Genomic DNA, 193,677 nt, shown 5'->3' on the forward strand with positions numbered 1-193,677 from the left:
CCTGCGCACCCTGGCGCTGATCACCGCCATCGTGCTGTTCTCGGCGTTGGGCGCCAGGCAGGGCGACGTGGTGCTGGCGGCCAATTCCGTCCTGTGGAATCTGTTCATGATCGGCGGGTTCTTCCTCGACGGCTTCGCCACCGCGGCCGAGACCCTGTGCGGGCAGGCGGTGGGCGCCCGCGACGCGGAGGCGTTCCGCCGGGCATCAGCCTTGAGTTTGCGCTGGTGCCTGGGGTTCGGGATCGCGGTCGGCCTCGTCGCCTTCCTGGGCGGGCCGGGCTTCATCGACTTCGTCACCACCAGCGCGCCGGTGCGCGAGACCGCGCGGGCCTATCTGCCGCTCGCCGCCCTGGCGCCGCTCGCCGCGGCCGCGCCCTTCGCCTATGACGGGATCTATATCGGGGCCACGTGGACCCGGGCGATGCGCAACCTCATGTTGGGCGCGCTGGCGATCTACGGCGCGGTCCTGGCGCTGGTCCTGGCCCTGGGCCTCGGCAATACCGGGCTGTGGCTGGCCTTCGTGGCCTTCCTGGGGGCGCGGGGCCTGTTCCAGGCCGTCGCGTTCCCGGGGCTGTTGCGCGAAACGTTTCGCAGGCCGCCACTCTCCGCCGCCGGAAAAACCGCGCCCGAGGTCGCGTAGCCTTCGCGGGCCGGCATTTGCGGCGGCCCTTCGCCGAAGGGGCAGCCTTGCCGGGAATCCGTTGCCTTCTCCCGGTCAGTGCGGATCCTTCCAGGCCGTGGCAGCCGGCGGCGCGGCCCGGGCGACCGGCGCGGCCGGGCGCGGCAGTTCGGCCTCGGCCCGCCGCTGCGGCGCCCGGCGGACGCTGCCGGCGCGCCGGACCCGGCGGACATGGCGCCGTCCGCGCTCGCTGGAATTGCCGACGAACCCGCCGACCACGGCGCCCGCGACGGCCCCGATCGGGCCCGCCACCAGGGCGCCCGCTACCGCGCCGGAGCCGACCCCCAGGGTCGTCCGGCTCTGGGCCCGGGCGGGATCCGGTGCCCCGGCCAGGGTCAGTCCGGCCAGGATAAAGACAGTCGTGAAAGCGCGCATGAGACCGGATCCCGGGATCCAAGGATGGGACAGGGCTGGCCTTTAGCCGTGAGAACATGACCAAAGCACGGCTCGATACAGTCGCCCGCCGGACAGTATCAAACGCCGCACGGACTCACCGATCCTCCGCAAGCCGATGTGGCGCACGGGACGTTCTGCTCTAGGGTGCAGCGCAACGAAGACCGGCCGAGGAGCGGCCGCAGGAGGAAGATGCCCATGGCCACGACGACGGACCTGCGCCTGCGCCGGAGCGTGCTCTACATGCCCGGCTCGAACCAGCGGGCGCTCGACAAGGCCAAGACCCTGCCGGTGGACAGCATCATCCTCGATCTCGAGGACGCGGTCGGCCCGGAGGAGAAGGAGATCGCGCGCGATCAGGTCTGCGCCGCGGTCAAGAGCGGGGAATATGGTAGTCGCGAGCTGGTGATCCGGGTCAACGCCCCCCAGACCCCCTGGGGCGAGGCCGACCTGCACGCCGCCATCGAGGCCAAGCCCGACGCGATCCTGATGCCGAAGGTGTCGTCCTCGGCGGTGCTGGAGAGCATCGCCGACCGGCTCGAATCCCTCGACGCCCCCGAGGGCATCGCGGTCTGGGCGATGATCGAGACCCCGGCCTCGATCCTCAACATCCAGGAGATCGCCCGGGCCAAGCGCGACCCGCGCAACCGTCTGACCTGCCTGGTGCTCGGCACCAACGACCTAGCCAAGGACACCTGGGCCAAGATCGTCCCCGGCCGGGTGCCGATGCTGCCCTGGATGATGATGGCGCTCGCCGCCGCCCGGGCCGAAGGCCTGGCGATTCTCGACGGCGTCTACAACGACATCGCCGACACCGAGGGCTGCCGGGACGAGTGCCGCCAGGCCCGCGACCTCGGCTTCGACGGCAAGACCCTGATCCACCCGACCCAGCTGGAGCCGGCCAACGCCTCGTTCGCGCCGACCGAGGAGGAAGTGCGCCGGGCCAAGCTGGTGATCGAGGCGTTCGAGCGCCCGGAATACGCCAAGCGCGGCGCGATCAAGCTCGAAGGCCGCCTCTACGAGCGCCAGCACCTCGGCGTGAACCGCCGCGCCGTCACCTGGGCCGAGGCGATCAAGGCGAAGGGGTTCTGAGACGTCGCTCCCGCCCGCATCCTGCGGCGCGCGCAATGACCCCAGCAGGACGCTTCCGGAGGATGCGCAGCCTTGCGGTGACAGAGGCGGACGTCTCATGTCCCCAGCGGGAAGGCTTCGTCTCCTTCGGGTGGAGGCTGGACCGAAGCCGCCACGCACCGTCATCCCGGGGCCGCGCCGCGGAGCCCGGGATCCGGAGACGCCGACATGCCAAGCTCTTGCAACGGCGCCGTTTCCGGATGGCCGCCTCCGGCGACCCGTTCGGGTCCGGGCCCGCCTGCGGCGCCGCGAAACGACGGCGCGGGTTACCGGGTATCGAGCCCCGGGATGGATCGTCCCGCCTGTGTCGCCCGTCGCCGCGAAGGGCGCGGAAACGGTTTGCCGCTGAAAGCGCTTACCACGGCGGGCGCAGCCAAGCCGATCCGAATGTTGAGCCGCCAGGCCTAAGCCGGCTCACGGTCCCGGACATAATCCCAGACCTTGGAGATGACGACCGATCCCTCGCCCACCGAGGAGGCGACGCGCTTGACGGAATGGGCGCGCACGTCGCCGACCGCGAAGATGCCCGGCTGCGAGGTGGCGTAGGGCGAGCCGGCGCCGATCGCTTCCCCGGTCAGGACGAAGCCGTTCCGATCGAGCTCGACGAGGCCGGACAGCCAGCCGGTATTGGGTGCCGCCCCCACCATGACGAACACGGCGCAGGTCGGAATCGTCCGGACCGTGCCGTCCGCGATGGTGCGGATGGTCACGGCTTCGAGCGCGTCGTCCCCGTGCAGCGCGCTGAGTTCGGCGCCGTACTCGATGGTGATCGCCGGATCCGCTTCCAAACGGCTCGACAGGTAGCGCGACATCGAGGTCGCCAGCGACGGCCCGCGGACCAGGAGCCGGACATGCCGGGCGGAGCGGCTGAGGAACATCGCCGCCTGCCCGGCGGAATTGCCGCCGCCGACGATGATGGTGTCGGTGTTCTTGCAATAGCGGGCCTCGATTTCGGTGGCCGCGTAATAGATGCCGGCCCCCTCGAAGGCCTCCAGGCGGTCGATCGGCAGGCGCCGGTACTGGACCCCGGTCGCGACAACGACCGCCTGTCCCCGGACGCGCTGATCGTTGTCGAAGGTCGCGCAATACGCGCCGTCTTCGAGCCGCTCCAGCTTCACCACCCGCCGGGGCATGGCGAACCGCGTCCCGAACTTCACGGCCTGGACCTCGCCGCGCCAGATCAGGTCGGCCCCGGAGATCCCGGTCGGGAACCCCATGTAGTTCTCGATCCGGCTCGATGTGCCGGCCTGTCCGCCGATCGCAATATCCTCGACCACCAGGGCGCGCAGGCCTTCGGCGCCGGCATAGACGCCCGCGGCCACGCCGGCCGGGCCGCCGCCGACGATCAGAACGTCGAAGGCCTCGTCGTCCATGAGGTTGTAGTTGAGGCCGAAGAGCTGCGCGACCTTGTCTGGGGTCGGATCCGTCACGACGGTGTTCCGGCCGAAGACCACGCCGGGCCGGTCGGCGGGAACCGAGCAGCTCGTGGCGACGGACGCCGCGTCGGCGCTGCCGAGCGCGTAGGACCGGTAGGGCAGGCGGTTGCGGCTCGCGAATTCCGCGATGCGCCGGACGGCCCGGTCGTCGTCCTCGCCGATGAGCACGAGGGTACCGTCGCGCGAATCGAGCTGGCGCCGCCGCCGCGCCGCCAGGACGGTGATGACGATGTCCGACATTTCGGGGATCTCGGCCATCAGCCGCAGCATCGCGGTGCGCGGCACCTCGATCACGTTGGTGTCGATGACCGCCCGCATCGGCATCGACCAGCTGCCGCCGTTCAGGAACGCGATCTCGCCCATGAACTGCGTCGGCCCGAGGGTGGAGGGCAGGTGCCGCTCGTCCGTGAACGGGTTCACGACCTCGACCTCGCCGTCCTCGACATAGACGAAGCGGTCCGCCGGCTCGCCGGGCCGCGCCAGGAAGGTCCCGGCCGGGTAGAGTCGCGGAACGCCCGCGGCCCGGATCGCGGCGACATGCGAGGCCGCCAGGGGAACGCGCTGCATCACGCGCAGATCAGGGCCGATCGTCTCCATGTCCTGCCCCTTTCACTCAGTGGCCTAGGCGGATTGGCATCGCGGGCCTGCGACACAGCCGGCATCCGGATGCCCGGCCGAGGTGCAACGAAGGATTGTCCAAGGTCAAGCTTGGCTCGCGTCCTGGCTGGGGGCGCGCAACACTGGGTGGCCTCCCGAGAGCGGGGATGCCCACGAGGACATTCGGTTCCGCGCCGGGCCCGCGCCCAAGACGCTCCCGCCTCGATCTAGCGAATACAGGCATCCAGTGTAATGCGTCGGCGGCATTCAATATTCGCACACGGCTCGACTGAGCGGCCCGGGAATGAGACGATATTCGACCGACCGCGTCGGATGCCGTTCGATTCGTGCATCTTGAACGCGCGGCTGAAAACCCGGGGCGGCACGATGAGCAGCGCGAACCCAGAGATTCCGGCCGAGGCCCCGGTGAAGGGCGGGCTCGTCGCCTACCTGACGGTGGACGGCGCCATGAAGGCGGCCGAGTTCTACGTCCGCGCCTTCGGGGCCGAGATCGTCAACGCGATGCCCGTCGACGACCAGGGACGGACCATGCATGTCCACCTCCACGTGAACGGCTCGTCGCTGATGCTGAGCGATGCCTTCCCCGAACACGGCCATCCCCTGCAGGCACCGCAGGCCTTCTCCCTGATGCTCATGGTCGAGGGGATCGATGCGCGCTACGCCCAGGCCGTCGCGGCGGGCGCCACCGCCCTGATGGAGCCGGCCGAGATGTTCTGGGGCGACCGCTACGGCCAGCTGCGCGATCCGTTCGGGATCGTCTGGGCGATGAACCAGGGGAAGCGCTGAGCGCCCCGTCATCCGGAAGCCGAACGCGCGGCCAACTCTGAGCGCCGCGCCGATCCGATCGGCCCGGGAGGTGCCGCCATGCCGACGATCAGCACCTGTCTGTGGTTCGCCCACGACGCCGAGGCGGCGGCGCGATTCTACGTGTCGCTAGTGCCGGGCTCGAGCCTCGGCCCGATCCTGCGGGCGCCGGGCCCCTGGCCCGGGGGCGAGCCCGGCGCCGCGATCCTGGTGGCGTTCACGCTGGGCGGCCAGAGCTTCCAGGCCCTGAATGGCGGGATCCCGGCCGCGTACGGGACCGCCGCATCGATCTCCGTCTCCTGTGCCGATCAGGCCGAGGTCGACCGCCTCTGGCGCGCCCTCACCGCGGAGGGCGGCGCGGAAATGATGTGCGGCTGGTTGCGCGACCGCTGGGGCGTGCCCTGGCAGATCGTGCCGGAAACCCTGCCGCGCCTCCTCGCCGATCCCGATCCGGCGGTGGCGGCCCGGGTCTTCGCGGCCATGCAGGCCATGGTGAAGCTCGACGTCGCGGCCCTGGAGGCCGCCTCTGCCGGCCGGTGAAGTCCCGGATCCGGCGCTACGCCGCCAAGTCGTAGCGCGTCCGCTGGGTGCGCGCATCGCGGGCGGTCACGGTGACGTGGCCGTCCTCCTCCAGCGCGGAGAGCGCGCGCAGCACCAGGGCGTGCTCGACCCCGAAGCTGCGGGCGAAGGCCCGGCTATCGCCCGGCAGGCCGAGATCGAGGGCCGCCAGCAACCCCGCTTCCAGCGCGTCCATCCCGGGCTGGGCCGCGGTCCGGCGGTCGAGGGCGGCGATGAACGCCGCCTCGTCGAGGTCGCCGCCCACGCGGCTCAGGCCGCCGCCCGGGCTTCCAGGGTGACGAGCACCGACTTCGAGGTCGGCGTGTCGCTCTTCTCACCGAAGGTCGAGAGCGGCACCAGCACGTTCAGCTCCGGGTAGTAGCCCGCCACGGCGCCCCGGGGCATGTCGAACGGCACCAGCCGGAAATCCTCGGCCCGCCGGGTCACCCCGTCGGCGTGGAGGCCGACGATGTCGACGCGCTCGCCGAGCCGGTCGCGGATCTCGGCGAGGTCGTCCGGATGGGCGAACAGCACCTTCCGCTCGCCGTAGACGCCGCGGTAGCGGTCATCGAGCCCGTAGATCGTGGTGTTGTACTGGTCGTGACTGCGGAAGGTCTGCAGCACGAACGTGTTCTGCGACTTCTTCGCGACCTGGTGCTCGGTCTCGGCCGGCAGCGCGTCGGCGGAGAAGTTGGCACGGCCGGAGGCGGTCTCGAAGACGCGTTCGGCGGCGAGGTTGCGCAGCATGAAGCCGCGCGGCTTGCGCACCCGGGTGTTGTACTCCGAGAAGCCCGGGATCGTCGCGGCGATGGCCTCCCGGATCCGGTCGTAATCGGCCGCGAGCCCGGCCCAGTCGATCGCGGCCGAGCCGACGGTGGCCTGGGCCATGCCGGCGATGATCGCGATCTCCGAGCGCAGCTCCTTCGAGGCCGGCTTGTTGATGCCGCCCGAGCCGTGGACCATGCTCATCGAATCCTCGACGGTCACGATCTGGGTCTTGCCCGCGGCGTTCCGGTCGATCTCGGTGCGGCCCATGCAGGGCAGCAGGTAGCCGATGGCGCCCGGCACCAGGTGGGCGTGGTTGAGCTTGGTCGCAATGTGGACCGTCAGGCGGCAGGAGGCGAGCGCCTGGGCCACCACCGGGGTATCCGGCGTCGCCCGCAGGAAGTTGCCGCCGAGCCCGATGAACGCCTTCGACGTGCCGTCGCGCATCGCCCGGATCGCCGCCAGGACGTTGTGGCCGTGCTTGCGCGGCATGGCGAGGCCGAAATGCCGCTCCAGCGATTCGAGGAAGGCCACCGAGGGGCGCTCGTTGATCCCGACCGTGCGGTCGCCCTGCACGTTGGAATGGCCGCGCACCGGGCACAGCCCGGCACCGGGCCGGCCGATATGGCCGCGCAAGAACAGCAGGTTGGCGATCTCGCGCACGGTCGCCACCGAGTGGCGGTGCTGGGTCACGCCCATGGCCCAGGTGGCAATCACGCGCTGGGCGCCGAGATAGACATCCGCCATGGCGGAGATGTCGTCGTAGGTCAGGCCCGACTGGTCGAGAATCGCGTCCCAGCTCGTGGCCTCCACGGCGGCGCGATAGGCGTCGAGACCGGAGGTGTGATGCTCCAGGAAGGCGCGGTCGAGCAGCGAGGGCCGGCCGGAGGCCAGCGCCTCTTCGTCCCGGGCGAACACGATCTTGGCGATGCCCCTGAAGGCCGCCATGTCGCCGCCGGAGCGCGGCTGGAGGTAGTGGCTGGCGATCGGTTGGCTGGAGCCGCGCAGCATCTCCACGGTGTTCTGCGGGTCGGCGAAGCGCTCGAGCCCACGCTCGCGCACGGGGTTGAGCACCACGACCTTGGCGCCGCGCTCGGCCGCCCGGCGCAGGTCGCCGAGCATGCGCGGATGGTTGGTGCCGGGATTCTGCCCGACGCAGAAGATCGCGTCCGCCTTCTCGAAATCCTCCAGCAGGACCGTGCCCTTGCCGATGCCGATGGCGTCGATCAGCGCGACGCCGCTGGCCTCGTGACACATGTTCGAACAGTCGGGGAAGTTGTTGGTCCCGTAGGCGCGGGCGAACAGCTGGTAGAGATAGGCCGCCTCGTTCGAGGCACGGCCGGAGGTGTAGAACTCGGCCTGGTCGGGATGGTCGAGGCCGCGCAGGGTCGCGCCGATCTCGGCGAAGGCCTCGTCCCAGCTCACCGGCAGGTAGCGGTCGCTCGCCGCATCGTAGCGCATCGGGTGGGTGAGGCGGCCCTCGCCCTCCAGGGCGAAGTCGCTCCAGGTGCGCAGCTCGGTTAGCGTGTGGCGGGCGAAGAAGGACGGCTTCGTGCGCTTGTCGGTGGCCTCCCAGGAGACCGCCTTCACGCCGTTCTCGCAGAACTCGAAGGACGAGCCGTGCTCCGGGTCGCCCCAGGCGCAACCCGGGCAGTCGAACCCGTCCGGCTGGTTCGCCTTCAGCAGGGCGCGTGCGCCCGACAGCGGCGCGCGCGAGCCGAGCAGATGCTTGCCGCAACTCTTCAGAGCGCCCCAGCCGCCGGCGGCGGATGAGCGCTTCGGAGCCCCGTCAGGCTGGGCCATGGATTGTCCTGGATGCTCTCTGAACGCGAGACCGGCTCGCGAATTCGCAACCGCGAGATAAGCGGCACAGGACAGGTGTCACAATGCCGGGCGCGCGCAGGCCCCTCATGCACGGGGCACAGGCTAAGTCACCGCTTGGCAAAGCCTTTCTAAACTGGCGGGCCGGACGCTCCGCGGCCGGTCGATCCCGCTCCGTCCTGGCGAGCGCAGCGAAGCAATCCAGGGCAGCGCGCGAGCGCCGAATGGTGCGGATCCCGATGTTGCGTCGCTACGCTCGCACCGACGGTGATCGGACGGGGAGCGGGGCGCTTAACTCAACCCGCCCTTCATTTTAATCGGCGGCTTGGACGCTCTGTGGTTCGGCTGAGGAACTCATTGAGCGAGGGGCGCCTTCTCGATCCGGCACGACTGTCCCGATGCCACCCACCGGTGCCGGGCGGGCGCCTGAAGGACGCCGTCATCGTGATGTCGCTGATGGAGATGGCGCGTGATCGCCCAACCGGACGTGTGACCGACAGGACGGTCATGCGCTGGCCCGCAGCCAATTCTCGACCCGCAGACCCTGGATGCGCGCGAACTCGGCAATGTTGTCAGTGACCAAGATCGCGCCCAGGGAAAGGGCATGGGCGGCGATCAGCATGTCGTTGGCACCGATCACCCGCCCCGCGCGCTCCAGGCTTGTCCGGAGCGTCCCGTAGGTGTGAGAAGCGCCGGGCGCGTAGGGCAGGATATCGATGTTGCGCAGAGCACGCTCCACTTTCTCGCTCAGCAGCTCGGACCCTTTCTTGGCAGCGCCATAGCGCAACTCGCTGGCCACGATGGCGCTCGTGCAGATGTTCGTCTCCCCGATGCCGGTGATCCGATCCAGGACGACGCTTCCGGCGCCCTGTCGGACGATCTCCGCGATGATGTTGGTGTCGAGCAGGTACCGGTCGCTCATGGATCGACCGGTTCCGCCGGGAGGTCCTGGATTGCATCCATCCAATGCTCCTCGGGCAAAGGCGGCTCGTCCTTGAACGCCGCGAGCAGGCCGGTTTCGCCCAGCGGCGAGATTTCGAGATGGCCGTTCGGCAGGCGTCGAATGGACACGCTGGAGCCGGGAAGCTCGAATTCCCGCGGTATGCGCAGCGCCTGACTGCGACCGTTACGAAACAGGCTCGCGGTCTTCACATCCATCGCCACCTCCCGTCGGCACCAGTTTGGCCTATGCCATCAGCATATGCCAGCCGGCGAGAGGCGTCGAGGATCGACGGTGGCCGACGGCCCGCGAGGCCGACATGACCGACGCCCGTCCCGCCCAACCCCCTCATCTCGCGGCGCCCGCGTCGGTGGGCCGCGAAGGAGGGCTCCAGCCGGCCCCGCGCTCCCTGGAGGCCGCCTTCGAAAGCGACGCTGCGCGGGCCGCGACCTCAGAAAGTGTAAATCTTTCGATCCTTCGAGGACGAAGCGCGACAGGCCCGTCTGTGGCTTGGAAGACCCACAGCCTGTCAGGAGGAGGGGATAGATGCGGAAAGCCCGGACGAACGGCGCTCAAGCCGCGCGGGCCAGGTCCTCCGCGCCGCGGCCGACCACCTGGTGGAGGGCGGAGACGCCCTCCGCCGCCATGCGCGTCAGCAGGCCGGCCTTGATGCGATCCACCAGCCCCGGCCCGTCATAGACCAGCGCCGAGTAGAGCTGGACCAGGCTCGCCCCGGCCTCGATCTTGGTCCAGGCGGCCTCGGCGGAATCGATGCCGCCAACGCCGATGAGCGGCAGCCTGTCCCCGACCCGGAGACGGGTCTGCGCCAGCATCCGGGTCGCCGGCCCGAAGAGCGGTCGGCCGGAGAGGCCGCCGGTCTCACGGGCGAGGCTTGTCTCCCGCAGGCTCTCGGGCCGGGCCACCGTGGTGTTCGAGACCACCAATGCCTGGACGCCGCGCTTCAGCGCCGTGGCGCAGATCGCGTCGAGGGCGTCCAGCGCCATGTCGGGGGCGATCTTGAGAAGCACCGCGGCCGTGGCGCCGGCCGCATCGCGTGCCTCGACGGTGCGGCCGAGCAGCTCGTCGAGAAAGGCCTCGCCCTGCAGGTCGCGCAGGCCCGGCGTATTGGGCGAGGAGACGTTGACCGTGACGAAATCGACCAGCGGTGCGAGGGTCCTGGTACAGGTGACGTAATCGGCCAGGCGGTCGGTCGAGTCCTTGTTGGCCCCGATATTGACCCCGACGATGCCGGGCCGGCCGGCCCGGGCGCGCAGCCGTCCGGCCACCACCGCCAGCCCCTCGCTGTTGAGGCCGTAGCGGTTGATCACGGCCCGGTCGGCGGGGAGGCGGAACGCCCGCGGCTGCGGATTGCCCGGCTGCGGTTGCGGCACCACACCGCCGACCTCGACGAAGCCGAAGCCGAGGCCGAGCATCGCGTCCGGCACCCGGGCGCCCTTGTCGAAGCCGGCCGCCAGACCGACCGGGTTGGGGAAGCGGCGCCCGAGCAGGTCGACGGCCAGCCGTGGATCGTCGGCGGCCGGCTGGCCGGGGGGCAGCAGCGACAGGGCGCGCAGGGTCAGGTCATGCGCGCGCTCGGCATCGAGCCGGTGCAGCAGCGGGCGGACCAGCGGGAAGGCGGCGGCGATCATGCGCGCGGCATCCCGGCCGGCAGGACATGCCGCCCATCCGCACCCAGCGGTAGTTCCTCCACCGACGCGACCGCGGAGAGCGGCAGGTCGCCGTAGAGATGGGGGAACAGGGCGCCGCCGCGCGACGGCTCGTATCGCAGGGCGGCGCCCAGCCTGTCGGCCTCCACCGCGATCAGCAGCAGGTCGCCCTGGCCGGCGAAGTGGCGGGCCGCCGTCTCGGCGGTCTGCTCGGCGGTGGAGAAATGGATGAAACCGTCAGCCCGATCGACGGGCGCCCCGGTGAACTGCCCCGCCGCCTCGGCCTCGCGCCACAGCGCACGCGGGCAGATCTTGTAGATGAGCGGCATCGTCATTCCCCGGGGATCGGAGGGTCCATAGCCCATCGGACCGGGCGCCGGAACCGGGGCGGATGGCGTGTCCCGGCCGACGCATGCGCCAGGGGCTCTCCCGCGAACCCATCTAAGCCTCTGCAGAAGCAGCCCGGACAACAATTCCGTCATGCTGGGGCCGCGCAGCGGAGCCCTCGATCGACGGTCCCTGGGCACCCGAGGATGAGGGGTGGAGGGGGTCGATCATAGCGCGCACCCGGACGCGCCGCTCTCCGCCAGCAACACCCGGAAACCAGAACCATTCCATGGGCGATTGCATTCTGCAGGTTGTAGTTCTACTTTCCTACGACTAGGCTGAGCGTCACAGAACGGTGTCCGAGACGGGGCACTCGGGCCGGCTCGTGGCGGTCTTCAATATTCCGCGCTTCTCCGGCGGTTTCGGTCCGAATCCTCCGGGGGGATTGCCTTCGTGCCCCCGAGGCAGCCGGGTGCCGGCTGGCGAGACGGGGGTGCCGGCCCGCTCACGTTGAGCCTTCGAGCCCGACATGCTGTCTCACGAGCAGATCTGGAACGCCATCGACCGTCTGGCGGAGCGCCATGGCTATTCCGCCTCCGGCCTCGCCCGGCGCGCGGGCCTCGACGCGACGAGCTTCAACCGGTCCAAACGGATCGGCGCCGACGGGCGCAAGCGCTGGCCCTCCACGGAATCGGTCTCGAAGGTCCTGGCCGCCACCGGCGCCAGCCTCGACGAGTTCCTGCGCCTGATCGAGGCCCGGGAGATCCCCGCCCGCACCATGGTCCCGCTGATCGGCCTGACCCAGGCCGGGGCCGGGCGGCTGTTCACCGACGAGGGCATGCCCACCGGCGGCGCCGGCTGGGAGGAGATCGAGTTCCCCGATCTCGGCGAGGAGCGCGCCTTCGCGCTGGAGATCCAGGGCGATTCCATGCAGCCGCTGTTCCGCGACGGCGACGTGCTGATCGTCTCGCCGACCGCCAGCGTGCGCAAGGGCGACCGGGTCGTGGTGCGCCTCCACGGCGGCGAGGTCCTCGCCAAGGAGTTGAAGCGCCGCACCGCCCGCACCGTGGAGCTGGTCTCGCTCAATCCGGAGCACGAGGACCGCGTCCTCAACATCGGCGAGGTCGCCTGGATGGCCCGGGTGATGTGGGTCAGGCAGTAGCCGCGATCCGAGAATAAACCTGCCGCACTTGGCCCGGCCGCGGTTCGTCGCTATCGCGGGCCTCCTCGCGGGTTTCCCGCACCCGCTCAGCTCGGACGCAGCATGACGCAGCCCGGGACGGATCACGGCCAGGCGGGCGGTCCGCTGACGGGGCAGGCCCGCGCGCTCCTCGACGCGCTGCCCACGCCGAGCTTTCTGGTGGATGCGGAGGGTCGTATCCGGCACGCCAACCCGGCCTTCGAGCGGCTGACCGGGCATCCGGCCGCGGCGCTGGCGGAACGCGGCCTCGACCTGATCCTGGCGACCCGCGGATCGGCCCCTGACCTGTCCGCCGAGGCGCCCCAGGAATTTCTCGCCGTGCGGTCGGACGGGACCAGCTTCTGGGCGAGCTTGGCCGCGGGGCGGCTCCCCGGGACCGACGAAACCGTCTGTCAGATCATCGACGTCACGGCGCGGCGGGAAGCCGAGGGCGCGCTGGCGCTGTCCCGGCAGCGCGAGGCCCTGGGGCTGCTGACCAACAGCGTCGCCCACGAATTCAACAACTTCCTGCAGATCCTGATCGGCTACATCGACGGGCTGAAGCGGCGCCTGGGCGACCGGCCGGAGCCGTTCATCCAGAGGGCGCTCAGCCGCTCGGCCGACGCCACCGAGCGGGCCGCGATCCTGACCCGCCAGCTTCTGGCCTATTCCCGTCGGATCGCCCCGGACGTGCGCCCGGTGGATCTCGACGCCATCGTGGCGGATCTCGCCGAGCGGCTAGCCCCGGACTTTCCCCCCGGGATCCGCCTCACCGTCAACACCACGCCGGGCCTGCCCCGGGCGATCAGCAACCCGACCCAGATCGAGTTCGCGTTGCGGCATCTGGTCGCCAATGCCTGCGAGGCGATGCCGGCCGGCGGCACCCTGACCCTCTCGACCTTCCGGGTCGATCCGAACGACCGGGCCATGCACCAGCCGGGGCCGGGCACGGTCGGGATCGTAGTGAGCGATACCGGGCAGGGCATGTCGCCCGAGATGCTGGCTCGGGCGCTGGCGCCGTTCCAGACCAGCCGCGAGGCCGGACGGGGCGCGGGCCTCGCGATCGTGCACGGTCTGATGAAGCGCCAGAACGGCACGATCACCCTGGACAGCCGACCCGGGGAGGGCACCCAGGTCCGCCTCGCCTTCCCGGCGGCGCCGGACCGGACGCTGCATTGAGGATACGGCCCGCGACAAACGTCATCACGACGACGAGAGGCGCGGACTAAAACCCGCGCTGAGCCGTCACCATATAGTCGTCGGCGGCTTCCGCCACTCGGTTCTCGTCCTCAGAGGCGTGTACATGCTCACCCAATTCTCGCGTCGTCGGCGCACGGCCGCCTTCCTGGCGCTGGCCGCTGCCCTGACCGTCGCGGCCCCCATCGCCGAGGCCCGTCCGGGCGGCGGCGGATCCTTCGGTTCGCGCGGCTCGCGGACCTACACGGCGCCCTCGGCCACGCCGACGGCGCCGGGCGGCGGCTCGACCATGCAGCGGTCCCAGACCGCGCCGTCCCCCGGCATGTCGAATCCCGGCATGCAGGCGCCGGCCCAGGGTCGTCGCTTCGGCGGCGGCTTCTTCGCCGGCCTGCTCGGCGCGGGCCTGCTCGGCGCCCTGCTCGGCGGCGGCTTCTTCGGCGGCCTCGGCGGCCTCGCCTCGATGATCGGCCTGCTGTTCCAGGTCGGCCTGGTCGTGCTGGTGGTGATGCTGGCGGTGCGGTTCTTCCGTCGCCGCAGCGAGCCGGCCGGCGCCGGTGCGCCCTACGCCCGCTCGACGCTGGACGGCGGCCCGAACCCGGGTGGCCCGATGGGCGGCCCGGCCCCGGCGGCCGGCGGCTCGTTCGGCGGCGCCCGCCCGGTGCAGACCCGCAAGGTCGAGATCGGCCCGGCCGATTACCAGGCGTTCGAGCGGCTGCTCGGCGACATCCAGGACGCCTATTCCCGCGAGGATCGCGTGACCCTGGGCAACCTGGCGACGCCCGAGATGGCCGGCTACTTCGACGAGGAGCTGCGCAACAACGCCGCCCAGGGCGTGGTCAACAAGATCACGGACGTGAAGCTGCTGCAGGGCGACCTCGCGGAAGCCTGGGGCGAGGACCGCACCGACTACGCCACCGTGGCGATGCGCTATGCCCTCAAGGACGTCATGGTCGACCGCGCCAGCGGCCGGGTCGTGAAGACCGAGCCGGCCCCCGAGGCGACGGAGCTCTGGACCTTCCAGCGCCAGCCCGGCCGCGGCTGGGTGCTCTCGGCGATCCAGCAGACCCGCTGATTTGGGACTTGGCGCCTCGGCCGTTCAGGCCGGGGCGCACGCTTCGAGCCGGTGCCGTTTCCGCGGCGCCGGTTTTTTTGTGTTCTGGGTAGCCGCTGGATCGGGCGTTCCGGCACCCGTGGAAACAAACCCGTCATTCCGGGGCGCCGCAGGCGAGCCCGGAATCCCGAGTCGCTTACGGCGCAAGATTTTGGTGGACCTGCGTTTCTGGATTCCGGGCTCCGCTCCGCGGCCCCGGAATGACGGGGTGGATGCTTCAGCCGCCGCGTACGCCTTGAATGGGCGGCAGGCTGACGAAGCTACCGTCCGCGCTGCGCATCCCACAGATTCGCCAGGGTGACGAACCCGGACACCGGCACCTCTTCGGCCCGGGCCGTCTCCGGGATCTCAGCCGCCGCCAGCAGCGCGCCCGGCTCGGGCGTCAGCGCCTTCAGGCTCTGGCGGAGCATCTTGCGGCGCTGGCCGAACGCCGCCCGAGTCACCGCCTCGAGGGCGCCGGCCCGGCAGGGCAGGGGCTGCGCCCGGGGCATCAGTCGCACCACGCTGGACGTCACCTTCGGGGGCGGCACGAAGGCCGAGGGGCTCACGTCGAACAGGATGTCGGCCTGGGTCCGCCAGCCGCACAGCACGCCGAGCCGGCCGTAATCCGCCCGGGTCTCCGGCCCGGCGACGATCCGCTCGGCGACCTCGCGCTGAAACATCAGCACCGCCTGGTCCCACCAGGGCGGCCAGGCCTCGCCGTCGAGCCAGCCGGTGAGCAGCGCCGTGCCGACATTGTAGGGCAGGTTCGCCACGATCCGGGCCGGCCCGTCGCCGATCAGCGGCCGGGGATCGAAGGCGAGGGCGTCGGCATCAACGACGTTTAACCGGCCGGGATAATGCGCGGCGATCTCGGCGAGCGCCGGCAGGGCGCGGGGGTCGCGCTCGATCGCCACGACCCGGGCCGCGCCCTCGGCGAGCAACGCCCGGGTCAGGCCGCCGGGTCCGGGGCCGACCTCGACCACGGTGACGCCTTCGAGCGGCCCGGCCGCCCGGGCGATACGCCCAGTGAGGTTGAGATCGTAGAGAAAGTTCTGGCCCAGCGCCTTCTTGGGCTCCAGCCCGTGCCGGGCGACGACTTCGCGCAGGGGCGGCAGCCCGTCTCCATCGCTCACAGCTCGTCCTCGGCGTCGAAATGCTGGGCGCCCGACGCGCGCGGCCGTCCGGCATAGATGCTGAACGGAATGATGTCGGCCCCGCCCGGCCCCGGGGCGGTGCGGGCGGCCTCGGTGGCGGCGAGGCGCTCGGCCAGCCGCAGGGCAGCGATCAGGCTGTCCGGCCTCGCGACGCCGGTGCCGGCGATGTCGAAGGCGGTGCCGTGATCGGGCGAGGTCCGCACGAAGGGCAGCCCGAGGGTGACGTTGACGCCGTCATCGAACGCAATGGTCTTGATTGGGATCAGCGCCTGGTCGTGGGTCGGCGCCAGGGCGACGTCGTAAGTCGCCCGGGCCCGGGCGTGGAACAGCGTGTCGGCCGGCAGCGGCCCGCGGATGTCGATGCCGGCGGCGCGCAGCCGCGCCACCGCGGGGGCGAGCACGTCGCGATCCTCGTGGCCGATCGTCCCGGCCTCGCCGGCATGGGGATTGAGCCCGGCCAGCACCAGCCGCGGCTCGGGCAGGCCGAACCGGTCGCGCAGGTCCCGGGCGACGATCCGGGCGGTGTCCTCCACCAGCTCCTGGGTGAGCAGGCCGGGCACGTCCTTGAGCGGGACGTGGATCGTCACCGGCACGACGGCGAGGTCTTCGCTCCAGATCATCATCACCGGGCGCGGCGGCGTGCGGCCGGGGGGGACCGAGAGGGCGGCCAGGAACTCGGTATGCCCGGGATGGGCGAAGCCGGCCCGGGTCAGCACGAACTTGGCGATCGGGTTGGTCACCACCGCGCTCGCGCGCTTGGCCGCCACGAAGGCGACGGCGGCGGTGATCGACTCGATCACCGCCCCGGCATTGGCGGAATCCGGCGCCCCGGGCTCGGCCGACACCTTGGCGCCGCTCGGCAGCGGCACGACCGGCAGCGCCCGGGGGAACACCTCCGCGGCGGTCTCGGGATCGACCTCGGCCACCGGCACCAGCCGGTTCAGGCGGTTGGCGAGGCGCTCGATGAAGTCCGGGTCGGCCACCAGGAAGAACGGCGGCAGCGGGTTCGCCCCGCCGCGGGCGAGCCAGGCGCTGAGCGCGAGCTCCGGGCCGATCCCGGCCGGGTCGCCGAGGGTGAGGGCGAGAGGCAGCATCCCGGGTCTATAGCGCCGGAGGGGCGGGGGCGCATCCTTTTGGGGAAGGCTTTGGCCTCATGGTGGGAGGCGTGTGCCCGACGCGAGTTTCCCTGCGCCTACGCGGGCAGCAATGTTCAGACTTCCTCTTCTTGAAGGCGCGACGAACTCCCTCTCCCGTGCGGGAGAGGGTTGGGGTGAGGGGTGCGACCCCTCCGGAAGACCCTGGTCCCTCACCCTGTCCCTCTCCCGCACGGGAGAGGGGACCCGCGTTACATCCGGAAACAAAACAGTCCCGTCGCTGCGTGAGCGGAAAGGCGGGTTTTGAGGCGCGGAGCCTGCCGTTGAACGGGCTCCCCGAAAGATCCCAAAAAACTACCGCACCGTGGCGATGCCGTCCGCGGTCGTGGCGGTGCCGACGTTCTGGCGGAGATCCGCCTCGCCCAGCGTCTTCAGCTCGACCCGGAGCAGCACGGTCTGGTTGCGCTCGCGCACGCCGGTGGCGGTGGCGATCGGGGAGTTGATGTAGTTCAGCGAGATGGTGGTGCACTCGTCCTGGTAGCCGCCGCCGAAACTCGCGCCCGAGAGGTAGAACCGGCCGGGATTCTGGTAGGTCGGCACCGTCCCGATCGGGTTGGACAGGTAGGCCGACAGGGCGTCCGTGTAGGTGTTGCGCACGTCGAGATAGTGCGTGAGGTCCACCAGCAGCGAGCCCGAGACGAACCAGTTCGGGGTGATGTTGTAGGTGGCGGTGGCGGTTACGCCCTCGCGGTAATGGCTGTAGCCGAGCAGCGGCTGCGCCTCGTAATACGAGTAGAAGGCCGACACCGTGAGCGGCAGGAACGGCGCGAACCGCGCCGTGGCGCCGGTCTCGAGCCGGGCAACGTGGAAGTCCGACTGGTCGAACCGCGCCCGGGTGATGAAGGTGATGTTCTGGTTCGGGGAGACCTGGAACCGCCCGACGAAGTCGGAGCGCCGGGTCTCGAGTCCGGAATCCAGGCCGACATTGGCGATGTCGCCCCGGCGGAACGAGTTCACGCCGGCGAGCTGGATGGACTCGCCGAACATGATGTTGGTGTACCAGCCGGACGGGGTGACGACGGAATATTGGCCGCCGAGATTGGTGCGGACGCCACCCTCGGCCCGGTCGTAGCCCGAGAACTTGTCCCACTCGAACAGCGAGGTGTCGTCGAATACCAGGCTCTGGGCGTCCTCGTTCGGCAGGCGGCCGATCCGCGTCTCGGACGGGCGCGCGATGATCTGGCCGATCGGCTCCAGGGTGTGGACGCCCAGCGCCCCGAAATTGGCGACGAACGGGTAGCGGTAATCGAGCCCGACCGCCGGCATCACCCGGCCGGCGAAGCCGTCGTCGATCTTGGCGACCTGGGGGGCGAGGTCGTTCTGGTAGCCGGAGAAGCTCGGGTTGGTGAAGAACGCGTCGGTGCGCAGATACGCGAACGGCGTGAACTTCTGGCCCCACTCGTCGATGAAGCTCCGGCGCCAGGACAGCTCCGCCGAGGCGCGGGTGTTGGTGCCGGCGAGCCCGTCGATCGAGCACAGGCCGCGCTGGAACACCGTGCAGGTCTGGTAGAGCGGGAAGCTGACGCCGTTCACGCTGGGCGAGAACAGGTAGCTCGAGGTACGCGGCAGGCCCTGGAACTGGGTGGTCTCGCGGGTCAGGCTGGTGATGTTGGCCTGGAACCGGACCTCGCCGCCGATCTCGGCCGGGCCGTTGATCCGCTTGTCGTAGTCGATCACCGGGGCGACGATCGGCTGCTGCTTCTGCCAGTCGAAGCTCGACAGGCCCTTGAAGTAGTAGCCGCGCGCCTCGAACCACGACCGGTCGCCCTGGCCGATGAGGTAGGCCGTCGAGGTCGCCTCGCGGAAATAATCCGTGGTGATGTTCTGGTTGCGGATCCTGTAATTGTCGAGGAACCACTTGTCGGTGACGCCGACGAGGTCCCAGCCGGTGCGCCAGCGGTCATTGATGTAGAACCGCCCCTGCGATTCCACCGAGCCGCGGAAGTCGCGCTCGCCGGCGCCCAGCGGGCTCGGCAGGAAGGCGGAGGGCGTCGTCTGCGAGATGCCCGACAGGCGGATGTTGTAGAAGCCGTTGTCGATCCGCTGGCGGAACTCCGCCTGGCCGAGCACGCCTTGCCGGCTCAGCAAGGTCGGGGTGATCGTCAGGTCGTAGTTCGGCGCGAGGTTGATGAAGTACGGCAGCGACACGCCCCGGCCCAAAGCCGTGGTCGAGATGAAGCGCGGCGTCAGGAAGCCGGTCTTGCGCTTCACCGTCGGGTCAGCGGCCTCGAAATAGGGCAGGTACGCGACCGGGATCCCGGCGATCTCCAGGGTGGAATCGTCGAAGTAGATCGTATGGGTCTCGTTGTCGTGGATGATCTTCTTGGCACGGATCTGCCAGAGCGGCGGCGTCTCCGGATTGTCCTTGCACGGCTCGCAGGCGGTGTAGCTGCCGGCCTCGAAGCTGGTCTGCTCGCCGTTCAGGCGCTCGGCCCGGGGGGCGGAGAAGCGCGTCCGCACCGTCTCGGCGCGCCGTTCGACGGTCTGCTGGCCGCGGAACGCGTCGACGAAGCCGGTCTTGAAGTCGTCGCTCAGCTCCATGCGCTCGCCGGTCACGACGCCGCCATCGGCCTCGGTGAGGCGGACATTGCCCTGGGCGAAGACCCGGCCGCTGGCGCGGTCGTAGCGCACGCTGTCGGCCTGCAGGGTCCGCGGGCCGAAATGCAGCTCGGCGTTGCCACGCGCGGTCACGGTGTTGTGGTCGTTGTCGTAGATCAGCTCGTTGGCTTCGACCAACAGCTTGTCGCCCCGCAGCTTCCCACCAGAATTGCCGAGCTTGGGCGCGGCCATCCCCTGGGCATGCGCCGAGACGCCCCCGGCCAGCGGCGCGGCGAATGCCAGCGCAGCCAGGAGGGCCGTCTTCCGCAGGATGTGGGCGACCTTACGCAACGCGCGACCCAACCCCTGTGACGTGATCCGCCACCAACCTCACACACCCGTCTCCCGTCCCGCGATGGATCACGGGCGTCAGCCGTCTTCCTGGTACAGAAGCGTAAGCGTACCGAGAAGACTGCCTACCACGGCCGGGAACCAGGCCGCCACCGGTGCGGCGACGAGTCCGGACGCCCCGAGCCCCTCCATGACCTGTCGGATCACGTAGAGCGCGAAGCCCGCCGCGACGCCGCCGAGAACGAGTTTACCGACCCCACCAAAGCGGAAGAACCGTAAGGAAACGGTTGCGGCGACGATCACCATCGCCAGGAACAGGACCGGTCGAGCCCACAGGACATCGTACTGAAGACGGTATCGGGTGGCGTCGAGACCGGCCCGCTCGGTCCGTGCGATGGTTGTGGGAAGTTGCCAGAAAGGCACAGATTCCGGGGGGGTGAAGCGCTGCCGGACCTGCCCGGAATCGAGGTTCGAGGCGATCAGGTAGGTGTCGAACGACTCAGGCGGCGCGTCCGGCGCCAGGAGGCGCACGTCCGAGAGCTCCCAATAGCCGTCGTGGAGCGTCGCCCGGGCCGCCACGATCTGCTCGGCGAACTTGCCGGCCGCGTCGAAGGTGAAGACCGAGACGCCGGCCAGGGTGGTGGTGCCCTCGACGGCGGTCTCGGCCCGGATGATCGCCTCGCCGTCGAGGCCGCGCTGGCGGATCCAGAGGTCCTTGCCGGAGGACGCCTTGGTCGATTTCGCGAAGATCTTGGCCTCGATCTCGGTGGAGCGCTGCTTCAGCAGGGCCGAGACCGGGTTGTAGATCCCGACCGCCATCGCGCCGAGCGCCAGGGCGACGAAGAAGCCGGGCTGGAGGAACTGCCAGGCCGAGATCCCGGCCGCCCGGGCGACCACCAGCTCCAGCTTGCGCGAGAGCTGGAGCAGGGCGGCCATCGAGCCGAACAGGACCGCGAAGGGCAGCACGCCCTCGGCCACCGCCGGGGTGCGGTAGAGCGAGAGCAGGGCCATCAGCCCGGTGGAGGCGCCCTCGGCCTCGCCGGCGCGGCGCAGCAGCTCGACGAAGTCGAGGGTGTAGACGAGCGCGAACACGGTGACGAAGACGCCGAGCACCGTGCGGGCGAACCGGGCGGCGAAGTAGCGCCCGAGGGTCGGACCGATCAGCATCGGAGGCTCAGCGTGCCGAGGCGAGGCGCGGGGCGCGGAACAGGGCGCGCAGGGCCCCCGCCAGCGCGGCGTTGAAGGCGCGCACCCGCGGCCCGAAGAAGATCAGCAGGCAGGAGAGGGCGATCGCCAGGATCGGCACGCCGTAGATCGCCGCCACCGCCCCGGCGCTGCGCGCGGCGGCGCTCACCGCGGCGAAGCCCGCGATCCGCAAGCCGACCACGGCCAGGATCGCGCCCGCGACCGCCAGCCCGCGGCCCTGGCGGGTGGTGCGGGGATCGCCGAGCGCCGCGAAGGCGATGAAGACGAGCGCCAGCGGGTAGAGGCAGGCCGAGAGCCGGTCGTGCAGCTCGGCCCGGAACCGGCCCTTCTGGAGCTTGTAGTAGCCCTCGGTCTGGTCGGGGAACAGGAGCTGGGAGGTCGAGCGCTCGCGCGGCTTGTAGATCGTGTCGGAATCCGGGGGCGCGAAGGCCGCCAGATCGATCGTGTAGCGCTCGAAGGTCAGGATCGAGGAATCCCGCGACTCCTTCTGCTGCTGGTGGACGCTGCCGTTCTCCAGGATCAGGAAGCTCTGCCCGTCGATATCGGCCGCGATGCCGCGATCGGCCAGGTAGACCTTGGTCTTCCCGGCCTCGCGCCGGTCCTGGATGAACAGGCCCTTGAGCACGCCGCCGGGCCCACGCTCGCGGAAATGGAAGGTGATGCCGTTGTCGAGCTGGGTGAACTGACCCTCCTTGACGACGTTCGCGATGAAGTCGCCCCGGACCCGGGTGATCACGTCGCGCAGTTCCTGGAAGCTCGCGGGCATCACCACCAGCACCAGGAAGCCCACCAGAAAACTCACGAACAGCGCGAGCGTCAGGAATGGCCGCAGCAGCGCGCGGGGCGGCATGCCGGCCGCCGACATCACGATCAGCTCGGAATCGCCGTTGAGCTTGTTCAGCGCGTAGACGGTGCCGATGAACAGCGCCACCGGGGCGATCACCACCACCAGCGTCGGCAGCGACAGGCCGGTCACGAACAGGAAGACCAGGAGCGTCTGCCCCTTGGCGGTCACGAGATCGAGCTCGCGCAGAGCCTGCGTCAGCCAGATCGTGCCGGTGAGGCCGATCAGGCAGGCGAGGCTGGCGCCCAGGGCGATCCGAAAGATGTAGCGCTCGATCTGCCTCATTGGCCCGGCAGTTCCGCCCGTCCTCTCGCGCCCTCAAGGGCCAGGGAACCGACAAAAGGGGCGATTCCAGGGCTGCTGCGCCGCGTTGCGTTTGCCGCCTCAGCGGCTACACAGAGCGGATTGCGCCCTGCGATCCGGTTTGGGCGCCTCGAAAACTGCGGAACGGCGGGCAGGGCGACGGGTATGGCGGACGGTATCGAGATCGGTTTCGGCCCCCTGGAGCAGAGCGGCCAGGGTCCGGGGGGAGCGGGCGATCTCGTGGTGTTCGTCGGCGACGACCTCGCCCTCGGATCGGCGGCGCGCGCGGCGCTCGGCAGCACGGGCGCCGACCTCGTCGCCAAGGCCGCCGCCTCGGAGAAGTTCAAGGGCCGCTCGCTCAGCGCCATGAGCCTGCCGGCCCCCGCCGGCGTCAGCGCCGACCGGCTGGTGGTGGTCGGGCTCGGCTCCGAGAAGGACCGGGCCAAGACCGACTGGCCGGCGCTCGGCGGCTTCACCGCCGGCAAGGTCTCGGGCCGCACGGCCCGGGTGGTGCTCGACTGGCCGGGCGCGACGGTCGGCGCCGCGCAGGCCGGCGAGTTCGCCCTGGGCGCGCGCCTGCGCAGCTACACGTTCGACCGCTACAAGACCAAGAAGAAGCCCGACGCAGAGGACAAGAGCCGCACCACGCTCACCCTGCTGCTCGCCGAGCACGGCACCGCATCGCGCGAAGGTGAGGCCGCCCGGACCCTGTCCGAGGGCGTGATCCTGGCCCGCGACCTCGTGAACGAGCCGCCGAACGTGCTCTTCCCGGAGGAATTCGCCCGGCGCGCCGCGGAGCTGTCGAAGCTCGGCGTCGAGATCGAGGTGCTGGAGCCCGCCAAGATGCGCGAGCTCGGCATGGGCGCGCTGCTCGCCGTGGCCCAGGGCTCGGTCCGCGAGCCGCGGGTCGTGATCATGCGCTGGAACGGCGGCCCGGCCGGCGAGCCGCCGGTCGCCTTCATCGGCAAGGGCGTGGTGTTCGATTCCGGCGGCGTCTCGATCAAGCCCGGCGGCGGCATGGAGGACATGAAGGGCGACATGGGTGGCGCGGCTGCGGTGGTCGGCGCGCTCCACGCGCTCGCATCCCGCAAGGCCCGCTGCAACGTCGTCGGCGCCATCGGCATCGTCGAGAACATGCCGGACGGCGGCTCCTACCGCCCCTCCGACATCATCACCTCCATGTCCGGCCAGACCATCGAGGTGATCAACACCGACGCGGAAGGCCGCCTCGTGCTGGCCGACGTGATCACGCATGTGGTCCGCAGCGCCAAGCCGAAGGCGATGGTCGATCTCGCGACCCTGACCGGGGCGATCATCGTGGCGCTCGGCCAGGACATCGCCGGGATGTTCTCCAACGACGACGCGCTCGCCGCCAACATCAACGCGGCCGGTGAGGCCACCGGCGAGAAGGTCTGGCGGATGCCGCTGATCCCCGCCTACGACAAGGCGATCGATTCCAAGTTCGCCGACATGAAGAACACCGGCGGCCGCCACGGCGGCGCCGCCACCGCGGCCTCGTTCATCAAGCGCTACGTCGAGGAGGTGCCGTGGGCCCATCTCGATATCGCGGGCGTGGCGATGTCGTCGAACGCCAGCGAGATCAACCGCAGCTGGGGCGCCGGCTGGGGGGTGCGCCTGCTCGACCGGCTGGTCCGGGACCATTACGAGGCGCGGTGAGACGGATCGCGGGCGCGACGATACCGCGCCCGCGGGAGACGATATGGCGGGCTCGGTCTTGATCCGCGTCCGCCCCACCCACCCCCCTCATCCTGAGGTGGCGACGCACAGCGGCGCCCTCGAAGGAGCCCTCCAGGGATCGCGAGAGGACCGGAGGGCTCCTTCGAGGCTCGCTTCGCTCACACCTTAGGATGAGGGGGTGGGTTTGAGGAGCTTTGATCAAGCTTCGTGGAGCGGGGGGCGTCACGCGCAACCGAACGCAAGTGGCTGTGATAACGACAAAAAAGATCCTCGCCGCGATCCCGATCCTGGCCATGCTCGCCGCGCTGGCGCTGGTGGCCGTCACCGGCTTCAGCCAGCGCTCTGGCGTGCCGGAGGCGTTCGAGCCCTGGATTTACGGCTATTTCATCACCCGCTATCCGCTCTTCGCCTTCGCGCTCGTCTACGGGATCGCGCATCTGGTCGCGGTCGCGGCCGATCCCGGTCCGGCCTCCGTACCGCGAAGGATCCTGTTCGGCGCGGCCGGCGCGACAATCCTCGCGCTGGTCGGCCTCTACCCGACCTTCGGCGGCCTGATCCTGCGTGGCGGCTTCGCCACCGGCGGGATGGCGTTCCTGACGCACCAGCCCCTGTGGCTTGCCTACGGGCTCGGCGCCGGCGTGGCTGCGGCGATCTTCGGCGGGATCCTCGGCCTGTTCGCCCTGCTCGCCAACCGGCCGCTGCGTCCGCGGCTCCGGCGAATCGGAGCCGGCGCGCTGGCCTTCCTGGCGCTGTGGTTCGGCGCCTGCGTGATCGGGCTCGCCAGCGATCTCGGCCTCGGTCCCTGGCCGCATCGGGCCTTCCGCCCCGCCGAGGCGGGCCTCGCGGCGCTGCTGCTGATTGTCGCCGCGCTGCCGCACGCCGCGCTCACGACATTGCGCCCGCTTCGTCGGCAGGCCTGAGGGGCCTGCCTTGCTAGTGGCCGCCCGTTCGCCCACAGTCGGGCGGTTCTGCGTAGGGACGGGACGCGGCCGTCGAGAGCCGTGCCCGCGGGAGACGACGCGATGCGCGAGGCCAGCTTGATCGAGCAGGGCACGGCGGCACGCCGGCATGAATCCGAGCCGGATCCCGCCTTCGCGAACCTGACGCCCCGGCCATGGCTCTCGTCTTACCCGCCCGGCGTCCCGGCGGAGATCGACGTCGAGAGCCTCGGCACCCTGGTCGACCTGTTCGAGACCAGCGTCGCGGCCTTCGCCGACCGCCCGGCGATCCTGTGCTTCGGATCGACCCTGACCTACGTCACCATGGGCAAGCAGGCCCGCGCCCTCGCGGCCTGGCTGCGCGCCCAGGGGCTGGCGAAGGGCGACCGCGTCGCGATCATGCTGCCGAACGTCCCGGCCTACGCGGTGGCCCTGTTCGGCGTGCTCTCGGCCGGCGGGACCGTGGTCAACGTCAACCCGCTCTACACGCCCCGGGAATTCGCCCAGCAGATCAACGATTCCGGGGCGCGGTTCCTGATCGTGCTGGAGAATTTCGGCGCCACCGTCGCTGGGGCGCTGGCGGATGTCACGCTCGAGCGCGTTCTCCTGGTCGGGCCGGGTGACGGGCTGGGCCTCAAGGGCCAGGTGATCAACCTCGCCAGCCGGCACGTCCGCAAGGCCGTGCCGCCGTTCCGGCTGCCCGACGGCCTCGCGCTGCCGTTCATGACCGCCCTGCGCCGGGGCAGCGGCATGCCGCACGCCTCGGTGCCGGTCGATCCCGAGGATCTGGCCTTCCTGCAATATACCGGCGGGACCACGGGGGTCGCCAAGGCGGCGATGCTGACCCACCGCAACGTCATGGCCAATGTCGAGCAGTCGCAGCTGTTCTTCAATTCGAAGGATCCGAGCATCCTTCGCTGCGCCGTCACGGCCCTGCCGCTCTACCACATCTTCGCGCTGACGGCCTGCTTCTTCCAGTTCATGCGCAACGGCGGGTCCTGCCTGCTGATCCCCAACCCGCGCGACTGCGACGGGATGGTGAAGACCTTGAGCCGTCACCGCTTCACGCATCTGATGGGCGTGAACACCCTGTTCAACGTGCTGATCAACCACCCGAAGATCCACACGGTCGACTTCTCCCACCTCGACTTCGTGGTCGGCGGCGGGACGGCGGTGCAGCGGCCGGTTGCGGAGCGCTGGAAGGCGCTCACCGGCAACACGATCCTCGAAGGCTACGGCCTGTCGGAGACCTCCCCGGTGGTGAGCGCCAACCCGCCCGGGATCAAGGAATTCTCCGGGACGATCGGTTACCCGTTCCCGTCCACCGAGGTCTCGATCCGCGACGCCGCCGGCAAGCCGGTGCCGGCGGGCCAGCCCGGCGAGATCTGCGTGCGCGGCCCGCAGGTGATGCGCGGCTACTGGAACCGGCCGGAGGAGACCGCGCGGGCGATGACGGCGGACGGCTTCTTCCGCACCGGCGACGTCGCCGTGATGGAGCCCGACGGCCAGATCAAGATCGTCGACCGGATGAAGGACATGATCCTCGTCTCCGGGTTCAACGTCTACCCGAACGAGGTCGAGGAGGTGCTGGCCGCCCATCCCGGGGTGCTCGAATGCGCGGTCGTCGGCGCCCCGAGCGAGGAGACCGGCGAGATGGTCGTGGCCCACGTGGTCATGAAGGATCCGGAGGTCTCGACCGACGCCCTGCGGGCGCATGCCCGTACCCAGCTCACCGGCTACAAGGTGCCCCGCCGGGTGGTGCTGCACGACACGCTGCCCAAGACCAATGTCGGCAAGGTCCTGCGCCGGGTCCTGCGCGACGAGACGCCCCCCGGTTGAGGGCGTCCGCGGCGGATCGTCGTCGGCCGCGCACGTAACCACCCGGCCCCGATCGCCGAAGGGTCAGGTTGCGGCGCTTGCGCCCCTGTCGGCCCGGGCCGATCTGTGGGCTGTTGCCGCGGGACAGGCGAGGAGATGGCGATGTTGATCCGGAGCAGGCGCGGGTGGGAGATCCCGGAGAGTCAGGCCACGCCCGAGGCCGTGTTCCTCAACCGCCGCGCGCTGATCGGTGCCGCCGCCGGGCTCGCCGCCGGCTCGGTGCTGGGCGGCCGGTCCGCCTTCGCGGCCGCGGGTGACGGGCCGCTCTATCCGGCGCCGCGCAACCCCGCCTATACGCTGGACCGGCCAGTGACGCCCGAGCGGTTCAGCGCGGACTACAACAACTTCTACGAGTTCGGCACGTCCAAGACGGTGCTGCCGGCCGCCAACGCGCTCAAGACCCAGCCCTGGACCCTGAAGATCGACGGCCTGGTGGAGAAGCCGTTCGAGATCGGCGTCGACGACCTGATCCGGAAGGTCGGCCTGGAGGAGCGGCTCTACCGCCATCGCTGCGTCGAGGCGTGGTCGATGTCGGTGCCGTGGACCGGCTTCCCCCTGTCGAAGCTCGTGGCGCTCGCCAAGCCGACATCGGGGGCGAAATACATCCGCTTCGAGACCTTCATGGACAAGGCGATGGCGCCGGGTCAGCGGGCGTTCTTCTATCCCTGGCCCTATACCGAGGGGCTGACCCTGGCCGAGGCCGGCAACGACCTCGCCTTCATGGTCACCGGAATCTACGGCAAGCCGCTGCCGAACCAGTTCGGCGCGCCGATTCGCGTCGCGGTGCCGTGGAAATACGGGTTCAAGTCGGCGAAATCGCTGGTGAAGGTCTCGTTCACCGCCGAGCGCCCCAAGACGTTCTGGGAGGGGCTGCAGGCCTCCGAATACGGGTTCTGGGCCAACGTGAACCCGGCGGTGCCGCATCCGCGCTGGAGCCAGGCTTCGGAGCGCGTGCTGGGCACCGACGAGCGGGTGCCGACCCTGATCTACAACGGCTACGGCGAGCAGGTCGCCGGGCTGTACAAGGGGTTGGAAGGCGAGCGCCTGTTCGTCTGAGCGCGAGCGCCGCCCGCCACCGTCGAGCCATGCCCGATCGGGCATGGCTCACATCCTTCGCGGCCACGCCGCCGCTCACGCCGAACCGGTACGCCGCTCTGCGAAGCGCGCTCTATTGGGGGCAGGCATGCGCCCGTTCGAAGGCCTGCAGCTCCGCCACGGTGGCCTGTTCCTGACGCGAGAGCGGTATGCGGTCCGTCGCGTCGTAGCGGCAATCCGTGTTGCCGAAGGTGCGGATCGCCCGCTGGCTGCGGAAGCAATAGCCAGCCTGCTTGTAGATCAGGTTGCGCTGGTACCAGGCTTCCGCGCAATCGTCCGCCATCGCGCCGGTGGTCCCGGCGATGAGGGTCAGGACGAGAAGGGGTGCGCGCATCGATTCGTCTCCGTGGAAAGACCGGAGTCGAGCATCGGATGCTCAGTAGGTCCAGCGCTGTGCCTTGGAGACCAGGAAGTCGCGGAACGCCTGCACCCGGGCGACCGAGCGCATCTCTTCCGCATAGACCAGATAGCTCTCCAGGCTCGGCATCTCGGTGTCGCGCAGGACCTGGGTGAGCTGGTGGTCCCCGTCGACCGCGTAGTCCGGCAGGATACCGATGCCGGCGCCGGCCTCCATGGCCCGCTGGAGCGCGCCGATATTGTTCACCGTCAGGTGGACGCTGCGGCGGTCGCGGCCCTCGCGCCCGGCATCGGCCAGCCAATGGGCCGCCAGCAGGTAGGAGGGCTCGTTGCCGCCGAACGAGACCAGGCGGTGGTCGTCGAGCTCCTCGATCGTCTTGGGCTCGCCGAAGCGCTTAACGTAATCGACGCTCGCGAAGGCGTGGTAATGCACGGTGAACAGCCGGCGCTGGATCAGGTCCGGCTGGGCCGGGCGGCGCATGCGGATCGCCACGTCGGCCTCGCGCATGGCGAGATCCAGCTCCTCATTGGTGAGGATCAGCTCGATCCGGACATCCGGGTAGAGGTCGAGGAACTCGCCGACCCGCTGGGACAGCCACGAGGTGCCGAGCCCCACCGTGGTGGTCACCTTGAGATCGCCGGTCGGCCGCTCGGAGGTCTCGACGAGGCGCGCCCGGGTGTTCTCCAAACGCAGCTTCATGTCCCGGGCCGCCCGGAACAGCAGGTCGCCCTGCTCGGTCAGGATCAGGCCGCGGGCGTGGCGGTGGAACAGCGGCGCCTTCAGCTCGCGCTCCAGGGCGCTGATCTGGCGGCTCACCGCCGACTGGCTGAGGCCGATATCGTCGCCCGCCTTGGTGAAGCTGCCCGCCTCTGCGACGTTCAGGAAGATCCGGATCTTGTCCCAATCCAAGGCGAGAACCCCCACCACCGCGAATCCGCACCCGATCCGCGGCTCGGAGAGAGCCCTCTCGGCATCAGGCGAGCACCGGGCGATGCGTGGGCGGCCGACCCCGAGGGGACGCGGCCGGCGCCGCAGGGGCATGCAACGATTGCAGCCCTGCCCGGTCAGAACCCCTATGCGCCCGGCGCATGGTCGGACGCAAGCACTCAGATCGCGAAGTTGTTGACAGGACTTTCGTCCAACAGCGCGGTGCGGCCCGCGCTGCGTGGTCTCACTCGGCCGCGGCGGCCTGAACCGGGGTCTCGCCGATCTCCAGATTGGCGAGAAACTTCTCGGCCTCCAGCGCAGCCATGCAGCCCATGCCGGCCGCCGTGATCGCCTGCCGGTAGACGTCGTCGGTGACGTCGCCCGCCGCGAACACGCCCGGGATCTCGGTCTCGGTGGTGCCGGGCTTCACCGACAGGTAGCCGCCGTGGCGCATCGGCAGCTGGCCCTCGAAGATCGCCGTCGCGGGCTGGTGGCCGATCGCCACGAACACGCCATCGGCCGGTACCTCGCTGATCTCCCCCGTGCGCGGGTCCTTGAGCCGGAGGTGGGTGACCGTGGGGGCGGGCTTCTGGACGCCGCAGATCTCGGCGACCTCGCGGTGCCACAGCACCTCGACGTTGGGATGCTTGAACAGGCGCTCCTGCAGGATCCGCTCGGCCCGGAAGCTGTCCCGCCGGTGCACGACCGTGACCTTCCTGGCGATGTTGGCTAGGTAGAGCGCCTCCTCGACGGCGGTGTTGCCGCCGCCGACGACCACGACCTCCTTGCCGCGGAAGAAGAAGCCGTCGCAGGTCGCGCAGGCCGAGACGCCGCCGCCCTGAAACGCCGCCTCGGAGGGCAGGCCGAGCCACTTCGCCTGGGCGCCGGTGGCGATGATCAGCGCGTCGCAGGAATAGGTCTCGCCGGAATCCGCCTCGAGCCGGAACGGCCGCTGCTTCAGATCGACCGCGGTGATGTATTCGGAGACGATCTTGGTGCCGACATGCTCGGCCTGCAGCCGCATCTGCTCCATGAGCCAGGGGCCCTGGATCGCCTCGGCGAAGCCCGGATAATTCTCGACATCGGTGGTGATCATCAGCTGGCCGCCGGGCTGGAAGCCGGAGATCAGCAGCGGCTCGACCATCGCGCGAGCGGCGTAGATCGCCGCCGTGTAACCGGCCGGACCGGATCCGACGATCACGAGCTTGGCATGCGTGTGGGCCATCTCTCTCGTTCCCTTCAGGTCGGTCCGCTGGTCGCGGCCGCCGCACGGTGCGCGGCGTAAGCCTTGGCCAGCGCCTCGGCTATCACCGGGGTCGCGTCGATCGGCTTGTACGGCAGATCCACTAAGCGACCGGTGAACGGCCGCAGCGCGCCGGCGATCGCCAGGCCGGCGAACATCCGCCGATGCCGGATATAGGTGCGCGGCAGGTCGAACAGCAGGACCGGGGCGCCGGTCGCCACCGCCTCGCTCACCATGTTCGCCGAATCCGACGTGACCACGATTGCCTCGGCGAGCGCCAGCATGGCGACGTAGGGATTGTCGCCGGTGCCGTCCCAAAGGAAGCCCCCGGTCTCGGCGGTCAGCGTCTTGACCGCATCGCGCAGCGGGTTGGGCGTCCGGCGGGAGATCGTCACCATCAGCCGGCAGCCCTGGTCGATCAGGCTGCGCAGCTCGCCCACGAGGCGCTGCATGTCGGTCTTGCGGTAGCTCAGATGCCGGCTGTCGCCACCAACCAGCACCGCCACCCGCGGGCCGTCGAGGCTGGCGAGCCGCGGATCCGGATTGGCCCGGGCCGCGGCCAGTCGGGCCGCGGTGACGAGATGCGGCGCGGTCAGGGTCGTGAAGACGTTGGGGCCGCGCAGGTCGTCGTAATCCGGCACCCAGATGAAGTCGGCGCTGTCCGCCCCGGTCCGGGGATCCTTGAGGAAGGCCGTGAAAGTCCGGCCCTCGGTCGCGCGGCGCAGCGCCCGGAGATAGGGCACCGCCCGGCGGCCCGAGGCGATCAGAAGGTCGGGATAGGGCCCCGACAGGGCGCCGTTGCGGCGACGCGGGCTCTCGCGCGGGTCGATCGGCCCCCAGGGGGCGACCCAGCCGAACGGGCCGGCGGCCGGGACCTGGCGGATCTCGAACGGGACGCCGAGGGTCTCGGCGATGCCGACGCACTGGTTCTCGTCGCCGGCCTTGCCGTCGGTGATGATCCAGGCCCGGGCCTGGGACAGTTCGGGCGCGGGCGCGCGCCGCGTGGACGAGGGGGCGAGGGGGGCGGGCGTCGCCTCCGGCGCGTCGATGCTTCTCATCGGGAACGCCTTACACCGCGGGCCGAGCTTGGGCTAATCCCGCGGCAGGTCGCGGGCGAGCCACTGGGCGTAGATGTCGGCGATGACCGACAGCCGCCGCCGCTCGAAATCCGGCTCGTACCAGGCGCCGCCGTAGCTCGACGGCGTCGCGGTCATCTGCGGATGGCGCCCGAGCACCTGCCCGTCGCGCGCCACGAGGAGCGCCTCGCCCTCCAGATAATCGGTCTCGAGATTGCCGCCGCGGCCGCGCCGCGCGCCGCCGCCGACATAGGGGCGCAGCGACAGCGCCTTCACGACCACGACCAGCCGCGGCCCGCGCCCGCCGATTCGTTCGGCAAAGGTCTTGCGCAGGGCGGCGGTCAGGTCGGCGGCGAGCGCGTCGGCCTGACCGCCCGCGCCCGCCTCCCGCAGCGGCCGCACATCGACGCGGATATCGGAGAAGGCCGCGGTCGGCGGAAAATCGCCGGCCGCCACCGCGGAGGCCAGCCCGCAGAGCAGGAAGAGGCCGGCGAGCCAGCCGCGGGCGGACGCGATCATCGCGCTCAGCCGCCGTACTGGACGCCGACGACCTCGTAGGACTTGCCGCCGCCCGGCGTGGTGACCTCGACTGTGTCGCCGACGCCCTTGCCGATCAGGGCCCGGGCGATCGGCGACGTGATCGAGACGCGGCCCGCATGCACGTCGGCCTCGGGCTCGCCCACGATCTGGTAGGTCTTCTCCTCCTCGGTGTCCTCGTCCACGAGCTTCACGGTGGCGCCGAACTTGATCTTGTCGCCGGAGAGCTTCGACACGTCGATGATCTCGGCGCGCGCGATCATGCTCTCGAGCTCCATCACGCGCCCCTCGTTGTGGGACTGAGCCTCCTTGGCGGCGTGATACTCGGCGTTCTCGGAAAGGTCTCCGTGCGCGCGGGCCTCGGCGATCGCCGCGACGATGCGCTGGCGCTCCACCTGCTGGCGGTGCTTCAGCTCCTCCTCGAGAGCCGCAAATCCGCGTACCGTAATCGGAACCTTGTCTATCGTCATCGTCTCGCGCCACAATGAAGAGGCCCGGCCGAGAGTGTAGCACTCTCCCCGGGCCACGAAGTTAAGTCAGCGGGACCCTGAGGCTCAGGCCGCGAAGTATTCTTGCAAGGCGCGAACCTGGAGATCGCCTTCTAGATAGGCCTTGATCCCTTCGGCCGCGGCCATCGCGCCGGCTAGAGTGGTGTAATACGGCACCTTATGCAAGAGGGCCGCGCGCCGGAGCGAGCGCGAGTCGGACAGCGCGCCGGCGCCCTCCGTCGTATTCAGCACGAGCTGGATGTCGCCGTTCTTGATCGAGTCGACCACGTGCGGCCGGCCCTCGAGGACCTTGTTCACGCGCTCGGCCGGCACGCCGTTCTCGACCAGGAACTTCTGCGTCCCGCCGGTGGCCAGGATCGAGAAGCCGAGCTCCGAGAGGAGCTTCACGCTGGGCAGGATCCGGGCCTTGTCGGCATCCCGCACCGAGACGAACACCGTGCCGGAGCGCGGCACCTGCGTGCCCGAGCCGAGCTGGCTCTTGGCGAAGGCCACGCCGAAGCTGGCATCGAGCCCGATCACCTCGCCGGTGGAGCGCATCTCCGGCCCGAGCAGGACGTCGACGCCGGGGAAGCGGGCGAACGGGAACACCGCCTCCTTGACGGCGATATGGGCCAGCTCCTTGCGCTTGAGACCGAAGCTCGCGAGCTTCTCGCCGGCCATGACCCGGGCGGCGATCTTGGCGATCGGCTCGCCGATCACCTTGGCGACGAACGGCACCGTGCGGGAGGCGCGCGGGTTCACCTCCAGCACGTAGATGTCGCCATCCTTGATCGCGTACTGGACGTTCATCAGGCCGCCGACCTTGAGCGCCAGCGCCATCGCGGTGGTCTGGCGCTCCAGCTCTGCGATGGTCTCCGCCGAGAGCGAGCGCGGCGGTAGGGAGCAGGCGGAATCGCCCGAGTGGATCCCGGCCTCCTCGATGTGCTCCATGATGCCGGCGATGAACACGTCCTGCCCGTCGCAGACCGCGTCCACGTCGATCTCGACCGCGTCCGACAGGTAGCGGTCGAACAGCAGCGGGTTCTTGCCGAGCACCGTGTTGATCTGCCCGGTCTTGTCGTTCGGGTAGCGGGCGACGACGTCGGACGGGATCAGGCTCGGCAGGGTGCCGAGCAGGTAGTCGGCGAACTGGCTCTCGTCGCGGATGATCGCCATGGCGCGGCCGCCCAGGACGTAGCTCGGGCGCACCACGAAGGGCAGGCCGAGCTCGGAGGCGATGAGCCGGCTCTGCTCCACCGAATAGGCGATGCCGTTCTTCGGCTGCTTCATCCCGAGCTTGTCGAGGAGCCGCTTGAACTGGTCGCGATCCTCGGCGAGGTCGATGGCGTCCGGGGAGGTGCCGAGGATCGGCACGCCGGCCGCCTCCAGGGCCCGGGCGAGCTTCAGCGGCGTCTGGCCGCCGAACTGCACGATGACGCCGTGCAGGGTGCCGGCCTGCCGCTCGGTCTCGATGATCTCCAGCACGTCCTCGGCGGTCAACGGCTCGAAATAGAGCCGGTCCGACGTGTCGTAGTCGGTGGAGACCGTCTCGGGGTTGCAGTTGACCATGATGGTCTCGTAGCCGGCATCCGACAGCGCGAAGCAGGCGTGGCAGCAGCAATAGTCGAACTCGATGCCCTGGCCGATCCGGTTCGGGCCGCCGCCCAGGATGATGACCTTCTTGGCGTCGGTCGGCTGCGCCTCGTCCACCACCGTGCCGGCGAAGGGCGCCACGTAGGTCGAGTACATGTAGGCGGTCGGCGCCTTGAACTCGGCCGCGCAGGTATCGATGCGCTTGAAAACCGGGCGGACACCCAGCGCCCGGCGCTTCGCCCGGACGTCGGATTCCTCCATCTTCGCCAGGACGGCGAGGCGGGAATCCGAGAAGCCCGCGGCCTTGAGCTGGCGGAACGCCCCGGCGGTCCCCGGCAGGCCATGCGCCTTCACCCGGTTCTCCAGGTCGACGATCGCCTGGATCTGCTCCAGGAACCACGGATCGACCTTGCAGGAGGCGTGGACCTCCTCGTGGCTGACGCCGAGCCGCAGGGCCTGGGCGATCTTGAGCAGCCGGTCCGGCGTCGGCACGCCGAGCGCCGCCTTGATGGCGTTGTGGTCGTCGCCGCGGCCCAGCCCCTCGATCTCGATCTCATCGAGGCCGGTGAGCCCGGTCTCCAACGAGCGTAGGGCCTTCTGCAGCGATTCCGCGAAGCAGCGGCCGATCGCCATCGCCTCGCCTACCGACTTCATCGCGGTGGTCAGGGTCGGCTCGGCGCCGGGGAACTTCTCGAAGGCGAAGCGCGGGATCTTGGTGACGACGTAGTCGATCGTCGGCTCGAACGAGGCCGGGGTCGCGCCGCCGGTGATGTCGTTGGCGATCTCGTCAAGGGTGTAGCCCACCGCCAGCTTGGCCGCGACCTTGGCGATCGGGAAGCCGGTGGCCTTCGAGGCCAGCGCCGAGGAGCGCGAGACGCGCGGGTTCATCTCGATCACGATCATCCGCCCGTTCTCGGGGTTGATCGCGAACTGCACGTTGGAGCCACCGGTCTCGACGCCGATCTCGCGCAGCACCGCCAGGGATGCGTCGCGCATCACCTGGTATTCCTTGTCGGTGAGCGTCAGGGCCGGGGCGACGGTGATCGAGTCGCCGGTATGCACGCCCATCGGGTCGATGTTCTCGATGGAGCAGACGATGATGCAATTGTCCGCCTTATCGCGGACGACCTCCATCTCGTATTCCTTCCAGCCGAGCACGCTCTCCTCGATCAGGACCTCGTTGGTCGGGGAGGCGTCGATGCCGCGCTCGACGATGTCGAGGAATTCCTCGCGGTTGTAGGCGATGCCGCCGCCGGTGCCGCCCATGGTGAAGGAGGGGCGGATGATCGCCGGCAGGCCGACCTCGGCGAGGGCGATCAGGGCCTGGCCGAGCGCGTGCTCGCCGTAGCGCTTGCGCCGCTCGGATTCCCCGGACTGCCACTTGCGCTCGAAGGCGGCGACCGCCGCGGCGCGCGCCTGCGGCTCGGGATTGGCGGCCTCGATCTTGGCGATCTCGGCCAAAAACTTCTCCCGGTCGGCCTTCTTGGCCGCGGAGGCGTTGGCGAGCGCCGATTTCGGGGTGTCGAGCCCGATCTTGGTCATGGCGTCCCGGAACAGGCTCCGGTCCTCGGCCTTGTCGATGGCCTCGGCGGTGGCGCCGATCATCTGCACGCCGTACTTGGCCAGCACGCCCATCTTCTGCAGCGACAGGGCGCAGTTCAGCGCCGTCTGGCCGCCCATGGTCGGCAGGATCGCGTCCGGGCGCTCCTTCTCGATGATCTTGGCGACGATCTCCGGGGTGATCGGCTCGACATAGGTCGCGTCCGCCATGTCCGGATCGGTCATGATCGTCGCCGGGTTCGAGTTCACCAGGACGATCCGGTAGCCCTCCTCGCGGAGCGCCTTGCAGGCCTGGGTCCCGGAATAGTCGAACTCGCAGGCCTGCCCGATGATGATCGGTCCCGCACCGACGATGAGGATCGAGGAGATGTCGGTGCGCTTGGGCATTGGCGGCCTTTTCAGGCCAAGCGCGCCCGGTCGGGCACGGCTCGGATCGGCCTTGCTCCCGGACGCGCGTGGCGGGATTGTCGTTGAACGCCGCGTTTACACGGGCGATCCGCGCATTGGAAGGCCGTGCCCGATCGGCGGTTGCGCGGGGGATCGCGGAGGCGTCAGCGCACCGCGGCCCAGATTCAAAGAGTTCTGAAGTATTTGGACGAGTGCCCGCGGCATTGTCGAGTCCGGACCGGGGCCATAAAGCTCGTCCGATCGACGGGTCCGTCGATTATAACGATACCAATTCGAGATAGACGATGATCAGGGAAACGTTCAGCGCGGCGATGCTTCTGCTCGGCGCGACGGCAGGCGCCTATGCGACCGAAGTCTCCATCAAGACGCTCAACAGCGGCCCGGGCGGCATGATGGTCTTCGATCCGGCTTTCGTGAAGATCCAGCCCGGGGATACGGTCCGGTTCGTCCCGGCCGACAAGGGCCACAACGCCGAGCTCATCAAGGGGATGGCACCCGAGGGCACGCCGTCCTTCAAGACCGTAGTCGGCAAGGAGGAGACCGTGACCTTCGACAAGCCCGGCCTCTACGGCTTCAAGTGCTCGCCCCACTACATCATGGGAATGGTCGGCCTGATCGAGGTCGGCGACAAGCCGGACAACCTCGAGGCCGCCAAGGCGGTCCAGCACGGCAAGCTCGCCGCCAAGCGCTTCGAGCCGCTGTTCGAGAAGGTGCAGTAGGGATCCGGCGGGGGCGGCCCGCCGCCCTCGCTCAGAACCCGGCGTGCAGCGCGGCGAGCGCCCGGTCGATGGAGAGATAAAAGATCCCGAAGGCGACAACGGCCGCGGCCGCGAATTCTAGCGCGACGTTCGAGAGCGTCTGCGCCCGGCGCAGCATCTCCCGGCCGAAATACAGGGAGACCCAGGCGAAGGCGAGGACGGCCGGCATCGCGAACAGGTAGGAGACCGTGCTCTCGACCCGGTCGAGGCCGGCGGCCGGATCGATCAGGGCGCGGATGTTGCGCACCCAGGGAGCGTAGAGCGCGGCGTAGAGCGCGGTCGCCCAGGCGAGGCTGGCCGCGACACCGAGATGAAACGTGAAGGTACGGTGCAGGCGGGAGAAGTCGTCGCGTGCCTCGTCGATGGTCATCCGGCAATCCCCTCGGACAAAACCGCCATGCGCGGTCCGTCGATGGGACGGTTAAGCCGCCGGAATTCGCGGATTTTGTGACCCCGGCGCGGCCTCAATGGGACCGCGCCGAAGGTCTCTTGCCGCTCAGGCGTTCGCGGCCTTCTCGGGCTCGCCCGAGCGCATCAGCGTGACGAAGCGCTCGAACAGGTAGTGGCTGTCGCGCGGGCCCGGCGAGGCTTCCGGGTGGTGCTGCACCGAGAAGGCGGGCCGGTCGGTGAGCGTCAGGCCGCAATTCGACCCGTCGAACAGCGAGACATGGGTCTCGACCGCGCTGGCGGGCAGGCTCGCGGGATCCACCGCGAAGCCGTGATTCATCGACACGATCTCGACCTTGCCGGTGGTCTTGTCCTTCACCGGGTGATTCGCGCCGTGATGGCCCTGGCCCATCTTCACGGTGCGGCCGCCGAGCGCGAGGCCCATGAGCTGATGGCCGAGGCAGATGCCGAAGGTCGGCACCTTCTCGTCGAGCAGCTTGCGGATCACCGGGACGGCGTAGGCACCGGTCGCCGCGGGGTCTCCCGGGCCGTTGGATAGGAACACGCCGTCGGGCTTCAGCGCCAGGATCTCCTCGGCGCTGGTGGTGGCCGGGACCACGGTGACGTCGCAGCCGGCCTGGGCGAGCAGCCGCAGGATGTTGCGCTTCACGCCGTAATCGATCGCCACGACCTTCAGGCCCTCGCCGGGCGCGCGCTTGCCGTAGCCGTCGCCGAGCGCCCAGACCGTCTCCGACCATTCCGTGGTCGCGCGGCTGGTCACCGGCGGCACGAGGTCGAGCCCCTCCATGGGGGCCAGGGCGGCGGCCCGGGCCTTCAGGGCCTCGCGGTCGAACCGGCCCTCGGGATCGTTGGCGATCACGGCGTTGGGCATGCCGTTGTCGCGGATGCGCGCGGTGAGCGCCCGCGTGTCGATCCCGGTGATGCCGACGATGCCGCGGGCATCGAGCCAGCCGTCGAGATGCGACGAGGAGCGCCAGCTCGACGGCTTGGTCACCGCCGAGGCGATGACGGTGCCGCGCACGCCGGAGGCCGGGGCCGCCTCGAGGCTCTCCAAATCCTCGTCGTTGGTGCCGACATTGCCGATATGCGGGAAGGTGAAGGTGACGATCTGCCCGGCATAGGACGGGTCGGTCAGGATCTCCTGGTAGCCGGTCATCGCCGTGTTGAAGCAGACCTCGCCGTCGGCGATTCCCGTCCGGCCGATGCCGAAGCCTTCGAGGATGGTCCCGTCCGCCAGAACCAGCAGGGCCGTCGCCACGGGCTCGGCCCAGGGCTCGGGGGCGGAGGGGCCGGAGGCCTGCGCGGCGGCGTCTTGCAGCATCGGGTCGGTCTCGCTTATGTGCGGCCGAAGGCAGGCACCGCGTTGCGGCGCGCTCGGCTGGCGGCATGATCGTGTGCGGCGCTCTTAGCGAGCGGCCCGCGATGGGGTCAATGTGGCCCTGTGGCCGAAGCCGCTCAACACCCGCAAACTGCAGGCCAGCCCCCCGTTTCTCCCGTCGGAAGGTTTATCGAGATGCTGCGCGCCCGCCTCACCACCGAGATGAAGGAGGCCATGAAGGCCGGCGACAAGGACAAGCTCGCCACCGTGCGGATGATCCAGGCCGCCCTGAAGGACAAGGATATCGAGGCCCGCGGCCTCGGCAAGGAGCCGGCCTCCGACGAGGAGATCCTGTCGCTCCTTCAGAAGATGATCAAGCAGCGCACGGAATCCGCCTCTGTCTACGAGCAGGGCGGACGCCCGGAGCTCGCCGCCAACGAGCGCGCCGAGATCGCGATCATCGAGGCGTTCCTGCCCAAGCAAATGGACGAGGCGGAGATGAAGGCGGCGGTCGACGCCGCGATCCTCGAGACCGGCGCCGCCGGCCAGAAGGACATGGGCAAGGTCATCGCCGCCCTGAAGGGCACCTTCGCGGGCCGGATGGATTTCGGCAAGGCGAGCGGGCTGGTGAAGGCGGCGCTGGCGGCCAAGGGCTGAGGCCCGGACCTCCGGCTCTCCCCGCAATCCCCCGCCCGATCGCGCCATCGATCGACCGGGCGGGACTCGGGCACACCCGTCGCGCTATATCCAGCGGTCAAGCAATCGACCCGCAGGCCCCGTGCGCTATCCACCCCACATCCTGGAAGAGATCCGCGCCCGGCTGCCGGCCTCCTCCGTGGTCGGGCGGCGGGTGCAGCTCAAGAAGGCCGGCCGGGAATGGCGCGGCCTGTCGCCGTTCAACGCCGAGAAGACGCCGTCCTTCTACGTGAACGACCAGAAGCAGTTCTATCACTGCTTCTCCTCGTCCAAGCACGGCGACATCTTCACCTTCCTGATGGAGACCGAGGGGCTGAGCTTCCCCGAAGCGGTCGAGCGGCTGGCGAGCGAGGCCGGCGTCAGCCTGCCGGCGCCCACGGAGGACAACCGCGCCACCGAGCAGAAGCGCGCCGGCGCCATCGAGGTCATGGAGATGGCCGCCCGGTGGTTCGAGGAGCGGCTGCGCTCGGGGCAGGGCAGCGAGGCCCGCGCCTATCTCGAACGCCGGGGGCTCAAGGACGAGACGCAGCGGGCCTTCCGGCTCGGCTACGCGCCGAACGAGCGCTACGCCCTGCGCGATCATCTGGCCGGGCAGGGGGTCGACAAGGCGCTGATGGTCGAGCTCGGGCTCCTCGCCGGCGGCGAGGATGTCTCGATTCCGTACGATTATTTTCGCGACCGGGTGATGTTCCCGATCACCGACACGCGCGGCCGGGTCGTCGCCTTCGGGGGGCGGGCGCTCTCCAAGGAGGTCCGCGCCAAGTACCTGAACTCCCCCGAGACGCCGCTCTTCCACAAGGGCCGGACGCTCTACAACCTGCACGGCGCCCGCAAGGCGGCGCACGAGCGCGGCTCGATCATCGCGGTCGAGGGCTATGTCGACGTCATCGCCATGACGCTGGCCGGCCATCCCGAGACCGTGGCGCCCCTCGGCACCGCCCTCACCGAGGAGCAGCTCGCCCTGCTCTGGCGCCATGCCGACGAGCCGATCCTGTGCTTCGACGGCGACAAGGCCGGCCAGCGGGCGGCCTTCCGCGCCCTCGACATCGCGCTGCCGGCCCTCGAACCCGGCCGGTCCCTGCGGATCGCCTTGCTGCCCGGCGGCCAGGACCCCGACGACCTCCTGCGCTCGGGCGGGCCGGGCGCGATCGACCAGGTGCTGCAAGCCGCGCTGCCCCTGTCGGAACTGCTCTGGCGCCGGGCGCTCGAATCCGGCCCGGTCGATACGCCGGAGCGGCGGGCGGGGCTCACCCAGACGCTGCGCGCCACCGTCGCCACGATCCGCGACGAGACGGTGAAGCGCTATTATCGCGACGACATCGAGGAGCGGCTGCGGAGCCTGTCGCCCCGCGGCGCGCGTGCGGCCGGGCCCGGGCCGGGTCCGAAGGGGCAGGGCCGTCGCTTCACCCGTCCGGGCGAGCCGGTCTCGCCGCGCATCACCGGCAGCCCCAGCGCCTCGATGACCGCTTCGGCGGGCTTCTCCGGGGCGGCGCCGGTGCGCGAGGCGGTGATCGCCGGCACGCTGCTGGTCCACCCCGAAATGCTGGCCGAGTTCGGCGACGAGGTCGCGGAACTCGACTTCGAGGATCCCGACGCCCGGGCGCTCCTGTCGGTCCTGGTCGCTTGTGCCGCAGAGGACGGACAAACGAACGCCGACCTGTTGCAAAGCCGCATCACACGGGCCGGTCTCGGAGAGGCGGCGGAGCGGATTCTCGCGCTCGCCCGCTCGCGCGACCGCATTACGCTGTCTCCGCACGCCGATCCGCAGCAGCGCGGGGACGCTCTCAGACAGGCGATGATCTTGCACCGGCAGGCAGGAGCGCTACATAGCGAACTTCGCGAAGCACGGCAGGCGTTTGAGGACGATCCGACCGATGCCGGGTGGGCATGGCTCTGCGAAGTCAAGGCGAGGCTGGAGACCGTCATCGCCGCCGAGGCTGAAGCCGACAAGCCGGTGTCGAACGACTCGACCGCCGCATGACGGCTGTGCGATGGCGGTGGCGACGGGCAGAGCCGCGCCATAGTTAACATTCGGTCAAGCCTCGGGCTTGCATACGGAACCCGACGACCCAAGGCGTCCGGAGCAATCCGGAGCCACTCGCAAGTATCGCGGCGCCGACGGCGTGGAGCGGCCTTCTACAGGCCTCCGCAGCGCGCCGCATCCGAAACAATAGGCTGATCATGGCGACGAAGGCAACGGAACGGGACGAGACGGACGCTGCCCCCGAGCAGCAGACCGACGGGCCGCTCCTCGACCTGACGGATGCTTCGGTCAAGCGGATGGTCAAGCTCGCCAAGAAGCGCGGCTACGTGACCTACGAAGAGGTCAACGAGGTCCTGCCCGAGGGCCAATCCGACCCCGACCAGCTCGAGGACGTGCTGTCGCAGCTGTCCGAGATGGGCATCAACGTGGTCGAGGCGGAGGAGACCGACGAGGCGGCCGCCGGCGAGAAGACCGCCAACGGCGCCGACGGCGAAGAGGAAGAGGCCGAGGGCGGCGAGGTGGCCGAGGTCGCGCCGACGCGCGCCGTCGCGGTCACCACGACCACCAAGGAGCCGACCGACCGGACCGACGATCCGGTGCGGATGTACCTGCGCGAGATGGGCTCGGTGGAGCTCCTGTCCCGCGAGGGCGAGATCGCGATCGCCAAGCGCATCGAGGCCGGCCGCGAGGCGATGATCGCGGGCCTGTGCGAGAGCCCGCTGACCTTCCAGGCGATCATCATCTGGCGGGACGAGCTCGTGGAGGGCAAGGTCCTCCTGCGCGACATCATCGATCTCGAGGCGACCTATGCCGGCCCGGACGGCAAGAACGCCCCGCAGATCGCCGAGGGCGAGGGCGAGGAAGGTGCCGAGGACGGCGAGCCGCCGGCGCCCCCGGAGGGCGGCGACGACGAGGACGACCTCGAGAACAACGTCTCGCTCGCCGCGATGGAAGCCGAGATCAAGCCGCGGGTCCTCGAGACCTTCGACGCGATCGCCGCGAATTACCGCAAGCTGCGCAAGTTCCAGACCGAGGGCGCCGAGCGCAAGGCCGCCGGCGAGAAGAACAGCCCGGCCCAGGACCAGAAGCAGATCGAGCTGAAGGACAGCGTCGTCGCCGACGTGAAGTCGCTGTCGCTCAACAACAACCGCATCGAGGCGCTGGTCGGCCAGCTCTACTCGATCAACAAGCAGCTGATTGGCCATGAGGGCCGGCTGATGCGCTATGCCGAGAGCCACGGCGTGGCCCGCGACGAGTTCCTGCGCCATTACCAGGGCTACGAGCTCGATCCGAACTGGATGGAGCGCGTCGGCACCCTGGGCGGCAAGGGCTGGAAGAACCTGGTCGAGCGCGGCTCGAAGCAGGTGTCGGAGCTGCGCGCCCAGATCCTCGACCTCGCCTCCGAGACCGGCCTGGAGATCGGCGAGTACCGCCGCATCGTCAACATGGTCCAGAAGGGCGAGCGCGAGGCCCGGCAGGCCAAGAAGGAGATGATCGAGGCGAACCTGCGCCTCGTGATCTCGATCGCCAAGAAGTACACGAACCGCGGCCTGCAGTTCCTGGACCTGATCCAGGAGGGCAACATCGGCCTGATGAAGGCGGTCGACAAGTTCGAGTACCGGCGCGGCTACAAGTTCTCGACCTACGCCACCTGGTGGATCCGGCAGGCGATCACCCGCTCGATCGCCGACCAGGCCCGCACGATCCGCATCCCGGTGCACATGATCGAGACGATCAACAAGATCGTCCGGACCTCGCGCCAGATGCTGCACGAGATCGGCCGCGAGCCGACCCCGGAGGAATTGGCCGAGAAGCTGGCCATGCCGCTGGAGAAGGTCCGCAAGGTTTTGAAGATCGCCAAGGAGCCGATCTCCCTCGAGACGCCCATCGGCGACGAGGAGGACAGCCACCTTGGCGACTTCATCGAGGACAAGAACGTCGTCCTGCCGATCGACGCGGCGATCCAATCGAACCTGCGCGAGACCACGACCCGCGTCCTGGCGTCGTTGACCCCGCGCGAGGAGCGTGTCCTGCGCATGCGCTTCGGTATCGGGATGAACACCGACCACACCCTCGAGGAGGTCGGCCAGCAATTCTCGGTGACCCGCGAGCGCATCCGGCAGATCGAGGCCAAGGCCCTGCGCAAGCTGAAGCACCCGTCGCGCAGCCGGAAGCTCCGGAGCTTCCTGGACAACTGAGCCCCCGTCGCGGCCCCCGCGGCGCCTCTCCCTACGACCGCGCAGCCACGGGGTTGCGCGGCATCCACAGTGGCGCCATGCTCGAACGCCGCCCGCCAACGCCCGGATTGCCGACGGCCTTCGCGGACGGGTCCGAGGCCGACGACGTGCCCTTCGGCGCGCTCCAGCCCTCCGTGGGCATCCGCGACTGGCTGCTGGGCGAAGGCGCCCGGCTGCAGAAGGCCGAGGACATGCTCTCGGGCCTTGCCGAGCGGCTGATCGCCATCGGCGTGCCGGTGGACCGGGCCTCCACGGCGATCGATACCTTGCACTCGGAATATGCCGGGGTCGGGCGGGTCTGGACCCGGGACGGCGGCACCAGCGTGCGCCTGTTCCCGCACGGCGGCCGCTCCCAGGAGGCCTATCTCAACAGCCCGTTCCACACGGTCCACGAGACCGGCGAATGGCTGATCCTCAACGTCGCCGAGACCCCCGACGACGCCTTCGCGATCATCCCGGACCTGAAGGCCGGCGGCTACACCCATTACGTCGTCGCGCCGCTCTTCTTTACCAACGGCACCAAGAACGGCATCACCTTCGCCACCAAGGCGCCGGAAGGGTTCGGCGACGACGACATCGCGATCATGCGCTTCGTCATGCCGGCGCTCGCCGCCGTGGTGGAGATGCGCGTCCTCAACAAGCAGCTGGACCATGTCCTGCGGCTCTATGTCGGCGACGAGCCGCACCGGGCGATCCTGGCCGGCGATATCCGCCGCGGGCAGGTGACGCGGATCCGCTCGGCGATCCTGTTCGCCGACATGCGCGACTACACCCGCACCTCCGCCGACATGACCCCGGAGGAGGCGGTGGGGCTGCTCAACGTGTTCTTCGACTGCCTCGTGCCGCCGATCGAGCGTGAGGGCGGCGAGGTCCTGAAATATCTGGGCGACGGCCTGCTGGCGATCTTCCGGGAATCCGGCGACGATCTCGGGGGCGCCGCCAAGGGCGCGCTCACCGCGGCCCAGAACGCTTTGGCCGCCCTCGACGAGGCCAACGCCCTCCACCAATTCTCGGTGCCGGTGGCGGCGGGAATCGCGCTGCACCACGGCGAGGCCGCCTACGGCAATGTCGGCTCCGGCTCGCGGCTCGACTTCACGGTGATCGGCCGGGACGTGAATCTCGCGAGCCGGCTCGCCCAGCTCAACCGCCTCCTGGGCGAGCCGCTTCTGATGTCGAAGCCGTTCGTGGATTTCCTCTGGGGCGATCCGGTGCCGCTCGGCGAGCACGTGCTGGACGGCTTCCGCGAGCCCATGGCGGTGTTCCGGCCGAAATTCCTGCGGCCGCGCGCGCCGAGCTAGGGGCTCCGCGCGAAACCCCGAACCATTGCGATTTGCCCAATCGCAAAGGCGTTCAGAGCATCCTGTTAGACGCCTACAGCACCACGCCCGATCGCGACGGCGCTGTAGGTTTCTTAGCTGAACCCCGGATCAGCATCACGCTGAAAGGTTTTACGCGTTCAGATTTGCCAGGCCGGAATAACCTCAGCGCTGTAGGAAGGTTGCCAGGAACCCCAAACCGGATCGACCATCTTGGTGAGCGCCTTGCGCGCCAAATCTGCGGTGCGCGAGAGCACATTCCCGGGAACCTCTCTCTCGCCAAGAATATCAAAACATACAGACAGGCAAACACGATATTCGCCTACGTGATAGGCACAGATGGAAAACTCTTCCCTCAATCCGTAGGTATAGATCCACGGAATGATAGCGATACCTTCGCAAGGAATTTCTGGCGAAAGCCCACTGTCGCCGTATTGAAAGCCGACCGCATATTCCTTATTGCGATTGCAGATCTGGATAGCACCGTGGCGAGCTTCAGCCCGAGTCGGGCAGGTGCGTATCGCGCGATCGTATAGCGACAATACCTTATGCACGGGTTCATCCAACTGCTCGGTCAGCCGGGCTGCGTTGAGCAAACTCACATATATTTCTTCGTCCCAGTGCCCGAGATCCGCCCGCTGTAGATATAACTCAAGAGCCTTACGGTCTTCGCCGATATCGCGATAAGATCGCGCGAGATAAAATGTGTATCTCGCGATCATGAACGGATCTTTCTCAACGGACAAGGCCTTTTCGAGCGCCGCCAGATCCCGTTGCTCGGCCATGCCGTCGCGGTGACGCCCCCCGTCGACACCGCGACGCACCGACAATGGTAACGTTGGCGTATCGAGATTTCCCGGACACTCCAGAAATTCGTGAACAACACCACGATAACGCCAGCTGAGCCTATTATTGACAAGCTGGACACGCCAATATTTTGTGTGCGCATCCAATATTGTCAACATGTACCCGGCCTCGGTTAGCTTCGGCATGACGAAGCCGTCCGGGACGATTAACTGATCATCGGCGTCGATGATCAGAGAATACGCTCCGCGCGGGCGCGCGAGCTTCAACGCCTCGTTCCGGTTGAAGGCGAAGTCAACCCAGGGTTGCTCGACGAGCGTACCTGGGATGCCAGCCAAGGCTGCGCGGATGACATCTTGGGTCCCATCTGTCGATCCGGTATCGACGATGACCCAATGATCAATAATGGATCTTACCGAATCGAGACACCTCTGTATAACTTGAGCCTCATCCTTGACGATCATCGATAGACAGATCGTCTGCCCGAAACTATTCATGTCGACGTATCCGTTCTGACACGCATTCGCTACGCAATGCGTCCTGCAGCGCTCGCCAATAAGCGAGAATCTCACAGCTTCAAAATGATTGCACTCTCGGACCAAGCAATTTTTGGCAATCGAAGCCATTCGCTAGAACTAACATTTGTGACTTTTACGAAAACAATCAAGCCATTAAGACATATTTAACCGAGATAAATCGCACCCGAAATAATTTGTTTTGGCAATAATAATATGGAGCACATACGTCGCACATGGTGCCGACGAGGCATGCGGAATGATCGGAGCACGCCCGCATCCAACTCATCCGGAGGCAAGGCAGTCAAAGGTTCGTCCACCGACTAATGTTGCTCGGTCGCGACAACGAGCATCGAACTGCCGAACAGCGGCAAAAGTTTTGGCTAAAGCACACACGGCTGGAACGGGCGAATAGACCCCGTTCGATGTGATCATCCGGGCAGTAACAGCCTCCGCCGCTACCGCCTCCATAAGCTCGGCCACCCTCGCAGGGGTTGACCGATGGCGCGTCCGACACCAAATCAGAGGCCGTTCCAGGGAGATCCCCGGCAAGGGGCTGAGAAACCGCTGGCACGTCCACCCGGACCTGCGGCGCGGAAATCCTTTGAACCTGATCCGGCTCATACCGGCGTAGGGATTGGACCGCGGCCGCCCGACAGGCAGGCCACAGCTTCGTACCGAAGCAGACGGCCCGATCTTCGCGACGGAATTCCGCGGAGATGACTTTGGCCTATGACCGCCCCGTTTCACCGATCGGACGCCGCCGTAGCTCGGCCGGCCTGGCCGCGCAGGAAACCCTGCCCGCGCGGGCCGATGTCGCCATCGTCGGCGGCGGGCTGATCGGCCTGTCGATCGCGTGGCGGCTCGCCCGGGCGGGCCGCGCGGTGGTCGTGGTCGAGCGCGACACGATCGGGGCCGGCGCGAGCCTGGCCGCCACCGGCATGCTCGCCCCGGCCGCCGAGCACGAGCCCGGCTCGGATCCACTTCTGCCGCTCGCCCTCGAATCGCTGCGGCTCTGGCCGGCTTTCCGCGACGCGCTGGAGGCGGAGACCGGACTGCCGATCGACTATCGGCCGGACGGGACCGTCGTGGTCGCCATCGGCCGCGACGAGGTCGAGCGCCTACGCTTCCGCTACGATCTGCAGCGCCGGTCCGGGCTCGACGCCCAGTGGCTGCCGGGCACAGAGGTACGCCGCCTGGAGCCGGGCTTGCGCCCCTCCGTCACTGCCGGCGTCCATTGCCCGCTGGATCACCAGGTCGATCCGCGTCTCGTCATGGCGACGCTGGCCGAGGCCTGCCGGCGCGCCGGCGTGATCCTGGTGGAGCGCACAGCCGTCACCGGGCTCGACTGGTCCGGCGGGGCGGTCACCGGTCTCCGCGCGGGCGATCAGGGCGTGGCGGCCGGCACGGTCGTCCTCGCTTCGGGCGCCTGGAGCGGGGCGGGCGGCCTGCTGCCCGAGAGCCTCGCCCTGCCGGTGCGTCCGCTCAAGGGCCAGTCGCTGGCCCTGCGCACCAATGCCCGCACCGGGACGCTCAGTCGGATGATCTGGACCGAGCAGGTCCACATGGCGCCGAAGAGCGACGGCCAGCTCATCGTCGGCGCGACCGTGGAGGATTGCGGCTTCCGTCCGGGCGTCACCGCCGGCGGCCTCTACGCGCTGCTCGAGGGCGCCCGCCGGGTCCTGCCGGGCATCGAGGAGATGGAGGTCGAGGCCGTGTGGAGCGGCTACCGCCCCACCTCGGACGACGATGCGCCGATCATCGACACCCTCGCGCCGGGCCTGGTGGCCGCCACCGGCCATCACCGCAACGGCTACCTGCTCGCTCCGGTCACCGCCGATGCGGTGGCCGAACTCGTCACGCGGGGCGCGCTGCCGGAGATCGCCAGACCGTTCACCCGGGCGCGCTTCGACCAACCCGAACCCAGGAGGGCCTCGGCATGAAGCTTCTGGTGAACGGAGAACCGCGGGATCTCGCGGTCGAGACCGTCGCGGCCCTGTTCCGGGCCGAGGCCGAGGAGATCGGCATCGAGAGCCCGCAGGGCGTCGCCATCGCGCTGAACGGGCGCGTGCTGCGCCGCCGGGACTGGGACGAGACGCCGGTCACCGAGGGCGACCGCGTTGAGATCGTCCGCGCCATGCAGGGAGGTTGATCATGGACCAGAATGTCACGCCGCTGCGCGCCGAGGCCGAGGCGGATCGCTTCACCGTCGCGGGCGTCGAGTTGGCGTCCCGGCTGTTCATCGGCACCGCCGGCTACCCGACCCAGGCGATCATGCGCGACGCCGTCGCGGTCTCCGGGGCCGAGGTGGTGACCGCCTCGATCCGCCGGGTCTCGCTCCAGGGCCACGGCTCCGACACGGTGCGCATCCTCAAGGGCAAGCGCTTCCTGCCCAACACCGCCGGCTGCGAGACGGCCCGCGACGCGATCATGACCGCCGAGCTCGCCCGCGAGGCGCTCGACACCAACTGGATCAAGGTGGAGGTGATCGGCGATCGCGAGACCCTCTACCCGGACGTGGCCGAGCTGATCGAGGCCTGCCGCCACCTCGTGGACGAAGGCTTCGTGGTGCTGCCCTATTGCAACGACGATCCGGTGGTCTGCCAGCGCCTGGAGGATCTCGGTTGCGCCGCGATCATGCCGATGGGCTCGCTGATCGGCTCCGGCATGGGGGTGGCCAACCCAGCCAATATCGAGCTGATCTGCCGCCGGGCCGGGGTGCCGGTGATCGTCGATGCCGGCATCGGCACGGCTTCCGACGCGGTGATCGCCATGGAGCTGGGCGCGGCCGCCTGCCTGATCAACACCGCGATCGCCAAGGCCGACGACCCGGTCCGGATGGCCCGCGCCATGGGCCGGGCCGTCGAGGCCGGACGCGACGCCTATCTTGCCGGCCGGATCCCGCGCCGGGGCAGGGCCGACCCGTCGAGCCCGCAGCTCGGCCTCGTCGGCTCGTGAGGAGCTTGCCGTCGCCGCTCCTGGCGGTGACGGACCGGCGGGGGCTGTCCCGTCCGCTGATGGAGACCGTGCAGGCGCTGCTCGACGGCGGCGTGCGCTGGGTCTGGTTCCGCGACCGTGATCTCGAGCCGGAGGCGCGCCGCGCGCTCGGCGCCGACGTAGCTGGCCGGATCCGCGCGGCGGGCGCATTCCTCACGGTCGGCGGCGATGTCGCGCTGGCCCGGGCTCTCGGTGCCGATGGGGTGCATCTCGGCGGTGGGACCGGTCCGGACATGGTCGCGTCCGCCCGCGCGGCGCTCGGGCCAGACGCCCTGATCGGCGTCTCGGCCCATGCACCCGTCGAGGTCGAGGCCGCCGCACTTGCCGGCGCCGACTACGTCACCCTGAGCCCGATCTATCCCACCGCCAGCAAGCCCGGCTACGGCCCGGCCCTGGGCCCGGACGGCATCGCGGCGGCCTGCCGCGCCGGCTTGCCGGTGGTCGCGCTCGGCGGCATCACGCCGGATCGGATCCCGGAATGCCGGGATGCCGGGGCGGCCGGCATCGCCGTGATGGGCGGGCTCATGCGTGCGCCCGACCCCGCCGCCGCCGCCCGGGCCTTCCTCGCCCCCTGGGCTGGGTAAGCGGCCCCCCCGCGTCGTTCTCGAGCGCTGAGCACGATCCTGCCCTGGGAGCCCGCGCCCTGCGTCGCCGCGATCGGCCCGCGGGGCGGATGAGGTGCCGACCCGACACGGGCGCAGGTCGTCAGCCGCAGCAAACTATGTCTCAATCCGCCCCCGATTCGGAGGGTGGCGTTGCGCGCAGACCGTTCGTCCTTTGGCTGGCGCTGGCTCGGCCGTTCCCTCGCATTGCGCCGGGGCCAGGTGGCCCGGCTGCTCCTCGCCATCGCGGCGGGCTACGGCGTCGGGTTGGTCTTCCCGGTCGCCACACAGCGGATCGTCGACGCGATCGTGGCCGGGCGGGCCGACCTGCCCCTGCTCGGACTGGCCGTGCTCGCCCTCCTGTCGATCGGCGCGGAGGTCGCGCTCACCGCGTTCCGGGGTCGCCCGATCATTGACCTGGCGGTCCATCTCGACCGCCGGATGTCGCGCCGGGTCTTCGCCCATCTCCTGCGCGTGCGGATCGACGGGGCGAACTTCAAATCCGGCGAGGTGCTGAACCATTTCCAGCAGGTCACGAAGATCCGGGACTTCGTCCTGCATCAGATCCCGAATTCGGTGATCGATGCCGGCGGCGCGCTCGTCGCGTTCGGCCTCGTGTTCTACTACGACCTGGCCGTCGGCCTGGCGCTGGCCGCGGCGGCGCCGGTGATCGTCGTGATCGCCAGCAACCAGATCAGCGGCATCTGGAAATCCGCGAAAGCCTACTACCAGGCGGTCAGCGTCCGCGACGGCACGCTGGCAGAGACCGTGAACGGCCTGCCCACCGTGAAGGCGCTCGCCCTGGAAGGGCCGCGCATGCGCCGCTGGAACGCGGTCATCGACAGCGTCCTCGGCGAGCTCAGCGCCGTGATGGACCTCCAGCGCCGCTACGGGCTGCGGTCCCAGGCGGTGTCCCGGGCCGTGACGCTGCTGGTGATCGGCGTCGGCTGCTGGCGCATCTATGGCGGCCATCTGACCGTCGGCGAGTTCCTGGCGATCCAGGTCGTCTCGGCCCGGATCACCGGCCCGCTCCTGAGCAGCGCGGACATCCTGCGCATGCCCCAGGAGGTGAACGTCGCGATCCGGGAGATCGGCAGCTTCCTCGACCTGCCCCGCGAGCGGGCGAGCCGCCATCCGCCCCTGCGCCGCCTCGGCCGAGGCGGCATCCGGCTCGATGGCGTGTCGCTGACCTATTCGGGTACGGCACGGCCGGCCCTGCAGGATCTCAGCACGGTGCTGCCGGAGCGGGGCATCGTCGCCATCGTCGGGCGCAACGGCTCGGGCAAGTCGACCCTGCTGCGCATCCTGCTCGGCCTGCAGCGCGACTATAGCGGCCGCGTGGAGATCGGCGGCGCGGACCTGCGCGATTACGATCCCCGCTGGCTGCGCGGCCGGATCGGCACCGTGGATCAGGATACGATGCTGTTCTCCGGGAGCCTGCGCGAGAATCTCGCCGGGCAGCGTCCCGACGCGACGGCGATCGACGCGGCGCTGCGCTTCGCCGGATTGGGGGCGCTGGTCGAGACCCTGCCCCAAGGCCTCGACACCGCGCTCGGGGAGGGCGGCCGGACCCTGTCCGGCGGCCAGCGCCAGCGCCTGTCCATCGCCCGGGCGGTGGTCCGCAACCCGCCGGTCGCACTCCTCGACGAGCCGACCGCCTTCCTGGATCCGGAGGCCGCGCTGGCGCTGGAGCGGAACCTCACGGCCTGGGGCCGCGACCGGTTGCTGATCCTGGTCACGCACCACCTCGCGGCCGCCCGCCAGGCCGACCGGATCCTGATCCTCGACGGCGGCCGGCTGCTCGGCGACGGCCGCCACGACGATCTGCTGCGCGAGGTGCCGCTCTATGCGGCGCTCTGGGAGGATTACACCCGCTCGATGGCCCAGCCCGCCGGGCGGGAGGCCGAAGCGGTGACCTGACCTTACGGCGCAGCGGGGCCGTAGGGCGGGCGCGGGATCGCCCGGTGCGCGGCCCGGAGCGCCGCCGACCAGCGCTCGCGCAGATCGTGGAAATAACCCTCGCCGGCCTCGATCCGGTGGTTCACCTCGAGGACGAGGGCGTTCCGCCGGGCCACGGCGATGTCGATCGGCAGGCCGACGCCGAGATTCGACCGCATGGTCGAATCCATCGAGACGAGGCTCACCTTCAGGGCGTCGTAGAGGTCGCTCTCGAACTTCACCGCCCGGTCGAGGATCGGCTTGCCGTATTTGTGCTCGCCGATCTGGAGGAACGGCGCATCGGTGCTGCACTCGATGAAGTTGCCGGCCGAGTAGATCAGGAACAGCCGCATGGCCTCGCCGGCGATCTGGCCGCCGAACAGGAGCGAGATCGAGAACCGGATGCTGGCCGCCTCGAACCCGTCCTTCTCGATCGCCCGGACCCGCCGGATGGCGCGGCCGATGAGCTGCGCCGCCTGGAACATGGTCGGCGCCTCGATCAGCTTCTGGGCCGGCTCGCCGTCCTCGCCGGGCACGCCTTCCTGCAGAAGGCTCAGGACCGATTGGGTGATCGACAGGTTGCCGGCCGAGGCCAGCATCATGACCCGCTCGCCCGGCACGTTGAAATGGTGGAGCTTCCGGTAGGTCGAGATGTCGTCGAGCCCCGCATTGGTGCGGGTGTCGGCGACCATCACGAGCCCTTCCTCGACGAGGACACCGACGCAGTAGGTCATGGATCTCGGGCTCTCGCGGGGGCTTCCGGCTGGCATGCGGCCGGCGGCCCGACTTCAGGGAATCAGGCAGGGAATCAGGATTGCGTGGCGTCCCTGCCTTGCTCGACGCGGAGCTTGACGTCCAGGGTCTCGGTCCCGCCGCCGGTGCGGCTCCCGCGGATCGGGGCGGCGCCGAGATAGTCCAGCCCGGTGGCGACGCGGATATAGCCGTCGGACGGGGCGTTCTCGTAGCAGGCATCGAACGCGACCCAGCCGAGATTCGGCACCAGGGCCTCGGCCCAGCCGTGCGGCGCCTCGACATCGGCCTCGCCGTCGTCGCGGGCGCGATAGCCCGCCACGTAGCGCGCCGGGATGCCGAGATGCCGGGCGGCGGCGATGAACACGTGGGTCAGATCCTGGCAGATGCCCTTGCCGGCGGCGAAGGCCTTCCCGGACGGCACGCCGTTGACGGCCGGTCCGGGCTCGTAGGCCACCGCCTGGGGAACCGCGGCGCGCAGGCGGTGCAGCACGGCGAGGGGCGTGCCGTCACCGTCGGTGGCGACCCGCTCGGCGAAGATCTGGAGTTCCGGGGTCGTCGTGCAGAGATCCGTATCGCGCAGGTAGAACTCGTCCGGCAGACGCTCGACCGTGCCGCGGATCACCCCGTGGGTGTCCTCGGTATCGACCGCGCCGGTGACCCGGATGGTCAGCGCGTCCGCCGGCGCGTCCGGGGTGAACCAGTGGACGATGTTGCCGAACCCGTCCTCCCGGGCGGTGAGCCGCCCGTCGATGGAGGTATCGATCCGCCAGCTGCGGACATATTGCCCGTCATGGTCCCGGGGCGTCAGGCGCATGACCTGCACCAGACCGCGGGCCGGCTGCTCGTAGGTGTAGATGGTCTCGTGGACCACGCGGATGCGCATGCGCCGGGCCTGTCCATCTCGTCCGATTGCATCATCCCGAACGGGTCTCGCCGGCCATCAGGCGACGATGATGCGGCGTCACGTTCTCGGCGCACCGTCCCGGATCCGAGTTCCGGGATGATCCGCTAGCCGACCAGATACTGCTTGGCGATGGCTTCGCCCACCCTGTTGTTCTCCGCGATGAAGGCCTCGACGAACTCGTGGAGGCCCGAATTGAACACGCGGTCGATATCCTCGCTCTCGAGCTTGGCCAGCATGTTCCCGGCCAGGCGCTGGCTCGGGCCGCGCCGTCCGTAGGCGTCGGCGATCAAGTCGAGATACTCCACGATCACGCCGTAGCAATTGGCAAACGAGCGCGGCATCTGCTTGTTCAGCATCAGCAGGTCGGCCACGAGCAGCGGCTTGACGCTCTCGCGATAGACCCAGTGATAGGCGTTGAAGGCCGAGACCTCGCGCAGGATCGTAGTCCACTGGAAGTAGTCGAGGCTGCCGCCCACCGTCTCGTTCTGCGGCAGCAGGATCTGGTATTTCACGTCGAGGATGCGGGCGGTGTTGTCGGCCCGCTCGATCGCCGTGCCGAGGCGGGTGAACCAGAACGCGTCGTTGCGCAGCATCGTGCGGAAGGCCGAGCCGTCGAAGGTCAGCGAGACGGTCTTCACCCAATCGAGGAAGCGGCCGAACTCGTCGCGGCTCAGCTCCTTGCCGCTGTAGTTGCGCAGCTCCAGCCAGGCGCCGTTAATCGCGTCCCACATCTCGGTGGTGAGCGCGGTGCGCACCGAGCGGGCATTCTCGCGGGCTGACTCGATGCAGGAGCGGATCGAGGACGGGTTGTGCGGGCTGAAGGCCAGGAAGTCGCAGACCGTGTCGGCGTTGATCACGCTGTAATGCGGCTTGAACAGGTCGGGGTCGCCCGCCGAGGCGAGGGCGGATTCCCACTCGTTGGTCTCACCGCCGCCATAGCTCGTGGGCAGCGAGGCCAGCCGGTGCGCCGCGTCGAGGATGCGCGCGACGAAGTCGGCGCGCTCGACGTAGCGCGAGAGCCAGAAGAGGTTGTCGGCAGTCCTGGACAGCATGGTGTGCGACTCGGCTCGGCGGCAGGCGGCGCGTCAGAAGGGGTGGAGCGGCGACTCCCTCAAGCGTCGAGCACCCAGGTATCCTTCGTACCACCGCCCTGGCTGGAATTGACGACCAGGGAGCCTTCCTTCAGCGCGACCCGGGTCAGCCCCCCGGGCACGATGCGGATCTGATCGGCGCCGCACAGCACGAAGGGCCGCAGGTCGACGTGGCGCGGGGCGACCCCGGAGGCCACGAAGGTCGGGCAGGTCGAGAGCGACAGGGTCGGCTGGGCGATGAAGCCGTCGGGGGCGTGCTTCAGCTTCTTGGCGAAATCCTCGATCTCGCGCTTGCTCGCATGCGGCCCGACCAGCATGCCGTAGCCGCCAGAGCCGTTGACCTCCTTCACCACCAGCTCGGACAGGTTGTCCATCACGTAGGCGAAGGACTCCTTCTCGCGGCAGCGATAGGTCGGCACGTTGTGCAGGATCGGCTCCTCGCCGGTGAAGAACTTCACGATCTCCGGCATGTAGCTGTAGACCGCCTTGTCGTCCGAGATGCCGGTCCCGACCGCGTTGGCCAACGTCACGGAGCCGCGCTCGTAGGCGTTCATCAGGCCCGGCACGCCGAGGACCGAATCCGGCCGGAAGACGAGGGGATCCAGGAAGTCGTCGTCGAGGCGGCGGTAGATCACGTCGACCCGGCGCGGCCCCTCGGTGGTGCGCATGTAGACGACGTCGTCCTTGGTGAAGAGGTCGGACGCCTCCACCAGCTCGACGCCGAGCTTGTCAGCCAGGAACGAGTGCTCGTAGAAGGCCGAGTTGTAGCGGCCGGGGGTCAGCAGGACCACGGTCGGGTCGCGGGTGGCCGAGCCCGGAGCGAGGCTACGCAGGGTGGCGAGCAGGGCGTCGGGATAGTTCTCCACGGGGGCGACCCGGTGCTTGGAGAACAGGTCCGGAAACAGGCGCAGCATCACCTCCCGGTTCTCCAGCATGTAGGAGACCCCGGACGGGATCCGGGCATTGTCCTCGAGGACGAAGAAATCCTTCTCGCCCGTGCGGACGATGTCGATCCCGGCGACGTGGACGTAGAGGTCGTGCGGCACCCGGAACGAGCGCATCTCCATCCGGTAATGGGCGTTCCGGTAGACGAGATCGGCCGGGATGATGCCGGCCTTGATGCATTCCTGGGCGCCGTAGACGTCCTTCAGGAACAGGTTGATCGCGGTCACCCGCTGCTTGAGCCCGCGCTCCAGGAAATCCCATTCCGGCTTGGTGATCACCCGCGGGATGATGTCGAACGGGATCAGCCGCTCGGTCGATTCGTTGTCGCCGTAGACCGCGAAGGTGATGCCGATCCGGCGGAACAGCAGCTCGGCCTGGCTCCTTCGGGTGTTGAAATGCTCGGGCGGCGTCGTTTCGAGCCAGGTCTTCAGCTTGCCGTAGGCGTCGCGGACGGCGGCCGGGTCGGCGGCACCGTTGACGATCCCGTTCATCTCGTCGAAGGCCGTCAACGCCATTCCGCTTCTCCCTCACGCTCTCGCTCTTCAGGCAAGAGGCGCGCCACCCCCAACAGGGCTATACGCGCGGTCGACAACGCTCAAGACGGCAGGAAGATCAGATCAGCTTGAGGCCTTTCAGGCTGGCATGTCCGTTTCGACCGAGGATGACATGGTCGTGCACCACAATTTTCAGTGGTGCCAGGACCGAAACAATCTCCCGAGTCATCGCCACGTCGGCCGCCGAGGGCGCCGGGTCTCCGGACGGATGGTTGTGCGCCAGGATGATCGCGGTCGCCGAGAGCTCGAGGGCCCGGCGGGCGACCTCCCGGGGATAGACCGGCGTGTGGTCGACGGTGCCGCGCCCCTGCACCTCGTCGGCGATGAGGTGGTTGCGCTTGTCGAGGAACAGGATGCGGAATTCCTCCCGCGGCGCGAACGCCATGGTGGTGCGCAGATAATCCTGGAGCGCCGCCCAAGAATTCAGGAGGTCGCGCTCGCGGAGCGCCCCGCGGGTGAGCCGGCGGGCCGCCGCCTCGATCACCTTCAGATCGCCGGCGACCCCGGCGCTGACGCCCTCGACCTCCATCAGCCGCGCCGGCTCGGCGCTCACCACCTCGGAGAAGCTGCCGAAGCGGGCGACCAGCGCCTTGGCCAGCGGCTTCACGTCCCGGCGGGGAATCGCCCGGAACAGGACCAGCTCCAGCAGCTCGTAATCCGGCAGGGCCTCGCCGCCGGCCGCCGCGAACTTCTCCCGCAGGCGGTCGCGATGGCCGTGATAATGCGGCGCCTCCTTGGCGGCGGGCGTCGGGCTGTCGTCGAACAGCCCCGCCGCGCCGTCGTCCGGGGCCGGCGTCACGGACGGTCAGGCCGCCGGGTTGATGGGCTGATGCAGCCCCTTCGGCGAGACCGTGAAGATCTCGACGCCCGTCTCGGTCACCGCCACCGTGTGCTCGAACTGGGCCGAGAGCGAGCGGTCCCGGGTCACCGCGGTCCAGCCGTCGCCCAGCACCTTCACGGCCGGACGGCCGAGATTGATCATCGGCTCGATGGTGAAGAACTGGCCGGGCTTCAGCGGCACGTCGTAGCTCGCCTCGACGTAGTGCAGGATGGTCGGGGCGTCGTGGTAGATCCGCCCGAGGCCGTGGCCGCAGAAGTCGCGCACCACCGAGCAGCGCTCGCTCTCGGCATAGGTCTGGATCGCCCGGCCGATATCGTTGGTGAAGCCGCCCGGCTTCACCGCCGCCACGCCGCGCATCAGCGCCTCGTAGGTGATCTCGCACAGGCGCTGCGCCTTGCGGGGGACCTCGCCGACATAGGCCATCCGGCTCGAATCGCCGTGCCAGCCGTCGAGGATCAGGCAGCAATCGAGATTGACGATGTCGCCCTCGCGCAGGGGCTTGTCGTTCGGGATGCCGTGGCAGACGACGTGGTTGATCGAGGTGCAGATCGACTTGGGATAGCCGCGATAGAGCAGCGACGCCGGATAGGCGCCGTGATCCATGGCGAACTCGTAGGCGAGCTTGTCGAGCTCCTCGGTGGTGACGCCGGGCTGGGTCGCCTCCATCAGGACGTCCAGGGCCTCGGCGGTCAGGCGGCCGGCCCGGCGCATGCCCTCGAATCCCTCCGGGCCGTGGATCGGCGGCTCCGGCGCCCGGCGCGTGCCCTGCGCGGTGGCCTGTTCCTGTTGCATCGTCGAGACTTTTTGCGGCGTCGTAAATCGGCTGTCGGACCTATGTACGGTGCCGGGCGCGGCAGGCCAAGCCGCCGGCACCCGGCGGCGCGCGGGTGCGCGGCTCGGGAGGCTTGCGCCGGCCGCGGGGCTGGCGGCATAAGCGGGCGCGAGACGCCCCGGAGCGTCCGGGCAGATTCGCCCCAGCGGACGGGCGCAGGGCAGGCGAGGGCCGTATGGCAGGCAAGGCGGTACCGCACTTCCACAACGAGCCGGGCGTGCCCGTGATCGCGGTCGGGGTGAAGGAATTCATGTGCATCGGCGCGCTGCCGCCGTTCGACCACCCGCACGTGTTCCTCGACATGGGCGCCGACACCGAGATCATCTGCCAGTACTGCTCGACGCTCTATCGCTACCGCGCCGGCCTGAAGGCCGACGAGGCCGATCCGCAGGCCTGCGTCTGGCACGACGCCGCCGCCGTCGCCGCGGAGTAGCGCACCCTCCCTTGCCCTCGGACAGTCGAACGCCCTTGGAGATCGGGATCGTCGGGGCCGGGATCGGCGGTCTGACCGCGGCCCTGGCCCTGTCGGATGCCGGCCACGCCGTCACGGTGATCGAGCGCCGCACCGGTTTCAGCGAAGTCGGGGCCGGGATCCAGATCTCCCCGAATGCCAGCCGGGTGCTGGCCGATCTCGGCCTCTCGGCGGCCCTGCGTCGCGCCGCGAGCGAGCCGCCTGCAGTGGAGGTCCGCGCCCTCGACAGCGGCCGCCGGATCGGCGGCGTCAGCCTCGGCGCGGCGGCGCAGCAGCGCTTCGGCGCGCCCTATTACGTGATCCACCGGGCCGACCTGCAGACCCTGCTGCTCGACGCCCTGCGCAGCCGTCCGGCGATCCGCCTGATGATGGGCCGCGACATCACCGGCCTGGCCGAGACCGATTCCGGCGCCGTGCTCACCGCGGAAAGCAGCGGCGGCGCGCAGGCCCTGCCGTTCGACCTCGTGATCGGGGCCGACGGGTTGCGCTCGCGCCTGCGCGGCCATCTCGACGCGGCGCCCCTGAGGCCGGGCCGGGCGGCGGCCTGGCGCGCGCTGATCCCCAGCGAGGCGGTGCCCGAGGCGTTCCAGGGCCCGGCCACGGGCCTCTGGCTCGGCCGGGGCCGGCACGTGGTGCATTACCCGGTGCGCGGCGGCCGCTTCCTGAACGTCGTCGCGGTGGTGCCCGAGGCGGTGGGCGACGAGGATTGGGGGCGCCTCGGCGAGCCCGCCGTGCTGCGCGCGCATCTGCGCGGCTGCGCCGGCCCCTTGCGCGACCTGCTGAGCCTGCCCGATTCCTGGCTGGTCTGGTCGCTGGCCGACCGGGCGGTGGCGCGCCCGCTGGCCGCCGGCCGGGTGGCGTTGCTCGGCGACGCGGCGCACCCGGTCCTGCCCTACCTGGCGCAGGGCGCGGCCCTGGCGATCGAGGATGCCGCCGTGCTCCGGCGGGCGCTCGCCGACCATGCGGACGTCGCCGCCGCGCTCGCCGCATATACGGCCGACCGGACCGCCCGGGTGCGGCGCGTTCAATGGGCCGCCCGCTCCAACGGCCGGACCTACCATGCCGGCCGCCTGATGGGCTTTGCCCGGAACATGGTGATGCGCCGCCTCGGCCCCGACGGCATGCGCGACCGCTACGCCTGGCTCTACGGCTGGACGCCCCCCGCTTGATCGCGCGCGCCTGCGCGGCTACCGAGGGACCCATGCGGACGTGGCGGAACCGGTAGACGCACGAGACTTAAAATCTTGCGGCCGCAAGGCCGTGCGGGTTCGAGTCCCGCCGTCCGCACCAAGCGTCTCAGACCCGATCGCTCGGCCGATGCGGCGTCGGCGCCTACCAGACCGCTTCCGATGGTTTGGACCGACGCAAATCCCTTTTTCCCCTCATTCTCGAAAACTCGCGGCAGCGGGCCTCGACGGAGCCCTTCGGAAGCCGCGCGATTTCGGGAGGCCGTGTTCGAGGCCCCCTCTGCTCCGTCGCCTCAGGATGGCGGGTTGGGTGGGAGGGGCGGCAGAGGCCCACTTCACGACCGACCGGAAGCCCTTACCGCTCCGCCGCCCGGATCGGCCTGGCCTGGGGCGTGGGCTTCACGCGCTCGATCGTCTGGCCGTCGCGCAGCTCCGGGGGCGGGCTGAAGACGATGTGGCTGTCGGCCGCCAAGCCCGATTCGAGTTCGAGCACCCGCCCGAGATCGCGCCGCACCTTGATCGTCCGCCAGGTCACCCGGTCGTCCTCGCCGACCTTGGCGACCTGGAGGCCGTTGCTCTTGAACACCGTCGCCTCGGCCGGGACCGAGACGCTCTCCTCGGTGCGCGGGATCTTCAGGGTCACGGCCGCGTAGAGCCCCGCTCGCAGGGCCCGGTCGGGGTTGGGCACGTCGACCTGCGTGGTCAGGGTGCGCGAGGCGGCGTTGAGCGCCACCGAGCTGCGCTCGACGAAGCCGCCGAAGCGCCGCCCCGGGATCTGGGGCACGCTGATCTCGGCCTGGACGCCCGGCTTGACGCCGACCGCATCGTTCTGCGGCACGTTCACGGTGATGCGGAGGGTGCTGTCCTGGTCCATGCTGAGCAGCGGCGTGCCGCCATTGTCGGCTTTGACCAGATCGCCGACATCGACGTTGCGGGTCGTGACCACGCCGTCGAACGGCGCGACCACCCGCTCGAACGCGGTGAGCGCCTTCAGCCGCTCGACCACCGCCTCCTGCGACTTGATGTTGGCGGTGGCGACCTTCACCCCCGCCTCGGCGGCCGCCAGGGTCGCGGCCTGCGACAGGACGCCGGCCTGCGACGTGTCGGCATTCTGGCGCGAGGCCCAGCCCTGGACCGCCAGGGTCGAGGTGCGGTTGTTGGTCAGGTTCGCGAGATTGACGTTGGCGCGGGCCTGCTCGACCTGCGCCTGGGCCTGGAGCAATTGCGCCCGCAGCTGGCCGACCTGCGCCTCGGCCTGGACGAGCTGCTGGTCGAGATCCGGGGCGGCGATGCGCAGGAGCAGGTCGCCGGCCTTGACGCGGGAGCCGATATCGACCCGCCGCTCGGCGATGTAGCCGGTGGCGCGGGCGGCGATCGACGCGGTGGCGAAGGCCTGGGTCTCGCCCGGCAGGGTGAGATCGAGCGGCCCGTCCGCCCGTTCCGCCACGATGGTGCGCAGCTGGGGCACCAGGGTCTTGATCCCCTCCAGCGTTGCGGTGGCCTCGACGTCCCGCTGCCAGTGATTGTAGGCGCCGTAACCGAGCAGGCCGGCGGCCACCAGCGCGACCAGGAGGAACGGGGCGAATCCGGGCGCCGGGGGAATCTCTCGGGTGTCGCCCTGCGCCGCGTCGTGCGCCTTCATCGATCGGCTCTCCACCCCGAGCAGCGCCCGGCTCGGACCAGGGTAGCGGGCAAAGTCCGTGCCGACCAGCGCGAGGCTTCGACGCAGCGGGCGCTAGCGCGCCGCCGGACCTTGCAGGCGCAGGCGCCCGCTGAGGCGCTTGTGCAGGTGGACCATCAGGGCGATCCCGAACAGCGGGGTCAGCAGGTTGAGGATCGGCACGACCATCATCGCCGACATCAGGCAGCCCGCGCTGAGCGTGCGCACCGCGAAGGTCCGGCGCATCGCGGCGGCCTCGGGCAACGGCCGGAACCGGGCCGCCGCCATCTCGAAATATTCCCGGGCCAGCAGGTAGGCGTTGGCGCCGAAGAACGCCGCGATCCCGATCACCGGCACGAAGAAGATCACCAGGGCCGCCAGGTTGACCAGCAGGGTCACACCCGCGAAGCGCACCGCGTAGAACATCGCGGTGCCGAGCGGCATCGGCCGGCCCGGGGGATCGTTCGGGAAATCCGTGCGCTCGACGATCGCGGCGGCGTCGTCGAGGAAGAAGCCCGCCACCAGGATCGAGATCGCCGGCATGAGATAGGCCAGAACCACGAACAGGCCGAACCCGGCCAGGTAGTAGGCGAGGCTGTCGAGGATCGGGTACTGGGCGGAGATGTGGTGGCTCGCCTGGAAGGCCTGGACCAGACGGGTCAGGCCGAGCCACAGCAGGACCAGGAGCCCGAGCGTCAGGCCCAGGGACTTCCACAGGATCGCCCGCAGGGGCGGGGAGAAGGTCTGGCGCAAAGCCGCCGCGGCGGACTCGACGATCATCGGGCGGGGTTTCCGGCTTGCGAGCGCGCCGCCGGGGGAACCCGCAGGGACGCATGAGGTCGGGATTCGGGCGCCGGACCCGGCGCGGCAGCGTTGTGAAGGGGTGCGGCCACCGGCGCAAGGCCGGGCGCCGCCGCACCGGAGCGAGCGGACAGGAGCGCGCGTGCAGGACGCCAGGATGACGGCCTCGACCTCGACGACTTCCCCCCGGGCAGCCGAGCGGCACTCGGCGGACCCGCCGCGCGGGCCCGATTACCGGCCGCGCCTCGCGCCGCTGCCCCAGGATCCGGAGGTGCTGGTGATCGGCGCCGGCGCGGCCGGCATCGGGGCGGCCCGTTCCCTCGTCGAGCGCGGCGTGCGGGTGGCGGTGCTGGAGGCGCGCGACCGGATCGGCGGCCGGGCCTTCACGGTGTCGGTACGCGGCCACGCCCTCGATCTGGGCGCCCACTGGCTCCATGCCGGGCCGATCAACCCGCTGGTGGCCCTCGGCCGGGCGCGCGGGGAGCGCCTGAAGCTCGCGCCCCAGGAAAGCCATGTCTGGGTCGACCGCCGCCGGGGCCGCCCCGACGAGGTCCGGGCCAATGCCCGCGCCTTCGACCGGGCCGACCGGGCGATGACCCGCGGCGCCGCGCAGCCGGGGCCGGACCGGCCGGCGGGAAGCGCCCTGCCGCCGGGCCTCGGCCCCTGGGGATCCCGGGTGGCGCAGGTCCACGGCCTGGTCTCGGGCCGGCCGCTCGGCGAGGTGTCGCTGCACGACTTCCCGAGCCTCGAATACAGCGAGAACTTTTTCCTGGCCGGGGGCTACGGCAATTACCTCGCCCGGCTCGCCAACGACCTGCCGGTGGCGCTCTCGAGCCCCGTGACCCGCATCGACTGGTCGGACGGGCGCGTGCGCGTGGAGACCGCCGGCGGCGCGGAATACCGGGCCCGGGCGGTGATCGTGACGGTGCCGGTCATGGTGCTGCGCGACGGGCCCTCCTTCTCGCCGCCGCTGCCGAACGCGGTCCGGGCGGCGATCGACGGCTTCTCCACCGGCCTCTACGAGCACGCCGTGCTGCACTGGCCGTCGAGCCCGTTCCAGGGCCGCGACCGGCTGGCGGCGATCCACGGCACGCGGCGCTCGCCCCCCGGACTGCTCACCCGCATCGACGGCACGCCGTTCCACTATTACGAGCTCGACGTGCACGAGGCCGAGGCACTCGACGCGGCCGGGTCCGGGCCCGACGGCGTGCGCCGCCACGTCCGCTCGGTCCTGGCCGAGCAGTTCGGCCGGGCGCGGCTGCGCGACCTGACCATCCCGGCGGTGAGCGCCTGGCGGCATGATCCGTGGGCGCGCGGCTCCTGGGCGGTGGTGCCCCCCGGCCACGCACCGGCCCGCGCGTTCCTGCAGGCGCCGCTCGCCGACACGGTCTGGTTCGCCGGGGAGGCGCTGTCGCGGCTGCAATGGGGCACGGTCGGGGGCGCCTACGAGGAGGGCACCCGCGCCGCCGCGGGCGCGGCCGAGCGTATCCGCGCGGGCACAGGCTGAGGCGCATGCGCGCCGCCCGCCGCCGCGCGTCTTGCCGGAGCCCGGCGGGACAGGCATCCCGCTCAAGCTCGGAAGCTGGCGGAGGCGCGCGTGGATTGGATTGAGGCGATCGGCTACCTCGGTACCGCGCTGACCATCTCGGCCTCGGCGATGAGCACCATGATCCCGCTGCGGATCATCTCGCTCTGCGCCAGCTGCGCGGTGATCACCTACGGGATCCTGATCGGCAGCATGCCGGTGGTGCTCACCGAGGCAATCCAGATCCCGTTCAACGCCTACCGGCTCTGGCAGATGATGCGCCTGGTGCGCGACGTCGAGACTGCCGCCGACGGCAACCTCTCCCTCGAATGGCTGCGCCCGTTCGGGTCGCAGCGCCGATTCGGGATCGGCGAGGTGGTGTTCCGCAAGGGGGATGCCGCGGGCGAGATGTACTACGTCGAGAGCGGCGCGTTCCGGATCCCCGAGGTCGGGATCGAGGTGCGCAAGGGCGGGATCGTCGGCGAGCTCGGCCTGCTCGCGCCCGGCAATACCCGGACCGCCTCGCTGATCTGCATCGAGGCCGGCAATGCGCTGTGCGTGTCCTATTCCGACGTGAAGCAGCTCTATTACCAGAACCCGGAATTCGGGTTCTACTTCCTCAAGCTGACCAGCGAGCGCCTGTTCCAAAGCGTCCAGACCGCCCCGCAGCCTGTGGCCGCCCGCGGCGACGCGCTGTAGCGCCGCCGCTCGGGATCAGAGCATGCTCGGCAGGATCCGGTCCGGCGGCCGGTGGCCGTCCATGAAGGTCTTGATGTTGATGATGACCTTCTCGCCCATGTCGGTGCGGCTCTCGTAGGTGGCCGAGCCCATATGGGGCAGCAGCACGACCTTGCCCTGGCGGGCGAGCTTCACCAGGCGCGGGCTCACCGCCGGCTCCTGCTCGAACACGTCGAGACCGGCCGCCGAGACGTCGCCCGCCTCGATCAGCCGGGCGAGGGCGTTCTCGTCGATCACTTCGCCGCGCGCGGTGTTGACCACGATCGCCTCGGGCTTGAGCAGCTTGAGCCGACGGGCCGAGAGCAGGTGGTAGGTCGCGGGCGTATGCGGGCAGTTCACCGACACGATGTCGACCCGGGCCAGCATCTGGTCGAGGGATTCCCAGTAGGTCGCGTCGAGCGCGCTCTCAATCGCGGCCGGGACCCGGCGGCGGTTGTGATAATGGACCTGGAGGCCAAAGGCGCGGGCACGCTTGGCGAGCGCCTGGCCGATCCGGCCCATGCCGACGATGCCGAGCCGCTTGCCGGTGATCCGCCGGCCGAGCATCCAGGTCGGCGACCAGCCCGTGGTCCAGTCGTCATCCGGGATGATCCGGGCGCCCTCGGTGACCCGGCGGGCCACCGCCAGGATGAGCGCCATGGTCATGTCGGCGGTGTCCTCGGTCAGGACGCCGGGGGTGTTGGTGACCGTGATGCCGCGCTCGAGGGCGGCGGCGACGTCGATATGGTCGACGCCGTTGCCGAAATTCGCGATCAGCCGCAGGTTCGGGCCGGCCTGGGCCAGCAGTCCGGCATCGATCTCGTCGGTGACGGTCGGGACCAGCACGTCGGCCTCGCGCAGGGCCGCCGCGAGGGCGTCCGGCGGCATCGCGGAATCGTCGGGACTGAGCCGCACGTCGAACAGCTCGCGCATCCGCGTCTCGACGGCATCCGGCAGGCGCCGCGTCACGACCACCAGCGGCTTGCGCTTCGACACGTCTCTCTCCCCGTCAGCCTCGCGGCCGTGTTGGCGATCCCCGCCCGGCGGCCCAGATCCGGACCATCCGCGGCAAGCGTCCGTTAACCGAACTCGGCCAGACAGGTCGGGTGCGAGGCACCTGTCCCGGAGCCTGTTCCGACCCGTCGGCCTCTCTACCAGAGGTGGGCCGGAACACAATCGGAAGCCGCCTGCCACGGGGCCGCGCCGTCGCGATCCGGGCGACCGCGCAGCGTCTCGCCGGGCGGTGCCGGATGCGGGATCGAGAACCCGAGCGGATCGGCCCCAGACGAGTCCGCGCGGCAACGTTCCATGGGGGTAGGGAGAGGACCATGCGCGCGTCACGCCTCAGCTTCGCCGTCGCGGCTTTGCTCCTGAGCGGTTTGTCCTTCGCGAACGCGGCCCCGCCGCCCTCCGCGCCGGAGACCGGCATCGGCCCCGTCACCAAGCTGCCGCTGCCCCGCTACGCCAGCCTCAAGACCGACCGCGTCAACCTGCGCGAAGGGCCCTCCAAGGATCACCGCACCCTGTGGGTGTTCCAGCGCGCCGGCCTGCCGGTGGAGATCGTCGGCGAGTTCGAGACCTGGCGGCGGATCCGCGACTCGGAGGGCACCGAGGGTTGGGTGCTGCATTCCCTTCTGTCGGGACGGCGCACCGCGATCGTGAATGCCGGCCCCGACAAGGGCGCCGAGAAGGCCGCGATCTCGCTGCGCGCCAAGGCCGACGAGGGCGCCGAGGACGAGGCCCGGCTCCAGACCGGCGTCATCGGCAACGTGAAGAGCTGCACCGGCACCTGGTGCCGCCTGATCGTCGCCCTGCCCAACCGCCGGGACGTGGACGGCTATATCCGCCAGAACCGCCTCTGGGGCGTCTATCCGAACGAGGTGGTGGAGTAAGGTTTTTCGTTTCCGGGGGAGGGGCGCCGGGCAACGCCGTTTGGCTCAATTCGACGACCAGATCTGCGCCGCGCCTTCCCCCCCCATCCTGACGTGGCGGCGGAGCGTCGCCAGGGAAGGGGCCCTCAAGACCCGCGCAAGCTCTGGAGCCCTCCTTCAAGGCCTCCGCTGCGCTCCGTCGCCTCGGGATGAGGGGGAGGGGTGGGATAGGCGCTTTTCGGAACGGTCTGCCGCGGTTCGGTTGAGGACCGGCAGGCGCTCGCCTCCGCGAGGCGCAGGCTTTTCACCCGCACGCGCCGCAATGCTGACACCCTCGCTCGTGCAGACCGCGACACGCCCCCCCTCTCCCGAGCGGGAGAGGGTTGGGGTGAGGGGACAGGTCTATACGGAGAGGTCGCATCCCTCGCCCTGTCCCTCTCCCGTACGGGAGGGTGGACCCGCGATGCATCCGGAAACGACCGATGCGCAACAAAAAAGCCGCCCGAAACCGGGCGGCTTGATCTCGACGCGAGCGGCCGAAGCCCTCGAAAAAATCAGCTCTGGCGGCGGCCGGCGGGGCGAGCGCGGCGCAGACGGACGATCACCTCGACGCCGGCGATCTCCATGCCCTCGGGGGCCTCGGGCAGCGAATCGACCGTGATGCCGCAATCCGGCATGTCGATCACCTGGTTCTCGTCCTCGAGGTAGAAGTGGTGGTGCTCGCTCGGGTTCGTGTCGAAATAGGCCTTCGACCCGTCGAGCGCGAGCTGGCGCAGCAGGCCGGCTTCGGTGAACTGATGGAGCGTGTTGTAGACGGTGGCCAGAGAGACCGGCACCTTGGCGCGCATCGCCTCGTCGTACAGCATCTCGGCGGTCAGGTGGCGGTCGCCGCGGCCGAACAGGAGCCAGCCGAGGGACAGGCGCTGACGGGTCGGACGCAGGCCGGCCCGGCGCAGACGGTCGCGCAGGTCCGACAGCGGACAGCCGCGGCGCGGCATCCCGTTGGCTTCCAGCTGGGGGGCGGGCACCCGGCCGTTGAGGATCGCCTGGAGTGGCAGCAGTTCGGACATTTTGGGACTGAACGCTCGACGAGGACCCTGAAGGAATGGGATTCGTTGCATTATATGGAAGTGGTCATCCGGTCGCAACCCGAGCCGCCTCGGACCCGGTGCGAAGTCGTTGATGGCTTTGAAGGCGCTGCGCCCCGTGCTAACCCGCGCGCCGAAGAACCGGGCGACTGGCGCATGGCGCGCACCCGCCCCGTCAAGAGAGTCCAGAGGAAACAGCCACCTTCATGCCGACAGACGCCGAGACGCCAGAACAGGCCGCGAGCCGCAAGTCGCACTATTCCTACGAGGATCTACTGGCCTGCGGGCGCGGCGAACTCTTCGGCGCGGGCAATGCACAGCTTCCGCTGCCGCCGATGCTGATGTTCGACCGCATCACCAGCATCGGCCAGGAGGGCGGTGCCCACGGCAAGGGCCATGTCACGGCCGAGCTCGACATCCGTCCCGACCTCTGGTTCTTCCCCTGCCACTTCCAGGGCGACCCGGTGATGCCGGGCTGCCTCGGGCTCGACGCCCTGTGGCAGATGCTGGGCTTCCATCTGGGCTGGCTCGGTTCGCCGGGCCGCGGCCGGGCGCTCGGCGTCGGCGAGGTGAAGCTCGCCGGCCAGGTCCTGCCGACCATGAAGAAGGTCGTCTACAACGTCGACGTGAAGCGCGTCCGCCAGGGCAAGCTGGTGCTGGGCATCGGCGACGGCTGGCTGGAGGCCGACGGCGAGCGGGTCTATCAGGTCCAGGATATGCGGGTCGGCCTGTTCCAGAGCTGATCGAGCCCGGTTCGGGGGCGTCTTTCGCATCCGGCGGCAACGCCGGACGCCCTCGGCAGTTGAGATTATGTCCGCGTCACCTTAGCTGACCGGGACGCGGCGCGGGCGACCGACGCCGCGACGGAGGAATCGTCACGACCATGCGCCGCGTCGTCATCACCGGGATGGGCATCGTCTCGTCCATCGGCAACAATCCGCAGGAGGTCCTGACCTCCCTCCGTGAGGCGCGCTCGGGCATCGCGCGCGACGCGAGCTATGCCGAGCACCATTTCCGCAGCCAGGTGTCGGGCCGGCCCAGCCTCGATCCCGAGGGGGTCGTGGACCGGCGCGCCATGCGCTTCCACGGCGGCGGATCCGCTTGGAACCACGTCGCCATGGATCAGGCGATCCAGGATTCCGGCCTCGAACAGGCCGACATCTCGCATGAGCGCACCGGCATCATCATGGGCTCGGGCGGCCCCTCGACCCGGGTGATCGTCGACGCCGCCGCCATCACCCGCGACAAGGGGCCGAAGCGGATCGGTCCCTTCGCTGTCCCGAAGGCCATGTCTTCGACCGCCTCGGCGACGCTGGCGACCTGGTTCAAGATCCGCGGCGTGAACTACTCGATCTCGTCGGCCTGCGCGACGTCCAACCATTGCATCGGCAACGCCGCGGAGATCATCCAGGGCGGCCGGCAGGACGTCATCTTCGCCGGCGGCTGCGAGGATCTCGACTGGACGCTCTCGGCCCTGTTCGACGCCATGGGCGCCATGTCGTCGAAGTACAACGACACCCCGGCCCGGGCCTCCCGCGCCTACGACGCCAACCGTGACGGCTTCGTCATCGCCGGCGGCGCCGGCGTGCTGGTCCTCGAGGAGCTGGAGCACGCCAAGGCCCGCGGCGCGAAGATCTACGGCGAGGTCGCCGGCTACGGCGCCACCTCGGACGGCCACGACATGGTCGCCCCGTCCGGTGAGGGCGCGGTGCGCTGCATGCGCCAGGCGATGGAAAGCCTGAAGGGCGCGCGGATCGACTACATCAACCCGCACGCGACCTCGACGCCCGTCGGCGACGACAAGGAGATCGAGGCGATTCGCGAGGTGTTCGGCCGCGGCGAGGATTGCCCGCCGATCTCGGCGACCAAGTCGCTGACCGGCCATTCGCTGGGCGCCACCGGCGTGCAGGAGGCGATCTACAGCCTCCTGATGATGCAGAACGACTTCATCTGCGAGAGCGCGCATATCGACACGATCGATCCCGCCTTCGCCGACATGCCTATCCTGCGCCAGCGCCGGGACGAGGCCAAGCTCGGCCACGTCCTGACCAACTCCTTCGGCTTCGGCGGCACCAACGCCACCCTGGTCCTGAAGCACGTAGACGCTTGACAGTCTCATTTCGGAACCACCCCGTGAGAGGCGGCGTTTACCGTCCGTTGAATGGGGTGGTGACCATGGGTACGTTCCTGATCGGTGCACTGAGCGGCCTGATGATCGCAGGTTGCGCCGCGATCTACGCCAAGCAAGCGCTGATCGAGGAGGCCCGCTCGCATACGGACGGGTATTTCTAGGCGGCCCTTCCACCCTGCGATGAACGCCCCGCCCGCCGGCGGGGCTTTTTTTTGGCCCGATCCCGGGGCCGTGCGGTTTGGAACGCGCGCCAAGCCGCGCTAAGGCACCTGCGTCGCGGTGCCGTCGTTCACCGCATCGCGGCCCGTTCCGGTTTCCCCGGCGCGGCGTGCTCGTACGGAATGTGAGTCGGCATGACAGGTTTGATGGCGGGCAAGCGCGGCCTGATCATGGGCGTCGCCAACGATCACTCGATCGCCTGGGGCATCGCCCGGACCCTCCACGCCCACGGCGCCAAGCTCGCCTTCACGTATCAGGGCGAGGCCCTGGGCCGGCGGGTCGCCCCCCTGGCGGCGCGGGTCGATTCGGACATCGTGCTGCCCTGCGACGTGGAGGATATCGCCTCGGTGGATGCCACCTTCGCGGCCCTCGACGAACGCTTCGACGGCGGGCTCGACTTCGTGGTCCACGCCATCGGCTTCTCCGACAAGGCGCAGCTCAAGGGTCGCTACGTCGACGTCACCACCCGCGAGAATTTCGCGCGCACCCTGACGATCTCGTGCTTCTCCTTCACCGAGATCGCCCAGCGGGCCGCCAAGCGGATGACGAAGGGCGGCTCCCTGCTGACCCTCACCTACGGTGGCTCGACCCGGGTCATGCCAAACTACAACGTGATGGGTGTGGCCAAGGCGGCGCTGGAAGCCTCGGTCCGCTATCTGGCGAGCGATCTCGGCCCGGACGGGATCCGGGTCAATGCCCTCTCGGCCGGCCCGATGCGGACGCTGGCCGGCGCCGGCATCGCCGACGCCCGCCTGATGTTCAACCACCAGGCCGCCCACGCTCCGCTGCGCCGCACCGTCAGCCTCGACGATGTCGGCGGCTCGGCCCTCTACCTGCTGTCGCCGCTGTCCGGCGGCGTCACCGGCGAGGTCCATTTCGTCGATGCCGGCTACAACATCATCTCGATGCCGCGCCCCGACGTGCTCCAGGCTCAGGACGCGGCCGGCGTCGTCGGCGATGCCTGAGACCTGAGCCGGCTATTCCTCGGGGATCCGGCCGGGCGGGAGCGGGCCCCGGCCGCGCTCGCGCTCGGTCCGGACCGGGCGCCGCTGACGCTCGGCCCGCACCTCGTCGGGGGTCGGCGGGGCCGAGGGATAATTCGAAGCGAACGGGTTGGGCGGCGCAGACCGCGAGGAGCCGCCGAAGAGCGTGTCGAAAAAGCCCTCCGCGGCCTCCGCATGCGTCGAGGCGACGAGGAGGCCGAGAGCCAGGATCGGGCGAAGGAGCGTCGTCATGCGGCGCCCGTAGCCCGACTTTCCGGCGGATCGGAGGCCGCGCGGGAACCCCGCGGCGCGCGACGGGTTCGCGCTCAACACAACCGCGTGCGTACAGGAGTCGCAATGTCCGAGGTTACCTATCGCATCGTCGAGCACGATGGCGGCTTCGCCTACAAGGTCGGCGACGTGTTCTCCGAGACCTTCCCGAGCCGCGAGGAGGCCCTCCAGGCCGCCCAGGCGGCGGCCGCCGAGCAGCAGGTCCCCGGCTCCACCGAGGGCATCCGCTACCAGGATCAGGCCGGCAGCTGGCACGACGAGACCGCGCAGGGCAGCGATCGCCCCCGCGCCAAGGTTGTGGACTGACCGGAGCGGCGCTGCCGTGGCCTCTGCGAAAGCCACAACCCAGGCGCACACCACGACGAGCCCCAAGCCGGATGCCATCGCCAAGCCCGCGCGTCCCAAGGGCGCGCGGCGCACCACCCCGTCGCCGGAGACCCTGGCGGCTCTGGGACCGGACCGGCTGATCGGCCTGATCCTCGGCGAGACCGCCCGCAATCCCACGTTCAAGAAGCTCGTCACCGCCGCGCTCGCCTCCCTGCAGGGTCCGGACGCCGTGGCGGCGATGATCGACCGCCGCCTGGCCGCGCTCGAATCCGCCCAGGGCTACATCGACTGGCAGAAGCGCAGGGCGTTTGCGGCCGATCTGAACGCCACCGTGACCGTCATCCTCGACGAGCTGCGCCCGCTGGATGCCGGCGCCGCCCTGGAGCGCCTCAAGCGATTTCTCGACGGCGCCGATTCGGTGCTGAACCGGGTCGACGACAGCACCGGCGCGGTGCAGGGCGTCTACGAGCGCGCCACAGAGGCCTTCGTGGCGATCGCGGCCGCCCTGTCGCCCGCGGAGGCGGCGCGGGTCGCCGCCGGCCTCGTCGGCCCCTTCACGGCTGACCCGTTCGGCCCGCTCGGCACGCTTCTGACGGAGATGGTTCCGGCGCTCGATCCGGACACGCTGTCGGAGATCGACACCGCGCTCGCGCAGGCAGCGTCCGGGATGCCGAAGGCCGGCAAGGCCCGCAGCCAGGCCGATCATCGCCACATCGCAGCGAGAGGCCAGATCCTGCGCCAGCGCCAGGTGATCGCCGACCGGCGAAACGACGCCGACGCCTTCATCGCCCTGGAGCGGGAGATCGCCCCCGGCCAGGAGGACCGTCTCTCGATCGCGCAACGGCTGCTCGCCGCCGGTCGAGCCGAGGAGGCGCTCGACTGGATCCGCCGCGAGCAGGAGGCCGGCCTGCGCATCGTCACGCGGGCCGACCTGATCGCAGGGTTCGACCCGCGCGGGCCCGACCGTGCGCGCAAGGCGCTGGAAATCGAGATCCTCGACGCGCTGGGCCGGCGCGAGGAGGCGCAGGCGCTGCGCTGGGCGCTGTTCGAGCGCGATCTCGACACGCCGGTGCTGCGCGCCTACCTCGCCAAGCTGCCGGATTTCGAGGACGAGGAGGCGCTGCTGCGCGCGCTCGATCACGCGGAAGCCTACGGGAATCCGCACCGGGCGCTCGCTTTCCTGGTGGGCTGGCCGGACCTGCCCCGGGCCGCCGGGCTGGTCGAAGAGAAGCGCAAGGTCTGGCTGGGCGAGCACTATTCCGTTCTCACGCCGGCCGCGGAGGCCTTGGTCCAGGATCACCCGCTCGCCGCGACGATCCTGTATCGCCGCCTGCTCGACGGCATCCTCGAATCCGGCCGCAGCGCCGCCTATGCGCACGGCGCCCGATACCTGCTGGAACTCGACGGTCTCGCCGACCGCCTGGCCGCAGGTGCCATCGATCCGTCGCCGGGCGCCTACCGGGAGAGGCTGCGGCGGGACCACGGCCGCAAGCACGCCTTCTGGGGGCTGCTGCGGGACTGAGAATTTTCACGCCGTATCGTCGGGGCGACGCGGGAACGAACCCGGGGCCTTCCGTCACTTCGCAATGACGGCGCGGCGTTCATACGCCTGCGCCTCGCGTGACGTGCGCGCGGGCAATCCCTATGCCGCGTCCAGAACCTCGATGGCATCGACCCGATCGGGATAGAACGCGACGTGGCCTTCGATCGGCGCAACCGCGGGAAACGGTGCCTCGTAGCTCCACACTGCATCGGCGCGCCGGGTCCCGTTGACCACAAGGTCGAAGTAACGGGCATCGCCCTTGTAGGGGCAATGGCTGGTCCGCGCCGACGGCACGAAATGCTCGGCCCGGATGTCGGCCCCGGGAATGTAGAACACCGCCGGGTAACGACCTTCTTCCAGGCGAAGCGCATCGCGCGTGTCCGCCACCGCCACGCCGGCCACCAGCACGCGCACCCGGCGCGGTTCCGGCGTCACGGTGATCGGATGGTCGGGTCCAGGTTCGATCATGATGTCCTCCCGGGTTCGGGCTTCAGCTCGACGGTTCCGAGGGCGTCGGCGAGGCGCGCTTTCGCGGTCCCGGGACGCAGCGGCTTCTGCTGGCTCTCGTGCGGGACCCAGCCGGACAGCCACAGAACCTCGAAGGTCGCGCGGATGCGCCCATCGGGGTCCGAGAAGCGCTCGGCATAGACTTCCGCGGTGCGCACCAGGGTCGCCCGGCGCAGGGGCGTCCGCCGTCGCTCGGTGAGCACGTTGGTCATGCCCATCGCGCGCAGGTCGCGCATCAGCCCGAACGGGTCGGCGTAGCGCACCGTCAGCGTATCGGTATCGGCCACCGGCAGCGCGAAGCCGGCCCGCTGCAGCAGTGCCCCGGCCTCGCGCACGGCGGCGAAGGGCGCCACCCGCGGGCTGACCCCGCCCTCGATCTCGCTCTCGGCCTGGGCGAAGCTCTGACGCAGCTCGGTCAGGGTCGCGCCGCCCAGCAGGCAGCCGAGGAACAGGCCATCCGGCCGCAGCGCCCGGCGCAGCTGGATCAGCGTTCCGGGCAGGTCGTTGACCGCGTGGAGCGCGAGCAGCGACACGGCGAGGTCGAGGCTTTCGGCGGCCAAGGGCAGGAATTCCGGGTCTCCGACGATCCGGTTGCCGCCCGGTCGGGGTACGGCCGAGAGGCGGAGACGAATCGCCTCCGGGTATCGGGCCGCGAGGACCTGTGCAGCGCCGGCGCCGGGGGTGGCCAGGTCGAGCACCGTGCCGAAGGTACGCAGCACCGCGCTGAGGCGGTCGTCCAGATCCTCGACGATGCGGTCGAGGAGGAAACCGGCGTAGCCGTTGCGCTCGGCCCGGGCGAGGCGTTGGCGGGCGAGGGCGGTGTCGAACAGGGTGGCCGGTGCATCCATGGGCCTGCACATGGCGCTTGCGGCACCGTCCCGCCAGCATCCCCTCCGCATGGCTGTGAATGACAGCGATCGCGGCTGCACACAGACCCGCGAGGTGCCCTAACCTCGCGGAACGAGTCGGCACCGTCGCCGTTCCTGCTGCGACTGGCCGCAAGGCCGAGATGGATCAGGGAGTTCAGGTCATGAAGCGCATGCTCGTCGGGGCCGCCGTGGCTCTCGCCGCCCTTACCGCCGCGAGCGGCGCCGAGGCCAAGGGCTGCATCAAGGGCGCGATCGTCGGCGGCATCGCCGGCCATTATGCCGGCCATCACGGCCTGGTCGGTGCCGCCGCAGGCTGCGCGATCGGCCGGCATCGGGCGAATTCGCAGGCCCGGCAGCGGGATCAGGACTTCGACCAGCGGGGCGCGCGCCCGGTCTCGGCCCGCTAAGCTTCGTCCTTCGCCCGCATGACGGCGATCGCGGCCGTCGCAGCGGCCCTGCGCGGCTTGCCGCGCGGGGCCTTGTCGTTGATCTACCCGCCGACCTGCTCCGGGTGCGGCAGTGCCACGGCGGATCCCGGCGCCCTGTGCCCGTCCTGCTGGACCGGCCTGCGCCTCATCGAAGAGCCCCTGTGCCAGCGCTTCGGCACGCCCTTCGCCGTCGATCTCGGCGTCGGGCCGCTGCTCTCGCCCCGGGCGATCGCCGAGCCGCCGGTTTTCGGGCGTGCCCGGGCCGTCGCGCTCTACGACGATGTCGCCCGCCGTCTCGTCCACCGGCTGAAATACGAGGATCGGCTCGACCTGTCCGGCGTGATGGGCCGGATGATGGCGGCGAGCGGCCGGACGCTGATCGCCGAAGCCGAATGCGTCGTCCCGGTCCCGCTTCACCGCTGGCGGCTGTGGCGGCGGCGGTTCAATCAGGCGGCGTTGCTGGGCCGGGTGATCGCCCAAGGCGCGGGCCTGCCGTTCGAGCCGTCGGCCCTGGTCCGGGTCCGGGCGACCCGCTCGCAGGTCGGCCTCAGCCGGCCGGCGCGGGCCGAGAACCTGAGCGGGGCGTTCCGGGTGGCGGCGGCGCAGGCGCACCGGATCCGCGGCCGGCGGGTCCTGCTCATCGACGACGTGATGACGACCGGCGCGACCGGGAACGCGGCCGCCCGGGCGCTCCTGCGCGGAGGGGCGGCATCGGTCGACCTGCTCACCTTCGCGCTGGTCGGCGACGCCGCCGGGTAAGGCTCCCGGTCAGGCCGTGACCCGCTCGCGGCTCGGAAAGCTCACCGCCAGGGTGAAGTCGAACGCCTCGGCAATGCTCTCGTACCAGAGCGAGAACGGCGTGGGCCGGGCCAGATGGAGCGCGCCCTCGGTCTCGGTCCCGGCGCGCTGCAGCGCAGCCCCGTGCTTGGCCGCCAGCCTCAGCATCGGGCCGTTGCCGGAGAGACAGCGCACGTGCAGGTCGACCACGCCGCGATGGCGCGCGGCGCGCGCGATCCGGGCGAACAGGGCCGCCCCGATCCCCTGGCGGCGGAAAGCCCGCTCGACCGCGAAGGCGGCCTCGGCGCGCGGACCCAGGATATAGGGCGACGAACCGGTTTCCATGGGGCGCAACTCCGCCAGCCCGCGCAGGACACCATCCACGAAGGCGCCGTACATCACGCCTTCGGCGGTCAGCGCCTGCGCGGCATAGGCCCGCACGCCGGCTTCGCTGACATTGCCCATGAAGCGATTCGCACGCGCCTCCGGATCGAGGCGCAGGAAGTAGTCGAGCACCGCATTGCGGTCGGCCGGCCATAGGCGCCGGACCGTGTGGGCCGACACGGCGAGGTGTCGAACGGCCATGATGGGTCTCCGGTCTGGGCGCGTTGTCGCGCCGATTGGTCCGGACGTTCCTCCCCAAAGACCCGGATGATCTCGCATCCCCATGGCCGTTGTGCAATGCAGCAATATGACTGAGCCCTGGCCTGGGCACGCTGCCATGCGCGGGCCTGATGGAACGGTTCGGCGTCGCGTGTTCTGTCGCGGGCTTGATTCGAGCCGAGCTTGCACGGCACAGGGAGGCGGCTTGGGTCGGGAACGGTCGACCGGGTGCGGGGGTGCCGATCCGGCGCCGTGGCGAGTTGCGGGGGACCGGCAGCGTGAGCGAGCAATCCGGGAAGCGACACGCGCCCTCCGCGGAGGCTCGGGCCGGCGCCGTCTCGCCCGGCCCGGTTCACGAGCGCTACGAAGCCTTGGTGGCCACGGGCGCCATCGAGCGCGACCCCGCCCAGGCGCAGCTGGTGCGTGCCCTCGATCGGCTGCTTCAGGATCTCGGACGCCGCAAGCGCGCCAGCAAGACCAGCGCGCTCGGCTGGTTGTTCCGGCGCAAGGACGAGGCCGAGTCCCCCAAGGGACTCTACATCTGGGGCTCGGTCGGGCGCGGGAAGACCATGTTGATGGACCTGTTCCACGAGGCTGCGCCGGCCCCGAAGCGGCGGGTCCATTTCCACGGGTTTCTGGCTGATGCGCACGAGCGCATCCACGCCTATCGGCAGGCGCTGAAAGCCGGCACCGTGAAAGGCGACGACCCGATCGGCCCGGTGGCCGACCAGCTCGCCGACGAGGCGACCTTGCTGTGCTTCGACGAGTTCACGGTGACCGACATCGCCGACGCGATGATCCTCGGGCGCCTGTTCGGGCACCTGTTCCGGCGCGGCGTCACCGTGGTGGCGACCTCGAATGTCGAGCCGGATCGGCTCTACGAGGGCGGCCTCAACCGCGCCCTGTTCCTGCCGTTCATCGCGACGCTCAAGGACCAGGTCGAGGTCGTTCGCCTCGATTCGCGGACCGATTTCCGCCTGGAGAAGCTGGGCGGCGCGGCCGTCTATCACGTCCCGGCGGACGAGGCCGCCCGCGCGGCGCTGGACGCCGCGTTCAAGGCGCTGACCGGCAAGGCCAAGGGTCGCCCGGCGACGATCCAGGTCCACGGCCGGGACGTGGCGGTCCCCGAGGAGGCGAACGGTGTCGCGCGCTTCAGCTTCGACGACCTCTGCCGGCAGCCGCTCGGCGCATCGGATTACATGGCCCTGGCGCGTTCCTTCCACACGGTGATTCTCGACGGGATCCCGGTGCTGAGGGAGGCCGAGCGCAACGAGGCCAAGCGCTTCATCACCCTGGTGGACACGCTCTACGACCGGCACGTGAAGCTCGTCGCGTCCGCGGCCGCCGAGGCGCAGGACCTCTACACCGCCGAGACCGGCCGCGAGGCGTTCGAGTTCGACCGGACCGTCTCCCGGCTGATCGAGATGCGCTCGCACGAATACCTCGCCTTGCCGCATGGACGGGCCGATTCCGAGGCCTCGGGTGCGAGCACCGGGCTGGTGGAGACGTGAGCGGCCGTCAGGGAGTCGGATCGATCTTTCGTTTGCGGCGGCCGAACTGGCGCGGCGCCGGTCCCCTGGGACCGCTGCTCGGCTCACCCGCCGCCTTCATCCTGCTGGTCGTGGCGCTGGTCGCGGGCACCGCCAATTACCTGGGCGGGGAAGCCGACCGCGCCGCCACCGCGCAGGCCAACGCCACCATCGCGGGGGTCGAGCGCCTGCTGTCCGAGGTCAAGGACCTGGAGACCGGCGAGCGCGGCTTCGTCCTGGTCGGCAGCGAGGATTACCTGGCGCCCTATACTCAGGCGCTCGGCAAGATCGAGACCGAGCTCAGCGCGCTCGGCTCGACCGCCCAGGAGCCGGTCCGGGCCGGCGCCCCGTCGCTCGCCGGGCTGGTGGCGCAGAAGCGCGATTTCGCCACCCGGGTGGTCGCGGCACGCCGGGACAAGGGCTTCGACGCGGCCACCGACCTCGTCCGCACCGGCGAGGGCAAGCGCGTCATGGACGCGATCCGCATGGAGGCCGCATCCCGCCAGGCGATCACCGCACAGCACCTCGCCGACCTGCAGACCCGGGAGCGCTGGCGCGGGCTGGTCCTGTTCCTGCTGTCCGGCGCGGCGGCGCTCGGGGCGATCGTGCTGCTCGCCCGCCTTGCCCTGGTGCGACGGCAGGAATCGCTGCGGATGTCGCGGCTGCTCGACGGCGTGCTGGCCAACGCCCCCGTGGGCCTCGGCTTCCTCGATCGCGACCTGAAGATCCGCCACATGAACCGGGCGCTCGCCACGATGAGTGAGCGCGGCTTCGGGGCCGATCTCGGCGCCCCGATCTGGGCGATGCTCCCGACCCTGCGCGAGGAATTGGCGCCCAAGCTCGCCGCAGCGCTGGAGGAAGGCCTGGTCTCGCCGAACGTGCCGGTGGCGGTCCCGACGCCGTCCGCCCCCGGCGGGGTGCGCCAGTTCTCGATGAGCTTCTACCCCCTGCGCGGCGACGGGACCGGAGGCGACAGCGGCCAGGATGTCGAGGGCGTCGGCCTGGTCGTGGTCGACGACACGATCCGCCACCTCGCGGAGATGCGGACCCGGCGCAGCGAGGAGCGCTTCCGCTCGCTGATCGAGGCCAGCGCGGCCATCGTCTGGACCGCCAACCCGGAGGGGAGCCTGCACCGGCGCCAGACCGCCTGGAGCCGCTTCACCGGCCAGGACGAGGCCACCTATTCCGGCCTCGGCTTCCTCGACGTCATCCACCCGGACGACCGCGCCCACACCCAGGCCGATTGGACGCGGGCGGTGACGACGCTGCAGCCCTACGCCACCGAGCACCGGATCCGGGCGCGCTCCGGCGCCTACCGCCACATGAGCGTGCGGGCGGTCCCGATTCTCGAAGCGGACGGGACGCTGCGCGAATGGGTCGGCACCCACACCGACATCACCGAGCGCAAGGAGGCGGAAGCCGCCATCGAGGCGGCCCGCGCGGCGGCCGAGGCCGCCAACGAGGCCAAGAGCCAGTTCCTGGCCAATATGAGCCACGAGCTGCGCACGCCGCTCTCGGCGGTGATCGGCTATTCCGAGATGGTCCAGGAAGAACTGGAGGATCTCGGCGAGGCCGACCTGATCGCCGACATGAAGAAGATCGAGTCGAACGCCCGCCACCTGCTCGGCCTGATCAACGACGTGCTCGACATCTCCAAGATCGAGGCCGACCGGGTCGAGATCTACGCGGAGGATTTCGATGTCGCCGAAGTGGTCCGCGACGTGGCCGCCACGGTCGAGGGCCTGATCGCCAAGAAGGGCAACACCCTGGCCCTCGACCTGGCGGAGGATGTCGGCACGGCCCATACCGACGTGACCAAGCTGCGCCAGTGCCTCATCAACCTCCTGAGCAACGCGGCGAAGTTCACCGAGAACGGCCGGATCACCCTGGGCGTCAGCCGCACCGTGGAGGCTCTGCGCTTCACCGTCACGGATACCGGCATCGGCATGAGCGCCGAGCAGGTCGGACGGCTGTTCGAGCGCTTCACCCAGGCCGACGCCTCGACGACGCGGCGCTTCGGCGGGACCGGGCTCGGCCTGTCGATCACCCGCGCCTTCTCGGAGATGCTGGGCGGCGCCATCGCGGTGGACAGCCGGGAAGGGGAAGGCACGACCTTCACGCTGACGCTCCCGGTGCAGTTCGAGGGCCCTGAGGCCGAGCATGCGGGCGTGGCCGGCGAGAGCCCGGGCGACCGTCGGACGATCCTGGTGGTCGACGACGATGCCGCCACCCGCGATCTCCTCGCCCGCTTCCTGGAGCGCGAAGGGTTCTCCGTGGCGGTGGCCGAGGACGGACGGCGCGGGCTCGAACTCGCACGCACCCTGCGCCCGAGGGCGGTGCTCCTCGACGTGACCATGCCGCAGATGGACGGCTGGGCGGTTCTGCGCGCCCTGCGGGCGGACCCGGAGATCGGCGCGACGCCGATCGTGATGGTCACGGTGCTGGACGAGCAGAACCTCGCCTTCTCGCTGGGCGCCACCGACTATCTGCAGAAGCCGATCGACTGGGGCAGCCTGCGCCACGTCATCGACCGCTTCCGGCCGGTCGCCGCCGAGGGTCCGATCCTGGTGGTCGAGGACGAGGCGGATGCGCGCGCCCATGTCTGCGCCTATCTCGGCCGCGAGGGCTTTCCGGTGGTCGCGGCCGAGAACGGCGTGCGCGCGCTCGAGACCCTGGAGGCGGAGCGGCCCTGCCTGGTGCTGCTCGACCTGATGATGCCGGAAATGGACGGGTTCGGCTTCCTGCGGGCCCTGCGCGCCCGGCCCGAATGGCGGGATATCCCGGTGGTGGTGCTCACCGCCAAGGACATCACCGCCGAGGATCGTCGGCGCCTGGCCGGCCAGGCCGACCGGGTGCTCGCCAAGGGGACGACAGGCTTGAGCGAGCTGGCCCGGGAGCTTCGAGCGTTGATGCCCGGGCACGCCGAGGCGGAGTGAGCCGGCCAGGGCTCACCCCGTCCCGGTGATCAGACGCCGCGGAACGCCATCACGAGTGCTCCGACGGCGATGCCCCAGAGCGCCAGGGTCGACCAGATCGCGCGCCGGCCCTCGCTGCGGGCGAAGTGCTCCAGACGCCGCGCATCGCCGGTCCCGGCCTCGTCGAGCCGGATCAGCACGCGCTTGAGCCGGGTCGCGAGATCGGGAATATCGCCGACCAGATCGGAGACCACCCGCAGCGCCTCGAAGCCGCTCTGTGCGCGCCCGAGCGGGCCGGCATTCTTGGTGATCCAGCTGCGCACCACCGGCTCGGCGGTGGTCCACATGTCGAGGCGCGGATCGAGCGAGCGGGCCACGCCCTCGACCACCACCATGGTCTTCTGGAGCATCACGAGTTCGGTCCGCGTGCTCATGTCGAACAACGCGGTGATGTCGAACAGCAGGGTCAGCACCTTCGACATCGAGATCTCGTCGGCCCGGCGCTGGTGGATCGGCTCGCCGATCGCCCGGATCGCCTGCGCGAAATCCTCCACCGAGTGGTGCGCCGGCACGTAGCCCGCCTCGAAATGCACCTTCGCCACCCGGCGGTAGTCGCGCAGGATGAAGCCGAGCAGGATCTCGGCCAGGAACCGGCGCTCGTTCAGGCCGAGCCGGCCCATGATGCCGAAATCCACCGCCACCAGCCGGCCCTCGGCATCGACCATCAGGTTCCCCTGGTGCATGTCCGCGTGGAAGAAGCCGTCGCGGATCGCCTGCCTCAGGAAGCTCTGGATCACCGTGCGGCCGATCGCCTGCGGATCGTGGCCGGCGGCGGCGAGTTCGGCCGCGCTGTGCAGGCGCACGCCCTCGATCCACTCGGCCGACAGCACCTCCCGGGCGGTCAGCTCCCATTCGGGCTTCGGCACGCGGAAATCGAGGTCGTCCTTGGTGTTCTCCGCGATCTCCGAGGCGGCGGCGGCCTCGAGGCGGAAATCCATCTCCATCAGCACGGAGCGGGCGAGGATCTCGACGACCTCGCGCGGGCGCAGCCGCTCGGCCTGCGGCGAGAGCGCGTGCACCACCCGGGCCATGAACCGCATGACTTCGAGGTCGCGCATGAAGCGCTCGCGCACGCCCGGGCGCATCACCTTGACGGCGAGCGCCCGCTGGGTGCCGTCGGCATCCTGCACCACGGCCTTGTGGACCTGCGCGATCGAGGCGGCGGCGATCGGCTCGCTGAACGATACGAACAGCGCGTCCACCGGCTTGCCGAGCGCCATCTCGACCACCTTGAGGGCGGTCTCCTGCGGGAACGGCGGCACCCGGTCCTGCAACCGCTCCAGGTCGGAGGCCGCCCGCATGCCGACGATGTCGGGCCGGGTCGCCAGGAACTGGCCGAACTTCACGTAGGACGGGCCGAGCCGAGTCAGGGCGGCCGACAATCCGGCGGCGCCATGCCCCAGGCCGCGCCGCTCCAGGGTCCGCCCAAGCTTCAGGGCGAAGCGCAGATGGGCCGGCAGCTCGGACGGGTCGACCAGGGCGAGGGCGCCCTCGCGCGCCAGGACGAAGCCGACCCGGGCACCGCGGAACAGGTTGATCGCGGCGCCGATCATGAACGCACCGGGGCTTTCCCCCCCACCGCGACGGCGGGCGGGCGGTGGCATGCGTTGGCCAAGATCAGGAGACCTTCCAGCCGGAATGGATCGCCACGATCCCGCCCGACAGCGGCCGGTCCGTGACGTGGCGGAAGCCGGCGCGCTCGATCATGCCCGCGAAGGCGCCGCGCGTCGGGAACTTGCGGATCGACTCGACCAGGTAGCGGTACGATTCGGCATCGCCGGCGACACGGGCGCCGATCCGCGGGATCACGTGGAAGGAATAGGCGTCGTAGATCTTGTCGAGCAGCGGGATGTCGACCGCGGAGAATTCCAGGCACAGGAACCGGCCGCCGGGTTTCAGTACCCGGCGCGCCTCGGCCAGCGCGGTCTCGATCCGCGGCACGTTCCGGATGCCGAAGGCGATCGTGTAGGCGTCGAAGGCGGCGTCCGGCAGCGGCAGGCTCTCGGCGTTGCCGGTCACGAAGGCGATCCGGTCGCTCGCATCCTCGACCTTCTCCCGGGCCCGCTCGGCGCCGACGCGCAGCATCGATTCGTTGATGTCGAGCACCGTGACCCGCGTCTTGGGGCCGCCCGCGGCGAGCACCCGGAACGCCACGTCGCCGGTGCCGCCGGCCACGTCGAGATGCGCGAAGGGCCGGCCCTGCGGCGGCCGCAGCATCGAGACGAGCTGCGCCTTCCAGGCCCGGTGCAGGCCCGCCGACATCAAGTCGTTCATGACGTCGTAGCGGCGGGCGACCGAGTGGAAGACGCTGTCGACGCGCCCCTGCTTCTCGTCGAGCGACACGCGCTCGAAGCCGAAATCCGCGCTCTCGCGCTCCGTCGCCCCGTCCCCGGCCTTCATGACGCTCCCGTTCTCAGAGCCGTTCCCGATCGCGCTGCGCCCGGGAACGGCTCCAAGTTCTCGATGTGACGCGCTCGCCGCCGAACCGGCATCCGCCTCGGCGGCGAGCGCTTTTAAGCCCGTGCGTCATAGCGAAGGCCGCGCCCATCCGCCATGCGTCCTATCACGCGGGCGGTGACGGATCCTCAGCCGACGCGGGCGCGCAGGGCGTCGGCGACGGCGTTCGCCATGGCGCGGGTGCCCATCGGGTTGGTGCCCTCGCCGGCGATATCGGCGGTGCGCGCGCCGCTTGCGAGCGCGTCCATCACGGCGCCGTCGAGCGCGTCCGCCGCCTCGCCGAGCCCGAACGAGTAGCGCAGGCACATGGTGAGCGAGCCGATCATCGCGATCGGGTTCGCCTTGTCCTGGCCGGCGATGTCCGGGGCCGAGCCGTGGCACGGCTCGTACAGCGCCCGGCGCACGCCGCTGTCGTCCACGGCGCCCAGCGAGGCCGAGGGCAGCATGCCGAGCGAGCCGGTGAGCATCGCGGCGAGGTCGGACAGCACGTCGCCGAACAGGTTGTCGGTGACCAGCACGTCGAACTGCTTCGGCCGGCGCACCAGCTGCATGGCGCAATTGTCGGCGAGCACGTGCTCCAGCTCGATCTGGGCGTAGTGCTCGGCATGGACCTTGGTCACGACCTCCTTCCACAGGACGCCGGACTTCATCACGTTGTGCTTCTCGGCCGAGGCCACGCGACCCGAGCGCTTGGCCGCCAGATCGAAGGCGACATGGGCGATCCGCTCGATCTCGCCGGTGGTGTAGACCTGCGTGTCCACGGCCCGCTTGGAGCCGTCCGGCAGGGTCGTGATCTCCTTGGGCTCGCCGAAATAGACGCCGCCGGTCAACTCGCGGACGATCATGATGTCGAGGCCCTCGACCAGCTCGCGCTTGAGCGCGGAGGCGTCGGCCAGCGCCGGGTAGCAGATCGCCGGCCGCAGGTTGGCGAACAGCTCGAGGTCCTTGCGCAGGCGCAGCAGGCCGGCCTCCGGGCGGTTCTCGTAGGCGACGCCGGCCCATTTCGGGCCGCCCACCGCGCCGAGCAGGATCGCGTCCGCGGCGCGGGCACGCGCCAGGGTCTCGTCCGAGAGCGGGCGGCCATGCGCATCGAGGGCGCAGCCGCCGACGAGATCGGTCTCGGTCTCGAAGGTCGCGAGCCCGGTCTCCTTCAGGGCGTCGAGCACGACTTGCATGCCGCCCGCGACCTCCGGGCCGATCCCGTCGCCGGGCAGGAGCAGGAGCTTGTAGCTGGCCATGACGGTCTCGCGGGTTCTCTCTCGACGTGCCGGCGGGCTTTATCGAGGGCGGGGCGCGCTTGGCAAGGCGCCGAGCCGGGGCGGACCTTGTGTTTCCGTGGCGACGGCGCTACCTCTGCCGGCCACCGCGCGGGTGCTGCGTCACGCCGTCCGCGCCCCACCCGGGAGAGACGAGCCTTGGCCAGAGCCGGCTCAGCGATCGAGACCGCCCGCGCCGCCTCTACGGTGCTTCGGTCCCGTGCGCGCCGCTCCGGGCTTCTTCTTCCGCTTCTGCTTACCCGCCCCTGAGGGCCGTCTGGGCGCGCGCGCCTGGGCCTTCAGGGGAGTTTCTGCACTCGCGACATCCAGCCCCGCCCGGGGCACCACGCCGGCCCGAGCCTTCTGCCGGGCGGCCCGCGATAGGGTAACGCCATGACCACCAGCACCACCGCCCGCGAACGCATCGTCATCTTCGACACGACCCTGCGCGACGGCGAGCAATGCCCCGGCGCCACCATGACCCACGACGAGAAGCTGGCGGTCGCCGAGCTCCTCGATACGATGGGCGTCGACATCATCGAGGCCGGCTTCCCGATCGCGTCGATCGGTGACTTCGAGGCCGTGTCGGAGATCGCCCGGCGCACCAAGCGCGCCACCATCGCGGGTCTCGCCCGCGCGATCCCCGCCGACATCGCCCGGGCCGGCGAGGCGGTGCGTCACGCCAAGCGCGGGCGGATCCACACCTTCGTGTCGACCTCGCCGATCCACCTCGCCCACCAGATGCGCAAGAGCCAGGACGAGGTGCTCGAGATCATCCTGAAGACCGTGGCCCAGGCCCGCGACCTCGTCGAGGACGTGGAATGGTCGGCCATGGACGCGACCCGCACACCGATCGACTACCTGTGCCGCTGCGTCGAGGCGGCGATCAAGGCCGGCGCCACCACGATCAACTTGCCCGACACGGTGGGCTACGCCACGCCCTCCGAGTACCGCGACATGTTCGCGTCCGTGCGCGAGCGGGTGCCGAACGCCGATCAGGCCGTCTTCTCGGTCCATTGCCACAACGATCTCGGCCTCGCGATCGCCAATTCGCTCGCCGGCATCGAGGGCGGCGCAAGGCAGGTCGAGTGCACGATCAACGGCATCGGCGAGCGGGCCGGCAACGCCGCGCTCGAGGAGATCGTCATGGCCCTGCGCACCCGCGCGGACGTCCTGCCCTACGAGACCGGCATCGAATCGACCATGCTGACCCGCGCCTCGAAGCTGGTGAGCCACGCCACCAACTTCCCGGTGCAGTTCAACAAGGCGATCGTCGGCCGCAACGCCTTCGCGCACGAGAGCGGCATCCACCAGGACGGCATGCTCAAGAACGCCGAGACCTACGAGATCATGACCCCGGCCTCGGTGGGCCTGACCAAGACCTCCCTGGTGATGGGCAAGCATTCCGGCCGGGCGGCCTTCCGCTCCAAGCTCGACGATCTCGGCCTGCACCTGTCCGACAACCAGTTCCAGGACGCGTTCGAGCGGTTCAAGGCTTTGGCCGACCGGAAGAAGCACGTCTACGACGAGGATATCGAGGCGCTCGTCGACGAGAACCTCGCCACCGCCCATGATCGGATCCGGCTGGTCTCGCTCTCGGTCATCGCCGGCACGCGGGGGCCGCAGCGCGCCACCCTGCGCATCGCCGACGAGACCGGGACGCGGATCGAGGAGGCGGACGGCAACGGGCCGGTGGACGCCGTGTTCAACGCGATCACCGCCCTGGTGCCGCACAAGGCCGAGCTGGAGCTGTACCAGGTCCAGGCCGTCTCCGGCGGCACCGACGCCCAGGCCGAGGTCTCGGTGCGCCTGCGCGACGGCGAGCGGAGCGTCACCGCCCGCGGCGCCGATCCCGACACGCTGGTGGCCTCCGCCAAGGCGTATCTCTCGGCGTTGAACAAGCTCGCGGCCCACGCCGTGCGGGTTCATGCACAGCACGCGGCGGCGGAATAGCAAAAAACCTGCATCCGGGGGTGGACAGCCCCCGGATGCGTTGGTATCAGCCCGCCACCCCGGACGGACTTGGTGGCCACCGGGGCGGGTCGCAGACGCGATCGGGCGCATAGCTCAGTTGGTAGAGCAGCTGACTCTTAATCAGCGGGTCCTAGGTTCGAACCCTAGTGCGCCCACCAAGATTTTCCGAACATTCTTTCGAGACGACAACCCTGAGGCCGCGGCTGAGCCGCTGCGCTTGGGGTTTCTGCATTCTGGCTTGAGCGGCGGACGGGAAGGGTCCGGCAGCGAAGCGCCGTGCGGCCCGCTGGTCCGTACACAACGAAATCCAAACCTCTCCGATAGCGTGCAGGACAATTTCTCCCGCCTGTGCGATCTAGATTTCGGAACTATCTCCGCCTGAAGATGGTCTAGCCGTCGCTTGTCGATGGTTGAACTCGGAGATTTGTCGGTTGGTTCGTTTGGCCTCGATCGTTGCCGCCGCAGGCGCCCTGGCGGCGTGCGGGCCCGCCTGGGCGGCGCCGGAGATCACCCTGGCGGCGATCGCGACGGGCCGGCTCTACGTCGTCGGGACCACGGATCGCCCGCACATGCCCGTGGTGCTGGAGGACAAGTTCCGCACCGAATCGGATGACAAGGGCAAGTTCCAGTACGAATTGGTCTACCATCCGGCCCGCTGCATCGTCGCGGCCACGATCGACGGCAAGGCCGTCGAGGCGGTCGTGAGCAATTGCGGGCAGCAATGCACGCTCGCTCCGCCGAACGCCGCGGCGGGCGCCGTGTCTGCCACAGCGCCGCTCCCGGCGATGCCGGGGCGGGCAGGGTTGCCCGCGGCCGCCGGCCCGCCGACGCGTGCGCCGCAGAACCGGGCGAATGCCGCGTCGCCTCCGGAGCGCCCGGGCGCCACATCGGAGCCCGCCGCACCGGCTCCGGCCGGGCCGGCGGCCGGCGCAGCCAGGAAGGTCCAGATCGAGCGGCCGCCGCGGCCGCCTCAGCGCCCCGTCACGCAGGCGCCTCCGCAGGCCCGTGCCGTCCAGCCCGCGAAGCCGGCCCGCAAGCCCCGGCCTTCGCCGCGTGAGGCCCCCGACGATGCCGGTCCGCCGATCGCCGACTGATCGGCGGACCGCGTCGTCGCGGATGCAGCCGGATCGCGGGGTCCATCAAGGATCGTAGCGCACCCGGCCGCATCGGCGATCGGACCGGCCGACCGCCTGCACGCCACTCCACGTGACATTTTAACTCAGACAAATATTGGACACGTCTCATCGCCGGGCTTGTTGCCTATGCTATATTAGCAACGTTTAGACTGCATATAATTCTGTTTTCGTAGTATTAGCTCGGAAACACGAATGCAATTTATGGTTTCTGAACCCTTGCTAAAAAGCTACCCTTTTTGTGCGAGACGCGAGATAATCCCACGATCCAAGATTGAAAATGATGGGTCGATCGCCGACGCGATGAAGACACTTTTTTCGGCCCTCGGCGAGCATTCCGACACCAATTTTCGGATCTGGAAAGATTTCGCGAATGCTCGCCTGATGCCGGCGGAGCTGTATCGGGTCGGCGACGGCACGTTCCACGGCCTGTTCGAGGGAACCGATCTCGGATCGCTGCTGATCACGCGTTCGACCTTCAGCGCCGTGCGCGTCGAGTCGACACCGACGACACTCCGCAGAAACGACAAGCGGGACACCCTCGCAGTCACGGTCAAGCTGTCCGGAACCTCGATGTGCGAGCAGTTCGGTCGCCAAGCGATCGTACAGCCCGGCGAGATCATGGTCCTGGATCGGGCGAGCCCGTCCGTCCGGCAAACGACCGGGCCGTCTCGCTCGCTCCTTCTGGAGATCCCGCGCGACCGCCTGGAGAACCTCCTGGGTGACGCGCGCCATTTCTCGGTCCTGAGCGTCGGGGCCGATCTCGGAAGCGCTCGGCTGGTGACGACGTTCCTCGACACGTTGCTAAGGGTCGAGAACACCTTCACGCCTGACGCCGCCCAGCGGATGTCGGCGATCGCCGTGGACCTCGTCGCGGCCGGCATCGCCGAGCGCCTGGCGCGCGAGGTGCCACGACCGCTGCACGGCACCGTCGTGGTCCAACGCGCCAAAGCCTATGTCGAGGCTCATCTCGGCGACCCGGCCCTCGACCCGCCTCAGCTCGCCGCGGCGGTGGGTGTGTCGCTGCGCAGGCTGCAGGAGCTGTTCCACGAGCATGACTAGCACATCTCCGACTGGATCTGGCAGCGGCGGCTGGAGACGGCGGCCAAGCGGTTGACCGATCAGGGATGCCGCCATCTCTCCATCGGCACTCTGGCCTATGGCTGCGGCTTCGCGAGCCAGGCCCACTTCTCCCGCCGATTCAAGGACCGGTACGGCATGGCGCCGAGTGAATTCCGCCATCTCTCGGATCAACCCGCTTCGAAAGCCTGATCGGGCGGAGCCGCGCGTCGCTGACGTCGAAACAGGGCCGGGACGCCGGGCGACGCCCTTACTCCACCGGTCAACATCCGTAGCGCGAGAGACACCCGTAATCAGCGGTTGTTAATCTATTTTCGGCAAGCATTCGCGGCTGCAGCTTGGAGCGATTTTGTATTCCGCTGCATTGCGAGGGTGTCGTGACGCTGCAATCTATATCCATTCGTACGAAGCTGATCGTGGCGTTCACCATCCTGACCGTCTTCGTGGTCGGCCTGGGCATGCTCGGTCTCGCGGCCACGCAGAAGCTGCGCGATCAGACCGTCGCGATCGAGACGAACTGGTTGCCGAGCGTCAAGACGCTGAGCGAGATCAACACGCTCACGGCCCGCAGCAGCGGGCTCCTCCTGCGCCACACGCAGGCGACCGACCCGGCGCTGCTCGCGAGCATCGACAAGGACATCGCCAACTTCGATAAGACCCTGAGCGAGAAGACCAAGCTCTACGAGACGCTGATCAGCTCGCCGGAGGAAAAGGCGCTCTACGAGACCCTGAGCCGCGCATCCGAGAGCTTCCGGGGAGTTCGGGACGAGGTGCTGAGCATCTCCCGCCGGGGTGACAAGGCACAGGCCTACAGCCTCTACGAGACGAGCGGACTTGCGCCGCGTCGCGCCGTATCCGGCACCCTCGAGAAACTCGTCGCCCTGAACAACGACGGCGCCGGCGCTGCCGAGGCGCAAGGCAAGGCGGTCTTCGAGGAGACCCGGATGCTGATCCTCATCGCGATCGGGATCGCGGTGGCCCTGTCCGTGCTGTCGGGTGTTGTCATCGTCCTGGGTGTCACACGCGGCATCCGCTCGGTGGTGGAGCCGATGCAGTCCCTGATCGCCGGCGACCTTGCGGTGACGATTCCCCATCAGGGCGCGAAGACCGAGATCGGCAAGATCGCCGACGCCGTGCAGGTGTTCAAGGATGGGCTGATCCAGATGAAGGCTCTGGAATCCGAGACCGCCCAGGCCCGGCTCGCCGCCGAGGAGCAGCGCAAGCTCGGCATGCGCCAGATGGCCCAGGATTTCGAGCAGGCGGTGGGTGGGATCATCGGCCTGGTCTCAGCCTCGGCGACCGAGTTGCAGGCCACCGCGGGGGCGATGTCGGCGATGGCGGGCCAGACCTCCGCCCAGTCCGGCGCGGTCGCGGCGGCCGCGGAAGAGGCCGCGTCCAATGTCAACACCGTGGCGGCTGCCGCGGAGGAGCTCGGCTCCTCGGTCCAGGAGATCGGCCGGCAGGTCGACGGCTCGGCCAGCCTGGCGCAGCGCGCCGTCAACGAGGCGGATCAGACAGCCGTGCTGGTGCAGGAACTCAGCGCCGCCGCGGCCCGGGTGGGCGACGTGGTCGGGCTGATCTCGTCGATCGCCGGCCAGACCAACCTGCTGGCGCTCAACGCCACCATCGAGGCGGCCCGCGCCGGAGCCGCCGGCCGCGGCTTCGCGGTGGTCGCCTCCGAGGTGAAGGCCCTCGCCGAGCAGACCGCCAAAGCCACCGACGAGATCTCGGGCCAGATCGCCCGGATCCAGGCTTCGACCGGTCAGGCCGTGTCGGCGATCGGCTCGATCGCGACGCGGATCCAGGAGATCAGCGGCGTGACGACCTCGATCGCCGCTGCCGTCGAGGAGCAGGGTGCGGCAACTCAGGAGATCGTCCGCAACGTCAGCCAGGCCGCCATGGGGACGGGCGCGGTGACCAGCAACATCGCCGGCGTCGCGGGCGCCGCCGAGGAGACCGGGACGGCGGCGAGCCAAGTGCTCGGAGCGGCGTCGGAACTCTCGCGGCAATCGGAGCACCTTGCGGCGCAGGTCAATCGCTTCCTCGCCACCGTGCGGGCCGCCTAGATCAGGACTCGGCCGCGCGCTCATTGGAGGGGGCGCGCGGCCCACCGATCAAGCAGGTTATGACCCGGGTGCGCCGGAGCACGCCCGCCGGGAAAGCTTGGGCATACATCAGGGTCACACCGCGAACACAGTCGCGGACCTGATGGAGACCGCCAATGACCCTCGCAACCCGCCTCACCATTGCCACCGCCGTGACGATCGCCACCGTCGCGGTCCTGGCCGGATCCTATGTCCAGGCCCTCAGCCTCGCCCTGCCGGCGCATTTCGTCTGATGCGGTCAGGTCCCGGCGACGGAACGCCCGATAATCGGGCGCTCCGCCGCCTTCGAGAACGAATGCCCCGCTCCGGGGAGGCAGGCGATGCACGCCATCCTGATGTCCATGGTCGACGGCGCGAGCTGGGTCGCCGACACGCTCGATAGGCTTCTCGACGACACCCTCGAGGGCTTCGGATCCGCCGCCCCGCTCATCACACGGGACGACTTCGACGATACGGCCGAAGGTCCGCGGCTTCTATCAACGAGAGCCCTCGCTCGGACGCCGTAGCAAACCGGCCGGTCGCCGCCCGGCACGACCCTGACGGCCCCGCGATACGCTGACTACGATGACGGCGCCTGACCCGAGTCCGGGCTCGCCGACGCATCCTGCGCCTCGCGATCCGGAATCTGATAGCCGCGCTCCCAGATGCGGTGCTCGTCCGAATCGGCTGGATACGGGTTGGCCGTGATCGGATCCCCGCGATCCCGGGCATGGCGCCCTTCGTCACTGATCGCCGTCGGTGAACGGGTCGACATCGTCATCGTGCAGGCCTCCCGGTGTTCGATCCGCGCTGAGTGCAGGACCCACCAGCGACGTGACAGGCTGCCCCGAACCGGATCATCGCAGGATGGTCGCGGGTGCCGCATCGGAACGCGCGCTCGATCCGGTTACGCGCCACACCGTGCCGCCGGCATCGTCGGCGATCAGCAGGCCGCCCTGGCTGTCGATCGCGACGCCCACCGGCCGGCCCCGCGCCTGCTTGTCGGCGTTGACGAAGCCGGTGACCACGTCCTGCGCCTTACCGGCGGGCTTGCCGTTCTCGAACGGGATGTAGACGACCTTGTAGCCGTTCAGCGGGTCACGGTTCCAGCTGCCGTGCTCGCCCACGAAGGCGCCGCTGCGGTAGGCTTGCGGGAGGCCGGTGCCGGTCGCGAACGCCATCCCGAGCGGCGCGACGTGCGAGCTCAGCGAGTAGTCCGGCATGAGCGCCTGGGCGACCAGCTCGAGGCGCTGCGGCATGACCCGCGGATCGAGGTTCTTGCCCCAGTAGCTGTACGGCCAGCCGTAGAAGCCGCCATCCTTCACGGAGGTCATGTAATCCGGCACCAGGTCGGGGCCGAGTTCGTCGCGCTCGTTGACCACGCACCAGAGGGTCTTGGTCTGCGGCTCGAAGGTGAGGCCGTTCGGGTTGCGCAGGCCCGTGGCGTAGAGCCGGTGGGCGCCGGTCGCCCGGTCGATCTCCCAGATCGACGCGCGGTCGGTCTCCTCGTCCAGGCCGTTCTCGGTGACGTTGCTGTTCGAGCCGACGCCCGCATACAGCTTGGTCCCGTCCGGGCTGGCGGTCAGGCTCTTGGTCCAATGGTGGTTGATCCGCCCCGCCGGCAGCTCGGTGAGCTTGGTCCCGGGCGCGGTAATCTGGGTCGCGCCGGCCTTGTAGGGGTAGCGCATCACCGCATCCGTGTTGGCGACGTAGAGGTCGTCGCCGACCAGCGCCATGCCGAAAGGCGCGTTCAGGTTCTCGAGCAGGACGGTGCGCAGCTCGGCCACGCCGTCGCCGTCGGCATCGCGCAGCAGGGTGATGCGCTGGCCGGGCTTCTCCGGCGGATGGGACAGGCCCTCCAGCCAGCCCATGATGATCTCCTTCGGCCGGTTGATCGGCGGGGTGGGTCCGCCGCTCTCCGCGACCAGGATGTCGCCGTTGGGCAGCACCAGGAGCGAGCGCGGGCTCTTGAGGCCGGTCGCGAGGGCTTTCACCTGCAAGCCGGCGGCAACCTGAGGCGTCTCGCCGTCCTTCCAGCCGATCGCTCGCGACACGTGCATCGGCGGCAGCAGGTACTGGTGCAATTCGGGCAGGGGCGGGTTCGGCCCGACCTGGGTCTGCGGATCGATCGGATCCGGTCCGCAGGCGGCCAGTAGCAGCAGGGCGGCAGTGGCAAGGGTGTTGCGGATCCGGCTCATGCGCGCTCTCCCGGCTGTACGCCGACCCGATGCCGATGGATCAGTTCCGCGCCGTTCCAGCCGGTCACCAGCAGGATGACGACCACCAGCGCGGACAGGATCAGGCCGGTCGGCACCACGGAGGTGTAGGCGTCGCGGCTGTGCACGAAGGCGTTGACGATCGCGAGGGTCAGCGCCAGCGCGTTGCCGGAGGCGTGGATCCAGGCCGGCCGCAGCCGCCGGATGGTCCGATCCCCGAAGAAGTCGATCGCGCCGGCCAGGCCGGCGAAGACTGACGCCACCAGCCCGATGCTCAACAGCCAAGCCGAGAAGTTGGCCCACTGCGTGTTGGCCGTCGACCAATAGGCGATGTCGGTGACGAGGGTCCCGACGAAGCAGACGATCGGGATCGGCACAAGCATCGGATGGATGGGATGACCGGCGATGCTGGCGGTCGATCGCGGGTAAGTTTCGGACACAGGAATCCCCGTCATACGATCACATCGTTCATCGACGATCCTACCGCGGGCCGCAGCAAAGGTTCCGCACCGGGCGCGCCTGCGGCCGTGTGGCGGGCCGCCGCGAAGGGGCGGGTTTCGCGCGGCGCCCTGGGATGCGTGCGGTCCCGCACCGTCGAAGATTGAAATCTGTGTCGTTTTCTAAAAGGGGCACTCGGCATCACTATTGCCGAGTCGGAGCAGCATCGCCATTTCTTGTCTCATTCGCGGACAGGCGGCGAAGTGCAGTCCAGGATTGAGCCAATGGCCGCTGCAACAGTAGAGAAGCCGCTCGATGTCGGTGGCCCGATGAGCCGCCGGGCAGCCGCGCTCGCCAACGTCAAATGGTTCCGCGCCCTCGCCTGGCGGGTGCTGCGCGAGGGCGGGCCGCAGGCCGCACTCCGCGCCGCCAACGCCCGGGCCGCGGCCCGTATCATCCTCCGTCAGGCCCGGCGCGACGCGCTCGTCAGCCGCATGGCGCGGGAGGCCCTGCGGGGCGATCGGGTGTCACCCTGATGCGCGCTCCGGCGCCGGTCCTCGCGACGGACGTGGTGTCATCGGGCTGAGACCGGCGAACGCGCCTCTGCGCCGGCGTCTAGGGGCTTTGGTGCGCCGCGCTCGCCGAGTCGCCGATCGGGCTCGATCCCGGCATCTGGTCCGTTGGGCCCGGAGCGCTCAGCTCATCGCCATAACGGTCGCGGGCATAAGCCTCCAGATCCCAGGCATCGTCGGGAGCCCGGTAGATGAACCGCTCCGACATCTCGGTCAGCACGATGTCCGGCTTCACGCGCTCGATGTAGCCGAAATCGACCTGCGTACTCCAAATAAAGTGCACCTCCCGGAAGGTTTCCGCCAGCATGATCGTCAGCATGATGGGCGCGAAGTGGGCGTAGCTATCGCCGAACAGCACCAGACGCCGCGGGTCTTGTGACTTGTCGTTGCGGTAGACGGTGTGGGAGCCGGTATGGAGGGTCCCGATCTGCCCTGAACGTTCTCGGTGCTCGACGATCGGGCTCGCGTAGATCCGTTCCGCGTCCCGCTGGAGCACGGAGAACGTCGCCCCTTCGGTCCAGGGCGGAATGCACACGGCGCCGAGATCGCCGGACCAATTGGCGGCGTACTGCGTCGGCCGCCGTCGAAAATCCCGCACCGGCTGCGCTCCGAGCGCCCGGCATATCTCATGATATCCGATCATCCGCCCATCGAACGTCCAGTGCGTGTCCGTCTGGAAATACAACTCAAGATCATCCCTGCGCCGCCGCATGGGCGCCACGAGATCGATCAGGATCGACCGCCAAAGCTTCCGACGCTGAAGATACCGCCTGACGTTGACAGCCCGGAGCGGGAACCGCCGATAATAGGGATCCTCGTGATACAGCCGCACCGCCGGCGACAAAACCCATTTCAAATCAATACCATCCAGCACATGGTCATAGATGGTCAGTTTTTCCGGAATCGTCACATGCTTGTAGCATATGCCCATAGCCTGCAGACGTTTGTGCCGGGTCAGGATCGCTTGACGCCACTGCCAGAGCAGCCAGCGTACAACGGGCGTGTCGACGTATTGAGACAGAACGTTGTTTGCGCCCTGCACAAGGAATAAATTTCCGCCCTTTCCGATATGAATGTGCTCCGGAACAAACATGGCTTGGTTCGCACGAAAGCTGAGACGGCAAGGCCGGCGCTGTGCCGGCCCATAACGCGATCGACGGACGCCTCAGCTACGGCGCGTCGCGATGATCGTGGGCCGCATCGCGCGCTCCGGTCCACTTGCACCGTCGTTGTGGATCGCCTCGGCCTGGGTGAATGAGACGTCGAACCCGAGATTGTCGAAGATCTTTTGGTATAGCCCGCGCGACAGGTGCCACCAGACGTAGAAGAGATTGGGGTTATCGAGCGGCGTGATCGGATGGATCACGAGGTCGTCGATCGGCAGCACATCCGTGAATGGGATCAACACCGCTTCTCGTGCGAGGCGCGCCCAGGCACCGATCGCGTAGACTGGATCCGAGAGATGCTCGACGATGGCACCGGCCATCACCACATCGAAACTCTGCTCGCGCCATTCGTAGAGTTCCGCATCGGCGCGTAGACGCACTTAGCACGACTGTTGAACTTATGCCACGCATGCCACCAGGAATTCTTGATCGGGATAAGATTTTCGCTTTCCCAGACCTGACGGGACTGCTGGATATCGCGATAGGACAGCGATGAGGCGAAGGGGAAGTGCCGAAACTCGTGCGTCGACGCCGCGTCGAGGCCTGTGACCGTCGCGCCCGCCTTCTCCGCATGGAACGCGAGATAGCCGGACGCCGTGCCGACATCGAGCACCGTTTTCCCGCTGACGTCGTATCCGCCGATGTATCGACCGAAGTCCTCGATGGTCCAGCTACCCTTTACCGACTCGCCGTCGGGAAACTGCATCGAGTGATACCAGTAGCTTCGCTTCTGTAGCGCGTCGTGCCACGGCTCTTCGTAGCGGGGGGATCGATCGCTCTTGCTCTTATCCGACACGTCAACGGGCCCCGTGGCTAAAGCACCATCCGCACGGACGCTACGGTAGCATACGATCCCAGGTTTTCACACGGTTCCAGCAAAGGCCGCTCAATCCGATGCGCAAGCGGCCAGCTTATAGCCGGATCAGCTGTCAGCTATGGGAATGCGGGAGAAAGAGCGGCTTTTTCAGTACGAACCCCGGAAACGATTGCTGGGATCACCGCTCCGATTACCGAAGATTATTTTAAATCGAAGACTGAAAACGTCGCGCGATGCAACGAGCGTGTCATTCGCAGAAAAGGCGGGGTGCAATCGCGCAAGAACTCTAGGTTGGTCTGATCCAACAGGCTTGCCGTCAATATTGCAGGCCTTGAGGCGATCGATACATCTCAACGCCGTAATTCGTTGCCGAACACAGAAAGCTTCGGTCTTCGCCGACAACAAGTACCGGCCCCGCGTGGCGCCGCAGCCGCTGTTTCGCGTCCGGCGTCGATCGCGGCAGGGATGCGGGACAAGAGATCCCGGAAATTCGTGAGAGATGGGCCGCCGGTCGGATCCCCGCCGGCAGCCCCAGCCTTGAAACAATCAGCGCTTGAACTTGCCGTCGTACTTGAACTCCGGCGCGGATTTCAGCTGATCCTTGGTGGCGCCGATGATCGCCTTCCACTTCTTGGCGTCAGCATCATAGCCCAGGGCGACGGAGGACGGCGAGACGGCGACGTAGCGCTCGCCCATGCCGAGGAAGCCGCCGACAGAGACGATGTAGCCGACGAGCTTCTCGTGGACGATCGCCAGATCCTTGATCTCGCCGACGGTGTTGTTCTCGGCGTCGGTGATGTTGAGGCCGATCAGGTTGTAGCTCAGCACCGCGTCCTGCGGCACGCTCTCGAATTTGGGGGCGACCGTCGGGGGCGCGGTGTTGGCGGCGAGGGCGGGCCCGGCCAGGGCGGAAGCGGCGAGGGAGGCGAGGACGAGGCGGCGCATCGAGATCTCCGGCGGCCCGGAATGGGCGCGGGAGAATGGCGTGCCCGAGCCCATCGTTCCGCCACCTCGCAGAAATGTTAAGGCGCTGAACATGGAACCGACCTGAGACATCCGCGCGGCCGCGATTGTACTGCTCAGCAGGCGGGACAGTTCGGCCGTGCAGGCCCGGAACCGTCCCTGGCTTGGCCCCCTCGTCGGACGCAAAGCTCGATCGGTGAGGATCGGGGGACAGGCGTGGTGAAACAAGCGGAGATCTTGGCGACGTCGCCGGAGAACGCGACCGGCGCAGTCGCAATCGTGCGACAGCCGGGCGCTTGGATCGACGGGATGATCGGCGTGGCGATCTTCAGCGCCTCGCTCGCGGCGACCCGTTTGGCGCTGACCGGGATGGATGCGCTATTCCTCAGCGCGGCACGGGCGGCACTGGCAGGCCTGGCGGGGGCGGCCGCGCTGCTGATCCTGCGAGAAGCGTGGCCGCGTCGCGGCGATCTCGCGGCGCTCGCGATCGTGGCCGGCGGCGTCGTGGTCGGCTTCCCGCTCCTGACCGCGCTGGCGCTGCGCAACGTCGGCGCGGCGCACGGCACCGTCTTCGTCGGGTTGCTGCCGCTCTCGACGGCGCTGTTCGGGGCCCTGCGGTCGGGCGAGCGCCCGTCGGCGGCGTTCTGGGTCCTGTCGGTGCTGGGCGCCCTCGTGACCGTGGGTTTCGCCGCCCGCGGGCTCGACGGGCCGCCGGGGTCGGGCGACGCCTTCATGCTCGCCGCGATCCTGGTCTGCGGGCTCGGCTATGCCGAGGGCGGGATCCTGGCGCGCCGGCTCGGCGGCTGGCAGGTGATCGCGTGGGCAACCGTGCTGTCGCTGCCGCTCTCCCTGCCGCTGGCGCTGGCCTTGACCCCCGCCCATCTCGAGGCGATCCCGCTCCCGGCCTGGGCCGGCCTCGGCTACGTGGCTTTGTTCAGCATGCTGATCGGTTTCGTGTTCTGGTACCGGGCGCTCGCCCGGGGCGGCATCGCGGCGATCGGGCAGCTCCAGCTCTTGCAGCCGTTCATGGGGCTCGGGGTCGCCGCCCTGGTGCTCGGCGAGCGGATCGAGCCCGCGATGATCGCCGCGGCCCTTCTGGTCGCCGCCTGCGTGGCCCTGGCCCGGCGCCTGGCTTGAGCCCAGCGCTCAGCCGGCCTTGGCGACCACCTCGATATCCCGGTCCAGCCCGCTCTCGACCTTGAACTCCCGGGTATAGACCTGCCCGTCATGGCGGGCGATCAGCACGTAGTCGCCCTCTGCCAGGGTGACCTGCGGGAACGCGCCGATCGCCTCGCGGATCGTGTCGCCGCCGGGCGTCAGCACGGAGAAGGCGGTGCCCGCATAGGCCTCCGCCCCGGGGGCGGCCACCAGCTTCAGGGTGACGGTGGCGGCGCGATGGTTGAGTGTCGCCTCCGTGACCTTGCCGTTCTCGACGCGCAGGTCGGCGCGCTGGATCGCGTTGGATTCCCCGTAGGTCGAGACCACGTGATACGTGCCCTCGGGCAGCCGCAGGAGTTCGCCGGCCTTGATGCCCGAGCGCACCAGCCGGCCCTCGGAATTGGTCCCCACCGGCACGAACACCGAGAACGAGACCTGGGCGGGCGGAATCTTCTGGTCGCCCACGGCGCCCGCGAGTTTCAGGGCGCCGGCCGCCACCCGGAGGGTGTCGGTGGCCGGCTGGCCGCCCATCACGATCCGTTTGGAGGCGCTGGCGAAGCCATAGGTCACGGTCGCCACGTAGGTGCCGGGCGCAAGCGTGAAGTTCGGCTCGGCCTCGGTGGAGCGGCCGACGATGGACGGCCGGGTCCCGTCGCCGCGATCCTCGTAGATCCGCCAGGCCAGCCCCTGGCGCAGGGGCACGCCGGCGCCGGACAGAAGCGCCGACAGGGACAGCTGCGCCTCCGGCTCGGCCGGCGGCATGCTGGGCGGCAGGCTCGGGCTGGTGATCGACGGGGAGGGCAGGGGATCGCCGAGGCGGTTCTGGAACACGCCCTGTTGCGCGCGCGCGTCCGCCGGCAGGAGATGGGCCGGCAGGAGAATTGCCACCGCCATCGCGGCAAGCCTCGTGCGCATCGGTCGAATCCTCATCAAGCCTCGGTTCCAGCCCGCCTGTGCCTCCCGACCATGGCGGCGGCAAGGCCGCACGGTCTTCCCCCGGGTGGCGCTGCGTGCCACATCCGAGGCCCGATTCCACAGCGGGACAGGACGCATGACTGCCACCCTCGACCTTCTGAAGACGCGCCGCTCGGTGCCGCCGCTGCTGCTGGACGGCCCGGGGCCGGACCGTGCGCAGCTCGAAACCATCCTGACCGCGGCCTCCCGGGTGCCCGACCACGGCAAGCTGGCCCCCTGGCGCTTCATCGTCATCGCGGAGGCGGCGCGGGAGCGGGTCGGCGAGACCATCGCGGCGACGTTCGCGGCCGACAACCCGGAGGCGAGTCCCGAGCGGCTGGCTCAGGAACGCGGCCGCCTGATGCACGCGCCGATGGTCGTTGCGGTGGTCTCCCGTGTTGGACCGCACGTGAAGATCCCCGAATGGGAGCAGCTGCTCTCCGTGGGTGCCGCCACGATGAACCTGGTCATCGCCGCCAACGCGTCGGGCTTCGCCACCGCGTGGCTGACGGAATGGTACGCCTATGACCGCCGCGTGCTGGACGCGCTGGGCCTCGCGCCGACCGAGAAACTCGCGGGGTTCGTCCATATCGGCCGGGCGCGCGAAGTGCCGTCCGACCGGCCGCGGCCGAGTCTTTCCGAGATCGTGACCTATCTCTGATTGCGATTGGTCTCAAAAGGCGCACCCGTGCATTACGATCTCGAAGCTCCGCGCGAGGCGCGCGCCCTGCCGCACAACCCCCTGAAGGCGATCGTCGCGCCGCGGCCGATCGGCTGGATCAGCGCCATGAGCCGGGAGGGCAAGCTCAACCTCGCGCCCTACTCGTTCTTCAATGCGGTGGCCGACAACATGGTGGCGTTCTCGTCCTCGGGCCGGAAGGACGCGATGACCTTCGCGGAGGAAGGTGCCGAGTTCGTCTGCAGCCTGGCGACCTGGGATCTGCGTGACGGGATGAACGATTCCTCGGCGCCGCTCCCGCGGGGCGAGAGCGAGTTCGTCTTCACGAAGCTCGAGACCGCCCCCTCGCAGAAGGTGCGCCCGCCGCGGGTGGCAGCCTCGCCCGCCGCCCTCGAATGCCGATGGCTGCAGACCGTCCCGCTGGTGCCGCTCGGCGGAGGCGAGGCCGAGAACTTCCTGGTCGTCGGGCAAGTGGTCTCGATCTACGTCGACGAGCAGTTCGTGTCGGACGGCATGGTCGACACGGCCGCCATGCATCCGATCCTACGCGGCGGCTATTTCGATTACTTCCGCGCCACCGCGGATAACCGGTTCCAGATGCGCCGGCCGAAGGGCGCGGCGGAGTTCACCGGCTCCTGAAAATGCCTAACCTGGCGCAACTTCGATTGAGGAGTTGTTTACCATAAGCGGCGCAGGTTCCCGGTGTCCTCAGACCCCGTGCGCGCCCGGATGTTCCTGTTCACCACGCCGTCCAGCCCACCGGAGAGCAGCCCGCCCGCGCAAGCGCCGCGGGCGGGCTCCGGCGCGGCCGCGTCCGGCCCGGTGGTCCAGGCGATCCGCGACGGCGCGATGGCGAGCGGGGTCGGCTTCGATTACCTGCTCGCGACGGCCCGGCGGGAATCGGCCCTCGATCCGTCGGCCAAGGCCGGGACCTCCTCGGCCACCGGCCTGTTCCAGTTCATCGAGCAGACCTGGCTCGGCGTGATGAAGAATGCCGGGCCCAAGCTCGGCCTCCAGGCCCAGGCGGACGCGATCACCCGCCAGCCCGACGGCACCTACGCGGTCCCGAATGCCGACCAGCGCCAGGCGATCCTCGACCTGCGGCGCGATCCCAAGATCTCCGCGACGCTCGCCGGCGCCCTGACCCAGCAGAATTCCGACGCCCTCGCCGCAGCGCTGGGGCGCGACCCGACCTCCGGTGACCTCTACGCGGCGCATGTCCTGGGGGCGAAGGGCGCGGCCGCGCTGATCTCCACCGCCCGCGCCTTCCCGGCCCGGGCCGCGGCCCTCGACCTGCCGGACGCCGCCGCCGCCAACCGGGCCCTGTTCTATGATCGCGCCGGCCGGCCGCGCAGTGCGGCCGAGCTCTATGCCAATCTCGCGGCCGCCGCGCAGGGGGCCGCAGCCACCGACCTGACCGCTCTGCGCCAGGAGAGCGCCCCGGTCACTCAGGCGGCGACGGCTTATGCCAGCACCGCCGCGGCGTTCGGCGGAACCTCCGATCTGCGCAGCCTGTTCCAGACCGACCAGCGGGGAGCCGCATCGGATGCGGCGGCGCGCCTCTGGCAGGCCCGCAACGCTGCGCCGCCCGCGCAGCACGCCGCCCCGACCTATTTCCCGCGCTCCGACGCCGACGCGCCGCAGAGCGTGGCGGTTCCCGAGCCGGTCACCACGGGCGCCCTTGCCGAACCGGCGCCGACGCCGGCCGGCCCCGCCCTGGTCAACCCGCCGCTGCCGCCCCGCCGCCCGGCCGATCTCGCCACTGCGGGATCCACCACCGGCATCAGGACCAGCCTGTTCGCCCCCCGGAGCGGCCCATGATCATCCGCGAGTTCCTGGCCTGGACGCAGAACGCCTCGGCCGGCCGCCGGGCCGAGGCCACCACCGCGCTGGCGCGGGCATACCTCTACGGCGACCTTTCCGCCGACGAGGCCTGGGAAGCCAAGACCGCGCTGCTGTCGCTGCTGGACGATCCGTCCCCGGTGGTCCGCCGGGCGCTCGCCGAGACCTGCGCGGCCTCCGCGCGGACGCCCCGGCCGCTGGTGGTGGCCCTCTCCTGCGACGTGCCCGAGGTGGCGCGCCTCGTCCTCGCCCGCTCGCCGGTGCTCACCGATGCGGACCTGGTCGATGCCGCCGCATTGGGCGACGAGGCCACCCGTGCGGTGATCGCGGCGCGCCATCACCTGTCCCACGCGGTCTCGGGGGCGCTGGCCGAGATCGGCGAGCTGGATACCCTCGTGGTTCTGGCCGGGAATCCCACGGCGAAGATCACCGCGGGCCGGATGCTGCGCATGATCGAGCGCCGCGGCGGCGAAGCCAGCTTGCGCGAAGCGCTGCTGCGCCGGTCCGACCTGCCGCCGGAGGTGCGCTACACGATCGGCCTGGCGGTCGCGGAGGCGCTGTCGCATTTCGTCACCGACCGCGGTTGGCTCGGCACCGAGCGCTGCGACCGGATGCGCCGCGAGGCCGGCGAGCGCGTGGCGCTGGACGTATGCGACCAATCCGGCGCCGCCGCGGTCGCCCGCTTGGTGGCACATCTGCGCACGACCCATCAGCTGACTGCCGGCCTGATCCTCCGGGCGGTTCTCTCGGGCCGGACCGACTTCGTCCAGGCTGCCCTCGCCGATCTCTCGGGCCAGGATCATGTCGGGATCGCCCGCGCCATGCGGGATCCCCGGTCCTTCGCCGATCTGCATCGCAGAGCCGGCCTGCCCGAGGCGCTGCTGCCGGCGATGCAGGCGGCGCTCTCCGCCCGCCAGGCTGCCGGCCCTTCGACGGGCCTGCGCGGCGCAGGCCTGTCGCGCCGGGTGATCGAGTCCGCCATCGACGCCTGCACCGACCTGCCGGCGCCCGAGATGCACGCGGTCGTCGCCCTGCTGACCCGCTACGAATCCGAAGCCGCCCGCGACGAGGCCCGCGAGGCCGCCCGTGCCATCGCGGCCGAGGCCCTGGCGCGTGAAGCTGCCCGTCGCGACGCCGCAGCCGCGGATGCCGCCTGGCGCGCCGCCTTGGAGAGCCAGCGCCGCAGCGCGTTCGTCGCGCCGGAAGATGCCGTGGAGATTGTCGCGACGGCCCCGGTCGAGGCCCCCGCGCCGGCGGCGGTCGAGCCTGTGATCGGCCCGGACGCGAAACGCGAACCGGCGGAAGCGGAACTGCCCAACCCCGTGGGCGCGATCCTGGATGCGCTGCCGGAGCAGATCCTGGCCTGGTACCGCACGGAGCCGAAGGAGGAGGATCCGGAGGTCCAGGCCGCCATGCAGGAAGTCCTCGACGGGCTCGGCGCCGACCTGCTGGACCAGTTCCGCGCCAGCCGCGGCGGTGCGGAGAACCGGCCGGACGAGGGCATCCGGATCGCGGCCTGATCTCGGCAAGAAAGTGCGCGCTGGTCTACACACGACGCTCCGCCCTTCCGGGGCGCCGGAGGCGAGCCCGGAATCCAGATCCGCCGACAGGGCAAGAGCTACGGCGTGGCAGCTGCAGCATCCGTTCGACTTCCAGGCCGTTGGGCGGATCGGATGTCCCTTCGCAGATCGGGGAACAGCGGCGTCGGAGAAACGGCCTACTCGGCCGCCCGTCGCTCGATCGGATCCCTCAAACCAAACCGCTCGATGCTGTCCTCCAGCCGCAGGGCCGCGTTGATCAGCGCCATGTGCGAGAAACCCTGGGGCATGTTCCCGCGCTGCTCGCCGCTCGCCGCGTCGATCTCCTCGGCGAACAGGCCGAGATCGTTGCCCCGGGCGATCAGCCGCTCGAACGCGTCCTTGGCTTCCCGGGTGCGCCCGTCGAGCGCCAGGCAGCCGACCCGCCAGAACGCGCAGGCCGTGAAGGTGCCCTCGTCACCCTTCAGGCCGTCATCCATGCGGTAGCGATAGATCAGGTCGCCATCGCCCAGCTCCCGCTCGATCGCCGCGAGGGTCGAGCGGGTGCGCGGATCGGAGGGGTCCAGCGCGCCGAACAGGGCGACGCGCAGCACGGCCGCGTCGAGGTGATGCGACTCGTAGGCGCCGGTATAGGCCTGCTTCTCCGGATTCCACCCTTTCTCGAGGTACTCCGCGCGGACCTCGGCGGCGATCCGCTCCCATTCGGCGATCTTCTCCTGAGATACGCCGTCGATGTTGCGGCCGATCCGGGCTGCATCGGTCAGCGCCACCCAGATCATCGCCTTGGTGTGGACCTGGTGGCGCGGCCCGGTGCGCAGCTCCCAGATGCCGTGATCGGCGTCGTGCCGGTGGCGGATCGCCCGGGCGGTGAGGTTGTCGAGCACCTCGGGCAGCCGGTCGTTGACCTTCTCGGGCGGATCGTAATCGACCGCTTCCAGGAACACGCAGAGCGCCCGCAGCAACTCGCCGTAGATGTCGTGCTGGTCCTGATCCGCGGCGAGGTTGCCGATCACCACCGGGCCGACGCCGTTCCAGCCGGCGAGGTGGTCCAGCACCTCTTCCGCCGGCATGCCGTCGCTGATGCCGTACATCAGCTTGGTGTCGCGCCCGTAGGAACCGTCCCGCTCACGCAGGAAACGCAGGAATTCAGCGGCCTCCCGGACATAGCCGAGCATCACGAAGGCGGTCACCGTGAAGGCCGCGTCGCGCATCCAGGTGAAGCGGTAATCGTAGTTGCGGTCACCCGGCACCGCCTCCGGCAGCCCGGCGGTCGCCGCCGCGACGATGCCGCCCGAGGGCGAGTAGGTCAGGAGCTTCAGGCACAGGGCGGAGCGCATCACCGCGTCCCGGTAGGCGCCACGATAGCTACTGCGGGCGCTCCAGCGGCGCCAGTATTCGACGGTCGTGTCCAGGCGGCGCTGCGCCCCTGCGAAGTCCTCGATGCAGGCGTCCTCGTTATCCTCGCCATGGGTCAGGACGAGATAGGCGGTCTCGCCCTCTGCGAGGCTGAACCGGATCTCGGCCTCGTCGCCCGCCAGCTCCGGCTGCGGGAACGCGTTGACGCGCAGGCGCCAATCCTCCGCCTCGAACAGGACGGACCGACCCTCCACGATGGGCGTGCAGGCGCGGCGGGCGTAGTCGAAGGTCGGGCGCACCACGAACCGGCCCGTCACGCGCCCGCTCTCGCAGGTCAGCAGCCGGATCAGGCGGCTCTCACCCTCGCCGTCCGGGCCCTCATCGGGTTCCGGGCTCGGCGGGTTGACCGGCATGACGTCGATCAGCGTGGCGCGCCCCGTGGCGGTGGTGAAGGTCGTCTCCAGGATGTTGGTGTCGGGCACGTAGCGGCGCGCGGAGCCCTTGAGCGCGTCGAAGGTGAGGCTGCACGCGCCGCCCTTCTCGTCGTCGAGGAGCTTCAGGAACAGGGCCGGCGAGTCGTGGCGCGGCCAGCACAGCCAGTCGATCGAGCCGTCGCGGGCGATCAGCGCGCAGGAATGGGTGTCGCCGATAAGGGCGTAATCGCTGATGGGCTTCGACACGAGGCTTCCGAGTGGCGATTGCGCCCTTGTGCGGCGCAAGACAGAGTGACGGTGAGGTAGCCGGGCCGGACCGGGCGGGGAGCCCGGCTCGACGATTCGCCGCATGATTGCGCCTGTGTCAGGCGGTGGGCCGCGGCAACATCCGGTCGCTGATGATCCGCCGCTGGATCTCGCTCGTCCCCTCGAAGATGGTCGTGAGGCGCGCGTCGCGCCAGTAGCGCTCGACCCGCCGCTCGGTGGTGTAGCCGTTGCCGCCGTGAAGCTGCATCGCCTGGTTGGTGACGCGCACGGCCATCTCGGTGGCCAGGAGCTTCACCATCGCGGATTCGCTCTCGGCCGCCTCGCCCTGGTCGAGGAGGTGCGCGACCTGATGCCAGAACGCCCGCGCCTGGGCGACTTCGGCGGCCATGTCGGCCAGCGCGAAGCGCAGGGCCTGGAAATCGCCGATCGGGTGGCCGAACTGGACCCGCTCCTGCAGGTAGGCCTGCGTGTCTTCGACAGCCGCCCGGGCCACGCCGACCGCCCGGGCCGCGGTGTGGACCCGGGCGATGTTGAGCCCGCGCTGGACCGAGGCGAAGCCGCCGGAATCGGCGTCCGCCCCCTGGTCGCCGTAGAGCCCGGTGAGCCGGTCGCTCTCGGGAACGCGCACGCCGTCGAGAGCGAGTTCGAAGGTCTCGAAGCCGTGGTAGCCGATCTTGTCGATCACCCGGCCGGTCATGCCGGGCGGGAAGCTGTCCCGGTCCTTCACCACGAGGAACGGTTCCAGGCCGGCGGAGCGCGACTCGCCGGGTTCCGGATCGCGGGTGCGGGCCAGGACCTCGACGAAGTCGGCGCCCTTGGCAAAGCCCGCCCAGCGCTTCGTGCCGGTGAGCACCCAGGTATCGCCGTCCCGCACCGCGCGGGTCTGCACGCCGGCGAGGTCGGAGCCGGCATTGGGTTCGGACAGGGAGATCGAGCCGATCCAGGCGCCCCTGGCCGAGCGCCGCAGCAGCTCGGCCCGGCGTTCCGGATCGAGGGTCTGGGTGCCGAGGCCCTGGCCGCGGGCCAGGATGCTGCCGACCGACAGCCAGGCCCGGGCCAGTTCCTCGGAGACGAGGCAATATTCGAACACCCCGAGGCCGAGGCCGCCCTGCGCCTCCGGGATCGTGATGCCGAACCAGCCCTTGGCGGCCATGGCGTCGATGAGCGACCGGGGCATCTCGGCCTTCTGGCGATCGAGCACGTCGGCCAGCGGCAGGACCGTCTCGGACGCGAAGGCGCGGGCCTCGGCCTGGAGCGCGGCCCGGGCGGCCGAGTGCCACGGCGAGGCCAGTTCCGGCGGCTTCGGCGCGATCGGATCCGGTTTGGCCGCCTTCGTGATCATGGTCTCTCCGGAAATCCAGTCGCCGCCACAGGTATGGCTGAGCTGGAAACACGCGCTTACAAAATGGTTCCCGCGACCATCTTCGAATAATCACCGCAGCGGCGCATACTAACCTGATGACGCTCGCCGATCCGCACGCCGATTCCTTCGCGATGAACGCACCCGCCACACCGCACATCCTCGTGGTCGAAGACGATCGCGAGATCTCGGCCCTGGTCGCACGCTACCTGCGCGGCAACGAGTGTCGCGTCACCCTGGCGGGCGACGGCAACGACATGGACCGGGCGCTGGCGGAATCGCGCATCGACCTGATCGTGCTCGATCTGATGCTGCCGGGCGAGGACGGGCTCAGCCTGTGCCGGCGCCTGCGGGCCTCCTCGCAGATCCCGATCCTGATGCTGACCGCGAAATCCGAGGAGGTCGACCGCATCCTCGGCCTCGAACTCGGCGCGGACGATTACCTGGCCAAGCCGTTCAACCCCCGGGAGCTCCTGGCCCGGATCCGGGCGATCCTGCGCCGGGTCTCGGCCGAGGTGCCCGATACCGACGAGCGGCGGCGCCTGCACTTCTCCGGCTGGACGCTCGACGTGTCGCTCCGTCAGGTGCTGTCGCCCGAAGGCGCCCGCATCGCCGTGACGGGGGCGGAGTTCGACCTCCTGCACGCGCTCTGCCTGCGGCCGGGACGCGTTCTGTCCCGCGATCAGCTCCTCGACCTCACCCAGGGCCGCACGGCCGGACCGTTCGAGCGCAGCATCGACGTGCTGATCTCGCGCATCCGCCAGAAGATCGAGCGCGACACCCGCAACCCCGAATTCATCCGCACGATCCGCTCGGGCGGCTACCTGTTCACCCCCGAAGTGACCCGGTCATGAGCACGTTCCGACGGTTGCGCGACCGGCTGCGCCCGCAGAGCATCGCGGGCCAGATCGCCCTCCTGGTCGTGGCCGGGATCGCGGTGGCCCACATGGTCGCCACCGCGGCCTTCCTGATCCTCCACGAGCCGCAGAATCCGGACGAGCTGCCGGGCGTCGCCGCGGGCCGCCTCTCGACGCTGGTCCGGCTCCTCGACGTCGCGGATCCGGCGGCGCGGCCGGCCCTGCTGGAGAGCGGGCGCAGCCTGCCGCTGATGCAGGTGAGAGCCTGGGACGGAACGGTGCCGCCCGGGGCCAAGCCGCTCCCCAACCTGCCGATCATCCACCGCCTGCGCGTCGGCGCGGGCCGGCCCGTGACCGTGGTCGACCTGTCCGGGGGGGATCCGGAGCGGTCGCCCGCGAACGGGCGCCTGCATATCGGGATCACCACGCCCAACGGGGCGACCCTGCAGGCCGCGATGCCGAACGGTCCCCTGCGGGCGCCGCGGCAGGGGCCTTTGATCTTCACCGTGGTGTTCCTGGCGCTGACCCTGGCTCTGCTCTGCGTCTGGGCGACCCGGGCGCTGACGGCGCCGCTGGCCCGACTCGCCGGCGCCGCGGAGGCGTTCGGCACGCGGGACGACCATGTCGCCCTGCCGGAGGCGGGCCCGCGCGAGGTCCTGGCGGTCTCCCGGGCGCTCGACCGGATGCGGGCGCGGGTGCGACGCCTGATCGACGACCGCACCCAGATGCTGGCGGCGATCAGCCACGACCTGCGCACGCCGATCACGCGCCTGCGGCTGCGCGCCGAGTTCATCGAGGACGAGCACGCCCGGGCCGCCACCTTGCGCGACCTGGACCAGATGAACGGCCTGGTCGAGGCCGCCCTGTCCTTCGTGCGGGACGGCCAGACGCGCGATTCCGGCAGCCTCAGCCTGGTGGACCTCGCCTCCGTGGTGCAGACCGTCTGCGACGACTTCTCGGATTTCGGCGCGCCGGTCAGCGTCGGCCGCAGCCGGCACGTCCTGGTGCAGGGCCGGCCCGAGGAATTGCAGCGGGCGATCACCAACCTGGTGGACAACGCCGTGAAGTATGGCGGCGGCGCGGAGGTCCGGATGGAGGCGTCCGAGCGGGGGGTCCGGGTCTGCGTGCTCGATCAGGGCCCCGGCATCCCGGAGGCCGAGCGCGACGCGATGCTCCAGCCCTTCGTGCGCGGCGACCGCGCCCGCAACCTCAACGAAGCCAGCGGCTTCGGCCTCGGCCTGTCGATCGTTCTGGCGATCGTCGAGGCCCATAACGGCCGTCTGATCCTGGAGAACCGCCCGGAGGGCGGCCTCTGCGCCGTCATCGAGCTGCCCCTGGCGGCGCAGGCCTATGCGAGCCGGACGCCGCAGCCGGCGCGGCCGATGTCGGCCCGGGCGGCCTGAAGCCGTCCGAGCCGGGTTCTTCCGGCAGGCTTACGCGGCCCGCACGTTGCGCAGGAACTGCGCCACCTCGGCGCGAAGCTGCTCGGACTGGGTGGCGAGGTCGTCCGACGCCTGGGCCACCGACGAGGCCGCTTGGCCGGCATCGCTGGCGACACGGGCGACCTCGGCGATGTCGGCGGTCATCCCGCTGGTCCCGGTCGAGGCCTGCCCCATGCTGCGGACGATGTCCTGCGTGGTGACACCCTGCTCCTCGACGGCGGCCGAGATGCTGGTGGAGACGTGGTTCATCGCCTCGATCTGGGACACGATGCCCTGGATCGCCTCGGACACGCCGCCGGTCACCGCCTGGATCGACGCCACCTGACGGCCGATCTCCTCGGTCGCGCGGCTGGTCTGGGTCGCGAGTTCCTTGACCTCGGCCGCGACCACCGCGAAGCCGCGGCCGGCCTCACCGGCCCGGGCCGCCTCGATCGTGGCATTGAGCGCGAGCAGGTTGGTCTGCCCGGCGATGGTGGACACCATCCCGACCACGTCGCCGATGCGGGTCGCGGCGGCGGCGAGATCCGCCATTGTGCCCTCGGCGCGCTTGGCCTCGTCGACCGCGGTGGCCGACATGCCGGCTGCCTGCTCGACCTGGCGCCCGATCTCCTGGACGGTGGCGCCCAGCTCCTCCGCGGCGGCCGCGACGGCATCGACGTTGTCGGCGGTCTGACGCGCCGCGCTGGCGACGCTGGTCGAGCGCTCCGACGTGCCGGCGACGGCGATCCGCATGGTACCGGAGGCGCCCTGGAGCGCCGCCACGCCCCGGGTCAGCCCATCGACGATGCCGCCGACGGATTGCTCGAAGCCGCTGGCCAGATCCTGCAGCATGGCGCGCCGGGCCTGCTCCTCGCGCATCCGCGCCGCCTCGGTGGTCTGAAGCTGCTGCGCCGCCTCCTCCAGCGACATGTCGCGGATCGTGACCACCGCGCGGGCGATGTCGCCGATCTCGTCCCGGCGCCGACTGCCCGGCACATCGGTGAGCGCCTGACGGTCGGCGAGCGCCTTGAGGGCGCGGGTCAGCGCGCTGAGCGGGGACACGATCGAGCGTGCCAGAAGCAGGCCGAGCACGGCCGTGCCCGCCAGGACGCAGAGGCCGATCAGGAACAGCGTGCGCGAGAGCGCCCGCACGGCGTCGATCGCCTCGGCCTGAGACTGCTCCGCCACCACGGTCCAGGGCGCGCCCAGCACGGAGACCGGCGAGGCCGCCGCCATGTGCGGGCCGTCGGCCGCGGTGAACTCGAAGCTGCCGTCGGCCTTGAGGCGATCGGCTGTGATCCCGAGCGGGGCGACGCCGTCGCCGGCCTTCGCCGTCTTGCTCAGCGGCGGGTTGCTGCGCAGCCGCCCGTCGGCGCCGGCGGCCAGCACCTGGCCGGTCTCTCCGAGGCCGGTCCGCTTCGCCAGCGCCTGATCGAACAGGGTCGGCGTGACCCGCATGACGATGAAGCCGATCCGCTCCGCCGCCTGGGCGGTGCCCATGGCCACGTTCGCCCGCTTGGTCATGGCGCGGCCGATGAAGGCGGCCGGCTGGCCGTCGACCGGGTAGGCCGAGAAATCCTCGAACAGGACCGAGCTCGGATCCGCGGATTTGAGGCGCTCGACCAGCCGCTCCAGCGCCGTGCCCTTGAGCCCGTCATCGGTCACCGACTTGGCGAAATCGCCGCCCTTCGTCGTCGTGTAGACGATCCGGCCGGCGTCATCGAGGAACAGCAGGTCGGCGTAGCCGGACTGGGCGACGAGCTTGCGCGCCACCTCCTGCACCTTCACGTGGCGGCGTCCATACATGCCGGTCCCGTCCAGCGCGATCCGCGCCTCGACGGTCTGCGGCGCCCGGAACGCCTCGACGACCGCGGCGGTCTCGGGCTTCGACGGGTCGAGGGTCTCGATCAGGTCGGGGAAGTTCGAGACGATCTGGGGATGCGCCGCCGCGGCGAGGAAGTCGGCCTGCATCCGGTCGGCAACCAGCTCGATCCCGTCCCGGCGCGCGACCGCAGCCAGCTGGAGCCGCTCGTTCGCCGCGTCGATCAGACCGGACTTGGCGGAATACCAGCTGAAGCCACCCATCGCGGTGGCGCTGAGCAGGGCCAACCCGATCGTCATCGCCGGCAGGCGAGAACTCAGCCGCGAAAACATCACCATGGCAGTCCTGTAGGCATTCTGATCGGAGAAACCGCGCAACCTTAGTGCAATGCCACTAAAATCCCGTAAAGATTTGTGGCAAGACGTCGATTCCGGGCACAGAATTCAATCTATCGCGCCGTCGGTGGATCCAAGATTTGCACAGACCCTTGGCCCGCAACGCGACGCGTCAATACGGCCGAAATGTAACACCCATATCAAAGACGTTTTCGAACCGTGTCCCCGGACGCATAAAGTCCCGCCGCTTCACCCATCAGGGTTCAGGAGGCCGGGATGGTGGGTAGGTCCCGGGGGGCCGGCCCCGACCGAATGACGTCCGGCCCGGGGCTTGCTGACGATCCGGGCTGGCGTCGCGAATCGTTGGCCTGACCCCGCGAGTCCGCCTAGAGCATCGGCCAACCGCCTGAGCCTTGACCTGCAGAACGGGGACCGGATGACGAGCGAGACCCGCCGAGACGATGCGCGCCGGATCGCGCTGATCGGGGCGCCGATCGAGGTCGGCACCAGCGAACCGGGCGCGCTCATGGGCCCGGCCGCCCTGCGCACGGCCGGGCTCGTTCGAACCCTGTCCGATCTCGGCCACGCGATCGTCGATCACGGCGATGTCGTGCCGGATGGCCCGGCAGACGGGCGGGGCCTGGCCGCCGTCGCGGCCTGGACCCGCGCCCTGTCCCGGGCGGTCGAGGCCGCCCTCGGGGCGGGGTCGGTGCCGCTCGCCGCCGGCGGGGACCACAGCCTGTCGCTCGGCTCGGTCGACGGGGCGATGCGCCATTGCGCCCGGGAGGGCCGGCCGCTCTTCGTGCTCTGGCTCGACGCCCATGCCGATTTCAACACGCCGGAAACCTCGCCCTCGGGCAACGTCCACGGGATGCCCCTCGCGGCCCTGTGCGGCGAGCCGGGTTTCCCGGACCTGTTCGCCGAGCCGGTGCCGGCCCCGCTGCCGCCGGCCAATGTCCACCTGTTCGGCCTGCGCTCGATCGATGCCGGCGAGCGCGCCCTGGTGACCGCCCGCCGGGTCGGCGTCACCGACATGCGCACCATCGACGAGTTCGGCGTGGTCGCCCCCCTGCGGCGCGTGCTCGACCGGGTGGCCCGGGACGGCGCGCACCTGCATGTCAGCCTCGATATCGATTTCCTCGATCCGTCGATCGCCCCCGGCGTCGGCACCACCGTGCCGGGCGGCGCGACCTTCCGGGAGGCGCATCTCATCATGGAGATGCTGCACGATTCCGGCCTGGTCCGCTCCCTCGACGTGGTTGAGCTGAACCCGTTCCTCGACGATCGGGGGCGCAGCGCCCGGGTGCTGGTGGAGCTGGTGGCGAGCCTGTTCGGCCGGCGCATCCTGGACCGGGCCTCGCCCGTGATCGAAGCGGTCTCCCCCGACCAGAACGGCCGCCGCTGATGCCGGACGGTCGGGCCGACGCCCCACCCGACGCGCCGGCCCGCCAGCGTTCGGACGGCCGGGTCCACCTCCGCGCCGGTCCCGTGGGGGGCGGGGGCTCGACCCGGATCCTGGATCTCGCCGAATCCGGCCCGTCGCGGTTGCGCTTCCCCCGCGGGGAGGGGGCGCTGGAGGCGGTCCTGGTCAACACCGCCGGCGGTGTCGCGTGCGGCGACGCCTTCACGATCACCCTGGACCTCGCCTCCGGGGCCGACCTCGTGCTGACCACGACGGCGGCCGAGAAGATCTATCGCTCCGACGGCCCTGTGAGCCGGATCGAGAACCGCGTCCTCCTGGCGGAACGGGCCCGGTTGGCCTGGCTGCCCCAGGAGACGATCCTGTTCGATCGCGCCCGGGTGCAGCGGCGCTTCGAGGCCGACCTGTCCGAAGGCGCCGCCCTGCTGGCCGTCGAGATCGTCGCCTTCGGCCGCGCCGCCCGGGGCGAGCGGATCCATGCCGGGCTGTTCGCGGATTCCTGGCGGGTGCGCCGGGCCGGGCGGCTGGTCTATGCCGACAGCCTGGTCCTCGACGGGCCGATCTCCGATCTCCTCGACCGCCCGGCGATCGGTGGCAGCGCGCGCGCCTGCGCGACGGTCTTGGACGTCTCCGAGGGCGCGGAGGGGCGTCTCGACGCCGCCCGCACCCTGCTCGAAGAGGCCGCCGCGCCGGGTATCGAGGCTGCCGCCAGCGCCTGGAACGGCCACCTCGTCATCCGGGCCCTCGCGGACGGAGTCGGGCCGCTGCGCAGCCTGGTCGCCCGTTTCCTCGCCGGGTATCGCGATCGACCGATGCCCCGGGTCTGGCAGAGCTGACGCGTCCGACGGCGAACCGATCATCCGATACGTTCGGCTGCGATCATATTCCCGCGCGGAAGCCGCATCGCGCCCGTTGCCTGCCGCGGCAAACCTCTGCTAGAGACGCGCACCCGGAGCCGGCCGCCAGGCTCCGAGGGCGACGCCGCGGCGTCGCCACGAGGGGCCTCGTGGCGGAGTGGTTACGCAGAGGACTGCAAATCCTTGCACCCCGGTTCGATTCCGGGCGAGGCCTCCATCTTCCCCTCGCATGCCGAGCGCCATCGCGATCAGCCCGCCAGCCTTGCGCTTGCCGGAGGATTGGGCCGCGAAACATGACTGCGGTCCGTCGATGAGGGATGGGGCGACCCGGACGCCTGGACCGTCCGGGGAAAGGGCACCGCGCGACGCCCACGAGACGCGGCTTCGTCGGTCCACGTCTAGGCCGCAGCGACCTGAGCCAGGAATGTTGCGATTGCCCGCTGGAGATCGTGCGTCCCGGCATTCACCTGCAACGCATTGGTCCTGACCTGCGCCGCCTGCTGCTCGTTCGAGGTCGCGGTGGCGCGCACGCCCGCGACGCTGTCCGAGACCTTCCGGGACTCGCTCGCCGCGCTGGTGATGGCGCGGGCGATCACCTGGCTCGACTGGCCCTGTTGATCGGCCGCGACCGCGACCTCGGCGGCGATGGAACTCATCTCGGCGATCGTCTGACCCACCGTGCCGATCGAGCCGATCGCCCCAACCGTGTCGGCAGCCGCCGCCTGGATCGCCCCGATGTGATGGGCGATACGGTCGGTCGCCTGCGCGGTTTGTGCGGCCAAGTCCTTCACCTCCGTCGCGACGACGGCGAAGCCGCGCCCGACCTCGCCGGCCCGGGCGGCCTCGATCGTGGCGTTGAGAGCCAGCATGTTGGTCTGCCGGGCCACCGCGCGGATCAACGCGATCACGCTCCCGGCCTCGTCGGCGGCCTGGGCCAGGGTCGTCACCGTGGCCACCAGCCCCTGCGTGTCCGAGAGCGCCGTCGAGGCGATCCGGCTCGTATGCCGGACCCGGCCTTCGATCTCCTGGGCCGCAACCGACAACTCCTTCGCGGCGGTCGCGATGCTGACGACGACGCCGGCGGTCTGCTCGGATGAGTCCGCGGCGACAATCACCTGTGCGGTCGTCTCACCGGCAAGGTCCGAGAGCATGTCGGCCGAGGCCTGCATGGCCTCGGCCAGGGCGGCAAGATCGGTCATGGTGCGATGGGTCTCGCTCTCGAAAGCCCGCGTTGCGGCGGCCAGCCGCTCGGCCCGAATGAGATCCTGCGCGCTGCGGGCCCGGGCATCGCCATCGAGCGTACGCTTTTCGATCAGCGCCGCCTGAAACGCCGCGATCGTGCGCGCCATCTGGCCGATCTCATCCTGTCGATCGGCGAAGGGGACCACGTCGTCGAGCTGGTCCGCGGCCAAGGCCTGCATGGCCGATTTGAGCCGTGCCAGGGGCCTCTGGATCTGAGTGATGACGATCCAAGTCGCCGCGAGGAGCGCCAGGGCGAGCGCCACGGCCGGCACGACGATCAGCGCGAGGATCGCCCGCCTCTGCTCCACGGAGCCGATCGCGCGCTGGTCGTCGAGGCGGGCCAGCACCTCGCCACCGAGCGCGCCGATCTCCGCGATCATGCGCTCGCGGTTCTTCACCGTCGCCTCGTCGGTCGCCTGGATCAGCGCGGCCTTGGGCGAGATCGTCAGGCCGAGCTCGGCGGTCTCGGTCTGGTAAGCGATGAACTCCTTCACGAACAGGTCGAACCGGCGACGGCGATCCGGCGGCAGATGATGGTCCATCGCCGCCAGGAACGGCACGCGGACACGCTCCACCGCGGCCAAAGCGTCCTGCAACGCCGACAAGCGCGTGCGCGCTTCCTCGGCATCGGCGGCGGTATAGACGGCTGTGGCCTGCACCACGGCATGCTCGAGCGCCTGACCCAGGGCCCCCGCCTGGAGCCCGGCATTCCAGATCTCGTCGGTGGCGGCCGCACGCTCCTGCTCCCAGAGCGATTGCCGGACGGCAAAGGCCGAGATGCCGATCGCCACGAAGCCCAGCAGGCCGATGACCGCCGCCAGCTTGAAGCCGAAAGAATTGCGCATCGGAAAAACGATAGCCTTCTCAATACGGGCCGACGCGGGATGGCGTCGCCGCAATGCAATGGGATGCGATGAAATGATTCGATGTCGGGGCCGCCCATAACGGGCGTCCAGATCCCAGGATGTCAGCGAGGCCGACACCGGGATTCGGTCGTGACGGATTGCTCCGGTGAACGAAGGGCCGGAATGCGGGTCGAGTCGCGGCGCTTCAGCTGGCGGTCGTCGCGGCCCGAACGCTCAGCCCGACCGGTACGGCGCGACGCGGAGGTGGCAAGGCAACCCCAGCGGGGTTGTGATCGGCAATGCAGACATGGATCGGCGGAGTGGGTCGGCGACGCTGATTGAAGCGTGTCCGACAAGATACGGGCCCGCGGAGGCATCCGTCAATACACAATTTGTCCGCTAATCAGCAATACCGTTTCGGCCGCAATGCCGAAATTTATAACTGACGAAACACATCAGTTTTCGACAAAACTCATTATTGAGCATTCCGATACATCAGGACCGTAGATACGCGGGCGTCTCAACGTCCGAACCACATTCCCGTCTTCTTGGCTCGTGAGATTGCTGCCAGGCGCGCGCGGGACGATAGAGCCGAGCAGCATCGGGCTCACGGGGCCCGCGACGATCGGCACCGCACGCCCGAGGCGGCCCCCATCCTGGTCGGGCGCCGCGATCGCGTGACGCAGCGGGCGCGGAGCAGCGCGGATCAGCGCAGGCCTCGCCCCGGCGCGATGCGTTGCCTCGCCAACACCGATCGCGCGTTCCCCGATACCAGCCGGATGCCGGTCAGGCGGCGTGCACCTGACCGAGGAAGGTTTCGATCGCCTGCTGCAGGGTCCGGGTTCCGGTGCTCACCCGGGAGGCGCTGCTGCGCACCTGCTCGGCCTGCGTCTCGTTGGAGGCCGCTGCCGCGCGCACGCTCCCGACGCTCTCCGAGACCTTGTGCGAATCGGCCGCTGCATCCGCGATGGCGCGGGCGATCTCCTGGCTGGCCGCGCCCTGCTGATCTGCCGCCAGGGCGACCTCGGAGGCGATCATGCTCATGCGGGCAATGGTCTCGCCGATGGACGCGATGGCGTCGACCGTGTTGGCGGCGGCACCCTGGATCGACCCGACCTGGCCGGTGATGCGGTCGGTGGCGAGGGCGGTCTGGCTGGCGAGCGCCTTCACCTCGGCCGCCACCACGGCGAAGCCGCGCCCCGCGGCCCCGGCCCGCGCCGCCTCGATCGTGGCGTTGAGGGCGAGCAGGTTGGTCTGCTCGGCAACGCTGCGGATCAGCGTCACGACGGCGTCGATCTCTCCCGCCGCCCGCGACAGGCTCGAGACCGTGATCTCGAGACCTTTCGTGTCGGTCAGCGCGGAGGCCGCGATCTCGCTGGTATGCCGGACCCGTTCCTCGATCTCCCGCGCGGAGGCCGAAAGCTGCTCGGCCGCGCCGGCGATGCTGTCGACCATGTCGGCGGTCTGGTTCGAGGCCCCCGCCACCACGGTCGCCCGGGCGGCCATGTCCCCGGCCGTGCCGGTGAGCGTCGCGGCCGCCTCCTGCATCGCCTCCGCCGACCCGGCGAGATCCGCCACGGCGCGGTGCGTCTCGCCCTCGAACGCCCGGGTTGCCTCGGCCAGCTGCTCAGCCCGGACCCGGTCGCGCGCACGCCGCTGCCGCGCCTCGGCGTCGAGCTTCTGCTTCTCGATCAGGGCCGTCTGGAACGCCGCGATGGCGCTCGCCATCTCACCGATCTCGTCGCGGCGATGGGTGAACGGGACCGTTTGGCCCAGATCGTTGGCGGCCAGGGCCGTCATGCTGGTCTTCAGGCGGTCGAGCGGCCGACGGACCTGCGTGATGATGATCCAGATCGCCGCGAGCAGGCCGAAGGCGAGCGCCACGGCCGGCACCACGATCAGCGCTAGGCGGGCGGCGCGGCGATCCGCAGCGTCGGCGGCGCGCCGCTCGTTCAGGCGGGCCAGCACTTCGCGGCCGAGCAGGCCGATCTCCGCGATCATGTGCTCGCGGTTCTTCACCGTCGCCTCGTCGGTCGCCTGGATCAGCGCGGCCTTCGGCGAGATCGTCAGGCCGAGCTCGGCCGTATCGGTCTGGTAGGCGATGAACTCCTTCACGAACAGGTCGAACCGGCGACGGCGATCCGGCGGGAGCTGATCCTCCATCGCCTCGAGGAACGGCACGCGGACCTGCTCCACGGCCGCCAGGGCGTCGTGCAGCGCGGACAGGCGCGTGCGCGCCTCGGTGGTGTCCTCGGCGGTGTAGAGGGCGGTGGCCTGCACGACCGCATGCTCGATCGCCTGCCCCAGCGCGCCGGCCTGCAGGCCGGCATTCCAGATCTTGTCGGTGGCGGCCGCGCGCTCCTGCTCCCACAGCGACTGCCGGATGGCGAAGGCCGAGATACCGGCCGCCACGAAGCCCAGCAGGCCGACCACCGCCGCCAGCTTGAAGCCGAGAGAAATGCGCATGACGAGGAGACCGGTTTCCGCGAGAATCGAGTGGGAAGGCACTAACCTAAGAACGTTTGCGACGGCGTTAAATATAGCCGGCAAACACGCTAGGCTTAGATTGCAGCATAGCTGAGCAGATCTGCGGCCATCAAGTCGGCCTTGGCTGTTCGATTACAAAGATCACGCAAAAATCTTCGATCGCCGGGATTTTCCGGCGCTGCGAAAGCTGGTGCGCGCCGCGCGAATCGGCCAGCCAAAGCCGCGAGCCGCCCGCTTCAAAGGCCGTGCGCCAGGATCAGGCGCGCCGCGAGGGCGACGATCAGGAAACCGAGCAGGGCCAGGCTGATGTAGTAGGGCATGCGGCTGCCGCGCTCCTGATCGAGCGCGTAGGCTTCATGGGAGCCGTCGGGATCCCGCAACATCGTCAACACTCCAAAGGCGAAGCGGCCACAGCCGTGTTCCGCCCGGGGATCACGGGCCGCGGACATGCGGGAGCCACAGACGATCGGGCGAGGGCGGCTTGGACTGAACACACGGCTCGAGAGCCCTGGGGTCGAGTCGGCGGGGCCTCTGCTCGGGCACGCAGCCGGCAACGGGCCACGCCAGCGGGCCGTTCTCTAGGCCGATGCCGTGACGATCGCGTGACCACACGGGCTCGAGCGGCGCGGCAACCCGGATCCGAGCGTGTCCGAACCGCGAACCAACTGTTGCGAAAATGAGACACCCGGGGCCGATCGGGCGTCGGCAAACCACCCTTTCGAAGGCGCGCCTCCGCGAACGGCACCAATCCCGCGATTCAGGGTCTTGCGTCTCGCGATCCCGGTGTGTACAGACCCGCTCGTGATCCCCGATAGCTCAGTTGGTAGAGCAGGCGACTGTTAATCGCCTTGTCGCAGGTTCGAGTCCTGCTCGGGGAGCCATCAACCTCCCAACATCTTCAGATCGTTGCGCTTTTAGCCTTCGCTGCCCTATCGGGCCGCGGGGTGGCGGCACGACGTCTGCGTTCGAGCGGCCGCATTATTCGGCCGCGCTCGGCATCGCCGCTCGCGGAGCCCGGCCCCCGGTGGGCCGATGCGATGGTCATTCCCCGGCCGACAACCGCTCCGGCCCGGCAATCCTCACGCGACACTTACGCGAACGGCCGCGGATCCCGCTCGCATGCTTATGCGGGATGGCCCAACTTCCGGGCGCGGTCCCTGGAGGATCGCGCGAACCCCAGACATCCGATGTCGCCCATCATGCAAGTCGTGGCCCCGGCGGGCGAGACCGCCCGGTTCATCGTCGGCCAGGATCCCGAAGGCCACTGGGTCGCGATCGAGATCCACGGGCGGGCCGGCGGGCTGTTCCGGAGCCGGGAGGCGGCGGTGGATTATGCGGCGGACGAGACCGACCACCGGCCCGATGCCGTGTCCCTGTCGGCGGAGCGCATCGAACTGCGGCTGTGATGCTGGCGACCGAGCCCGTCAGCGCGCGCCCGCCACATCGGGCGGCCGGAGCGTGGGCTCGTCGTCGGGCGCGCGCAGGCGGTAGCCTACGCCGGTCTCGGTGAGCAGGAGGCGCGGCCGTTCGGGGTCGGCCTCCAGCTTCTGGCGAAGCTGGCGCATGTAGACGCGCAGATATTGCGGATCGGAGGAGACCGAGACCGCCTGCATCAGCTGCGCGTGGGTCAGCACCTTGCCGGCATGGTGCACCAGCACGCGCAGGAAATCGTATTCGCGCGGAGTGAGCTTCACCTCGGAATCGTCGACCTTCACGATCCGCCGGACGAGGTCGATCGAGAGGCGGTCGACCCGGAAGATCGGGCGCTCGCCCTGGACGGCGAGCTGGTGGCGCAGGGCCGCGCGCAGGCGCGCCAGCAGCTCCGCCATCCCGAAGGGCTTGGTGACGTAATCGTCGGCTCCGAGATCCAGCGCCTCGACCTTGCCGCCCTCGTCGGTGCGGCTCGACAGAACCACAACCGGCAGTTCCGGATGGCGCGTCCGGATCGCGCGCAGCAGATCGTGGCCGCGCATGTCCGGCAGGCCGAGATCCAGGATGACGAGGTCGATCCGGTCGCGGCCCAGCAGCTCCAGGGCGGCGGCGGCGTTGGGCGCCTCCAGGATGGCGTAGCCCTGGGTGGAGAGCCCCGTGCGCAGCAGCTTTCGGATCGGCGGCTCGTCGTCGATGACCAGGATGGTCGGGCTCATGCGGCGATGTCCTTGGGCGCGGTCCGGGCCGGGACCGGCAGCATCACGGTGAAGACGGCGCCGCCGCGGTCGCGCCGGTTGGCGGCGGTGACGGTGCCGCCCATGGCCTCGACGAAGCCCCGGGCGATGGCGAGCCCCAGCCCCGTGCCGGCCCGGACCCGGTCGCTCTTGCGCACCCGGTGGAACTTGTCGAACACGCGCTCGACCTCGGATTCCGGCAGGCCGTCGCCCTCGTCCAGGATGTCGAGACGCACCCGTCCGCCCTCCCGGCGCGCGCTCAGGGTCACGGTCGAGCCTGCGGGCGCGTATTTGCCGGCATTGTCGAGCAGGTTGAACAGCACCTGCTCGAACAGGACCGGGTCGAGCCGGAGCACCGGCAGGTCGGGCGCCAGATCGACCGCCACGCGATGCTCGGCCAGCACCGCCTCGGCCCGGCGCAGGGCCGTGTCGACGATCTCGGCGACGTCCTGGGGCGCGAGGTTCGGGGCGACCGCGCCAGCCTCAAGCCGGGTCATGTCGAGCAGGTTGGCGATGAAGCGGTTCAGCCGCTCGGATTCGGTGATGATCGTCGCCAGGAGCTCGGCCTTGGCCTCGGGCGGCAGGTCGGCGTCGAGGTCGCGCAGGGTGCTGGCCGCCCCGAGCACGGAGGCCAGCGGGGTCCGCAGGTCGTGGCTGATCGAGGTCAGCAGGGCCTGACGCAGGCGGTCGGTTTCGGCGGCGCGCTCGGCCCGGTCGAGATCCTCCACGAGCCGCACCCGCTCGATGGCGAGCGCGCCCATGTCGGCGAGCGCGTCGAGGAGGCGCCGGCCCTCCGGGGTCAGGATCGGCCCGGCGCCATCCGCGTCGAGGCCGATCACCCCGATCGTCCCGCGGCCGGTGCGCATCGGCAGGAACAGCCGCTTGGCGCCCGGCAGCGTGTCGGCGCCGCGGCCGGCCGGGCGATCGTTGCCGAAGGCCCATTGGGCCGCCGCGAGATCGGCCGCGTCCAGCCGGTCCTCCGGCGGGTAGCCCGCCCGCACCGCGACGGTCGTCCCGTCGGGCAGCAGCAGGACCACCCGGACCTTGAGCATGGCGGCGACCTGCGCGCAGGTGGCCCAGAGCACGTCGTCCAGGGTGCCGCAGCCCGCGAGCTTGCGCGAGAACCCGAACAGCCGCTCGGTGGACCTGGCCCGTCCCTGGCTGACCATCGCGATCCGGCGGGCGCGGGCGGCGAGGTTGGAGACCAGCACGGCGACCAGGGTGAACAGCAGGAAGGCCGCTACGTTGGTCGGGTCGGCGATGGTGAAGGTGTAGACCGGCGGCAGGAAGAAGAAGTTGTAGGCGAGCGAGGCCGAGACCACCGCGGCGAGGGACGGCCCGAGCCCCCATCGCACCGCGACCGCGACGACCCCGGTCAGCAGCATGAGGTCGGCATTCTCGATCCCGGTATAGGGCTGAAGCAGCAGGGCCGCGCCGAGCGCCGCCAGGGTCGCCAGCAGGGCCATCAGGTAGGGGCCGGTCTCGAAGGTCGCGGCCGGGGCGACGGTCGCCACCGCCCGGCGGGGCGGGGCCTCGGCCGGCACGGCCTCGCCGGGCACCACGTGGACGCTGATATTGCCGCTGCGGCGCACGAGGTCGTGTACCACCGACCCGTTCAGAAGCTCGAAGATCCACGCCCGCGCCGCCTTGCCGACCACGATGTGGTTGACGTTGGCGGAGCGGGCATAGGCCAGGATGTCGTCGGCGACGCGCCGGCCCCCGGGCAGGGTGACGGCGTCGCCCCCGAGCCGGTCGGCGAGGCGCAGGGTCTCGGCGATGCGGTCGCGCTCGGCCTCGCTGCGGGTGCTGGCGCGCGGGGCCTCGATGAACAGCGCCGTCCAGGGCGCGTGCAGCCGGTCGGCGACGCGCTTGGCGTAACGCACGAGGCCGGCCGAGCGCGGATCGTCGCTGATGCAGACCAGCACCCGCTCGCCGGCGCTCCAGGGCCCCGCGATGGCGTTGGCCTGCATGTGGCTGAGCAGTTCGTCGTCGACCCGGTCGGCGGTCCGGCGCAGGGCGAGCTCGCGCAGGGCCGTCAGGTTGCCCCGGGAGAAGTAGTGCTTGAGCGCGCGCTCGGCGTTGGTCGGGACGTAGACCTTGCCGTCCTTCAGACGCTGGATCAGGTCGTCCGGGTTGAGGTCGACCACCTCGATATCGTCGGCCCGGTCCAGAATGCCGTCCGGCACGGTCTCGCGGACGCGGATGCGGGTGATCTGCGCCACCACGTCGTTGAGGCTCTCGACATGCTGGATGTTGAGCGTGGTGTAGACGTCGATGCCGGCGTCGAGCAGCTCCTCGACATCCTGATAGCGCTTCGGGTGGCGCGAGCCGGGCGCGTTGGTGTGGGCGAGCTCGTCGACCAGCGCCAGGGCCGGCCGGCGGGCCAGCAGGGCGTCGAGGTCCATCTCGTCGAGTTTCGAGCCGTGATAGGGCACGGCGCGGCGCGGGAGGACTGAGAAGCCGTCGAGCAGGGCCTCGGTCTCGGCCCGGCCATGGGTCTCGACGATGCCCACCACCACGTCGATGCCGGCCTCCCGCTTGGCGCGGGCGATGGTCAGCATCTCGTAGGTCTTGCCGACCCCGGGGGCGGCCCCCAGGAACACCTTCAGCCGGCCGCGGATGCGGGCCTCCCGACGCGCGGCTTCGAGCAGCGCGTCGGGGGAGGGGCGGTCCGGATCACGGCCGGTCTCGGGCATGCTTTCCCTTCAGCGCGGGGCCAGGCCGTCCAGGGCGAGGTTGATGGCTAGCACGTTCACCCGGGGCTCGCCGAGCAGTCCGAGCGTGCGCCCCTCGGTCTGCGCGGCGACGAGCTGGCGCAGGCGCTCCTCGGGGAGGTTGCGGGCCTTGGCGACCCGGAGGACCTGGAACAGGGCGGCCTCCGGGGAGATGTCCGGGTCGAGGCCCGAGCCGCTGGCGGTGACGAGGTCCACCGGGACCGGCTGGGCGGGATTCTCCGCGGCCAGCGCGTCGCGGTCGCCCTTGACCCGCTCGGCCAGCGCGGCACTCGTCGGGCCGAGATTGGAGCCCGACGAATTGGACGCGTTGTAGGGGGCCGGCACGGTCTTGGTCGGATCGGCGGGATCCGCGGCGCTCGTGGCCGAGGGGCGGCCGTGGAAGTAGGTGGCCCCGGCAAAGCTCTGGCCGATCAGGCTCGAGCCGACGACGTGACCGTCGCGCTCGATCAGGCTGCCGGCGGCGCGCGCCGGGAAGATGAGGCCGGCGAGGCCGGTGACGGCCAGCGGGTAGGCGAGGCCGGTGATCGCGGTCAGCATCGTGAGCAGGACCAGGGCGGGGCGAAGCTGCGTGAGCATGGCGGGTCTTCCGGCGAACGGGTTCAGGCGAGGTGCAGGGCGGTGACGGCGAGGTCGATGGCCTTGATGGCCGCGAACGGCACCAGGACGCCGCCGAGCCCGTAGATCAGCAGGTTCCGGCGCAGCAGCGCGGCGGCGCCGACCGCCCGATAGGTCACGCCCCGCAGGGCGAGGGGGATCAACGCCACGATGATCAGGGCGTTGAAGATGATCGCCGACAGGATCGCGCTCTGCGGCGAGGCGAGGCCCATGACGTTGAGCGCCTGGAGCTGTGGGTAGAGCCCCAGGAACATCGCCGGGATGATCGCGAAGTACTTCGCGACGTCGTTGGCGATGGAGAAGGTGGTCAGCGCCCCCCGGGTCATCAGCAGCTGCTTGCCGATGCCGACGATCTCGATGAGCTTGGTCGGGTCGCTGTCGAGGTCGACCATGTTGCCGGCCTCGCGGGCCGCCACCGTGCCGGTGTTCATGGCGACGCCGACATCGGCCTGCGCCAGCGCCGGGGCGTCGTTGGTGCCGTCGCCGCACATGGCCACCAGCTTGCCCTGCGCCTGCTCGGCGCGGATCAGCGCCAGCTTGTCCTCCGGGGTGGCCTGCGCGAGGAAGTCGTCGACGCCGGCCTCGGCGGCGATGGCGGCGGCGGTCATCGGGTTGTCGCCGGTGATCATGACCGTGCGGATGCCCATCCGGCGCAGCTCCGCGAAGCGCTCGCGGATGCCGCCCTTCACGATGTCCTTGAGATAGACGACACCGAGCAGCCGGCCGTCGCGGGCCACCGCCAGGGGCGTGCCGCCGGCCTTGGCGATCTCTTCGGCGATGGCGCGGATCTCGGCGACGGAGTCGGGCTCCGCCTCCGGCTGGTAGGCCAGGGCGGCGTTCGAGCCCCGGCTCGCCATGGGCTGCGCCGAGACCGAGGCGATCACCGCCTCGACCGCGCCCTTGCGGATCGAGACGCCGTCGAGATCGACGCCGCTCATGCGCGACTGGGCGGTGAAGGGCACGAAGCTGGCGTTGAGGCCGGCCATGTCCCGGGCGCGGATGCCGTAGGCGCCCTTGGCCAGCACAACGATCGAGCGGCCCTCCGGGGTCTCGTCGGCGAGCGAGGCGAGTTGGGCCGCGTCGGCGAGGTCCGCCGCAGTCACGCCGGCGACCGGTCGGAACTCCGTGGCCTGGCGGTTGCCCAGGGTGATCGTGCCGGTCTTGTCCAGGAGCAGCGTGTCGACGTCGCCGGCCGCCTCGACCGCCCGGCCTGACAGGGCGAGGACGTTGAAGCGCACCAGCCGGTCCATGCCGGCGATGCCGATGGCCGAGAGAAGCGCGCCGATCGTCGTCGGGATCAGGGTGACGAACAGGGCGACCAGCACGATCAGCGGGATCGCGCCGCCGGCATAGGCGGCGAAGCTCGGGATCGAGGCCACCGCGAACACGAACACGATGGTCAGCCCGGCGAGCAGGATGTTGAGCGCGATCTCGTTCGGGGTCTTCTGGCGCGACGCGCCTTCGACCAGGGCGATCATCCGGTCGACGAAGGTCGAGCCGGCCGCCGCGGTGATCCGCACCCGGATCTGGTCGGAGAGCACCTGCGTGCCGCCGGTCACCGCCGAGCGGTCGCCGCCGGATTCCCGGATGACGGGGGCGGATTCGCCGGTGATCGCCGCCTCGTTGACCGAGGCGACGCCCTGGATGACCTCGCCGTCGGACGGGATCAGGTCGCCGGCCTCGACCAGCACGACGTCGCCGACCTTGAGGCTGGTGCCTGGGACGGTCTCGTAGTGATCGCCCGGGCCGGTGAGGCGCTTGGCCATCATCTCGGTGCGGGTGCGGCGCAGGCTGTCGGCCTGGGCCTTGCCGCGGCCCTCGGCCAGGGCCTCGGCGAAATTGGCGAAGACCAGGGTGAACCACAGCCACAGGATGATCTGGCCGGAGAACAGCAGGTCGCCCGCGCCGGTGGCGACGTCGCGGAGGAACAGCACGGTGGTGAGCGCGGCCACGACCTCGACCACGAACATGACCGGGTTGCGGATCATGGCGCGCGGGTCGAGCTTCTTCACGGAGCCGAGGAGCGCCGGCCCGACCAGGGCGGGGCTGAAAAGGGAAGCGGTCTTGCGGGACATGGATCGGGTGTCCGGAGAGGGGCGGGGAGGCGCAAGCGCGCCTCGGGATGTCAGGGGGCGGTGCCGGCGGTGAGCGCGTGGGCCGCCATCAGCGCCAGGGCCGCGAGCAGCAGGACGCCGAGCAGCGCCAGCACGAGGTCGGAGGTCCGCGGCGGCGGCGCGCCGGCCCGATGCCGCGCAGGCGGAGCCCGGTGCAGCATCAGGTGGTGGCGCGGCATGCGCCGGGTCGGGAGGGTGCGCCGCATCTCAGCCGCCCGTCGCGAAGGTCTGGCCGGCCGAACCGGCGAGGTGCTCGACTACCGGGCCCAGGGCCAAAGACGGGAAGAAGGTCAGGCCGCCGATGATCAGGATCACCCCGACGAGCAGCCCGATGAACAGGCCGCCATGGGTCGGGAAGGTGCCGGCCGAGGCCGGGAGCGTCTTCTTGGCGGCGAGCGAACCCGCGATGGCGAGCACCGGGATCTTCACGAAGAACCGGCCGACCAGCATCGCGAGGCCGAGCGTACTGTTGTAGAACAGGGTGTTGGCCGTGAGCCCGCCGAAGGCCGAGCCGTTATTGGCCGCCGCCGAGGTGTAGGCGTAGAGGATCTCGGTGAAGCCGTGCGGCCCGGCATTGGCCGGACCGGCCAGCCCCGCCGGCAGCACGGTGGCGAGGGCGGTGCCGCCCAGCATCATCAGCGGCAGGCACAGGATGCCGAGCATCGCCATCTTCACCTCCCGCGCCTCGATCTTCTTGCCGAGATATTCGGGGGTCCGCCCGACCATCAGGCCGGCCACGAAGATCGCCACGATCACGAAGACCAGCATGCCGTAGAGACCGGCCCCGACGCCGCCGATGACGACCTCGCCGAGCTGCATGTTGATCAGCGGGATCATGCCGCCGAGCGCCGTGAAGCTGTCGTGCATGGCGTTGACCGCGCCGCAGGAGGCCGCCGTCGTGACCACGGCGAACAGGGCCGAGGCCACGATCCCGAAGCGGACCTCCTTGCCCTCGAAGTTGCCGCCAGCGAATCCGAGGCCGTTGAGCACGGAGCCGCCCTGCGCCTCGGCCCAGTAGGTGACGAGGACGCCCGCCAGGAACAGGAATCCCATGGCGCCCAGGATCGCCCAGCCCTGGCGCTCGTCCCCGACCATGCGGCCGAACACGTTGGTGAGGGCCGCACCGATCGCGAAGATCGAGACCATCTGGACGAAGTTGGACAGCGCCGTGGGATTCTCGAACGGGTGCGCGGCGTTGGCGTTGAAGAAGCCGCCGCCATTGGTGCCGAGCATCTTGATCGCCACCTGGCTCGCCACCGGGCCGATCGCGATGGTCTGCTTGGCCCCTTCCAGCGTGGTCGCGTCGATCGAGGCGCCGAGCGTCTGCGGCACGCCCTGCCAGACCAGGAACAGTGCGTAGGGGATACAGAGCGGCACCAGCAGGTAGAGGGTGGCCCGGGTGACATCGACCCAGAACGACCCGATCGTGCCGGAGGAGGCCCGGGCGAAGCCGCGGATCAGCGCCACCGCCACGGCGATGCCGGTGGCGGCCGACAGGAAGTTCTGGTGCGTCAGCCCCAGCATCTGGGCGAGGTACGAGAGCGTGGTCTCGCCCCCGTAGGATTGCCAGTTGGTGTTGGTGACGAAGCTCGTCGCCGTGTTGAAGGCGAGGTCCGGCGCCACCGCGGCCTGCTCGGCCGGGTTCAGCGGCAGGAGCGCCTGCAGCCGCAGGATCGCGTAGAGCAGGGCGAAGCCGAGCAGGTGGAACAGGATCACCCCGCCCGCATAGGCGAGCCAGTGCTGCTCCTGGCGGGGGTCGATGCCGGCGGCGCGGTAGAAGCCGCGCTCTATCGGGGCCAGGATCGGCGAGAGCCAGGTGCGCTCGCCGTTGAAGACGCGCGTCATGTAGAGCCCGAGGGGCTTCACGAGCGCCAAGACGACCGCGCAATACAGCGCGATCTGCATCCAGCCGTTGAGGGTCATGGGAGGAGTCCGTCCGGGCCGCTCAGAACCGCTCGGGGCGGACGAGGGCGTAGGTGAGGTAGCCGAGCAGCCCGAGGGTCGTGAGGGCGCCGAGGGTGAGGTCGAGGCTCATGGCGGCCTGTCTCCTCAGAAGCGGTCGCAGAGCAGGGCGTAGCCCTCGCTCAGGGCGAAGAAGGCCAGCCCCGCGGCGATGACGATGAGATCGGGCATGATGGGTCCGTGTCGGTTCGCCGGATGGCCCGCGGCCATGCCGCGACCGATCCCGGCCGACCCGGATTGTGGGCGGGAACCACGTTAGGGTTCGAGACGGAGGGGAGGGCGATCTTATAAGGATCGCATCAGGATCGGCGGGGCGGAGCCGTGCCCGGACCGGGCGCGCGTTCCTGCCGGGGGGTCACGCATCCCCGGACGCGGCACGGGTTCCCTCTCCCGTGCGGGAGACGAAGCCCGTCGCGGACTGCATAAGTCGGGATGTAATGCGTCAGCCCTCACGCGAGGCGCCCCAACCGCGTTCGGCAGCTTGCGTGTTCGCCAGTGTCAGCAGGGCAGGGCGTGCGCCCTCAGCTGCCAGCCCGGGCCAAGACACTGCCCCGACGCAAGACACCGCCCCGACGCCGGCAAAATCTGCCGCGCGGCCGATCCTGCCGGCATCATCCCTTCTTCGCCCTTTGAAATCACAGGGAAAATTCTGGAACGCGCCGTGCCTGCTCTCGCACAGGAACTTCGCGAGGGCGTTTCATGTCGGTCGGTTCGGTCACGAGCAGCAGCCTCCAGCGGGACTTGCTCAGCGCCCTGCGGCAGACGCGGGCGACGTCCGCCCAGCAGACGGACGGAAACCCCTTCGCGGTCGCCAGCCAGGCGACGGGCGCATCGAACGCCACGGGGGCCGCGACGGCCTCCGGCAGCACGGCATCCGGTCCCGCCCTCTCGAACGACCTGATGGCCTCGCTGCTGCAGGTGCAATCCGACTTCAGCCAGATCAACGCGCAGGGTGGCCTGGCACCGCCCACCTCGTCGACGAGCGTCACCGATGGATCGGCGTCCGATGCCAGTTCGGCGGACGGCCAGGATTCGGGGAATCCCGCGCCTATCCATCACCATCGGGGAGCCCACGCCCGTCCCGCCGGCGCCGCGAGCCCGGACGTGACCGGTTCCAACCCCTCCGGGCACGACAGCACGGCGGCTGCCGCGGGCACCGCACCCTCGGGCGGCGACGCGAACCCGCTCAGCGGCATCGAGGACGGCCTGCAGGCGCTGCTGCAGCAGGTCACGAAGGCGATCGCCGCCTACACCACCGCCGGACCGGTCGGGCTGGCGGCTTCCGCCCTCTCGACCTCGTCCAAGGCCTGATCGGTCGGATCACGGCGGCAGGGCGGCGGCCGAACCGTCGCGCGGAACGTGGTCGATCGGCTTTCACAAGGTAACCATGCGCCGCCGAGACGTCGAATGATGATCCCCAGCGCCACAGCCCGCGCGATGCTGTAAGTCACGGGCGAATGCGCGGATCGGAGATTGCCATGTCCCTCACCGTACCGGTCATCCTCGGCAGCGTCCGCTCGGACCGTATCGGCATCCGGGCGGCCCGGTTCCTGATCGCCCGGCTCGAAGCGCGCGGGCACGTCGCCCCGCTGGTCGATCCCGCCGAGCTGGGCCTTCCGCTCCTCGACCGCATGTACAAGGAATACCCGGCCGGCACCGCCCCGGAGCCGCTGGAGCGGCTCGCCACGCTCTACCGGGGCGCGGATGCCTTCCTGGTGGTCTCGGCCGAGTACAATCACGGCATTCCGCCGGCCCTGTCGAACACCCTCGACCACTTCCTGGAGGAGTATTACTGGCGGCCGTCGGCGATCTGCTGCTACTCCGCCGGCCAGTTCGGCGGTGTCCGCGCCGCGATGCCGCTCCGGGCGATGCTGTCCGAACTCGGCATGCCCAGCATCCCGTCGCTCCTGCCGATCCCGCGCCTTCAGAAGGCCCTTGCGGAGGACGGAACGCCCACGGATGCCTGGATCGAGAAGGCAGCCGCCAAGTTTCTCGACGAGCTCGCGTGGTATGCCGAGGCTCTCGGCGAGCGGCGCAAGGCCGGGACGCCGTACTGAAGGGCGCATGCCGTAGATCCGGCCAATACGCGACCGTCTTGTCGTGCCCCGCGCAGCGATCCCGCAACGGGCATCGCTCCGAGATCGCCCGCCGTGGGCGATGGTTCCACGGCAGGCGCGATGCGAACCGATCGACAGCGGTGCCAGGCGCCGGGCGACGAATATCCGATGACCATTTAAATCCGGCGCCCCAAACGTCCACCGACGTCGCCAGAACCAAATTGAAAGCACAAAAACAGAGCCGAGAAGCGGCCTTGTCTTTGAGATCGACAATCAAACGCCAGAACAAATCTTGGGTCTGAAACGATCGATATTCCGACGGATCACGGGCTCGATTGGAAAGCTGTATTGCGCTGTTGCAAAAAGGTGGCTGCACGGGCCGCGGAAGTGTGAGATCTTCCCGGCGTTCCCCATCGCGGACGGATTCCGATGAAACTCGACGAGAGGGCGCTCCTTCAGGAGCGCGTGCGCACGCTTGTCCTGCGTCATGCCCTCGAGGCGGCGCTCGAGCGGCTGGCGGCGGCCACCCGTGAGACGGGCAAGGAGGCCGCGGCCGAGTTCCAGAGCCTGGAGCAATCGCTGCTCTCGGCCGCCCGCAGCATCGCGGATCGCGCCACGTCCCAGAAGCTGGCGGTGCTGGTCGCGGTGGAAGATGCCAGCGCGACGCTCCGGAGCGCCTTCGACAACGCCCATGCCCGGCTGGACGCGCTGCCGGCCGAGCGGCTCTCGACCACCGCGCCCCTGAACGCGGTGGCCGCCTGACGCCTGCGCGGCGCCGGGCTTTACCGGCGGCGCATCACTGCTTGGCGCGGTTGATGATCGCCCAGAGCGCGTGGGCCACGGGCTCGGACACGGTGCGCCGATACTTCCGGTGGACGAGCTGGCCGTTGTGGAACACGTCCTGCTCGACGTAGAGCCGCTCGCCGTCCCACCGGACGATGTTGTCGGACTCGATGGTCTCCTCGACGCCGAGATCCCCCCGCAGGATCGTGTTGCCAGTCTGGGTCAGCATACGCGCGTCCTCGTTCACGCTGTTGGTTCGGCGAAGGGAAGCTCCGTCGCGGCACGCGCAGCGAAACCCCCGCACAGGGTCACCATAGGAGCGTGACGCGGCAGGCGCCAGCGAGGCCGCAGACGCAATCGGAGCGGCGTCACCGCGGATGATCGGGCCGGCCGGCGCGTGCGGATTGCGACGCCCCGCGCCTGATGAGCCGGCTGAACGTGACGCATGTGCGCTTCGGCACCTCCGATCGCGCCTCGCGATGCGATGCTCCGGTGACGCGTCAGGGCTGCATTCAGGTCACCGCCTGGATCGGCAAGGTCGCGACGGAGGCGCCCATGCTCGCTCGCCCGTTTCGATACGTCGCCCCGGTGCTCACGGCCATCAGCCTGATCGCGCTGCGGCTCGCCAGCCCCTTCCTGACGCCGATCTCGGCGCCGCCGCCCGGCGCCGCCGAGGACCGGCGGGTCGTCTTCCGGCACTATCTCTAGCGCATCGCGACGGGGCGCTGATCCTCAGCCGCGCCGGCTGAGCACCGCACCCGGAACCGGGCAGGCGGGGAGGGCGGACGGGCCGAGGACGATATCGCCCTGGCGCGGGTTGTTGACCGTGAACGGCGCCGTCTCCTGCGTGCCGAAGAAGCCGCGGCCGATCTGCGAGGCGAAGAATTCGTCGCTCCCGAACCGGACGAAGCAGCGGTCCAGCACGGCCTCGTAATCGAAGCTCGCCTGGGTGACCGGGGCGGCCCCGAATTCCGGACGGCCGCAATAGGCCGAGATGTCGATCTGCCCGGGCCGCGACAGCCGCACCGGCAGGGACCGGCCCGGCAGAAGGGTGACCGGCGGGCCGCCATCCTGGCGGGCGACCAGCACGTAGGTCGAGCGGTTGTAGATCCGGCGCAGGCAATCGGCGGACGCATCGGAGACGACCGAGATCGTCCCGGCCAGACCGAGCACGAGGCCGGCCAATCCGCATCCAATACGCTTCGTCACCGCACATCCTCCGCCGGCCGGCCGATCCATCAGCAACGCGGCCGGGCACGACTTGAACAGCGCCCGAGCCCGCCGCGCAAGGCGAACGCGGCAACAGGGCCCGCGTTCGATGCGGCGGCGGCGAAATCGCGCCGGTTCAGCGGCGCTCGTAGAGCAGGCGCGCCCGGATCGTGCCCGGGATCGCGCGGATCTCGGCCAGCAGCGCCTCGGCATCGGCGTCGGTGGCGTCGGTCTCCAGCACCACGTAGCCGACCTCGCCGTCGGTCTGGTAGTACTGCGCGGCGATGTTGACGTGGCCGCGGGAGAACACGTCGTTCAGGCGCCCGAGCATGCCCGGCAGGTTGCGCTGGACGTGGATGAAGCGCGTGCCGGTCGGCCGGGCCGGCAGCTGGACCTGCGGGAAGTTCACGGCGCCCACCGTCGAGCCGATATCTGAATAATCGACCAGCTTGCGGGCGACCTCGGCGCCGATGCGCTCCTGGGCCTCTTCGGTCGAGCCGCCGATATGGGGCGTGAGGATCACGTTCTCGATGCCCTGGAGCGGGCTCACGAAGGCTTCCGCGTTGGAGCCGGGCTCCACCGGGAAGACGTCCACGGCCGCGCCCTTGAGGTGGCCGTCGCGCAGGGCCGCCGCCAGCGCGTCGAGGTCGACCACCGTGCCGCGGGCGTTGTTGATCAGGAACGCGCCGGGCTTCATGGCGCGGATCTCGGCCGCGCCGATCATGTTGGCGGTGGCGTCGGTCTCGGGCACGTGCAGCGAGATCACGTCGCACTGGGCCAGCAGGTCGTGCAGGGTCTTGGTCGGCTCGGTGTTGCCGTGGCGCAGCTTGTCGGTGTGGTCGTAGAACAGCACGCGCATGCCCATCGCCTCGGCCAGCGTCGAGAGCTGCGTGCCGATATTGCCGTAGCCGACGATGCCGAGGGTCTTGCCGCGGACCTCCAGGGAGCCCGTCGCCGACTTGTCCCAGCGGCCGGCATGGGCGCCGACCGAGCGCGGCACGATCCGGCGCAGCAGCATCACGATCTCGCCGATGGTCAGCTCCGCCACCGAGCGGGTGTTGGAGAACGGCGCGTTGAACACCGGGATGCCGCGATGGCGCGCCGCCTCGAGCTCGACCTGGTTGGTGCCGACCGAGAAGCAGCCCACCGCCAGGAGCCGGTCCGCCGCCTCGAAGGCCGCCGCGTCGAGCTGGGTGCGCGAGCGGATGCCGAGCATGTGCACGCCCTGCAGCGCCTCGTGCAGCGCCTCGCGGTCGAGGGCCTTCGGCAGCCGGGTCAGGTTCGTGTAGCCGGCGGCCTGCATCAGCGCGACGGCGCTGTCGTTGATGCCTTCGAGCAGCAGAACCCGGATCTTGTCCTTGGGCAGGGAGAGCTTGTCGAGGGTCATGGGCTCTGAAGTCATGGGCTCGGAAGTCATAGGCTCGGAAGTCATAGGCTCGGAAGTCATGGGGATCGTTCGTCCGGCGGCGGGACGGTCGCGCGCGGCAATGCCAGGCCGTCCCGCGGGTCTGTCTCGGGGCCAGCGATACGAGCCTGCCCTGTGCGAGGCAACATGGCGCCGATCACGGCAGGGCTGCACGCCCGGCCGCCGTTCGAGGCCGCGCGGGAGGGCCGGGCGCGGGCGGCCCGAGCGACCTTCGCGCGCCGGCGGCTCCGTCGTCACGGCCGTCGCGGCACGCCCCTGAAGCCGAGAAACCCGCTCGGTTGAAGTCGTTAAGCCGATGCGGTATGGAGCGCGCGTCCTCCCGGATTCCGCTTCGCGCGCGCTCAAGATTCTGTGCGCCGCCGAGTCGCCGGCTGGATCGCCCTCGTCATCCGTATCGACGCGTCGGCAAGCCGGATCCCGCGGGACCGGCCGCCTCTCCCCGAAGGTTTACGGGAGCGGCCGCGGCGAACCGGGGGTGCGTGCAACGCGAGCCGCCGACGCAACGGGCCCCCGCCGGGGGCCGTTCAGGAGAGAGAATGTCCGCAGGTACCGCTCTGGGGCGTGGCCCGAGCCGCGATGATTTCGCCGCCCTCCTCGAGGAGAGCTTCCTCGAACACGAGATCACCGAAGGGTCCGTCGTCAAGGGTCGCGTCGTCGCGATCGAGAAGGACGTGGCCGTCATCGACATCGGCGCCAAGACGGAAGGCCGTGTCGCACTCAAGGAATTCACCGGCCCCGGCCGGGAAGGCGAGCTGAAGGTCGGCGACGAGGTCGAGGTCTATGTCGACCGGATCGAGAACGCGCTCGGCGAAGCCGTCATCTCGCGCGACAAGGCGCGCCGCGAGGAGAGCTGGGTCAAGCTCGAGAAGTCGTTCGAGAACAACGACCGCGTCACCGGCACGATCTTCAACCAGGTCAAGGGCGGCTACACCGTCGACCTCGACGGCGCCGTGGCGTTCCTGCCGCGCTCGCAGGTCGACATCCGCCCGGTCCGCGACGTCACCCCGCTGCTCGGCACCCCGCAGCCGTTCCAGATCCTCAAGATGGATCGCCGCCGCGGCAACATCGTCGTGTCGCGCCGGACCGTGCTCGAGGAGAGCCGCGCCGAGCAGCGCTCGGAGCTGGTGGCCAACCTCGAAGAGGGTCAGGTCATCGACGGCGTCGTCAAGAACATCACCGAGTACGGCGCCTTCGTCGATCTCGGCGGCATCGACGGCCTGCTGCACGTCACCGATATGGCGTGGCGCCGCGTGAACCATCCGTCCGAGGTCGTGACCATCGGCCAGACGGTCAAGGTCAAGATCATCAAGATCAACCACGAGACGCACCGCATCTCGCTCGGCATCAAGCAGCTGCTCGCCGATCCGTGGGAGGGCATCGCCGCCCGCTACCCGGAGGGCGCCAAGCTCAAGGGCCGCGTGACCAACATCACCGATTACGGCGCCTTCGTGGAGCTGGAGCCGGGGATCGAGGGCCTGATCCACGTCTCCGAGATGAGCTGGACCAAGAAGAACGTCCATCCGGGCAAGATCGTCTCCACCTCCCAGGAGGTCGAGGTTCAGATCCTGGAAGTCGATCCGGTCAAGCGCCGCATCTCGCTGGGCCTCAAGCAGACCCTGCAGAACCCCTGGGAGGCGTTCTCCGAGAAGCACCCGGTCGGTTCCGAGGTCGAGGGCGAGGTCAAGAACAAGACCGAGTTCGGCCTGTTCATCGGCCTCGAGGGCGACGTCGACGGCATGGTTCACCTGTCGGATCTCGACTGGAACCGTCCCGGCGAGCAGGTCATCGAGGAGTTCAAAAAGGGCGACATGGTCCGCGCCCAGGTTCTCGACGTCGACGTCGAGAAGGAGCGGATCTCGCTGGGCGTGAAGCAGCTCGGCGGTGACCCCTTCGCCGAGGCCGGCGAGATCAAGAAGGGTCAGATCGTCACCTGCGAAGTCGTCGAGGTGAAGGATTCGGGCGTCGAGGTGAAGATCGTCGACACCGACATGACCACCTTCGTCCGTCGCGCCGAACTCGCTCGCGACCGCGGCGACCAGCGCCCCGAGCGTTTCGCCGCCGGCGAGAAGTTCGATGCCCGGGTCGTGCAGTTCGACCGCAAGGCCCACCGCGTCCAGGTCTCGATCAAGGCCCTGGAAGTGGCCGAGGAGAAGGAGGCGATGGCCCAGTTCGGCTCCGCCGATTCCGGCGCCTCGCTCGGCGACATCCTCGGCGCGGCCTTCAAGAAGGCCCGCACCGACGACGAGTGAGCCCAGATGGTCTCGCCGCCCGGCCTGTCCGGGTGGCGGCCACGGATCAGTTACAAAGCCCGCGCGGGACACCTGTCCCGCGCGGGCTTTTCTTTTTGTGCCGTGTCGAAGCGGGACGCATCACCGGGCCGGTGCGGGCGGGGGCCGGCCTCGGTCGGACCGAGGCCGGTTGTCCGACCCGGGACGGCGCGGTACTCTCATGACCGTCGCGAAAAACGGCGGCCCGGTTCCGGGCCGTCGCACACAAGCCGATCGCGGAAGTCATCCCGCTCGGCCAGCGTCTCCGGAAGAGCAGCCCGACACTGTCGGGCGCCGCAGCCAGCAACGCCCCCGGCGCTGTGAACCTGCGGTCGCAGGAGCGCCCCCATGCGACAGGCGATTGCCATTATCGGCGCGGGCCTCGGCGGCCTCGTGCTGGCCCGCATCCTCCATCTCCACGGCATCGCGGCCACGATCTACGAAGCCGAACCGTCCGCCGAGGCGCGACCCCAGGGCGGCCTGCTCGACCTCCACGAGCATACCGGCCAGGCCGCGCTGAAGGCCGCCGGGCTGTTCGAGGGCTTCCTCGCCCGCGTCCGCCCCGGAGAGGATGCGAAGCGCATCGTCGACAAAGACGGCGCCGTCCTGCTCGACAAGCCCGGCAGCCCTCTGGGCCATCGTCCCGAGATCGGTCGCGGCGACCTTCGGCGGATGCTGATCGCCGCGCTTCCGACCGGAACGATCCGATGGGGCCACAAGGTCGTTTCCGTCGCGCCCGGCGCGCGTGGACGACACACCGTCACCTTCGCGGATGGTGCGACCGTCACGTCCGATCTGCTCGTGGGCGCCGACGGCGCCTGGTCGACGGTGCGCCCCCGCCTGTCGGAGGCACGTCCGGCCTATAGCGGCATCGCGTTCGTCGAGACGTCCCTGCTCGCCGGGGCCGCGCGATACAGGGACAGCGCCGACGCGATCGGCAGCGGCACGCTGATGGCGCTCGCGCCGGGACGGGGCATTCTCGCCCACCGCTATGCCGACGGGACGCTGCACATCTACGCGGCCTTGCGGCAGCCGGCAGAATGGTTCGCGACCATGGGCGTCCCGGATGCGCCTGTGAGTCTCGCCCGCATCGCCGGGCCCTTCGCAGGATGGGCGCCGCAGCTCGCCGCCCTGGTCGGCCATAGCGACACGGCCCCGATCCTGCGGCTCATCCACGCGCTGCCGACCGACCATCGCTGGGCGCGCGTCCCCGGCGTCACGCTTCTCGGCGACGCCGCACATCTCATGTCGCCGTTCTCGGGCGCGGGGGCGAACCTCGCCCTGCACGACGGCGCGGACCTCGCCCGGGCGCTCATCGCCGCGCCCGACAGCGTGGAGGCCGCACTCGGCCGGTATGAGGGCGATCTGTTTCCCCGCAGCACCGAATTCGCCATCGCCGCTGCGGAGAATCTGGCGCGGTTCTTCGGGGATGGGGCGCCCCACAGCGTCGCCGCCCTGTTCAAGGGCGAGAGGTCGTAAGCGTCCCTGACGGGTCGCTCGCACGCGGCGCATGCGCGCCAGGCAAGAGATCCATCGAGTGACCTGTGCCTCCGAATGGGACCGGATCGATACCCCGCGGGCTGCCCGCGGACAGCCCGTCTTGAGGGTCTGCCCGGGGGCACCGCATTTTCTTCGCGCGGCCCATATCCAGGCCCGCGGAAAATGCTCTAGAACACCGGCGTCGTGCGGCTCCGGCCGCGCGACGCAAAGGAAACCAAGGACTTGCCCGGCGCGGGGCCTCGCCCCCGCACCCCAGCTCGGGGTCGATCCGGGGAGGCGAGGGGAAGCGTACGCATGGCAGCCGACGCCGAACTGCTGATCGACCGCCGGCGCCTGCGCCGCAGATTGTCCCTGTGGCGGGTGCTCGGGATCGGCGGCCTGATCGTCGCGGTGGGCGCCCTGGGCTACCGGGTCCGGACCGGCCCCGACGGCGCCTTCGCGGTGCGCCCGCAGATCGCCCGCATCTCGGTCTCGGGCTTCATCGCCGGCAGCGAATCGACCGCCAAGCTGATGAAGCGGGTCGGCGAGTCGGACGCCGTGAAGGGCGTGATCGTCTCGATCAACTCGCCGGGCGGCACCACCACCGGGTCGGAGGAGATCTTCCGCAACCTGCGCGCGCTCGCTGCCAAGAAGCCGCTGGTCGCCTTCGTGGACGGCACCGCGGCCTCGGGCGCCTACATCACCGCCATCGCGGCCGACCATATCGTCGCCCGGGAGACCAGCCTGGTCGGCTCGATCGGCGTGCTGTTCCAGTATCCGGACCTGTCGGGCCTGCTCGACAAGGTCGGGGTCAAGGTCGAGTCGGTCAAATCCTCGCCGCTCAAGGCCGAGCCGTCGGGCTTCACCCCGACCACCCCGGAGGCGCGCGCCGCTTTGGCCGCCGTGGTCGGCGACACCTACGCGTGGTTCAAGGGCCTGGTCGCGGAGCGCCGGGGCATGGATCCCGGCCAGCTCGCCGTCGTGTCAGACGGGCGGGTGTTCAGCGGCCGCCAGAGCGTGCCCCTGAAGCTGGTGGACGAGCTGGGCGGCGAGCGCCAGGCGGTGGCCTGGCTCGAGAAGGACCGGGGCGTCCCGAAGGACCTGCCGATCAAGGACTGGAAGCCGAGCAAGGAGAGCGACTTCTCCCTCTGGTCGGCCGCCGGCATCGGCGCGGACCTCCTGGGCTTCGACGGGCTCGCCGGGCGTCTGCGGGCCGTCGGCACCCAGGCTGAGACGGCCGGCGGCGGCCTCCTCGTCCTGTGGCGCCCGGAGCCCTGAGCGCCCCCGACCGAGACGGCAGCCCGGAAGCCCGCCCCGATTCCCCGAGAAGACCAGACGCCATGATCAAGTCGGAGCTCGTCCTCAAGATCGCCGAGCAGAACCCGCATCTCTACCAGCGCGACGTCGAGATCCTGGTCAACGCGATCCTCGACACCATCTCGGATGCGCTGGCCCGGGGCGACCGGGTCGAGCTGCGCGGCTTCGGCGCCTTCTCGGTCAAGCGCCGAGAAGCGCGGAAGGGACGCAACCCGCGCACCGGCGCGGCCGTTGCCGTGTCCGAGAAGGCGATTCCCGTGTTCAAGACCGGGAAAGAGATGCGTCAGCGCCTCAACGCCGCGGGCATCGGCGAGAGCGCGTCGGCTGCCGAGTAGGAAGAGGTCTGTGAGCGCGATGATCCGTTTCCTGAAGAGCCTGGTGCTGCTCCCGATCGCCGCCCTGGTGATCCTGCTGGCGGTCGCCAACCGGGCGCCGGTGCCGCTCTCCTTCGACCCGTTCAACGCCGACGCCCCGGTGTTCAGCGTGAACCTGCCGCTCTACGCGATCCTGTTCGGCGCGGTGGCCCTGGGCATCGTGGTCGGCGGCGTCTTCACCTGGCTCGGCCAGGGCAAGACCCGGGCGAATGTGCGCTACCACCGCCGCGAGGCGACCCGCTACGAGCGCGAGGCGAACCGGCTGCGCGCCTACGCCCCGGAGAGCGAGACGCAGGGCCCCTACACGGTCCCCAACACCAACCGGACCGCGCTGCCGGCGCCGCGCTGAGCCGCGCCCGTCAGCGCGCCGCCCGGACCGCGGCCACGAAAGCCGCGATCCTCTCCGGATCCTTGACGCCGGGCGCGGTTTCGACGCCCGAGGACACATCAACGGCTCCGAGCCCCGTCCGGGATAGAGCCTCGCCGACATTGCCGGCATCGAGCCCCCCGGACAGCATCGTGCCCGCCGGCAGGTCGGCGCCGTCCAGGATCGACCAGTCGAACCGGTGGCCGTTGCCGCCGGGGAGCGCGGCCCCGGCCGGCGGCTTGGCATCCAGCAGGATCCGGTCCGCCACCCCGGCATAGGGCGGGATCGCCGTGAGGTCGGCCCGGGCGGCCACACCGATCGCCTTCATCACCGGCCGGCCGGCGAGCGCGCGGATCGCCGCGACCCGCTCCGGGCTTTCGCGCCCGTGGAGCTGGATCAGGTCGGGATCGACCGCCTCGATCGCCGCCCGCACCACCGCGTCGTCCGGATCGACCAGGAGGACGACGCGTTCGGCGCGCCCCCGGGCCTGCGCCGACAAGTGCGACGCCTCGTCGAAGGCTACGTGGCGCGGACTTCGCGGGAAGTGGACGAGCCCGATCCAATCCGCGCCGGCCGCCAGAGCGGCTTCGACGGTCTCGGGCGTGCTGAGCCCGCAGATCTTGACGCGGGCCGGTGGGAGCAGGGCGGACATCGCGGCGGTATAGCCGATCTAGTACAGGACCGGCAGGTAGACGTTCGGGATCGGGAACCCGCTGAACACCAGGCGCCCGTTGACGAGCTTCAGCGGCGGCAGGGGCTTGAGCGGGGCCGCATCCGCCGACGCCTCCGGCTCGGGTTGCCAGCCCAGGCCCAGCAGGCCGCCGACGAGCTGGCCGACCAGAGCGCCCTTGTCCGAGCCGAAGCGCTGGCCGACCACGCTGCCGATCAGGGCATCCATTCCGGCCGCCCGCAGGTCGAGCTGCCCGACCGGACGGTGGGCATCGTCCAGGGCGAGCGCGCCCTTCGCCTGGACGCGCTGGGCGCCCTTGGCCAGGGACAAACCGGTCAGGTCGAGGGTTCCGCCGGCCTGCCGCCAGCGCTCCAGCTCCCGCGGCACCGGCCCGGTCCGCAGGACGGTCGCCTGGGTGAGCGTCGCGTCCAGGGACAGGTCGCCCGGCGCGGGGTTGCCGGTGAGCGCGTCGAGCTGCGGCACGACGGCCTGAGCCAGGCGCAGGCTGACATCGACGGCGCCCTCGGATTCGTAACGGCCGGGAGTCGGCCGCGCGTGCAGCTCCAGATGCTGGCCGGTGACCACGATCGGCCCCGGATCGGTGCCGGTGACGGTGACGTTCGGGCCGTCCACCACCAGGGAGGCGCGGGTGAACCCGTCCGACGCGCCGTGGACGCTGCCCTGGAGCTTGCTCCAGGCGGCGTCGCCGGTCAGCGCGCCCTGCTCGACGTGGAACGGCCCGGCGCTCTCGAACAGAACCAGGCGCGGCTGGTAGACCTGTGCCACCGCGGTGGACGGGCCGAGGCGGAACCGGCCATCGGACCGCTCCAGCGTGACGGCGCTGCAGCGCAGCTCGATCCGGAACGGATAGCCGGTGAGCGACCGGTCGGCGCAGGTCCAGCTACGCCCGGCTGCCGCCTCCCGGGCGATCCAGCCATCGATCTCCGTCGCCGCCCGGCCCCGGAGCCAGAACCAGCCGGCCGACCAGGCGACCGCGATCAGCGCGAGCAGGATATAGGGCAGGAACAGACCGAGCCGGAACCGTCGCGCCGTCTGCGCCCGTGAGGCCCGCGCATCAAGACCCGGCTGCGTCCGATCCTGAACCATGCATCCCGCTCCCCGTCATCCGCCCCGGATCACGGGGCTGCCGGCCCCGCCTTGAGGCCATGCACGGGGCAAAACTGGGGCGGCGCCGGGATCGGTCGACCGGCGGGCGGACCGATCCGCCCGACGGGACCGGTTTTTCGGCTCAGACTTGAGCCGGCTCGATCGTGTCGAGCTGCAGGTCGTTGACGATCGCCGTCCGCTCGGCCTCGTCATCGGCCAGGCGATGCACGTGCAGCTCCGTGGCGCCCCGCGTGCGCACCCGGTCGAGCCAGGTCCGCCGGAGATGGTCGCGCGGGCTCTCGTTCGAGGTTGCCACCGAGACCATCTCGGCAATGCCGGTATCGTCGCGCCGCACGGCGATCACCACGGCTTCCGCCATCTCGTCGAGATCGAAGGCGCCGGCCGGATGAACCCCGACCACGTAGCGCCGGCCCGAGCGCCCGCGCCAGGCCGAGAGCGGGAGGGCCGGCGTGCCGCGCAGGCCAGCGGTAGTCTTGAGGCGTTCTTCACGCACATCCTGTCTCCGCGTGCGATCGTCCTTCAGGTCGCGAAGCGCGGCCGACCAGGACAGGGCTCTTCTGTTCGCCATTTGTTCCAACCTACCGCGCGATATCCACAGGCGTCAAGCACAACGTTCCTAGGGAGGAATGTGGTGATCGCCCGGGTTATCCACAAGCGCCCGCAGGGGCCATCGTCATGGCGTGACTGGCGAAATTCGGCCCGCGGCCGGCCGGAACGATCAGCGGCGCTGCGCGGCTCCGGCCGGAGCTTCGGCGGCCGGCGCCGAATCGGCCTCGGCGGCAAACCCCTTCGGGGCGCCCTCCAGCAGGGCGTTGGACGCCAGCTCGAGCCGCTCCTGGGCCAGCGCCTGGAATTCCTGGCGGCCCATGCCCGGGGGGATCGGCTCCAGGAACTGGATCACGGCCTTCCCGGGCCGGCGGATGAGGCTGTTGCGCGCCCAGAACTGCCCGGTGTTCAGGGCCACCGGCAGGCAGGGGACCTTCAGGGCCATGTAGAGATGCGACAGGCCCTGCTTGTAGGCGGGTGGCGCCCCCACGGCCCGGCGCGTCCCCTCCGGGAAGATGATGAGCTGGCGTCCCTCCCGGATGGCGTCGGCCGCAGCCGCGTTCATCAGGCTCATCGCCCGGGCGCCCTTGGACCGGTCGATCGCCACCATGCCGCTGCGGGACAGGTACCAGCCGATCAGCGGGATCAGCAGCAGCTCGCGCTTCAGGATGTAGGCGAATTCCGGGAACACGGTGCAGAGCGCCAGGGTCTCCAGGGCCGATTGGTGCTTGGCCGCCACCAGCAGCGGGCCCTTCGGGATGTTCTCGAGGCCGCGGAACTCGACCTGCATGCCGGCCACCACGCGCAGCAGCCACAGGGTCAGACGGCCCCAGAGCCGGGCCAGACGCAGCACGGCGCGGCGGGAGACCAGCGTCGGCAGGCCGCCGAACGCCAGCAGCGTCGTCATGGCGTAGAAGCAGACGTTGAAGGCGAGGGAGCGCAGGGCGAGCATCGGAATCCGCTTCGTGGCGGTCCTCCTCTAGCGCGCAGAGGCGCCCGCGGCCAAGCGCGGACGGTCCGACACCGGACCGAACCGCTCATGCGCCACCGGCATGCGGCTCCGCACGCGAGAAGCCGGCGCTGCGCCCGGCGACCATCCAGTAGATCAGGCCGGCACTGGCGCCGACGACGAACAGGATCAGCGTCAGGCGCGCTTCCGCGGCGAGAAGCCCCGGCGCGGTGCCGGTCGTCTGCGGACGCACCGCGCCCCGCGCCAGCCAGGGCAGGGCGGCGGTCAGCAGGCCGCCCCCGGCACCGTACCAGAGGTAACCGCGGCGCGCGAAGATCTCGCCGGCGAAACCGACCAGGGCGGGGGGCACGAACAACAGGACGAACAGCGCCTGCGCGAGGCCGGCGACCAGAAGGAGCAACCCTTCCGGCGGGAGGCCGGCGGAGAGGTCGGACAGCGCCATGTCCACGCCGGCGAGCGCCCCGCCCGTGAGCCAGGCATTGGCCGTGGGGTCGACGAGCAGCGCCAGAACCAGGATCGCGGCGCCGGCCGGGACGGCGAGCAGGAGGGCGAAGGCTCCGAGGAGCAGGCGGCCGAGGACGTGCATGACAGGCTTCTACACCGAAGACCCCACGCCTTCGCAAAACGAAGCCGCGCCCGACCGGTCAGGGTCGGGCGCGGCTCAGAGATCCTGCGATCGCCGGGCTGCCGGCGGTACGACGTTCCGCCTCAACCGTGGGCGGGGGCCGCCCCGCCATGGTCGCCGTGGGACGGCTTGCCGCGCAGGCGGCCGAGCCAGAGCGAGAAGTGGCGGATCACCACGTAGAAGACCGGGGTGAGGAACAGGCCGAAGAAGGTCGCGCCGATCATCCCGAAGAACACCGCGGTGCCCAGCGCCTGGCGCATCTCGGCGCCGGGGCCGGTGGCGATCACCAGCGGCAGGGTGCCGAGGATGAACGCGAAGGCGGTCATCAGGATCGGGCGCAGGCGCAGCCGGCAGGCTTCCACCGCCGCCTCCACCGGGCCCCGGTGCTCGCGCTGCTCGATGTCGTGCGCGAACTCGACGATCAGGATCGCGTTCTTGGCAGCCAAGCCGATCAGCACGATCAGGCCGATCTGGGTCAGGATGTTGTTGTCCTGCCCCCGGAACTGCACCCCGGCCAGAGCCGCGAGCACGCCGGTGGGCACCACCAGCAGGATCGCCATCGGCAGGGCCCACGATTCGTACTGGGCGGCCAGAACGAGGAAGACCAGGAGCACGCCGAGGGCGAAGACGGCGCCGGCGGTGCCGCTCGCAGCCTTCTGCTGATAGGCGATCTCGGTCCAGTCGTAGGAGTAGCCCTCGGGAAGCGCCTTCTTAGCGATCTCCTCCATGGCGGTGAGCGCCTGACCGGTCGAGACACCAGGCTTGGCCACGCCCTGGACCGGCACCGAGTAGTACAGGTTGAACCGCTGCACGATCTGCGGCCCGGTCACGTCGCGCACCGAGGCCAGCGTGCCCATCGGCACCAGCGCGCCCGTGGAGGAGCGCACCTTGATCTGCGAGATGTCCTGGATCGACGAGCGGAACGCAGCGTCGCCCTGCAGGCGCACCTGATAGATGCGGCCCAACGTGTTGAAGTCGTTCACGTAGGTGCCGCCGAGATCCGCCTGGACCGACGAGAACACGTTGGCGAGCGGCACGTTCAGCATCCGCGCGATGGTGCGGTCGATGTCGAGGAAGAGCTGCGGCGTCGCGTTGTCGAAGGTCGTGAACACGCGCTGCACGTCGGCGCTCTGGTTCGCCTGGGCGATCACCTCGCCGGCGGCGGCCATGAGCGGGCCGATCTCCGAGGATTGGCGGCTCTCGATCTGCAGCTTGAAGCCGCCGCCGTTGCCGAGACCGCGGACGGGCGGCGGCGGGATCACGATCACCCGGGCTTCTTGGATGTCGGAGGTCGCCTTGAGCACCTCGCCGGTGAGCACCGCGGCGCTGCGCCCTTCGCCGGCCCGCTCCTTGGCCCCGGTGAGCGTCAGGAACATCACGCCGGCATTGGTGGTGTTGGTGAAGGTCGCACCGTCGAAGCCCGCGATGATGACGGCGTTGGCGATGCCGTGCACCGTCCGCGCCTGCTTGGCGGCGCGCAGCATCACCTCGGTGGTCCGGTCGAGCGAGGAGCCCGAGGGGAGCTGCACGACGCCGATCAGGTAGCCCTGGTCCTGGTCCGGGATGAAGCCCGTGGGCGTCGTCTGGGCGAGGTGCAGGGTGCCGGCGATCACCGCCGCGTAGACCAGCAGCATCGCGCCCAGTCCGACGAACCCGCCGGTCAGGACGCGGATCGTCCGCCCGTAGAAGTTCGACGTGGCGTCGAAGGCGCGGTTGAAGCCGTTGGCGAGCCAGTTCACGAACCGCGTCAGGAAGAACTTCGGCTCCTTGCGCGCGTGGTGCGGCACGAGCAGCAGCTTACACAGGGCCGGCGACAGGGTCAGCGAGTTGAACGCGGAGATCAGGGTCGAGGCCGCGATCGTGAGCGCGAACTGCTTGTAGAACTGGCCCGAGATGCCCGGGATGAACGCGGTCGGCACGAACACCGCCGCGAGCACGAGGGCGATGGCGATGACCGCGCCGCCGACCTCGTCCATGGTCTTGTGCGCAGCGTCGCCCGGGGAGAGCCCCTCGGCCATGTTGCGCTCGACGTTCTCCACCACCACGATCGCGTCGTCGACCACGATGCCGATGGCGAGCACCAGCCCGAACAGGGTCAGGTTGTTGAGCGAGAACCCGAAGGCCGCCATCGCCGCGAAGGTGCCGATCAGCGACACGGGAATCGCGATCACCGGGATCAGGGCGGTGCGCCAGCTCTGCAGGAACACCAGCACCACGATGACCACGAGGCCGACCGCCTCGAACAGGGTCTTGTAGACCTCCTGGATCGATTCCTCGATGAACTCGGTCGGGTTGTAGGCGATGCGGTACTCGACGTCCGGCGGGAAGTTCTTCTTGACGACCTCCATTACCTGCTTGACCGAGGTCGCCGCCTCGAGGGCGTTGGTGCCGGGCCGTTGGAACGCGCCGATGCCCACCGCCGGCGTGTCGTTGAGGTAGGAGTTGGTCGTGTAGTCCTTCTGGCCCATCTCGACGCGGGCGATGTCCTTGACCCGGACGAGGCGCCCGTCCTGGGCCTTGATGATCACCTCGGCGAACTGTTCCGGCGTCTTGAAGCGGGCCTGCGACTGCACCACGAGCTGGAACGCCTCGCCCTTGGCCGCGGGCGGCCCGTTGAGCTGGCCGGCGGCCACCTGGACGTTCTGCTCCTGCAGGGCGGTGGTGACGTCGGTGACCGAGAGGCCGTAGGCGGCGAGCTTGTTCGGATCGACCCAGATCCGCTCGGCATATTCGTTACCGCCGAACACCGTGATGTCGCCGACGCCGTCGAGGCGCAGCAGCTCGTCGCGGATGTTCAGGTAGATGTAGTTGGCCAGGTAGTTCTGGTCGTAGGTCTTGTTCGGCGAGAGCAGGTGCACGACCAGCATGAGGTCGGGCGAGGCCTTGCGCACGGTCACGCCGAGGTTGCGCACGTCCGGCGGCAGGCGCGGCTGGGCGACCGAGAGCCGGTTCTGCACCAGCACGTTGGCGATATCGAGGTTGGTGCCGACCTTGAAGGTCACGGTCAGCAGCATGTTGCCGTCGTTGGTCGACAACGACGTCATGTAGAGCATGTTGTCGACGCCGTTGACCTCCTGCTCGATCGGCGTCGCGATCGTGGCGGCCACGGTCTCGGCATTGGCGCCCGGATAGGAGGCGCGCACGGTCACGGTCGGCGGCACGATCTCGGGATATTGCGAGACCGGCAGGCTCTCGTAGGCGACGAAGCCGAGGATCAGGAAGATGATCGACGTGACCGACGCGAAGATCGGCCTGTCGACGAAGAAATGGGCGAAACGCATCGGTCAAACCTCTGAGGCCCGCCGGTCACCCGGTCGGGGCCCTGCGTCGTCGAAGCGGCGCACGCGGCACAGCGTGCGCGAATGCAATCGTGTCGAGCCGGTCAGGCTCACGTCTTGCTCGGGGGCAGCTCGATCGTCTCCGGGGTGACCTTGGCCCCCGGACGGATGCGGGCGACGCCGTTGACCACCAGGGTCTCGTCGCCCTTCAGGCCGCTGCGGATCACCCGGTAGCCGTCCACCTTCGGACCGAGCACCACGTCCTTCTGCTGGATGACGTTGTCGGGCCCGACCACGTAGACGACGCGCTTGTCCTGGTTGGCGGCGACCGCCTCGTCGGGGATCAGCACGCCCTGGAACGGCTTGGTGGCCGGCATCGCGACGATGCCGAACAGGCCGGGCTTGATGAACTGATCGGCGTTGGGAACCGTGGCGCGCAGCAGGATCGTGCCGGTGGCGTTGTCGACACGGTTGTCGACGAAGTCGAGGGTGCCCTTGCGGGTCGGCTTCGCCTCGCCGGACAGCGAGATCATGATCGGCACGCCCTTACCCTGCTGGGTCTGGCCCATGCCGATGCCGAGGCTGTTCTGGTATTTCAGGAACGACTTCTCATCGACGGTGAAGCTGAACCAGATCGGGTCGAGCGACACGATGGTGGTCAGCATCGTCTGGTCGGCGCTGACGATGTTGCCCTCGGTGACGAGCCGCCGGCTGATCCGGCCGTTGACCGGGGCCTTCACCTCGCTGAAATCGTAGTTGAGCTGCGCGTTGTTCAGCGCCGCCTGGGCGCTGTCGACGTCGGCCTGGGCGGTCAGCGAGGCCTGCCGGCGCTGGTCCGTGACCTGCTCGGAGATGTTGCCGCTCCGGGACAGGGTCTGGGCGCGCTCGAGGTCGGTCTGCGAGAAGGATTGCCGGGCCTTGGCCGAGGCGAGGGCGGCCTGGGCCTGCTCCAGCGCCGCCTTGTAGGGTCGGCGGTCGATCACGAACAGAAGGTCGCCCTTCTTCACGTTCTGGCCGTCGATGAAGTTGATCTTCTCCAGGTATCCGGTGACCCGGGCCCGGACCTCGACGTTCTCGATCGCCTCGAAGCGGCCGGTATACTGGTCCTGCTCGACGATCTCGCGGACCACCGGCTTGGCCACCGTCACCTTCGGCGGCGGGCCGCCGGGTGCCTGGGCGTGAGCGATCGGTGCCAGGGGGCCCGCGACCAGGAAGCCGGCAGCGAGACCGGAGAGCACGGGGAAGAGGCTGGAAAGCCGGCTGCGCATCGGGTCCTGCTGTCCGTTGGCCGACCCGTCGGTCGCACCGAGCTTGACGATAAATCCTTGGTGGGCGCGCCGTAACCCGCGCGCCCCGGTGCTTATTGTGCGAGAGCGCACATCACGGCCCCGTGAGAGCGGATTGTTTTAATCCGCTACTCGATTGCTTCGCCCGCGGCGTACCAATCCTTGAAGCCGCCCTTGTAGTGCTCGGAGATGTCGAGGCCCGCTTTCTGAGCGGCCATCAGCGCGTGGACCGAGCGGATTCCCGACCCGCAGGACAGGACCGGGCGGCGGCCATCCGCGGCGATCAGGGCCGCGACGGCCTGCGGATCGAACGTGGAGAGCGGATGGGAAACGGCGCCGGGGATGTGCCCGGCCTCGTATTCGTGGTCCTCGCGCACGTCGATGATCAGCATCGTGCCATCGTTCAACCCACGCTTGACCGTCTCGCGATCGAGGTCGACCACCTGCATCGACAGGCTCTCCGTTCCGCCCAGCCGAAGGCCGGCCCTATGGACTGACGCTTTCCCTTATTCGTCAGGCCCGACCGGCGCAACTCACGGCGTTCCGCGCGACCCCGTTAGATCGCCGCGAGAGTCGGACCGATGGCCGCGAAATGCCCGTTCCAGCTCGGCGGCACGTAGCCGTCGAGGCGGCCGGCGAGTTCGGTGCGGAGCGGCGCGTTCGGTCGAGCGAGGGCTTCGATCGCCTGCTCCCAGCCAAGCCCATCCAGCGGATCGCAGAAATGGGCGACGCCGCCGGCGATCTCCCGGTGGACCGGGATGTCCGAGGCCACCACGGGCAGGCCGGAGGCCGCCGCCTCGACGATCGGGATGCCGTAGCCCTCCGTGAACGACGGCATCAGCAGGGCCGTGCAGCTTCGGGTCAGCGCCGCGAGGCCGTGGGTCGAGAGGCCGGTGACCTCGATCGTGTGGGCGCGCACGCCCGGGCAGCGCTCGAGCATGTCGATGGCGCTCTCGGCCTCCCAGCCCCGGCGCCCCACCACGACCAGGCGGGGCGTCGCCGCCCCGTGCCGCTCGGCCAGACGCCGCCAGAGCTGGAACAGCAGCAGGTGATTCTTGCGCGATTCGATCGTGCCGCAGACCAGGAAGGTCGGGCGGTCCGGCTGAAGCCGGGGCCCCGAGCGGTCGAAAGCCGTTTCGACGCCGAGATGGCCCACGGCCACCGGCGGCCGGCCGAATCCTTCGGCCGCCAGGTGATCGAGAGTGCGCGCGCCGGTATCGGCCGAGTTGACGAGGATCGCGGCGGCATGCCGGCCGACCGTGCGCATCCGGATCCGGTGGCGGTCGGCCTCGCCGGCGCGCCCGTATTCGGGATGCGTGATCGGGATAAGGTCGTGGACGAAGAACGCCGCGCGCACGTCCCGCCGGTCGTAGAGCCAGTCGAACCGGCCGGGATTGTCGAGGCGCAGATGCGAGGTGTGCAGGTAGAGGGCATCCCGGGGCAGGGCCGCGAGCGAGCGCCCGCGCAGGGCGATGTCGGCTGCGGTCTGGGCCTGGATCCGGCGGCGCTGCGATCCACCATTCCGTGGCGCCGGCGCCGATGGGGCGGCCGCCAGCGGGGCGCCGAGCCGCGCCGCAAGCCCGCGATAGACCGGATCCGAGAGCGCGTCCCGATCCTCGACCCAGCCCGCCGCCACCGCCTCGACGATGGCGAGGGCAAGCGCGCGGTCCAGCACCCGCGGCCCATACGCCGTCGAGACCACGCCCACGCCCGGCCCGGGCCGGCCGAGGAAGTGGCGGGCATAGGCGAGATCGACCCGGTCGATCCCTGACGGGCTGGCATGGCGCAGCCGCGTGACGAGGCGCGTGAGATCGAAGGCGATCGGTCGGTCGGTCATGGTCCTCGTTGGCGTGGCGCGGGCGTTTCGGCGCGATGGTCGGGGGGCTGGCGCTCCCCGTACCCGTCCGGGCCGGAGAGGGCCAGCGCCGCCGATCCGCCGCGAAGGGCTTGCGCGGGCCGGGCGCGACGGCTAAGAGCGCCGGGCCCACGTGGCGTCGGAGTGTAGCGCAGCCCGGTAGCGCACCTGTCTGGGGGACAGGGGGTCGTCGGTTCAAGTCCGGCCACTCCGACCATATTTTTTTGGGACTGCGCGTTGGCGCCGGCCCGATCGACCAGCCCCATTCGATCGCCATCGTACCCCGGCCTCGCCGAGGGATTTCGTGCGCGGGTTCAATCCGGCGGCGCGTAGGCTGAGCCATCGGCCGCGCTCAGCGGCGCTTCCACGTAGCGCCCGTGCTCCGGCACCGCGACCTCATCGAACTGCTCGGCGAGGGCATGGAGCGCCCGGCGCATCTCGGGGCCTTGAAGCGGGCGGCCGTGGCCGGTGATGACGCGCTCGGGTTCGAGGCCGGCGAGCGCCTGGACCGAATGGCGCGCCGCGCCCCAATCGATCGTCAGATACATCGGCGGCCCGTGCAGCTCGGGCTCCTGGACCGCCACCGCGTAGGCCGATTCCTGCGCCGTGGTGACGAAGGCGTCGCCGACGATCAGGGTGCGGTCGGCCTCGCGCCAGAACGAGACATGGCCCGGCGCATGGCCCGGCGTATGAATCCAGTGCCAGCCCGCCATCGGCGGCACCGATCCGTCCCCCGGCAGATCCTGCAGGCGCCCGGACACGTCGACCGGTTTCGTCGGGAAGAGCGGCGACAGGCGCCCGAGCAATCCGCCGCCGACGCTCGGATCGGGGGCGGGGTAAGAGGCGCTGCCGTCGAGATAGGGCCGCTCCAGGGCGTGCGCGAAGACCGGGACATCCCACTCTTCGGCGAGATCCTCGAGCACGCCGACATGGTCGAAATGGCCGTGGGTCAGCACGATCGCGGCGGGCCGTGCGCCCGCGCCGAACCGCGCTTCGGCCGCCGCCTTGATCGCGCCCTTGGCGCCCATCACGCCGGCATCGACGAGGACCCAGCCGCGGTCGCCGGCTCCGGGGGCGCCGACGAACACGGTGTTGACCAGCACGAGACGCCGATAGGCGACGTCGCCGGTGATCGCGTGGGTGGAATCGTCCCGCTCGGCATCGCGGGCCGGATCGTCGGCGCGGGCCTTCGGGTCGACGGGAATCTGCTGGGCCATGCGGGGCTGCTCCCATGCGGGTTGCCCGAGCAGACCGGTCTCGGCAGAGCTGCTCGGGTCGTTGCGGCCGCGATGTTGTCCCGCCGCGGATTCGACCGCTCTGGCGTTGGATGCTTCGGCCGCTGGTGTCACGCAAACCGGGGTCGTAGAAGCGGGTTCCCGGAGCGCCGCGGGGCCGGCTCGCCGCAGCGGGATCGCGCGCGGCGATTCCAACCCCATATGGAACCCATCGACGCCCCCGCCGCAGGTCCCAGCATGGCACCGAGCCCGCTCGCCCTCATCGCGTCCGCCACCCTCGTCACCCTGGTCGCCACCGGCACGGGGGCGATCGTCCTGCAGCAGGGTTCCCAGTTCAGCCACCCCCGCCGGGTCGGCGGCAGCTTCGCCATGGCGGATCTCGACGGCAAGCCGGTCAGCCAGGCCGACCTGCTCGGCAAGCCCACCGCCCTGTTCTTCGGCTTCACCCATTGCCCCGAGGTCTGCCCGACGACGCTCGCGACCCTGTCGGCGGCGCTCGGCCGGATGGGCCGCGACGCCGACCGGCTCAACGTCGTGTTCGTCACCCTCGACCCGGAGCGCGATACGCCCGAGAGCCTGCGGGACTACCTGGCCGCGTTCGATCCGCGGATCCGCAGCTTCGTCGGGACGCCCGAGCAGGTCGCCCGCATGGCCGACGCCTACCACGTCGCCTACAAGCGCGTGCCGGTCCAGGGCGGCGACTACACGATGGAGCATTCCGCCACCGTCGGGCTGTTCGACAAGACAGGCCGGATGGTCGGCGAGATCGGCTACGGCGAGGACGAGGACCGCACCCTGTCCAAGCTGATCACCCTGGCGCTGCCGGGGCAATGCGCCCCCGGAGGCGGCGCCGCGCTGTGGGAGACCAACGGCCCCACCAACGCCTGCGGCCCGCGAAGCTGAACCTCAGCCGGCGCCGCGGTAAATTGCGCGGTCATTCCAGCGTGACTAGAGGGCGGGGCAGGTCGGCAGACCGGCGATTCCCGGAGGTTCGAGCTTGATCACGCGACGCGCCCTGACAGCTTTGGGCCTGCTGGCCCTCTCGCCCCTCGCGCGCCCCGCCCTGGCCGCATCCGGCGGCCCGCGCCTGGCCCCGCCCGAGCCGATGGATTTCGACCGGCTGAAGACGCTGGCCCGCAGCCTGCGCGACCGGCCCTACGCGCCGCCCCCGGAGGCACCGGCCTCGCCGACGTTGGACGCGCTGACCTACGGGCCGCTCCAGGAGATCCGCTACCCGCCGGGGCACGCCCTGTTCCCGGAAAGCCCGTACCCGGTCACGTTCTTCCACCTGGGCAACTTCTTCCGGCATCCGGTGAAGATCTATGCGCTCGAAGGCGGCCAGGCGCGCGAGGTCCTGTATTCGCGCGACCTCTTCGCCTACCCGCCCGGCAATCCCGGCAAGGACCTGCCCGACGGCGCCGGCTTTGCCGGTGTCCGCTTCCAGAAGGTCCCGGCCGACCAGCCCGGCGCCGACGGCGACTGGCTGGCCTTCCTCGGGGCCTCCTATTTCCGTGCGGCCGGCGACGGGGCGCAGTACGGCGCCTCGGCCCGGGGCATCGCCATCGACACGGCGCCGGGACCGGGCAAGACGGAGGAATTCCCGGTCTTCACCCGCTTCTACGTTTCTCCGGCCGCGGACGGGGCGGTCACCATCCTGGCGCTGCTGGAAGGCCAGAGCCTCACCGGCGCCTACCGGTTCACCGCCCGGAAGGAGCCGCATGTGGTGATCGACGTCGCCTGCACGCTCTACATCCGCAAGCCGGTCGAGCGGTTCGGCGTCGCGCCGCTGACCTCCATGCTCTGGTATTCCGAGGGGATGAGCCGGTTCCTCGCCAGCGACTGGCGGCCCGAGGTGCACGATTCCGACGGGCTGCTGATGCGGACCGGCGCCGGCGAGCTGATCTGGCGGCCGCTCAACAACCCGCCGCGGCTCAGCGTCAGCGCCTTCGCGGACCGCTCGCCGAAGGGGTTCGGCCTGCTCCAGCGCGACCGGTCCTTCGACAACTACATCGACGACGGCTTCGAGGAGAACCGCCCGCATATCTGGGTCGAGCCGCAGGGCGATTGGGGGGCCGGCAGCGTGCAGCTCGTCGAGATCCCGACCCACCAGGAAACCGACGACAATATCGGCGCCATGTGGGTGCCGGCCGACCCGCCGGGCGCGGCGTCGGAGCGCAGCTTCGCCTACCGCCTGCACTGGCCGGTGACCGAGCCGGTCGCCACCGATCTGGCCCGCTGCGTCGCGACCCGGGCGACCAAGGCCTCCTGGCTCTCCAAGGCGGACAGGCGTGCGGGCCGGGCGAACCTCGTGCGCCAGTTCGTCCTGGAATTCGAGGGCGCGGCCCTGGCGGGTCTCAACCCGGAACAGGCCACGGTGGCGCTGACGCTGTCGCGCGGCTCTGCCGAGGAGGTCGGGGCTACCTGGGCGCCCTACGGCAAGCCGAGCCCCTGGCGGGTATTCCTGAAGGTTTTCGCCGAAGGTCCCGAGCCGGTCGAGATGCGGCTGCAGCTCAAGAACGGCGACCGGCTGCTCTCGGAGACCTGGGCCTACCAGTATTATCCGCAGGCGCCCGGCACGGTGCTGTAGGCCGACAGGCCGCTCCGCCGCATTGCCGGGCCGGCGCGGCCCTCTGTAGAAGGGTGATCCCGGGCGGCGTCGCGCCGTCCCGCCGCATCCGAGGCCGTCATGAACGGCGAACCGCCGCCCGGCCTCAACCTGCCCGAGGCCCTGACCCGTCTGCTGAAGGCCCCGCGGAGCGCGATCTGGCCGACGCCCGAGGACCGGCACCGTCTGCGCCTCGGCCGCCAGCGGCCCCGCCAGCCGAGCAAGGCCGTGATGGGCGTCTGGATCTGGGCGATCCTGTACAACGTGATCGGCTTCGCGATCCTCGCGACCCTGTGGCGGACGATGCACTGACCCGATGAACGCACCCGAGACGCTTCGCTCCGCAGCGCACCGCGCGATCCCGATCGTCCTGCTCCTCGTGGGCCTCGCGGCGGCACCGGCCGGGGCGCAGACGCCGGACAGCGCCCTCAACGCCGATGACGGCACCGGGGCGGTCAAGGTCTGCTCGCCGGTGGCGATGCCCCGCTGGCGCTCGATGATCCCGGTCCCGAAGACCTGGACCTTCCTGGATTGCATGGGCTTCTCAGGCGAGATGGGCGCCAGCCATTTCCAGCTCGGCTGCGTGTTCGCCAACGTGACGCCGCACGCACAGAAATACGCCTGGGGGCCGGTCGTGCCGATCGAGAAGGCGGCCCTGGCCAAGCCGCAGCCGCCGATCCCGAATTGCGGCTGGTGATGCGCCCGATCAGCCTTAGCCGACGCGCGTGTCCGGCCAGTCCAAGGCGAGGGTGAGCTGAGCCCGGAAAACCACCGTGCCGGCCTCGTTCCGGACCTGCGCCTCCAAGTGCAGGTCGGCCAGATCGGACCCCACGGGCGATGTCTGCGTCGCCCGGAGCGTGTCGTTGGCGACTTCCACCAGCGCTTCCGCTGCGGACCGGCAGGCTTCTCGCCGCCCGCAGAATTCGAGGCCCTCCTCGTCGCGGGACAAGGCCGTTCCGGTGATGAAGTCGGTGAAATAGCGCACGGCACACCGCCCCCGGAACCAAGCCTACAATTAGCCCGCCCGGATCATTATTGTCGTTAACCTGGGTCAAGGCGTGCCGCGCGGTCGCCATGCGCGATCGGAAGTCGTTTGACCATCGTCCGGGCGACGGGAAAGCGTTCAACCGGGAAACCGAGTCTGTTCCCGCGGGTTAATTGAAACAGACTCGACGCGTCGGCGCATCATCGTCTGAAAGCGTACATAGCCCCCGGACAAGCTCAATTTCGCTTGTGGTCGGGCGGCGGCCGTTTACCTCGAGTCCTTCGAGATCAGACAAGCTTCAGCGCCGGTAACCGAGAGACTGGCCGCGCTCTAGCACCGACTTTGGAGCGGAGCCTTGGATCGACCGAAGCAGGATGGCGTCCGCAATCGTCTGCTCCGTCTCATGCCACCCGAGGATTTCGCCCGTCTCGCGCCCGCGCTGGAAACCGTGTCGGTGCCGCTGCGCGAGCTGCTGATCCTGCCGCTTCAGCCGATCACCCACGCGCATTTCATCGAGGAAGGCATCGTGTCGCTGGTCGCCGACACGGTCGAGGGCCGGATCGAGATCGGGGTCATCGGCTACGAGGGGATGTGCGGCGCCCCCCTCGTGCTGGGGGCAGACCGGACGCCGCACACCGCGCTCGTCCAATCCGACCTGGTGGCTCTGCGGCTCCCGGCCGCGGTCCTGCAGGCGGCGCTCGACGAGAGCGCGCCGCTGCGCAGCCTGCTCGGGCGATACGTCCAGAGCCTGATCGTCCAGGTCGGCCACACCGTCTACGCCAACACGGACCTCACCATCGAGGCGCGGCTCGCCCGGTGGATCCTGATGACCCACGACCGGCTGCAAAAGGACGAGCTGATCCTGACGCACGAGTTCCTGGCCATGATGCTCGGCGTCCGGCGTCCGGGGGTTACGACCGCGACGCACGTGCTCGAGGGCTCGGGCATGATCAAGGCCCGCCGCGGGCGAATCATCGTGACCGATCGCGACAAGCTGGAAGACCTGGCCGGGGACGCCTACGGGCCGGCCGAGGCCGAGTACGAGCGGCTCCTCGCGCAGGGCTGACGCGCCGGCCGTCGCGACCCGGTCGAGCTTGGTCCGGCGCCTGACCGACCGCTGCCCCGGCGGGCACACGATCCCCATTCGGCCAAGCCGATAGGCCACGCTGTGCTCCGAAGGAGCGACGCGTGAGGCCGATCGCGGTCTCGCGGGATCCGCACAAGCCTGACGATGCACGAACAGCGGTTCGTTAAAGCCTCGCCCTGAAACTGGGCGTCAGGCCGGCTGTGGCGCGCGCACAACGGATCCACGCCCTTCGACCTTTCCCGGCCTCGTTCGGCACCGACGATCTTTGACGCGCGCTGGCGATCGGGTTACAGGTGATCTCGCACGACAAGCAATAACCATGCCGCGAGCAGCGCAGCTCGGCTGGTCGATCACGCTGAAAGGGCATCGGGGCCTCGCATGAGTTTGGTGCAACGGCTGGAAGTGCGTCAGGGCCAGGCCCTGGTGATGACGCCGCAGCTCCTGCAAGCGATCAAACTCCTGCAATTGTCGCACCTCGATCTCGCCGCCTATGTCGAGGCCGAGCTGGAGCGCAATCCGCTGCTGGAACGGGCCGAGTCCGAGGGATCCGGGCCGGCCGAATCCGCCGAGGCGAGCGGCCCGTCCGACGAAGCGGCCTCGGGTGGCGACTTCGACGCCGATTCGTGGCAGCCCACCGAACTCAATCCCAGCCGCGGCGAGATCGAGGCCGATTTCGACACCCGGCTCGACAACGTCTTCCCGGACGACGCCCCCATCCACGCGCAGGAGGCCTCCGGCGGCGACATGCTCTCGCTGACGCCGCCCCCCTACGGCAGCAGCGGCGGCAGCTTCGACTCCGACGCGCCCGATTTCGAGGCCGCCCTGACGGCCGAGATCTCCCTGCGCGATCACCTGGCGAGCCAGCTCGATCTCGCGACCCGCAACCCGTCCGACCGGCTGATCGGTGGCTTCCTGATCGACGCGGTCGACGAGGCCGGCTACCTGCGCGAGACGGTGGAGGGTGTGGCCGAGCGCCTCGGCGCCGATCCGGCCACCGTGGCCCGGGTGCTGACCCTGGTCCAGAGCTTCGACCCGCCGGGGATCGCGGCCCGGGACCTCGCCGAATGCCTGGCGATCCAGCTGCGCGAGCGCGACCGGTTCGATCCGGCCATGCAGGCCCTGGTCTCGCGCCTCGACCTCGTGGCCAAGCGCGATTTCGGCGCCCTGCGCCGCCTCTGCGGGGTCGACGACGAGGATCTCGTCGAGATGCTGGGCGAGATCCGGCGGCTCGATCCCAAACCCGGCCGCGCCTTCGGCTCGAGCGCCGTCGAGGTGCTGATCCCGGACGTGTTCGTGCGCGCGGCCCCGGACGGGTCCTGGCTGGTGGAGCTCAACGGCGAGGCGCTGCCCCGGGTCCTGGTCAACCAGAGCTACTATGCCCGCGTCGTGCGCGGCGCCTCGGCCGACGGCGACAAGGCCTTCCTGTCGGAGGCGCTGCAGAACGCCAATTGGCTGACCCGCTCCCTGGAGCAGCGCGCCCGCACGATCCTGAAGGTCGCCACCGAGATCGTGCGCCAGCAGGACGGGTTCTTCGTCCACGGCGTCACGCATCTGCGCCCGCTCAACCTCAAGACCGTGGCCGAGGCGATCGGCATGCACGAATCGACCGTCTCCCGGGTCACGTCCAACAAGGCGATCGGCACCAGCCGCGGCACGCTGGAGATGAAGTACTTCTTCACCGCGGCGATCCCGGGCGCGGCCGGCATGGCGGCCCATTCGTCCGAAGCCGTGCGCCACCGGATCAAGCAGCTCGTGGACGGCGAGACGCCGGACGACGTGCTGTCGGACGACGCGCTGGTGCAGAAGCTGCGCAGCGAGGGCGTCGACATCGCCCGCCGGACCGTGGCCAAGTACCGGGAATCCCTGCGCATCCCGAGCTCGATCGAGCGCCGCCGCGAGCATTACGCCCACGGCTCCGCCCATCACGGGGCGCTGGCCCTGCGCTGAGATCCGGCGGGACGGTCTTGCGTCGCGGCGGCGTCCGGCCCATCGGTCGCGCGCCGAATCACGATGCCTGGACCTGCGATGACTCCTCCCGCCACGCCCCCGCGCAGCCTCACCGCCATCGTGCTCGCGGCCGGGAAGGGCACGCGGATGCGCTCGGACCTGCCGAAGGTGCTCCACCGGATCGCCGGGCGGACCATGCTGGGCCACGTGCTCGCGGCCGTGCAGGCGGCGGGCGCCGGCCGGATCGCCGTGGTCGCCGAGCCCGGTCGCGAGGATGTCGCCGCCGAGATCGCCCGGGAGGCGCCCGGCGCGCAGGTGTTCCCGCAGGCCGAGCGCCTGGGTACCGCCCACGCCGTGCTCGCCGCCCGGGCCGTGCTCGAGACGCCGGACGACGACGTGGTCATCGCCTTCGGCGACACGCCGCTGATCAGCGCCGAGACTTTTTTGCGACTCCGCGCGCCGCTCGCCGACGGCGCGGCGGTGGCGGTGCTCGCCTTCGAGAGCCCGGTCCCGACCGGCTACGGCCGGGTGCTCACCGAGGGCAGCCGTGTCCTGGCGATCCGCGAGGAGAAGGATGCGAGCCCCGCCGAGCGGGCCGTGACCCTGTGCAATGCCGGGCTGATGGCCCTGTCGGGGCAACACGCTCTGAAGTTGCTGAGCCGCATCGGCAACGACAACGCCGCCGGCGAATATTACCTGCCCGACGCGGTGGCGCTCGCCGTCGCCGAGGGGCTCACGATCACGGTCGTGCCCGTGGACGAGGCGGAGGCGCAGGGCGTCAACGACCGGGTCCAGCTCAGCATCGCCGAGGCCGCGATCCAGGCCCGGCTGCGCCGCAGCGCCATGCTGGGCGGCGCCACGCTGGTCGCCCCCGAGACGGTGTTCCTGAGCCACGACACGATCCTGGGACGCGACGTCGTGGTGGAGCCGCACGTCGTGTTCGGGCCGGGCGTGCGGGTCGCGGACGGCTGCACGGTGCGGGCCTTCGCCCATCTCACCGACACCGTGCTGGAGGCGCGCGTGCGCATCGGGCCGTTCGTGCGGCTGCGCGGTCATGCCGTCCTCGAGACCGGCGCCGAACTCGGCAATTTCGTCGAACTCAAGAACGCCCATATGGGGCCGGGCGCCAAGGCCGCGCATCTGACCTATCTCGGGGACGCAGAGATCGGCGCGAAGGCCAATATCGGCGCCGGCACGATCACCTGCAATTACGACGGCGTGCTCAAGCACCGGACCAATATCGGTGCCGGCGCCTTCATCGGCTCGAACTCGGCGCTGGTGGCGCCGGTGACCGTGGGGGAGGGGGCCTATGTGGCCTCGGGCTCGGTCATCACCGACGACGTGCCGGCAGACGCCATGGCGGTCGCCCGCGGCCGGCAGGCGGTGAAGCCGGGCTGGGCGAAGCTGAAGCGAGCGGCGCTGCTCGCCGAGAAGGTGTTGCGCGGGGGGCGCTGAGGCGCGCTGGCCGAGGTCTGCTGCCGATCTCGGCTTGGGTGTGTGATGGCGGACCTCGACCCATGTCGGTCGCCCGACATTGTCGGCTCCGCGTGGCAACGGGCCTCGGCTTTCCCTCGGGGAGCGGGCGTTCCGTTCCCGCTCCATCGCGACCGGTCAGGCAAAAAGCCAGCGGCCAAGCATGCGACCGAACGGGAACGTGAAAAACCCCGCAATCAGGAGAGCCCCCGCGGCCAACGACAACGCCGTGTAGCGATGGGCATCCACCCGATGCAGGCGGGCGTGCCAAGCCAGCATCGGGGCCTGGGTGAGTGCGAACAGGGAGCCGCACGTCCCGAAAGCCACCCCGCGGTTCGGTAGCGCCCGGAGAACCGCCGGCGCCGCGACAGCGAGAGGCTCGACTTGACAGCGACGCCCGCGGGCACGCCCACGCTTGACGCGCCTCCACGCAGCTGGGACACGGCCGCCTTTCCGGACATCGACCCGCACGATGCTGCTCAACCGCGTGTTTCCCGTCTGCGCCGTCCTGGCCGCGGCCACCGCCTACGTCGCGCCGGAGATGTTCCTCCCGATACTCCCGCACGTCGCCGTGCTGCTGGCCGTGATCATGTTCGCCCTCGGGGTGACGCTGACGCCCGCGGATTTCGGCCGGATCCTGGCCCGGCCCGCGCCGGTCGCGACCGGCGTCGTGGTCCATTACCTCGTGATGCCCGCCGCCGCCTGGGCCATCGCCCACGCCCTCGGCATGGGCACGGAGCTCACGACCGGCATGGTGCTGGTCGGTAGCGTCGCCAGCGGCACGAGCTCCACCCTGATGGTCTACATCGCCGGCGGCGATGTCGCCCTGTCGGTGACGGTCGCCGTCGCCTCGACGCTGGTGGGCCTCGTGGCGACACCGCTCCTGGTGCGCTTCTACGTCGACGCCGCCGTGCCGGTGGATGTGGCGGGGCTCCTGGCCAGCCTTGTGGAGATCGTGGCCGCGCCCGTGGCCGTGGGGCTGGCGCTCAACCGACTCGCGCCGCGTCTGGTCGGGCGCTTCGAGCGCGCGCTGCCCGTCGTGTCGATGGCCGCCATCCTGCTGATCATCGGCGCCGTGGTGGCCGGAAGCCGGGCGAGCATCGCCGCGGTCGGCCCCCTCGTGCTGCTGGCCGTAGCGCTGCACAACGGAGCCGGCCTGGTCTGCGGCTACTGGAGCGGGCGCCTGCTCGGCTTCGATGAGAGCACCTGCCGGACCCTGGCGCTGGAAGTCGGCATGCAGAATTCCGGCCTCGCGGCGGCGCTGGGCAAGCTCTATTTCTCGCCGCTGGCCGCCCTGCCGGGGGCAGTCTTCTCCGTGTGGCACAACCTGTCGGGCTCAATCCTGGCCGGCCACTGGTCGGGCCGGAACCGAGCCGTCGCCGCGCGCGGGACCGCGTCCCGATAGGGCACCCGCGGCGGCGCCCCCCCCGCGGCCACAGCCCTGTCGCCGGGGCTGGCCCTGTGCGGCCCTGATCCGGTACACGTCCCGCTTGGCTCGGCGGTGAGCGAACGGCCCGGACCTTGCGCGGCCGGTCCGCGTGCGGCCACCCGGGCGTCAAAACGAGAGACACTTCCATGTGCGGCATCGTCGGCATCGTCGGGCGCGACGCGGTGGCGGGGCAGGTGATCGAGGCCCTGCGGCGGCTCGAATACCGCGGCTACGATTCCGCCGGCATCGCCACCCTGGAGCACGGGCAGCTGGCGCGCCGCCGCGCCTCGGGCAAGCTGGTCAACCTCGAGGAGCGGCTGGAGCGCGAGCCGCTCACCGGCACGATCGGTATCGGCCACACCCGCTGGGCGACCCATGGCCGGCCCAACGAGACCAACGCCCACCCGCACGCCACCAAGCGGCTCGCCGTCGTCCATAACGGCATCATCGAGAATTTTCGCGAATTGAAGCACGAGCTCGAGGCCGACGGCGTCGTCTTCGAGACCGAGACCGACACTGAGGTCGTCGCTCAGCTGGTCAGCCGCAACATGGACCGCCAGATGAGCCCGGTCGATGCGGTCGCCGCCGCCCTGCCGCGGCTGCGCGGCGCCTTCGCGCTGGGCTTCATCTTCTCCGGCGAGGAGAACCTGCTGATCGGCGCCCGCCACGGCGCGCCGCTCGCGGTCGGCTTCGGCCAGGGCGAGACCTATCTGGGCTCGGACGCCCTGGCGCTCGCCCCGTTCACCGACGCGATCACCTATCTCGACGAGGGCGACTGGGCGATCCTGACCCGCGACGGTGCCGAGATCCGCGACCAATCCGGCGCCCGCGTCGAGCGCCCGCGCCAGAAGATCGCCACGCAGGCCTACCGGATCGACAAGGGCGAGTACCGCCACTTCATGGCGAAGGAGATCCACGAGCAGCCCGAGGTGGTGGGCCGCACGCTCGCCCATTACGTCGACATGGCCAACGGCCGGGTGATGCTGCCGGAGGCTTTGCCCTTCGACTTCGCCAAGCTGAGCCGCGTCTACATCACCGCCTGCGGCACGGCCTTCTATGCCGGGCTGGTGGCCCGGTACTGGTTCGAGCAGGTCGCGCGCCTGCCGGTGGAGATCGACGTCGCCTCCGAGGCACGCTACCGCGAGGCGCCGCTGGAGAAGGACGGGCTGACGCTCGTCATCTCGCAATCGGGCGAGACCGCCGACACCCTGGCCTCGCTCCGCTACGCCAAGAGCCAGGGCCAGCACACGCTGTGCGTGGTCAACGTGCCGACCTCGACCATCGCGCGGGAATCCTCCGTGGTGATGCCGACGCTCGCCGGCCCCGAGATCGGCGTCGCCTCGACCAAGGCGTTCTCGTGCCAGCTCACCGTGCTGCTGTGCCTGGCCATCGCGGCCGGCCGCGCCCGCGGCACCCTCGACGCCGCCGGCGAGCGCCGGCTGGTCGACGCGCTGATCAAGGCCCCGGGCTTGATGGCGGAGGCGCTGACCCGCGAACCGGAGATCGAGTTCCTCGCCCGGGACGTCGCGAAGGCGCGCGACGTGCTCTATCTCGGCCGCGGCACCAGCTACCCGATGGCGCTGGAGGGCGCGCTGAAGCTCAAGGAGATCAGCTACATCCACGCCGAGGGCTACGCGGCGGGCGAGCTGAAGCACGGGCCGATCGCGCTGATCGACGAGAGCGTGCCGGTGATCGTGATCGCGCCCCACGACGCGGTGTTCGAGAAGACGGTCTCGAACATGCAGGAGGTCGCCGCCCGGGGCGGGCGCATCGTGCTGATCGGCGACGCCAAGGGCGCGGCCGAGCACGGCCTCGACACCATGGCCACCGTGACCATGCCGGACCTCGACGCCACGGTGGCACCGATCGTGTACGCGGTGCCGATCCAGCTGGTGGCCTATCACACCGCGGTGTTCATGGGGAAAGACGTCGACCAGCCCCGAAACCTCGCTAAGTCGGTCACCGTCGAGTAGCTGCACGGGCGATCAGGGATTCCGATGACCGAGAGAGACGCCGCCGCGATCCGCTGGCTCGAAGGGCAGGAGGGCGCGATGCTGGCCCTGCTCGAGGAGCTGGTGAACATCGATTCCGGCTCCTACGACAAGGCCGGGGTCGATGCGGTGGGCGCCCGCATCGCGTTCTTCCTGGCCGAGCACGGCGTCTCGGTCACCACCATCCCGGTGGAGGATTACGGCGACGCGCTCAAGGCCCAGGTCGCCGGGTCCGGGGGCGCCAACCGGCCGATCGTGCTGATGGGCCACCGCGACACCGTCTTCCCGAAGGGCGAGGTCGCCCACCGGCCGTTCCGGATCGCGGAGGGCCGCGCCTACGGGCCGGGCGTCGCCGACATGAAGGCCGGGCTGGTGATGAACGCCTTCGTGCTGGCGGCCTTCCACAGAGCCGGCGGCGCGCCGGTGCCCTTGGTCGGCCTGTTCACCAGCGACGAGGAGATCGGCTCGCCGGCCTGCCGGCCGATCATCGAGGAGACCGCCCGCGGCGCCCGCGCGGTGCTGAACGCGGAGCCCGGCCGCCCGACCGGCAACGTCGTCACCGGCCGCAAGGGCGGCGTGTTCATGCATCTGGAGGTCCTGGGCAGGGCCGCCCATTCCGGCGGCAACTACGCCGAGGGGCGCAGCGCCATCGGGGCGCTCGCCCACAAGATCATCGCGCTCCACGCGATCACCGATCTCGACCGCGGCATCACGGTCAATGTCGGGCTGATCTCGGGCGGCCAGTCGGTCAACACCGTGGCGCCCCGGGCGACCTGCGAGATCGACCTGCGCTACGTCACCCCGCCCGACCGTGACGACGCCATGAACCGGATCGCCGCGATCGTGGCCGACACGCATGTGCCCGAGACCCGCGCGCAGCTGACCATCAAGGGTGAGTTCCTGCCCCTGGTGCAGGACGCGGCCTCGCGGGCGCTGTTCGAGACCTATGCGCGGGTCAGCGCCCAGCACGGTGCCCGGGTCGAGGGGGAGTTCGCCGGCGGCTGCGCCGATTCCGGCTTCACCGCGAGCGTCGGCTGCCCGACGCTCTGCGCGGTCGGGCCGGTCGGCGGCAAGGCCCACTCGCCCGAGGAATATCTCGAGGTCGCGAGCCTCGTCCCGCGGGCGCGGGCCATCGCCGAGACCGTCGCGGCAGCCGCGACGGCCTGAGGCGCCGGCTTCCCGGACCGCGTTCAGCCGTCCACCAGCGCCAGGGCGGCGTCGGTGTAGCGGCGGCCGCTGACCGCCTCGGGCGGCATCGCGGCGTCGATCGCGGCGAGGTCGTCCGCGCTTAGCACGATCTCCGCGGCGGCGGCGTTCTCCTCGAGGTGCCGGATCTTGCGGGCGCCCGGGATCGGCACGATGCCGTCGCCCCGGTGGAGCACCCAGGCCAAGGCGAGCTGGGCGGGCGTGACGCCCTTGTCGGCCGCCAGGGTCGCCAGCGCGTCGAGCAGCCTCTGGTTGGCCGCGAGGTTCTCCGCCTCGAAGCGCGGCAGGGTGCGGCGGAAATCGTCGGCCGCGAGGCTGCCGCGATCGCGGATCGCCCCGGTGAGCAGGCCGCGCCCGAGAGGGCTGTAGGGCACGAAGCCGATGCCGAGCTCGACGCAGGTCGGCAGCACGGCGGCCTCCGGCTCGCGGCTCCACAGGGAATACTCGCTCTGCACCGCGGCGATCGGATGGACCGCGTGGGCGCGCCGGATCGTGGCGGCGCCGGCCTCGGACAGGCCGAGGGCGCGCACCTTGCCGGCGCGCACGAGATCCGCCATCGCGCCGACCGTGTCCTCGATCGGCACCGCCGGATCGACCCGATGCTGGTAGAACAGGTCGATGACCGCGACGCCGAGGCGCCGCAGCGAGGCGTCGCAGACGGCGCGGACATGCTCGGGGCGGCTGTCGACGCCGACGATCCGGTCCCGGCCCTGGCCGGTCTCGGCGATCTTGAAGCCGAATTTGGTGGCGATGACGACCCGATCGCGGAACGGCGCCAGCGCCTTCCCGACCAGCTTCTCGTTCTCGAACGGGCCGTACATCTCGGCGGTGTCGAAGAACGTGATGCCGCGCTCGACCGCCCGGTGCAGCGTGGCGATGGCCTCCGCCTCCGGCTGGCCGCCATAGGCGTAGCTCATGCCCATGCAGCCGAGGCCGATGGCGGAGACGGAGAGTTCGGAACCGAGTCGACGCTGTTGCATGTGATTCCCCTGTGAGTCCCCAGGCCGAAGCCGCCGGGACTCTGCGCAGAGGGCCGCCATAGGATAATACGTCTTTCCCGGCGCAGCCTGTCCTATCCGGCTCAACAATGAGACGCACCGACCTTCCCGCCCTGGCGATCTTCGCCGCCGTCGCGGCACGCCGCAGCTTTCGCGGGGCGGCCCGCGATCTCGGCCTGTCCGTGTCGGCGGTGAGCCACGCGATCAACGGGCTGGAGGCGAGCCTGGGGATCCGGATCCTGGCCCGGACCACCCGCAGCGTCGCGCCGACCGAGGCCGGCCGGCGGCTGCTCGCGGGGCTCGAACCGGCGCTGGCGGCGATCGACGAGGCGGTCGAGGCCGCCACCGCCTCGCAGAAGCGGCTCTCGGGGACCCTGCGCTTCTCGGTGCCGCACTCGGCCGCCGAGATGCTGATGCTGCCGCTCGCGGCGTCGTTCACCCGCGCGCATCCCGATGTCGCGATCGAGATCCGGGCGCAGGACGACCTGCGCGACATCGTGGCGGAAGGGTTCGACGCCGGCGTCCGCTTCGAGGAGAGCCTGGAGCAGGACATGATCGCGGTGCCGCTCGGCCCCGCCCAATGCGCGGCCATCGTGGCGGCGCCGTCCTATTTCGCGCAGCGTCCGCGGCCGCTGACGCCGCAGGATTTGCACGACCACATCTGCATCAACCGCCGTTTCGCCGGCGGCGCCCTGTTCCGCTGGGAGCTGGAGAAGGACGGCGCCGCCGTGGCCGTCTCGGTCTCGGGAAACCTGATCCTCGACGATATGCGGCTGGTCGCCGAGGCGGCCCGGATGGGCGCCGGCCTCGCCTACCTGTTCGAGGCGCAGGTGACCGACGACCTCGCCGCCGGCCGGCTGGTCCGCGTGCTGGAGGATTGGTGCCCGCGCTTCCCCGGCTTCTTCCTCTACTACCCGAGCCGCCGGCTGATGCGGCCGGTGCTGCGGGCGTTCCTCGATGCCGTGCGGGCCGAAGCGGTGGGCGCACGGTCGCCCGGGGCGGTTGCGTGAACTCTACCCCCGATCCCGCTCCAATGGCCGCGCTTGATGCGATCGTGCATGCCGCGCGGGTCTTCCTGGAATCACGCTGGCCTGCGTGGCACCGGCGGTGGGGGCCGCCTCATCCGGCTTGCGCGTCTCAGTGGACCTGCATCCGGTCCAGTCTGTTCGTCCGGAAGGTGCTCGGCCAGGTGGGGATCGGAGCCACGATCGCGAGCGGCGTTCCGAACGCCCGGGAACGATGCGGGTTCTTCGACGGCGTGTCCTGGAACAGCCATGCCTGGGTACGCACCGCCGGTGCGATCGTCGATGTGACGGCAGATCAATTCTCCGCCGCGGATGTGATCATCACGCCGATCTCGGATTCTCGCTACCGTGCCGGCCTCCAACCCGACGCGCGCCTCTCGGCCGGACAATCAGCGATCGCTGCGGTGGATGCGATCTGGCCGGACTGGATCGAAGAAACGGGTTCGGCGCGATATTCAGCCCTGCAAATCCGTCCCGGAACCGCCCGTCGACGCCGATGAGCGTGTCGCCGCCGCCGAGCGCACCGAAGGTCGGGGCCCGCAATTCGGGTCTGGTCGTCGGCCCGCCGGCGAGCGACCCGGGATGGGCAGCCGCTCGCCGGCGTCAGCAAGCGGCCGAGCGCACCGCCCCCGTGCCGCGTCACGCAGCGATGCGGTAGCGCTCCGCCGGCTGCACTTGTCCGAGATTGGGGATCATCGCGGTCCGCGCCCGGTCATAGGCGCTCCACTGGGCGTCGTCGGGCAGGGGCGGGATGGTCACGGTCTCGCGCCGGTCGAAGCCGACCAGGGCGGCATCGACGAGGGCGTCGGTGTCCATGACCGCCGGCAGGGCGTTCACGTCGATGCCGGCGCGCTGCCAGATCTCCGTCCGGGTCGCGGCCGGCAGGACCGCCTGCACGTAGACGCCCTTCGGCCCGAGCTCGATGTGGAGCGCCTGGCTGAGATACTGCACGAAGGCCTTGGTGGCGCCGTAGACCGCCATGCCGAATTCCGGGGCGAAGCCGACCACCGAGCCGATATTGACGATGGTGCCGGTGCCTTCGGCCGCAAAGCGCGGGGCGACCGCGGCGGCGAGGCGGGTCAGGGCCGTGACGTTGAGGGCGATCAGGTTGCTGATCTGGTCCGGGCCTTGGCCGACGAAGCTGCCGTTCAACGCGGCGCCGGCATTGTTCACCAGCACGCCGATCCGGGCATCCGCGCGCAGGCGCGTCTCGACCGCGGCGAGGTCGGCCGGCTGGGTCAGGTCGGCCTGGACGACGTCGACCGCGACGCCGGCCTCCCGACGCAGGCGCTCGGCCAGGGTCTCGAGGCGGGCGGCGTCCCGGGCGACGAGGACGAGGTCATGGCCGCGCCGGGCGAAGCGGTCGGCGTAGACCGCGCCAATGCCCGAGGAGGCGCCGGTGATCAGGATGGCAGGCTTGCTCGACATGGGCGGGATCCCTATCTCTAAACATGATCGATATCATGTAACGTAAACATGATGGTGATCATGATTGGGGTCAAGCCGTCCCTGTCCCAGAGGCGTGAGATTGCGCACATGAAGGTCAGCCGCGAGCAGATGGGCGAGAACCGGCGTCGGATCCTCGACGCGGCCGGGCGGCTGTTCCGGGACCGCGGCTTCGAGGCCGTCACGGTCGCGGAGGTGATGCGCGAGGCCGGACTCACCCATGGCGGGTTCTACGGTCATTTCCGATCGAAGGACGACCTGATCGCCGCCGCGCTGGCCGAGCTCGTCGTGGCCTCGGAGCCGGGGCCCCTGGCGCTGCCGGCTTTCGCGGCGCGCTATCTCAGTCCCGCCCATCGCGACGATCCGGCGAGCGGCTGCCCGGTGGCGGCGCTCGCCAGCGACACGATCCGGCAGGCGCCGGAGGCTCGGGCGGCGATGACCGAGGGCCTGCGCCGGCAGATCGCCCGGCTCACCGACGGCGCCGCGGAGCCCGAAAGCGCCCGCCAGGCCGCGATCGGGAGCTGGGCCGCCATGGTCGGGGCGATGATCCTGGCCCGGATGAGCGACGATCCGGCGCTCTCCGACGAGGTCCTGGCGCAGACCCGCGCCTGGATCGACCGGGCCTCACCCTCCACGCAGGCCGAATGAGCCGGCCCGCGCAGGGGCCGGGATGGGACACGGTGGCGGCAAGTTCAGCACCCGCTTGCGCCGCGGGGCCGCATCGATCAGTTTTCAGGCATCCAGCGGGCCCCGAAGCTGGATCTTGAGCAAGAAACCGCCCCGTCCGTGCATCTCCTGATCGTCGACGACCACCCGCTGTTCCGTGATGCCCTGGCGGCCACGATCCGCCTGGCCCATCCGGACGCCGTCCTGCACGAGGCCGACGGGATCGAGCCCGCCTGCGCGGTGCTCGCCGAGAACCGCGGCATCGACCTCACGCTGCTCGACCTGTCCATGCGGGGCGTCACCGGCTTCGACGGGCTGATCACGATCCGGGCCCGCTTCCCGCGCATCCCGATCCTGATCGTGTCCGGCCACGAGGATCCGCGCATCGTCCGCGAGGCCCTGCAGCACGGGGCTGCCGGCTTCGTGCCCAAGGCCATGGACAAGACCACCCTGACCCGGGCGATCACCGAGGTGATGAGCGGCGCCCTGTTCCTGCCCCCGGGCCTCGCCGAGGCGAGCGCGCCGGCGCCGCAGGCCAAGAAGAAGCCCCTGGCCGAGCGCCTCGCCCGGCTCACGCCGCAGCAATTGCGCGTGCTGATGATGATCCGCCAGGGCAAGCTGAACAAGCAGATCGCGCACGAGTTGCAGGTCGGCGATTCGACCGTGAAGGCCCATGTCTCGGAGATCCTGCGCAAGCTCGAGGTGATCAGCCGGACGCAGATCGTGATCGACACGGCGGCCCTGGATTTCGACCAGATCCACAACACCCATCCGGCCTGACGGGCGGGATTTCGCCGCCGGGACAGAGGCCCGTCAGCCGTCCGCCCCGACGAGACGCCCGACCAGCGACCGGATTTCGGCGCGGTCCATCGGCGCGACATCCACCGAACGGTGGATCGACAGGCCCTCGATCATCGCGTCCAGCACCTTGGCGGTGTCGGCCGGGAAATGCTGCCGCAGGGCCGCGCGGCTCTTCTCCATCCAGCCCTGCATCACGAGGCGCAGCGGCGGATTGCGGGCGGCGAAGGCGTAGAGCTCGTAGCTCAGCAGCATGGTCCGGGGGGTCGCCCAGCTGTCGTCGACGACGAGGTCGACCACGGCCTCGCAGGCCTCCGCGCGGTTCGAGGCGGCGGCCAGCCGCTCCGTGAAACGCGCCGAGACCGTGTCGGCCAGGAGCGTGAAGGCCTCGGTCAGCAGCTCGACCAGGCCGGTGAAATGGTAGGTCATCGAACCGAGCGGCACGTCGGCCGCCGCCGCGACCCGGCGATGCGTCGTCCCGGCGACACCGTGCTCGGCGATCACGTCGAGGGTCGCCTGGACGATGCGGGCGCGGCGGTCCGGGTCGTAGCGGCGCTGGGACGGGGGCACACGGAACTCCTGGAAACGATCATCGCCGCCGGGCGACGGTTGGCATCCGCGTCCGATGCGTACATATGTACGCATCGCCGGGAGCGCTGGGAAGCGCCGCGCCGGCGCCGATGCGGCCCGACCGGTACCGGCCCCGCATCGATGCAACGCGAAGACCGGGAGGATGCCGATGCGGACCGAGCGTGAGAAGATGCTGGCGGGCGAGCTGTATGACGCGCTCGACCCGGAGCTGGTCGCGGCCCGCGCCCGGGTCCGGGATCTCTGTCAGGCGCTCAACGCCACGCGCGATGCCGAGGAGGACCGCCGCCGGGACCTGTGCAAGCAGATCTTCGGGGCGGGCGGCGACACGGTGTGGATGCAGCCGCCGTTCTTCTGCGACTACGGATCGAATATCGAGCTCGGCGAGCGGGTCTATTTCAATTTCAACTGCGTGGTCCTCGATGTCTGCCGGGTTCGGATCGGCAGCTTCACGCTGTTCGGCCCGGCGGTTCAGATCCTGACGCCGCTCCATCCGTTCAACGCGGCCCTGCGGCGGGTGCAGGAATACGGCAAGCCGATCGAGATCGGCTCTGACGTCTGGGTCGGCGGCGGCGCCCTGATCCTGCCCGGCGTGACCATCGGCTCCCGCACCGTCATCGGCGCGGGCAGCGTCGTCACCCGCGACATCCCGGACGGGGTGCTGGCCGCCGGGAATCCCTGCCGGGTCATCCGCCCGATCAGCGACGACGAGCGGCAATCCTACGGCTCCGCGCCCTGACGCGTGACGCCCGCCGCTCCTCCGGACGCCCGAAGCGCTGAACAGATACGGATACGGCGCGAGCGGGTTGGAGCGATCCCACCCGCGCAATCAGCCCGGTGACAAGGAGCGGTCGCAATCGCCGGGGCATAAGGAAGCGCCTAGGGGCGATTCCCGGCGGCGACGGCAGCCGGCATGCAGTCGCCGCAACCCTGGGTTCGCCAAACTCGTTCGCATGCAAATCGATATGATGCTATCTATAAGCTTACGAGCTTAACCACCCGCGATCGCCTCGTCGTGGGCCTCGTCGTGGCGGGAGACCCGGCCCCATGCCGATCGCGGATGATCCCGAGGCGCAGATGCGCCTGCGGCAAGCCTATACCCATGCCCTGCAGACCGGTGCCCGCACCTGGCGGCGCGCCGCCAACGCGGTCGCGGAGGTGCACGGCCTGTCCGACGCCACCGCGTATCCCCTGGTGATGATCGGCCGGTTGGCCGGCGAGCCGCGCCAGAACGCCCTGGCGGAGGCGGTGGGAATCGAGGGTCCGTCGCTGGTGCGGCTCCTCGACCAGCTGACCGCCGCCGGGCTGGTGGTGCGCCGCGAGGACCCGTCCGACCGGCGCGCGAAGGTGATCGCGCTGACGGCGAGCGGGCGCGCGATGGTGGCGCGGATCGAGACCGAGCTCGCCACCCTGCGGGCGCGCCTCTTCGCCGAGATCAGCGCCGCGGATCTGGAGGCGAGCCTTCGGGTCTTCGCGGCGCTCCAGGCCCATATCCGCGATCCCGGCGAGACGACGCGGGAGTCGGCGGCGTGACCCTTCCCGGATGGCGTGACTGGGCGTTTGCCCTCAAGACCTGCGCGGCGGCTCTACTCGCCCTGTTCCTGGCTCTCTGGATCGACCTGCCGCGGCCCTATTGGGCGGTGGGCACGGTCTACATCACCAGCCAGGTCCTGTCGGGAGCGACCCGGTCGAAGGCGATCTACCGGGTCTGCGGCACCGTGCTCGGCGCCGCGATGACCGTCCTCCTGGTGCCGAACCTGGTGAACGCCCCGATCCTGCTCAGCCTCGCCATCGCGCTCTGGGTGGCGCTTTGCCTCTACGTGGCGATCCTCGACCGGACGCCGGCGAGCTACCTGCCGATGCTGGCCGGCTACACCGCGGCCCTGATCGGCTTTCCCGCGGTCGACGACCCGGGGACGATCTTCGACACCGCCGTGGCCCGCGCGGAGGAAATCTCCCTGGGCATCCTGTGCGCCGGACTCGCAGCCACGCTGGTCCTGCCGCAATCGGCCGCGCCGGTCATCGCCGGCCGCCTCGACCTCTGGCTGGCGGAGGCGCGGGAATGGACGCTCGCCGCGCTGAACGGCGCCCGCGCCCCGCAGGCCGGCGACGACAGCCGGGCCCGGCGCCTGCGCCTCGCCTCGGACGCCATCGCCCTGGACGGTCTCGGGCTCGCCTTGCGCAACGAGGCGAGCGGCGCCGAGCGCGCCGCCGCCGCCTTCGCGCCGTTGCGCCAGCACATGCTGATGGTCCTGCCGATCGTCGCCGCGCTGGCGGACCGCGTCTGCGCCCTCGACCGGGCCGGCGCCCTGCCGGCGCGGGTCCGGGCGCTCCTGTCGGACATCGCGCTCTGGCTGGCGGGGGAGGAGGATTGTGCCGCCGAGGCCGCGCGGCTGCGCGAGCGGATCGACGCGGTCGAGCCGTCGCTGGGCCGTGCTCCGGACTGGAACACGCTGCTGCTCGCGAGCCTGACGGCGCGGCTGCGCGACGTGATCGACCTGCGGCTCGATCTCCGGGCGCTGCGCGGTCACCTCATGGCCGGAACGAAGCCGACGCCGCTGGCCTTCACCTACACGGCGCAGGTCCACCGCGTCCGGCATCGGGATCACGGGCTGGCCGCGCTCTCGGCCTTCGGGGCCTTCGCCAGCATCCTAGTCTGCTGCGCGGTCTGGATCGGCACCGGCTGGCCCGACGGGTCCGCGGCGCCGATGATGGCGGCGGTGACCTGCTGCCTGTTCGCCGCCCTGGACGATCCGGCCCAGCCGATCCTCGGCTTCGCCAACTCGGCCATCGTCGGCGCGCTCGTCGCCGGCTTCTACCTGTTCGCGGTCCTGCCGGTGGTGACCACCTACGAGATGCTCGCCCTGGCGCTCGCCCCGCCGCTGATCCTGTGCGGGCTGATGATGACCCAGCCCCGGACGATGCCCATGGGGATGGGCGCGGCGGTGAACGGCGCAACCCTGATCGCGCTCCAGAACGGCTACACCGGCGAGTTCGCGCCCTTCGCCAATTCTGTGCTCGCCTCGGTGGCCGGGATGTGGATCGCGGCCGTCGTGATCCGGCTGGTCCGGTCCCTCGGGGCGGGCCGGATCGCCCGCCGGCTGCTGCGGATCAACCGGCGCAGCCTGGCCACGGCCGCCGAGGGCGGCGGCGCGGGGCACGGCCTCGAACTCGCCGCCCTGATGCTCGACCGGGTCGGCCTGATCGCGCCGCGTCTGGCCGCGATCCCGGCGGACGATGCCGCGGCGGCCGGCGACCTGCTGGCGGATGTCCGGGTGGGCATCAACCTGGTCGAGGTCCGGCGGGTCCGGCGGCGCCTCGCCGGCGCCGCGCGGCGCGGCATCGACGAGGTTCTCGCCCTGGTCGCGCGGCAGACCCGCAGCCGCGCGGCCGTCCCCGGCCCCGACCTGCTCTCCGCCCTCGATGCCGGGCTCGACGCCGTCGCGGCCGCCGCGGACTCGTCCGAGCGCAGGGCCGCGCTCATCGGCCTGACCGGCCTGCGCCGGGGCCTCTTCCCCGACGCGCCGGCCTATCGGGCTCCGGCCCCCCAGGAGATCGCGGCATGAGGGGCGAATTCGATCTCTACGGCGTGTTCGTGCCGACCCTGGCCCTGTGGATGGTCGCGGCCTTCCTGCTCAGCGTGCCCGTGCGCCGCCTGCTCGCGGCGACCGGCTTCTACCGCCTGGTCTGGCACCGGCCCCTCTTCGACCTCGCTCTCTACGTCCTGCTTCTCGGGGGCGTGATCGCCCTCGCCCATCGGATCCTGTCATGACCCGCCTGCTCTCCCTCGTCGGCCGCCTGGCGGTCACGCTCGGCATGGTCGCCGCGGCGGCGATCGTCGGCCTCGCCCTGTGGGATTATTACATGAACGCCCCCTGGACCCGGGACGGGCGGGTGCGGGCCGACGTGGTCGCGGTGGCGCCCGACGTGTCCGGCCTCGTCACCGAGGTGCTGGTCGAGGACAACCAGAACGTCCGCAAGGGCGACGTGCTGTTCCGGATCGACCCGGACCGGTTCCGTCTCGGCCTGCGCCAGGCCGAGGCGCTGGTGGAGGGCCGCAAGGCCATGGCCGAGCAGGCCGCGGCCGACTACGCCCGGTACAACAAACTCAGCGACGCGGCCGTCTCGCAGCAGAAGGTCGAGGCCGCCCGGGCTACCGACCTCAACGCCAAGGCCGCCTACGAGCAGGCCGTGGCCGACCGCGACCTCGCCAAGCTCAACCTCGAGCGCTCGGCGGTGCGCGCCTCGGTCAACGGCCGGATTGCCAACATGGAGTTGCGCCCCGGCGCCTACGTCACCACCGGCCGGGGCGTGATGGCGCTGATCGACCGCGACACCCTTCGGGTCGAGGGCTATTTCGAGGAGACCAAGCTGCCGCGCATCCGCGTCGGCGCCCCGGTGACGATCCAGCTCATGGGCGAGGGCGCCCCGCTGCGCGGCCATGTCGAGAGCATCGCGGGGGGCATCGCCGAAACCGGCCGGACCGACGGCTCGAACCTTCTGGCCAGCGTCAACCCGACCTTCGCCTGGGTGCGGCTCGCCCAGCGCATCCCGGTGCGGATCGCGCTCGACGAAGCGGCGAGCGATCCCCGCCTCGTCAGCGGCCGCACCGCCACCGTGGCGATCACCCCGGTGGACGGCAAACCCGACCCGAGCCTGCGCTGGCCCTGGACCGGGTGGCGCGCGGCGCTCGCCCGCTGAACCATTCCGCCGGCGCCGGGGTTTGCCTCCCACGGGATCCGAGCGATCCAGCCAGAGGACCACCCATGCCGAAGACCACACTCGCCCTCGCCGCCGCCCTGACGCTGGCGCTCTCCGGAGCGGCGCTGGCCCAGGCCCCGACCACCGGCGGCGCCGGGCAGGGCAACGTGAACAAGTCCGGCGCCGTGGGCGGCACCGGGCAGGGTTCCCTGGAACAGACCGCCCCGGCCCGTCCGGGCGCGACGACCGGTTCCACCACCGCCCCGCGGACCGGCACGCCCGGCGCGCCCGCCGGCGGCAGCACGGCGCCGAGCGCCCGCTGAGCCTGGCCGGGCCGATCCCGGGTGCGCCCGGGATCGGCGTTCCGGCTCAGGCGCCGAGGCCGCCGACGCAGAGGTACTTGGTGTTCAGGTAATCCTCGATGCCCTGGTAGGAGCCCTCGCGGCCGAGGCCGGATTCCTTCACGCCGCCGAAGGGCGCCACCTCGGTGGTGATGATGCCCTCGTTGATCCCGACCATGCCGTATTCCAGCGCCTCGGCGACCCGGAAGGTCCGGCCGAGGTCGCGGGTGTAGAAGTAGCAGGCCAGGCCGAACTCGGTGTCGTTGGCCATGCGGATCGCCTCCGCCTCGCCGCGGAACCGGAACAGCGGCGCCAGCGGCCCGAAGGTCTCCTCCCGGGCCACCGCCATGTCGGGTGTCGCGCCAGTGATCACGGTCGGCTCGAAGAACTGGCCGCCCAGCGCGTGGCGATGCCCGCCCGCGACCACCCGCCCGCCCTTCTCGACGGCGTCGCGGATATGGGCCTCGGTCTTCTCCACGGCCGCCATGTCGATCAGCGGCCCCTGGGCGACGCCCTCCTCGATGCCGTTGCCGACCTTCAGGCGGTTGGCCGCCTCGGCCATCTTGTCCGCGAAGGCGTCGTAGATCCCGTCCTGCACCAGGAAGCGGTTGGTGCAGATGCAGGTCTGGCCGGAATTGCGGTACTTGGCGAGCATCGCACCGGCCACCGCCCGGTCGAGGTCGGCGTCGTCGAACACGATGAACGGCGCGTTGCCGCCCAATTCCATCGAGACCTTCTTCACCGTGTGCGAGGCCTGCTCGAGCAGCACCTTGCCGACCTCGGTGGAGCCGGTGAACGTGATCTTCTTCACCAGCGGGTTGCCGGTCATCTCGCCGCCGATGGCCCGGGCCGAACCGGTGAGGATGCTGACCGTCCCGGCCGGGAAGCCGGCCTTCTCGCACAGCACGCCCCAGGCAAGGCCGGAGAGCGGGGTCTGCGAGGCCGGCTTGATCACGATCGGGCAGCCGGCCGCGAGCGCCGGGGCGATCTTGCGGGCAATCATCGAGGACGGGAAGTTCCACGGGGTGATCGCCGCGACCACGCCCACGGGCTCCTTGGTCACGAGGATCTTGCGGTCGCCCCAGGGGGAGGGGATCACGTCGCCGTAGACGCGCCGCGCCTCCTCGGCGAACCATAGAACGTAGGCCGCCGACATCGCGACCTCGCCGCGGGATTCGGTCAGCGATTTGCCCTGCTCGGCGGTGAGGATCTGGGCCAGGTCCTCCTGGTTCTCGGTCACCAGGGCGGCGAGCTTGCGCAGCAGCACGGCGCGCTCGTTGGCGGTCTTGGCGCGCCAGTCCGGGTAGGCCGCGTGGGCGGCCTTGATCGCTCGGGCCGTCTCCTCGGCGCCGGCATTCGGCACCCGGGCGATCACCGCGCCGGTGGCCGGGTTGGTGACGTCGATCGTGCCGGACCCGGCCTTCGACCATTCCCCGCCGATCAAGCAGGATTCGACCAGGAGGCTGCGGTCCTTCAGGGTGAGTGTGTCGGACTCAGGCATTCAACGGTTCCTTCGGCGGCTGCGGCCTGTCCGGCTGAGACAGTTCCGTCCGCGACTTGAGGGGCGCGCTCTGGGCCGTATTCCTCGCCTGCGCCTCGGCTTTTGTCTCGAAAACATGGGGAGCCAGATCGCGGCTCGCCAACGAGGCGCCGAGTTTCAATCGCAAGAACGCGCTCGTCGTGTAGCGCGAGGCCGTCTCGTAGTACCGGTTCTCCAGATAAGCGATCGCCGAGAAATAGGCATCGCTCACCGTCGGGTCGATCTCGAACCCGTCGTAATTGGCGATCAGGTGGACCTTGCGGCCGATCTCCTGGCAGGCGCGCTCGTATTCGCGCCGCACCAGCTCGACGTCGTCGATGGTCCGGACCTGGAAGCCCTCGAGGTTCGAGAACAGGATGTTGCGCTCCCGGTCGTAGGTGATCCGCTCCGACAGGGAGAGCCCCAGGAGCCAGGGCTCCAGCCCCATCACGGCATCGCGGAACAGCCGCGGATCCATGGGCTTGGGATCCTGCACGATCGGCACGAAGCCCATCTGCCCCAAAATGTCCCGCTCGATGTCGATCCCGGGGGCGACCTCGGCCAGTTCCATGCCGGCCTTGGTCCGGCGGAACACGCAGCGCTCGGTCACGTAGAGCACCGGCTGGCCGCGCTCGGCCGCGTAGGCGCCCGAGAAGGTCACCTGCTCCACCGCGGCGATGAACTTCCGGGAGCGACCCTCGGTGACGATCCGGATGCCGTCGCCCTCGACCACCACCTCCAGCCCGTCGGCCGTGAAGGTGCCGGCGAAGACCAGGCTCTTGGCGTTCTGCGAGATGTTGATGAAGCCGCCCGCGCCGGCGAGCCGCTTGCCGAACCGGCTGACATTGACGTTGCCCTCGGCGTCGCATTGCGCGAGCCCCAGGCAGGCGAGGTCGAGACCGCCGCCGTCGTAGAAGTCGAATTGCTGGTTCTGGTGCAGCACCGCCGCCGGGTTCAGCGCGGCGCCGAAATCGAGCCCGCCCTGCGGCAGGCCGCCGATCACCCCGGGCTCGGCGGTGAGCGTCAGGTAGCGCAGCACCCGCTCCTCGGCGGCGACTGCCGCGACTCCCTCGGGCATGCCGATGCCGAGATTGACCACGCCGCCCGGGGGCAGCTCGAAGGCGCAGCGCCGGGCGATGACCTTGCGGGCGTCGAGCGGGATCGGCGGGATCCGGTCGAGCGGCACCCGCTGGCGGCCCGTGAAGGCGTGGTTGTAGGCGGTGCCGTAGGTCTGGCGGTGGTTCTCCGGCTGGCTCAGCACGACGCAATCGACCAGCACCCCGGGCACCTGCACCTCGCGGGGGGCCAGCGAGCCGGCCTCGGCCAGCCGCTCCACCTGGGCGATGACGAAGCCGCCGGAATTCTTGGCCGCCATGGCGGCGGCGAGGTTGTCGAGGGTCAGCGCCTCGCGCTCCATGGTGATGTTGCCGGCCGGATCCGCCGTGGTGCCGCGGATCAGCGCGATGTTCACCGGGAACGCCTTGTAGTGCAGCCAGGACTCGCCCCCGAGCTCGACCACGCTGACGAGATCCTCCTGGGTGACGGCATTGAGCTTGCCGCCTTCGAGCCGCGGATCGACGAAGGTGCGCAGGCCCACCTTGGTGATGTGGCCCGGCGTGTGGGCGGCGATCTCCCGGTAGAGATGCGACACGACGCCGAGCGGCAGGTTGTAGGCCTCGATCTGGCCGTCGATCGCCATCTTGGCGAGCTTGGGCACCAGGGCCCAATGGCCGCCGACGACGCGACGCACCAGCCCCGGGATCGCCAGCCGGTTGAGGCCGCGCTCCTTGCCGTCGCCGGGCGCCGCCGCGAACATCAGCCCGAGCCCGTGCGGCCCCTGGCCGGCCTCGAACCGCCGGGCAAGCGCCAGGATCAGCTCGTCCGGCGTGCCGATGCCGACGAAGCCCGAGACCGCGACCATGTCGCCGTCCTGCAGGATGGCGAGCGCCTCGTCGGCGCTGACGATCTTGTTCTTCAGGCTGCCCATGCCGTCACCCTCGGAGCCCGGAAGTTGAGATCGCCGCCATCGAAGTAGCAGTTGAGCAACTGCCCGATCCCACCCATCCCCCTCATCCTGAGGTGCCGAGCGATCGCAGATCGGTCGGCCTCGAAGGAGCCCCCCAGGGATCGCGTCGGCCTCTGGAGGGCTCCTTCGAGGGTGGCGCTACGCGCCGCCACCTCATGATGAGGGGGAGATTTGGATCGGCCGCAGGCAGCGAGCCCGCGTCTCGGCGAGCCTCGGACCGCGCCGATCCGATCCGTGGACCATGACACACAGCTACCCACGCGCACCCAGCCAATCGGCGATGCCGGAGCCCAGCAACTTCTGCGCCTTGCCGCCGACGAAGACGCCGACATGGCCGCCGGGCAGGCCGAGCTCGGTGTAGTCGTCGGTGCCGATCTTGTCCTTGAGCGCCTGGGAGGTGGCGGGCGGGATGATGTGGTCGTCCTGGGCGAAGACGTTCAGCACCGGGCAGGCGATACGCTTCAGGTCGACCGTGCGGCCGCCGAGCACGAAGGTGCTCTGGACCAGCTTGTTGTCCTGGTAGAGGTCCTTGAGCCACTGCTTGGCCGCCTCGCCCGGATGATCCGGCCGGTCGGCGATCCACTTCTCCATGCGCAGGAAGTTCAGGAACTTCTTCTTGTCGTCGAGGGCATCGAGCAAGTCGAGGTTGTACTTCGTCATCGTGCGCATCGGCGTCATCATCGAGAACACCGAGCCCATGAACGCCCCGGGCAGCGAGCCCTGGGCGTCGATCAGGCGGTCGACATCCTCGGGCGACAGGGAGCGGGTCCAGACGTTGATGAAGCCGTGGCCGGCCCGGATCTCCCGGGTGTCGGCGTGGAAGTCGATCGGCGTGATGGTCAGCACCATCGCGTTGACCCGCTCCGGGTACAGCGCCGCGTAGCAGGTGGTGAAGACGCCGCCCTCGCAGATCCCGAGCAGGTTGATCTTTTCGCGCCCCGCGGCCTGGCCGATGAAGGCGACGCATTCGGCGAGGTAATCGTCGACGTAATCGTCGATGGTGACGTAGCGGTCGGCCCGGCCGGGATTGCCCCAGTCCACCACGTAGAGGTCGAGGCCGAGATTGAGCAGGTTGCGGACCAGCGAGCGGTCCTCCTGCAGGTCGGCCATCGTGTAGCGGCCGATCAGCCCGTAGACGATCAGCACCGGCGGCAGGCCCTTGCTCTCGGCGAGCGGCCGGTAGCGGTAGAGCGAGACCTTGTCCTGGCTCCAGACCAGGTCCTTCGGCGTGGTGGCGATCTGCACGTCGGCGTCGCGCACGTCCGAGAACAGCTTGGCGCCCGCGCTGATCCGGCGGCCGAGCTCGGCGACCTCGGCCAGCATCTCGGCGGGGTTGAGCGGAAGCGGCGCGGTCGGAGCCTTCGGGGCGTCCCGGCCGGCGGCCCCCGTGTCGGTGGTGCCCGTGTCGGTGGTGCCCTTGTCAGCCATGCGCATCCTCCGTTGCCGGCGCGGCGGTGCCGTTCGTCCTGGAGACCCGGGCGGCCTCCCGGCGTTCCCGGCGCAGGGCCCGAACCTCGCGGCGCAGCTCGGTCAGGCTCTTGTGCACGTCGTCGAGCTCGGCCCGGGTCGGCTGCCCGTAGAAATCCGACAGGAAGGCCGAGAGGTCCTGCTGGGCGAGCCGCAGGTCGGTGGACGCCTTCAGCACCACCCGTTGCGAGGCCAGGAACGCCTCAGAGCGCTGGACCTCCAGCAGCACGGCGTTGGCGGTCTCGGTCCAGCGGGTCATCATCTCGCGGGCGGAGCTGAAACCCTCGCCGCGCTCGGCGCGGTCGTTGGCCTCCTTGGCGAAGGTGCCGGCCGCCCGGGTCCAGGCGTTGAGCATCACCGCCTGGTGCTCGGCCTGCGCCCGGCGCAAAGCCGCCCAGGCGGTGAACAGCGCGCCGTAGCGCCGCTCGGTCTGCCACAGGTCGGCGAGCTGCGGGCCCTCGGCCATCCGGGTCAGCGCCGCGTCGAACTCCGCCGAGCCGCCGAGCCAGGCCTGCGGATCGAAGATCCGGGTCAGCACCGCTCCGGCGGTCGGGTCCGGCGCGCCGGCGCCGCCCTGCAGCGACGCGGTCAGGGTCTGCGACAGGGCGGTCGCCGAGGCCCAGGCCTGGGCGAGGTGACTCTGCGCCGTGGCGAGGCCGGAGAGATCGGCCTGCGGCGGGTTCGGCCAGGAGAAGCCCGGCGCGGCCCCCGGGGCGAAGAACCCCGCGCCGGCGCGGGTCCAGAATTCGCCCATCGCCTTGAACGCGTCGAACTGGTCCATGACGGCGTCTCTCCCGGCCGGTCCGGCTTCGCGATGCCGGTATGAGCGTTCAAGTCCAGCGTATGACGGTCGGACCCCACCGAATCCCGAACCCGCCCCTCAGCCCAAGGTGCCGGACGATCGGAGATCGTCCGGCTTCAGGGGATGCGGTCGCGGGTCGGCGGCCCTCCGGGGATCAGGCCGCCGGGCGCGCCGCGCCGAGCGCCTCGGCGTAGATCGCGTAGGCGTCGTCGTAGGTGACCTCACGCGGATTGTTCACGAGGAGCCGCGTCTGCTTCATCGCGTCGGTGGCCATCCGCTCCAGATCCTTCTGGGCCACGCCGACCTCGGCCAGCGAGGCCGGGACCTTGCAGTCGCGGCAGATCGCGTCGAGGCATTCGACGAACCGGGCGGCGGCCTCGGCCGGCGGCAGGTCGGCGGCGGCCGGGTCCAGGATCGGCGCCAGCTCGGCGTAGAGCGGCTCGGCGTGGGACAGGTTGAAGCGCATCACGCCCATCAGCACCAGAGCGTTGGAGAGCCCGTGCGGCACGTGGAAGATCGCCCCCACCGGGTAGGCCAAGGCATGCACCGCCGCCACCGGTGCGTTGGCGAAGGCCATGCCGGCGAGCATCGAGCCGAGCAGCATGCCGGAGCGCGCCTCGAGGTTGCGGCCATCCGAGCAGGCGGTGCGGATGTTGGACGAGAGCAGGGCCAGGGCCTGCTTGGCGAGCTGGTCCGAGATCGGGTTCTTCTTGTTCTTGCTGGTGAACGCCTCGATGGCGTGGACCATGGCGTCGATGCCGGTGGCCGCCGTCACGTGCGACGGCAGGCCCAGCGTCAGCTCGGGATCGAGCACCGCCCAGTCGGGCAGGAGTTTCGGCGCGACGACGCCCTTCTTCTCGGTGGTCGGCGTCGTGACGATGGAGATCGGCGTCACCTCGGAGCCGGTGCCCGCGGTGGTCGGCACCAGGATCAGCGGCAGCCGGTCGCCCTTGGCCAGGCCGACGCCGTAGATCGAATCCAGCGCCTCGTCAGACTTCGCCAGATAGGCGACCAGCTTGGCGGTATCGAGCGCCGAGCCGCCGCCGATCGACAGGACGAGATCCGTCCCCAGCTCCCGGGCGCGCTTGGCCGCCGCCTCGATCACCGTGGAGGGCGGGTCGGCGACCACGTCCTCGTAGACGTCGATGGCGATGCCGGCGGCCGCCAGCGCCGCCTCGGCGGCCTCGGTCAGGCCGGCCTTGCGCACGCCCTTGTCGGTCACGAGCAGGACCCGCTTGGCCCCGAAGGTGGCGACGATCTCCGGCAGCTTCTTGGATGCGCCGGCCTCGAACAGGACGTTCGGGGTGGTCTGGAAAGTGAACGGGTTCATCGCGCTGCCCTGTTGTCGTGCCGGGATCGGGTCTTCGACGGGATCACTCGGCCGGCTCGAAATCCTTCACCTTCTCGCGCAGCTCTTCGACGAGAACGCGCGTGTTCTCCGAATAATCGATCGGTACGGCGACGAGATGAACGCCGCCTTCGGCGAAGGCGCGATCGAGCGTCGGCACTAGATCGTTCACGGCTTCGACCCGATGGCCCTTGGCGCCGTAGGACTGGGCGTAGAGCACGAAATCCGGATTGCCGAAGGTCATCCCGTAATCGGCGAACTTGTCGACCGCCTGCTTCCAGCGGATCATGCCGTAGGCCGAGTCGTCGAGGATCAGCACCACCAGGTTGAGCTTGAGCCGCACCGCGGTCTCCAGCTCCTGGCTGTTCATCATGAAGCCGCCGTCGCCGCACACCGCCATGACCCGGCGGCGGGGATAGAGCATCGCCGCCATCATGGCCGAGGGCAGGCCCGCGCCCATCGTGGCGAGGGCGTTGTCGAGGAGCAGCGTGTTGGCGACGTAGGTGCGGTAGTTCCGGGCGAACCAGATCTTGTACATGCCGTTGTCGAGGCACACGATTCCGTCTTCCGGGATCACCCGGCGGACGTCGCGCACGAGCCGCTGCGGCGTCACCGGGAAGCGGTCCTCGCCGGCCCGGTCGGCGATGTGGCCGAGGATGTGCTCGCGCAGGTGCAGCAGGGCGCCGGCGTTGGGCAGCTTGCCCTCCAGCTTGTCGGCGAGCAGCTTGAGGGTCGGCCCGAGATCGCCGACCACCTCGGCGTCGGGGTAATAGACCTGCTCCACGTTGGCCGGCATGTAGCCGATATGCAGCACCTTCTGGTCGGCCTGACCCATGAAGAAGGGCGGCTTCTCGATCGTGTCGTGGCCGATGGCGATGATCAGGTCGGCCTTGTCGATCGCCTCGTGGACGTAGTCGCGCTCGGAGAGCGCGGCGGTGCCCATGTAGAGGTCGGTGCCGCTGGCGACCGTGCCCTTGCCCATCTGGGTGGTGAAGAACGGGATCTGGGTGCGGTGCACGAAGCCGCCGAGGTCGCCCGTGGCGCGGGGCCGGCTGGCGGCGGCGCCGAGCATGACCAGCGGCCGCTTGGCCTTGAGGATCATGGCGGCGGCCCGCTCGATCGCGGCCGGATGGGCGACCGGGATGTCGATCGGGTGCGGCGGCACGACGTTGGCCTTGGCCTCCTCGGCGGCGATGTCCTCGGGCAGCTCCAGCAGCACCGGGCCGGGCCGCTCCTCGGTGGCGACCCGGAAGGCGTCGCGCACGATGGTGGGGATCGACGAGGCCGAGACGATCTGCCGGGCCATCTTGGTGATCGGCTTCATCGAGCTGATCACGTCGACGATCTGGAACTTCGCCTGGCGGGAGGACAGGATGCCCTTCTGGCCGGTGATGATGATCATCGGCATCGCGCCGAGATGGGCGTAGGCGGCGCCGGTGGAGAAGTTGAGCGCGCCCGGGCCCAGGGTCGAGAGGCACACGCCCGGCCGGCCGGTGAGCCGGCCATGGGTCGCCGCCATGAAGCTCGCCGCCTGCTCGTGGCGGGTCAGCACCAGCTCGATCTTGGAGGTGCGCAGCGATTCGACCACGTCGAGATTCTCCTCGCCGGGGATGCCGAAGATGCGGTCGACGCCCTCGTTCTCGAGGGCCGCAACGAGAAGATCTGAGCCCTTGGGCATGTGATGTCCCACCTGATGCGACGCCTGGCGGCGCCGTCCGGTCCATCCCCGATCCGTCCATCACCGACGCGGTCTGATCCGCGCGGCGCGGACCGGGAAGGACTCTCTTCGAATACGCGACCGGTTAGATGGCGACCCTGTAGAGGGGTCAAGACCCGCCGGGGGCTGAATGGTCACAGAGCCCGGCCAATCCTATCGTGTACGGGGATTGGTCCGTTTCGGAACGACTGAGTACGGTCAAGGTTGTCAGGCACACGGTTCGGCGGGAGATCATGGACCAGGTGCGAAGCGACGACACGCGCGCTGCGGCGCCGCTCCCGGCCTCCGACCCCCCGGCCGATGATGTGGTCCTGGCGCCGCTGGCGGACTTTCCGCGGATCGATCTCCGGGCCGGCGTCGAGCCCTGGGACAAGCGCCGGCAAGCCGGCAAGGCCCTCCGGGCGACCGTTCCGCACCACACGCACGCGTCCTTGGATTCGGAGCCGGATCGCCCCGATCCGGTCAGCCTGATCGAGGCGGCCCATGATGGCCGGCAGGCCCATCTGATCCCGCTCCGGGTCGCCCGGATGGCGACGGGCCCGTTCGCGTTCCTCCGGGGCGCCGCCCACGTCATGGCCTGGGACCTGTCGCGCGGCCCGCGCAGCGGCATCGACGTCGTGATGAACGGCGACGCGCATATCGACAATTTCGGCCTGTTCGGCACGCCGCAGCGGGAGATCGTGCTCGACCTCAACGATTTCGACGAGGTCACGGTCGGCCCGTGGGAATGGGACCTGAAGCGGCTCTGCGCGGGCATCGCGGTCGCCACGGCCGATGCCGGCACACCGCCGGAATCCTGCCGCGCGGCCGTGATGACGGCGGTTTCGGGATACCAGCACACGATGCGGCGGCTGGCCCCGCAGGGCTCCCTGGAGGTGTGGTACCAGACCACCCCGGCGGATACGGCCGATCTCGGCGGGATCCGCATGGATTCGGAGGCCCGCGCCGTGGTCCGCCGCGCGGTCGACAAGGCGCGGCGCAAGAACAACCGCAGCCTCCTCGCCCAGGTCGCCGAGCGGCGCATCGACGGCGGTTGGCGGTTCCGGACCGACCCGCCGATCCTCACCCCGGTCGACGCCGCCACGCGGCAGAGGATCGTGACCGGGCTCGAGCGCTACGCCGAGACGCTGCCGCGCGAGCGGCGGTTCATGCTGAACCGCTACCAGGTCATCGACGTCGCCCACCGGGTCGTCGGGGTCGGCAGCGTCGGGACGCGGGCCTACGTGGCGCTGCTCTGCGGGAATTCCGACCGGGACGCGCTGTTCCTCCAGGTCAAGGAGGCGGTCAGCCCGGCCCACGCGCCGTACCTGCCCGGCATGCCCGAGCCCTATGCCGGCCACGAGGGCGAGCGCGTGATCTACGGCCAGCGCCTGCTCCAGGCGGTCGGCGACCCGCTGCTCGGTTGGACCAGCATCGATGGCCGACCGTACTACGTACGCCAGATGAAGAACCTGAAGGGCGCGATCCCCCTCGCCGAGATGTCCGGCCCGCCGCTCCTGACCTTCTCGTATGCCTACGGGGCACTCCTGGCCCGGGCGCATGCCCGGACCGGCGACGCGGCCGCCATCGCCGGCTATTGCGGCAGCGGCAAGAGCCCGGACCTGCGCGAAGCCCTGGCCGATTGGGCCGGGGCCTATGCCGAGCGCAACGCCGCGGATTTCGCCCTGTTTCGCGAGGCGATCGCCAGCGGCCGACTCGAGGCGGCGGACGATCCTTGTTTGTGAGATCCGGTGAAGGTCATACCGCCTTCTCCGTCATGGCGAGCGCAGCGAAGCAACCTAGGGCGGCGCGCGATCCCCGAACCGTGGTGCATCACTGGGTTGCTTCGCTGCGCTCGCCATGACGGTGTGAAACAGGGGATCGGATCGCATCCCGCTGACGGCTCATCCAACCCATCCCCTCATCCTGAGGAGCTGCGGAGCAGCCTCGAAGGAGGCCTCCAGCCGGCCGCGCGATCCCTGGAGGGCTCCTGCGAGGGCTCCGCTTCGCTGCGCCACCTCAGGATGAGGGGGGTGGGTTGGTGAGGCGCATCAAAGCAACCGTCACGGCATCCCGAAGGTCGGGGCCTCGTTGGCGAGCCGCACCAGCAGGTCGCGCAGCCAGCGATGGGCGGGGTCGCGGTCGTAGGAGGCGTGCCACAGCATCGACACCGCCACGTCGTCGAGCGGCACCGGCACCGGACTGACCGCGAGCGACAGGGCGCTGCCGAAGGCCGTGGCGAGCCGCGCATGCATGGTGGCGATCACCGGCGCGGCGCGGACCATGAACGGCACCACGAGGAAGCGCGGTGTCGTCACCGCGAGGATTCGCGAGCGCCCGATCTGTGCCAGGGCGTCGTCGACCACCCCGTGGGCGGTCTCCCGCAGGGAGGTCAGGACGTGCGGGAAGCGCAGGTAATCGTCGAGCCCGATTGGCGGCTGGATCCCGATCAGCTCGGCGTTGAATAGGACCACGTAGCTGTCCCGATAGAGCAGACGCTGCTTGTGGTGGATCTGCCCCTCCGAGAATAACCCGATGGCGAGGTCGACCCGGTCGGCATCGAGCTCGTCGAGGATGCGGGTGCGGTCGACCGAGCGCAGGAGCAACCGGATCCCGGGAGCCTCCCGGCGCAGCTGCGCGATCAGCCGCGGCCCGAGCAGGACCTCGACGCTGTCGGGCAGGCTCACGGTGAAGCTGCGCTCCACGGTGGCCGGGTCGAAGCGCTCCTCGCGATGGACCAGGGCCTGGACCTGCCGCAACGTCGCCCGCAGGGGCTCGGCGAGCTTCAGGGCCCGGGGCGTCGGCCGCATCCCGTCGGGTGCCCGGGTGAGGAGCTCGTCGTCGAACAGGCGGCGCAGCCGGGCGAGGCTCGAGCTCATCGCCGACTGGCCGACGCCGATCCGGGCGGCCGCCCGGGTGACGCTGCGCTCGTCGAGCAGCGCGTCCAGGGCGACCAGCAGGTTCAGGTCGATCCGGCTCAGATCGATGTGGTCAATGGCCAAGGTCGGGGCGATCGGTTCGAGGTCGGTCGCGCTGCATAGCAGAGCCGCGTGGCGAGAGCGCTCTCCGACGACGTGGCTCCGGTTCGACGCGAGAGCGCGCGTCACACCAAGACGTTAAAGCCGTGCCCGACCCGACGTGGTCGGGTACGGCTCTAGGCGGGCACCGGCTCCCGCGGCTCGGTGTGGTCGAACAGGCGCGGCGGCGCGATCTCGTCCTTGGCGCCCATTCGGTCGATCAGGTGATCGGCCACGCGCAGGGCGTTGGCGATGATCGTCAGGGTCGGGTTCACCGCGCCGATTGATGGGAAGAAGCTCGCATCGGTCACGTACAGGTTGTCGAGCTCGTGCGCCTTGCAGTTCCGATCCAGCACGGCGGTGTCGGGATCCTCCCCGAACCGCAGGGTGCCGGCCTGGTGGGCGGTGCCGCCGATCGGGATGTTCTTGCCGAGATAGAGCGAGCGGTCGAACAGGTGCGGGTGCATGTCGGTGAAGCTGCAGATCTCCTGAAGTTTGCGCCGCAGCCGCTTATGCGCCTCGACATTGGTCTCGGTGAGGTCGAGATGGACCTTGCCGTCCTTGTAGTAGACCCGGTTCTGGGCGAGCGGGATATCCTCCGAGGTCAGCCAGAAATCGACCGAGTGCTTCGCGATCCAGTCGAACGGCTTGTTGGGGAACCATTGCAGGAAGCCCGGCAGTCCCTCCCCATGGATCTGGGCGCCGTCGGACTTGCCGACCATCTGGATGTGACCGAGCGGGAAGTCCCAGCCGTCCTTCGGATCGGGATCGCCGAAGTAGAAGTCGTTGAGCCCGAGGGTCTTCTGGAAGCGGGTCGGGTTCGGGATCTTGGAGATCGCCAGCACCGTCGAGTTGTTGTGGCGCATGTAGTTGCGCCCGACCTGGCCGGAGCCGTTGGCGAGGCCGTCCGGGTGGCGCGCGTTTGCCGAGCGGAGCAGCAGCAGCGCCGAGGAGAGCGCCCCGCAGGCCACCACCACGAGGTCGGCCGAAGCCTCGAACGGCGCGTCGTCGCGCGTGCCGACCACGCCGGTGACGGTGCGGCCGCTCGGGTCTGTGACCAGCCGCTCGATATAGGTGCGGGTCAGCAGCGTCAGGTTCGGGCAGTCGCGCAAAGCCGGGTCGACCACCATGGTCTGCGCGTCGGACTTTCCGTTGGTCGGGCAGGGGAAGCCGTCGAAGGATTCGCACTTGATGCAGGGCGAGGTCGAGACGGCGCGCCCGTCCTTCTCCACCAGCCGCACCCCGACTGGAAGGTGGAACGGGTGGTGGCCGGCACTCTTCAGGTTGTCGAATAGCTGCTGGATCCGCGGCTCGTGCGAGACCGGCGGATGCGCGTAGGGCTTGCGCGACCACGGCTCGGTCGGGTCCTCGCCGCGCTGGCCATGGACGTGGAACAGCTCCTCGGCGGCCTGGTAATGCGGCTCGAACTCGTCGTAGCCGACCGGCCAGGCCGGGGCGATGCCGTCCGCGTGCCGGATCGCGCCGAAATCCTTCTCGCGCAGGCGAAACAGGACCGAGCCGTAGAATTTCGAGTTGCCGCCCACGTAGTAGTGCAGGCCCGGCTGGAAGGTGCTGCCGTCGGAGGAGTGCCAGGTCTCCTTGGTCTGGTAGGTGCCGTCGACGATCACCGCCTGGCTGTCCCAGTTGCGCGGCTCGCGCAGGAGGTAGTCGCCGCGCTCGATCAGCAGGATGCGCTTGCCGGTCTGGGCCAGGCGCCACGCCATCGTCCCGCCGCCGGGGCCCGATCCGACGATGATCACGTCGTAATGCTCACCCGGCATATGCTCTATCTCCGTCCGGACCGATTGTCCTGGCAGGCAACTCGCGAGCCGGATTTCGGATCGCGCTGCGGCGACGTTTAGCATTCGGTGCCGACGATCCGTGCAACAGGCGGTTAAGGGCTTTTCCCAACGCGGCCTTCAGCTTCGCCTGCGATCCTGCACCGAGCCGGCCTGCAGCCGGGGAGGCAGCCATGGTCGTCAACGATATCGCGCTCGTGCTGGCGCTGCTGATCGCGGCGGCGCTCGCGCTCGGCCACTGGCGGGCCCGGCGCTCCGTCGCGGACGAGGCCGAAGCCGAGCGACTGCAGGATCGCATCTGGCGGATCAGCGAGAGCGAGGACCGCTATCGCGCCCTGGTGGCGGCCACCACCGAGGTGATCGTGCAGCGCGACGCCCGCGGGCGCATCACCTACGCCAACGACGATTACGCCCGGCTGCTCGGCCGCCCGGCCATCGACCTGCTCGGCGCCCAGATCGATCTCGAGATCCTGGAGCGGAGTGAGATCGAGGTCGGCGAGGACGGCGTCCGACGCATGGAGGCGCAGATCCGTTCAGTGGACGGCCAGGTTCGCTGGTTCGCCTTCGTGGAGATGCCGGTCGCGCATGGCGACGCGATGCATTGGCTGCGCGCCGGCCGCGACGTGACCGCCCGGGTCGAGGCGCTGCGCAGCCGCGACGCGGCGCTCGAACGCGCCGAGGCCGCCAGCGTGGCGAAGTCGCGTTTCCTCGCCACGGTCAGCCACGAGATGCGGACGCCGCTCAACGGCATCCTGGGCATGGCCGATCTGGTGCTCGGCACGAATCTCGACCTGGAGCAGCGGACCTATGTCGAGGCCGTGCGCACCAGCGGACAGGCCCTGCTGGGGCTGATCGACGGCGTCCTCGATTTCTCGCGGATCGAGGCCGGGCGCCTCGACCTCGCGGCCGAGCCCTTCGACCTGCCGGCCCTGGCCGAGAGCGTCGTGGAGCTCCTGGCCCCGCGGGCGCAGGACAAGGGCATCGAGATCGCCCTCGACGTGACGGAAAGCTTCCCCCGGGGGCTCGTCGGCGACGCCGACCGCGTCCGGCAGATCCTGATCAATCTCGCGGGCAACGCGATCAAGTTCACCGAGCGCGGCGGCGTCGGCGTCAGCCTCGGCTTCACGCCCATCCAGGGCGGGGGAGGGGAGGTGACGCTGGCCGTCTCCGATACCGGCTCCGGCATTCCCGAGGACCGTCTGCCGATCCTGTTCGAGGAGTTCGAGCAGGGCGACGGGAGCGCCAGCCGCAGCCACGAGGGCACGGGCCTCGGCCTCGCTATCACCCGCCGCTTGGTCACCCGCATGGGCGGCCGGATCGAGGCGGATTCCCGCGTCGGGCGCGGCTCGACCTTCCGGGTCGTCCTGCCCCTGCCGGAAGCCGAGGGCGCCCAAGCCGGTCCGGCCCCTCTGCCCCGGCTCGAAGGGCGCCGCTGCCTGATCGTGGCGGATTCGCCCTACCAGGCGCCCTACCTGGCGCGCAGCCTGTCCCGGGCCGGCGCGGCCACCGTGATCGTCGGCACCCTGGAGGACGGGCTCGACGCGCTCTCGGGCGCCGCCTTCGACGCGGTCCTGGCCGACCGGGCTTTGGGCGACGCGGCGGTGCGCCAGATCGCCGATGCCGCGCGCGGCTGCGGAATCCGCTCGAGCCTCGTGCTGCTGTCGCCGTTCGACCGCCGCGGCTTCGGGGCGCCGGGCGCAGCCGGCTTCGACGGCTACCTGATCAAGCCGGTGCGCGCCCGCTCACTGTTCGAGCGGCTGCTCGCCCCACCGGTGGCGGTCGAATCCGCAACCATCCCGGTACCCGCCCCGGCCCGGACGGGAACGGGCCTGCGGGTCCTGCTCGCCGAGGACAACCCGATCAACGCGCTGCTCGCGACCCGCGCCCTGGAGCGTCTCGGCGCCGAGGTCGTCCACGCGGTCGACGGGGTCGAGGCGCTGGAGCGGCTGCAATCGAGCGGCCCGTTCGACCTCGCGCTGATCGACGTGCGCATGCCCCGGCTCGACGGCCACGAGACCGCCCGCCGCATCCGCGCCGCGGAAGCGGCCGGGGAGGGGACCCGGCTGCACCTCGTGGCGCTCACCGCCAATGCCGGCCGCGAGGACGAGATCGCCGCCCGCGCCGCCGGATTCGACGGGTTCCTGGCCAAGCCGCTCAATCTGAAGCTGCTCCCGGCCCTGCTGGAGCGCCGAGCCGCGCAGGCCGCCTAGCGCGTCGTGCCGGGCCCTGGAACCGGCACGACGCGCCGGCTTTCTGTTTCGCATCGTCTTTCGAGATCCGGCGCTCACCTTCCGGGGCAATGCGCTCGGCCCGCCGAACCCGCGTTGACAGCCGGCCGCTCCCCGCGCCAACAGAAAGCCCATGTCGACAGCCGCCACCATGCCGCCTGCACCGCGCTCCGCGACCGGCGCCCTCGCCGCCTGGGGCATCGCGATTCTCGTGATCGCGACGGTGCTGCTCGGCGAGCTGCTGCCGGCCCGGCACCCGGCTCCGGCGCGCTCGGTCGCCGACGATCCGGCCTGCCTGGAATGGACCGACGGCTGCCGCGTCTGCCAGCGCTTGGCCGAGGTTCCGGCCTGCTCCCTGCCCGGCATCGCCTGCCAGCCCGGCACGCCGCACTGCCTGCGCCACCGCGACGGGTGAGGCCGGGCGCACCGGTCCTGCGGTTCGCGCCGAGCCCCAACGGACGGCTCCATCTCGGCCACGCCTATTCGGCTCTGCTCAACGCCGACCTCGCGCGGCGGATGGGCGGCCTCTGCCGCCTCCGGATCGAGGATATCGATCCGGTCCGGTCGAGGCCGGACCTGGTCGCGGCGATCGTCACCGACCTGGCCTGGCTCGGCCTGACCTACCCCGAGCCTTTGCGGCATCAATCCCGCCACCTCGATTCCTACCGTGCCACGCTCCAAGGCCTGATCGCGAGGGGGCTGGCCTATCCGTGCTTCTGCTCGCGCGGCCAGATCCGGGCGCGGGCGGCCGCCAGTGCGGGCAACCCGCACGATCCGGACGGCGCACCGCTCTATCCTGGCACCTGCCGCGGGCTCGATCCCGGGATCACGGCCGAGCGCCTCGCCCGGGGCGAACCGCATACCTGGCGCCTCGACATGGCCGCCGCGCTGCGTTGCGCTGAGGCCCCGCTTAATTACGAAGCTTTCGACGGGGCCGAGACGCGCCGGGTCGCGGCCGATCCGGCCAGATGGGGCGATGCGGTCATCGCCCGCCGCGACGTACCGACCAGCTATCACCTCGCCGTGGTTCACGACGACGCGGAGGAGGGGATCACCCACGTGGTCCGTGGTCGCGACCTCGAAGCGGCCACCGATCTCCACGTGCTGCTGCAGCGCCTGCTCGGCCTGCCGACGCCGCGCTACCATCACCACGCCCTGATCCTGGACCCCGACGGCGAGAAACTCGCGAAGACCCGGGGTTCGCAGAGCCTGGCCGACCTGAGGGCGGCGGGCGTCACCCCCGAGCAGATCCGCGCGCGTCTCGGCTTCGCCTGAGCGGATGGCCGTTGCCGTAGCCAGCTTCGGCCAACACCATGGCAGGCGAACCGGGGGATTCGCATGCCGGACGAAGCGACGCGGCGCATGCCGCACTCGGCCGAGTATTTCGGCGCCGAGCGCGACTATTTCTGGAACGCCGATTATCTCGATCTGCTCTTCAAGCGGCTTGGCCTGCCGCGGCCGGCCGCGATCCTCGACGTCGGCTGCGGCGAAGGCCATTGGGCGCGCCTGATCGCCGGACGCCTGTCGCCCGGCTCATCCGTGACCGGCGTCGATCGGGAGGCCGTGCATCTCGCCGCGTTCGAGCGCGGGCTCGCGACGACCGAAACGGCCGGCCTCTCCGTCAGCACGCTGCAGGCGAGCGCGTACGATATCCCGGCCCCGTCCGCCGCGTTCGACCTCGTCACCTGCCAGACACTGTTGCTGCATCTCCGGGAGCCCGCGAAGGCGCTTGGCGAGATGAAGCGCCTGGTGAAGCCCGGCGGTCAGATCCTGTGCGTCGAGCCGAACAACTTGGTCGGGCGCTTGCCGATATCCAGCCTCATGTCGGCGATGCCGGTGGACGAGGTTGTCCGCCTCTCCGAATTCGCTCTCCGCTACGTCATCGGCCGGGCACGCCGGGGCCTGGGTGATGAAACCATCGGCGAGTCGCTGCCCGGCTTTCTCGCCGAAGCCGGCCTCCAGGATATCCGCGTCTGGCTCTGTGACCGGGCGGCGGCCGTCTTTCCGCCCTACGACACGGCCGAACAGGCGGCCCTTCTCGACGTCGGGAGGCGCTGGCGACGGGAAGGCCTCGGCCCCTTCGACAAGGCGGAGATGCGCAGCTGCGTCCTCGCCGGGGAGGGAAGTGAGGCGTTCTTCGAACGCGCCTGGGCCGATTACCTCCGCCTCGACGATCGCATCGCGGAAGCTGCCGCAAACGGCCGATGGCACACGGCGGGCGGCACCCTGTTCTACATCGCCGCCGGGAGGAGGGGGCCCTGATCCGGCTCCCGGCCGGACCGTTCATGCGGTGCCGGTCCCAGCGGCGCGGCGCGGCGACCTTCGGCAACGCGATCCCCGAACGTCGCACCGGCCGTCGCCTCAGCGGACGGCCGCATCCCGCTGCGCCAGTGCCGTGGCGCTCTTCGATTTCAGCATGGTCGCGTCGACCTGCTCGCGCTGGCGCTTGAACTCGGCGAGCAGCCGGCCGTCGAGCTCGCGGCCGCGGGGCACGCGGATCTTCATCGGATCGACGAAGTGGCCGTTGATGATCACCTCGTAATGGAGGTGCGGCCCGGTCGAGAGGCCGGTGGAGCCGAGATAGCCGATGATCTGCCCCTGCCGGACCCGGACGCCCTCCTTCACGCCCCGGCCGAACCGCGACATGTGGTTGTAGGTGGTCACGTAGCCGTTGACGTGCTGGATCTCGACCCGGTTGCCGTAGCCCGAGGTCATCTCGGCCCGGATCACCACGCCGTTGCCTGCCGCAGCGATCGGGGTGCCGATCGGGTTCGCCCAATCGACGCCGGTATGCAGCTTGGCGTAGCCCAGAACCGGGTGGCGCCGGTAGCCGAAGCCGGAGCGCATGATCCCGTCGGGGATCGGCTTGCGCAGCAGGAACTTCTTCAGGGATCGCCCCTGCTCGTCGAGATAGTCGATCGTGCCGTCATCCGGGGACTGGAAGCGGTAGACCTTGCGGGTCTCGCCGCCCAGGGTCAGGGCAGCGTAGAGCAGGTCCGGGCGATCGGCCCCGGCCTCGTCGTCGTAGGTGTAGAACACGTCGAGGCCGTCGCCGCTGCTGATCCGGCGCTGGAAATCGAGGTCGTAGCTGAACACCCGGACGATGTCCTCGACGGTCGCGCGCGGCAGGTCGTGGCGCGCCGCCGTCTCGTAGAGGCTCTGGTACAGCCGCGGCCCGGAGCCCGAATCCTCGTCCTCGTCTTCACCCGCATCCGCCTGTGGCTGCGGCTTAGCGGAGGGCGCCTCCTCGGTGGGCGGGGCCACCGACACGAAGGCGCTGCGGTCGTTGAGCGCGGCGATGCCCTCGATCCCGTTCTCGCCGTAGAGCACCACGCGGGTGACCTGGCGCGGATCGCCGGGGCGGGGCCCGGGGGCGATCTGCACCCGCATCTGCTGGCCCTCCGCGAGCGCGCCGGTGCGGGCCTTGCCGCCCAGGGCCGCGACGATGCCGCGGATCTGCTCGTCCCCGGCCAGGCCAGTGGCCTTCAGGATGCCCTCCAGGGTCTCGCCGCGCTTGAGCGCGATGTCGCGCTCCTCCACGAGCGGCGCCTCGTTGGGCTTGAGTTCGACCTTGGCGACCTTGGTGACGTTCTCGGGGACGACCAGCACCTCGATCGCTTTGAACGGGTTGGCGTCCTTGGCGACCGAACCTTCCGCATCACCGCCGCCCGCACCCTGCTGGAGGGTGCGCGACAGCAGGATCTGCGGGGCGATTGGGATGGTCGCGCGGCGCCCGGCCTCGGCGGCGATGCGGCGCTCCTCTTCCACCTGCGCGGTGACGTCGTCGTCGGTGAGCGCCGGGGCGTTGGCGTCGACCGGGGCGTCGGCCAGATCGCGCTTGACCACCGTCACCTCGGCCCCGGGCGCGTCGGCGGCCGCATCGGGGGCGCGCTCCAGGGGCTCGTCGGAGACGAACTTCATCGGGTCGAACCGGGGCAGATCGCCGGCATAGACGCCCGTCGTCATCGACAGGGGCGTGGTGATCCGCACGAAGGCCTTGGCCTTGATGATCTCGCGGTCGCCCAGGCGGACGGTCACCGGCGCGCGAAAGCTCTGCTTGGCCGAGGCGATCATCAGGTTGCGCACCAGCCGGTCGCCCTTGCGGGCGATGTTGGCGCCGCTCTCGCTCGGCTGCGGCCGGGCCATGAGGGTGGCCTTCTCGGGAATCGCCGCGAAGGACACGTCACCCTGCAGAGAGACGTGCAACGCCGCCGCGATCAGGCCGGCGCCGGTCAGGCCGGTCAGCGTGCTGGCACAGAGCCAGCGCAAATTGACCGCGCGCCGGTCGATCTGGGTCGCATCCGCGCCGAGGAGATCGAGGGGGGCCTGGACCCCGCGCCCGACGCCGGGGGCGAGGGCGGCCACGTCGCCGATCTTGAGTCGCTCGCGCTTCACTCGAAGGTCCCGGAAAGACGACGGCGCACAAGCGCTCCCGCCAGCCTGACTGATCCGCGGCCGGTCAGGCTCAGGCCGCCCGCGCCGTATAGGTACGAGCGGTTCATCTCGGAGCCCAGCATGTCGAGATTGAGGCGCAGTCTGCCGCGACCGCGCATTCCGCAGGGGGATTTGCGGCGCCGCGAGAGGGGAGGGGGCCCGATCCGGGGCGTCGCTGGAAAATCTGCGAATCGGTGTTGACGGCCGGGAACCGTCTGCGTATACACCGCTCATCGGCGCCGGCCGCGGAAGTGGCCCGGGCGCTGAGGCATCTTCTGACAGATCGGCGGGGTTGGCCGGCGGGAACGCCGGGCGATCGGCTGTCTGTCTCTGGTGGGTGGGTCCTCGGACCCGATCGACCGGTCTTTGACATTGTTGGATTTGAGGAAGGGAGACGCGGACGGCGTTTGTCCTTGCGGCTGGGGCTTCGTGCCCTGGCAAGTGAGAGACTAGTGCCGATCGTCGTGTTTCTCTTTTTGAGCTCACCGATTTTGTCGCGCTGTGAAGCGCTGCGGGATCGATTGTGAGGCTCCGTCTGAGAATTACGTGATCGGCCAGATCAATCTCTTCAACGTGAGAGTTTGATCCTGGCTCAGAGCGAACGCTGG

General features: G+C 70.1%; 173 protein-coding genes, 5 tRNA genes, 1 pseudogene and 1 riboswitch (1 of these 180 only partly in view). Of the genes and pseudogenes, 91 read left to right on the forward strand and 88 right to left on the reverse strand.

Features of this window, described 5'->3' with window-relative positions; all coding sequences use genetic code 11:
• Positions 1–640, forward strand: the 3' end of a protein-coding gene (locus BMZ47_RS01290; RefSeq protein WP_091857738.1) for an MATE family efflux transporter. 740 nt of this gene lie to the left of the window's left edge; only the last 640 of its 1,380 coding nucleotides appear in the window; the start codon falls outside the window, past its left edge; the stop codon is at positions 638–640.
• Positions 641–715: 75 nt separating this feature from the next.
• Here BMZ47_RS01290 and BMZ47_RS01295 read toward each other — a convergent pair whose 3' ends face one another.
• A complete protein-coding gene (locus BMZ47_RS01295) occupies positions 716–1,054 on the reverse strand; it encodes a YMGG-like glycine zipper-containing protein (RefSeq protein WP_091857739.1) in 339 nt (112 codons plus the stop codon).
• A gap of 216 nt (positions 1,055–1,270) precedes the next feature.
• On the opposite strand from BMZ47_RS01295, the gene BMZ47_RS01300 reads away from it, so the two are divergent.
• Positions 1,271–2,164, forward strand: coding sequence for an HpcH/HpaI aldolase/citrate lyase family protein (locus BMZ47_RS01300; RefSeq protein WP_007567840.1), 894 nt, complete (start codon positions 1,271–1,273; stop codon positions 2,162–2,164).
• A gap of 443 nt (positions 2,165–2,607) precedes the next feature.
• Here BMZ47_RS01300 and BMZ47_RS01305 read toward each other — a convergent pair whose 3' ends face one another.
• Positions 2,608–4,236 carry an FAD-dependent oxidoreductase gene (locus BMZ47_RS01305; RefSeq protein WP_091857742.1) on the reverse strand — a complete coding sequence of 543 codons (1,629 nt, stop codon included), beginning with the start codon at positions 4,234–4,236 and terminating at the stop codon, positions 2,608–2,610.
• Positions 4,237–4,623: 387 nt separating this feature from the next.
• Between BMZ47_RS01305 and BMZ47_RS01310 the strand changes: the two genes are divergently transcribed.
• Both BMZ47_RS01310 and BMZ47_RS01315 read left to right on the forward strand, forming a co-directional pair.
• Positions 4,624–5,043: a VOC family protein gene (locus BMZ47_RS01310; protein WP_091858098.1), complete on the forward strand. Its 420-nt coding sequence runs from the start codon at positions 4,624–4,626 to the stop codon at positions 5,041–5,043.
• 78 nt (positions 5,044–5,121) lie between these two features.
• The gene (locus tag BMZ47_RS01315) at positions 5,122–5,601 is read left to right on the forward strand and encodes a VOC family protein (RefSeq protein WP_091857745.1); all 480 of its coding nucleotides are present in this window, start codon (positions 5,122–5,124) and stop codon (positions 5,599–5,601) included.
• A gap of 16 nt (positions 5,602–5,617) precedes the next feature.
• Here the strand turns inward: BMZ47_RS01315 and BMZ47_RS01320 are convergent, their stop codons facing one another.
• The 6 genes from BMZ47_RS01320 to BMZ47_RS01345 all read right to left on the reverse strand — a co-directional run bounded on the left by BMZ47_RS01320 (position 5,618) and on the right by BMZ47_RS01345 (position 11,141).
• Positions 5,618–5,884, reverse strand: a complete 267-nt coding sequence (locus BMZ47_RS01320) for a hypothetical protein (protein ID WP_007567832.1) — start codon at positions 5,882–5,884, stop codon at positions 5,618–5,620.
• 5 nt (positions 5,885–5,889) lie between these two features.
• A complete protein-coding gene (locus BMZ47_RS01325; RefSeq protein WP_091857748.1) occupies positions 5,890–8,187 on the reverse strand; it encodes an FdhF/YdeP family oxidoreductase in 2,298 nt (765 codons plus the stop codon).
• Between the two features lie 523 nt (positions 8,188–8,710).
• Positions 8,711–9,127, reverse strand: a complete 417-nt coding sequence (locus BMZ47_RS01330; RefSeq protein WP_091857751.1) for a type II toxin-antitoxin system VapC family toxin — start codon at positions 9,125–9,127, stop codon at positions 8,711–8,713.
• Positions 9,124–9,363 carry an antitoxin gene (locus tag BMZ47_RS01335; RefSeq protein ID WP_007567827.1) on the reverse strand — a complete coding sequence of 80 codons (240 nt, stop codon included), beginning with the start codon at positions 9,361–9,363 and terminating at the stop codon, positions 9,124–9,126. The genes BMZ47_RS01330 and BMZ47_RS01335 overlap by 4 nt, the downstream gene beginning before the upstream one ends.
• Before the next feature lie 354 nt (positions 9,364–9,717).
• A complete protein-coding gene (locus BMZ47_RS01340) occupies positions 9,718–10,794 on the reverse strand; it encodes a quinone-dependent dihydroorotate dehydrogenase (protein ID WP_091857754.1) in 1,077 nt (358 codons plus the stop codon).
• On the reverse strand, positions 10,791–11,141 hold the full coding sequence (locus tag BMZ47_RS01345; protein ID WP_091858103.1) for a DUF952 domain-containing protein: 351 nt from the start codon (positions 11,139–11,141) through the stop codon (positions 10,791–10,793). The genes BMZ47_RS01340 and BMZ47_RS01345 overlap by 4 nt, the downstream gene beginning before the upstream one ends.
• A 527-nt stretch (positions 11,142–11,668) precedes the next feature.
• Between BMZ47_RS01345 and BMZ47_RS01350 the strand changes: the two genes are divergently transcribed.
• From BMZ47_RS01350 to BMZ47_RS01360, 3 genes are all read left to right on the forward strand, one after another.
• A complete protein-coding gene (locus BMZ47_RS01350; RefSeq protein ID WP_007567824.1) occupies positions 11,669–12,301 on the forward strand; it encodes a S24 family peptidase in 633 nt (210 codons plus the stop codon).
• A gap of 102 nt (positions 12,302–12,403) precedes the next feature.
• Positions 12,404–13,498, forward strand: coding sequence for a two-component system sensor histidine kinase NtrB (locus tag BMZ47_RS01355; protein WP_091857757.1), 1,095 nt, complete (start codon positions 12,404–12,406; stop codon positions 13,496–13,498).
• A 124-nt stretch (positions 13,499–13,622) separates the two neighbouring features.
• Positions 13,623–14,588 (forward strand): TIM44-like domain-containing protein, encoded by a 966-nt coding sequence (locus BMZ47_RS01360; RefSeq protein WP_091857760.1) that lies wholly within the window; start codon positions 13,623–13,625, stop codon positions 14,586–14,588.
• A gap of 299 nt (positions 14,589–14,887) precedes the next feature.
• Here the strand turns inward: BMZ47_RS01360 and rsmA are convergent, their stop codons facing one another.
• The 5 genes from rsmA to lptF all read right to left on the reverse strand — a co-directional run bounded on the left by rsmA (position 14,888) and on the right by lptF (position 22,141).
• The gene (gene rsmA / locus BMZ47_RS01365) at positions 14,888–15,742 is read right to left on the reverse strand and encodes a 16S rRNA (adenine(1518)-N(6)/adenine(1519)-N(6))-dimethyltransferase RsmA (protein ID WP_091857763.1); all 855 of its coding nucleotides are present in this window, start codon (positions 15,740–15,742) and stop codon (positions 14,888–14,890) included.
• The gene (pdxA, locus tag BMZ47_RS01370) at positions 15,739–16,857 is read right to left on the reverse strand and encodes a 4-hydroxythreonine-4-phosphate dehydrogenase PdxA (protein ID WP_091857765.1); all 1,119 of its coding nucleotides are present in this window, start codon (positions 16,855–16,857) and stop codon (positions 15,739–15,741) included. The genes rsmA and pdxA overlap by 4 nt, the downstream gene beginning before the upstream one ends.
• Before the next feature lie 354 nt (positions 16,858–17,211).
• On the reverse strand, positions 17,212–19,806 hold the full coding sequence (locus tag BMZ47_RS01375) for an LPS-assembly protein LptD (RefSeq protein ID WP_091857771.1): 2,595 nt from the start codon (positions 19,804–19,806) through the stop codon (positions 17,212–17,214).
• A 78-nt stretch (positions 19,807–19,884) separates the two neighbouring features.
• Complete coding sequence (gene lptG, locus BMZ47_RS01380; RefSeq protein ID WP_091857774.1) at positions 19,885–20,973, reverse strand: LPS export ABC transporter permease LptG; 1,089 nt, start codon at positions 20,971–20,973, stop codon at positions 19,885–19,887.
• Between the two features lie 7 nt (positions 20,974–20,980).
• Positions 20,981–22,141: an LPS export ABC transporter permease LptF gene (lptF, locus tag BMZ47_RS01385; RefSeq protein ID WP_091857777.1), complete on the reverse strand. Its 1,161-nt coding sequence runs from the start codon at positions 22,139–22,141 to the stop codon at positions 20,981–20,983.
• Positions 22,142–22,324: 183 nt separating this feature from the next.
• Here lptF and BMZ47_RS01390 point away from each other — a divergent pair, with 183 nt between their 5' ends.
• The 4 genes from BMZ47_RS01390 to msrP all read left to right on the forward strand — a co-directional run bounded on the left by BMZ47_RS01390 (position 22,325) and on the right by msrP (position 27,729).
• Positions 22,325–23,836 carry a leucyl aminopeptidase gene (locus BMZ47_RS01390; RefSeq protein WP_091857780.1) on the forward strand — a complete coding sequence of 504 codons (1,512 nt, stop codon included), beginning with the start codon at positions 22,325–22,327 and terminating at the stop codon, positions 23,834–23,836.
• 263 nt (positions 23,837–24,099) lie between these two features.
• A complete protein-coding gene (locus BMZ47_RS01395) occupies positions 24,100–24,777 on the forward strand; it encodes a hypothetical protein (RefSeq protein ID WP_244536709.1) in 678 nt (225 codons plus the stop codon).
• Between the two features lie 102 nt (positions 24,778–24,879).
• Entirely contained in the window at positions 24,880–26,634 is a 1,755-nt protein-coding gene (locus tag BMZ47_RS01400) for an AMP-binding protein (RefSeq protein ID WP_208600999.1), read from the forward strand.
• A gap of 141 nt (positions 26,635–26,775) precedes the next feature.
• Positions 26,776–27,729: a protein-methionine-sulfoxide reductase catalytic subunit MsrP gene (gene msrP, locus BMZ47_RS01405; RefSeq protein WP_007567812.1), complete on the forward strand. Its 954-nt coding sequence runs from the start codon at positions 26,776–26,778 to the stop codon at positions 27,727–27,729.
• A gap of 112 nt (positions 27,730–27,841) precedes the next feature.
• On the opposite strand, the gene BMZ47_RS01410 is transcribed toward msrP, so the two are convergent.
• The 7 genes from BMZ47_RS01410 to carB all read right to left on the reverse strand — a co-directional run bounded on the left by BMZ47_RS01410 (position 27,842) and on the right by carB (position 35,937).
• Positions 27,842–28,102, reverse strand: coding sequence for a YARHG domain-containing protein (locus BMZ47_RS01410; protein ID WP_007567811.1), 261 nt, complete (start codon positions 28,100–28,102; stop codon positions 27,842–27,844).
• A 42-nt stretch (positions 28,103–28,144) separates the two neighbouring features.
• Positions 28,145–29,035 (reverse strand): LysR family transcriptional regulator, encoded by an 891-nt coding sequence (locus BMZ47_RS01415; protein WP_039904094.1) that lies wholly within the window; start codon positions 29,033–29,035, stop codon positions 28,145–28,147.
• A gap of 262 nt (positions 29,036–29,297) precedes the next feature.
• Positions 29,298–30,278 carry a thioredoxin-disulfide reductase gene (trxB, locus tag BMZ47_RS01420; protein WP_091857783.1) on the reverse strand — a complete coding sequence of 327 codons (981 nt, stop codon included), beginning with the start codon at positions 30,276–30,278 and terminating at the stop codon, positions 29,298–29,300.
• 14 nt (positions 30,279–30,292) lie between these two features.
• Entirely contained in the window at positions 30,293–31,354 is a 1,062-nt protein-coding gene (locus BMZ47_RS01425; RefSeq protein WP_091857786.1) for a mitochondrial fission ELM1 family protein, read from the reverse strand.
• A gap of 33 nt (positions 31,355–31,387) precedes the next feature.
• Positions 31,388–31,891, reverse strand: coding sequence for a hypothetical protein (locus BMZ47_RS01430; protein WP_091857789.1), 504 nt, complete (start codon positions 31,889–31,891; stop codon positions 31,388–31,390).
• A 5-nt stretch (positions 31,892–31,896) separates the two neighbouring features.
• Entirely contained in the window at positions 31,897–32,373 is a 477-nt protein-coding gene (gene greA, locus BMZ47_RS01435) for a transcription elongation factor GreA (RefSeq protein WP_193375366.1), read from the reverse strand.
• A 90-nt stretch (positions 32,374–32,463) separates the two neighbouring features.
• Positions 32,464–35,937 (reverse strand): carbamoyl-phosphate synthase large subunit, encoded by a 3,474-nt coding sequence (gene carB / locus BMZ47_RS01440; RefSeq protein ID WP_091857791.1) that lies wholly within the window; start codon positions 35,935–35,937, stop codon positions 32,464–32,466.
• A 305-nt stretch (positions 35,938–36,242) separates the two neighbouring features.
• Here carB and BMZ47_RS01445 point away from each other — a divergent pair, with 305 nt between their 5' ends.
• The gene (locus BMZ47_RS01445; protein ID WP_091857794.1) at positions 36,243–36,677 is read left to right on the forward strand and encodes a pseudoazurin; all 435 of its coding nucleotides are present in this window, start codon (positions 36,243–36,245) and stop codon (positions 36,675–36,677) included.
• Between the two features lie 31 nt (positions 36,678–36,708).
• Here the strand turns inward: BMZ47_RS01445 and BMZ47_RS01450 are convergent, their stop codons facing one another.
• Together BMZ47_RS01450 and carA are read right to left on the reverse strand one after the other, a co-directional pair.
• On the reverse strand, positions 36,709–37,086 hold the full coding sequence (locus tag BMZ47_RS01450) for a hypothetical protein (protein ID WP_007567773.1): 378 nt from the start codon (positions 37,084–37,086) through the stop codon (positions 36,709–36,711).
• A gap of 126 nt (positions 37,087–37,212) precedes the next feature.
• Positions 37,213–38,445, reverse strand: coding sequence for a glutamine-hydrolyzing carbamoyl-phosphate synthase small subunit (carA, locus tag BMZ47_RS01455; protein WP_091857797.1), 1,233 nt, complete (start codon positions 38,443–38,445; stop codon positions 37,213–37,215).
• Between the two features lie 192 nt (positions 38,446–38,637).
• Here carA and BMZ47_RS01460 point away from each other — a divergent pair, with 192 nt between their 5' ends.
• From BMZ47_RS01460 to BMZ47_RS01475, 4 genes are all read left to right on the forward strand, one after another.
• Complete coding sequence (locus tag BMZ47_RS01460; protein ID WP_007567769.1) at positions 38,638–39,099, forward strand: GatB/YqeY domain-containing protein; 462 nt, start codon at positions 38,638–38,640, stop codon at positions 39,097–39,099.
• A 121-nt stretch (positions 39,100–39,220) separates the two neighbouring features.
• Positions 39,221–41,119, forward strand: coding sequence for a DNA primase (dnaG, locus tag BMZ47_RS01465; protein ID WP_091857800.1), 1,899 nt, complete (start codon positions 39,221–39,223; stop codon positions 41,117–41,119).
• A gap of 200 nt (positions 41,120–41,319) precedes the next feature.
• Positions 41,320–43,320 (forward strand): RNA polymerase sigma factor RpoD, encoded by a 2,001-nt coding sequence (gene rpoD / locus BMZ47_RS01470; protein WP_007567764.1) that lies wholly within the window; start codon positions 41,320–41,322, stop codon positions 43,318–43,320.
• A 77-nt stretch (positions 43,321–43,397) separates the two neighbouring features.
• Complete coding sequence (locus BMZ47_RS01475; RefSeq protein ID WP_091857802.1) at positions 43,398–44,657, forward strand: adenylate/guanylate cyclase domain-containing protein; 1,260 nt, start codon at positions 43,398–43,400, stop codon at positions 44,655–44,657.
• 158 nt (positions 44,658–44,815) lie between these two features.
• Here BMZ47_RS01475 and BMZ47_RS01480 read toward each other — a convergent pair whose 3' ends face one another.
• Positions 44,816–45,976 (reverse strand): tetratricopeptide repeat-containing glycosyltransferase, encoded by a 1,161-nt coding sequence (locus tag BMZ47_RS01480; RefSeq protein ID WP_091857805.1) that lies wholly within the window; start codon positions 45,974–45,976, stop codon positions 44,816–44,818.
• 544 nt (positions 45,977–46,520) lie between these two features.
• A riboswitch (TPP riboswitch) is annotated at positions 46,521–46,649 on the forward strand.
• A gap of 64 nt (positions 46,650–46,713) precedes the next feature.
• Between BMZ47_RS01480 and thiO the strand changes: the two genes are divergently transcribed.
• The 5 genes from thiO to BMZ47_RS01505 all read left to right on the forward strand — a co-directional run bounded on the left by thiO (position 46,714) and on the right by BMZ47_RS01505 (position 51,513).
• Positions 46,714–47,937, forward strand: a complete 1,224-nt coding sequence (gene thiO, locus BMZ47_RS01485) for a glycine oxidase ThiO (RefSeq protein WP_091857808.1) — start codon at positions 46,714–46,716, stop codon at positions 47,935–47,937.
• On the forward strand, positions 47,934–48,146 hold the full coding sequence (gene thiS, locus BMZ47_RS01490) for a sulfur carrier protein ThiS (protein WP_007567757.1): 213 nt from the start codon (positions 47,934–47,936) through the stop codon (positions 48,144–48,146). The genes thiO and thiS overlap by 4 nt, the downstream gene beginning before the upstream one ends.
• A 2-nt stretch (positions 48,147–48,148) precedes the next feature.
• On the forward strand, positions 48,149–48,952 hold the full coding sequence (thiG, locus tag BMZ47_RS01495) for a thiazole synthase (protein WP_007567755.1): 804 nt from the start codon (positions 48,149–48,151) through the stop codon (positions 48,950–48,952).
• Positions 48,949–49,575, forward strand: coding sequence for a thiamine phosphate synthase (locus BMZ47_RS01500; RefSeq protein ID WP_091857811.1), 627 nt, complete (start codon positions 48,949–48,951; stop codon positions 49,573–49,575). The genes thiG and BMZ47_RS01500 overlap by 4 nt, the downstream gene beginning before the upstream one ends.
• A gap of 171 nt (positions 49,576–49,746) precedes the next feature.
• Positions 49,747–51,513 (forward strand): peptidase domain-containing ABC transporter, encoded by a 1,767-nt coding sequence (locus BMZ47_RS01505; protein WP_139220900.1) that lies wholly within the window; start codon positions 49,747–49,749, stop codon positions 51,511–51,513.
• Between the two features lie 2 nt (positions 51,514–51,515).
• Here the strand turns inward: BMZ47_RS01505 and BMZ47_RS01510 are convergent, their stop codons facing one another.
• The 6 genes from BMZ47_RS01510 to map all read right to left on the reverse strand — a co-directional run bounded on the left by BMZ47_RS01510 (position 51,516) and on the right by map (position 57,411).
• Entirely contained in the window at positions 51,516–52,265 is a 750-nt protein-coding gene (locus BMZ47_RS01510; protein ID WP_007567748.1) for a proteasome-type protease, read from the reverse strand.
• 74 nt (positions 52,266–52,339) lie between these two features.
• Positions 52,340–53,167, reverse strand: coding sequence for a transglutaminase family protein (locus BMZ47_RS01515; RefSeq protein ID WP_007567745.1), 828 nt, complete (start codon positions 53,165–53,167; stop codon positions 52,340–52,342).
• A gap of 125 nt (positions 53,168–53,292) precedes the next feature.
• Positions 53,293–54,240: an alpha-E domain-containing protein gene (locus BMZ47_RS01520; RefSeq protein WP_007567743.1), complete on the reverse strand. Its 948-nt coding sequence runs from the start codon at positions 54,238–54,240 to the stop codon at positions 53,293–53,295.
• A gap of 59 nt (positions 54,241–54,299) precedes the next feature.
• The gene (locus BMZ47_RS01525) at positions 54,300–55,739 is read right to left on the reverse strand and encodes a circularly permuted type 2 ATP-grasp protein (RefSeq protein WP_091857818.1); all 1,440 of its coding nucleotides are present in this window, start codon (positions 55,737–55,739) and stop codon (positions 54,300–54,302) included.
• 97 nt (positions 55,740–55,836) lie between these two features.
• The gene (gene radC / locus BMZ47_RS01530; protein WP_091857821.1) at positions 55,837–56,577 is read right to left on the reverse strand and encodes a RadC family protein; all 741 of its coding nucleotides are present in this window, start codon (positions 56,575–56,577) and stop codon (positions 55,837–55,839) included.
• A gap of 6 nt (positions 56,578–56,583) precedes the next feature.
• Entirely contained in the window at positions 56,584–57,411 is an 828-nt protein-coding gene (gene map, locus BMZ47_RS01535; RefSeq protein WP_091857823.1) for a type I methionyl aminopeptidase, read from the reverse strand.
• A gap of 215 nt (positions 57,412–57,626) precedes the next feature.
• On the opposite strand from map, the gene BMZ47_RS01540 reads away from it, so the two are divergent.
• The 3 genes from BMZ47_RS01540 (at position 57,627) to BMZ47_RS01550 (ending at position 59,213) form a co-directional block, all read left to right on the forward strand.
• Complete coding sequence (locus BMZ47_RS01540) at positions 57,627–57,884, forward strand: zinc-finger domain-containing protein (protein ID WP_050732645.1); 258 nt, start codon at positions 57,627–57,629, stop codon at positions 57,882–57,884.
• Positions 57,885–57,895: 11 nt separating this feature from the next.
• Positions 57,896–59,092, forward strand: coding sequence for an FAD-dependent monooxygenase (locus BMZ47_RS01545; RefSeq protein WP_091857826.1), 1,197 nt, complete (start codon positions 57,896–57,898; stop codon positions 59,090–59,092).
• A 34-nt stretch (positions 59,093–59,126) separates the two neighbouring features.
• Positions 59,127–59,213: transfer RNA gene (locus tag BMZ47_RS01550), tRNA-Leu, on the forward strand.
• A gap of 252 nt (positions 59,214–59,465) precedes the next feature.
• On the opposite strand, the gene BMZ47_RS01555 is transcribed toward BMZ47_RS01550, so the two are convergent.
• Complete coding sequence (locus BMZ47_RS01555) at positions 59,466–60,752, reverse strand: efflux RND transporter periplasmic adaptor subunit (protein ID WP_091857828.1); 1,287 nt, start codon at positions 60,750–60,752, stop codon at positions 59,466–59,468.
• 93 nt (positions 60,753–60,845) lie between these two features.
• Positions 60,846–61,550 carry a sulfate transporter family protein gene (locus BMZ47_RS01560; RefSeq protein WP_091857831.1) on the reverse strand — a complete coding sequence of 235 codons (705 nt, stop codon included), beginning with the start codon at positions 61,548–61,550 and terminating at the stop codon, positions 60,846–60,848.
• A 178-nt stretch (positions 61,551–61,728) separates the two neighbouring features.
• Between BMZ47_RS01560 and BMZ47_RS01565 the strand changes: the two genes are divergently transcribed.
• A complete protein-coding gene (locus BMZ47_RS01565) occupies positions 61,729–63,078 on the forward strand; it encodes a flavin monoamine oxidase family protein (protein WP_244536717.1) in 1,350 nt (449 codons plus the stop codon).
• 90 nt (positions 63,079–63,168) lie between these two features.
• Positions 63,169–63,795 carry a cyclic nucleotide-binding domain-containing protein gene (locus BMZ47_RS01570; protein ID WP_050732350.1) on the forward strand — a complete coding sequence of 209 codons (627 nt, stop codon included), beginning with the start codon at positions 63,169–63,171 and terminating at the stop codon, positions 63,793–63,795.
• Positions 63,796–63,810: 15 nt separating this feature from the next.
• On the opposite strand, the gene BMZ47_RS01575 is transcribed toward BMZ47_RS01570, so the two are convergent.
• The gene (locus tag BMZ47_RS01575; RefSeq protein WP_007559794.1) at positions 63,811–64,809 is read right to left on the reverse strand and encodes a 2-hydroxyacid dehydrogenase; all 999 of its coding nucleotides are present in this window, start codon (positions 64,807–64,809) and stop codon (positions 63,811–63,813) included.
• A gap of 332 nt (positions 64,810–65,141) precedes the next feature.
• Between BMZ47_RS01575 and BMZ47_RS01580 the strand changes: the two genes are divergently transcribed.
• Positions 65,142–65,705 carry an SH3 domain-containing protein gene (locus BMZ47_RS01580; protein WP_050732348.1) on the forward strand — a complete coding sequence of 188 codons (564 nt, stop codon included), beginning with the start codon at positions 65,142–65,144 and terminating at the stop codon, positions 65,703–65,705.
• A gap of 533 nt (positions 65,706–66,238) precedes the next feature.
• On the opposite strand, the gene irr is transcribed toward BMZ47_RS01580, so the two are convergent.
• Positions 66,239–66,754 (reverse strand): Fur family transcriptional regulator Irr, encoded by a 516-nt coding sequence (gene irr / locus BMZ47_RS01590; RefSeq protein WP_007559805.1) that lies wholly within the window; start codon positions 66,752–66,754, stop codon positions 66,239–66,241.
• A gap of 224 nt (positions 66,755–66,978) precedes the next feature.
• Here irr and fabA point away from each other — a divergent pair, with 224 nt between their 5' ends.
• From fabA to fabI, 4 genes are all read left to right on the forward strand, one after another.
• Positions 66,979–67,515 (forward strand): 3-hydroxyacyl-[acyl-carrier-protein] dehydratase FabA, encoded by a 537-nt coding sequence (gene fabA, locus BMZ47_RS01595; protein WP_007559807.1) that lies wholly within the window; start codon positions 66,979–66,981, stop codon positions 67,513–67,515.
• Between the two features lie 140 nt (positions 67,516–67,655).
• Positions 67,656–68,882, forward strand: coding sequence for a beta-ketoacyl-ACP synthase I (fabB, locus tag BMZ47_RS01600; protein ID WP_091857833.1), 1,227 nt, complete (start codon positions 67,656–67,658; stop codon positions 68,880–68,882).
• A gap of 59 nt (positions 68,883–68,941) precedes the next feature.
• A complete protein-coding gene (locus BMZ47_RS29085) occupies positions 68,942–69,064 on the forward strand; it encodes a hypothetical protein (protein WP_279596884.1) in 123 nt (40 codons plus the stop codon).
• Between the two features lie 192 nt (positions 69,065–69,256).
• Positions 69,257–70,087 (forward strand): enoyl-ACP reductase FabI, encoded by an 831-nt coding sequence (fabI, locus tag BMZ47_RS01605; RefSeq protein ID WP_091857836.1) that lies wholly within the window; start codon positions 69,257–69,259, stop codon positions 70,085–70,087.
• Positions 70,088–70,099: 12 nt separating this feature from the next.
• On the opposite strand, the gene BMZ47_RS01610 is transcribed toward fabI, so the two are convergent.
• The gene (locus BMZ47_RS01610) at positions 70,100–70,357 is read right to left on the reverse strand and encodes a hypothetical protein (protein WP_091857839.1); all 258 of its coding nucleotides are present in this window, start codon (positions 70,355–70,357) and stop codon (positions 70,100–70,102) included.
• Between the two features lie 105 nt (positions 70,358–70,462).
• Here BMZ47_RS01610 and BMZ47_RS01615 point away from each other — a divergent pair, with 105 nt between their 5' ends.
• Complete coding sequence (locus BMZ47_RS01615) at positions 70,463–70,702, forward strand: DUF2188 domain-containing protein (protein ID WP_007559814.1); 240 nt, start codon at positions 70,463–70,465, stop codon at positions 70,700–70,702.
• A gap of 16 nt (positions 70,703–70,718) precedes the next feature.
• The gene (locus BMZ47_RS01620; RefSeq protein ID WP_425285051.1) at positions 70,719–72,245 is read left to right on the forward strand and encodes a DUF6880 family protein; all 1,527 of its coding nucleotides are present in this window, start codon (positions 70,719–70,721) and stop codon (positions 72,243–72,245) included.
• A 120-nt stretch (positions 72,246–72,365) separates the two neighbouring features.
• Here BMZ47_RS01620 and BMZ47_RS01625 read toward each other — a convergent pair whose 3' ends face one another.
• The gene (locus tag BMZ47_RS01625) at positions 72,366–72,734 is read right to left on the reverse strand and encodes a DUF427 domain-containing protein (protein ID WP_091857841.1); all 369 of its coding nucleotides are present in this window, start codon (positions 72,732–72,734) and stop codon (positions 72,366–72,368) included.
• Entirely contained in the window at positions 72,731–73,621 is an 891-nt protein-coding gene (locus tag BMZ47_RS01630; protein WP_091857843.1) for a methyltransferase domain-containing protein, read from the reverse strand. Before BMZ47_RS01630 ends, BMZ47_RS01625 begins: the two co-directional genes overlap by 4 nt.
• A 182-nt stretch (positions 73,622–73,803) precedes the next feature.
• Between BMZ47_RS01630 and BMZ47_RS01635 the strand changes: the two genes are divergently transcribed.
• Positions 73,804–74,049, forward strand: a complete 246-nt coding sequence (locus tag BMZ47_RS01635; protein ID WP_091857845.1) for a hypothetical protein — start codon at positions 73,804–73,806, stop codon at positions 74,047–74,049.
• 18 nt (positions 74,050–74,067) lie between these two features.
• Complete coding sequence (locus tag BMZ47_RS01640) at positions 74,068–74,829, forward strand: ComF family protein (protein ID WP_091857847.1); 762 nt, start codon at positions 74,068–74,070, stop codon at positions 74,827–74,829.
• A gap of 9 nt (positions 74,830–74,838) precedes the next feature.
• Here BMZ47_RS01640 and BMZ47_RS01645 read toward each other — a convergent pair whose 3' ends face one another.
• Positions 74,839–75,432, reverse strand: a complete 594-nt coding sequence (locus tag BMZ47_RS01645) for a GNAT family N-acetyltransferase (RefSeq protein WP_007559826.1) — start codon at positions 75,430–75,432, stop codon at positions 74,839–74,841.
• 296 nt (positions 75,433–75,728) lie between these two features.
• Between BMZ47_RS01645 and zapE the strand changes: the two genes are divergently transcribed.
• Both zapE and BMZ47_RS01655 read left to right on the forward strand, forming a co-directional pair.
• Complete coding sequence (gene zapE, locus BMZ47_RS01650) at positions 75,729–76,961, forward strand: cell division protein ZapE (protein ID WP_091858117.1); 1,233 nt, start codon at positions 75,729–75,731, stop codon at positions 76,959–76,961.
• A gap of 32 nt (positions 76,962–76,993) precedes the next feature.
• Entirely contained in the window at positions 76,994–79,915 is a 2,922-nt protein-coding gene (locus BMZ47_RS01655; protein ID WP_244536710.1) for a response regulator, read from the forward strand.
• Between the two features lie 29 nt (positions 79,916–79,944).
• Here the strand turns inward: BMZ47_RS01655 and ubiB are convergent, their stop codons facing one another.
• The 3 genes from ubiB to leuB form a co-directional block, all read right to left on the reverse strand.
• Positions 79,945–81,507, reverse strand: a complete 1,563-nt coding sequence (gene ubiB / locus BMZ47_RS01660; RefSeq protein WP_091857849.1) for a 2-polyprenylphenol 6-hydroxylase — start codon at positions 81,505–81,507, stop codon at positions 79,945–79,947.
• A gap of 64 nt (positions 81,508–81,571) precedes the next feature.
• On the reverse strand, positions 81,572–82,354 hold the full coding sequence (ubiE, locus tag BMZ47_RS01665; protein ID WP_091857852.1) for a bifunctional demethylmenaquinone methyltransferase/2-methoxy-6-polyprenyl-1,4-benzoquinol methylase UbiE: 783 nt from the start codon (positions 82,352–82,354) through the stop codon (positions 81,572–81,574).
• A 185-nt stretch (positions 82,355–82,539) separates the two neighbouring features.
• Positions 82,540–83,649 (reverse strand): 3-isopropylmalate dehydrogenase, encoded by a 1,110-nt coding sequence (gene leuB, locus BMZ47_RS01670; protein ID WP_007559840.1) that lies wholly within the window; start codon positions 83,647–83,649, stop codon positions 82,540–82,542.
• A 411-nt stretch (positions 83,650–84,060) separates the two neighbouring features.
• On the opposite strand from leuB, the gene BMZ47_RS01675 reads away from it, so the two are divergent.
• The 6 genes and pseudogenes from BMZ47_RS01675 (at position 84,061) to BMZ47_RS01700 (ending at position 90,465) form a co-directional block, all read left to right on the forward strand.
• Positions 84,061–85,620, forward strand: coding sequence for a 2-isopropylmalate synthase (locus BMZ47_RS01675; protein WP_091857856.1), 1,560 nt, complete (start codon positions 84,061–84,063; stop codon positions 85,618–85,620).
• Positions 85,621–85,723: 103 nt separating this feature from the next.
• Positions 85,724–85,799, forward strand: a tRNA-Lys gene (locus BMZ47_RS01680).
• Between the two features lie 282 nt (positions 85,800–86,081).
• Entirely contained in the window at positions 86,082–86,735 is a 654-nt protein-coding gene (locus BMZ47_RS01685) for a hypothetical protein (RefSeq protein WP_091857859.1), read from the forward strand.
• Between the two features lie 342 nt (positions 86,736–87,077).
• A pseudogene (locus tag BMZ47_RS01690) lies at positions 87,078–88,046 on the forward strand (helix-turn-helix domain-containing protein).
• Positions 88,047–88,231: 185 nt separating this feature from the next.
• Complete coding sequence (locus BMZ47_RS01695; protein ID WP_091857862.1) at positions 88,232–89,920, forward strand: methyl-accepting chemotaxis protein; 1,689 nt, start codon at positions 88,232–88,234, stop codon at positions 89,918–89,920.
• Between the two features lie 359 nt (positions 89,921–90,279).
• A complete protein-coding gene (locus tag BMZ47_RS01700; protein ID WP_091857865.1) occupies positions 90,280–90,465 on the forward strand; it encodes a hypothetical protein in 186 nt (61 codons plus the stop codon).
• A 53-nt stretch (positions 90,466–90,518) separates the two neighbouring features.
• Here BMZ47_RS01700 and BMZ47_RS01705 read toward each other — a convergent pair whose 3' ends face one another.
• The 3 genes from BMZ47_RS01705 to BMZ47_RS01715 form a co-directional block, all read right to left on the reverse strand.
• Positions 90,519–90,719, reverse strand: a complete 201-nt coding sequence (locus BMZ47_RS01705) for a ribosome modulation factor (RefSeq protein WP_091857868.1) — start codon at positions 90,717–90,719, stop codon at positions 90,519–90,521.
• A gap of 76 nt (positions 90,720–90,795) precedes the next feature.
• The gene (locus tag BMZ47_RS01710) at positions 90,796–92,136 is read right to left on the reverse strand and encodes a PQQ-dependent sugar dehydrogenase (RefSeq protein ID WP_091857871.1); all 1,341 of its coding nucleotides are present in this window, start codon (positions 92,134–92,136) and stop codon (positions 90,796–90,798) included.
• A complete protein-coding gene (locus BMZ47_RS01715; protein WP_091857874.1) occupies positions 92,133–92,609 on the reverse strand; it encodes a DUF2231 domain-containing protein in 477 nt (158 codons plus the stop codon). The genes BMZ47_RS01710 and BMZ47_RS01715 overlap by 4 nt, the downstream gene beginning before the upstream one ends.
• 267 nt (positions 92,610–92,876) lie before the next feature.
• Here BMZ47_RS01715 and BMZ47_RS01720 point away from each other — a divergent pair, with 267 nt between their 5' ends.
• On the forward strand, positions 92,877–93,128 hold the full coding sequence (locus BMZ47_RS01720; RefSeq protein ID WP_007559860.1) for a hypothetical protein: 252 nt from the start codon (positions 92,877–92,879) through the stop codon (positions 93,126–93,128).
• 79 nt (positions 93,129–93,207) lie between these two features.
• Here the strand turns inward: BMZ47_RS01720 and BMZ47_RS01725 are convergent, their stop codons facing one another.
• The 4 genes from BMZ47_RS01725 to BMZ47_RS01740 form a co-directional block, all read right to left on the reverse strand.
• Positions 93,208–94,257, reverse strand: coding sequence for an alginate O-acetyltransferase AlgX-related protein (locus BMZ47_RS01725; protein ID WP_091857877.1), 1,050 nt, complete (start codon positions 94,255–94,257; stop codon positions 93,208–93,210).
• Between the two features lie 72 nt (positions 94,258–94,329).
• On the reverse strand, positions 94,330–94,650 hold the full coding sequence (locus BMZ47_RS01730; RefSeq protein ID WP_091857880.1) for a hypothetical protein: 321 nt from the start codon (positions 94,648–94,650) through the stop codon (positions 94,330–94,332).
• A complete protein-coding gene (locus BMZ47_RS01735; RefSeq protein ID WP_091857883.1) occupies positions 94,650–95,036 on the reverse strand; it encodes a class I SAM-dependent methyltransferase in 387 nt (128 codons plus the stop codon). The genes BMZ47_RS01730 and BMZ47_RS01735 overlap by 1 nt, the downstream gene beginning before the upstream one ends.
• A 657-nt stretch (positions 95,037–95,693) precedes the next feature.
• On the reverse strand, positions 95,694–96,092 hold the full coding sequence (locus BMZ47_RS01740) for a PRC-barrel domain-containing protein (RefSeq protein ID WP_039902341.1): 399 nt from the start codon (positions 96,090–96,092) through the stop codon (positions 95,694–95,696).
• Positions 96,093–96,419: 327 nt separating this feature from the next.
• Here BMZ47_RS01740 and BMZ47_RS01745 point away from each other — a divergent pair, with 327 nt between their 5' ends.
• Entirely contained in the window at positions 96,420–97,247 is an 828-nt protein-coding gene (locus BMZ47_RS01745) for a DMT family transporter (protein ID WP_091858120.1), read from the forward strand.
• A 9-nt stretch (positions 97,248–97,256) separates the two neighbouring features.
• Here BMZ47_RS01745 and BMZ47_RS01750 read toward each other — a convergent pair whose 3' ends face one another.
• Positions 97,257–98,183 (reverse strand): RgsD C-terminal domain-containing protein, encoded by a 927-nt coding sequence (locus BMZ47_RS01750; protein WP_091857887.1) that lies wholly within the window; start codon positions 98,181–98,183, stop codon positions 97,257–97,259.
• Positions 98,184–98,319: 136 nt separating this feature from the next.
• On the opposite strand from BMZ47_RS01750, the gene BMZ47_RS01755 reads away from it, so the two are divergent.
• From BMZ47_RS01755 to BMZ47_RS01770, 4 genes are all read left to right on the forward strand, one after another.
• Positions 98,320–98,883: a nitroreductase family protein gene (locus tag BMZ47_RS01755; RefSeq protein ID WP_091857890.1), complete on the forward strand. Its 564-nt coding sequence runs from the start codon at positions 98,320–98,322 to the stop codon at positions 98,881–98,883.
• Positions 98,884–98,910: 27 nt separating this feature from the next.
• Positions 98,911–99,540 (forward strand): flavin reductase family protein, encoded by a 630-nt coding sequence (locus BMZ47_RS01760; protein ID WP_091857893.1) that lies wholly within the window; start codon positions 98,911–98,913, stop codon positions 99,538–99,540.
• 90 nt (positions 99,541–99,630) lie between these two features.
• Positions 99,631–100,722: a lytic transglycosylase gene (locus BMZ47_RS01765; protein WP_039902308.1), complete on the forward strand. Its 1,092-nt coding sequence runs from the start codon at positions 99,631–99,633 to the stop codon at positions 100,720–100,722.
• On the forward strand, positions 100,719–102,263 hold the full coding sequence (locus BMZ47_RS01770) for a DUF2336 domain-containing protein (protein WP_091857895.1): 1,545 nt from the start codon (positions 100,719–100,721) through the stop codon (positions 102,261–102,263). Before BMZ47_RS01765 ends, BMZ47_RS01770 begins: the two co-directional genes overlap by 4 nt.
• Positions 102,264–102,460: 197 nt before the next feature.
• On the opposite strand, the gene BMZ47_RS01775 is transcribed toward BMZ47_RS01770, so the two are convergent.
• Positions 102,461–104,317: a glycoside hydrolase family 15 protein gene (locus BMZ47_RS01775; protein ID WP_091857898.1), complete on the reverse strand. Its 1,857-nt coding sequence runs from the start codon at positions 104,315–104,317 to the stop codon at positions 102,461–102,463.
• A 118-nt stretch (positions 104,318–104,435) separates the two neighbouring features.
• Entirely contained in the window at positions 104,436–105,680 is a 1,245-nt protein-coding gene (locus tag BMZ47_RS01780) for an acyl-CoA dehydrogenase family protein (protein ID WP_091857901.1), read from the reverse strand.
• Positions 105,681–105,796: 116 nt separating this feature from the next.
• Between BMZ47_RS01780 and BMZ47_RS01785 the strand changes: the two genes are divergently transcribed.
• Positions 105,797–106,552, forward strand: coding sequence for a response regulator (locus tag BMZ47_RS01785; RefSeq protein ID WP_007559878.1), 756 nt, complete (start codon positions 105,797–105,799; stop codon positions 106,550–106,552).
• Complete coding sequence (locus tag BMZ47_RS01790; RefSeq protein WP_091857904.1) at positions 106,549–107,958, forward strand: ATP-binding protein; 1,410 nt, start codon at positions 106,549–106,551, stop codon at positions 107,956–107,958. The genes BMZ47_RS01785 and BMZ47_RS01790 overlap by 4 nt, the downstream gene beginning before the upstream one ends.
• Before the next feature lie 30 nt (positions 107,959–107,988).
• Here BMZ47_RS01790 and BMZ47_RS01795 read toward each other — a convergent pair whose 3' ends face one another.
• Complete coding sequence (locus BMZ47_RS01795) at positions 107,989–110,136, reverse strand: methyl-accepting chemotaxis protein (RefSeq protein ID WP_208601000.1); 2,148 nt, start codon at positions 110,134–110,136, stop codon at positions 107,989–107,991.
• Between the two features lie 433 nt (positions 110,137–110,569).
• Here BMZ47_RS01795 and rocF point away from each other — a divergent pair, with 433 nt between their 5' ends.
• From rocF to BMZ47_RS01810, 3 genes are all read left to right on the forward strand, one after another.
• On the forward strand, positions 110,570–111,538 hold the full coding sequence (gene rocF, locus BMZ47_RS01800; RefSeq protein WP_091857907.1) for an arginase: 969 nt from the start codon (positions 110,570–110,572) through the stop codon (positions 111,536–111,538).
• The gene (locus BMZ47_RS01805; protein ID WP_091857910.1) at positions 111,538–112,389 is read left to right on the forward strand and encodes an urease accessory protein UreD; all 852 of its coding nucleotides are present in this window, start codon (positions 111,538–111,540) and stop codon (positions 112,387–112,389) included. The genes rocF and BMZ47_RS01805 overlap by 1 nt, the downstream gene beginning before the upstream one ends.
• A gap of 164 nt (positions 112,390–112,553) precedes the next feature.
• A tRNA-Cys gene (locus BMZ47_RS01810) sits at positions 112,554–112,627 on the forward strand.
• 181 nt (positions 112,628–112,808) lie between these two features.
• Here BMZ47_RS01810 and BMZ47_RS01815 read toward each other — a convergent pair.
• The 3 genes from BMZ47_RS01815 to BMZ47_RS28365 form a co-directional block, all read right to left on the reverse strand.
• Positions 112,809–114,497 (reverse strand): methyl-accepting chemotaxis protein, encoded by a 1,689-nt coding sequence (locus BMZ47_RS01815; RefSeq protein WP_091857913.1) that lies wholly within the window; start codon positions 114,495–114,497, stop codon positions 112,809–112,811.
• 786 nt (positions 114,498–115,283) lie between these two features.
• Entirely contained in the window at positions 115,284–116,963 is a 1,680-nt protein-coding gene (locus BMZ47_RS01820) for a methyl-accepting chemotaxis protein (RefSeq protein ID WP_091857915.1), read from the reverse strand.
• A 257-nt stretch (positions 116,964–117,220) separates the two neighbouring features.
• The gene (locus tag BMZ47_RS28365) at positions 117,221–117,367 is read right to left on the reverse strand and encodes a hypothetical protein (RefSeq protein WP_007559892.1); all 147 of its coding nucleotides are present in this window, start codon (positions 117,365–117,367) and stop codon (positions 117,221–117,223) included.
• A 422-nt stretch (positions 117,368–117,789) separates the two neighbouring features.
• Between BMZ47_RS28365 and BMZ47_RS01825 the strand changes: the two genes are divergently transcribed.
• Together BMZ47_RS01825 and BMZ47_RS01830 are read left to right on the forward strand one after the other, a co-directional pair.
• Positions 117,790–117,865: transfer RNA gene (locus BMZ47_RS01825), tRNA-Asn, on the forward strand.
• Positions 117,866–118,171: 306 nt separating this feature from the next.
• Positions 118,172–118,390, forward strand: coding sequence for a hypothetical protein (locus BMZ47_RS01830; RefSeq protein WP_050732307.1), 219 nt, complete (start codon positions 118,172–118,174; stop codon positions 118,388–118,390).
• 18 nt (positions 118,391–118,408) lie between these two features.
• Here BMZ47_RS01830 and BMZ47_RS01835 read toward each other — a convergent pair whose 3' ends face one another.
• From BMZ47_RS01835 to BMZ47_RS29090, 8 genes are read right to left on the reverse strand one after another with little or no spacing between them, the layout of a single operon-like run.
• Positions 118,409–119,131, reverse strand: a complete 723-nt coding sequence (locus BMZ47_RS01835; RefSeq protein ID WP_091857918.1) for a response regulator — start codon at positions 119,129–119,131, stop codon at positions 118,409–118,411.
• The gene (locus BMZ47_RS01840; RefSeq protein WP_091857921.1) at positions 119,128–121,845 is read right to left on the reverse strand and encodes a DUF4118 domain-containing protein; all 2,718 of its coding nucleotides are present in this window, start codon (positions 121,843–121,845) and stop codon (positions 119,128–119,130) included. The genes BMZ47_RS01835 and BMZ47_RS01840 overlap by 4 nt, the downstream gene beginning before the upstream one ends.
• Before the next feature lie 9 nt (positions 121,846–121,854).
• Positions 121,855–122,460 carry a K(+)-transporting ATPase subunit C gene (locus BMZ47_RS01845; RefSeq protein ID WP_091857924.1) on the reverse strand — a complete coding sequence of 202 codons (606 nt, stop codon included), beginning with the start codon at positions 122,458–122,460 and terminating at the stop codon, positions 121,855–121,857.
• A 23-nt stretch (positions 122,461–122,483) separates the two neighbouring features.
• A complete protein-coding gene (kdpB, locus tag BMZ47_RS01850; protein WP_091857927.1) occupies positions 122,484–124,574 on the reverse strand; it encodes a potassium-transporting ATPase subunit KdpB in 2,091 nt (696 codons plus the stop codon).
• Between the two features lie 50 nt (positions 124,575–124,624).
• Complete coding sequence (locus BMZ47_RS01855; protein WP_007559902.1) at positions 124,625–124,819, reverse strand: hypothetical protein; 195 nt, start codon at positions 124,817–124,819, stop codon at positions 124,625–124,627.
• A 1-nt stretch (position 124,820) separates the two neighbouring features.
• Complete coding sequence (kdpA, locus tag BMZ47_RS01860; RefSeq protein WP_091857931.1) at positions 124,821–126,536, reverse strand: potassium-transporting ATPase subunit KdpA; 1,716 nt, start codon at positions 126,534–126,536, stop codon at positions 124,821–124,823.
• Positions 126,537–126,558: 22 nt separating this feature from the next.
• Entirely contained in the window at positions 126,559–126,648 is a 90-nt protein-coding gene (locus BMZ47_RS01865) for a K(+)-transporting ATPase subunit F (RefSeq protein ID WP_007559906.1), read from the reverse strand.
• A gap of 14 nt (positions 126,649–126,662) precedes the next feature.
• Positions 126,663–126,785 (reverse strand): hypothetical protein, encoded by a 123-nt coding sequence (locus BMZ47_RS29090; protein ID WP_007559908.1) that lies wholly within the window; start codon positions 126,783–126,785, stop codon positions 126,663–126,665.
• Between the two features lie 489 nt (positions 126,786–127,274).
• On the opposite strand from BMZ47_RS29090, the gene BMZ47_RS01870 reads away from it, so the two are divergent.
• From BMZ47_RS01870 to BMZ47_RS01880, 3 genes are all read left to right on the forward strand, one after another.
• A complete protein-coding gene (locus BMZ47_RS01870; protein WP_091857934.1) occupies positions 127,275–127,886 on the forward strand; it encodes a hypothetical protein in 612 nt (203 codons plus the stop codon).
• A gap of 167 nt (positions 127,887–128,053) precedes the next feature.
• Complete coding sequence (locus tag BMZ47_RS01875) at positions 128,054–128,632, forward strand: NADPH-dependent FMN reductase (protein WP_091857937.1); 579 nt, start codon at positions 128,054–128,056, stop codon at positions 128,630–128,632.
• A 429-nt stretch (positions 128,633–129,061) separates the two neighbouring features.
• Positions 129,062–129,394 (forward strand): hypothetical protein, encoded by a 333-nt coding sequence (locus BMZ47_RS01880; RefSeq protein ID WP_007559913.1) that lies wholly within the window; start codon positions 129,062–129,064, stop codon positions 129,392–129,394.
• 34 nt (positions 129,395–129,428) lie between these two features.
• On the opposite strand, the gene BMZ47_RS01885 is transcribed toward BMZ47_RS01880, so the two are convergent.
• Positions 129,429–129,644 (reverse strand): hypothetical protein, encoded by a 216-nt coding sequence (locus tag BMZ47_RS01885; RefSeq protein WP_007559916.1) that lies wholly within the window; start codon positions 129,642–129,644, stop codon positions 129,429–129,431.
• 194 nt (positions 129,645–129,838) lie between these two features.
• Between BMZ47_RS01885 and BMZ47_RS01890 the strand changes: the two genes are divergently transcribed.
• Positions 129,839–130,123, forward strand: a complete 285-nt coding sequence (locus BMZ47_RS01890) for a hypothetical protein (RefSeq protein ID WP_091857939.1) — start codon at positions 129,839–129,841, stop codon at positions 130,121–130,123.
• A 24-nt stretch (positions 130,124–130,147) separates the two neighbouring features.
• Here the strand turns inward: BMZ47_RS01890 and BMZ47_RS01895 are convergent, their stop codons facing one another.
• Together BMZ47_RS01895 and serA are read right to left on the reverse strand one after the other, a co-directional pair.
• Complete coding sequence (locus BMZ47_RS01895) at positions 130,148–130,624, reverse strand: hypothetical protein (RefSeq protein WP_007559920.1); 477 nt, start codon at positions 130,622–130,624, stop codon at positions 130,148–130,150.
• A 136-nt stretch (positions 130,625–130,760) separates the two neighbouring features.
• Positions 130,761–132,011: a phosphoglycerate dehydrogenase gene (serA, locus tag BMZ47_RS01900; protein ID WP_091857943.1), complete on the reverse strand. Its 1,251-nt coding sequence runs from the start codon at positions 132,009–132,011 to the stop codon at positions 130,761–130,763.
• 575 nt (positions 132,012–132,586) lie between these two features.
• Between serA and rpsA the strand changes: the two genes are divergently transcribed.
• The 5 genes from rpsA to BMZ47_RS01925 all read left to right on the forward strand — a co-directional run bounded on the left by rpsA (position 132,587) and on the right by BMZ47_RS01925 (position 137,836).
• The gene (rpsA, locus tag BMZ47_RS01905) at positions 132,587–134,299 is read left to right on the forward strand and encodes a 30S ribosomal protein S1 (protein ID WP_007559924.1); all 1,713 of its coding nucleotides are present in this window, start codon (positions 132,587–132,589) and stop codon (positions 134,297–134,299) included.
• A 366-nt stretch (positions 134,300–134,665) separates the two neighbouring features.
• The gene (locus BMZ47_RS01910) at positions 134,666–135,796 is read left to right on the forward strand and encodes an FAD-dependent oxidoreductase (RefSeq protein WP_091857946.1); all 1,131 of its coding nucleotides are present in this window, start codon (positions 134,666–134,668) and stop codon (positions 135,794–135,796) included.
• Positions 135,797–136,111: 315 nt separating this feature from the next.
• Positions 136,112–137,074: a signal peptide peptidase SppA gene (gene sppA, locus BMZ47_RS01915; protein ID WP_007559928.1), complete on the forward strand. Its 963-nt coding sequence runs from the start codon at positions 136,112–136,114 to the stop codon at positions 137,072–137,074.
• A gap of 62 nt (positions 137,075–137,136) precedes the next feature.
• Positions 137,137–137,448, forward strand: coding sequence for an integration host factor subunit beta (locus tag BMZ47_RS01920; RefSeq protein ID WP_007559930.1), 312 nt, complete (start codon positions 137,137–137,139; stop codon positions 137,446–137,448).
• Positions 137,449–137,467: 19 nt separating this feature from the next.
• Positions 137,468–137,836, forward strand: coding sequence for a LapA family protein (locus BMZ47_RS01925; RefSeq protein WP_091857949.1), 369 nt, complete (start codon positions 137,468–137,470; stop codon positions 137,834–137,836).
• 10 nt (positions 137,837–137,846) lie between these two features.
• On the opposite strand, the gene BMZ47_RS01930 is transcribed toward BMZ47_RS01925, so the two are convergent.
• The 9 genes from BMZ47_RS01930 to BMZ47_RS01970 all read right to left on the reverse strand — a co-directional run bounded on the left by BMZ47_RS01930 (position 137,847) and on the right by BMZ47_RS01970 (position 148,194).
• A complete protein-coding gene (locus BMZ47_RS01930) occupies positions 137,847–138,506 on the reverse strand; it encodes a phosphoribosylanthranilate isomerase (RefSeq protein ID WP_091857952.1) in 660 nt (219 codons plus the stop codon).
• A gap of 18 nt (positions 138,507–138,524) precedes the next feature.
• Positions 138,525–139,631, reverse strand: a complete 1,107-nt coding sequence (locus tag BMZ47_RS01935; protein WP_091857954.1) for a DUF2125 domain-containing protein — start codon at positions 139,629–139,631, stop codon at positions 138,525–138,527.
• Positions 139,632–139,773: 142 nt separating this feature from the next.
• Positions 139,774–140,220 carry a hypothetical protein gene (locus BMZ47_RS01940; protein ID WP_039902314.1) on the reverse strand — a complete coding sequence of 149 codons (447 nt, stop codon included), beginning with the start codon at positions 140,218–140,220 and terminating at the stop codon, positions 139,774–139,776.
• Between the two features lie 150 nt (positions 140,221–140,370).
• Positions 140,371–141,150: a lysophospholipid acyltransferase family protein gene (locus BMZ47_RS01945; RefSeq protein ID WP_091857958.1), complete on the reverse strand. Its 780-nt coding sequence runs from the start codon at positions 141,148–141,150 to the stop codon at positions 140,371–140,373.
• 85 nt (positions 141,151–141,235) lie between these two features.
• On the reverse strand, positions 141,236–141,754 hold the full coding sequence (locus tag BMZ47_RS01950; protein WP_007559942.1) for a hypothetical protein: 519 nt from the start codon (positions 141,752–141,754) through the stop codon (positions 141,236–141,238).
• Between the two features lie 122 nt (positions 141,755–141,876).
• The gene (locus tag BMZ47_RS01955) at positions 141,877–145,074 is read right to left on the reverse strand and encodes an efflux RND transporter permease subunit (RefSeq protein ID WP_007559943.1); all 3,198 of its coding nucleotides are present in this window, start codon (positions 145,072–145,074) and stop codon (positions 141,877–141,879) included.
• A gap of 107 nt (positions 145,075–145,181) precedes the next feature.
• On the reverse strand, positions 145,182–146,339 hold the full coding sequence (locus BMZ47_RS01960) for an efflux RND transporter periplasmic adaptor subunit (RefSeq protein WP_007559945.1): 1,158 nt from the start codon (positions 146,337–146,339) through the stop codon (positions 145,182–145,184).
• Positions 146,340–146,485: 146 nt separating this feature from the next.
• A complete protein-coding gene (locus BMZ47_RS01965) occupies positions 146,486–146,806 on the reverse strand; it encodes a rhodanese-like domain-containing protein (protein ID WP_007559947.1) in 321 nt (106 codons plus the stop codon).
• Between the two features lie 107 nt (positions 146,807–146,913).
• Positions 146,914–148,194, reverse strand: a complete 1,281-nt coding sequence (locus BMZ47_RS01970; RefSeq protein ID WP_091857961.1) for a glycosyltransferase family 4 protein — start codon at positions 148,192–148,194, stop codon at positions 146,914–146,916.
• A gap of 158 nt (positions 148,195–148,352) precedes the next feature.
• Here BMZ47_RS01970 and BMZ47_RS01975 point away from each other — a divergent pair.
• Positions 148,353–148,429 (forward strand) — tRNA-Pro (locus tag BMZ47_RS01975).
• A 97-nt stretch (positions 148,430–148,526) separates the two neighbouring features.
• Here the strand turns inward: BMZ47_RS01975 and BMZ47_RS01980 are convergent.
• Positions 148,527–149,429 carry an MBL fold metallo-hydrolase gene (locus tag BMZ47_RS01980; RefSeq protein ID WP_091857963.1) on the reverse strand — a complete coding sequence of 301 codons (903 nt, stop codon included), beginning with the start codon at positions 149,427–149,429 and terminating at the stop codon, positions 148,527–148,529.
• A gap of 255 nt (positions 149,430–149,684) precedes the next feature.
• On the opposite strand from BMZ47_RS01980, the gene BMZ47_RS01985 reads away from it, so the two are divergent.
• The 4 genes from BMZ47_RS01985 (at position 149,685) to BMZ47_RS02000 (ending at position 152,749) form a co-directional block, all read left to right on the forward strand.
• Positions 149,685–150,350, forward strand: a complete 666-nt coding sequence (locus BMZ47_RS01985; protein WP_007559955.1) for an SCO family protein — start codon at positions 149,685–149,687, stop codon at positions 150,348–150,350.
• A 94-nt stretch (positions 150,351–150,444) separates the two neighbouring features.
• Positions 150,445–152,034 carry an OpgD/OpgG family glucan biosynthesis protein gene (locus BMZ47_RS01990; protein WP_091857966.1) on the forward strand — a complete coding sequence of 530 codons (1,590 nt, stop codon included), beginning with the start codon at positions 150,445–150,447 and terminating at the stop codon, positions 152,032–152,034.
• Between the two features lie 99 nt (positions 152,035–152,133).
• Positions 152,134–152,364, forward strand: coding sequence for a hypothetical protein (locus BMZ47_RS01995; RefSeq protein WP_007559959.1), 231 nt, complete (start codon positions 152,134–152,136; stop codon positions 152,362–152,364).
• 4 nt (positions 152,365–152,368) lie between these two features.
• Positions 152,369–152,749 (forward strand): hypothetical protein, encoded by a 381-nt coding sequence (locus BMZ47_RS02000; protein ID WP_007559961.1) that lies wholly within the window; start codon positions 152,369–152,371, stop codon positions 152,747–152,749.
• A gap of 15 nt (positions 152,750–152,764) precedes the next feature.
• On the opposite strand, the gene BMZ47_RS02005 is transcribed toward BMZ47_RS02000, so the two are convergent.
• The gene (locus tag BMZ47_RS02005; RefSeq protein ID WP_091857969.1) at positions 152,765–153,037 is read right to left on the reverse strand and encodes a DUF6894 family protein; all 273 of its coding nucleotides are present in this window, start codon (positions 153,035–153,037) and stop codon (positions 152,765–152,767) included.
• 355 nt (positions 153,038–153,392) lie between these two features.
• Here BMZ47_RS02005 and BMZ47_RS02010 point away from each other — a divergent pair, with 355 nt between their 5' ends.
• The 6 genes from BMZ47_RS02010 (at position 153,393) to BMZ47_RS02040 (ending at position 162,131) form a co-directional block, all read left to right on the forward strand.
• The gene (locus tag BMZ47_RS02010; RefSeq protein WP_091857971.1) at positions 153,393–154,103 is read left to right on the forward strand and encodes a Crp/Fnr family transcriptional regulator; all 711 of its coding nucleotides are present in this window, start codon (positions 153,393–153,395) and stop codon (positions 154,101–154,103) included.
• Between the two features lie 399 nt (positions 154,104–154,502).
• Positions 154,503–156,071, forward strand: coding sequence for an RNA polymerase factor sigma-54 (gene rpoN, locus BMZ47_RS02015; protein WP_091857974.1), 1,569 nt, complete (start codon positions 154,503–154,505; stop codon positions 156,069–156,071).
• A 78-nt stretch (positions 156,072–156,149) separates the two neighbouring features.
• Positions 156,150–157,526 carry a bifunctional UDP-N-acetylglucosamine diphosphorylase/glucosamine-1-phosphate N-acetyltransferase GlmU gene (gene glmU, locus BMZ47_RS02020; RefSeq protein ID WP_091857979.1) on the forward strand — a complete coding sequence of 459 codons (1,377 nt, stop codon included), beginning with the start codon at positions 156,150–156,152 and terminating at the stop codon, positions 157,524–157,526.
• 490 nt (positions 157,527–158,016) lie between these two features.
• The gene (gene panS / locus BMZ47_RS02030) at positions 158,017–158,949 is read left to right on the forward strand and encodes a ketopantoate/pantoate/pantothenate transporter PanS (RefSeq protein WP_091857984.1); all 933 of its coding nucleotides are present in this window, start codon (positions 158,017–158,019) and stop codon (positions 158,947–158,949) included.
• A 170-nt stretch (positions 158,950–159,119) separates the two neighbouring features.
• Positions 159,120–160,946, forward strand: coding sequence for a glutamine--fructose-6-phosphate transaminase (isomerizing) (glmS, locus tag BMZ47_RS02035; RefSeq protein WP_091857987.1), 1,827 nt, complete (start codon positions 159,120–159,122; stop codon positions 160,944–160,946).
• 24 nt (positions 160,947–160,970) lie between these two features.
• On the forward strand, positions 160,971–162,131 hold the full coding sequence (locus BMZ47_RS02040; RefSeq protein WP_091857990.1) for a M20 family metallopeptidase: 1,161 nt from the start codon (positions 160,971–160,973) through the stop codon (positions 162,129–162,131).
• A gap of 23 nt (positions 162,132–162,154) precedes the next feature.
• Here the strand turns inward: BMZ47_RS02040 and BMZ47_RS02045 are convergent, their stop codons facing one another.
• The gene (locus tag BMZ47_RS02045; RefSeq protein WP_091857993.1) at positions 162,155–163,150 is read right to left on the reverse strand and encodes an aldo/keto reductase; all 996 of its coding nucleotides are present in this window, start codon (positions 163,148–163,150) and stop codon (positions 162,155–162,157) included.
• Between the two features lie 107 nt (positions 163,151–163,257).
• On the opposite strand from BMZ47_RS02045, the gene BMZ47_RS02050 reads away from it, so the two are divergent.
• Positions 163,258–164,178 carry a LysR family transcriptional regulator gene (locus BMZ47_RS02050; RefSeq protein ID WP_091857995.1) on the forward strand — a complete coding sequence of 307 codons (921 nt, stop codon included), beginning with the start codon at positions 163,258–163,260 and terminating at the stop codon, positions 164,176–164,178.
• 23 nt (positions 164,179–164,201) lie between these two features.
• The gene (locus BMZ47_RS02055) at positions 164,202–164,693 is read left to right on the forward strand and encodes a hypothetical protein (protein ID WP_139220902.1); all 492 of its coding nucleotides are present in this window, start codon (positions 164,202–164,204) and stop codon (positions 164,691–164,693) included.
• Between the two features lie 139 nt (positions 164,694–164,832).
• Here the strand turns inward: BMZ47_RS02055 and BMZ47_RS02060 are convergent, their stop codons facing one another.
• Positions 164,833–165,621 (reverse strand): SDR family NAD(P)-dependent oxidoreductase, encoded by a 789-nt coding sequence (locus BMZ47_RS02060; protein WP_091858001.1) that lies wholly within the window; start codon positions 165,619–165,621, stop codon positions 164,833–164,835.
• A gap of 108 nt (positions 165,622–165,729) precedes the next feature.
• Between BMZ47_RS02060 and BMZ47_RS02065 the strand changes: the two genes are divergently transcribed.
• Both BMZ47_RS02065 and BMZ47_RS02070 read left to right on the forward strand, forming a co-directional pair.
• Entirely contained in the window at positions 165,730–166,287 is a 558-nt protein-coding gene (locus tag BMZ47_RS02065) for a TetR/AcrR family transcriptional regulator (RefSeq protein WP_167368979.1), read from the forward strand.
• Positions 166,288–166,377: 90 nt separating this feature from the next.
• Complete coding sequence (locus tag BMZ47_RS02070; protein ID WP_047170857.1) at positions 166,378–167,085, forward strand: response regulator; 708 nt, start codon at positions 166,378–166,380, stop codon at positions 167,083–167,085.
• A 33-nt stretch (positions 167,086–167,118) separates the two neighbouring features.
• Here BMZ47_RS02070 and BMZ47_RS02075 read toward each other — a convergent pair whose 3' ends face one another.
• Positions 167,119–167,673 (reverse strand): TetR/AcrR family transcriptional regulator, encoded by a 555-nt coding sequence (locus BMZ47_RS02075; RefSeq protein ID WP_091858009.1) that lies wholly within the window; start codon positions 167,671–167,673, stop codon positions 167,119–167,121.
• Positions 167,674–167,842: 169 nt separating this feature from the next.
• Here BMZ47_RS02075 and BMZ47_RS02080 point away from each other — a divergent pair, with 169 nt between their 5' ends.
• The 6 genes from BMZ47_RS02080 (at position 167,843) to BMZ47_RS02105 (ending at position 172,715) form a co-directional block, all read left to right on the forward strand.
• Positions 167,843–168,430: a sugar O-acetyltransferase gene (locus tag BMZ47_RS02080; RefSeq protein WP_091858012.1), complete on the forward strand. Its 588-nt coding sequence runs from the start codon at positions 167,843–167,845 to the stop codon at positions 168,428–168,430.
• Positions 168,431–168,738: 308 nt separating this feature from the next.
• The gene (locus BMZ47_RS02085; protein WP_205836176.1) at positions 168,739–169,224 is read left to right on the forward strand and encodes a MarR family winged helix-turn-helix transcriptional regulator; all 486 of its coding nucleotides are present in this window, start codon (positions 168,739–168,741) and stop codon (positions 169,222–169,224) included.
• Entirely contained in the window at positions 169,221–171,257 is a 2,037-nt protein-coding gene (locus BMZ47_RS02090; RefSeq protein ID WP_091858014.1) for an FUSC family protein, read from the forward strand. Before BMZ47_RS02085 ends, BMZ47_RS02090 begins: the two co-directional genes overlap by 4 nt.
• Complete coding sequence (locus tag BMZ47_RS02095; protein ID WP_091858017.1) at positions 171,254–171,463, forward strand: DUF1656 domain-containing protein; 210 nt, start codon at positions 171,254–171,256, stop codon at positions 171,461–171,463. The genes BMZ47_RS02090 and BMZ47_RS02095 overlap by 4 nt, the downstream gene beginning before the upstream one ends.
• On the forward strand, positions 171,460–172,392 hold the full coding sequence (locus tag BMZ47_RS02100; protein WP_091858020.1) for an efflux RND transporter periplasmic adaptor subunit: 933 nt from the start codon (positions 171,460–171,462) through the stop codon (positions 172,390–172,392). The genes BMZ47_RS02095 and BMZ47_RS02100 overlap by 4 nt, the downstream gene beginning before the upstream one ends.
• Positions 172,393–172,457: 65 nt before the next feature.
• Positions 172,458–172,715 (forward strand): hypothetical protein, encoded by a 258-nt coding sequence (locus tag BMZ47_RS02105; protein ID WP_091858024.1) that lies wholly within the window; start codon positions 172,458–172,460, stop codon positions 172,713–172,715.
• Positions 172,716–172,761: 46 nt separating this feature from the next.
• On the opposite strand, the gene BMZ47_RS02110 is transcribed toward BMZ47_RS02105, so the two are convergent.
• From BMZ47_RS02110 to BMZ47_RS02140, 6 genes are all read right to left on the reverse strand, one after another.
• Positions 172,762–174,234 (reverse strand): NAD-dependent succinate-semialdehyde dehydrogenase, encoded by a 1,473-nt coding sequence (locus BMZ47_RS02110; protein WP_091858027.1) that lies wholly within the window; start codon positions 174,232–174,234, stop codon positions 172,762–172,764.
• Positions 174,227–176,239 (reverse strand): acyl CoA:acetate/3-ketoacid CoA transferase, encoded by a 2,013-nt coding sequence (locus BMZ47_RS02115; protein ID WP_007564793.1) that lies wholly within the window; start codon positions 176,237–176,239, stop codon positions 174,227–174,229. The genes BMZ47_RS02110 and BMZ47_RS02115 overlap by 8 nt, the downstream gene beginning before the upstream one ends.
• Before the next feature lie 291 nt (positions 176,240–176,530).
• Positions 176,531–177,601, reverse strand: a complete 1,071-nt coding sequence (phaC, locus tag BMZ47_RS02125) for a class III poly(R)-hydroxyalkanoic acid synthase subunit PhaC (RefSeq protein WP_091858128.1) — start codon at positions 177,599–177,601, stop codon at positions 176,531–176,533.
• A gap of 97 nt (positions 177,602–177,698) precedes the next feature.
• A complete protein-coding gene (locus BMZ47_RS02130) occupies positions 177,699–178,526 on the reverse strand; it encodes a poly(R)-hydroxyalkanoic acid synthase subunit PhaE (protein ID WP_091858033.1) in 828 nt (275 codons plus the stop codon).
• 175 nt (positions 178,527–178,701) lie between these two features.
• Positions 178,702–179,877 (reverse strand): iron-containing alcohol dehydrogenase, encoded by a 1,176-nt coding sequence (locus tag BMZ47_RS02135; protein WP_091858036.1) that lies wholly within the window; start codon positions 179,875–179,877, stop codon positions 178,702–178,704.
• 43 nt (positions 179,878–179,920) lie between these two features.
• Positions 179,921–181,573, reverse strand: a complete 1,653-nt coding sequence (locus tag BMZ47_RS02140; protein ID WP_091858041.1) for an acetolactate synthase large subunit — start codon at positions 181,571–181,573, stop codon at positions 179,921–179,923.
• A gap of 272 nt (positions 181,574–181,845) precedes the next feature.
• Between BMZ47_RS02140 and BMZ47_RS02145 the strand changes: the two genes are divergently transcribed.
• Positions 181,846–183,336, forward strand: a complete 1,491-nt coding sequence (locus BMZ47_RS02145) for a DUF2252 domain-containing protein (RefSeq protein WP_208601001.1) — start codon at positions 181,846–181,848, stop codon at positions 183,334–183,336.
• Positions 183,337–183,654: 318 nt separating this feature from the next.
• On the opposite strand, the gene BMZ47_RS02150 is transcribed toward BMZ47_RS02145, so the two are convergent.
• Entirely contained in the window at positions 183,655–184,593 is a 939-nt protein-coding gene (locus tag BMZ47_RS02150; RefSeq protein ID WP_091858044.1) for a LysR family transcriptional regulator, read from the reverse strand.
• A gap of 152 nt (positions 184,594–184,745) precedes the next feature.
• Positions 184,746–186,389, reverse strand: a complete 1,644-nt coding sequence (locus BMZ47_RS02155) for a GMC oxidoreductase (RefSeq protein ID WP_091858047.1) — start codon at positions 186,387–186,389, stop codon at positions 184,746–184,748.
• A gap of 191 nt (positions 186,390–186,580) precedes the next feature.
• On the opposite strand from BMZ47_RS02155, the gene BMZ47_RS02160 reads away from it, so the two are divergent.
• From BMZ47_RS02160 to BMZ47_RS02175, 4 genes are all read left to right on the forward strand, one after another.
• Positions 186,581–188,617, forward strand: a complete 2,037-nt coding sequence (locus tag BMZ47_RS02160; RefSeq protein WP_091858050.1) for an ATP-binding protein — start codon at positions 186,581–186,583, stop codon at positions 188,615–188,617.
• 151 nt (positions 188,618–188,768) lie between these two features.
• Positions 188,769–189,050, forward strand: a complete 282-nt coding sequence (locus BMZ47_RS02165; protein WP_091858054.1) for a hypothetical protein — start codon at positions 188,769–188,771, stop codon at positions 189,048–189,050.
• Positions 189,047–189,910, forward strand: coding sequence for a tRNA glutamyl-Q(34) synthetase GluQRS (gene gluQRS / locus BMZ47_RS02170; RefSeq protein ID WP_091858056.1), 864 nt, complete (start codon positions 189,047–189,049; stop codon positions 189,908–189,910). The genes BMZ47_RS02165 and gluQRS overlap by 4 nt, the downstream gene beginning before the upstream one ends.
• 63 nt (positions 189,911–189,973) lie before the next feature.
• Entirely contained in the window at positions 189,974–190,897 is a 924-nt protein-coding gene (locus BMZ47_RS02175; RefSeq protein ID WP_091858059.1) for a class I SAM-dependent methyltransferase, read from the forward strand.
• A gap of 99 nt (positions 190,898–190,996) precedes the next feature.
• On the opposite strand, the gene BMZ47_RS02180 is transcribed toward BMZ47_RS02175, so the two are convergent.
• Positions 190,997–193,030 carry a M23 family metallopeptidase gene (locus BMZ47_RS02180; protein WP_007564806.1) on the reverse strand — a complete coding sequence of 678 codons (2,034 nt, stop codon included), beginning with the start codon at positions 193,028–193,030 and terminating at the stop codon, positions 190,997–190,999.
• Between the last annotated feature and the right edge of the window lie 647 nt (positions 193,031–193,677).

Origin of the sequence: Methylobacterium brachiatum (genome assembly GCF_900113845.1) — a bacterium.
In the GTDB taxonomy this organism is placed as follows: Bacteria; Pseudomonadota; Alphaproteobacteria; order Rhizobiales; family Beijerinckiaceae; genus Methylobacterium; species Methylobacterium brachiatum.

Excerpts from the sequence above, each read along its gene's own strand:
- BMZ47_RS01295 (WP_091857739.1), bottom strand. The coding sequence starts at position 1,054 with ATGCGCGCTTTCACGACTGTCTTTATCCTGGCCGGACTGACCCTGGCC.
- BMZ47_RS01300 (WP_007567840.1), top strand. The coding sequence starts at position 1,271 with ATGGCCACGACGACGGACCTGCGCCTGCGCCGGAGCGTGCTCTACATG.
- BMZ47_RS01305 (WP_091857742.1), bottom strand. The coding sequence starts at position 4,236 with ATGGAGACGATCGGCCCTGATCTGCGCGTGATGCAGCGCGTTCCCCTG.
- BMZ47_RS01310 (WP_091858098.1), top strand. The coding sequence starts at position 4,624 with ATGAGCAGCGCGAACCCAGAGATTCCGGCCGAGGCCCCGGTGAAGGGC.
- BMZ47_RS01315 (WP_091857745.1), top strand. The coding sequence starts at position 5,122 with ATGCCGACGATCAGCACCTGTCTGTGGTTCGCCCACGACGCCGAGGCG.
- BMZ47_RS01325 (WP_091857748.1), bottom strand. The coding sequence starts at position 8,187 with ATGGCCCAGCCTGACGGGGCTCCGAAGCGCTCATCCGCCGCCGGCGGC.
- BMZ47_RS01330 (WP_091857751.1), bottom strand. The coding sequence starts at position 9,127 with ATGAGCGACCGGTACCTGCTCGACACCAACATCATCGCGGAGATCGTC.
- BMZ47_RS01335 (WP_007567827.1), bottom strand. The coding sequence starts at position 9,363 with ATGGATGTGAAGACCGCGAGCCTGTTTCGTAACGGTCGCAGTCAGGCG.
- BMZ47_RS01340 (WP_091857754.1), bottom strand. The coding sequence starts at position 10,794 with ATGATCGCCGCCGCCTTCCCGCTGGTCCGCCCGCTGCTGCACCGGCTC.
- BMZ47_RS01345 (WP_091858103.1), bottom strand. The coding sequence starts at position 11,141 with ATGCCGCTCATCTACAAGATCTGCCCGCGTGCGCTGTGGCGCGAGGCC.
- BMZ47_RS01350 (WP_007567824.1), top strand. The coding sequence starts at position 11,669 with ATGCTGTCTCACGAGCAGATCTGGAACGCCATCGACCGTCTGGCGGAG.
- BMZ47_RS01355 (WP_091857757.1), top strand. The coding sequence starts at position 12,404 with ATGACGCAGCCCGGGACGGATCACGGCCAGGCGGGCGGTCCGCTGACG.
- BMZ47_RS01360 (WP_091857760.1), top strand. The coding sequence starts at position 13,623 with ATGCTCACCCAATTCTCGCGTCGTCGGCGCACGGCCGCCTTCCTGGCG.
- pdxA (WP_091857765.1), bottom strand. The coding sequence starts at position 16,857 with ATGCTGCCTCTCGCCCTCACCCTCGGCGACCCGGCCGGGATCGGCCCG.
- lptG (WP_091857774.1), bottom strand. The coding sequence starts at position 20,973 with ATGCTGATCGGTCCGACCCTCGGGCGCTACTTCGCCGCCCGGTTCGCC.
- lptF (WP_091857777.1), bottom strand. The coding sequence starts at position 22,141 with ATGAGGCAGATCGAGCGCTACATCTTTCGGATCGCCCTGGGCGCCAGC.
- BMZ47_RS01390 (WP_091857780.1), top strand. The coding sequence starts at position 22,325 with ATGGCGGACGGTATCGAGATCGGTTTCGGCCCCCTGGAGCAGAGCGGC.
- BMZ47_RS01400 (WP_208600999.1), top strand. The coding sequence starts at position 24,880 with ATGCGCGAGGCCAGCTTGATCGAGCAGGGCACGGCGGCACGCCGGCAT.
- msrP (WP_007567812.1), top strand. The coding sequence starts at position 26,776 with ATGTTGATCCGGAGCAGGCGCGGGTGGGAGATCCCGGAGAGTCAGGCC.
- BMZ47_RS01410 (WP_007567811.1), bottom strand. The coding sequence starts at position 28,102 with ATGCGCGCACCCCTTCTCGTCCTGACCCTCATCGCCGGGACCACCGGC.
- trxB (WP_091857783.1), bottom strand. The coding sequence starts at position 30,278 with ATGGCCCACACGCATGCCAAGCTCGTGATCGTCGGATCCGGTCCGGCC.
- BMZ47_RS01425 (WP_091857786.1), bottom strand. The coding sequence starts at position 31,354 with ATGAGAAGCATCGACGCGCCGGAGGCGACGCCCGCCCCCCTCGCCCCC.
- BMZ47_RS01430 (WP_091857789.1), bottom strand. The coding sequence starts at position 31,891 with ATGATCGCGTCCGCCCGCGGCTGGCTCGCCGGCCTCTTCCTGCTCTGC.
- carB (WP_091857791.1), bottom strand. The coding sequence starts at position 35,937 with ATGCCCAAGCGCACCGACATCTCCTCGATCCTCATCGTCGGTGCGGGA.
- BMZ47_RS01445 (WP_091857794.1), top strand. The coding sequence starts at position 36,243 with ATGATCAGGGAAACGTTCAGCGCGGCGATGCTTCTGCTCGGCGCGACG.
- BMZ47_RS01450 (WP_007567773.1), bottom strand. The coding sequence starts at position 37,086 with ATGACCATCGACGAGGCACGCGACGACTTCTCCCGCCTGCACCGTACC.
- carA (WP_091857797.1), bottom strand. The coding sequence starts at position 38,445 with ATGCTGCAAGACGCCGCCGCGCAGGCCTCCGGCCCCTCCGCCCCCGAG.
- BMZ47_RS01460 (WP_007567769.1), top strand. The coding sequence starts at position 38,638 with ATGCTGCGCGCCCGCCTCACCACCGAGATGAAGGAGGCCATGAAGGCC.
- rpoD (WP_007567764.1), top strand. The coding sequence starts at position 41,320 with ATGGCGACGAAGGCAACGGAACGGGACGAGACGGACGCTGCCCCCGAG.
- BMZ47_RS01475 (WP_091857802.1), top strand. The coding sequence starts at position 43,398 with ATGCTCGAACGCCGCCCGCCAACGCCCGGATTGCCGACGGCCTTCGCG.
- BMZ47_RS01480 (WP_091857805.1), bottom strand. The coding sequence starts at position 45,976 with ATGAATAGTTTCGGGCAGACGATCTGTCTATCGATGATCGTCAAGGAT.
- thiO (WP_091857808.1), top strand. The coding sequence starts at position 46,714 with ATGACTTTGGCCTATGACCGCCCCGTTTCACCGATCGGACGCCGCCGT.
- thiS (WP_007567757.1), top strand. The coding sequence starts at position 47,934 with ATGAAGCTTCTGGTGAACGGAGAACCGCGGGATCTCGCGGTCGAGACC.
- thiG (WP_007567755.1), top strand. The coding sequence starts at position 48,149 with ATGGACCAGAATGTCACGCCGCTGCGCGCCGAGGCCGAGGCGGATCGC.
- BMZ47_RS01510 (WP_007567748.1), bottom strand. The coding sequence starts at position 52,265 with ATGACCTACTGCGTCGGTGTCCTCGTCGAGGAAGGGCTCGTGATGGTC.
- BMZ47_RS01515 (WP_007567745.1), bottom strand. The coding sequence starts at position 53,167 with ATGCGCATCCGCGTGGTCCACGAGACCATCTACACCTACGAGCAGCCG.
- BMZ47_RS01520 (WP_007567743.1), bottom strand. The coding sequence starts at position 54,240 with ATGCTGTCCAGGACTGCCGACAACCTCTTCTGGCTCTCGCGCTACGTC.
- BMZ47_RS01525 (WP_091857818.1), bottom strand. The coding sequence starts at position 55,739 with ATGGCGTTGACGGCCTTCGACGAGATGAACGGGATCGTCAACGGTGCC.
- map (WP_091857823.1), bottom strand. The coding sequence starts at position 57,411 with ATGCAACAGGAACAGGCCACCGCGCAGGGCACGCGCCGGGCGCCGGAG.
- BMZ47_RS01540 (WP_050732645.1), top strand. The coding sequence starts at position 57,627 with ATGGCAGGCAAGGCGGTACCGCACTTCCACAACGAGCCGGGCGTGCCC.
- BMZ47_RS01555 (WP_091857828.1), bottom strand. The coding sequence starts at position 60,752 with ATGAAGGCGCACGACGCGGCGCAGGGCGACACCCGAGAGATTCCCCCG.
- BMZ47_RS01560 (WP_091857831.1), bottom strand. The coding sequence starts at position 61,550 with ATGATCGTCGAGTCCGCCGCGGCGGCTTTGCGCCAGACCTTCTCCCCG.
- BMZ47_RS01565 (WP_244536717.1), top strand. The coding sequence starts at position 61,729 with ATGACGGCCTCGACCTCGACGACTTCCCCCCGGGCAGCCGAGCGGCAC.
- BMZ47_RS01580 (WP_050732348.1), top strand. The coding sequence starts at position 65,142 with ATGCGCGCGTCACGCCTCAGCTTCGCCGTCGCGGCTTTGCTCCTGAGC.
- irr (WP_007559805.1), bottom strand. The coding sequence starts at position 66,754 with ATGTCCGAACTGCTGCCACTCCAGGCGATCCTCAACGGCCGGGTGCCC.
- fabA (WP_007559807.1), top strand. The coding sequence starts at position 66,979 with ATGCCGACAGACGCCGAGACGCCAGAACAGGCCGCGAGCCGCAAGTCG.
- fabB (WP_091857833.1), top strand. The coding sequence starts at position 67,656 with ATGCGCCGCGTCGTCATCACCGGGATGGGCATCGTCTCGTCCATCGGC.
- fabI (WP_091857836.1), top strand. The coding sequence starts at position 69,257 with ATGACAGGTTTGATGGCGGGCAAGCGCGGCCTGATCATGGGCGTCGCC.
- BMZ47_RS01610 (WP_091857839.1), bottom strand. The coding sequence starts at position 70,357 with ATGACGACGCTCCTTCGCCCGATCCTGGCTCTCGGCCTCCTCGTCGCC.
- BMZ47_RS01615 (WP_007559814.1), top strand. The coding sequence starts at position 70,463 with ATGTCCGAGGTTACCTATCGCATCGTCGAGCACGATGGCGGCTTCGCC.
- BMZ47_RS01625 (WP_091857841.1), bottom strand. The coding sequence starts at position 72,734 with ATGATCGAACCTGGACCCGACCATCCGATCACCGTGACGCCGGAACCG.
- BMZ47_RS01630 (WP_091857843.1), bottom strand. The coding sequence starts at position 73,621 with ATGGATGCACCGGCCACCCTGTTCGACACCGCCCTCGCCCGCCAACGC.
- BMZ47_RS01635 (WP_091857845.1), top strand. The coding sequence starts at position 73,804 with ATGAAGCGCATGCTCGTCGGGGCCGCCGTGGCTCTCGCCGCCCTTACC.
- BMZ47_RS01640 (WP_091857847.1), top strand. The coding sequence starts at position 74,068 with ATGACGGCGATCGCGGCCGTCGCAGCGGCCCTGCGCGGCTTGCCGCGC.
- BMZ47_RS01645 (WP_007559826.1), bottom strand. The coding sequence starts at position 75,432 with ATGGCCGTTCGACACCTCGCCGTGTCGGCCCACACGGTCCGGCGCCTA.
- ubiB (WP_091857849.1), bottom strand. The coding sequence starts at position 81,507 with ATGATCGGCGCCGCGATCAACCTGTTCCGCGGTGCCCGGGTCGGCTTC.
- ubiE (WP_091857852.1), bottom strand. The coding sequence starts at position 82,354 with ATGAAGGCCGGGGACGGGGCGACGGAGCGCGAGAGCGCGGATTTCGGC.
- leuB (WP_007559840.1), bottom strand. The coding sequence starts at position 83,649 with ATGGCCAGCTACAAGCTCCTGCTCCTGCCCGGCGACGGGATCGGCCCG.
- BMZ47_RS01675 (WP_091857856.1), top strand. The coding sequence starts at position 84,061 with ATGACCACCAGCACCACCGCCCGCGAACGCATCGTCATCTTCGACACG.
- BMZ47_RS01700 (WP_091857865.1), top strand. The coding sequence starts at position 90,280 with ATGCACGCCATCCTGATGTCCATGGTCGACGGCGCGAGCTGGGTCGCC.
- BMZ47_RS01705 (WP_091857868.1), bottom strand. The coding sequence starts at position 90,719 with ATGACGATGTCGACCCGTTCACCGACGGCGATCAGTGACGAAGGGCGC.
- BMZ47_RS01710 (WP_091857871.1), bottom strand. The coding sequence starts at position 92,136 with ATGAGCCGGATCCGCAACACCCTTGCCACTGCCGCCCTGCTGCTACTG.
- BMZ47_RS01715 (WP_091857874.1), bottom strand. The coding sequence starts at position 92,609 with ATGACGGGGATTCCTGTGTCCGAAACTTACCCGCGATCGACCGCCAGC.
- BMZ47_RS01720 (WP_007559860.1), top strand. The coding sequence starts at position 92,877 with ATGGCCGCTGCAACAGTAGAGAAGCCGCTCGATGTCGGTGGCCCGATG.
- BMZ47_RS01725 (WP_091857877.1), bottom strand. The coding sequence starts at position 94,257 with ATGTTTGTTCCGGAGCACATTCATATCGGAAAGGGCGGAAATTTATTC.
- BMZ47_RS01730 (WP_091857880.1), bottom strand. The coding sequence starts at position 94,650 with ATGGCCGGTGCCATCGTCGAGCATCTCTCGGATCCAGTCTACGCGATC.
- BMZ47_RS01735 (WP_091857883.1), bottom strand. The coding sequence starts at position 95,036 with ATGCAGTTTCCCGACGGCGAGTCGGTAAAGGGTAGCTGGACCATCGAG.
- BMZ47_RS01740 (WP_039902341.1), bottom strand. The coding sequence starts at position 96,092 with ATGCGCCGCCTCGTCCTCGCCTCCCTCGCCGCTTCCGCCCTGGCCGGG.
- BMZ47_RS01745 (WP_091858120.1), top strand. The coding sequence starts at position 96,420 with ATGATCGGCGTGGCGATCTTCAGCGCCTCGCTCGCGGCGACCCGTTTG.
- BMZ47_RS01750 (WP_091857887.1), bottom strand. The coding sequence starts at position 98,183 with ATGCGCACGAGGCTTGCCGCGATGGCGGTGGCAATTCTCCTGCCGGCC.
- BMZ47_RS01755 (WP_091857890.1), top strand. The coding sequence starts at position 98,320 with ATGACTGCCACCCTCGACCTTCTGAAGACGCGCCGCTCGGTGCCGCCG.
- BMZ47_RS01765 (WP_039902308.1), top strand. The coding sequence starts at position 99,631 with ATGTTCCTGTTCACCACGCCGTCCAGCCCACCGGAGAGCAGCCCGCCC.
- BMZ47_RS01770 (WP_091857895.1), top strand. The coding sequence starts at position 100,719 with ATGATCATCCGCGAGTTCCTGGCCTGGACGCAGAACGCCTCGGCCGGC.
- BMZ47_RS01780 (WP_091857901.1), bottom strand. The coding sequence starts at position 105,680 with ATGATCACGAAGGCGGCCAAACCGGATCCGATCGCGCCGAAGCCGCCG.
- BMZ47_RS01785 (WP_007559878.1), top strand. The coding sequence starts at position 105,797 with ATGACGCTCGCCGATCCGCACGCCGATTCCTTCGCGATGAACGCACCC.
- BMZ47_RS01790 (WP_091857904.1), top strand. The coding sequence starts at position 106,549 with ATGAGCACGTTCCGACGGTTGCGCGACCGGCTGCGCCCGCAGAGCATC.
- BMZ47_RS01795 (WP_208601000.1), bottom strand. The coding sequence starts at position 110,136 with ATGGTGATGTTTTCGCGGCTGAGTTCTCGCCTGCCGGCGATGACGATC.
- rocF (WP_091857907.1), top strand. The coding sequence starts at position 110,570 with ATGACGAGCGAGACCCGCCGAGACGATGCGCGCCGGATCGCGCTGATC.
- BMZ47_RS01805 (WP_091857910.1), top strand. The coding sequence starts at position 111,538 with ATGCCGGACGGTCGGGCCGACGCCCCACCCGACGCGCCGGCCCGCCAG.
- BMZ47_RS01815 (WP_091857913.1), bottom strand. The coding sequence starts at position 114,497 with ATGCGCAATTCTTTCGGCTTCAAGCTGGCGGCGGTCATCGGCCTGCTG.
- BMZ47_RS01820 (WP_091857915.1), bottom strand. The coding sequence starts at position 116,963 with ATGCGCATTTCTCTCGGCTTCAAGCTGGCGGCGGTGGTCGGCCTGCTG.
- BMZ47_RS28365 (WP_007559892.1), bottom strand. The coding sequence starts at position 117,367 with ATGTTGCGGGATCCCGACGGCTCCCATGAAGCCTACGCGCTCGATCAG.
- BMZ47_RS01830 (WP_050732307.1), top strand. The coding sequence starts at position 118,172 with ATGTCGCCCATCATGCAAGTCGTGGCCCCGGCGGGCGAGACCGCCCGG.
- BMZ47_RS01835 (WP_091857918.1), bottom strand. The coding sequence starts at position 119,131 with ATGAGCCCGACCATCCTGGTCATCGACGACGAGCCGCCGATCCGAAAG.
- BMZ47_RS01840 (WP_091857921.1), bottom strand. The coding sequence starts at position 121,845 with ATGCCCGAGACCGGCCGTGATCCGGACCGCCCCTCCCCCGACGCGCTG.
- BMZ47_RS01845 (WP_091857924.1), bottom strand. The coding sequence starts at position 122,460 with ATGCTCACGCAGCTTCGCCCCGCCCTGGTCCTGCTCACGATGCTGACC.
- kdpB (WP_091857927.1), bottom strand. The coding sequence starts at position 124,574 with ATGTCCCGCAAGACCGCTTCCCTTTTCAGCCCCGCCCTGGTCGGGCCG.
- BMZ47_RS01855 (WP_007559902.1), bottom strand. The coding sequence starts at position 124,819 with ATGCGGCGCACCCTCCCGACCCGGCGCATGCCGCGCCACCACCTGATG.
- kdpA (WP_091857931.1), bottom strand. The coding sequence starts at position 126,536 with ATGACCCTCAACGGCTGGATGCAGATCGCGCTGTATTGCGCGGTCGTC.
- BMZ47_RS01865 (WP_007559906.1), bottom strand. The coding sequence starts at position 126,648 with ATGAGCCTCGACCTCACCCTCGGCGCCCTCACGACCCTCGGGCTGCTC.
- BMZ47_RS29090 (WP_007559908.1), bottom strand. The coding sequence starts at position 126,785 with ATGGCCGCGGGCCATCCGGCGAACCGACACGGACCCATCATGCCCGAT.
- BMZ47_RS01870 (WP_091857934.1), top strand. The coding sequence starts at position 127,275 with ATGTCGGTCGGTTCGGTCACGAGCAGCAGCCTCCAGCGGGACTTGCTC.
- BMZ47_RS01875 (WP_091857937.1), top strand. The coding sequence starts at position 128,054 with ATGTCCCTCACCGTACCGGTCATCCTCGGCAGCGTCCGCTCGGACCGT.
- BMZ47_RS01880 (WP_007559913.1), top strand. The coding sequence starts at position 129,062 with ATGAAACTCGACGAGAGGGCGCTCCTTCAGGAGCGCGTGCGCACGCTT.
- BMZ47_RS01885 (WP_007559916.1), bottom strand. The coding sequence starts at position 129,644 with ATGCTGACCCAGACTGGCAACACGATCCTGCGGGGGGATCTCGGCGTC.
- BMZ47_RS01890 (WP_091857939.1), top strand. The coding sequence starts at position 129,839 with ATGAGCCGGCTGAACGTGACGCATGTGCGCTTCGGCACCTCCGATCGC.
- serA (WP_091857943.1), bottom strand. The coding sequence starts at position 132,011 with ATGACCCTCGACAAGCTCTCCCTGCCCAAGGACAAGATCCGGGTTCTG.
- rpsA (WP_007559924.1), top strand. The coding sequence starts at position 132,587 with ATGTCCGCAGGTACCGCTCTGGGGCGTGGCCCGAGCCGCGATGATTTC.
- BMZ47_RS01910 (WP_091857946.1), top strand. The coding sequence starts at position 134,666 with ATGCGACAGGCGATTGCCATTATCGGCGCGGGCCTCGGCGGCCTCGTG.
- sppA (WP_007559928.1), top strand. The coding sequence starts at position 136,112 with ATGGCAGCCGACGCCGAACTGCTGATCGACCGCCGGCGCCTGCGCCGC.
- BMZ47_RS01920 (WP_007559930.1), top strand. The coding sequence starts at position 137,137 with ATGATCAAGTCGGAGCTCGTCCTCAAGATCGCCGAGCAGAACCCGCAT.
- BMZ47_RS01925 (WP_091857949.1), top strand. The coding sequence starts at position 137,468 with ATGATCCGTTTCCTGAAGAGCCTGGTGCTGCTCCCGATCGCCGCCCTG.
- BMZ47_RS01930 (WP_091857952.1), bottom strand. The coding sequence starts at position 138,506 with ATGTCCGCCCTGCTCCCACCGGCCCGCGTCAAGATCTGCGGGCTCAGC.
- BMZ47_RS01935 (WP_091857954.1), bottom strand. The coding sequence starts at position 139,631 with ATGGTTCAGGATCGGACGCAGCCGGGTCTTGATGCGCGGGCCTCACGG.
- BMZ47_RS01940 (WP_039902314.1), bottom strand. The coding sequence starts at position 140,220 with ATGGCGAACAGAAGAGCCCTGTCCTGGTCGGCCGCGCTTCGCGACCTG.
- BMZ47_RS01945 (WP_091857958.1), bottom strand. The coding sequence starts at position 141,150 with ATGCTCGCCCTGCGCTCCCTCGCCTTCAACGTCTGCTTCTACGCCATG.
- BMZ47_RS01950 (WP_007559942.1), bottom strand. The coding sequence starts at position 141,754 with ATGCACGTCCTCGGCCGCCTGCTCCTCGGAGCCTTCGCCCTCCTGCTC.
- BMZ47_RS01955 (WP_007559943.1), bottom strand. The coding sequence starts at position 145,074 with ATGCGTTTCGCCCATTTCTTCGTCGACAGGCCGATCTTCGCGTCGGTC.
- BMZ47_RS01960 (WP_007559945.1), bottom strand. The coding sequence starts at position 146,339 with ATGCGCAGCCGGCTTTCCAGCCTCTTCCCCGTGCTCTCCGGTCTCGCT.
- BMZ47_RS01965 (WP_007559947.1), bottom strand. The coding sequence starts at position 146,806 with ATGCAGGTGGTCGACCTCGATCGCGAGACGGTCAAGCGTGGGTTGAAC.
- BMZ47_RS01970 (WP_091857961.1), bottom strand. The coding sequence starts at position 148,194 with ATGACCGACCGACCGATCGCCTTCGATCTCACGCGCCTCGTCACGCGG.
- BMZ47_RS01980 (WP_091857963.1), bottom strand. The coding sequence starts at position 149,429 with ATGGCCCAGCAGATTCCCGTCGACCCGAAGGCCCGCGCCGACGATCCG.
- BMZ47_RS01985 (WP_007559955.1), top strand. The coding sequence starts at position 149,685 with ATGGCACCGAGCCCGCTCGCCCTCATCGCGTCCGCCACCCTCGTCACC.
- BMZ47_RS01995 (WP_007559959.1), top strand. The coding sequence starts at position 152,134 with ATGAACGGCGAACCGCCGCCCGGCCTCAACCTGCCCGAGGCCCTGACC.
- BMZ47_RS02000 (WP_007559961.1), top strand. The coding sequence starts at position 152,369 with ATGAACGCACCCGAGACGCTTCGCTCCGCAGCGCACCGCGCGATCCCG.
- rpoN (WP_091857974.1), top strand. The coding sequence starts at position 154,503 with ATGAGTTTGGTGCAACGGCTGGAAGTGCGTCAGGGCCAGGCCCTGGTG.
- glmU (WP_091857979.1), top strand. The coding sequence starts at position 156,150 with ATGACTCCTCCCGCCACGCCCCCGCGCAGCCTCACCGCCATCGTGCTC.
- panS (WP_091857984.1), top strand. The coding sequence starts at position 158,017 with ATGCTGCTCAACCGCGTGTTTCCCGTCTGCGCCGTCCTGGCCGCGGCC.
- glmS (WP_091857987.1), top strand. The coding sequence starts at position 159,120 with ATGTGCGGCATCGTCGGCATCGTCGGGCGCGACGCGGTGGCGGGGCAG.
- BMZ47_RS02040 (WP_091857990.1), top strand. The coding sequence starts at position 160,971 with ATGACCGAGAGAGACGCCGCCGCGATCCGCTGGCTCGAAGGGCAGGAG.
- BMZ47_RS02045 (WP_091857993.1), bottom strand. The coding sequence starts at position 163,150 with ATGCAACAGCGTCGACTCGGTTCCGAACTCTCCGTCTCCGCCATCGGC.
- BMZ47_RS02050 (WP_091857995.1), top strand. The coding sequence starts at position 163,258 with ATGAGACGCACCGACCTTCCCGCCCTGGCGATCTTCGCCGCCGTCGCG.
- BMZ47_RS02055 (WP_139220902.1), top strand. The coding sequence starts at position 164,202 with ATGGCCGCGCTTGATGCGATCGTGCATGCCGCGCGGGTCTTCCTGGAA.
- BMZ47_RS02060 (WP_091858001.1), bottom strand. The coding sequence starts at position 165,621 with ATGTCGAGCAAGCCTGCCATCCTGATCACCGGCGCCTCCTCGGGCATT.
- BMZ47_RS02065 (WP_167368979.1), top strand. The coding sequence starts at position 165,730 with ATGAAGGTCAGCCGCGAGCAGATGGGCGAGAACCGGCGTCGGATCCTC.
- BMZ47_RS02080 (WP_091858012.1), top strand. The coding sequence starts at position 167,843 with ATGCGGACCGAGCGTGAGAAGATGCTGGCGGGCGAGCTGTATGACGCG.
- BMZ47_RS02085 (WP_205836176.1), top strand. The coding sequence starts at position 168,739 with ATGCCGATCGCGGATGATCCCGAGGCGCAGATGCGCCTGCGGCAAGCC.
- BMZ47_RS02095 (WP_091858017.1), top strand. The coding sequence starts at position 171,254 with ATGAGGGGCGAATTCGATCTCTACGGCGTGTTCGTGCCGACCCTGGCC.
- BMZ47_RS02100 (WP_091858020.1), top strand. The coding sequence starts at position 171,460 with ATGACCCGCCTGCTCTCCCTCGTCGGCCGCCTGGCGGTCACGCTCGGC.
- BMZ47_RS02105 (WP_091858024.1), top strand. The coding sequence starts at position 172,458 with ATGCCGAAGACCACACTCGCCCTCGCCGCCGCCCTGACGCTGGCGCTC.
- BMZ47_RS02110 (WP_091858027.1), bottom strand. The coding sequence starts at position 174,234 with ATGCCTGAGTCCGACACACTCACCCTGAAGGACCGCAGCCTCCTGGTC.
- BMZ47_RS02115 (WP_007564793.1), bottom strand. The coding sequence starts at position 176,239 with ATGGGCAGCCTGAAGAACAAGATCGTCAGCGCCGACGAGGCGCTCGCC.
- phaC (WP_091858128.1), bottom strand. The coding sequence starts at position 177,601 with ATGCTGGCCGAGGTCGCCGAGCTCGGCCGCCGGATCAGCGCGGGCGCC.
- BMZ47_RS02130 (WP_091858033.1), bottom strand. The coding sequence starts at position 178,526 with ATGGACCAGTTCGACGCGTTCAAGGCGATGGGCGAATTCTGGACCCGC.
- BMZ47_RS02135 (WP_091858036.1), bottom strand. The coding sequence starts at position 179,877 with ATGAACCCGTTCACTTTCCAGACCACCCCGAACGTCCTGTTCGAGGCC.
- BMZ47_RS02140 (WP_091858041.1), bottom strand. The coding sequence starts at position 181,573 with ATGCCCAAGGGCTCAGATCTTCTCGTTGCGGCCCTCGAGAACGAGGGC.
- BMZ47_RS02145 (WP_208601001.1), top strand. The coding sequence starts at position 181,846 with ATGGACCAGGTGCGAAGCGACGACACGCGCGCTGCGGCGCCGCTCCCG.
- BMZ47_RS02155 (WP_091858047.1), bottom strand. The coding sequence starts at position 186,389 with ATGCCGGGTGAGCATTACGACGTGATCATCGTCGGATCGGGCCCCGGC.
- BMZ47_RS02160 (WP_091858050.1), top strand. The coding sequence starts at position 186,581 with ATGGTCGTCAACGATATCGCGCTCGTGCTGGCGCTGCTGATCGCGGCG.
- BMZ47_RS02165 (WP_091858054.1), top strand. The coding sequence starts at position 188,769 with ATGTCGACAGCCGCCACCATGCCGCCTGCACCGCGCTCCGCGACCGGC.
- BMZ47_RS02175 (WP_091858059.1), top strand. The coding sequence starts at position 189,974 with ATGCCGGACGAAGCGACGCGGCGCATGCCGCACTCGGCCGAGTATTTC.